The following is a 226679-nucleotide window of genomic DNA, read 5'->3' as shown; positions in this document are numbered from 1 at the left end:
GCCGGCATCCTGGTCGAGCCGATCCAGGGTGAGGGCGGCGTACGTTCGTCGACGCCCGCTTTCCTCAAGGCGTTGCGTCAGCTCTGCGACGAGAAGGGACTGCTGCTCGCCTTCGACGAGGTGCAGACCGGCATGGGCCGCACCGGCGATCTCTTCGCCCATCGGCGCACCGGCGTTACACCTGATGTGATGTCGCTCGCCAAGGCGCTCGGCGGCGGCTTCCCGATCGGCGCGGTGCTGGCCACCGCGGAGGCGGCAGCCGGCATGGGCCCCGGCTCGCACGGCTCGACCTTCGGCGGCAATCCGCTGGCGATCTCGGCTGCCAATGCCGTGCTCGACGTCATGCTCAAGCCCGGCTTCTTCGACCACGTCCAAAAGATGTCGCTGCTGCTCAAGCAGAAGCTCGCCTCCGTGATCGACCGTCACCCTGACGTCGTCAGCGAAGTGCGTGGCGAGGGCCTCTTGATCGGCATCAAGGCTGTGGTGCCCTCGGGCGATCTCGTTGCGGCCTTGCGCAATGAAAAACTGCTGACGGTCGGCGCCGGCGACAATGTCGTGCGCTTCCTGCCGCCCTTGATCGTCACCGAAGCCGAGATCGAGGACAGCGTCACGCGGTTAGAGCGCGCCTGCGCTGCGATCTCGTCCAGCCAGACCAAGCGGGCGGCAAGCTGATGAGCAGGTCGCCGAAGCACTTCCTGGATATCAACGAGCTGCCGTTGTCGGAGCTCAAGAGCATGCTCGACGCCTCCTCCGCCATGAAGGCGAAGCAGAAGGCGCATCAGCCGGTGAAGCCGCTCGAAGGCAAGACGCTGGCGATGATCTTCGAGCGTCCCTCGACGCGCACCCGCGTCTCGTTCGACGTCGCCATGCGTCAGCTTGGCGGCGAGCCCATCATGCTCACCGGCGCCGAGATGCAGCTCGGCCGCGGCGAGACCATCGCCGACACCGCGCGCGTGCTGTCGCGCTATGTCGACGCCATCATGATCCGCATCCTCAACCATGATGCGCTGCTGGAGCTTGCCGCGAATGCGACCGTGCCCGTCATCAACGGCCTGACGCGGCGCTCGCATCCCTGCCAGGTGATGGCGGACCTCCTCACCTATCAGGAGCATCGCGGCCCGATCGAGGGCCGGACGGTGGCCTGGACCGGCGATGACAACAACGTGCTGGCGTCCTGGGCCCACGCCGCCGAGCGCTTCAAATTTCAGCTCAATGTCGCAACGCCCCCGGAACTCGCGCCGAAGAAGGCGATGCGCGACTGGATCAAGGCAACAGGCGCTCCGATCGTGCTCGGCACCGATCCCGAAGCCGCCGTGAAGGGCGCCGATTGCGTCGTCACGGATACCTGGGTGTCGATGGGCGACAAGGAGGGTGAGCGCCGCCACAACGTGCTCAAGCCCTACCAGGTCAATTCGAAGCTGATGTCGCTGGCGAAGCCCGACGCGCTGTTCATGCACTGCCTGCCGGCCCATCGCGGCGAGGAGGTCACCGACGAGGTGATCGACGGCCCGCAATCGGTCGTGTTCGACGAGGCCGAAAACCGCCTGCACGCGCAGAAGGGCATTTTGGCCTGGTGCTTCGACGCGGTGAAGTAGCGGCGCAGTCGCGTAAAATTGGATCCTCGTCCTGGCGAAAGCCAGGACCCATTACCACCGGCCGTGGTTTGGCGAAGGTTGGCAATTGTCATCTCGCGCCCCAACTCCCGCTTGGGGTAATGGGTCCTGGCTTTCGCCAGGACGACACTGAGTTTGTACTCGCTTGCATGCCATCCCATCGCCGGAACACACCCCCTTCCATTCCCCGCTCTCCGACCCCAGATAAAGCGCCATGGTTTTTCAATCCCCTGACATGAAAACCGGGCCTGAAGGCCCGGTTCGCGCGCCATCCGCCGTTCCGGTCGACGACGCCGTGCTGCCCTACGAGGTCGACGCGCTCGATGTGCGCGGTCGCCTGGTGCGGCTTGGCCCTGCGCTCGACGACATCCTGACCAAGCACGATTATCCCGCGCCCGTCGGCAAGCTGCTCGGCGAGGCCATCGTGCTGGCGACGCTGCTCGGCTCGGCGCTGAAATTCGAGGGCCGCTTCATCCTGCAGGCCCAGACCGATGGTCCGGTGTCGTTCCTGGTCGTCGACTACAAGGCACCGGATCATCTGCGCGCCTATGCGCGCTACGACGCCTCGCGCCTCGGTGCGGCGAAGGATTCCGGCACGCTGCTCGGCCGCGGCCATCTCGCCATGACCATCGACCAGGGCCCCGACATGAGCCGCTACCAGGGCCTGGTCGCACTCGACGGCGGCAGCCTGGAAGACGCCGCCCACGAATATTTCCTCCGCTCCGAGCAGATTCCGACCAAGGTGCGGCTTGCGGTCGGCGAGGAGTGGCGCAGTAGCGACGGCGGCAAGCATCGCTGGCGCGCCGGCGGCATGCTGATGCAGTTTTTGCCGAAGGCGCCGGAGCGCGCGCGGCAGGCGGATCTGCATCCCGGCGATGCACCCGACGGCGCCGAGGTGCACAGCGTCGCGGAAGACGACGCCTGGGTCGAGGCGCGCTCGCTGATCGAAACCGTCGAGGACGTCGAACTGATCGATCCCGAACTCTCCGGCGAGCGGCTGCTCTATCGCCTCTTTCACGAGCGCGGCGTGCGCGTGTTCAATCCGCTGTCCCTGAAGGCGCAATGCTCCTGCTCGCGCGACGCAGTCGCGTCCATGCTGAAGAGCTTCTCGCACGACGACCGCGCCGCGATGGTCAAGGACGACAAGGTCGTCGTCACCTGCGAGTTCTGCAGCTCGGTGTATCAGTTCACGCCGCACGAGGCGGGCGTGGAGGACGCGTAAGTCCATCCTCCGTCATTGCGGGCGCAGCGAAGCAATCCAGAAACCCTCGGCGGAAAGACCCTGGATTGCTTCGCTCCGCTCGCGATGACCATGGGGAGGCAGCTTGCCGAGCGCTCGGACATCGTGGGGTGGGCAAAGGCGCAACGCGCCGTGCCCACCACCCCCTGCGCAATTGCAATGGTGATTGGTGGGCACGCTTCGCTTTGCCCACCCTACGGCACCGCGCTAGTTCAACACCCGCTTATTGTCCGGGCTGTCCAGCGAGAACGTCGGCACGTCGATCTCGAAGCGCTCGCCGGTTTCGCTGACCATCTGGTAGCGGCCGGTCATGAAGCCGGAGGCGGTCGTGAGTGGCACGCCGGAGGTGTATTCGAACCGCTCGCCGGGGGCGAGCGTCGGCTGCTCGCCGACCACGCCCTCGCCCTTGACCTCCTGCTGGCGGCCGGTGGCGTCGGTGATGATCCAGTGCCGCGTCTTGAGCTGCACGGTCTCATCGCCGGAATTGGTGATGACGATGGTGTACGACCAGAAATAGCGGGAGCGGTCGGCCGACGACTGCTCCGGAACAAAGTTCGGCTCGACGGTCACTTCGATCTGGCGGGTCACGGCGCGGTACATGGCTGCCATCATACCGAAATCCGGCGCCGGAACCAAACCCCGGCGGCAGTTTTGGCGACATCGTGCCGCCAGAATTGGCGAGGAAGTACACCCCCATGTGATCCGGCCGCTTTGCGAGATGACGGCCGGACCGGTACACTCCTTCAACGTCGCGATTTGGGTGAGGGTTTTTAGGCCCCGATGACCATTGCTGACCAAGTGACGGGATCGACCATCGCGGGAACCGCCAAACCTGCGGAGCCGCGTGCGGCCGCCATCTCGCTGCCCGCCATCGGCGAGCGCGAGCTCCGCCTTGACCTGTTCCGCGGGCTGGCGCTGTGGCTGATCTTCATCGACCATCTGCCGACGAGCCTGCTGACCTGGTTCACGATCCGCAATTACGGCTTCAGCGACGCCACCGAGATCTTCATCTTCATCTCCGGCTACACCGCCGCCTTCGTCTATGGCCGCGCGATGCTGGAGGGCGGCGTCGTCATCGCCACCGCGCGCATCCTGCGGCGGGTCTGGCAGATCTATGTCGCGCACGTCTTCCTGTTCACGATCTTCCTCGCCGAGATCTCCTATGTGGCGACCCGTTTCGAGAACCCGCTCTACACCGAAGAGATGGGGATCATGGACTTCCTCAAGCAGCCCGACGTCACCATCGTGCAGGCGCTGCTGCTGCGTTTCCGTCCCGTCAACATGGACGTGCTGCCGCTGTATATCGTCCTGATGCTGGCGCTGCCCGTGATCCTGTGGTCGATGCGGTGGAAGCCCGACGTCACGCTGGGCCTTTCCGTCCTGCTCTACGCGGTGACCTGGGAATACGATCTCTACTTCTCCGCTTATCCGAACGGCTTCTGGGCCTTCAATCCGCTGGCCTGGCAATTGCTCTTCGTCTTCGGTGCATGGTGTGCGCTCGGAGGTGCGCGGCGCATGTCGCGTATTTTAGCGTCGCCGGTAACGATGTGGATCTCGATCGCCTATATCGTGGCGGCGTTCTACGTGACGCTGACCTGGTATCTGCCGCAGCTGTCCCATCTGATGCCGAAGCGGCTCGAGCAGTGGATGTATCCGATCGACAAGACCGATCTCGACGTTTTGCGTTTCACGCATTTCCTGGCGCTGGCCGCGCTCACCGTGCGCTTCCTGCCGCGGGACTGGCCGGGTCTGAAATCGCAGTGGCTGCGGCCGCTGATCCTGTGCGGCCAGCATTCGCTCGAGATCTTCTGCCTCGGCGTCTTCCTCGCCTTCGCCGGTCATTTCATCCTGGCCGAGGTCTCCGGCGGCGCAGCCATGCATGCGCTGATTAGTCTCTCCGGAATCCTGATCATGTGGGGCGTTGCATGGGTGATTTCGTGGTACAAACGCGTGGCTGACAAGAGCGGTGCGAAAACCAAAAACGCCGTCGGCAACGCCGATCTGGCGGGAGGGGGCTGATGAAGGCGAAGGTTCTCCTGAGCCTGATCCTGCTATGCGGTTACCTCGCCGCGCCCCAGGCGCGTGCGGACGATGCTGCGCCTGCCGCGCCGGCCGTACCCCCAGCCTGCGAATTGCCGTCCTATCTGCTCAGCAGTGAAAGCCAGCTTCCCAAGGTCGCCGAGGCCGTCAAATCGGGCAAGCCGCTGGAAATCCTGGTCATCGGCAGCCGCTCGACCACGATTCCGGCCTCCGAGGACGCCTCCTATCCGGCGCGCATGCAGGCCATCCTGAAGGACAAGCTGCCACCGTCGGAGGCCGTGCACGTCTCCGTAGAAATACAGAGCAAGAAAACGGCAGAGGAGGCGGCCACCACCTTCGTTAAGCTGATGGAAGCAAAAAGGCCTACTTTGGTCATCTGGCAGACCGGGACCGTGGATGCTATCCGAGCCATTGATCCCGACGATTTTCGCGGTGCTGTGACCGAAGGGGTTGCCGCGCTGCAAAATGCAGGGGCTGACGTCGTGTTGATGAACTTGCAGTACAGCCCGCGCACAGAGACCATGATCTCGGTGCCGCCCTATCTCGACAATATGCGGGTGGTGGCGCAGGAGCATGACATTCCGCTGTTCGACCGTTTCGCGATCATGCGGCAGTGGAATGACCAGGGTCAGTTCGACCTGTTCAGCCCGTCCCGCGGGCCGGAGCTGGCGAAACAGGTCCATGATTGCCTTGGCCGGGCGTTGGCACAATTCGTGTTTGACGCAGCCCATCTGGGGCCGGCCCAGCAGCAAAATTGAGGTCTAGCGTTAATGAGTTCTCTCCGCCCTTTTTTCCCGACGGCATCGCTGGCTGCGACCGCAGCGGCAGCGCTGCTGTTGCTGACGCCGGCGTCGCCGTCGCGCGCGCAGGCACAAGCCGCGCAGGCGACGCAAGCACCGGCGCAAACCGCTAATCCCGCTCCCGCTTCGCGTTCCCAGACCACGGTCGCCGTGACGTCCCCCGAGCAGCGCGGCATCACCTCGCGCGCCATCGACAAGGTGAAGCAGGTCGCGAAATCCGCCGGTGACATCTTCAGCCGCGTGCCTTGCCTGCCGCCGAAGGGCGGCTCGAAGACGATGGGCTCGCTGCCGCATGTCGCGGCCAAGCTCGTTGCCGGCCAGCCCGTCGTGATCGTCGCGTTCGGCTCGTCGTCGACCGCCGGCTACGGCGCGAGTTCGCCCGATTTCAACTATCCGAACCGTCTCGCCACACAGCTGCGCCGACACTATCCGACCGCCGACATTACTGTCGTCAATGCCGGCGTCGGCGGCGAGGACGCGCCCGAGATGATGAAGCGCCTTCAGACGCAGGTGATCGACGTGCATCCGGACATGGTGATCTGGCAGGTCGGCACCAACGCCGTGCTGCGCAATCTCGATCCAGGCGATACCGCCAAGCTGGTCGAGGACGGCATCTCCCGCATCCAGGCCGCCGGCGGCGCCGACATCGTGCTGGTCGATCCGCAATATTCGCCGGCCGTCAATCAGCGTGCCGAGAGCGCCGGCAAGATGATCAAGCTGCTCGGCAAGGTCGCCGAGCTCCGCAAGGTCGGCATCTTCCCGCGCTTCGAGGTGATGCGCGACTGGCACGAGAACCAGTCGATCCCGGTCGAGAGCTTCGTCATCTCCGACGGCCTGCACATGAACGATTGGGGCTATGCCTGCTTCGCCCAGCTGCTCGGCGACGACATCATCCGCTCCGTCGGCCAGATCAAGCTCGGGGTGAACGTGCCGGCGGATGTGAGGACGTATCGGCCGATGTAGCGAGGTGCCGTAGGGTGGGCAAAGGCGCAAAGCGCCGTGCCCACCATCGCTCAGTGATACGAAGGAAGAAGACGTGGGCACGCTTTCGCTTTGCCCACCCTACGAGACCGCCGTCGCCTCACGCCTTCTCCAGCGCCGCCGTCAGATCCTCGATCAGATCATCCGCATGCTCCAGCCCTGCGGAGAAGCGGATAAAGCCCTCGCTGATGCCGAGCGCGGCGCGGTCTTCCGGCTTGAGGCGCTGATGCGTCGTGGTCGCCGGATGCGTGACGAGACTCTTGGCGTCGCCGAGATTGTTCGAGATCTTCGCAAGCTTCAGCTCGTTCAGCACGCGGAACGCCGCCGCCTTGCCACCCTTCACCTCGAAGCCGACCAGCGTCGAGCCGCCGCGCATCTGTTTCTTCACCAGCGCCGCCTGCGGATGATCGGCGCGGCCCGGATAGACCAGCCGCGAAATCTTCGGGTGGCTCGCCAGCACTTCGGCGATACGCGCGGCCGTGTCGGTCTGCGCGCGCACGCGCACGCCCAGCGTCTCCAGGCCCTTGAGCAGGACCCAGGCGTTGAACGGCGAAATCGACGGGCCGGTCTGGCGCATGAAATTATGCAGGTGCTCGGCGATGAAGGCTTCCGAAGACAGGATGATGCCGCCCAGACAGCGGCCCTGGCCGTCGATGTGCTTGGTTGCGGAGTAGACGACGACGTCGGCGCCCAGCGCCAGCGGGCTCTGCCAGATCGGCGTTGCGAACACATTGTCGACGACGAGCCGCGCGCCGCCGCTGTGCGCGATCTCGGCGATGCCGGGAATGTCGAGCACATCCAACGTCGGGTTGGTCGGGCTCTCCAGGAAGAACGTCTTGGTATTGGGCCTCAAGGCCCGCTGCCACTGGTCGAGATCGGCTCCGTCGACCAGCGTGGTCTCGATGCCGTAGCGCGGGAGCAGGTCCTGAATCACGTAGAGGCACGAGCCGAACAGCGCGCGGGAGGCGACCACATGATCGCCGGCCTTGAGCGGCGCCAGGATCGCGGTCGTCACCGCCGCCATGCCGGTTGCCGCCGAGCGGGCGGCTTCGGCGCCCTCGAGCTCGATCATGCGGCGCTCGAACATCGCAATGGTAGGGTTGGAGTAGCGCGAATAGATGAAGCCGGGGTCCTCGCCCTTGAACCGCGCCTCGCACTCCTCGGCGCTGTTGTAGACATAGCCTTGCGTCAAGAACAGCGCCTCCGACGTCTCGCCATATTGCGAGCGCAGGGTGCCGGAATGGACCAGGCGGGTTTCGGGACGGTAGGTGGCAGGCGACTTCGACATAGGACCCTCCGACATGACCGTTTCGTCGAAAACGGTCACAAAAAAACCGGCCTGGACAAAACCACGGGCCGGGATCACAGAGGTCCCCGGCCTGTTTAGCGACTTATTTAACGTGGCTGCAAGCCGGCCGGCTCAAATCACCACGGGATAAGTGATGCTCATATTCCGCAATGGCCTTTCCGTCAAGGCGTCCATCGGATAGCCGTAAAAGGCTAGTATTTCCTGCATGTCCGGATGCGTTTGACCCCTGACGAGGACCCCCGGTTGAGCTTCACGATCGCCGCCGACGCCAATGGTATCCTGCCCGACCGCATGATCGCGGCGATGGCGGAGGCAGGTCTCATCCTGCCCGCATACGATTTCGTCGAAAGCCAGATCCAGCCGGCCAGCCTCGATCTGCGTCTCGGCGACATCGCCTATCGCGTCCGTGCCAGCTTCCTGCCGGGGCCCGGCGCCACGGTGGCCGAGCGCATCGACGAATTGAAGCTGCACGAGTTCAGCCTTGCCGACGGCGCGGTGCTGGAGACCAACTGCGTCTACATCGTGCCGCTGCTCGAGAGCCTGGCGCTGCCGCCCGAAATCGTCGCAGCCGCAAATCCGAAAAGCTCGACCGGTCGTCTCGACGTTTTCACCCGCGTGATCGCCGACGGAACCCGCCGCTTCGACATGATCGGCGCCGGCTATCACGGCCCGCTCTATGCCGAGATCAGCCCGAAGACGTTCCCGGTCTTGGTGCGCGAGGGCTCGCGCCTCAGCCAAGTGCGCTTCCGCACCGGCGATGCGATCCTCAACGCCGACGAGCTCGATGCGCTGCACGCCACTGAGCGCCTCGTCGACATCGACGATGCCGATCTCTCGGGCGGCGTCGCCGTCTCCGTCGATCTCTCGGGCGAGAAAGCCAATGGCTTCGTCGGTTATCGCGCCAAGCGCCATACCGGTGTCGTCGACGTCGATCGCCGCGCCGGCTACGCCGTGGAGGATTTCTGGGAGCCGATCTCGGCCCGTCCCGATGGCAGCCTGATCCTGGATCCCGGCGAGTTCTACATCCTCGCCTCGAAGGAGGCGGTGCAGGTACCGCCTGATTACGCCGCGGAAATGGTGCCGTTCGATCCCTTGGTCGGCGAATTCCGCGTGCACTATGCCGGCTTCTTCGATCCCGGCTTCGGCTATGCCGGTGCGGGCGGGCTAGGATCGCGCGCCGTGCTCGAGGTGCGCTCGCGCGAAGTGCCGTTCATCCTCGAGCACGGCCAGATCGTCGGCCGCCTCGTCTACGAGAAGATGCTGGCACGCCCCGACGCGATGTACGGCCAGCGCATCGGGTCCAACTACCAGGCGCAGGGCCTCAAACTATCGAAGCATTTTCGGGTGTAGCCGCCATCACCGGGAATCTGCGTGAAGGCTGACGCAGCGCAGGTTGGGCGGGAGGTGAATCGTCGAACGGCCGTCTGAAGTCTCGTCTGGCGCCTCATCGCCCCAGCGCCAGCAACGTACGCGCCGCGACATCGGCGCTCAATCCCCAGACGATTGCGCTCAGATAGTCCGTCACTGGATTGGCGCCGAATGTTTGCGAGCCGTTGAGATAGATCGCCTCGAAGCCGATGAACGCGACGAGCAGGATGGCGGCGAACTTCAGGAACACCTGAAGCTTTGGCGCAACCTTCGCACGGAATGCCACTAGCCGTTGCTGAAGCCGGGATCCCGGCGACAGTTGCTGCGCCTGAGCGTTCGGGCGCGGGGCTGCGACGTCGTCGCCGGCCTGGTCCTGGTCGTTCGCCGGTAATGTCTCAGCGGCGAGCAAGGCTGTCTCGATGGACGACACCGTCGGACGTATGTCCTCGATGTCGCTCAACCCCAAGATGCTTCCCCTCAGCGCAGAGATGCGGGCCAGGATTCCATTATTTCGGAGAGTTTCGGCGCGCTCGCTGAGCCGGACCAGTCGCTCTGTCAATGCGATGCGCGCGTCTGCAGCGGTCGCGAGCGTAAGAATTGCGTCGAACTGGCCGCTCAGAAATTTCGTTCTCAAGTCGTTGAGGGTCGGTCCAAGCCATTCCCTGAACTCCGCCCGGACCGTTTGCACGCGTGCTTCGATCTCGAAGATCCTGTTCTGAGCCGAGACGATCTTGCTGCCGCGTTCATTGGACCACTTGGCAAGATGGCCGAGCAGAACGCCGATCAGGACCAGGAACAGGACAGTCCAGGGATTGCTGCGGACGGAAATGTCCACCGGGAGCAGCAGCCGGCGCTGCCCCCCGTTCAGGGCGATCTCGCCTGTGCCGGTATATTTGCCCGGTGCGGAAGCTGAAGTATCGACGAAAAGCACCGCACCTTGCCTGGTGGATCGAAGCTCGGCCGTCCCGGTCAGCGGTCCCTGGCCTCCTTCCGCCATCAACTGCACGCTGCCACTCGTCCCCGTCACCTCCACGCCTTCAGGCAGTCCCGGGATGGTTATCGGAAAGCTCCCCTTCGCCGGACGTTGGGCAAGCAATGCAGACCAGGGGAGGACCGTCGACGCCGAAGTCATCGCCTTGCTCAACGTGGCTGGCTGCATCGCGATCGGCTGCGCCGCGGGATATTGGACGGTAAGTTTCAGCTTGATCGTTTCGGTCGGCTGGCCGTTGACGCGGACCGCGATATCTCCGGAAAAGATGCCGTATCGGGACGGGAGCGCGTTGATCGCGATTTCAAAGGCTGAGATGCCCGTCACTTCGGTCTTCGGCGGAGCCAGCGGAGTGATGCGGACTTGCCCGCCATCGATCAAAGCCGCTGGAAGGCCTGCCGGGGCCGAGCGTGTCAGATCCGTGGTTACAAACTGGATGGTCGGCGTGCCTGTCGTTTGAAACCGGATGGTCCGTGTTTCGCTCTGCTTGCCGGACTCGCCGACGATCTCGATCGGTGATGCTCCCAGAAATTGGGCAGTGCCATCCGAAGCTGTCGCGACATATTGTGCGTCGCCCCAAGCGCACGCCAGAGCAACCAATGCTGTCGGCAGAACCCGCCCATGAGCCCCCTCATCAATGGCGACACCACGGCATAGTATGTAGTAGAATGAGCCGTGGCGCACAACCAAAGAGAGCGCCGTGTGAGAATCCATATTTCCTTCAAACGAGGTAATACTGCGATGGCACCTCCTTTCAAGCAGCTGCAACCGGCCGAATTCGTGCACGTTGTCCAGCAGTTCGGCTGGCAGCCTGCGAAAACTCTTATCCACATGCATCATACTTGGCGGCCGAACCACAGCCAGTATCACGGGGTCGACTCGATTCAGGCGATGTACGACTATCACGTCAACACCAACCACTGGTCCGACATTGCCCAGCACGTGTCGCTTGCGCCCGACGGGACAATCTGGACGGGCCGCCCCTGGAACATGTCGCCCGCCAGTGCAGCCGGCTACAACAGCTCGCGCGTTTTCATGTTCGAGACGATCGGCGATTTCGACCAAGGCAAGGATCCGTTGACGGGTGCCCAACTCGACACAGTCGTCCTCGTTATCGCGACGCTGATGAAGAAGTTCGATCTGAGTGCATCGGCGTTGAAATTCCACAACGAGATGTCCACCAAGAGCTGTCCGGGAAGCGCGGTATCCAAGCAGGACATTCTCGACAAGGTCGGCGAATTCATAAATGCTGGCGGGAGCAATGACGCGGCGGCGTCGGTGCTGTCGGAAACGCGTCGGGCGGAAATCTTCGAGGCGATCGGGGCCGGTGCCGAGCAGGCGGATGCAATGCCGGAGGATGCCGGAGAATTGCCTGAGCACGATCCGGCCTACGAGGCGGCGATCTTGAACTCGCTGCCGCGGTAGAACGATCGCTTGCGACATCGGGACGCATCGTCGCGTGCGATGCGCTCCCCTGGAGCATTGATGTACTGTGGAAATCACCGGAACCCTGCGCGTGACTGATCGTGGCGAAGTCGGCGCTTTGCGCGGCATCGTCCGGCTTGAAGATGTGACGCTTGCTGATGCGCGTTCCCGGGTGATCGCGACGGGACCGATCGTGTTGCAACACGGAGAGGACGAAGGTCGCTTCAGCATATCGGTCCCCGACGACATCGAGCGGCGGGCGCAGTACATCTTGAGCGCGCGCTTGGAGGGAGAGCACTTGCAAACCGGACGGGCATGCGTGTTCGGAACCGTCGTTGCCTATCCGTGGCGGCCGCATGATCCTCCGCAAGACCATCTGATTGTTGCACGGCTCTGGACGCGTCAATCTAATTGAGAAGAAGTGGCGGGCTGCATGCCCAGGTTGCGCTTCATCCGAAATCGGTCTAATGTCGGGCGCGCTGAAATTTGAAGGGCGCAGAGCATAATTTGAAAAAAGAGGTTGTCCCGTGGCTGATAATGCGGAGTTTGTTTCGGGCACTCAGGTGAAGACCGCCTTCGTGAAAATTCACGGTGCCGGTGTCCGTCCAGTGCTTTATGTCGAGATCGAAGGGCGGGCGCGCGCTGAGGGCTGCATCGATCTCGGTCCGACACAGGAGGTCGAGGCCACCTCCAGCCAAATTCGCGAGAACGCCGCGGCGACAGTGGCCGGCTTCCAGACGTTCGGCGTCGGCATCAAGGAGCTGCGCTTTCGTTGGCCGGATAAGACCGTGCCCTACACGATCGCCCCCAACTTGCCGAACCAGAATCGGGTGACGGAAGCCATTGCGCATTGGCACGAGAAGACCAAGATCAAGTTCGTCCAGCGAACCAACCAGGACGATTTCGTGACATTTCGGCCGGGCAGCGGGTGCTCCTCCTCAGTCGGCAGACAGCAAGGGCAGCAGTTTGTCACGCTCGGGCCGGACTGCACGACGGGCAATTGCATCCATGAGATTGGCCACACCGTCGGATTGTGGCACGAGCAGAGCCGGCGGGACCGCGATCTGTTCGTCCGGGTTCATCTGGAGAACGTGATACCCGGCATGGAGCACAATTTCACCCAGCATCTGAACGACGGCATCGACCTCGGGGCGTACGACTACGCCTCGATCATGCACTACCCGAAGACCGCATTTTCCAGGGATGGAAGCGCGACCATCGAGCCCGTCTTTGGTCAACCCGACATAGGTCAGAGGCTCGGCTTGAGTGCCGGAGATATCAAGGCGGTCGAGGAATTGTATCCCTAGCGCAAGGCGGCCGCGACAATGTCGCGGCCGGCGACGCAGTCAGCAGCTAAAGTATGATCCGGAAAAGTGCGAAGCGGTTTTCCGGAAAGATCATGCGCAGACAACAACCCAAAGTGCGATGATGATTCATCCAAATCTCATCGCGCTCTAGTTCTGCTCGGACGGAAGGCGGAGCAGCGTGAACACCTGATTGGCGTCGACCTTCAATGCGACGTTCGTCACCGACTCGTACATCTGGCGTGCCTCGGCATCCTTTTCGCTGAAGGAGTAGAGGCCTTGCTGCAGATGCTGCACGCCGGCGATAAAGAACGGAATTCCCTTTCCGTAGGCCTTCTTCAGGCTGGTGAGCGCCTCATCGAGTTCTGACTTTGAACGGGCCGTTTTCAGCAGGTACGCGGCCTGAATGACGTTTCCGTCCGGCAGCCAGGCAAATTGCGACAACAGCCCAAGCCACTGCGTCCACTGCTCGCGATTGCTATCGGCCAGGCCGGCGATGGCAACGTAGCCTGCTGCGCAGGCTGCGAGCGGATTTCGCTTGTCTGCGAGCAGAGAATTGATCAAGCCGGTTTGACTGGCCTCGGCCAGTACGGTGGATGCGCTGCCGATCTTGTTGCTGTTGAGATACATCAGCAGGCCGCCGAGGCTCGGATCCTGGACCATGACGGTCGTCCGGCCGGCTGCTGACGCGCCTGCCTCGCGCAGGACTTCGATTGTCACGGGGGTCTTGTCCGGATCCGGTTCGAACGCCCATGGAATCGGAAGCAGGATGACGTCGACGCCATCGCCGCGCCGCATCGCGGCCAGGCAACGGAGCGGCAGCATCCCGCGGAGTGTCCCGACGATGCTCTTTTGATAATCAGACTGAGTAACCTGCCAGAGGCTTAGCGCGCGATCATCCCTGCGCACGAATGAGCAACCCGGATAGGGCGATGCAGACCTCCGCCATTCGGTCCATGCCGCATGGGAGCCTAGCGTGCTCCACAACGCGGTCCCATCGGACGGGTTCGCCTGCAGGAGCTCGAAATCCGCGGTCGTGGGCTCTGCTGTGGCATCAGCTTCGGCCGGGTCGTCTCCGGCCGTCGGCGCTGCGGACGTTCCTTCAAGCAGCGCCTTGACCCGCACGTGGAGTTGCCGGAGATGGCCGGCGGCCCATCCGATGACCGTTGGACTGATGTCGATCCTGACATCCTTGGACTTGGCCGCCTTTGAAATTTTCCCCGCAATATCTTTCAGGAATTCTTCGTATTCCTTTTCAGACGGTACGTTCCCCGCGAGCCGCTGCCAACTCAACCACTCGTGGGGCGAAGCCGCGGGCTCGAACACGACGGGGACTTCCGCCGTGTTGTCTGAGACCTCCTGGGTCTTCGACATCACCTCGCCGGAGGGAAGTCGCGCCTCGATCCGGTAAGTCCCGGGCGGAACGTTCACCCGCCGAAAACCCGTTGCGCCAGCCGGAATGACCACTTCCTGCTCGAACGGTGCCTCTGGAAACTTCCCCTGAAAATCCTTTATCTGAAGCACGTCGGCGACGACGCCCAGTTCGAGGTCCGTGCCAAGGTGCTTCTTGTCGAGCCTGATGTCTAAGCGTCCCATGTCGAGACCTTCAGTAGCACGTTGGAGAACGTGGGCCACACGACTTCGGTGACTTCTGCGAGCTTGTTACCCGCGATCTGACTTGCGCGGAACACGTATTCGCCGGGTGACAACATCGTGAGGCGATCGCTGATCGTCCGTGGCGGCGGCGCACCGCGAATGGCGGAAATCATGGTGTTGGCGCGACGCGCCTCGTCGTCCAGCCCGACATAGACCGGTATTTCAGGGTCATTCGCCAGTTTGCGAAGGCGGATCCTGGCGGTTCTGTTCGCGTCGGCGTTCTGCTGGAGACTTCCTGCTCCGACGAGTGCCTGGTTCTGGAGATCGGTCAGCGCTTCAACCATCCGATGAGTCGTAACGTACCAGTCCTGTCCTTCCTTTTTCGCGCTTGCGCCCCTCAGGGCAAGGATGAAGGCGCTGGCGCACAGGCTCGGCTCGTCGGGCCGGCCGAGCGCCTTGCGGTCGATTTCGGTGGAGAACACTGGACATTGCTGCATCGGCTCGTTGATGCCAAGCCGGATATCCCGATCGACGGCGAAGATGCGTTGACCGCCCTGTTGATTCCACTCGGCGATCTCGGGGGTTGAACGGCACGCGTCGAACAGCAGGAACTGGGTGCTCGGAATGCGGCATTCGAGCCCCAGCACGAAATTCGTATAGTTCAATGCGCCGCTCATGGGGTCGTTCTTGTCCTGCCCATAATCTCGCATCAAATAGAGATTCTGCGTTCCACCACTGAGCCCGTGACCGCAGAAATAAAGGATGACCCGGCTTTTCGGATCAACGTCGGCCCGCTCGATCCATGCCGCGATCGCATCGCCGACGTCCTTGATTGTCCCGTTCGGTACAATCCGTAGTCCGAGGTTGCCCTTGTCGAAGGATGCCGGTTGAGGCTCCGACAGGACGAGGGAAACGCTTGCCAGCGGCAGTTCGCTGCAGTCGAAATGTTGGATAAACCAGGTGGCAATTGCCCTGGCCGAAACAGGCGGCGAACTGAGCTGTTCCAGGTCGAGGTGGTGCTTGGTGAGCGGACCGCTGCCGCCCTTCAAATAATCATAAGTGCCGATGCCGATTGCGATGACGTGGGTCCCCGGTCGTCCGCCCAAGTCAACCTGATGCACCAGCGCCGTATCAGCGGGCATGCGCGATCATCTCTAATTTCAAAGGTCATGGCCGGTCGGCGGACCGCCGCCAAGATAATAGTGAGCTTAAAGTACCCGCGCCAGTTGAGTTCTTATGCCTGCGAATGTCAATCCTACGATGCGGTCAGACGCCCCACCCATCGAGATCTGGCCATCGTCGCCCGGGGTGGCAGGTCCGATATCGGCTCGCCACCCCGCGTTTGAGTCACCGACCGGCACTCAGGTTGCGTAGACGTTCCATTCGAGCTGAGCGTCAAGGGCGGGCGTGTAGATCCCGTCACTGCGATTGCCCAGTGATCGCTGCTTCGCGTGCAGGGCTTCGGCCGTCGCTGGACCCAAATCGCCGTCGTTGGATTGCCCAAGCTGCGCCTGCAGCGCAGCCACTCGCGGGCTCGTCGATCCGAATCGAAGCCTCCGCATTGCGCGTATCTCGGGATCGGCGAGAGGAAGATTGCGCCGGCGCGCGTCGGACGCTTGCAGGGCTTCCTGTCCGGTCAGCAGCACGTACATAAAGGGCTTTCCGGGATCGCCGTCGCCATCGGTCAACCCCGCCGAGCGGCGGAATCTCGCCCAAGGTCCAGAATGGGCTCCGGATGAGGTCGCGCTGCCAACGACCACCTGACACCCGAACGATGAAAACCAGCTCGTCTCGCTGGAGAACGACGGATGGATGTTGTCGCCCGGAGCCGTCTTGTGCACCTTATCGGTGCTCTCGTAAATCAGGTCATCTTCGGACCGGCGAACGATCACGATGCGCTTCTCGGATATGGATTTGCGCAACAGGAAGCAGCCAGGTCGGCCGTTATGCTCCCCGCAAATGTACCGATAAAAGCCTGTTGCGAGCAGGTTGCCTGACTCCTGCGTCTGGAACCAGGATACGACCGCCTCTGCGTTCGGAACAGTGGAGGCCGGATACACCGCAATCTTGCCAAGTTGCCGATCCCAAACGCCCATCACGCATCGGATTTCGTGATGGTTGGGCCTGAGGTTCTTCAGAATGACCTCATCGCGCCAGCTGCCATCGCTGCTCGATCCGCCTTGCACGATCCCCGCACCGCGCAAGCCGAACAGAACGGGCGTGCCGCCGGAATCCTGCACCGGAAAATCGTTGAGGGTGCAAAGCAATTCCAGATCCGCGGCCGTAAACGAGAACTGCATGCCGACCGGCAGGCCGGCGCCGAGATGCGCGTAGTCGCATGAACTGGCATCCGAAGCCCAGGAGACGCCGGATTCGTGATCGGCCCTGCGCGCCGCGGCGTCCGCGGTTTCCCCATTCCGTCGAAGAGCAATCGCGTCCTCCGTGCGATCGACCCAAAAATCCTCATCGCTTGGCTCAGCCGCGACCACGTAAGTCGCGTCGGCCATCGTGTCGAAGACGTTGCGATATTCCTCGAACAGGTCGAGGACCTTCGCCACATAGTTTGGATTTGCGGACGGGGGCGCCCAGATCGGCCCGATGAAATTGATGAAAGCTTCGGGAGTGGCGGTGTGCTGCCGCCACCCATGATAGCTCGGATGACGATCCAATCGAAGCCAGTAGCCGGCGACAAAGTTCTGAAGCGATGCGAATGCGCAATAAAACTCGCCGCCATCATGCGCATTGTACCATACTTTACTTGCGACATCGCTCATGAACGGCCGCCACTTCATTCCCGCGAAATTGAGATGGTTCTTCGCGAGTAGGGAGGCGCCATGACCCGACTCGAGGGCCCATTGGGCGAAGGTGATCGCTTTCAGATGCGGATGCTCGATACTCATTGCCGCATAGGCCGCGCGCAGCGAGTCCCAAAGGCCGGTGTCCGCGGGCGCGTCCGCCGTAACGGCGTCGGCCGACGGCACGGGCAGGCCGACGAAGGTTGCAAAGGCGTTCACGACCGCCTCGGCGAGACCCTCCTTGCGGGCAATCCCCAGGGAGGCATCTTCCATATTCGAGCCGAAGAACGGCTCGATCAGGGCCGACGGTTGCACTTCATTGGTCAGGCTGAGCACGCCGCGCCCTTCGACGTTGGCGTCTTTCAGTCCGCGATCGAGCGTGCCGGTACGGCCATAAAGGGCGACCATTCGGTCCTGTAGCGCTCGCGCCCACGGCCGCGAACCTTGCCGTCCGAACAGCGTCTCGCTTCCGCGCGCCGTGGGCCCCGCGGAGTTGAAATGAAGCTCGACCGAGGCCTGTGGTTTCCACTCCGCGGCAAGACGATACGCCTCGCGAATGCCGACGCCGCCATTCTCCCGGCGACGAAATGTCTTGACGCGAATCTGGCGCGTGTTCGCAATGGCCTCAATTCGTGCGGCGAGATCCTGGTTCCAGAAGTATTCGGCGCGACCCTGCTCAGCCGTGCTCGGAAAAGGAGGCGACAGCCCGATTGCGCCCTTGTCCGTACCTTCCGAGCTGTGGCCGATGATGATCGCAAGTCCCTGCGGCGCGGCGTCCGCCGCCGGCGCATCGTCCTGTGCCGGCGCCGGCGCATCGGGGGCGCTCGACAGGCCCTGCAGATCCGACATGAGCTCGTCCAGATACCGCCTGCGTTGCGATATCTCGACAGCGAGCATCTCTGCATCTGGTGCGACGTCGCTCGCCGCCGTTTCCTTCGCAATCAGTTCCTGCCGTAGCCGGGCGATCAAATCTCGCAGTTCATAAATATCGGCTTCGCGTGACATGGCTAATGCTCCAAATTAAACCGCCCCCTGCAACTTCGTAGACGGTAATGCTATCACAAATTGTGTGACAGGAAATAGATGCATTCGCGGCTGCGTCGAAAGGCGCGCCTGATCTGACGTCAGTTCGGGAATGGGACGCTATCGCCGTCGAGGACGTCGTCGGCCGGACAGGGCGTGCGGCTGAGGCGGTCTTTCCTCTCTCAATTGCGTTCTTTTCCCTGCAATGACACACTCGATCGCAGCAACGATCGGGAGTGAACATGACCACCGCGCCGGACACCGCGCACGAAGCCCAATGGAAGCGCTGGCGCGCGGTCGCCGATCTCTGTCACGCTTACTTCACGGGACTCATCCTCACCGTCGTCACGCGCCGCGGCACGGCGGATGCGGCGGAGTTCGTCTTCCGCGTCTTCCGCCGTCAGCAGCAGGAACGCTTCCTGCCGGGCCTGCAGAAGCTCGGGCTCAGCCATCTGCCGCCGGCGGTGGCTGCCGCGCAATATCACTATCTCTCCAACTGGATCGGCGGCGTCCACGTCGAATACATGTATGAGAGCGACCGCAAAGCCTGGATCCGCTATCCGCCGCCGCGCTGGATCTGGAAGGGCACCGCGATCTGCGGCGTGCCGGGCGACGTCAGCCGCGCGATGCTGCGTGGTTGGCACGCCAACAACGGCGCGGCGCTGGGCGATCTCCGCCTCGGCTTCGTCTGCACCAAGCAGAGCGTCGACGGCCAGGACGGGCTCGAAGGTTACTACCATCAATACGACCATCCGCTCGAGCTCGATCAGCGCCTCGTCTTTGCGCGGCATCTGGAGGCGCCGTTGTTCGACGCCAAGACCGCACCGGCATTGCCGGTCGAGAGCTGGCCGAAACCGCGGCTTGAAAAGGCCTATCGCAACTACGCGATGGAATATGTCCGCACCGCCGCGCCCGTGCTGGTGCAGCTGTTCGGCCCGGAGGACGCCGGCTATCTGCTGCACCTCACCGGCAAGCTGATCGGCATGCAATATTTCGACGAGGTCGCCGCGGCGCTGTCGATGACCCGCGGCGGCGCGGGCGAGTTCGCATCGTTCCTGAACGCACTGTTCGCTGCGCAGGATGATGCGGCCGAGATGGCGCAATCCGAAGGCACGTGCGAAATCCGCCAGCAGAGCTGGAAGCTGATGGACGACGTCGCCGACTATCACCGCGCCTGCGCAAAGGTCCTGGAGGGATTGTTCGAAGGGCTCGCTGCGGGATGCGGGCGACACATCGGCGTGCACTTGCTTCCGACGGCCGGCGGCCGTCCGCCGCTGGTGTGGACAGTCACGTAAGCGACGGTGTCGCAGCGCATTTCGCCTCTCCCCGCTTGCGGGAGAGGTCGACGCGCGTAGCGCGGCGGGTGAGGGGGAGTCTCCACGAGACTTGCTGTCACCGTCTCTGCGGATAGACCCCTCACCCCAACCCTCTCAGCGCGAGCGAAGCTCGTCGCGGCCCCGTAAGAACGGGGAGAGGGAGAAAAACGAATTCCACCTCTTGAAATGCGCTGCCGCAGGGCACGCCTGCACCTGGCGCAGGAGGAATCGGCAATTGCCGTGCTAACAAGCCTCTCGCCGCGCGCCTCACGCGCACAAATGCATTGGCACACCAAGTGATTGCCGCGCCGCAAATGGCGCCTGCGTCCGGGGGAGGACATGTCCGACATCGCCGAAATTCCGGTCGATGAACAAGAGCGTCCGCTGCCGCCGCCTCCGCGCCCGGTGCGTAGCGCGCTGCTGGACGGGCCGATCCTGCGCACGCTGCTGGGGCTTGCCTGGCCGAACGTGATCGCGCTGTCGGCCGGCACCTGTACGGTGATCGCGGAGACCTCCTATATCGGCCGGCTCGGCGTCGAGGCGCTGGCCGCAATGGCGCTGGTGTTTCCGACAGTGATCCTGACCATGACCATGTCGGGCGGCGCCATGGGCGGCGCGGTGGCGTCCGCCATCGCGCGTGCGCTCGGCGCCGGCGACCGCGAGCGGGCCGGCACGCTCGCGGTGCATGCGATGCTGATCGGAATCAGCTTCGGCCTCGTCTTCATGCTGGGCATGCTGATCTTCGGGCCCAGGGTGCTCGAAATGCTCGGCGGCCGCGGCGATGTGCTGACGCATGCGATCGCCTACACGCAGGTGTTTTTCGGCGGCGCCGTGCTGCCCTGGCTGCTCAACACCATGGCGGGCATCTTGCGCGGCACCGGCAACATGAAGCTGCCGTCGTTCCTCATCCTCAACTCCGCGGCCTGGCAGATCCTGCTCGGCGGCACGCTCGGCCTCGGGCTCGGCCCGGTGCCGCAGTTCGGCATGCGCGGCGTCGCGGCCGGCGCGCTGATCGCCTACACCATGAACATCGGCATCATGGGCTGGTACCTGTTCTCCGGCCGCGCGCGGATCGCATTGAGGCTGCGCGGCCTGCGCATCCAATGGGCGATGTTCTTCGACATCCTCAAGGTCGGTGCCATCGCCTGCTTCTCCCCGCTGCAATCGGTGCTGACGATCTCGATCTTCACCCACATGCTGGCGAAGTTCGGCACAGCGATCCTCGCCGGCTATGGCGTCGGCGCGCGGCTGGAATTTTTGTTGACCTCGATCGCGTTCTCGTTCGGCATTGCCTGCGTGCCGATGGTCGGGATGGCGATCGGCGCGGGCCGCATCGCGCGAGCCCGGCGCATCGCCTGGATTGCCAGTGCCGCCGCCTTCGTGGCCGTCGGCGCGCCGGCATGCCTCGTTGCGATCTTCCCCGATCTCTGGGTCAACATCTTCACCGACAGTGCGGCCGTGCGCGCGGCAAGCCATCAATATCTCTCGACGGTCGGGCCGTTCTACGCGTTCTTCGGTCTTGCAACGACGATGTATTTCTCCTCGCAAGGCGCGGCGAAGGTGATCGGCCCGGTGCTGGCGCAGACCGCTCGCCTGATCTACATCTCGGCGGTCGGCTGGTGGCTGCTGACGCACGAGGCCACCGCGCAGAGCTTCTTCTGGCTGGCCGCGAGCTCGATGGTCGTGCTCGGCCTGCTGTCCTGCTCCAGCGTGGTGCTGACCCGCTGGGGCCCGCGCGAGGGCAAGCCCGCGATCAGGCCGGCTCTGTCCGGCGCGGCGGATTAGATGCGCTTGCCGGATTTTTGTGTCTGAATGTTTCCATCGGTTTCCTGGCAATGAAGGGTAACCGAAGCTGCGCCTTGCCGAAGGCTCCGCGCCAGCTCCTGGCGAGAACTTCGCCGCGAGTTCATCAGCACGGAAAGCCACCATGACCTCGATTTCGGCGCTCTCCTCCCACCATCACCACACATCGCCGTTGCAGCGTCTGCAGGATGAATTGCAGGCGGAAGTCAGTTCCGGCGCGATCAGCTCCTCCGATCAGACGGCGCTGTCCTCCGCACTTAGCGACATCGATTCCGCCTTGCAATCGAGCAGCGCGAGCGATCAGTCCAGCGGCAGCCGACTGTCGCCCGACGGGTTCGCATCGAAGATCGACGACCTCATCCAGCAGGAAGTGTCGAACGGCAAGCTGACCGACGAGCAGGCGACCGAGCTGCAAGGTGTGTTCAAGGCGGCGTTCTCGCATGGTCCGGGTGGACCGGGCGGAGCAGGTGGACCGCCGCCGTCCGACGGCGCTTCGGCCGGTGGCACGGATGGTTCGTCGAGCGGCAGTTCGGCGACGGAGCTGCTGCAGCAATTCCTTCAATCGCTCAAGGATTCGTTCGCCGATCCCACCTACAGCGCGATGGGATCAGACGACGCGACGAACGCGGGCGACCCTTCGCTCTCAGGCGTCCTGCTCAACGACCGGATCTGAACCCGGCGACCGCCCCATCCGCCGGCCCGGCGCAACCATCCTTCGTGCCCCGCGAAAGGGTGGTTGCGTCGCTTCTAGATGCGCCGACCCGCGTCAGCGATGCTTGTGACGCCGATGGCCGCCGCCGCCGACATTGGCGAGCCGCATCAATTGCGGGATCATCGCCATCATGTCGCCGCCACCTGAACCGCCGAGCATGCCCATGATATCGCCGCCGCCCATGCCAGTCGGCATGGTGACGCCTCCGCCCATCGGCGCGTAGCCGCCGTAGTTCGGAGCGCCAAAGCCGCCGCCGAGATTGCCGCCGCCCATCATGCCGCCGAGCCCGCCGCCGTTCTCCATCATGCGGCTCATCATCGGGCCCATGGTCTGCATCAGCATGGCGAAGCGGCGCTTGCCCATCTTCGCCTTCATCATCTCCAGCATCGGCGCCATCTGGGTCATCATGTCCTCGCCGCCGGCACCTCCGCCGCCGAGGAACTGCGCCTTTGCTGGCACGCTCGACATCGAAAACAGCAGCAGCACGGCGGCTGCCTGACAGATCACCTTGTCCGCACCTCTCATGGCAGGCTCCTCGCGTGCGTGGCGCCGCCGGGAGAGCGGTGCCAACCGGACGCACGCGGGCATGGTTACGGATGGCGAGGGCGCGGCTCTGTGAAAAACGTCACGCAGAAGCAGGCGGGAATGCCCTGTGGATCGCGGCGACAGCCTCCTTCGTCTGGCCCTGGACGTAGGCCGAAAGCTCGTTCGGCAGCATGTCGATGATCCAGACCAGCCGGCACCGTGCATCGCCCTCGGCGATCACCTGCACAGAGGCACTGTAATGCTTCAGCCGCTCGTTGTTGATCGCATAGACGAGACGCTGCCGCGCATCGTCGCAATCGACCAGCACCTCGCGCGCGACGGAGCCGTTGGCGAAGGTGACGATGCGCGCATCGCCGTCGAGCGTGCACGCCGTGACGAAGCCCGGCGCCAGCCGCCGCGGCAGCGCGCCGAAATCGCGCACGGCGTCCCAGACGTCGCGAGCGGGGACGGGGAGGAGAATGTCGTTGTGGATGGAGGCCATGAAGATTCCCATTTTGCTGGAGTCATTCCGGGGCGCGCGAAGCGCGAACCCGGAATCTCGAGATTCCGGGTCTGGTGCTACGCACCATCCCGGAATGACGGCGTACGTGGAGCGTTTGGTCGCGTCTCACACGCAGTTCGTAGGGTGGGCAAAGGCGCGCTCTTCGCGCCGTGCCCACCATTCATCGACATTGTCGCGAGCAATTGGTGGGCACGCTTTCGCTTTGCCCACCCTACGAGTGCTCATGCGAGGCGTCCTCTACGTACAAACCGCCTCGACATTGTTGCCATCAGGGTCGATCAAAAACGCCGCGTAATAAGTCGGGCTGTAATCCCTGCGCGGCCCGGCGCCGCCATTGTCGCGGCCGCCGCTCTTCAGCCCTTCACTGTGGAACGCCTTGACCGCGTCATGGTTGCCGGCGCGAAACGCGATATGCGCGCCGTCGGCCTTCCGGCCCTTGTTCAGATGCAGCCACAGCCCCGGCTCGCCCTTCGGCCCGAACCCGGCATAGCCGTCTCCGCTGGAGCACAGGACATAGCCGAGCGGCGCCAGCACCGCGGTGTAGAAGCGCGTGGCGGCGTCGAGATCGGCAACGCGCAGTCCGATGTGGTCGTACATGATCGTCTCCATTGCAAAGCGCGCCGCAACTGGCGCGCGCCGGAGACGACCCTAGTCAGTTGAGGGCAACCCGCTCTTGGAGAATCTTGCGCATCCCCTTCGAGGCCTGCCGGAACTTCGTCGGCGACACGCCGGCGGCGCGGTGAAAAGTGCGGACGAAATTGGAGAGGTCGCCGAAGCCGACGTCATAGGCGATGTCGGTGACGGCGATGTCGTCGTCGGCGAGCTTGCGCGCGGCATGCCGCAGCCGCGAGCGGACCAGATATTGATGCGGGGTGACGCCGAGCACGGCCGAGAACAGCCGCAGGAAATGGAACGGGCTGAGGCCGGCCTGCTTTGCTGCCTGTTCGAGGTCGAGCTCGGCATGCGAATTGTCGTCGATCCACAGCGCGGCTTCGACGGCGCGGCGGCGGTCTCGCGCGGTCGGTGTGGCCGGCTTGCGCGCCTTGCCCGAAACCACATCGATGAAACGGCCCGCAAGAATTTGGCCGATCTCGTCGAGCCCCAAGTCGCTGTTGCCATCTGCTGCCGTCTGGGCCAGCTCGCCCAGCACCATCAGCTCGGGCAGCGGCGGCGTTGCGCCGACCTGCCAGATCTCGCGCCGTCCCCCGAGGGCATCGACCAGGTTCTCGCTGAAGAAGAAGCCCAGGCAGACGTCGCCGCTGACATGCTCATGCGTGCAGGTGTATTCCTCGCCGGGGGCGCCGATCAGCATCGAGCCCGCCACCAGCTCGAAAAAGCCGGCACGGCAATGGCAGCCAAAACTGCCGGAGCGGACATAGGCGATGGAATGCCCGGTGCGGCACTCGGCAAATGGCGTGTCGTCCGGTCCCGCATCGCAGCGAAACTCGGAGACGGTGATCGATCGTGTCGTCAGCAGCGTGGTCGCATCCATGCGACCTTATCTAGGTAGACGGCCTCGGCGGAGCAACCGGCAGCAGCACCTCGAACAGCGTCTTGCTGGCGACCGGCTGGGCGCCCTCCAGCGACAACAGCCGCCGCTTGGAGATCACCCCGCCGTACGGCGAGATCCGGCCGGTGTAATTGCCGGCCTCCAGCACGCGGTGGCACGGCACGATCAGCATATAGGGATTTTTCGCAATCGCCTGCGCCACCGAATGCGCGGCGCCGGAGGCGCCGAGCGCCTTGGCGATCTCGTGATAGGTGCGCGTCTCCCCGCGCGGGATCGTGCAGGTGTATTCATAGACCCGCCGGTTGAAGCCGGGAACGCCGCCGGCATCCAGGCTGACGTCGGAAAAATCAGGCTCGCTGCCCTGCAGCAGGCCCACGATGCCCTCGATCGCAAGCTCGGTATTGAGCGGAGGCTGCTGCTCGCGCGCCTCGGGATGAGCCTGGAAAATCCGGCGGCGGGTGTCGATCTCCCGCGCCTCCGGCAATTGCAAGGCGACCACGCCGGTGCTGCTCCAGATGATGCCGCAGCGGCCTATCGCCGTGTCGAATATCGTGTAGCCACGCCCCACCATGCACACGCCCCACTCAGTGCACGCTTTTCCCCCGACAGGCCGATCATAACACCGCCACAATCGGGCGCACCCAAAATCTTGCCAGGACGTTAACAACTGTCCGGGCAGACGCGCCAAACCGCTTGGCGGGAGGCGCCGTCTCGGCTAATCAGGATGGGCGCGAACAGCGCGGGCGTAGTTCAATGGTAGAACGGCAGCTTCCCAAGCTGCATACGAGGGTTCGATTCCCTTCGCCCGCTCCAAACCCTCCACCGCGGCCCGATCGGCCATTTGGTGTTGTGGCCTGAAGTCTCCCCGCTGTTTTGAGCTGGTGCGCAACGAGCGGCACGTCGAGCTGACGTCCTGCCGCGCTTAATCCATTGCGCTTAGCACGAACTGCAGTCTGTCGGCGGGCCGACGCGGAGTTCATGTTTCGTGGTTCGGGCACCGCCCGCAAATCCGCACGCAACATCAACGGGGTCGGCTCAAGGGCCGGATCGAGATCGAACGAGTTGCACCGCATGTAGAGCGCAAGACCCAGAGGGGAGATGGTCCATGCCTGATGCACGAATCCATATCGTCACAGCCATGATTGCCACATTCGCAATCAGCTCGGCATATCCCATGACCTCGATGCAACAGCAGCAGGGCTCTGTGAGCGCGGCGCGCACCATGGTCCCGAAGAAGCAAGCCACGGCCCGCCCGGACAAGCCGGCGGCGCATCGGCTCGTGATCCAGGTCAACCAGAACGATCCCGCCGTGATGAATCTGGCGCTCAACAACGCAACCAACGTGCTCGAATACTACCGCAAGAAGGGCGAGGAAGCCGATGTCGAGATCGTGGCGTTCGGTCCCGGGCTGCACATGCTGCGCAAGGACACGACACCGGTCGCCGATCGTATTCACGCCATGAACGAGCTCGCCTTCCCGAGCAGGATCCGCTTCGCGGCATGCGGCGTCACCCGGGAAGGGATGGAAAAGAAGGAGGGCAAGCCGCTGGAGCTGCTGTCGGAGGCGTCCATGGTGCCCTCCGGCGTCGTCCACATGATGGAGCTGCAGGAGAAGGGCTGGAGCTACGTCCGGCCGTAGACAGGCGAAGCATGGGAGGCGCGCTGATGCGCAAGCTGCTGTTCATACTGGTCTTGTCGCTGCTCGAGCTGCCTGCTTCCGCGCAAAATGCCAACAGGGCCGGTGCTGACAAGCGGTCCGCTGAGCGATCCGCACCCGCACCGGCGCGCGGGAGCTACGCTGCGCGCCCCGTTCAACCGCGAAGCGCGGAGGCGGAGGTGAGGGATCGCATCAACGCGGGCTCGGTCGGTCTCGCCGCCGGATTGCTGGAAGGCGCGCCGCTCCGCTTCGCCACCGAGATTTCGCGCGTCGTCAACGAGGGCGGAAAGGTGAACGTGCTTCCGATCGTGACGCGCGGACCGACCGAGAACGTCAACGATCTGCTCTATCTCAAGGGGGTCGACGTCGCGATCATCAACAGCGATTCGCTTGATGAGTACCGCGCTCAGGTGCCCGAGATCGGAAACCGTATCGTCCACGTGATGAACCTGTTTCCGTCGGAGCTGCACGTCTTCGCGCGTCCGGAGGTCAATTCGCTCGCCGACCTCGCGGGCAAGAAGGTGAACTTCAACACGCAGGGCACAGCCGCTGCCTATTCGGGGCCGCTCATTTTCAGCCGCCTCGGCATCGAGGTTGAGAAGACCTTCGTGCCCCACCCGCTTGCACTCGAGCAGATGCGCAAGGGCGAGATGGCGGCCGTGGTTTTCGTCACCTCCAAGCCGGTAGACGCATTCGTGAAGCGCAAATGGGACGAGGGCTTCAAGTTTCTGCCGGTGCCGTTTGGTCCGGGATTGATCGACTATTACGTACCCGCTTCACTGACGTCGGCCGACTATCCGGCACTCGTGCCGGCGGGCCAAACGGTCGAAACGATCGCGGTGCCGACGGTCCTGGTCGCCTACAACTGGACCCCGGGTTCGCCGCGCCACGACCGTGTGACCGCCTTCGTGAACGAGCTGTTCGGCAAGCTCGACGAGCTGCGCGTGTCCGGCTTCGATCCGAAATGGAAGGATGCCGATCCCTCTGCCAGCGTTCCCGGATTGCAGCGCCTGAAGGCGGCTGAGAGTTGGCGGGATCCCCAGATGGCCAATCGGACGGCGCGCCCATGAGGCGGCTCGCCGCTCTCCTGTTCGCCATGATCGAGATCGCGGAAGCCCACGGTCAATCCGCGTCCAGCACCTTGAAGGGCCTCGACGAATGTTTCGCGCAGACACGCAGCGCTGAAGCCGCCTGCGATCAGGCCGGCAGCGACACTGCGGCTCGTCTTGGCTGCAGGTTGAAGGCGCACAGTGCGGAGAAACAATGCCTCGATCATCTGTTCGCCAACAAGGACGAGGCCCGGCAGTCCGGCGATGTGCCTGCGAAGCCACGCGCCCGCATGCCGCCCGCGCCGACCGCATCCGAGCCGCCGCCAGTGGCGGCACCCTCCGATCGCGACGATCCGACCGCAGCACTTCCGGCCGCAAGAGGATGGCTGGTCAGCGAGACGACGTCTCCGCGCGACTTCTCGCCGCTTTTCGTGGCCAAGCTCTATGCGCTTCCCCCAATTACCGTCGACGCGCCGCAGACGCTGATCCTGCGTTGCCGGAACCAGCGGACCGAGATGTCCCTTGGCGCCAACGGCGTCTGGCGCGCCTCGCGCGGCGGTGACGTCGAGGTCGTGATGTCCTCCGATTTGCCGGCGGCAAGACCGTCGCGCTGGCGGTTGGCAGTCGATGGCCGCACCGCCTCCATGGCGGACGACCCGGTCGATCTGGTGCGCGCGCTCGTCGGCGGGCGGATGTCGATCGCCGTGACCGACGGTGCGGGGCGCACCATCAGTGCGACCTTCGACCTCGCCGGCATCGACATTGTCCGCGCCAGACTCGCGAATGCCTGCCGCTGGCCGAATGCGACGGTCGAATCGCGGGGGCGGTGACGGCATCCGGCTTACTCGAACGTCTTCCCGGGCGAATCGATGCCTTTCAACGATTCGATCGACGGCCTTGACGTCAAGTCCGGAGCAGCCTTCAGAGCGACCGCAGCGGCTAAACTCTGCTCAATTGTTGGTCGGAGACGAAGCAAGACTCATGGATGCTGATTGCTTGAGCATGCGCGTTGTCGTTCGGGCCATACCGGAATCCATGCACCATCATTCGCAGCTTTGCAGCGATGACGCATCGCGCGGCATCAAGCGTTCGTCATCCAGGGGCACTAGACTTGCTTTGATCAGCAGTCTGGTCGGCAGCGACTTATTGGCGCCGCGTTTTTGTTTCTGATCATCGAACAAAACATTCGGGCCCGGCCTGTTGCCGGGCAAACGGAGGCATTGATGACAAACTCGGCACCTGTCTTCACCGCTGACAGTGGCAGCGACGGTTCCGTCACGCGCGTGTCGACCAGCGCAACCGGGGCGCAGGCGGATGGCGCGACTTTCTCGCCCGTGTTCTCGTCCGACGGCACGAAAGTGGCGTTCTATTCCTCTGCCGACAATCTGGTGCCTGGCGATACCAACGGCCAAGCCGACATCTTCGTGAAGGATCTGACCACTGGTACGATCACGCTCGTGTCGACCAGTGCCGGCGGGGTGCAGGGGGATAGCTTCAGCTACCAGCCGGTCTTTTCGCCTGATGGGACCAAGGTGGCGTTCGCTTCTGCTTCCGACAATCTGGTGCCGGGCGATACCAATCAAGCTTGGGATATCTTCGTGAAGGACCTGACCACCGGTGCCATCACGCGCGTGTCGACCAGTGCCAGCGGGGCGCAGGCGGACGGCTTCCAGACCACCAACCCGATATTCTCGCCTGACGGCACCAAGGTCGCGTTCTATTCCGACGCCGACAATCTGGTGCCGGGCGACACAGACAACGCGCGCGACATCTTCGTGAAGGACTTGACCACTGGCGCGATAACGCTCGTGGGCGCCAGCCCCTACAATGGTCCACTCAGTGGCGGCGAGCAGAATGGCTATACCTTCGCCCCCTCGTTCTCGCCCGATGGCAGCAAAATCGTGTTCGGGTCCACGAGAGGGGTTGGCGCTATCAACGACGTCTATATCAAGGACCTTGCCACCGGGGTCACCACACTGGTGTCGGACAGCGCCAGCGGCGTTCGTGGAAATGGCGGCAGCTACGACCCGGTGTTCTCGCCCGATGGCACCAAGGTCGCGTTCTATACCTTCGCCGACAATCTTGTGCCGGGTAGTGCCAATGTCGGAATCGGCAACATCGTCATTAAAGATCTGACCACCGGCGTAGTCACGTTGGTGTCGGCGAATGCCGGAGGAGCACCGCAGAGCGACGGCTTGGCCCAGCAACCGGTGTTCTCGCCTGATGGCACCAAGATCGCGTTCTATTCCAATGCCGCCAATCTGGTGTCGGGTGTCAATGCCTTTGAGGTCTATGTGAAGGACCTGTCCACCGGCGCCATCACGGTTGTCTCGACCAACGCGAGCGGGACGCAGGCGAACGGCTACAGCCAGACTCCCGTGTTCTCGCCAGATGGCACCAAATTGGTATTCGTGTCGTCAGCCAGCAATCTGGTGCCGGGCGATACCAACGGCAGTGAAGATATCTTTGTGAAAGATATTGGTCTGCCGTCCGTCACCGAAGCGCATCTGACGGACAATGGCGGCGCCAAGGTTTCGACATCGGAGGCAGTGTTCTTTGCCGACGCCGACGCGACCGACACTCACACGGTATCGGTGACGTCGCAAAGCGGCAATCTCGGCACACTCACGGCCGTCGTCGACGACGCCGATGGCAAGGTGACGTGGAGCTATGATGTTACTCACGCCGGCATCGCTCCGCTCGCGGCCGGACAGACCCATACCGACACCTTCACCGTGACCCTCGACGACGGCCACGGCGGTTCCGCGACACAGGCCATCACCGTGACGCTGACGGGAGTCGATGATGCGCCCGTGATCAGCTCGGGCACGACGGCAAGCTTCGCGGAGAATGGCACTGGCGTCGCCTACCACATCGCGGCGGCCGATGTGGACAGCCCTGCGCTGACCTATTCGTTGTCCGGCACTGACGCGGCTCTGTTCAACGTGTCGGCGACGGGCGATGTGACGTTCAAGTCCGCGCCCGACTTCGAGGCGCCGAAAGACGCGAACCGCGACAACGTCTATGACCTCACCGTCGCGGTCAGCGACGGGACAGAGATCGCGACCAAGAACGTCGCGATCACGGTCACTGACGTGAATGACACCAGCGGCGGCGGTAGCGTTCTGACTGTCACCGGCTCGACCGGCTTCACGTCGATCGACCGGGCCACGATCAATATCAGCGTGACCGGCAATTTGCACGAGACCGGCAGCGCCGGTGTGATCAGCAACAGCACGATCAACAATCTCGGCTCGCTGAGCGAAGCCCAGGCGATGCTCGCGTTCGTGAACGATACGATCACCGGCGGTTCCCTCGGTGCGATCGTCGCCAATGGCGGCACCATCACCTTCGACAATGTCCATCTGGACGGGACGTCGCTGGATGCGACATCAGGCGGACTCATCGAATCCGTTGCAGGCAGCGGCAACAGCTTCAACAACGTGACGCTCAAGGCTGGCGCTGTGTTTGACGTCAGTGCCGCAAGCGGTTTGTTTGTCAGCGGCACGCTGAACAACGGCGGCAGGATCGAGCTCTTCAATGCCGCGAAAGCCGTCCTGACCGGCGACGCCACGGTCATCGGCAATGGCGAGATCAAGCTCGATCCGGGCTCCCTAATCCTGAACAGCGGTGCGCATCACACGCTTGATCTTGCCGGCGGGACGATCGACGGCGCCGGCACCATCGGAAACGGAGATCACAGCCTCACTTTGGATATCGGCGTCTCCGGCACGCTCGAGGCGCACGGGTCCCAGCCGCTCAGCGTGAACACCGGCAATTCCGTCACCAGCAGCGGCCTGATCGAAGCCGTGCACGCCTCGCTCGATTTCGACGACGCGGTTTTCAACACCTTTGGAACGATCACCGCCGATCAGGGCGGCACGATCGACTTCGGGAATGGCCTGGTCAATGGCGGCATCGTCAATGTGCACGCCGGCAGCGAGGTGGATGTCTCGGGCAATTTCGTCAACAACGCCACTGTCCTGGATAGCGGCTTGCTCAAGGTCGACAATTTGAGCGGGGCTGGAGCCGTCAACGTCAACAACGGGACATTGGTGGTCACCGGTAATCTGAGCAGCAATGTCGTTCTGACGGGGACGGATACATTTGTGTTCGGGCCCAATGCCAAGCAAACGTCCGGTGTCATCTCGAACTATACGCCGGGCACGACGCTGGTGCTGGATGGCTTCGACACCAAAGTGAACGCGGCCTTCGACACTCAGACCAATATTTTGACCCTGACCGATGCGGATCATCATGCGATGACACTTCACCTCGCGCCCGGGTCCTTGATCCCGCAGGTCCACGGCGCGGCGCCGGATTTTCTGGTCTAGCGAATTTCCCCAAAGGACACCTTGCCGAGCGCACCATTTCCAGGCGGGCTGCGGCAAGACGCCGGGGAGTTTGCCGCCCAAACATTCTAATATATTAGCTCCTGGCTCCCGGCACGCGCGGCTCGCCCGGCTTAAGCTTCTCTCGCCCTGATGGGTGCGGTCCTCGTGTCGGGCAATGTTTGGATGAAGACCATGGACCAGCAGAAACTCGACCGTGCGATCGGTCGTCGCTTGAAGACGTTGAGGACGCAGGCGGGCATGACGTTGAACGAACTCGCAGGCCGCTCCGGTGTCAGCCGGGCCATGATCGGGCGGGTGGAGCGGGCGCAGAGCAGCGCGACGGCGGCGCTGCTCAACAAGCTCTGTGCGGCGCTCGACGTCACGCTCAGCGATGTCGTCGCGCTCGCGGAGAAGCCGCCGGAGCGCCTGGTGCGGCTGGCGGACCAACCGCACTGGCGCGATCCCGACAGCGGCTATCGCCGGCGTCACGCCTCGCCGCCGGATGCGGCGAGCGGCATCGAGATCATCGTCGTCGACCTGCCGGCCGGCGCGCGCGTCTCCTACAGCCCCTGGGGCCGCAACGCCTTCACCCAGCAGCTCCTGATGCTGGAGGGCGCGGTCTGCGTGCATATCGATGCCAAGACCGTGCGCCTGCACGACGGCGACTGTCTCGACTTCGACGTGATGCGCGCGGTGACCTTCGAGAACGAGACCAGGCAGGACGCGCGCTACGTCATCATCACGCGGCGCGGCACCTCTTACGGGAAAATGTGATGCCGCTGATCGTGCGGGACGCCACGCTGGAAGATGCCACCGACATCTTGGCCATCTACAATTACGCCGCGGTCAACACCACGGCGGTCTGGACCGACGGCCCGGCCGACCTCGCCTCGCGGCGCGCGTGGATGAGCGCGCGGCAACAGGCCGGCTATCCCGTGCTGGTCGCGATGAAGGGCAGGGACGTCGTCGGCTTCGCCTCGTTCGGCGATTTCCGCCCCTTTCCAGGCTATCGCCACACCGTCGAGAACTCGGTCTATGTCGGCGAGCGGCATCACCGGCTCGGCGTCGGCCGCTGCCTGATGGCGACGCTGATCGAGCGCGCTACCGCGCTCGACAAGCACGCCATGATCGCCGGCATCGAGGCCGCCAACGCCGCCTCGATCGCCTTGCATGCCTCGCTCGGCTTCGCCGAGGTCGGCCGCATGCCGGAGGTCGGCTGCAAGTTCGGCCGCTGGCTCGACCTCGTCTTCATGCAGAAGCAGCTCGCAAGCGGAGTGCGGCCGTGACGATCGAGATCCGCACCGGCGACACCTTCGATCCCCGCGTCATCGCGCTGCTCGATCATCACGTCACGGCGGCTCGGGCGCAGACAGCGCCCGGCAGCGCGCATGCGCTCGATCTCGCAGGCCTTCGCGCCAGCGACGTCGCGTTCTGGACCGGCTGGGACGGCGACACGCTGGTCGCCACCGGCGCGCTGAAGGCGCTCTCGGCCGGCCACGGCGAGGTGAAGTCGATGCACACGCTGCAGACCGCGCGGCGGCGCGGCTATGGCGGCCAGATGCTCCGTCATATCATCACCGAGGCCCGTGCGCGCGGCCTGCAGCGGCTCTGCCTCGAGACCGGCTCATGGGATTATTTCAAGCCGGCGCATGCGCTCTACCAGGCGCACGGTTTTGTGCTCTGCGACCCGTTCGAGGGTTATGCCGAAGACCCCAACAGCCTGTTCCTGACGCTGGATCTGATCGGCGGGTAGTTCCGGTCCGGCGCAACCGGGGGCCGTAAAATGCCGTCAGCCCCTCTTGCCCCTCAAAATGAGTTGCGTACCTCAAAACACCTCTGCTAGCCTTCAGCCATGGCCGAGACGCTCACCACCGCCGCGCTCACGCTGAAGGACATCGCCCGCGAGGCGGGCGTCAGCCTCGCGACGGTCGACCGCGTGCTGCACAACCGGCCGGGCGTGCGGGCGGACACGGTCCGGCGCGTCCGGGAAGCGATCGAGCGCAATTCCTTTCAGCCGCATGTGGCGGCCGCGGAACTCGCCCGCGGCCGCGCCCGCCGCTTTGCTTTCGTGATGCCGTCGGGGCCGAACCCGTTCATGCAGCAGATCGAGGCCTATCTCGGCGAGATGTCAGGCTGGCTCTCGGCCCGCCGCCTCGGCGTCGAGATGATTGCAACCGACGTGTTCGACGCCTCCGTGCTGGCCGCCTCGCTGGAGGCGCTGTCCGGCGATTACGACGGCGTCGCCGTGGTGGCGCTGGATCATCCCACCGTCCGTGCCGCCATCAACGACCTCGTCGACACCGGCACCAAGATCGTGACGCTGGTCTCGGACGTGCCGTCCTCGCGCCGCCACCATTATGTCGGCATCGACAACATCGCCGCGGGCCGCACCGCCGGGGCGCTGGTCGGGCGGCTGGTCGGCGGGCGCTCGGGCAAGGTCGCGATCGTCGCGGGATCGCAGGGCCTGCGCGACCACGCCGAGCGCATCTTCGGCTTCAACCAGGTGATGGCGAGTGAATTCCCTGGTCTCAGCGTGCTGCCGGTGCTGGAAGGGCGCGACGAGGACGCGCGCTCGGAGCAGCTCCTGGCACGGCTGCTGGGCAGGCATGCTGACATTGTCGGCCTTTACAACGTCGGCGCCGGCACGCAGGGCGTCGCCAAAGCGTTGAGCGAGGCCGGCCGCGACAAGGTCGTGTTTGTCGGGCACGACGTTACCGCGCTGACGCGCCGGCTGCTGCTCCAGGGCGTAATGGATGCCGCGATCTCGCAGAATCCGGGACATGAGGCGCGAGCCGCCGTGCGCGTGCTGCTCGCGCTCGCCCGCGGCGAGCCGATCCTGCGCGAGCAGGAGAAGATCAGGATCGACATCGTGATGCGGGACAATCTGCCTTAGCGGCAGGTGGATTTGGAAACGACCCGTTGCGGGGAAGGCGACACCAAGCTCGCACACCGCGACAGACAAAAGGGAGGGTGACGTGTATCTCGGACTGGACATCGGCACGTCCGGTGTGAAGGCGGTTCTCGTGAACGAAGCCGGCGCGGTGGTCGCGACGGCGGCGCGCGAGCTCGCGCTGTCGCATCCGGCGCCGCTGTGGTCCGAGCAGGATCCCGACGCCTGGGTCGAGGGCGCGATCGGCGCGGTCGATGATCTCGCCAGCCACCATCCGCGCGAGATCGCGCGGGTCGCCGGCATCGGCCTGTCAGGCCAGATGCATGGTGCGACGCTGCTCGGCGCAGACGGACGGCCGCTGCGTCCCGCGATCCTCTGGAACGACGGCCGTTCGCAGGCCGAATGCGTCATGCTGGAACGGCGCTGTCCGTCGTTGCACGCCATCGCCGGCAATCTGGCGATGCCCGGCTTCACCGCGCCAAAGCTGCTCTGGGTCGCGCGGCATGAGCCCGAAATATTCAAGCGCGTCGCCAAGGTGCTGCTGCCGAAGGCCTATGTCCGCTACCGCCTGAGCGGCGAGTTGGTCGAGGACATGTCGGACGCCGCCGGCACGCTGTGGCTCGATGTCGGCCAGCGGCGCTGGTCGGCCCTGCTGCTGCATGCGACCGGCCTCGATCTCCACCACATGCCGCGCCTCGTCGAAGGTAGCGCGGTGAGCGCCGTGCTTGCGCCGGAATACGCGCAGCGCTGGGGGATGGCGAAAGACGTCGTGGTCGCCGGCGGTGCCGGCGACAATGCGGCGAGCGCGATCGGGCTCGGCGCCATCGCACCGGGCGATGCGTTCCTGTCGCTCGGCACCTCCGGCGTGGTGTTCCGTGTCACCGATCGGTTCGCTCCGGCGCCGGCTTCAGCGGTGCATGCCTTCTGCCACGCGCTGCCCGGCCTCTGGCACCAGATGGGCGTAATGCTGTCGGCGGCGGCTTCGCTGGCCTGGCTGTCCGACGTGATGGAGACGCCGGCAGCCGCGCTGCTCGCGCCGCTCGGCGAGCGCGTCGACGGGCCGAGCCCCATCAAATTCCTGCCTTATCTCGATGGCGAACGCACGCCGCACAACGATGCCGCCGCCAGCGGTGCCTTCGTCGGCCTGCGCGGCGCGACCGGGCGTTCCCAGATCGTCCAGGCCGTGCTCGAAGGCGTCGCCTTCGCCGCGCGTGACAATCTGGCGGCCTTGAGCGCTGCGAGCGGGCCGATCAACGAAGTCGATCTCGTCGGCGGCGGCTCGCGCTCGCCGCTATGGGCGCAGATCTGCGCCGACGTGCTCGGCATTCCCGTCCACCGCGTCGAGGAGGGCGAGGTCGGGGCCGCGCTCGGCGCCGCACGGCTCGGCCGACTCGCCGCCACCGGCGAAGATCCGGCCAAAATCTGCACCCGTCCGCGCCGGCTCGCGAGCTTCGCGCCCCGCGCATCCCTGACCGCCGCCTATGACGAGGCCTATCGTCGCTGGCGCGCGCTTTATCCCGCATTGAAGGAGACTCTTTAAGTGAACGCGCCAGCCAAATTCTTCGATGCAACGACGCCCGTCGCCTTTGCCGGCAAGGATGCGGCGAACACGCATGCCTTCCGCTGGTACGACAAGGACCGCCTCGTCCACGGCCGCCGGCTCGAGGATCACTTACGCTTTGCGGTCTGCTACTGGCATTCGCTGTGCTGGCCGGGCAGCGATCCCTTCGGCGGCGAGACCTTCTTGCGGCCCTGGCATCGCGGCACCGACGCGATGGCGATGGCCCGGGCCAAGGCCGATGTCGCCTTCGAGCTGTTCCGCCTGCTGGACGTGCCCTTCTTCACCTTCCACGACGTCGACGCGGCGCCGGAAGGCCATTCACTCAGAGAATCCGTCGCCAACCTCAACGCCATCGCCGATCTGTTCGAACAGAAGATGGCCTCCGCAAAGGTCCGCCTGCTCTGGGGCACCGCCAATTTGTTCACGCATCGCCGCTACATGGCGGGCGCCGCGACCAACCCGGACCCCGATATCTTCACTTATGCCGCCGGCCAGGTCCGCGCGGCGCTCGAGGTGACGCACCGCCTCGGCGGCCAGAACTATGTGCTGTGGGGCGGGCGCGAGGGTTATGAGACGCTGCTCAACACCGATCTCAAGCGCGAGCTCGACCAGCTCGGCCGCTTCGTCTCCCTCGTGGTCGAGCACAAGCACAAGATCGGTTTCAAGGGCCCGATCCTGATCGAGCCCAAGCCCAAGGAGCCGACCAAGCATCAATATGATTTCGATGTCGCCACCTGCTACGGCTTCCTCGAACGCTACGACCTGCTCAAGGACGTCAAGCTCAACATCGAGCAGAACCACGCCATCCTCGCCGGACACTCCTTCCATCACGAGGTCGCGCTGGCCGAGGCGCTCGGCGTGTTCGGCTCGCTCGACATCAATCGCGGCGACGATCTGCTCGGCTGGGACACCGACCAGTTCGCGATGAACGTCCCCGAATTGACGCTGGTGTTCCACGAGATCCTGAACCGCGGCGGCTTCACCTCGGGCGGGCTCAATTTCGACGCCAAGATCCGCCGCCAGTCGATCGACCCCGATGATCTCATCCATGCCCATGTCGGCTCGATGGATGCCTGCGCGCGCGCCTTCCTCGCCGCCGCCGACATGCTCGATGCCGGCGCGCTCACCACGCCGATCGCCACGCGCTACGACGGATGGGCCGGCCCCGAAGGCCGCGCCATTCTCGGCGGCCAGCGCTCGCTCGCCGATCTCGCCGACCGTGCGATGAGTCCCGGCTTCGATCCGCAGCCGCGCTCGGGCCGGCAGGAATATCTGGAATCCCTCGTCAACCGCTACGTCTGAGGAACGCCGCTGATGGCAAGCGCTGAAGCAACACCGGTCCTCGAGCTCACCGGCATCGGCAAGGAGTTCGGCGCGATCCGCGCGCTGCATGACGTCGACATGCAGGTCTTTCCGGGAGAGGTGGTCGGCCTGATGGGCGACAATGGCGCCGGCAAGTCGACGCTGGTCAAGATCATCGCCGGCAATTTCCGCCCCACCCACGGCGAGATGCGCTTTGCCGGCAGCGCGGTCCATTTCAACCGGCCCGTCGATGCCCGCGCCGTCGGCATCGAGGTGGTCTACCAGGATCTCGCGCTATCGGACAATCTGACCGCGGCCGCCAACGTCTTTCTCGGCCGCGAGCTGAAGCGCAAATTCGGACCCATCGCCTTGCTCGATCACAAGGCGATGGCGGCACGCGCGCTGGAATTGTTCGGCGAGCTGCGCTCGGAGACGCGGCCCGACGATCTCGTCAAGCAGATGTCCGGCGGCCAGCGCCAGGCCGTTGCGATCGCGCGGACGCGCCTGTCCAATGCGCGGTTGGTGATGATGGACGAGCCGACCGCCGCCATCTCGGTGCGACAGGTCGAGCAGGTGCTCGGCCTGATCCACCGGCTGAAGGAGCAGGGCGTTGCCGTGATGCTGATCTCGCACCGCATGCCCGACGTGTTTGCGGTGTGCGACCGCGTCATCGTCATGCGCCGCGGCGAGAAGCGCGCCGACAAGCCGATCCACGAGACCTCGCCGGAGGAAGTCACCGCTCTCATCACCGGCGCGAAGGAGGCGGCGTGATGGCCATGCCCATGGAATCCCCGATCAGCTTCACCAATGTCGGCAAGATCAGGTGGTGGCAGCGCGGCATCTTCGCCTCCCAGACCGGCTACGTCCTGCTCGCGCTGGCAGTGCTGCTGGTGATCATGCATTTCGCCAGCCCGTACTTCTTCACCCAAGGCAACATCCAGAACGTGGCGAAGAACTTCTCGTTCATCGCCATCGCCACGCTCGGCGTCACCTTCGTGATCATCATCGGCGGCATCGACCTGTCGGTCGGCTCGATGATGTGTTTTTCGGCCATGATCACCTCGATGGTGATGACCGAGCTGTCGACGCCGGGCGGGCTCGGCGCCTCGCTGTTCGTGCATACGGCGGCCGACGGCAAGACCGTGCTCGCCAACGTGCCGGGGCTGATCCTGCTGGTGTCGATCCTCGCCGGGCTCGGCGTCGCGCTGATCGCGGGCCTCGTCAACGGCTTCTGCATCGCCGTGCTCGGCCTGTCGCCCTTCGTCACCACGCTCGGCATGCTCTCGATCGTGCGCGGGCTCGGCTATGTCGTCTCCAATGGCCGCGGCAGTTTCCCGGGCGGGCCGGATGCCGATTATTTCTACGCGCTCACCTCCGGCGACGTGCTCGGGGTGCCCGCGCCGTTCATCTATCTCGTGATCCTCGCGCTGACGATGGCCGTGGTGCTGCACCACACCTCGTTCGGCCGCCACGTCTTCGCGCTCGGCGGCAACGAGAAGGCGGCGGAGCTGACCGGCATCCCGGTGGTGCGGGTGAAGATCGAGGTCTATGTGATCTGCGCGCTCGCCGCGGGCCTCCAGGGCATCATCATCTCCGGCTGGCTCGGATCGGCGCCGGCCAACATGGCGACCTCCTACGAGCTCAACGTGATCGCCGCGGCCGTGATCGGCGGCGCCAACCTTGCCGGCGGCATCGGCGGCCCGCTCGGCGCCATCGTCGGCTGCGTGCTGCTCGAGGTGATCCGCAACGGTCTCGTGCTGGCGCAGGTCTCCTCCTACTGGCAGCAGACGCTGGTGGGCGTGATCATCATCCTGGCCGTGCTGGTCGATCGCATCCGCTCGCGGATGACCTGACGTGACGTCGCTTCGGGAAGGCAACGAAAATGCCGCCTGTCCGCTTCCCGGACGCTTTTGAGGGGATGGGCACCAAACAAGGGTGGAGGAGACAATGAGGAAACTGCTTCTGGCCGGTATCGCCGTTGCGATGATGGCAACGCCGGCGTTCGCCGCGAACTACCGCTTCGTGATCGTGCCCAAGGCGATGAACAATCCGTTCTTCGACTTTGCGCGCGACGGCTGCCTGAAGCGCGCCAAGGAGCTCGGCAATATCGAGTGCATCTACAAGGGGCCGGTCGAGCACGAGCCGGCGACGCAGGCGCAGATCATCCAGGACTTCGTCACCCAGAAGGTCGACGGCCTCGCCATCTCGGTCGCCGACGTCGCGGCCATGACCAAGTCGATCGAGGCGGCGACCGCGGCCGGCATTCCCGTCATCACCTTCGATGCGGATGCACCGGGCTCGAAGCGCATCGCCTATATCGGCACCAACAACAAGGAGTTCGGCGTCGCGCTCGGCAAGCAATTGCTGAAGATGCGGCCCGACGGCGGCAAATACGCGATGGTCTCGGGCGGTCCCGGCGCCAAGAACCTCGCTGAGCGCGTCGATGGCGTGCGCGAGGCGCTGAAGGGTTCGAAATGGACCGAGGTCGCGGGCTCCCCGACTTTCTGCAACGACGATCCCGCGCTCGCGGTCCAGCAGATGACGGACATGCGCACCGCAACGCCGGATCTCGCCGCCATCGTTCCCATCGGCGGCTGGCCGATGTTCGCCCCCGAAGGCTTCAAAGCCTTCGCCTCCAGGAACAAGAAGGACATCGATTCCGGCAAGTTCACGCTGGTCGTCGCCGACACGCTGAAGATGCAGCTCGAGCTGCTGCGTGACGGCTATGCCAATGCGCTGGTCGGCCAGCGTCCGTTCGAGATGGGCGAGAAGGCGATGGACACGCTGCTCGCCATCAAGAAGGGCGAGAAGGTGCCGGAGATCGTCTACACCGGCCTCGATCTCGTCACCAAGGACAACGTCGCGCAGATGCTGAAGTAGGAGCGCCGCCAGCCCCGCGCTCCTGCGTGCCTCTCCCGCTTGCGCTTGCCGCAAGCGGGAGAGATGATGTTTGGACTGCTGGAATGAAGACTGTAAGGCAATGGGAATGAAACGCTCGCGGCTCGGCTCTCTCGACGTCACCTCAATCGGTCTCGGTTCCGCCCCGCTGGGCGGATTGTTCAGCCCTGTCAGCGATGCCGATGCGGAGGCGACGGTCGCGCGCGCCTGGTCCGCCGGGGTCCGCTTTTTCGATACCGCGCCGCTCTACGGCTTTGGCCTCGCGGAACGCCGGCTCGGCGCGTTCCTGCGTCAACAACTGCGCGAGTCCTATACCATATCGACCAAGGTCGGCCGCCTGCTGCGCGCCCCCGATGGCGGCGCCGCCGAGGACGAACACTACAAGGGCACGCCGCGCGAGCGGCCGGTGTTCGATTTCAGCTATGACGGCGTGATGCGCTCGGTCGAGGAGAGCCTTGCCCGCCTCGGGCTCGACCGCGTCGACGTCCTGCTGGTGCACGATCCCGACGATCACTATGACGAAGCCGTCACCGGTGCCTTCCGCGCGCTCCAGCGACTGCGCAGTGACGGCACCGTCAAGGCGATCGGCGCCGGCATGAACCAGTCGGAGATGCCGGTCCGCTTCGCCGAAGCCGTGCCCGTCGACTGCTTCCTGCTCGCCGGGCGTTACACGCTGCTCGACCAGGGCGCGCTGGATGCGCTGTTTCCGGTCTGTCAGGCCGGGAATATCGGCATCCTGCTCGGCGGCATCTACAACAGCGGCATCCTGGCCAATCCGCACGCGGGCGCGAAGTTCAATTATCAGGACGCCGACGCGGAGCTCGTCGCGCGCGCGCTCGCGCTCGACGAGCTGTGCCGCAAGCACGGCACCGAGCTGAAGGCGGCCGCGCTGCAGTTCTGCATGGCCCATCCGGCGGTGACTGTTGCTGTGATGGGCGCGCGCAATGCCGGCGAGGTCGCCGACAATATCGCGATGTCGGAGACGGCGGTGCCGGCGGCATTCTGGCAGGAGCTGCGCGCGCGAAACCTCGTCGACGCGCGGGCGCCGCTGCCGGGTGGGGCATAAGGCATGATCATCGACGCTCATCAGCATTTCTGGGACCCCGCACGCGCCGACTATCCTTGGATGGACGCGCCCGAGCTGTCACCGATCCGCCGCGCCTTCGGCCCCGCCGATCTCGCGCCGCTGTTGAAGGCGAGCGGCATCGACGCCAGCATCGTCGTGCAGTGCCGCTCCGCGCGGGAGGAGACCGGGGAGTTCTTGCGGATTGCGCACGAAAACCCTTTTGTCGTCGGCGTCGTCGGATGGGCCGATCTGACCGATGGCGACCTCGGCGACACGCTCGACCGGTTGCGCGCGTTGCCCGGCGGCGACAAGCTGGTCGGTATCCGCCACCAGGTCCACGATGAGCTTGATGCGGATTGGCTGCTGCGCGAAGACGTCCAGCGCGGCCTCACCGCAGTGTTCGCCCGCGATCTCGCCTACGATTTCCTCGTCCGCACCCGCGAGCTTCCGGCCGCGATCGCAACCGCACAGGCCTTCCCGCAGGCGCGCTTCGTGCTGGATCATGCCGCAAAACCGCCGATCGCCGATGGCGGAAGCGACGAATGGACGGACCGCATCGCAGCGCTGGCTGCCTGCGGCAACGTCTGGTGCAAGATCTCCGGCCTCGCGACGGAGGCGAAGTGGGATGATTGGGATGCCGAGCAACTGCTCCCGTTCGTTGCGCACGCCGCAAAATGTTTCGGCGAGGACCGTTTGATCTACGGCTCGGACTGGCCGGTGTGCCTGCTCGCGGGCAGCTACGGAGAAATCAAAGGTGCACTGGAAGCGTGCCTGGCGAAGCTGGGGACGAATGTGCGTGAGAAGGCGTTTGGGGTGAACGCGAAGGCTGCGTATCGGCTGCGGATTGTAAGTTAGACCGAATCCGCGGGCTCCCACCTTCCCCTGGAGGGGAGGGTCGATCGCGCGCAGCGCGAGCGGGGCGGGGTGATCCCTCCACGGGGGCACCGCCTCGATGGAGAGACTGTCACCCCACCCCGTCTCACATGTCGCTGCGCTCCATGTGAGCCGACCCTCCCCCTCCAGGGGAGGGTAAGAGACCTCACGCCCCCGCAGGCACCTGATCCAGAAACCCCGTCACGCTCCTGATCCGCCCGTCCTTCAACACGGCGAAATCCGTCCCCTTGATCGGGCTGTCGACGCCGTCAGGACCGAGCCCCCACGAAAAGCGCACATGGTCGCCATAGCCGTTGGGCTCGCCGATCAGCTTGAACTTGAAATCGGGAAAACGCTGCTGCACGCCCGCGATCAGCGCGTCGATGCCCTCCCGGCCGTCGCCCTTCATCAACGGATCGACATAGCTCGCGTCCGCCGTCCAGGTCTCGCTCAGCAGCTCGCGCCGGCGGCTCGTCTGCGCTCGTTCCAGAGATCGATATAGCAGTGGGCGATGGCGGTGTGGTCGGTCATGTTGCTCTCCTTCGATGACGCCGTGTCCGGCTGTCCCTCACTATCGAAGGTTTGCGCGCGCTGATCGATTACCTCGGAGGTCATCGGCACGTGCAAAAAAATGAAGCGCGATGATGGCCTCATCGCGCTTCATTCGGATGTGTATTGCTTCGCGAAGGTTACTTCGCCGCCGTCACCATGATCTCGACGGTGTATTGCGGGGCCGCCAGCTTGGCTTCGACGGTGGCGCGGGCCGGGGTGTTGCCGGAGGAGACCCAGGAGTCCCACACCGCGTTCATCTCGCCAAAAGTCTTCATGTCGGTGATGTAGATCGTGGCCGAGAGCAGCTTCGACTTGTCGGTGCCGGCCTTGGCGAGATGGCCGTCGATCGTCTTCAGGATGTCCTGGGTCTGCTTGGTCACGCTTTCGCCGGCGGCGTTGCTGGCGACGACACCGGCGAGATAGACGGTGTTGCCGTGCACGACGACCTGGCTCATGCGCGGGCCGGTTTCAAAACGCTGAATGCTCATTTGGGATCTCCTGGTGGAATGGCGGCCCTGTCTAGCCCAGCGGCCTGCGCCGTGCCACCCCGGGCACGCATGCGTTGCCAGGCACGCATGCGTTACCTCCGATGCATGCGTCACGGAAACCGGCTGAAAAATGACCAGATCGTCTCGGCGCCGTCGATGTCGCCGTTCTGCGGGCCGAGCAGGCTGGCCGCAACCCTCGGGAAGCGGGCATCGGGCGAGAACCCGGGCATGCGATGACCGCCATGGTTGACGCGATAGAGCACGACGTCGTGCCCGGTCGGGCAGCGCGAGGTGATCTGCGTGACCGTGGACTGGTCCGCGGAATTCTTGTCAGGCAGATCGACGGTGGCCGCATCATCTGACTCGCAGCCATTGAGCTTGCGCCAGAATTCCAGCGTTTCCTCGGTCGACCAGAATCCGTCTGCGGCAAAATAGCTCGATCCGCGTCCGCCGGCATAGGGGACCAGCGGGTCGGCCGTGCCGTTCATGAGCAATATCGGCAACGGCCGCGACGGATGACAGGTGACGGCGGCCTCGTCGGTGAGGTTCATGACCACGCTGGCGCCGGCCGCGAACAGATCGGCGCGCGCACAGAGAAGCGTCATCGCCATGGCGCCGCCATTGGAGATGCCGGCGACATAGACGCGCTTCGGGTCGGCCGTGCCGTTCGCGACCAGCTTCTCGACAAGCTTGGCGATGAAGGCGATGTCGTCGGTGCCGTCGGGCGGGCCGCGGAGCGCGGGTCCCGCCTTGGTCCGCGCATCGGCCCAGGCATGGTTGAGGCCGTCAGGAAATGCCACGGCGAAACCTTCACGTTTCGCGACCTGCGGCCACGCCGTCCGCGCGATCATGTCGGCGCCGCGCTGGGTCTTGCCGTGTAGCACGACCACCAGCGGCACAAGCCGCTTGGCTGGCAGTTGCAAGGTGTAGGAGCGCTTCACACCGTTGACGTCGATGACGTCGGCGGATGCGACCGGGGCAGCGGTCAATGCCGCAACAAACATCCCGATCTGCATCCACCGCCGCATGATCTATCCCACCGCTTTCGCCGCCGCGCGGCCGGCATTGCGGCCCGAGAACAGGCAGCCGCCGAGGAAGGTTCCCTCCAGCGAGCGATAGCCGTGCACGCCGCCGCCGCCGAAGCCTGCGGCTTCGCCGACCGCATAGAGGCCCGGGATGACCCGGCCCTCCGCGCCGAACACGCGGGAGTCGAGATCGGTCTCGAAGCCGCCCAGCGTCTTGCGGGTGAGAATGTTGAGCTTGACCGCGATCAGCGGCCCTTGCGCGGGATCGAGGATGCGATGAGGTGAGGCGGTGCGGATCAGCCTGTCGCCGATATAGCGCCGCGCATTGTGGATGTTCATGACCTGCGCGTCCTTGACGTAAGGATTGGCGATCTCGCGGTCGCGCGCCTCGATCTGCATTTTGATGTGCTCGAGCTTGAGCAGGTCGTTGCCGGCAAGCTTGTTCATCTCCGCCACAAGGTCCTCGATCCTGTCGCGCACGATGAAGTCGACACCATGGCTTTTGAAGGCCTCGACCGGCGCCGGCGCGCCCTTGTTGGTGGCGCGGCGCAAGGTCATGCGCCAGCTCTTGCCGGTGAGATCGGGGTTCTGCTCCGAGCCCGACAGCGCGAATTCTTTTTTGATGATGCTCTGGGTCAGGATGAACCAGGAATAATCATAGCCGGTGGACATGATGTATTTCAGCTGGCCGAGCGTGTCGGAGCCGGGGAACAGCGGCGCCGGCAATCGCGTGCCCGTGGCGTCGAACCACATCGACGAAGGGCCGGGCAGGATGCGGATGCCGTGGCGCGGCCAGATCGGTGACCAGTTCTGGATGCCCTCGACATAGTGCCACATGCGGTCGCGGTTGATCAGGCGCGCGCCGGTCTTTTCGGTGATGCCGATCATGCGGCCGTCGACATGCTCGGGCACGCCGGAGATCATGAACTTCGGCGGCTCACCGAGCCGCTTTGGCCAGTTCGCGCGCACCAGATCATGATTGCCGCCGATGCCGCCGGACGCCACGATCACGGCCTGCGCCTTCAGCGCGAACTCGCCGACGACGTTGCGCGAGGAACTCTTGCCGCGCTCCACATTATCAGGCGCGAGCATGGCGCCGCTGACGCCATCCACGGTGCCGTTGGTGATGGTGAGCGCATCGACGCGATGACGGAACTTGAAGGTGAGGCGGCCGCTCTTCATCGCCTCGCGCGCGCGACGCTCGAACGGCTCGACGATGCCGGGCCCGGTGCCCCAGGTGACGTGGAAGCGCGGCACCGAATTGCCGTGGCCCATCGCGTCATACCCGCCGCGCTCGGCCCAGCCGACCACGGGGAAGATGCGATGGCCCATCGCGCGCAGCCAGTCGCGCTTCTCGCCCGCCGCGAAGGCAACATAGGCCTCGGCCCATTTGCGCGGCCAGAAGTCCTCATCGCGGTCGAAGCCGGCGGTGCCGAGCCAGTCCTGCATCGCGAGTTCGAACGAGTCCTTGATGCCGAGCCGGCGCTGCTCCGGCGAATCGACCAGGAACAATCCGCCGAACGACCAGAATGCCTGGCCACCGATCGACTGCTCGCCTTCCTGGTCCACCACGATCACGCGCTTGCCCGCATCCGCGATCTCGGTCGCGGCGACGAGGCCCGACAGTCCCGCGCCGACGACGATGACGTCTGTTTCCTCAGCCATGCGCTTCCCCCTCCATGAGTTCCCCTGTAGTTGCCCGGATTGAAGCCAGCGGTCGTAACTGAGATCAAGGGCGTGGCGCGTAAGACCTCGTTAACTTGTTCCACTTTGGGATAGAGACCGGCCGGGTGCAGCGCGGACGCAACACTGGATTTGAATTTGTTTTGATCAAGCCGGCCTGCCTAGACAAAACCTTGGTTACGACGGACGCTAGCACTGCATCACCACCTGACACGCAGATTCGAATTCGACCGGGGCGGGGGACAATGAAGTTTCTGACGGGGTTGCTTGCGGCGGTACTCTTGATCGCGGGCATGGGGGCTTCTCACGCGGTGGTTCGGATCGCGGATGACCGCGGCGGCCGGATTGGAACCTACGTCGACAGATACCAGGACCTCAGGCAATCGGGCGAGACCGTCATCATCGACGGCCTCTGCGCCTCGGCCTGCACCATCGTCCTGGGCGCCATCCCGCACGACCGCATCTGCGTGACCTCGAGCGCGACGCTCGGCTTCCATGCCGCCTGGGATTTCGGCGCCAATGGCCGCGCCGTCACCAATCCCGAAGCGACCCAGATGCTCTATTCGATGTATCCGTCGCAGGTGAAACGCTGGATCGCGCAGCGCGGCGGCCTGACCCCGCATATGCTGTTCCTGAGGGGCAAGCAGCTGCAGGCCATGTACAAGCCCTGCTACATGGACGCGCAGGCTTCGGCGATCAGGCCGGCACGCCGGACCCTCCAGCAACCGGAGCAGGTCGAGTCGGCCCGGGGCCAGCTGCTTCACTGACACCACAGGCATGACGGGATCATTGAGACCGTCAGCGGCGCCTTGTCTGCTGCCAGCGCCTTGCCCGCAGGCGGGCTAAAGCCTATCTGAAAGCCTGGGAACCGGGGCCTTCGCCCCCAAATTTGTCATGGCTCAACCGCTGCACCCGGGACATCCGTTACAGGACAATTCGTCCACTGCCGGCCGGACGCCGTCCGTGCTGCTGTTGGCGGGCGCTGGTGTCGGCGGGCTGGTCGTGATCGGCGCGCTGGCGCTGTGGTTCCACTACGGCAGTCAGGTGTTCTTCGAAATGATCAGGACCGGCTTCGCCGCCTGCTTCTGACCCCGACAGGAAGTTTTCCGCCCATGAGTTCCGCCGCCCGCCCGCTGGTGATCGCGACCGCCTTTGCAGCAAGCCTCGTCCTCGGGCTCCTGATCATGTTCTGGGCCATGGGCGGGGTCAGCAAGGTGGCGCAGCCCGCCGCGATCGGCGGCCCGTTCCAGCTCACCGACCAGAACGGCAAGGCCGTCACCGACAAGAGCCTGAAGGGCAAGCCGACCCTGATCTTCTTCGGCTACACCCATTGTCCCGACGTCTGCCCGACCTCGCTGTTCGAGATGTCCGAGGTGCTGCGGGCGATGGGCAAGGACGCCGACAAGGTCAATGCCATTTTCATCTCGGTCGACCCGGAGCGCGACACGCCGGCGACGATGAAGGACTATCTGTCGAGCTTCGATCCGCATCTGGCGGGCCTGTCCGGCGACCCCGCCGAGACCGCCAAGGTCATCACCTCCTACCGGGTCTATGCCAAGAAGGTCCCGACCAAGGACGGCGACTACACCATGGACCACACCGCGCTGATCTACCTGATGGACCGCGACGGCAGGTTCGTCTCGCCGTTCAACCTGAAGCGCACGCCGGAAGAGGCCGCGGCGGACCTGAAGCGGTATCTCTGAGCTTCACCCTGGCCGCAATCGGCACTCGCGTTCCCGGGTGGATGGTCTATAAGGCCCTCTGATCCCAACGAAATTCATTACTTTCGGCCGATGGCTCCATCGCAACAGGCGAAATCGTTCAAATCTGTCCGTGGCTTGCTGGCTGTCGGCCTCTGCCTGCTCGCCGGCCTCTCCGGCGCGAACGCCCAGGCCCCGGCCAAGCAGCCTCCTGCGGCCCCCCAGGCGACGCCGCAAACCGCGCCCCAGGCGGCCCCGCAGGCCGTGCCCGGGTTCTGGGACCCGCGCCGGCGCCCGGAGCGGCCGGACCTGTCGCGTCTGACCGTGATCCGCTTCCTGACCGAGACCGACTATCCGCCGTTCAACTACACCGGCGCCGACGGCAATCCGGCCGGCTTCAACGTCGATCTCGCCCGCGCGCTTTGCGACGAGATCAAGGTCACCTGCACGGTGCAGATGCGGCGGTTCGAGACGCTGGTCGACGCGCTCACCTCCAACCGCGGCGATGCCATCATCGCCTCGATGGCGGTGAGCCCGCAGCTGCGCGCCCGCGTCGACTTCACCGATCCCTATTACCGCGTGCCGGCGCGCTTCGTCTCGCGCAAGGATGCGGTGATGCCGGAGATCCGCCCCGAATATCTCGAAGGCAAGAAGGTCGGCGTCATCGCGGGCTCCGCGCATGAGGCCTATCTGAAGGCGATGTTCACCGACGCCGAGCTGCACCCCTATCCCAACGACGACGCGATGCGCGCCGCGCTTCGCAAGGGCGAGGTCGACTTCATCTTCGGCGATGCCATCTCGCTCGCGTTCTGGATCAACGGCACGGATTCCGGCGATTGCTGCGCCTTCTCCGGCGGTCCCTTCGTCGAGAGCCGCTTCTTCGGCGAAGGCATCGGCATCGCCGTCCGCAAGGGCAACGACGTGCTGCGCCAGGCCCTGAACTGGGCCCTGTTCCGCGTCTGGGAAAAAGGCCGCTACACCGATCTGTGGCTGCGCTATTTCTCGGTGAGCCCGTTTTAGTTTCTTCGCTGATCTCTCCGCCGTCATTGCGAGGAGCCCTTGCGACGAAGCAATCCAGACTGTTTCCGCGGAAAGATTCTGGATTGCTTCGCTTCGCTCGCAATGACGGTGCGAGAGGCAACACCGCCCACAAAATTGCATTCTGCCCGGAAATCGCTATTTTCCGCGGCCCGGAGGCCCCTTGATGTCCGTTATCGATCCCAGCATGAGCCCGAGCGACCTGCGTGCGCTCGCCGAACAATCCAACGCCTGGCCGTTCGAGCAGGCGAAGGCCATTGTCGCGCGGCTGAAGAAAAGCCCGAAGGACGAGGTGCTGTTCGAGACCGGTTACGGCCCGTCGGGCCTACCGCATATCGGCACGTTCGGCGAGGTCGCGCGCACCTCGATGGTGCGCCACGCCTTCCGCGTGCTGACCGAGGACAAGATCAAGACGCGCCTGCTCGCGTTCTCCGACGACATGGACGGGTTTCGCAAAGTGCCCGACAACGTCCCCAACAAGGAGATGCTGGCCGCGCATCTCGGCAAGCCGCTGACGCGGGTGCCGGATCCGTTCTCCAACGAATACCCCTCGTTCGGCCACCACAACAATGCGCGGCTGCGCGCCTTCCTCGATCATTTCGGCTTCGACTACGAGTTCGCGAGCTCGACCGACTACTACACGTCCGGCCGCTTCGATGCGACGCTGCTGAAGATGCTCGCTGCCTACGACAAGGTCATGGCGATCATCCTGCCGACGCTCGGCCCCGATCGCCGCGCGACCTATTCGCCGTTCCTCCCCATCAGCAAGACCAGCGGTGTCGTGCTGCAGGTGCCGATGATCCGCCGCGACGTCGCGGCCGGCACGGTGACCTATGTCGATCCTGATACCAACCAGGAAGTCGAGACACCGGTGACCGGCGGAAATGTAAAATGCCAGTGGAAGGCCGACTGGGCGATGCGCTGGGTCGCGCTCGGCGTCGATTATGAGATGGCCGGCAAGGACCTGATCGATTCCGTGAAGCTGTCCGGCGCCATCGCGAAGGCGCTCGGCGCCACGCCGCCCGAAGGCTTCAACTACGAGCTCTTCCTCGACGAGCAGGGCCAGAAGATCTCGAAGTCGAAGGGCAACGGCCTCACCATCGACGAATGGCTGCGCTATGCCTCGCCGGAATCGCTGTCGCTGTTCATGTACCGCGAGCCGAAGGCGGCCAAGCGGCTGTATTTCGACGTCATCCCGCGCAACGTCGACGACTATCAGCAATTCATCGACGGTTTTGCCAAACAGGACGGCAAGCAGCAGCTCGGCAATCCGGTCTGGCACATCCACAACGGCAAGCCACCGCAGGGCGACATGCCCGTCACCTTCCAGCTGCTCTTGACGCTGGTGTCGTCGTCGAACGCGGAGAACGCCGAGACGCTGTGGGGTTTCATCGGCCGCTATCGTCCCGGCGTGAGCCCGCAGACGCACCCCAAGCTCGATGCGATGGTCGGTTACGCCATCAACTATTATCGCGACTTCGTCGCGCCGACGAAGCAGTTCCGCGTGCCGACGGACACGGAGCGCGCGGCGCTTCAGGACCTGCGCGATGCGCTCTCGCAGCTTCCGCAGGAGGCGTCCGCGGAAGACATCCAGAACGTCGTCTACGAGATCGGCCGCCGCGAGCCGTTCCTCGACCAGGTCAAGAAGGGCAAGGACGGCCGTCCCGGTGTCACGCTCGACTGGTTCAACATGCTCTACCAGGTCCTGCTCGGCCAGGAGAAGGGCCCGCGCTTCGGCTCCTTCGTCGCGGTGTACGGCGTGCAGAACGCGGTGAACATGATCGACGGCGCGCTGGCGCGATCAGCGTAATGCTGTAGCCCAACGGAAGACCCGTAGCCCGGATGGAGCGAAGCGAAATCCGGGGTCATCGCGGATAGCGCCAGCGGTCCCGGATTGCGCTTCGCTCCATCCGGGCTACAAGCTGAGGGCGTCGGATCTCGATTGTAAGCGACCCCATCTCCCCGTCGTCGTCCTGGCGAAAGCCAAGACCCATAACCACCGTCGGATGTGGTTACGGGGACTCGGAGTTGCCAACTCGCACGACGACTTCCCCTGGGGTAATGGGTCCTGGCTTTCGCCAGGACGACATCGATGAATACTTGCGCCCCTGTTAGATCGACCGCAGCACGTAACGCCTGTTATCCTTCTGCACCGGCCGCGCGTTCATCGGGTAGAGCTTTGCGAACGCGGCGACATCGGCGGCCGATACCTGGATCGGGGTGGTCAGCAGCAGCCATTCCACCACTTCCGAGCAGGGCGGCGTCGTCAGCGAGCCGGGATAGCGGTAATAGCCGAGCTTCGTTGGCAGCATGGCGAGCGGATCGATGCTCGCATCCGCCTTCACCGCGGGGCCTTCCGCCGCCGGCATGGTCTTGATGATCTTGCCGAAGGCCGGGTTCGGCTTGCCTTCGGCCATCAGCACGCCGACCACGGCGAGCCCGCCGGCATCGTTGCGGTGGACGAAATGCGCCTCCATCGGAAAATTCTTGCCGCCGAACATGTGCTCGCTCGGCCGGTGGAAGTGCACCTGGAGCAGCTTGTATTTGACGTCGCCGAGAAGAAGCGTGCTGCCTTCGGCGAAGTTGAGCTGGATCGTGTGCCCGTTGTTGACGATGGTATCGGCAGTCCTGCCCCAGTTCAGCTTCAGCGCGGGCAATTGCGACTTCACCGTCGTCTCGATGTCGATCGGCGATTGTTGCAGGCCGACCGTGCAGGCCTTGTTGGCTGCATCGAGGTCGCCCCATTTGCCCGGACCGCCGGCGCCTTCATAGCTCCAATGCACGCCTTCGGCGGCGAAGGCCGGCTTGCACACCGGACAAAGCGCAAGACCCGCGAGTGCTTTCAATGCGTGACGGCGATTCATCGTAGTCCCCCTCAGATCAATTCGATCGGCAATTTCGCGCGCAACCTAGGTGAGAGGGCCGGTGAGTCGCAATGGCAATCGCGCGTTGAATCTATTGGCTCGCCCACACGATCCTTGCGACCCAGGCGACCTCGCCTGTCGCCATCGTGCGCTCGGCCTGCGAGGCATCGAGCGGCTGCAATTCCAGCGACTTTGTCGTGCGGCGCTTCAGGGTTGCGATCGTCACTTCGCCCGCTCGGGTCTTCACCACGACACGATCGCCCTTGCGGATCGCTGTGCCCGGTGAGACCAGGATGACGTCACCGTCGCGATAGGTGGGCGCAAGCGCATCGCCGGCGATCTCCAGCGCAAACGTCTGGCCGTCCTCGACGGTGGGCAGCGCGACTTCGGTCCAGCCCTTGCCCGATGGAAGGCCGGACTCGTCGAAGGCGCCGCTCGCACCGGCCAGCGCGAGGCCGAGCAGCGGCACCGAACGGCCGTCGCCTGCCTCGTCGTCGATCAGCCTTGCAAAGGTGTCGATGGAGTCGCCGGTCGCCGCCAGCGCTTTCGCGATCGATTCGGTCGAGGGCCAGCGCTCGCGGCCATCAGGGGTGACGCGCTTGGACCTGTTGAAGGTGGTGGGGTCGAGCCCGGCACGCTTGGCAAGGCCGGACGGCGACAGGCCGGCGCGCGCCGCAAGCCGATCCAGCGCGATCCAGATCTGGTCGTGAGTCAGCATCCTCTGCGCTTTGGCCTGTCTGACCATGGAAGGTCCAGCCCGTCGCAACTCAGGAAAACTGTCCTCAAATCAACCGGTTTTCCGTTTTTCGCGCAAGGGGTGACGCGAAAGCGGTGGTCGGGCCGAGGGAATACAAGTGCGTGGCAAGGAAAACGCGTCAAAACAGGAATCTGACGGCCCGTCCCGATTTCATCGGGACGGAACAGGCGCTAAGTCTTGAGTTCGGAAGGAGCGGCCTTTACGGTCGCGCCCGGGGTTTCAGGGACCCCAATAGACGAAAAAACCCAAGAGACTCAAAGAGCTGTCTCAAAGGGCAAACAGGGCTGCGTAAGCGGTGGTCAAGATCTACAAAATCTGTCCGGCCTCGGCCTGGCGCGAGGCGGAACGGCACGGCGTGTACCAGGGCAGCGCGGACGATTCGCGCGACGGCTTCATTCATTTCTCGACGGCCGCCCAGGTTCCCGAAACCCTGCGCAAGCACTTCGCCGGGCAGCGGGCGCTGTTCCTGGTCGAGGTCGACGGCGATGCGCTGGGCAGCGAACTGCGCTGGGAGCGCTCGCGCAATGAGGAGCTGTTTCCGCACCTCTATGGCGAGCTCGATCTCGGCGCTGTCATCTCGGTGCTGAACCTCAACATGCGCTCCGACGGCAGCCACGATGTTCCGGAGCTTGCGCCGTGATCCGCGCTTTCGACGCCTTCTCGCTGCCGGTGCTGCGCTGGCTCGATCCGGAGGATGCGCATCGCCTGGCGATCCAGGGCCTGCGCTTCCTGCCGCCGGTCAAGCCGCGCGCTGACGATCCCAAGCTTGCGGTCCGCGCCTTCGGGCTCAATTTTCCCAATCCGATCGGCATGGCCGCCGGCTTCGACAAGAGCGCCGAGGTGCCGGATGCGCTGCTGCGGCTCGGTTTCGGCTTCGTCGAGATCGGCTCGGTGACGCCGAAGCCGCAAGCCGGCAATCCGCGGCCGCGGCTGTTCCGGCTCGAGCGCGACGAAGCCGTCATCAACCGCATGGGCTTCAACAATGACGGCGCCGAAGTCGCGCTGCGCCGGCTCGCCGCACGCGCGCAGCATGGCGGCATCGTCGGCGTCAATGTCGGCGCCAACAAGGATTCGCCGGACCGCGTCGACGACTACGTCAAGCTGATCGAGACCTTTGCGCCGGTCGCGAGCTATTTCACCGTCAACGTCTCCTCGCCGAACACGCCGGGCCTGCGCAACTTGCAGGAAGGCGCGCTGCTCGACGATCTCCTCGCGCGCGTGATCGATGCGCGCGAGCGTGTCAGGCAGAAGGCCGGCGATACGCCGGTGCTGCTCAAGATCGCGCCTGATCTCAGCCTCGCCCAGCTCGACGATGTCGTGCAGGTCGCGCGCTCGCGCAAGGTCGACGGCATGATCGTGTCGAACACGACGATCGCGCGGCCGAGCACGCTGCGCGAGGAGACGCGCGCCAAGGAGCAGGGCGGCCTGTCCGGCCGGCCGCTGTTCCGCCTCTCGACGCGGATGGTCGCGGAGACCTATGTGCGCGTCGAGGGCGCGTTCCCCCTGGTCGGCGTCGGCGGCGTCGATTCCGGCGGTGCGGCGCTGACAAAAATCCGCGCAGGCGCCAGCCTGATCCAGCTCTATTCGTCGCTGGTCTACAAGGGCATCGGCCTCGTCGAGGAGATCAAGCGCGACCTCACCTCGACGCTGCTGCGGACAGGGCGTGATTCGCTGTCCGAAATCGTGGGCTCCGATGCCGCGACGCTGACCGCCGAAGACTGGCCGGGGATGTGAGGCGGTCTCTCGTAGCCCGGATGGAGCGCAGCGCAATCCGGGATTCTATCCGAGAGTGCCAAGACCCCGGATTACGCTGCGCTCCATCCGGGCTACGACGCTTCTATGGCTTTGAAAACGTCACCCGATACAACACCGGATACCTCGCGCCCTGCAAGCCGCCGCGCGCGATGTAGAACGCGATCAGCGCGCACCACAGTCCGGCATTGCCGAACGACTGCAGCGCCAGCCAGATGCCGAAGAAGATCGCGAGCGATAGCAGCATCAGATTGCGCATCTCGCGCGCCCAGGTCGCGCCGACATAGATGCCGTCGAAGCCGAACGCGAACACGCCGGGGATAGGCGCAAGCACGATGAACGGCAGGAAATCGCGCGCGGCGCGGCGGACATCCTCGCTCGCCGTCATGAAGTTGATGATATCAGGTCCGAACAGCGCGAACAGCACGGCGACGACCAGCGCGAAGCCGAGCCCCCATAGCAGCACCAGCCGGGTCGAGTCCGCAAATCCCCTCGCGTCACGCGCGCCAAAGGTGCGGCCGCAGAGCTGCTGCGCCGCATTGGCGAGGCCGTCGAGGAAGAAGGCGCTGACCAGCAGGAAATTGTTGAGCACGGAGTTCGCCGCAAGCGTGACGTCGCCGGCCCGCGCGCCCTTGGCGGTGAAGAACAGGAACACGGCGATCAGCGCCGCGGTGCGGATCAGGATGTCGGTGTTGACCGCCAGGAGCCGCATCAGTTTTGCGCGATCGAACAGCATTGTGCTGGGCACCTTGAAGCCGCCGGCGGCATGGCGATGGCACACGATCGCGCCGAGCACGAAGCCTGTTGTCTCCGACAGCACGGCGGCGATCGCCGCGCCCGCGATGCCGGTGTCGTAGACCAGCACCAGCAGGATCGTCGCCGCCATGTTGATGAGGTTGATGACGACCTGCAGCAACAGCGCCGGATTGGCGCGGGCCTGTCCCACCAGCCAGCCGAGAATGACGTAATTGGCGAAGGCGAAGGGCGACGACCAGATCCGGATCATGAAATAGGTCTTGGCGGCCCGCGTCACGCCTTCGCTGCCGCCCATCAGGTCGAACAGCACGGCGGAGAGCGGCAATTGCAGCGCGATCAGCGCTGCGCCGATCAGGCCGGCGACGATGAATCCGCGCACCAGGATTACGGTCTGCTCGCGCGTCTCGCCCGCGCCGAGCGCCTGCGCGGTGAAGGCGAGCGTGCTCATGCGCAGGAAACCGAACAGCCAGAACAGGCAGTCGAAGATCACGGAGGCCATCGCGACGCCGCCGAGCAGCGCCGCATCGTCGAGCCGGCCGATCGCGGTGGTCGAGACCACGCCGATCAGCGGCGTCGTGAGGTTCGCCACCATCGCCGGACCTGCGATGGCGAACACCTGGCGGGAGCCGATCTTGAGGGGAACAGGCGCGTGCATGTCAGAACACGAGCACCATGCCGTCTTCGGCGGCGAGATGCGCGATGTCGTCCAGACGCGACAGCATGTCGTCGCTCATATGGGTGAGGACGAGGCGTTTTGCGCCGATTGCAGGTAAATGCTGTTCCAAGGTCTTCAGGCTGAGATGGTTCTTGACCACCTTCTCGTACATATAGGCTTCGGCGATGAAAAGGTCTGCGCCATGCGCCAGCGGAATGAGCGTCTCCGTCCATTCGGTGTCGGCGCTGTAGGCGAGCGTGCGGCCCTCGGTCTCGACGCGATAGGCGAGGAAGGGACCGCCGGAGTCGCCGTGCACGACCGGGTAGGGCGTCACGGTCACGACGCCAAAACTCCGGCTCTGCCCGGGCGCGAGCTCGACGACGTTGAGCTCGAAGCGTTGTTTTGTCCGCGAGGAATGCTCGAACAGCGATTCCATCACCTCACGCAGCCGCGTCTCGATGCCTTGCGGGCCCGCGATCGTCAGCGGCCGCGTCCGCCGCGAGAATTGCGCGTCGAGCAGGAAGAACGGCAGGCCGGCAAAATGGTCGCCGTGGAAATGCGTAATCAGGATCAGGTCGATGTCGTTTCGCTCGATCTCGAGCCGCTTCAGCGCCGGCAGCGCCGACGCACCGCAATCGATCAGGAAGTTCGCTTCGCGCCCCGAGACATGGAAGCAGGTGTTGAGCCTGCCGCCGGAGCCGAAGGCGTCACCGCAGCCGACGAAACGCAGTTGCATCGGCTGCGCACTCCCCGAATCATATCCTTACCGGCCGCGCGGCGCGCCGAACACGCGCGAGAGCAGCCAGATCGGGATCACGATGACCGCGCCGAGCAGGAAGTAGCGCCACAGCCAGTTGATGGTATCGAAGCCGAGATCCCACAGACGCTGGAACAACAGGCGAATGCTGTAGATGATATTCCAGGGATCGAAGCCGATCGCGGCGAGCACGACGCCGACCAGGATCGACAGCAGGACCAGGCGAAACGCGACCGCCAGCGGCGAGCCGCCGAGAAAGCGGTTCAGGCCGTCGCTGCGGCCGGCCGGCAAATCTCTGACGTCTTGGACCATCGCAAACTCCTCGGGCGGATTCGACCCCATTATAGGGCACGGCGGGGGACATGGGGAACCCGTGGCGGGGCGTCAATCGGGTTACCGGAGTTTAATTCGGGCAAGCACGTGCCGCGGACTGGCTGCAACTCTCCCGCTCATGTCCGCCGAAGCCTTGGCGAAGGCGGATGCGGGAGAGGTCGCGCCCCGGGCGATGCGAAGCATCGTCCCGCGCGCGGGTGAGGGCTCTCGCCTCTGGGGGAGTGTCCCAATGTGGAGACACCCTCTCCCCAGCCCTCTCCCGCAAGCGGGAGAGGGGGCGCCTGTTTACACCTCAATCTCCGCCGGCTCCGCTTTCAACATCCTCTCCAGCGTCTCCAGCCGGTCGGCCTCCCGCGGCGGCTTGTCCCAGCGCAGGCGGCTGATGCGGGGAAAGCGCATGGCGATGCCGGATTTGTGCCGCGGCGAGCGCTGCAGGCCTTCGAAGGCGACCTCCAGCACCAGCCCCTTGTCGCCCTCGTGCACGACGTGGCGCACGGGACCGAATTTTTCGGTGGTGTTGCGGCGGACGAAGCGGTCGATCTGCAAGAGCTCCTCGTCGGTGAAGCCGAAATAGGCTTTTCCCACCGGCACCAGCTCGTCGCCATCAGCGCCTTTGGTCCAGACGCCAAAGGTGTAGTCGGAATAATAGGACGAGCGCTTGCCATGGCCGCGCTGCGCATACATCAGCACGGCATCGATGATGTGCGGATCGCGCTTCCACTTCCACCACTGCCCCTTCGGCCGCCCCGGCAGATAAGGTGCATCGCGCCGCTTCAGCATCACGCCTTCGACAGCGTCAGCATCCTCTCCGGCGCCTGCGCTCGCGGGATCGGCGCGCGCCGCGGTCAGCGCCTCCCAGCTCGCGAAGGGAACGGTGGGCGACAGATCGATGCGGGGATCGCTAAGCTTCCTGACGAATGTCTCCAGCCGCTCGCGCCGCTCCGCGAACGGCAGCTCGCGCAGATCATTCTCGTCGTCGCCGAGCAGATCGTAGGCGCGCAGGTGAATCGGAAACTCCTTGATCAGCTTGGGCGAGACGACCTTGCGGTTGAGTCGTTGCTGCAGGACGTTGAAACTCTGCACGCGGCCTTCGCGCAGGATCAGCAGCTCGCCGTCGATCGCGCCGGGCAGGCGCAGCGAGGGCACGAGATCCGGAAAGCTGCCGGTGATGTCCTCGCCGGTGCGCGAATAGAGTCGCGCCGCGATCTGCCCGCGCTCGTCGCGGCCGGCGACCGCCTGCACGCGGATGCCGTCCCATTTCCATTCGGCGATGTAGTCGGCGGGATCGAGCGCGGCGAAATCCGCATCCTCGATTGCATGCGCGAGCATCACGGGCCGGAACGGCGCGGGATCGCGATTGACAGGCTTTTCGCCGCGGCCTTCCAGCCAGGCGAACAGGTCGAGATAAGGTGGGCTGAGTCCCGGCCAGATCAGCTCGATCTCGTGCGGATCCTTGTCGCCGAGCGTAGCGGCCGCAGTCTTGGCGAGGCGCGCGGAGATGCCGATCCGCAGCGCACCGGTGACGAGCTTCAGGAGGGCCCAGCGGCCGGTCTCGTCGAGCTCGTCGAGCCAGCGTTCGAGCTGCTTCGGCAACTCGGTCTTGCCGAGGGTGCGGAGAGTTGTGACGACTTCGGTGAGGGTAGGGGGAGGTGGGTTGTTGTGGCGAGGTGGATGAAGGGACTCATTGCCATCTCGCCCGGAGTACCCCCCTCCCTGCCCCTCCCCCGCAGGGGGGGAGGGAACGGTGAGAGTGGTGCGTCCATCACGTGCTGGCTCACCATCAGTCGTTGAGCCCGTCTGTCGCCGCGCACGCAACCGCGCTCCCTCCCCCCTTGCGGGGGAGGGCGGGGGAGAGGGGTGGCCCAGGAAAGACTGGTCGTCGTTGACGGCTCTCTTCGGCCACATCAGCGCGACCGTCTCCGAGAGGTCGCCGACATAGTCGTAGCTCAACCCGAACAGCACCTCATCCGTGCGCGACGCAATCAAATCCCGGATCAGCGCGGGCTTTGCGTGCTTGAAGCTGAGCGCGCCGGTCAGCGCCGCCAGTGCATAGCCGCGGTCGGGATCGCCGACCTCGCGGAAATAGCCGGTGATCAGCCGCAGCTTGTTGTTGCGGCCGGGCTCGTAGGCGAGGCGGTCGAGCAGTTCGGCGAAGCGGTTCATGCCTCAGTCTCGCCGGCGTCAGGCGTCTCGCTCTCCTCCTCGTCGCCATAGCCGACGAGATCGAGCGGCTGCGCCTTCAGGCCCTTGCTCCGGCACCAATGCACCAGCGCATCCTCCTGGCCGTGGGTGACCCAGATCTCGCCGGCGCCGGTCGCCTTGATGGTCGCCGTGAGACCATCCCAGTCGGCGTGGTCGGAGATCACCAAAGGCAATTCGACGCCGCCCTGCCGCGCCCGGGCGCGCACGCGCATCCAGCCCGAGGCGAAGGCGGTGACCGGGTCGGGAAAGCGCCGAGCCCAGATATCCGACGTGGCCGACGGTGGTGCCAGCGTGATGGTGCCGGCCAGCGCCGCCTTCTTCATGCCGGCCGCCGGCCTGAGCTCGCCGAGTTCGATCCCGCGGCTCTGGTAGTAGGATGTGATCTTCTCCATCGCGCCATGCAGATAGATCGGCGCGTCATAGCCGGCCCGCCGCAGCAGCGCGATGACGCGCTGCGCCTTGCCGAGCGAATAGGCGCCGACGAGGTGCGCGCGTTCCGGAAACAGCGCGACGGAGGCGAGCAGCTTCTTGACCTCGTCGGCCGCATCGCCATGCCGGAACACCGGCAGGCCGAATGTCGCCTCGGTGATGAAGACGTCGCATGGCACCAGCTCGAACGGCGTGCAGGTCGGGTCGGCCGCATCCTTGTAGTCGCCGGAGGCGACGATGCAGGTGTCCTTGCACGTCACCGCGATCTGCGCCGAGCCCAGCACATGGCCGGCCGGATGGAATTTCACGCGGACGTCGCCGAGCCGGATCTCCTCGCCATAGCGGATGACTTGCGTCGAGCCGGCAAAATTCTCGCCATAGCGCAGTCGCATCATATCGAGCGTTTCCTGCGTCGCCAGCACCGCGCCATGGCCGGCACGGGCATGGTCGGAATGGCCGTGGGTGATCACGGCCCGCTCCACCGGGCGGACAGGGTCGATATGGAAGCCGCCGGGCTTGCAGCACAGGCCGGCAGCAGCTGGCAGCAGGATGTCTTGCGGGCGCATGGACGTCATATAGGCAGCGGTGTCCCGATATTCACCCGTCATGCGCGGGCTTGACCCGCGCATCCATCGCCCTAAACAGTTCCTTTTTTGATGGATTGCCGGGTCAGGCCCGGCAATGACGAGTGTTGGTTCCTCAATGCCGCTCCGCCTGTTCCTGACCTCCGGCGATCTCATGGCCGACCGCCGTTTCGAGTTCGCCCGCGACCTCCAGCTCAAGGGCGATCTGCCCGCCGCCGCCGATCTGCTGGAGCAGGCGATCGAGCTTGCGCCAAACTTCACCTCGGCCTGGTTCACGCTCGGCGAAATCCGCCAGCAGCTCGGCGAGCGCGACAAGGCGATCGCCGCCTTTCGCAAGGCGCGCGACTCCGATCCTGGGGATCAGCACGGCGCCGGCCTGCATCTGATGCGGCTCGGCGATGCGCAGGTTGCGGAGATGCCCAAGGCCTATGTGCAGGCGCTGTTCGATCAATATGCGCCGCGCTTCGAGCATGCGCTGATCAACGATCTCGGCTATCGCGCCCCTGCGCTGATCTTCAAGGCGGTGCTGGCCGCGCGCGTCGCCGGCAAGAAGCCGGCCTTCTTCAAGCGCACCATCGATCTCGGTTGCGGCACCGGGCTTGCAGCCGCCGCCTTCGCCAAGCAGGTTGATCATTTCATCGGCATTGATCTGTCGCCCGGCATGATCAAGGAAGCGCGCGCCACCGGCCTTTACGCCGAGCTCGAAGTTGCCGACATGATCGAGGGCCTGCGCGGTAAGAGCGATGCGAGCGCGAACCTCGTCGTTGCCGCGGACGCGTTCGTCTATCTCTCCGATCTCGCGCCGGTGCTGACCGAAGCCAGGCGCGTGCTCGTATCCGGCGGCGTGCTCGCCTTCACGCTGGAGACGCATGCGGGCGATGGCATCGTGCTCGGCGAAGGCCTGCGCTATGCCCACTCGGCGGAATATGTGCGCGGTGCCATCGCGAGAGCCGGGCTGAAGCTGCTGACGCTCGAGCCGGCCTCGCCGCGCAACGAGAACAACGAGCCGGTGCGCGGCCTCGTCGTCGTCGCCGAGAAAACTTGAGTCTAGGCGCTAATTCACTGCAATCTGGGTGTCATTGCGTCGCAAAGCAACAAACTTCCTACTTGCGAGCTGCGCAGCCCTGCCAGCACAATGCGCGCATCAGGGAGAAAACAACAATGACCAAGAATCCATCGCGGCGCGACTTCAGCGCCGCCGCGCTCGCCACCATCGCCGCATCGACGTTGCCCGCGCCTTACGTCTGGGCCGCGGAGAAGAAATACGATGCGGGCGCCAGCGACACCGAGATCAAGATCGGGCAGACCGTGCCGCATTCCGGCCCTGGTTCGCTCTATGGCGTGCTCGGGCGCGTCGGCGAAGCCTATTTCCAGATGCTGAACGAGAAGGGCGGCATCAACGGACGCAAGGTCAAGTTCCTCACCATGGACGATGCCTACAGCGCGCCGAAATGCGTCGAGGCGACGCGGCGCCTGGTCGAGCAGGAGGAAGTTCTCGCGCTGTACGGCTCGCTCGGCACCGCGCCGCAGACCGCCGTGCACAAATACCTGAACTCGAAGGGCGTGCCGCAGCTGCTGCTCAACACCGGCGCGTCGAAGTGGAACAACCCGAAAGAGTTCAAATGGACCATGGCGGGCCTGCCGCTCTATCCGACCGAGGCACGCATCCTGGCGCGGCACGTCGTCAGCGTGAAGCCGAATGCCAAGATCGGCATCCTCTACCAGAACGACGATTTCGGCCGCGACTTCCTCGGGCCGTTCAAGAAGGTGCTGGCGGACGCCGGCGGCACGGCGCAGGTGATCATGGAGCAGACCTACGATCTGACCGAGCCGACCGTCGATTCCCAGCTCATCAATCTCTCCAAGTCGGGCGCGGACGTCTTCTACAACATCTCGACCGGCAAGGCCTCGTCGCAGTCGATCCGGAAGGTCGCCGAGCTCGGCTGGAAGCCGCTGCAACTTCTGTCCGCAGGCTCCACGGGTCGCTCGATCCTCAATGCCGCGGGCCTGGAAAACGCCACCGGCATCGTCGCCATCCGCTACAACAAGGAGGTCGGCCTGCCCAAATGGGAGAAGGACCCCGACGTGATGGCGTTCGAGGAGCTGCGCAAGAAGTACACGCCGGCCATCGACCCCGACAACACCATCGCCTTCGCCGGTTACGGCCAGGCCGTGACCATGGGCGAGATCCTGCGCCGCTGCGGCGACGACCTCACCCGCGCAAATGTGCTGAAGCAGGCCTCCACGCTCGCCGGCTTCCACTCGCCCTACTTCCTCGACGGCGTCACCTACAGCTACACGCCCGAAGACTACACGCCGATGAAGACGCTCTTCATCTCCACCTTCACCGGCAAGGACTGGGACATCTCCGACAAGCCGATGTCGGAGTGATTTTCTTCCCTTCTCCCCTTGTGGGAGAAGGTGGCGCGAAGCGCCGGATGAGGGGTTGTTTCCACATGTGAGACTGTTAGCGAGGATAGATACCCCTCACCCGTCTCGCCGCTTCGCGGCGATCCACCCTCTCCCACCACAAGGGGAGAGGGAGACACCTTGCTCGTCGTGGCTCCCACCCCCTCGACGAACCCACCCCCACGGCTTACCTCTTATGCCGTGCCGCCCCGCATCCTCAAAATCCCGGCCGAGCCGGCCACGCTGCTGCCCGACCGCTTCAACGCGTGGTTCGCGGCGCGCGGCTGGGCGCCGCGTGAGCATCAATTGGCGCTGCTGGAGAAGGCGCGCGAGGACGCTAGCGCCCTGCTGATCGCGCCGACCGGCGCCGGCAAGACGCTGGCCGGGTTTCTGCCGACGCTGGTCGAGTTGTCGACACAGCCGGCCGAACGCAACGCCGGCGCCAAGCAAAATCTCGTCTCCACCGGCCGCAGCCTGCAGCGCGCCGGCGGCCTGCACACCCTCTACATCTCGCCGCTGAAGGCGCTCGCCGTCGACATCGCGCGCAACCTCGAGCGCCCCGTTGCCGAGATGGGCCTGCCGATCAAGATCGAGACCCGCACCGGCGACACGCCGGTGTCGCGGCGCCAGCGCCAGCGGCGCTATCCGCCCGACGTCCTGCTGACGACGCCGGAGCAGCTCGCGCTGCTGCTGTCCTCCGACGATGCCCCGTTCCTGTTCTCCTCCTTGAAGCGCATCGTGCTCGACGAGCTGCACGCACTGGTCACGTCGAAACGCGGCGATCTGCTCTCGCTGGGGCTCGCTCGCTTGTGGCGCCTCGCGCCGCAGATGCGCGCGATCGGCCTGTCGGCGACGGTGGCCGAGCCGGAGCAACTCGCGCGCGTCCTGGTGCCGCAGCCCGAAGGCAGGCAAGCCGCCGCCGACATCGTCGTCGCCGGCGGCGCCGCGCCGCCAGAGGTCGAAATGCTGGACACGCGCGAGCGGTTGCCCTGGGCCGGCCACAGCGCGCGCCATGCGCTCCCCGAGATCTACGAGTTGATCAAGGCGAACAGGACCACGCTGGTCTTCGTCAACACCCGCAGCCAGGCCGAGATGCTGTTCCAGAATCTCTGGAGCATGAACGATGACGGCCTTGCGATTGCGCTGCATCACGGCTCGCTCGACGTCGCGCAGCGCCGCAAGGTCGAGGACGCGATGTCGGCGGGGCGCCTGCGCGGGGTGGTCTGCACCTCCTCGCTCGACCTCGGCGTCGACTGGGGCGACGTCGATCTCGTGGTCAATATCGGCGCGCCCAAGGGCTCCTCGCGCCTGATGCAGCGCATCGGCCGCGCCAATCACCGCCTCGACGAGGCCTCGCGCGCGGTGCTGGTGCCGGCCAACCGCTTCGAGGTGCTGGAATGCCGCGTCGCCATCGACGCCATCGCCGAGAATGCGCAGGACACACCGCCTTTGCGCACCGGCGCGCTCGACGTGCTCGCCCAGCACGTGCTCGGCTGCGCCTGCGGCGAGCCGTTCTTCAGCGATGAGCTCTACAAGGAGGTGCGCACCGCCGCGCCCTACGCAAACCTCTCGCGGCAGGATTTCGACGACGTCGTCGATTTCGTCGCCTCCGGCGGCTATGCGCTCAAGACCTACGAGCGTTTCGCCCGCATCAAGCAGGACAAGGAGGGGCGCTGGCGCGTCGCCAATCCAAAAGTGCGGCAGAGCTACCGGATGAATGTCGGCACCATTGTCGAGGACGACATGCTCAAGGTTCGCCTGGTGCGCTCGCGCGGCGGCGGTGCGGGAAAAGCAGGCGGATCGACCGGCGTGATCGCGCGCGGCGGCCGGCTGCTCGGCGAGATCGAGGAGGCCTTCATCGAGGGCCTCAGCCCAGGCGACACCTTCGTGTTCAGCGGCGAGGTGGTGCGCTACGAGACCCTGGTCGAGGACCAGGTCTATGTCTCCCGCGCGCATGACAAGGATCCGAAAGTACCGTCCTACATGGGCGGCAAGTTTCCGCTCTCGACCTATCTCGCCGAGCGCGTGCGCCGCCTGCTCGACGACGGCCGCGCCTGGGGCGGCTTGCCGGAGCAGGTGCGCGACTGGTTGTCGCTGCAGAAGGACGTCTCGCGCGTGCCCGCGGTGCGCGAGCTTCTCGTCGAGAGCTTTCCGCGCGCCAACAAGCATTATCTGGTCTGCTATCCCTTCGAGGGTCGTCTCGCGCACCAGACGCTCGGCATGCTGCTGACGCGACGCCTGGAGCGGATGCGCGCCCGGCCGCTCGGCTTCGTCGCCAACGAATATGCGGTGGCGATCTGGGGACTCGGTGATCTCTCCTTCATGATCCGCGAGGGCCGGATCGATCTCAACGCGCTGTTCGACCCTGACATGCTCGGCGACGATCTCGAAGCCTGGCTCGCCGAATCCGCGCTGATGAAGCGCACCTTCCGCAACTGCGCGATCATCTCCGGCCTGATCGCGCGCCGCCATACCGGCGAGGAGAAGAGCCGCCGCCAGGTGCTGTTCTCGACCGACCTCGTCTATGACGTGCTGCGCAAGCACCAGGCCGATCACGTCCTGCTGCGCGCGGCGCGCGCCGATGCCGCCACCGGCCTGCTCGATCTGCGCCGCCTGGGGGATATGCTCGCCCGCATCCAGGGTCGCATCACCCACCGGGAACTCGACCACGTCTCCCCGCTCGCCGTGCCCGTGATGCTGGAAATCGGCCGCGAGTCAGTTTATGGCGAAGCTGCAGACGAGCTTTTGGCGGAAGCCGCCGACGAGCTCGTCAAAGAGGCGATGGGATAGCAGCAGGTTTCGACGTGACGGCAGGCGCGCTGGTTTCAGGAGACGACGAGGACATGCGCGTTTCCAGAGTCACCATCAGCGATGTGACCTTCGCTGCCGATCTCTCGGGCGCGCTGTACTGGGAAGAGCAACGCCTGCTCGTCGTCTCGGATCTGCATCTGGAGAAAGGCTCGAGCTTCGCGACCCGCGGCGTGCTGTTGCCGCCCTACGATACCATCGCGACGCTTGGCCGGCTCGCTGCTGTCATCTCCCGCCATGATCCCCGCGTGATCATCGCGCTCGGCGACAGCTTTCACGATCGTACCGCGCATGAGCGCCTGTCGGCTGCGGACCGCGACACTGTGGCCGCGCTCCAGAGCGGCCGTGACTGGATCTGGATCTCGGGCAATCACGATCCCATGCTGCCGCGCGATCTCGGCGGCATCATTGCCGACGAGGTCGCGATCGGCCCGATCACCTTCCGCCACGAGCCGACCGGCGCGCAGGGCGAGATTGCCGGCCATCTGCATCCGAAGGCCCGCATCTCCGCGCGCGGCCGCTCGATGGAGCGCCGCTGCTTCGCCAGCGACGGCATGCGCGCCGTGATGCCCGCCTTCGGCGCCTATGCCGGCGGCCTCAGCATCCGCGATGAAGCGTTCGCAAGGATCTTTCCAAAGAACGGCTTTGTCGCCCACCTGCTCGGCGACCGCCGCGTCCACGCGATCGCCGCGTCGCGGTGTTATTGATTAGCGATAGCACGGCGATCTGACGCGTTACTCTCTCCATGCGCACAACTGCGCTCCCTCCCCCCCTTGCGGGGGAGGGCGGGGGAGAGGGGTAGCCGGGAAAAAGGTCTGCCTGAAGGTCGTCGTACGCTAATCGAGAGAGTTCCCGTGTAGTACCCCTCTCCCTAGCCCTCCCCCGCAAGGGGGGAGGGAACGTACCTTCCTTGTGGCAGCAGTCGCGCTTCGTAGGGCGGGCAAAGCGTAGCGTGCCCACGATCTGCTCATTCAGTTGGAGATCGTGGGCACGGCGCGGCGCGCCTTTGCCCACCATACGAATACCTTCCGTTTGGCAACGGCATGCGATCGCAACGGCTCACGCCGCCTTTGCCTGCACATTCTCGCAGAATTCCGCCAGCCGGTCCGCCAGCCGCAGCGTCGCGGGGTTCGCACTCGGCGAGGCCATCAGCGCCACTTCCGTCTTGTTGATCGGCACAAAGCCGTCCTTCGCCGTCAGCACGCGGTGGTCGGACTGGATCGACATCTCCGACAGGATGCTCAGCCCCATGCCGGCGGCGACCGCGGCCTGGATGCCGGCGAGACTCGATGACGAATAGGCCATGTGCCAGGCGCGGCCCGCGGTCTCCAGCGCGTGGATCGCGCCGGCGCGGTAGAGGCAGCCGGTCGGAAAGCCGATCAGCGGCACCGATGGCGCGTCGACGTCGATCGGGTGGCTCTTGCTGGTGACCCAGTGCACCCGCTCGGGCCACACCGCGATCGCGCCCTTCTCGCCGGCCGCGCGCTTGTAGAGCGCGAGATCGAGCTCGCCGCGCTCGAGATCGCGGGCGAGGTTCTTGCTCTGGTCGGCGCGGACGTCGAGGCGCAGGCCGGGATGCGAGCGCGAGAACGTCCCCAGCAGTTTCGCCAGCCGATAGGCCGCGAAATCCTCGGGGATACCGAGCCGGATCGCGCCTTCGCCGTCCGGCTGGCGCAGCATGTCGCGCGCTTCCTCCGCAAGCGACAGCAGCCGCCGCGCATAGGACAATAGCCGCTCGCCGGCTTCAGTGGGGCGCACGTCCTTGCCGTCGCGGTGCAGCAGCACCTGGCCGACGTCTTCCTCCAGCCGCTTGATCTGCTGGCTCACGGTCGATTGCGTGCGGTGGACGCGCTCGCCGGCACGGGTGAAGCCGCCGGCCTCGACCACCGAGACGAAGCTGCGCAGAAGCTCGAGATCGAGCATGGCCGCCTCCATTTGAAAATCCACTGGATGGAAGTTAATCATTTAATTTCCAAATGACAAGCGGCGTCCCTAGATCAAGGATTCAGGAGAATGCCCTCATGTCCCTCGCCACCTCGCTTCCCGCCCCCCGCAGCCGCTTCAACACGCTGCCGCTCGCCATCGGCCTGTTCTGCCTGCTCTGGAGCTATGCCTTCGTCGCCGGCAAGATCGGCGTCACCCATTGCCCGCCGCTGATCCTGCTTGCCGCGCGCTTCTCGCTCGCCGGCATTTTGATCCTGGGTGCAACGCTCGTCCGCGGGGAGTCCTGGTCGCTATCCTGGCGCGACGTCGCGATCTTCGCGGTGCTCGGCATCGCCAACAACGCGCTCTATCTCGGGCTCGGCTACACCGGGCTGCAATCGGTCTCCGCCGGTCTTGGCGGCCTGATCGTCTCGGCCAATCCGGTATTCACCGCCGCGTTAGCGGCCCTGCTGCTCGGCGAAGGCATGACCTGGCGCAAGGCGGCTGGCCTTCTGCTCGGCGTCATCGGCGTGACGGCGATCGTCTGGCATCGCCTGTCGGTCGGCACCGACTCCGCTCACGGCATCGTCTTCACGCTGGCTTCGCTGGCCTCGATCGTCGCCGGCACGATTTTGTTCAAGCTGCTCGCGCCGAAGGGAAGTCTGTGGATCGGCAACGGCGTGCAGAACCTCGCCGCCGGCATCGTGCTGACGCCGGTCGCGCTGACCTTCGCCGACATCCACGCGATCGACTTCACACCGAGCCTGATCGGCGCCTTCGCGTTTCTCGTGCTCGGCGGCTCGATCCTCGCCTACTGGCTCTGGTTTCATCTCTTGAAAGTGTGCGGCGCCACCGCCGCCAGCGCCTATCACTTCCTGATGCCGCCACTCGGCATGCTGTTCGCGTATCTCGTGCTGGGCGAGCACGTCGAGGCGCGCGACCTGCTCGGGATCATTCCGGTCGCGCTCGGCATTTATCTCGTGACGCGCCCTGCAAAGGCCGCTGCGTAAGAGGAGTTCCCATGCCCATTTCCATCACGTTGATCGGCGGCCCCACCGCACTGATCGAGATCGACGGATTTCGCCTGCTCACCGATCCCACCTTCGATGCGCCCGGCGCCTACCAGCTGCCGCATGTGAAGCTGGAGAAGACGATCGGTCCCGCGATGAAGGCCGATGCGATCGGTCCAATCGATGCCGTGCTGCTCAGCCACGACCAGCATTCGGACAATCTCGACAATTCCGGCCGCGACTATCTGCTGAAAGCGCCGCGCGCATTGACGACGGAAGCCGGCGCAAAGCGTCTCGGCGGCCATGTCGAGGGCCTCGCGCCCTGGGCGACCGCGCATCTGAAGGACGACGATGGTCATTCGCTGACGATCACCGCGACGCCGGCGCGCCATGGCCCCGCCGGTATCGAGCCGCTGTCGGGCGACGTCATCGGCTTCGTGGTGCAGTCGAGCCGCAAAGATACGCGTCCGATCTATATCAGCGGGGACACCACCTGGTTCGACGGCGTTGCTGAAGTGGCGCGCCGCTTCAAATGCGGCGTGGTGCTGCCGTTCGCGGGCGCTGCGCAAACCCGCGGACCGTTCCACCTCACCATGGACACCAATGACACCATCGAAACCGCGCGCGCATTCCCCGATGCGATGATCGTGCCGGTGCACACCGAAGGCTGGGCGCATTTCCGCCAGAACGGCGAGGATCTGCGCAAAACGTTCGATGCGCTCGGCTTCGGGACAAGGTTGCGATTGCTGGAGCCGGGCGTGCCGACGGTGATCGGGGCGCCGTGATCGCGCTACATCGTCATTGCGAGCGCAGCGAAGCAATCCAGTCCGTCACCGCGGAGAGACTCTGGATTGCTTCGCTGCGCTCGCAATAACGGAGTACGCGGCTAGTCTTTTCTAAACACAATCGACGCCATCCAGCCCGTCATCAGCGCCATCGCCACCGTGGCGAGGCCGTAGACGAACCCGTTCTGCCTTGCCGTCGTCGCGACGAACTGCTCGAAGCCGACCTTGACGATCTCGAAGGCGGTCTCGGTCTTGGTAACAAGCGCGCCGTTCGCGAACAGCTTGATCTCGACCTCATAGGTGCCGATCGGCACCTCCGCCGGCAGCGGAATGCCGGTGCGGAACAGTGTCGGCGTCAGGAACGTCACGGCGCTCGGGTCTTCGCGATAGAGCCCGCGCTGGGTGCGCAGGCGGATGAAGGCCGAGCGGAACGCGTCGTTCGGCACCACGTCGGCAAAGTCGCCGCTGACCCGCTGGGTCAGCCGCACGTTGTTGAGGCCGATCTGCTGCCGCCGCGCGATCTCGGGCGAGGTGATGGCGTCGAAGGGGCGGTTGGCGAACAGCGCCAGATAGGTCGGCACCTGCAGGAACTGCCGGTAGTCGATGTTGATCCAGATCCCGAAGGTGCGTTCCTTCCGCCGCGTCACCATGTCGGCGCGCGGACCCATCACGGTGACCACGAGATCGTAGGCGGTGCGTTCGGCAGGCGTCGTGGCGTCCTTCTCCACCGAGCCGAACAGCACCAGCTCCTCGCCGGAATAGTTCGGCGTCACCGTGACGCGATGATTGGAGACCGACACGATCAGCCGCTCGGCGCGCGCGGCGGAGCCGAGCAGCAGGACGAGAAGCAAGGCGAGGAGCATGCGCATCAGCTGCCCACCCCCAGCTCACGGATGGTGAAGAGATCCGCAGGTTCGATCACCAGCTCGATCGCGAAGCGGACGCCAACCGAGAGGATCAAGAGACCCAGCAGCAGCCGCAGCTGCTCGCCGCGGATCTTCTGGCCGGCCCGGGCCCCGAACTGCGCCCCGGTGACGCCGCCGACCATCAGGATCAGCGCCAGCACCGCGTCGACCAGGTGATTGGTCGCCGCGTGCAGCATGGTCGCGACCAGCATGGTGACGAGGGTGAGGACCATCGAGGTCCCGATCACCGTCGAGGTCGGCACCCTGAGCAGATAGATCATGATCGGCACCAGGATGAAGCCGCCGCCGATGCCCATGATGGCGCCGATGAAGCCGATCACGGTGCCGACGATGAGCACAGGGATGACCGAGAGATAGATCTTCGAGCGCTTGAACCGCATCTTCAGCGGCAGGCCGTGGATCCAGTTGTGCGTGCGCCGCGGCGGCACCGCGCCGCGCCGGGTCCGCATCAGGGCGCGCAGGCCCTCGGAGAACATCAGGCTGCCGACCGTGGTGAGCAGCACGACGTAGGACAGCGCGATCATCAGGTCGAGCTGGCCGAGCGCGCGAAGCTGCGTGAAGGTCCACACGCCGAGCGCCGTGCCGGTCACACCGCCGCATAACAAGACACTCGCCAGCGCCGGATCGATCGCGCGCCGTCGCCAATAAGAGAGGGCGCCGGAAAAGGACGAGGCCGCGATGTGGCTCGCCACGGAAGCGACCGCGACGGCCGGCGTGATGCCGATGAAGATCAAAAGCGGCGTCATCAGGAAGCCGCCGCCGATCCCGAACATGCCGGAGACGAAGCCGACCGCCGCGCCCATTGCCAGCACCAGGAAGACGTTGACCGGAAGATCGGCGATCGGGAGATAGAGCTGCATCGAGCCTGGTCCGGCGGACGATCGAAGACTGCGGAATGCTTGTGCAGGACGAGCGATTGCCGCGTTCCTCACATAGCCGAAAACGCCGCGCCGCGGGACAACGAATTGAACACGGCACGGCGTTTTTCGCAACAGACCTGTGCGCTGAGCCGAATTCAAGGCACTGCGTCTGCGGCTTCTTTTGCCTGGAAATAGCCCAGCAGCGAACGGCGTGCCTCCATGCACACCCGCACTGGCGATTGCCGCCATCGAAAGGGGCCCGAAGCGTTGATGCAGATCAACAGCCGAGCATCGTCAGCCCGGGACGATAACCGAGGTAGAGGGACGTGAACGCAGCCTGATCCGCATCGTCCTGACGAAAAGGCCGGGTGACAAGATGAACGAGAATGTCGTCGCTCTTCTCAACCCCATCAAGACGATCAGGGCGCACAAGATCCTGAGTGTCGTGTTTTTGGCTCTCGCGCTGACGTTGATAGCGGTCGTCAACTCATTTCGGTTTTCACCAGATCCGAGCGGAGATGCAAGCTTCATCAACCGCGCCCAGCAGAAGTCGGTACCGGGAATCAAGGTGAGTGCGAGCGCACTCGGAGCGGATGAGAGCGAGAGGAGCTTTGGTGAAAATCTGGCCGGCTACAACATTCAACCCGTCTGGCTGTCGATCGAGAACGAGACCAATGAGGCATTGGCGCTTCTCCCGGTCACCATGGATCCCGATTATTATTCTGCCTATGAGGTCGCCTACAGATTCCACGGCGCTCTGTCATGGTTCGCCAACCGCGCCCGTGACGAATTCTTTCTCAAGCGCCAGATGCCGACCGAGCTTGCGCCGCACAGCAAGACGACAGGCTTCGTCTACGGGGTTCTGGATGCCGGCATCAAATATGCACACATCATGATCGTCGGGAAGAGCCGCGTGGAGAGCTTCGACCTTGCGCTGTCGGTTCCAGGGCCGCCGTTTGTCGGCACCAATATTCGGGCCGAGAAAGTCTATCCCGGCACGAAGATCGAGGAACTCGATCTTTCGTCATTGCGGGAGAGATTTGCAAACTTCGCCTGCTGTACTAAAGGGCCCGAGGGGAAACGTGACGGTGATCCGCTCAATCTCGTCATCATCGAAAGCAAGCAAGACCCCATCGTCCCTCTCATTGCCCGCGGCTGGCACCTTGCCAGACAGCTCGATTTTGCAAGCGCGATCGAGACCGCGCGCGCTTTCTTGCTTCGAGATCCGTATCAGACGTCGCCCGTGAGCCCGCTTTACGTGTTCGGCCGCAGGGAAGACGTCGTCGTTCAGAAAGCCCGGTCCACCATCAATGAGCGCATTCACGCCCGATTTTGGCTGACGCCGTACACCTTCGATAATCGAAGGGTGTGGGTCGGCCATGTGAGCCGGGATATTGGTGTCCGCCTGACCGATCAGACATGGAACTTGACCACGCACAAGATTGCGCCCGACGTCGATTTCGATCGGGCCTATTTTCTTCAGGATCTCATCATGTCCGGATTCAGCGAGCGATTCGGTTACGTCAATGGCGTCGGAGCCGCACCACCATCCGCGCCGCGTGCAAATCTGACAGGCGACCCCTATTACACCGATGGATTGCGCGCGGTCATATTCCTGTCGAATCAAATTACGCCGCTCGGCAACATCGACAGGCTTGCCTGGGAAACGCCGCCGTAGTGCGAAGGACCCTGTTCGCGGAGCGCTATCGCATCGCGCTTCAATGCGCCGCGGAGGCCGAGCGCTTGGCGGCGACCGGCTTCGGCGCCGGCTTCGCATTCGCCTGCGGCGCGCTGTCCCAGCCGCCGTTCGGAGCCGCGACGTTGACGGCATCGTCGGGCTGCGGCTCGGCGCTGAAAGTCTGGATCGCGAGCTTGGCGGCGGCGAGCGATTGCGGGTCGAGGCGCTTGGCGACGTCGTCGCGCTTGCCGGCGGCATCCGCATCGCCCTGCGCGGCCGCGAGGCTGAACCATTTGTAGGACTCGGCGAGGTTCTGCTCGACGCCGATGCCGCGGGCATAGAGGATGCCGAGGTTGAACTGGCTGTCGGCGACGCCGCGATCGGCTGCCTTGCGGAACCACTGCGCCGCGCTCTTGTAATTGGCGCCGCGTCCGCCGCCATCGGCATCGAGCACCGCGAGATTGTGCATCGCCTTGGCGTTGCCGCGCTCGGCGGCTTGCGTGTAGTAGCGGCGGGCGATGTCGGCGTCCTTCTTTACGCCGAGACCCTTTTCGTAGAGCGTGCCGAGGCGGAAGGTGGCGGGCACCAGGCCGGCCTGCGCCGCGCGATCGTACCACTTCGCCGCTTCGTCGTAATTCGTGGCGACGCCCTTGCCTTCCGCGAAGCGCAAGCCGATCTCGTAGGCCGCACTGGCATCGCCCTTCATCGCGGCGGTGCGCAGGGCCGGACCGCCGATGCCGTCAGGCAGCTTCTCGCTCGGCGGCACCTGGATGAGGCCGAGCCGTGCACGGCTGGTGCCCGACAGCGCGCCGGTGATGTCGCTGCTCGCAGCAGGCGGCACTGCTGCGGCAGGCGCCTGCGGGATTTCAACCGAGGCCGCGCCGCCGGAATTCGCGGGCTGCGTCGGCGCGGCATTGTTCTGCGATTGCCGGCCGATTGGCGTCGGCGAGGTCATCGATGGCGTGATCTGCTCGGGCGCGGCCGGCTTGGTCTCGACCGGCGGTGGCGCGGCCTGCGGTGTCGGTTGGCTCGGAATATCCTGCATCGCCTGCGGCGCGGGCGGCGCGCTGCCGCCTTCGAGCAGGTTCATCGCCATCTTGAAGGTGCCGAGCACGATCACGACGACGCTCGCGCCGACCAGCAGCGAGCGGATTTTTGAGGTGATGGTCGAGCCGCCTTCCTGGCCCTTCTCCTTGGCGCGGGCGATCGCGGCCTTGGCGCCACGGGCCGGCTTCTCGGGAGGCTGCGCGGCGGCAGCTTGCGCCGCGCGGCGCGCGGCCGCGATGAAGCTCGACGACGACACCGGCTCCTTCGGTGCGGCGGGGATTTCGCTGATCGCGCTTTCAGAGGCGGCGATGCGCTCCGAGGGCGTGGCGACGCGGCCGCCCGGCCGTGTGCCCGGCTCGAGCGGATGGTCCGGCGGCAATTCGGGCGCGATCGCAGCGCGCGCGGGCGCCGTATGCGGCTCCAGGATCTCGCTGATCGCGCGCGGCGGAACAGGCGGCGCCGGCGGCACCGGCGGCGGTGCAGCGGGCGCAGCGGCATGGAATTCACGCGGCGCAGCGACGAAGGTGGAGTGCGGCGGCTGCTGTTGCATGGCGGCCGGGTTCGGCAGCTCAGGCTTCGGATCGTATTTCGGCTGGTGCGGTGCTTGCGGCCGCGGCTCGCGCGCCACCGGCGCGGGCTCCATCGGCGCGGCCATCGGCATCGGCTGCGGCGCAGGGGCCGGCGGCGCGGTGCGCACCGCGCGCAGATCGCCCTCGATCATGGAGAGCCGATCGACGACGTGGCCGAGCGCGCTGTGCACGGCGTCGAGCGAGTCTTGGGTGCTGCGGTTGGTCTCGGCCTGGCTGAAGCGGATGTCGGAGAGCTCGCGCTTGACGAGATCGACGACGCCGGAATCGACAGGCGGCGCGGCGTTGCGGCTCTCGGCGAGCGCCGAATAGGTCGCCTGCTGGCGCTCCAGGTGGCGGAGGATGTCGTGCAGGCCGTCCTCGACGCGGCTCAAATTGCCGTTGCGCGGATCGGCGGCGGCCTCGATCCGCTCCAAGAGATACGAGACCCGCTGTTCGAGATGCGCGAAGGTCGAGGCGGAATCGTTGCCGACCTGCATGCGGTCGAAACGGTCCGACAGCGCGCGGATCGCGGCTTCCAGATGCTCGGTGCTCTCGGATGGCTGCGGCCGCTCGCGGGTTTCGAGTGCGGCGGTGAGCGCGGCGATCCGCTGCTCCAGCACCGCAAAGCTGTCGCTGTGGCCGGAGGCGCGGGTGATCTGGTCGACCTTGGACGACAGCAGCTGTACGTCCTCGGACAGCCGTGCCAGCGCCTCGTTGGAGGCGACGTTGGAGACGATGCCGCGCAGCGCGGCGATCGCGCCTTCGAGCTGGCGCACCGTCGAGGGATCGTCATTGGCGCGCAGGATCAGGTCGAGCTTGGCGCCGAGATTGCGGATCGCCTCGTCATAGCCGGTGAGCTGCTCGGCCGGCGTCAGCGTGCGCAGCACCTGCTTGATGTCGGACAGCGCGCGCTCGATGCCTGACAGCACCTGGCCGTCGGTGCCGTTGGAGCGGGTCTCGTCGATGCGCCGATGCAGCGAGCGGATCTCGTTCTCGATCGATTCGATCGCGCGCCGCGGCATCGCCTCGGTGATGGCGGTGCGAATTTCCGCAAGCTCGCTGCGAAAGGCATTGATCGCCTGTTCGGTATTGTCAGGCCGCTGCAGCGCTTCGATCTGGCTGGTGATCTTGAGCAGATGCCGCTCCAGCGCCGAGAAATCCGGCCCCGGCTGCGATGGCGGCGGGGCATAGGCAGACGCGTGCGGCGCCATTGGTGCCATGGTCGGCGCGTAATGCGCTGTGGGCGCAATCGACGGTGCGGCGCGCGGCGGCATCTGCCTGGGCGCAAAACCATCGAGCTCGCTCTGGCGCGCGGTGATCTCGGCGACCGCGACGTCGAACGATGCGGGGCTCAGGGGTGGTGAGCTGCGATAGACTTGGGCTGCCGCGCGCTCCACCGCGTCGGCCTGGCGCTGGCGCGTTTCAACGGGCGATGGGGCAGGGGCTGGCCGCGGCGCCTGTTGTTGCTGCGGACGGGAGATTTGCGACAGGCGCGCATCGAGCCGCGAGATCGCGTCGTTGAGCTGGCGCGCGACGCCCTGCTCGCGCGAGACGTCTCTTTCACGGGAAGAGTCTTGGCGCGGCGCGGGCTTTGAAATCCGTTCGATCTGCTGGGTGATCGCGTCGAGCCGCTGGTGGATGTCGGCGACTTCGCGGCTCTCCTGACTCGGCATGTGTTGCGGACGTTGATCCTGACGCTGATCGTAAGGTCCGCGAAAGTTCGGCGGCGCAGTCTCGCCGAGCGTGGAGTTGAGCCAATCGTTGAGCGACATGCCCGCGCGACGCGCAGCAGCTTCGGCCCGCTCCCTTACGGATGGATCGATGCCGTCAACACTCCACGATACGCGCGAATTCATGACTCTGTCCGGTTCCGACTCCGGCGCCCCACCCGGCGCCTCCAGCCTCCCCACGCGTGCCGGTTGCAAAGACAATCGAATTTGGCGCGGGTCGTCTGCCTCGAAAACCGACTTTTTCCTGTTACGGTAAATAACGGGTTAAGGAATGCGGCGCGGGTGTCTTAAAGTTGGGCGGCGGGAACCGGTGGGTTGATTGTGGCGCTCGTCCAGTCGCCAAATAGCCGGTGTCATGCCCCGCGAAGGCGGGCATCTGTTCCTGCTGCCGTAACACACTTCGCTGTCATCGCCCGCGAAGGCGGGCGATCCAGTACGCCGCGGCGGCTCGATTCTAGCCGCGCCGCCTCGGAGTACTGGATGCCCCGCCTTCGCGGGGCATGACACCGCGGGTGTGGCGGCAGACTTCCGTCGCGGAGGCCCTCGACAGGCCTCAACCCTTCTCCCGCTTGCCGTCCTCGATCGGCACCACCGCGGCCTTGCCGCTCATCGTCGACAGCGCCGCGAGCGCCTCTTCGCAAAAATCGGCCACCATCTGCTCGTGGCGGGCGCCGAGCTGAAGCAGGAGGAGGTTGCCGAGATCGAGCCGGCCTTCCGCCGTGCCGTCCGGGAAACGCTTCTTCAGGATGCGCTCGTAATTGGCGTGGCGGTCGCGGTGGTGCTCCAGGCGGGCCATCAGATCGGTGCGCATCGGCTCGGTGTCGATGCTGTCGAGCGCATGCAGCCTCACCAGCAGGTCGTCCTTGATCGAGGGGGGCGTGCTTGGCCGCGCGGCCCAGTGCCGCAGCGCTGTTCGGCCCTCGGGAGTGAGCGTATAGATGAGTTTATTGGGTTTGCCTGACTGCACGACCTCACGGCCCTGGATGTAGCCGCGGTCGCGCAGCTTGGAGAGCTCGCGGTAGATCTGCTGGTGGTCGGCCTTCCAGAAGAAGCCGATCGAGGAATCGAACGTCTTGGCGAGCTCGTAGCCCGTCATCGGACGTTCCGTCAGGCATGCGAGGATTGCGTCGCCCAGTGCCATGACTGACCTCCTTCTTCGACCGTGACCAACTCGCTTGACTTTATGCGCATCGGCGCATATGCGTCAATGTGCATATGAGGCGGCTTGAGGATGGGGCCAAAGACCCCACCCGAAAACCCAGCAAAATCAAGCTGGGCGCTACTGTGCATGGGGTTGTTTTCGCGTTTTTTTGCCAAGGCTGCTGAAAAGCCCTTTAGGGAGGGACCCGAGAATGACCGGCCTCGATTCCTGGTACGCCTACATGAAGTCCCATGACCGCGCCGCGCTCTGGGACCTCCTGCATCCTGACGCCGTGTTCGAAAGCCCCGTCGTGCATTCGCCGCAGCGCGGCCGCGACATCACCTTCAAATATCTCTCCAGCGCCGAGAAGGTGCTCGGCGGCCCCGGCTTCACCTATGTCGGCGAGTGGAAGAGCGCCGATGGCGCCGTGCTCGAATTCAAGAATGTCATCGACGGCATCGAGATCAACGGCGTCGACATCATCACCTTCGATACCGAGGGACGCATCACGCATTTCAAGGTGATGGTGCGCCCGCTCAAGGCGATCAACATGCTGCACCGCCTAATGGCGGAGCAGCTTGCCGCCACCCAATCATAAGCCCAACATCATCCCTTCAGAGCCCATGCCGGGAGACCAACATGCCGATCTATAAAGCCCCCGTCGAAGACGTGAACTTCCTGCTCAACGACGTCTTCCAGATCGACCGCTACGACAACCTCGCCGGCTTCTCCGATGCGTCGAGCGACGTGCGCGAGGCGATCCTGGGCGAGGCCGCCAAGCTCTCCGAAGAGGTGCTGCAGCCGCTGAACCGCGTGGGCGATCTCGAAGGCTGCAAGCGCGCCGATGACGGCAGCGTCACCACGCCGAAGGGTTTCAAGGACGCGTTCAAGCAGGTCGCCGAAGGCGGTTGGCTCGGCCTGTCGGCTCCGACCGAGTTCGGCGGTCAGGGCCTGCCGGTAACGCTCTCCCAGGCGGTCAACGAATTCCAGATCTCCGCCAACATGGCGTTCTCGATGTATGGCGGCCTCACCATGGGTGCGACCGCGGCGCTGCTCGTTCACGGCACGCCGGAGCAGAAGCAGACCTACGTGCCGAAGATGATCGCGGGCGAGTGGACCGGCACCATGAACCTGACCGAGCCGCATTGCGGCACCGATCTCGGCATGCTCCGCACCAAGGCGGTGCGGCAGGCCGACGGCAGCTTCAAGATCACGGGCACCAAGATCTTCATTTCGGCCGGCGAGCACGATCTCGCCGACAACATCATCCACCTCGTGCTCGCCCGCATCGAGGGCGCGCCCGCCGGCATCAAGGGCGTGTCGCTGTTCGTGGTGCCGAAATTCCTGGTGAATGCCGATGGTTCGGTCGGGCAGCGCAATGGCGTCGTCTGCGGCTCGATCGAGCACAAGATGGGCATCCACGGCAACTCCACCTGTGTGATGAACTACGACAACGCCACCGGCTGGCTGATCGGCGAAGAGAACAAGGGCATGCAGGGCATGTTCGTGATGATGAACGAGGCCCGCCTCGGCGTCGCCGTTCAGGGCCTCGCGCAGTCTGAAGTGGCCTATCAGAACGCGGTCGCCTACGCCCGCGAGCGTATCCAGGGCCGCGCGCTCACCGGTGCCAAGGCGCCGGACAAGCAGGCCGACCCGATCATCGTGCATCCTGACGTGCGCCGCACGCTGCTCTCGATCCGCGCCTTCAACGAGGCCGCGCGCGCCTTCGTGATGTGGACCGCGCTGAAGAGCGACGTCGCCCACCGCTCCGAAGATCCGAAGGACCGCCAGGCCGCCGACGACCACATGGGCCTGATGACGCCGGTGCTGAAGGGTTTCCTCACCGAGTACGGTTTTGCCAACGCGGTGCAGGCGCAGCAGATGTATGGCGGCCACGGCTACATCGCCGAGCAGGGCATGGAGCAGTTCGTGCGCGATGCGCGTATCGCCATGATCTATGAAGGCGCCAACGGCATCCAGGCGCTCGACCTCGTCGGCCGCAAGCTGCCTCGCGACGGCGGCCGCGCCATCATGGCCTTCTTCGGCGAGGTCATGGCCTTCGCCAAGGAGAACGGCGGCGACGAGGCGATGAAGCCGTTCATCACCCCGCTCTCGGCCTCGCTCGGCCATCTCCAGCAGGCCACGACCTGGCTGATGCAGAATGCGATGATGAAGCCGGACAATGCGGGCGCCGCCGCGACCGACTACATGCATCTCTTCGGCTTCGTCGCGCTCGGCTACATGTGGGCCAAGATGGCGAAGGTGACGAATGCCAAGATTGCCGAGAGCGGCGCGACGCCCTATCTCTCGACCAAGCTCGTCACCGGCCGCTTCTTCATGGAGCGGATGCTGCCGGAAACCGCGGCCAATCTCGCGCGCATCCAGTCCGGCTGCGCCACCATCATGGAATTGCCGGCGGAAGCGTTCTGAGGAGTTTCGATGTCGGCAGCAGACGCGATCGTTGCGGAGTTTCGCGCCTTCGGCGCCGGGCTCCGCCGCGACAAGTTCTGCGCGCGCTCTGCCCTCGACATCGTCGACCGCTGCGAGGCCAATGGTGTCGGGATTCTCGGTATCGAAGGGTTTTACCTGACGGACACGACCACCACCCCCCAGCTCGATCACATCCTCGATCTGAGCACGGGGATGAAGGCTTACGACACTGCGCGGCAATTCCTCCGCCATGGCGAAGGGCTGCCGCTGTTCTACGAATTCACATTCCAGGAATGATCCCGATCGCGTCGCGGTCGTAACCAATAACTGCAATCAGGAGGCTCCCATGGCAGATGCCTATATCTACGACCACGTCCGAACTCCCCGCGGCCGCGGCAAGGCGGACGGCGCGCTGCACGAAGTGACCGCGCTGGCGCTCGCTACGGTGCCGCTGAAGGCGCTAAAGGACCGCAACAATTTGCCGGAAGATTCGGTCGACGACGTCGTGCTCGGCGTGGTCGATCCCGTCGGCGAAGCCGGCTCCGATATCGCGCGCTTCGCCGCGCTCAAGGCTGGCCTCGGCGAGGCCGTGCCCGGCGTGCAGATCAGCCGCTTCTGCGCATCCGGTCTCGACGCCGTGAACTTTGCCGCAGCCCAGGTGATGAGCGGCCAGCATGAGCTGGTGATCGGCGGCGGCGCCGAATCCATGAGCCGCGTCGGCATCGGCGCTTCCGGCGGCGCCTGGCCGATGGACCCTTCGATGGCGGTGCCGGCCTATTTCATGCCGCAGGGCGTTTCGGCCGATCTGATCGCCACGAAGTACGGCTTCTCGCGCGACGACGTCGATGCCTACGCGGTGCAGAGCCAGCAGCGCGCGGCTAAGGCCTGGGACGAGGGCCGCTTCAACAAGTCGGTGGTGCCGGTGAAGGACATCAACGGCCTCACCATCCTCGCCAAGGACGAGCACATGCGTCCCTCGACGACGATGCAGTCGCTGGCACAGCTCCAGCCGTCGTTCACGATGATGGCGCAGATGGGCGGCTTCGACGGCGTCGCGGTGCAGTCGCATCCCGAGATCGAGCGCGTCAACTACGTGCATCACGCCGGCAACTCCTCCGGCATTGTCGACGGCGCCGGTGCCGTGCTGCTCGGCAGCAAGGAGGCGGGTGCCAAGTACGGCATGAAGCCGCGTGCAAAAATCCGTGCGTTCGCCAACATCGGCTCTGAGCCGGCGATGATGCTGACCGGCCCGGTCGACGTCACCGAAAAGCTTTTCGCGCGTTCCGGCATGAAGAAGTCGGACATCGATCTGTTCGAGCTCAACGAGGCGTTTGCCTCCGTCGTGCTGCGCTACATCCAGGCCTTCGACATCGACAATGCCAAGATCAACGTCAATGGCGGCGCCATCGCGCTCGGCCATCCGCTCGGCGCAACCGGCGCGATGATTTTGGGCACCGTGCTCGACGAGCTCGAACGCACCAACAAGTCCACGGCCCTGGTCACGCTGTGCATCGGCGGCGGCATGGGCACCGCGACCATCATCGAGCGGGTGTAAGAACGTAGGGTGGGCAAAGCGAAGCGTGCCCACCACTGCTGTCTTCGCGAATGATGGTGGGCACGGCGCAAGAGCGCCTTTGCCCACCCTACGAGATCACAGTCAACCGCCGCGCCGAAGACTGGCTGCGGCACCGAGGAGCAACCACCATGTCGTACAAGAACTTCAAGGTTGAGACCGATTCCGACGGCATCGCGCTCGTCACCTGGGACATCCCGGGCCGTTCGATGAACGTGCTCGACGAGACTTCGACCAATGAGCTCGACGCGATCGTCAAGGCAACCACGGCCGATGCCGCGGTGAAGGGCGTCGTCATCACCTCCGCCAAGGAAGCATTCTGCGCTGGCGCCGACCTCTCCATGCTCGAAGGCATGAACCAGGCCTACGCAAAAGTCTTCAAGGAGCAAGGCGAGACCGCCGCGAACCAGATGCTGTTCGACCAGAGCCGCCGCTTCTCGCAGGTGCTGCGCTCGATCGAGACGTCAGGCAAGCCGTGGGCGGCCGCGATCAACGGCCTCGCGCTCGGCGGCGGCTTCGAGATCACGCTGTGCTGCCACTATCGCGTGGCGGCCGAGAATCCCAAGACCCGCCTCGGCCTGCCCGAGGTCAAGGTCGGCCTGTTCCCCGGCGCCGGCGGTACGCAGCGCGTGCCGCGCCTGGTGCCGCCGCAGGACGCCATGACGATCCTGCTCAAGGGCGATCCTGTCACGGTCGAGAAGGCGAAGGCGCTGAACCTGATCCACGCCGTCGTGCCCGCCGCCGACCTCGTCAAGGCCGCGAAGGACTGGATCAAGGGCGGCGGCAAGGCGGTCGCGCCCTGGGACGAGAAGGGCTTCAAGCTCCCGGGCGGTCCGGTGTTCTCCAAGGCCGGCATGATGATGTTCCCGGCCGGCAATGCGATCTATCGCCGCGAGACCTACGACAATTATCCGGCCGCGCGCGCGATCATGAGCTGCGTCTATGAGGGCCTGCAGCTGCCGATCGACGCCGCGCTGCGGGTGGAATCGCGCTACTTCACCTCGGTGCTGCGCTCCAAGGAAGCGGCCGCGATGATCCGCAGCCTGTTCCTGTCGATGCAGGAGCTCAACAAGGGCGCGCGCCGTCCGAAGGACGTAGCCCCAACCAAGGTGAAGAAGATCGCCGTGATCGGCGCCGGCTTCATGGGCGCGAGCGTCGGCTACGTCTCGGCCCGCGCCGGCCTCGACGTCGTCCTGATCGACCGCGACCAGGAAAGCGCCGACAAGGGCAAGGCGCATGCGCAGAAGGTGATCGAGGACCAGATCAAGAAGGGCCGCGCCAAGCCTGCGGATGCCGAAGCGCTGCTCGCGCGGATCACGCCGACCGCCGACTACGCGGCGCTGAAGGACGTCGATCTCGTCATCGAGGCCGTGTTCGAGGATCGCAAGGTCAAGGCGGAGACCTTTGCCAAGGCGCAGGAATATCTCAAGCCCGACGTGATCTTCGCGTCCAACACCTCGACGCTGCCGATCAGTTCGTTGGCCGAAGGCTTCAAGGACCAGGGCAAGTTCGTCGGCATCCACTTCTTCTCGCCGGTCGAGAAGATGATGCTGGTCGAGATCATCCTCGGCAAGAACACTGGCGACGTCGCGCTCGCGACCGCGCTCGACTACGTCCGGCAGATCGGCAAGACTCCGATCGTGGTCAACGACTCCAGGGGCTTCTTCGCCAATCGCTGCGTCGGCCGCTACGTTGCCGAAGGCAACGAGATGTTCCTCGAAGGCGTCCCGCCGGCGATGATCGAGAACTGCGCCAAGATGGCCGGCATGCCGGTCGGCCCGCTATCGCTGTCGGATGAAGTCGCGCTCGACCTTGGCCTCAAGATCATGAAGGCCACCGAAGCCGATCTCGGCCCCAACGCCATCAATCCCGATCAGAAGAAGCTGATGGTGGAGATGGTCGAAAAGCAGGGCCGTCTCGGCCGCAAGAACAGCAAGGGCTTCTACGACTATCCCGAGAAGGGCAAGGGCCAGAAGAGCCTGTGGCCGGGCCTCTCGGCCTTGCAGCCGAAGCAGCTCGACCCTGACACGCTCGATATCGAGGAGCTGAAGCAGCGCTTCCTGGTGGTGCAGGCGGTGGAAGCCGCGCGCACGGTGGAGGACAACGTCATCACCGATCCGCGCGAGGCCGATGTCGGCTCGATCCTCGGCTTCGGCTTCGCGCCGTTCACCGGCGGCACGCTGTCCTATATCGATTTCATGGGCACGAAGAAGTTCGTCGAGCTCTGCCACAAGCTGGAAGCGAAGTACGGCTCGCGCTTCACCCCGCCGAAGCTGCTCGAGGAGATGGCCGCGAAGGGGGAAACCTTCTACGGGCGCTTCGCGCCGAAGAAGGCGGCAGCTGCCTGATCGTTGGACTTCGTAACCCGGATTGAGCGCAGCGAAATCCGGGACAGAGCTTCCGACACGTAAGACCCGGATTGCGCTTCGCTCCATCCGGGCTACACGACAACAACGAAGGCCGGATCATCGATCCGGCCTTTTTCTTTTGCGCATCCTCACGGTTGAATCCAATTTGTTCCAGGTTGTGGAACCGCTCACAGAATCGGGGTAGGAACCGTGCCAGAGTCCCCGCTGCTGCAGCGTCGCGCAATTGTCATAGGCGCGTCAAAGCGGCGCCGTTCTTTTGCTCGGCCCTGGCACTAGTCTTGCTGCGGGTCAGGGTCACGAATCGCGTTGGGGCACTTGCCGATCTCCTCGGCAAGCCGAAGACGAAAAGAAAGTTGTCCTTGATGAACTCACTGGTACTGCGGAAGACCGCGCTCGGTCGCGATCTTGCCGCGAAATATGCTGTTGCGTCCGCAACCCACCTTCTCTCATCGCAGCAGAAGCCGGCGCGCCTGCGTCGCAAGGGCCCGGCGCTCTGGGTCGCGTTGGCGCTACTTGTGCTGGCGGCGGATTTTTGGCTGGCCTATCTCGCCTGGCTGGCCGTCGACCTCGTCATGGGGTGAGACCGCGCGAGCGTGCAGCAGATACGATGTCGCGAAATAGGCAAGCTGGGAGACGGCAAGACAGATGGCGATGACGGTCACGCCCCCCACCATCCCGAAATCGTACAGGCGAAGAACGATCGCCGAGACAATCGCGATCAGCGGCGAGATTATGACCAGCGCCCAGATCCGGAAAACGCGACCTGTCGCTATTCCCACCAACGCACTTGCAACGATCAGGACGATGGCAATCGTCAACTTCAACTCCGGTGACGGTGCAAATTATCTTCAATAAATTGCCAAGCTCGCCCGCTTTGCAGGTGCTGACAAGACAGCACCACTTACATTTGGCGAACAGTAGTTCATAAGTCTAATCAAGGTACGATAATCCGGCGCCAAGGGTCCGCGCCGTGCTGCAGCAGATCGTTGATCCGGCGCTTTTACTTGCCGTCCCCGAACGGCGAGAACGCGCGGCCCGAGACCGAATCGTCGGCGAGGCTGGCTTTCCAGGTGCCTTCATCGCCCCTGCCAATGCTGACCACGAAACGCCAGCCATTCTGGTTGGTGAAGGCGATGCCCGTTCCGCCCTTCACTTTGGCGTAGCTGCACGGATATTCGGTTGGCCGGTCCGGAAAGACGATCTTTCCTTCCTTGCTCTCGAATACGGCCGAGGTGATCTGCGGATGGACCATGAAGATGCAGCTGCGCTCCGGCGTGACCGGCGTCGACAAGCCGAGCATCGCGAGCGGTGCGCCGGCGGCGGTCATGAGGACGATCATGTTCATGGGACAACAGTCTCGCGGAGATGATCCTTCGACGCCGCTGCAGATCGAATGGTTCACAATGAAGGCCGGATCCTCGATCCGGCCTTTCGCTTGTTGCGTCTTGCGGGCGCCTATTTCGCCTGCGCGAGCCCTTCCTTCTTCAGCGCCTCCTGCACCTGCGGGCGCGCGGCGACGCGGGCCTTGTAGGCGGCAAGGTTCGGCATCGCGGTGAAGTCGAACTTCATCCGGTCGGCCCAGGTCAGCATCGTGAAGAGATAGCCGTCGGCCACCGTGAACTGCTTGCCCATCAGGTAGTCGCGGTCGGCGAGCTGGCTGTCGATGTATTTCAGCTTGCCCATGACACGATCCCTGAAAAAGGCCTTGGCCTCGTCGTTCAAGGCGGGGGCGAACATCGGGCCAAAGCTCTTGTGCACCTCGGAGGTGAGGAAGTTCAGCCATTCGAGCAGCTTGTAGCGCTCGGCGCTGCCATGGGCCGGCGCCAGCGCCTTGGCGGAGGCCTGATCGGCGATCATCTGGACAATCACCGGGCCTTCGGTCACGATCTCACCGCTGTCGAGGCCCAGCGCAGGGACCTGGCCCTTGGGGTTCAGCTTCAGATAATCCTCACCATTTTCGAGCTTCTTGGCCCGGATATCGACCTTGACCAGCTCGTAGGGCAGGCCGGCTTCCAGGAGCGCGATGTGGGGGGACAGGGAGCAGGCCCCGGGCGAGTAATAGAGCTTCATGGAATTTCCTCCTCTTGACGCTTGGCTGCGGCGAAGGAACGCCTACATGCATCTGCATGCAATAGTCAAGATTGATGCAGGTGCATCGAATGAGGTAAGAGACGGGCGACGATCTTGAGCGGGACCATGAAACGCAAACCATCGACCGAGGCAACCTCCGCCTGGATCCGCCTGATGCGGGTGCAGAGCCGCGTGCTCGACTGCGTCGAGCAGGACCTGAAGAAGGCGGGATTCCCGCCGCTGGCCTGGTATGACGCGCTGCTCGAGCTGTCGCGCGCGCCGAGCGGAGAGCTGCGGCCGGTGGAACTCGAACGGCAGATGCTGATCCCACAGTACTCCACCTCGCGCCTGATCGACCGCCTGGTCGACGAGGGGCTCGCCTCCCGGCGCGAATGCAAGATCGACAAGCGCGGCCAGTTCGTGGAGATTACCGAAGCGGGCCGCGAACTGCAGAAGCGGATGTGGGGCGCCTATTCGGCCGCGATCGAGAAATATGTCGGCTCGAAACTGTCCGATGCCGACGCCGTCAAGCTCAGCGGTCTGCTCGACCGGCTGGGCTGCTCGTGCGGCGAGATGAAGTTGCCGCCCGTCGCCAACGTCAACGAAACCACGCCGTCGCGATGATCGCGCGGCAAACCAGCACGTCCGCGCACCCGGTGGTTCGCGGACCATCCCATTCACCCCGCGCGCATTCGGTCGAAGCGCCTTTGATTAGAGTTTGATATGGCGCGAGACCAGATCGATATGACGCCGCTGCAGTCGCGTGACGAACTCGTCGCGTGGTTCGAGGCCGGCTGCAAGGACCCGTCCGAATTCCGCCTGGGCACCGAGCACGAGAAGACGCCGTTCACGCTCGAGGGTCACCGGCCGGTGCCTTATGAAGGCGCGCGCGGCATCGGCGCGCTGCTCGAAGGCATGAAGCTCCTGCTCGGCTGGGAGCCGATCATGGAGAGGGGCAACATCATCGGCCTCTACGACGTCACCGGTGGCGGCGCGATCTCGCTCGAGCCGGGCGGACAGTTCGAGCTCTCCGGCGCGCCGGTCGAGAACGTGCACCAGACCCAGAGCGAGCTGATGGCGCATCTGGCGCAGGTGCGGGAGATCGCAACGCCGCTCGGCATCGGTTTCCTTGGTCTCGGCATGACGCCGTCCTGGTCGCGCTCCGACATCCCGGTGATGCCCAAGGGCCGCTACAAGATCATGACCAACTACATGCCGAAGGTCGGCCAGTACGGCCTCGACATGATGTACCGGACCTGCACGGTGCAGACCAATCTCGACTTCTCCTCCGAAGCCGACATGGTCAAGAAGCTGCGCGTGTCGCTCGCGCTCCAGCCGGTCGCAACCGCGCTGTTCGCCAACTCGCCGTTCACTGAAGGCAAGCCGAACGGCTTCCTCTCCTTCCGCTCCGAGATCTGGCGCGACACCGACAATGCGCGCGCGGGCATGATGCCGTGGGCGTTCGAGGACGGCATGGGCTTCGAGCGCTATGTCGACTACGCGCTCGACGTGCCCATGTATTTCGTCAAGCGCGGCGAGGAGTACATCGACGTCTCGGGCTCCTCGTTCCGCGCCTTCTTCGACGGCCGCAACAACAACCTTCCGGGCGAGCGTCCGACGCTGTCGGACTGGGCCAACCATCTCTCGACGATCTTCCCGGAGGTGCGGCTGAAGCGCTATCTCGAGATGCGCGGCTCCGATGGTGGACCGTGGGGCCGGCTGCCGGCACTGCCGGCATTCTGGGTCGGGCTGCTCTATGACGATGTGTCGCTCGACGCCGCCTGGGACATGGTGAAGCACTGGTCCGCGCATGAACGCCAGGCCCTGCGCGACGACGTGCCGCGCTTCGGCTTCAAGTCGCGGATCAAGGACCGCTATCTGTTCGAGATCGCCAAGGATTGCCTCGTTCTGGCACATGCCGGCCTGCGTCGGCGCGGCCGGATCGACCAGCTCGGACGCGACGAGACCCGGCATCTCGAGCCGCTCGACCGCATCATCGATTCCGGCCGGACGCCGGCTGAGGAGATGCTCGAGAAGTTCAATGGTCCCTGGAAGGGCTCGGTGGAACCGGCCTACGCGGAATACGCGTTCTAATTCGATACGCGACGACCAGGATTTAGGCCGTTCATCGCCCATACAGGTTTGCGGCGATCAAATGATCGGCTGAAAAAACCTGAGCGTCGTCAATAACTCGAAAGCTGTTCCGATGGGGAAGGGCCGCCTGCGCGGGGCCGTCATGGCAAGCGTCGTGGTGTGCGTCACGCTGCTTTCGCTCGTGTTCGCGGGCGTGCCGGCGCGCGCCCAGACGGCGTTCGACCGGCCCGGCGGCGACTATTTCAGCACGCCGGTCACGTCGGGTGATCCCGAGGATTGCGCGCTGCTGTGCGAGCGCGACCGCCGTTGCCGCTCCTGGAGCTTCAGCTATCCCGATATCGACGGCGCCGCGGCGGTGTGCTGGCTCAAGAACACCGTGCCGGCGCGCGTGCCCGGCAGCTGCTGCATCTCCGGCGTCCGCGGCGCCGGCGTGATCGAGCCGCGCGTCGAAGGCGTGGAGACGTCGATCGATCGGCCCGGTGGCGATTTGCGCAATTTCGAGCTCAAGGATGGCGAAAGCGTAGAGGCCTGCAAAGCCGCCTGCACCGCCGACAACAAATGCCGTGCCTTTACCTACGCCCGCCCCGGCTACACCGGGCGCGAGGCGCGCTGCTTCCTGAAAAAGGAGATCAAGCCGCCGCGCCGGAAGGCGGGGTTCACCTCGGGCGTGGTGCGGTAGAATGCAGCTCTCACCGCCGTCATTGCGAGCGAAGCGAAGCAATCCAGACTGTTCCCGCGGCGGGATTCTGGATTGCTTCGCTTCGCTCGCAATGACGAGGAGGATGAGGCGGGCATCTCACTCCGCCGCGATCACCGTGAGCTCCGGCCACAGCGCCTTCCATCGCCCGGCCTTCACCGCGTAATTCGCCGCCGAAAAATTCGGTCCCGGATTCGGCCGCGCGATCAGCCCTGCGACATCGCCAAAACCGTGCGGCGCATAGACCTCGTAGCCATCGCCGGCGCGCCTGACGCCGATTTGCGTGTTCTGCGTGAGAAAGCGGTCGATGCCCTCGATCGAGCTTCTCAGGGGTGGATAGGGCAGGCCGTGCTTTTTGGGATACCACAGATGCACGCGCGCCTGATTGCGGATCTCGATCTTGAAGCCGAGATGCGCCAGCCGCTCATGCAGCTTGCGGATCACCGCGTCCTCCGCCTCCCATGATGTATCAGGATCGAAATAGAACGCGTCGTAGTCGGCGATGCCGTGATCGATGGTGCGGCCGGTGAGCACGTTCCATACGGTCTGCACCAGGCATCCCGAGACCAGCCATGCATCCGGCAGATCGAGCCGCGCGAGCTCGTCGACGATCGTGACGTTGATCGGATTGCGCAGGGCGAGGGCGAGAAATTCGTCGCGGGTCATCGGAAACCGTAGGGCGCGCTTTTGCCCACCCTACGATCCCTCAATGCACCGCGGTGAAGAACCGCGCGAGCCGGAAGCCGGACAGCCAAGTCCACACCGGCTGGCTGCGCATGCCGAGATCCCAGGAGCCGACCACGGCATCCGCACGCCCGATCAGATTGTCGATCGGCAGGAGGCCGACGCCACCGGAGCGCAGGGGCACGCGGCTGTCGGCGGAGTTGTCGCGGTTGTCGCCGAGCACGAAGAGATGGCCGGGCGGCACCGTCACCTCCTGCGTGTTGTCGAGCGGGCCGTTGTCGCGCATCTTGAAAATCAGGTGAGAGACGCCGTTCGGCAGGGTCTCGACATAGCGGTAGGCCGGCTCGCTGCCGCCATTGTCGTCCTCGGCAGAGCCGACGCCGTCGGGCTTCAGCTCGGCGGGGCGGTCGTTGATGAAGAGCTGGCCCTGCCGCATCTGGATGCGGTCGCCGGGGAGTCCCACGACACGCTTGACCCAGGCCTGGGAGCGATCGCCGGGCCAGCGGAACACCACGACGTCGCCCTGCTTCGGCGTCTCCGCGAAGACGCGGCCGCTCTCGGGCAGGTTGATCTGGATCGGCAGCGACGAGGTGCCGTAGCCATAGGGGAATTTCGAGGCGAGCAGCGCGTCGCCGATCAGCAGCGTCGGCTCCATCGAGCCCGACGGCACGTAGAACGGCTCGGCGAGCGCGCCCTTGGCGATGAACACGGCGGCCACGATGCCGGCAAGCTGAACGATCTGCCCACCCCAGCCGCTGCTCTTGCGCTTGGCGGGGACGGTTACCTTCTCGACACTCATGCGCCTGTTCCACCCACGGTGATGCGTTCCATCAGAAGCGACGGCTGGCCGACGCCGACAGGCACGCCCTGGCCGTTCTTGCCGCAGGTGCCGATGCCGGTGTCGAGCGCGAGGTCGTTGCCGATCATGCGGATGCGATGCAAATCGGTCGGTCCGTTGCCGATCAGCATCGCGCCCTTCAGCGGCGCGCCGATCTTGCCGTTCTCGATCTTGTAGGCCTCGGTGCACTGGAACACGTACTTGCCCGAGGTGATGTCGACCTGGCCGCCGCCGAAATTCGCGGCGAACACGCCGTTCTTCACGGAGGCGAGGATCTCGGCCGGATCGCGGTCGCCCGCGAGCATGTAGGTGTTGGTCATGCGCGGCATCGGCACATGGGCGTAGCCCTGGCGGCGGCCGTTGCCGGTCGGCTTCATGTTCATCAGGCGCGCGTTCTGGCGGTCCTGCATGTAGCCGACCAGGACGCCGTCCTCGATCAGCACGGTCCGGTTGGTCGGCGTGCCCTCGTCGTCGATCGACAGCGAGCCGCGGCGCGAGGCAATGGTGCCGTCGTCGACCACGGTGACGCCCTTGGCCGCGACCTGCTGGCCCATCAGGCCGGCGAAGGCGGAGGTCTTCTTGCGGTTGAAGTCGCCTTCGAGGCCATGGCCGACCGCTTCATGCAGCATCACGCCGGGCCAGCCGGCGCCCAGCACGACGTCCATCTCGCCGGCGGGAGCCGGAATCGATTCCAGATTGACGAGGGCTTCGCGCAGCGCGCCGTCGGCGGCATCACGCCAGTTCTTGCTCTCGATGAATTCGGCATAGCCGGCGCGGCCGCCATAGCCCTTGCTGCCGCTCTCCTGGCGGTCGCCCTGGCCGGCGACGACGGAGATGTTGACGCGCACCAGCGGGCGGATGTCGCGATAGCTCTCGCCGTCGGGCCGCAAGATCTCGACGACCTGCCAGGTCGCCCCGAGACTGACGCTGACCTGCCGCACCCGCGGATCCTTGTCGCGCAGGTATGCGTCGATCTCGGCGAGCAGTTTAACCTTGGTCTCGAAGCCGGGCGCATCGAGCGGGTTGTCGTCACTATAAAGCCGCACGTTGGTATGCGCCGGCGGGGCCGCGAAGCTGCCGGAATAGCCGCCGCGCACGGCGGCGACCGCGTCGGCGGCGCGAATCAGCGCCGGCAGCGACACGTCGGAGGAATGCGCGTAACCGACCGCGTCGTCCTTGACGGCGCGAAGGCCAAAACCCTGCGAGGTGTCGTAGGTCGCCTGCTTCAGCCGCCCATTGTCGAACATCAGCGCTTCGGTCTGGCTGTATTCCAAGAACAGCTCGCCGTCGTCGGCGCCGGCGAGCCCGCGCGCGACCTCGTTGCGAACCTGGTCGCGGTCGAGATTGGCGCGGTCGAGCAGGGAGGTTGTGGCAGGGTTGGTCATGCGTCCGTCCATTATCGGGGGATGTGAGGCAAGATAATGGTTTCCCGCCGGTTCGGCGAGGGGGCGGGCCGTCACATTACGGAAACGATAGGTACGGCTCGGCTTAAGGCGGCTTTCAGGCTTTTCCGGTTATCACGGGCGAACCTGGAGTCGGAGCCGCCGACAGAGCATGTGGAATTCCCTGAATGTGTTCTGGGATCAGTATCACGGCCTGATCATCGGCTTCGCCGCGCTGGCCTTGGTTCTGACCTTCAATCAGTTCGTCTATCGACGCCGCTGGACATCCTATCCCACGCGGAAGGCCTATGTCGCAGCTCACCCGGGCTGCGACACGGTGGGCGGCATCCTCTGTGCGACATGTCGGCGAAAGGGGCTGGTCGCGCCGGTGGCCGGCAGAGGCCGCATCTATCGCTGCGGCTGGTGCGATACGGAGCTTTATCGCGTCGACGAGGCGTGAGCGCGTTTACGGCAGCTTGTCATAGCCCTCGCCGAGCCCGTTCAGGCTGAGCGGGAAGCCGATGCCTTCTTCCGGCGTCTCGAAGATGATGAAGGTGGCGGTCTTGGCGTTGCGGAGCTGGCCGAGCAGCTTGTCGTCCATGACGACCTCGGCGACGCAGCCATTGGGCAGGCAGCGGACGAAGCCGGCGCGGCCGACGTCCTGGTTGTCGAGCTTCAGCCCGAGGCCGGAGGGCAGGAGGACGCCGAGCGGGGCGACCACGCGCATCAGGCGGCTCTTCTGGTCGGCGGTCTTGAGCACGATCACGGTCAGGCCGGCATTGGAGCGGTCTTCGGCCACCACGCTCTGGATCAGGGCGCATTGCTCGGTCTGGGCGCCCGGCGGGGTGTCGCAGCGGATCTGCCAGTCGCCATGGACGGAGCGCACCGCGCCCTGCGCATGGGCGAGGCCCGGAAGTGCCAGGACAACGACCGCCGCAGCCAGCAGGGCTGCCAGAGCCGTGAGGCCGTTAGCCTGCCTCTTGGCCAGCCTTGCCATGCATCTCGAAAGCCCCATCGGGGTCGGTCCCTCTGCTCGCTTGGGTCGCTTGCGCGGGTGGACTGATACGGAAATGACGGCGTCTTGAAGGCAATTCCCAAGCAAATTCCGCGCCGCCGAGGCCGCCGCCGCCGGCACGAATCAGGTTCCTGTGCGGCCGTTCGCAAGTGCCTACAGCGGGCAATTCCGCTGTCAAGCCGCGGCATCCCGGGAAACGGTATTTTTGTCTGATCTTACTAGGAAATATCTTGCGGGTGATCGCTGCCAGACGGGGCTCAAGACTGCATTGCGATAGATCAAGAATTATGGTTTGAGAGGCTTGATTTCGGCGTTCTAGCGATCTGGCCCCAATTCCTCTTAGAGGTATTCTTGAGCGGCGGTTTGTCAGACGGGCGGATCGAATAAGCGTTTCCCGGAAATAGGGGAATGCACTTGGGGTGATTTCGTAAGGGGAGCGCGAACGGCATGAGGATGTCGATGGGCCGGGTAGGCCGGCATTTGCTGGGATTGGCCGTTGCTGGCCTGACGCTGGCGACGGGCGGCGCGGCATTCGCCGAGCTTGGGCAGCCGGCGCCGTGGGAGTGGACGCTCCAGCAGTCCGGCTCGCCGGTGATGGACAACATCGTCTGGTTCCACAACTTCCTGTTCGTGCTGATCACGCTGATCACGCTGTTCGTCCTGGCGCTGCTGATCATCGTGGTCATCAAGTTCAACGCGAAGGCCAATCCGGTGCCGTCGCGGACCACCCACAACACGCTGATCGAGGTGGTGTGGACCCTGGTTCCGGTGCTGATCCTGGTCGGCATCGCGGTGCCGTCGTTCCGCCTGCTGTTCCTGGAGCTCGACATCCCGAAGGCGGACCTGACCATCAAGGCGACCGGCAAGCAGTGGTACTGGTCGTATGCCTATCCTGACAACGGCAAGTTCGAGTTCGACTCGCTGATGGCCCAGGACAAGCAGCCCCGCCTGCTCGGCGTCGACAACGAGATGGTGGTGCCGGTCAACAAGGTGATTCGCGTCCAGGTGACCGGTGCAGACGTCATTCACGCCTTCGCGCTGCCGGCGTTCGGCGTCAAGATCGACGCCATCCCGGGCCGGCTGAACGAGACCTGGTTCAAGGCCGCCAAGACCGGCATGTTCTACGGCCAATGCTCGGAGCTCTGCGGCAAGGATCACGCCTTCATGCCGATCGCGATCCGCGTGGTCAGCGACCAGGAGTTCGCCTCCTGGGTCGAGACGGCGAAGAAGAAGTTCGCAAGCGGCGGCACCAGCACCTACGCCTCCGCGGCCGGCCCGACGCAGTAAGCGCCGGGTCAGGGCTCGAGGGGACCGAAAGCGAGATAAAAGGGTGGGACCTCCAGAGGTCCGATTGGGACGCAAGGCAGGATTTGAAAATGGCAACCAGCGCAGCGGCACACGGCGATCACGCGCAAGACCACGGACATGACCACGAGCACGCCCATCCGACCGGATGGCGGCGCTACGTCTATTCGACCAACCACAAGGACATCGGCACGATGTACCTGATCTTCGCGGTCATCGCCGGCATCATCGGTGCCGCGATGTCGATCGCGATCCGGGCCGAGCTGATGTATCCGGGCGTGCAGATCTTCCACGAGACGCACACCTACAACGTCTTCGTGACCTCCCACGGCCTGATCATGATCTTCTTCATGGTCATGCCCGCGATGATCGGCGGCTTCGGCAACTGGTTCGTGCCGCTGATGATCGGTGCGCCCGACATGGCGTTCCCGCGCATGAACAACATCTCGTTCTGGCTGCTGCCGGCCTCCTTCGCGCTGCTCTTGATGTCGACCTTCGTCGAGGGCGAGCCGGGTGCCAACGGCGTCGGCGCCGGCTGGACCATGTACGTTCCGCTGTCGAGCTCCGGCCATCCGGGCCCGGCCGTCGACTTCGCGATCCTGTCGCTGCATCTGGCGGGCGCCTCGTCGATCCTCGGCGCCATCAACTTCATCACCACGATCTTCAACATGCGCGCGCCGGGCATGACCCTGCACAAGATGCCGCTGTTCGTGTGGTCGATCCTGGTGACGGTGTTCCTGCTGCTGCTGTCGCTGCCGGTGCTCGCCGGTGCGATCACCATGCTGCTTACCGACCGCAATTTCGGCACGACGTTCTTCGCGCCCGACGGCGGCGGCGACCCCGTGCTGTTCCAGCACCTGTTCTGGTTCTTCGGCCACCCCGAGGTGTACATCCTGATCCTGCCCGCCTTCGGCATGATCAGCCAGATCGTCTCGACCTTCTCGCGCAAGCCCGTGTTCGGCTATCTCGGCATGGCCTACGCCATGGTCGCGATCGGCGGCATCGGCTTCGTGGTGTGGGCGCACCACATGTACACGGTCGGCATGTCCTCCGCGACGCAGGCCTATTTCGTCGCCGCCACGATGGTCATCGCGGTTCCGACCGGTGTGAAGATCTTCTCGTGGATCGCCACGATGTGGGGCGGCTCGATCGAATTCCGCGCTCCCATGATCTGGGCGGTGGGCTTCATCTTCCTGTTCACGGTCGGCGGCGTCACCGGCGTCGTGCTGGCGAACGCGGGCGTCGACCGCGTGCTGCAGGAGACCTATTACGTCGTCGCGCACTTCCACTACGTGCTGTCGCTCGGCGCGGTGTTCGGGATCTTTGCCGGCTGGTACTACTGGTTCCCGAAGATGTCGGGCTACATGTACAACGAGACGCTGGCGAAGGCGCACTTCTGGGTCACCTTCATCGGCGTGAACCTGGTGTTCTTCCCGCAGCACTTCCTCGGCCTGTCGGGCATGCCGCGCCGCTACGTCGACTATCCCGACGCCTTCGCCGGCTGGAACCTGGTCTCGTCGGTCGGCTCCTACATCTCCGGCTTCGGCGTGCTGATCTTCCTTTACTGCGTGTTCGACGCCTTCATGAAGAAGGTGCCGGCGGGCGACAATCCCTGGGGTGCGGGCGCGACCACGCTGGAGTGGACGCTGCCTTCGCCGCCGCCCTTCCACCAGTTCGAAGTGCTGCCCCGCGTGCAGTAATCCATCTCCCGCGGCGCCCGTGACGGGCGCCGCGGCTCTATAACGAAGCGAGTTGAATTAAGTGTCCGTCCTCGACCACAACGCCGTCGACATCAATCCCCGCATCTCCGAAGCGGAGGTTGCCGACTACATCGCGCTGCTCAAGCCGCGGGTGATGTCGCTGGTGATCTTCACCGCGCTGGTCGGGATGGCGATGGCGCCCGGGCATTTCCATCCCGTGCTGGCGATCACCTCGCTGCTGTGTATCGCCGTCGGCGCCGGCGCCTCCGGTGCGCTCAACATGGCGCTCGAAGGCGACATCGACGCCAAGATGTCGCGTACGGCGAACCGGCCGATCCCGCGCGGCCGCATCACCCGTCCCGAGGCGATGGCCTTCGGCATCACGCTCGCCTTCTTCTCGGTGATGACGCTCGGCATCCTCGTCAACTGGATCGCGGGCGCGCTGCTCGCCTTCACCATCTTCTTCTACGTCGTGATCTACACGATGTGGCTGAAGCGCTGGACGGCGCAGAACATCGTGATCGGCGGTGCCGCCGGTGCGCTGCCGCCGGTGGTGGCCTGGGCCGCGGTCACGGGCACGGTCGACGTCGAGCCGCTGCTGCTGTTCGCCATCATCTTCTTCTGGACCCCGCCGCATTTCTGGGCGCTGGCGCTGTTCCGCTCCGACGATTATGCGCGCGCCGGCATTCCGATGCTGCCCAACGTCGCCGGCCCCGACGCGACGCGTCTGCAGATCCTGCTCTACACCATCGTGCTGATCGCGGTGGCCGCCGCGCCCTGGGCACTCGGCTATTTCGACGCCGTCTACGGCGTTGTCTCGCTGATTCTCGGCGCCGGCATGCTGGTGCTCGCGATCAACGTCTATCTGCGCCGCGAGCGCAGCCAGTCGCTGCGCGCCACCCGAAAACTGTTCGCTTTCTCGATCCTGTATCTGTTCGCGCTGTTTGCGACCTTGCTGGCCGAGGTCGTGTATCGGGCGCTTGCTCCGATGGTTGGGGGCGCATGAGGCAGGAATGGCTGACAAACCCGAGCCAGATGGAATCGTCCTCACCGAGGCGCAGAAGAAGAGCCGTCGTCAGCGCTCCGTTGCCATTGCTCTGGCGCTCGGCGTGCTCGTGGTGCTGTTCTTCGCCGTCACCATGGTCAAGGGACCGGCAGTGCTAGTCCGGCCGATGTAGGAAACATGGATCACGAGCCGACCATATCGCGGGACGTCAGCGCCAAGCCGGCCAAGAGCCGTGCCAAGGGCCGCGGGCTGGGCCGCGATGTGGTGGTTGCGTCCATCTGTGGCGGCGTGGTCGCGCTGATGGTCGGCGCCTCCTACGCGGCGGTGCCGTTCTACAACTGGTTCTGCCGCGCCACCGGCTTCAACGGCACGACGCAGGTCGCGACCTCCGCACCGGCCACCGGGCCGATCGCACGGAAGATCGCGGTGCGCTTCGATTCCAACGTCGCGCCCGGCCTGCCCTGGAAGTTCGAGCCTGAGCAGAACGAGATCGAGGTCAATATCGGCCAGGTCGTGACCGTCTTCTACACCGTGACCAACCAGGCCGCGCGCACCACCGCAGGGCAAGCCGCCTACAACGTCGCGCCGCTGACGGTCGGCTCCTACTTCCAGAAGATCAACTGCTTCTGCTTCACCGAGCAGACCATGGCGCCGGGCGAGAAGCGCGAGATGCCGGTCGTGTTCTACGTCGATCCCTCGATCGCCGACGATCACGAGAACGACGGGCTTGGCACGATCACGCTGTCCTACACGTTCTATCCGGTGAAGGATCCGGTGGTGAAGCCGCTGGCATCGGGCGAAGCCGACAAACGCAAGGGAAATCTCTGACCGCCGGGCCCATCGCTCGGCAGGTTGGAAACAAGGGGATAAGTGCCTGATAGGCACGGGATTGAGGAGAGAGACGGAAATGGCTACGGCGCAAGGCAAGCATCACGACTATCACCTCGTCGATCCCTCTCCGTGGCCGGCGGTCGGCTCGCTCTCGGCCTTCATCATGGCGGTGGGCGCGATCGCCTGGATGCATCACATGTTCGCGGCCGCCCCGATCGTGTTCGGCGTCGGCACCGTCGGCGTGCTCTACACCATGGCGAGCTGGTGGGGCGACGTGATCAAGGAAGCCCAGTACAAGGGCGACCACACCCGCGTCGTGCAGCTGCATCACCGCTACGGCATGATCCTGTTCATCGCCTCCGAGGTGATGTTCTTCGTGGCCTGGTTCTGGGCCTATTTCAACGCGGCGCTGTTTCCGGCCGATGCCGTCCACGCCACCCGCGATGCGGTGTTCGGCTGCGGCCTCGGCACCCAGGCCGGCGCCTGCGCGGTGCCCGGCACCTGGCCTCCGAAGGGCATCGAGACCTTCGATCCCTGGCACCTGCCGCTCCTCAACACGCTGATCCTGCTGACGTCGGGTACCACCGTGACCTGGGCCCACCATGCGCTGCTCGAGAACGATCGCCAGGGCCTGAAGTACGGCCTGATCCTCACCGTCGTGCTCGGCGCGCTCTTCACCTGCGTGCAGGCCTTTGAGTACAGCCACGCGGCGTTCTCCTTCGCCGGCAACGTCTATGGCGCGACCTTCTTCATGGCGACCGGCTTCCACGGCTTCCACGTGCTGGTCGGCACCATCTTCCTGATCGTGTGCCTTGCGCGCGCTTATGCCGGCCACTTCACGCCGAAGCAGCATCTCGGCTTCGAGTTCGCCGCCTGGTACTGGCACTTCGTCGACGTGGTCTGGCTGTTCCTGTTCCTCTGCATCTATGTGTGGGGACACGGTGCCGAGACCATGGCTCACGGCGCGCACTGAGCTGTGACGGATTGATTGGAAAGGGCGGCCGCAGGGCCGCCCTTTCGCTTGCCGGCCAGCGCAAAGATTCCGCGGAAAATGTGATAAAGTACGCCATCATGAACGATACCGCCGGTCCATCCGAGCCTGAAACCACCGTCCTGCAAAGCGCGATGCGCGGGCTTGCCTGCAAATGTCCGCGCTGCGGCCAGGGCAAGCTCTATGCGGGCTTCCTCAACCTCGCCCCCGCTTGCGAGCGCTGCGGCCTCGACTATGCTTTCATCGATTCCGGCGACGGTCCGGCGATCTTCATCATCATGCTGGCCGGTGCCATCGTGGTCGGCTGCGCGCTCGTCGTCGAGGTCAAGTACCAGCCGCCGTTCTGGCTGCATGCGGTGCTCTGGCTGCCCCTGATCCTCGCCACCACGCTGCTGCCGCTGCGCTCCATGAAGTCGCTGCTGATCGCCCTGCAATTCCACCACAAGGCGGCGCCGGGCCGGCTGATCGACCGCGCGAAATGAGAGAGACTGCGCGCAAGCCTCGCGTGGCCGGCTTCGCGCTGTTCACGCTGGTCCTGACCGCGGCCTTCGTCGCGCTCGGCATCTGGCAATTGCAGCGGCGGACCGCCAAGCACGAGCTGATCGCGGCGCTCACCGAGCGTCTGGCGGCGGCCCCCATTGCGCTGCCGCCGGCTGCACAATGGGCGGCGCTGAATCCCGCCCGCGATGAATTCCGCCGTGTCGGCTTCACCGCGACCTATGCCCCGCTGCCCGACGCGATGGTCTATTCGTCCGGCTCGGCCGTCCGCAAGGACGCTTCAGGTCCCGGCACCTGGGCCTTCCTGCCGGCGCGGCTTGCGACCGGCGAGATGGTCGTGATCGATGCGGGCTTCGTCGAGAACACGATGCAGGACCGCAGCGTCGAGGACCGTGCGGTGAAGAAGCTCGTCACTGGGCAACCGATCGCGCTCACCGGCTATCTCCGCTTCCCCGAGGCCCCAGGCTGGATGACGCCGGCGGCGAACCACGACAAGCGGCTCTGGTTCGTGCGCGATCATCTCGCGATCGCAAGCGCGCTTCATTGGGGTGCGGTGGCGCCGTTCTACGTGGACCTTGAACAGCCGGCGCCCGAGAACGGAATTCCGCGCCCGGGCCCGCTCGACGTGCATCTGAAGGACGATCACCTGCAATACGCCGTCACCTGGTTCACGCTCGCAGGCGCGGTGCTGATCGCCTTCGGCGTCTGGATGCGAGCCCGGCGCGAAGGTTAACGGCGGCCGTAGGTTCCCGGAGGGAACCCGGAATCGTCCGGGGTTTATTATTCCGCACATATTCACGACTGTGATCCCAAGCCGCGTTCGAGTTTGTCCGCGGCAGACAAGGAATGCAGCGTGAGCGATTTCGATCAGATGGGAATTGTCGTCGACTGGGTGGACGCCTGCAGGAGCGGCGACCTCGCGATGTTGCTCGACCTCTATGCGGACGATGCCCAGGTCGAGTGCACGTGCAACGGCACGCAGCATTATCATCGCGGCCGGCGCGAGCTCGAAAGCTACTGGGGATCGCGGCTCAGCGCCTACCTGGCGGCGGGTTTCGGTCTGGAGGAGATCGAGCCGGCACCGGATGGCGTCGATCTCGAATATTCCGTCGCGGGCGCACTGCGTATTCACGCCTCGTTTCGCTTCAGCCCGGAAGGCAAGATCTACAGCACGCAGTGTACGCCCTCGCGACAGAACGCGCACGACGGCTGCGCGTGCTAGCGCCTCACGCGGGCGCGTCTCGCACCCTCTCCACGGGCAAGTGGCAGCGCACATAGGTTCGGTCGCCCGCGCGCAGCAATGACAGCGATCCGCTGAGCGCACGCACGCGCTCATGCATGCCGGTCAGGCCGCGGCCGAACAAATTGCCCTCGGGAAATCCGCCGCCGTCGTCGGAGACCTCGATGACGAGCGCGTCGCCCACGATAGCCGCCTGCACATCGGCATTGCTCGCTCCGGCATGGCGCAGCACGTTGGTCAGCGCCTCCTGGATCACGCGATAGACGGTCTGGGCCAGCGGTCCGTCGATCGCGTTGAGGCCGGGATCAATCGCGGCCGTCAGGTCGATATGCGGTGCCTGCTTGCGAAAGTTCCGAAGCAGCGTATGCACGCTCGTCTCCAGCCCCAATTCCTCGATGTAGAGCGGGCGCAGCCGGTCGAGGATGCGGCGGTTGGTCTGCTGCAGCGCCTCGACCGATTGCAGCACCTCCTCCGCCGAATTGCCGAGATTTCCTGCCGCTGGGGAGGCCTCGATCAGCGAGATCGTGCCGGCGCGGATGCTGAACAGCAGCGGGCCGAGCTCGTCGTGCAGCTCGCGGGCGAGATCGCGCCGCTCGTCGTCCTGGAGTGACACCAGACGGTGCAACAGGTCGCGATTGTCCTGGCTCAATTGTGCGAGGGTTGCGGACAGGGCGTTCGCCGCCTCGCAGCTGCGCCGGATCTCCGGCGGGCCTCCGACCGGGATCGGCGTCGCGTAGTCGCCGCGCCGTATTCGCGCCAATCCTTCGCCGAGATATTGCAACGGGCCCACCACAGATCCCGCGAACAGATAGGCGATGGTGCCGGTGAGCAGCATCAGCGCAACGACAAGGCTGGTCAGCGCGAGGAAGCCGATCCACTTCTCGAACAGGTCGGCCGACAGGTCCGGCACGAACACGATGTCGCCGACATGCCTGCCGTCAATGACCACCGGCGATGCAGCGTCGAGGTCCGGCATGGTCAAGAGGTTGAGAAACCACTGCGGAACAGCCTGGAGGTTGCGCAGGCCGTCCTTCACGGAGGGAATGGGACCCGCCTCCACTGCGCGGAATTGGATATCGGAGGCGGTGTCCAGGGATTGGACAAAGGCCTGAAGCGTCTTCTGCGGATCGTCCGAGGCGCGCAGGGTGTTGTTGAGCGCGGTGGCGATGGTTTTGGTCGAACGTCGAGCCGGCTCGTTCTCGTCGGCCAGTTGACCGGTTGCAAATACCTGCAGCAATATGCCGCCCAGGACCAGCGCCGCGAGAAAACCTGCGCCGAGCGGAAGAAACAGTTGCGTCCTGAAGGAAAGTCGTTGCCACATTAGGTCAATTCTAACGCGCATCGGCGTGATTTGCTCTTTCCATTTGTTCCCGCCGGTCTATGAGTCGCAAAACAAGAGAGCGCGCGATGCAAGATATTGCCAAGCCGGCGACCCGGATCCTCATTGTCGACGACCACCCCGTGGTGCTGTCCGGCTGCCGCACCCTGTTTGCCTCCGACCATTCGATCCGGATCGAAGAGGCCAGCGACGCCAAATCCGGTCACCGTGCCTATGTCAGCAAGCGGCCCGACGTCACGGTGATCGACATCAGCCTGCCCGATGTCTCCGGATTCGAGCTCATGCGACGCATACGCAAAGACGATCCCGAGGCCAAGATCATCATGTTCAGCATGAACGACGATCCGGCCTTCGTGGTACGGGCGGTCGAGCTTGGGGCCCAGGGCTATGTCTCCAAGGGCGACGATCCCCGGATCCTGCTGAAAGCAGTGCGAAAGGTGGTGGCGGGCGACAATTTCATCTCGCCGCAACTCGCGGAGGCCGTGACCTTCTCCGGTGCCGCGATCAAGGCCAATCCGGCCTCGCAGATGACGCCGCGGGAGCTGGAGATTCTCCGCCTGCTCGGTCGCGGCGACAAGATCGTCGAGGTCGCCGAGGCGCTCGGCATCTCCTACAAGACCGTCGCCAACACCACCTCGCTGCTCAAGCAGAAGCTTGGCGCCAAGAACCATTCCGACCTGATCCGGATCGCCGTGGAAATCGGGATGGGCTGACCCTGCCGCCAGCGACCGAACCGGCTGCTCCAGGATGCGCCGGTTCGGCCGACGGACCGGCGCCTTCGCCGGCCGGGCAATGCATGGCCGGCAGCGGACGCCATCCGCCGACACAATGGGCCGAAGCGGCGTTCGTTCCGGCCTTGATCGGAATTTCAGGAAAACCCGGCAAAAGACCTTTCTTGATCTGCTCGCATCTGGGGCAGCGGCATTCGCGTGTACCGGGAGAAATAGGAACATTTGCCGACATGCGCGGTTTTGCCCTTGACGATTTCGTGACAGGCGACGAAAGCTTGCGCCAACAGTTTTAGCGGGCAGGCGCCCCGGACGAGCCAAACCGGTCTGCACATATCAACGACAGACCTTCCAAGAGAGGGCTGCGGCATCGCCGCAGCCCTTTTCGTTTGAATGGCCCGGGCGGGAAGCGGTTTCCCGATGCCGCAAAACACTTTATGGTGGCCCGAAGCCTCTGGCTGTTGACAAGTATTTTCGTAAAATCAAAGGCTTACGGATCTGGCTCAGGCTCGGCCGGCCTTTGGAGGGCAGTTTGACTCGTTATATCTCGACCCGGGGCGAGGCCCCTGAACTCGGCTTCTGCGACGTGATGCTGACCGGGCTTGCCCGTGATGGCGGCCTGTATGTACCGGCAACGTGGCCCCAGCTCCCGGCCGAGACCATCGCCGGCTTCTTCGGCCGCCCCTATTGGGAGGTCGCGGTCGACGTGATCCGTCCCTTCGCCGGCGGCGAGATCTCCGATGCCGAGCTCGGCCGCATGGCGAACGAGGCCTATGCCACCTTCCGCCATCCCGCCGTGGTGCCGCTGCGCCAGATGTCGCCGCACCAGTTCGTGCTGGAGCTGTTCCACGGCCCGACGCTGGCCTTCAAGGACGTGGCGATGCAGCTGATCTCGCGGCTGATGGACCATGTGCTCGAAAAGCGCGGCCAGCGCACCACCATCGTGGTCGCCACCTCCGGCGACACCGGCGGCGCCGCGGTCGAAGCCTTCGCAGGGCTCGAGAACGTCGACCTCATCGTGCTGTTCCCGCACAAGCGCATCTCCGAGGTGCAGCAGCGGATGATGACGACGACGGGCGCGGCCAACGTCCATGCGCTCGCCATCGAAGGCACCTTCGACGATTGCCAGGCGCTCGTGAAGGGCATGTTCAACAACCATCGCTTCCGCGATGCGACCTCGCTCTCCGGCGTCAACTCCATCAACTGGGCCCGCATCGTCGCCCAGGTGGTCTACTACTTCACCTCGGCCGTCGCCGTCGGTGCGCCGGCGCGCGCGGTGGATTTCGTGGTGCCGACCGGCAATTTCGGCGACATCTTCGCCGGCTACGTCGCCAAGCGCATGGGCCTGCCGGTGCGCACCCTGCGCATCGCCGCCAACGTCAACGACATCCTGGCGCGCACGCTGAAGACCGGCATCTACGAGGTGCGCGAGGTGCACGCTACGGCGTCGCCGTCGATGGACATCCAGATCTCCTCGAATTTCGAGCGGCTGCTGTTCGAGGCCGGCCGGCGCGATGCCGCCGGCGTGCGCCGTCTGATGGATTCGCTGAAGCAGTCCGGGCGCTTCGTGCTGCCTGACGCAACGCTGGCCGCGATCCGCGAGGAGTTCGACGCCGGACGCGCCGACGAGACAGAGACCGCGGCTGCGATCCGCGCCGCCTGGCGCGAGGCGGGCGAATTGGTCGACCCCCATACCGCGGTGGCGCTCGCCGTCGCCGACCGCGACACCACCGACACCACGGTGCCGAGCATCGTGCTCTCCACCGCCCATCCGGCCAAATTCCCCGATGCGGTCGAAGCGGCCTGCGGCCAGCGGCCGCAACTGCCGGCCTGGCTCGACGGTCTCATGACCAAATCCGAACACATGAAGGTGATGAAGAACGATCAGTCCGAGGTTGAGCGGTTCGTGCTGTCGGTCAGCCGCGCCGCAAAGCAGGGAGTTGCCGGATGAGCGTCGAGATTTCCAAGCTTGCGTCCGGCCTCACTGTCGTCACCGACAAGATGCCTCATCTCGAGACCGCCGCGCTCGGCGTCTGGGCCGGCGTCGGCGGACGCGACGAGAAGCCGAACGAGCACGGCATCTCGCATCTCTTGGAGCACATGGCGTTCAAGGGCACGACGAAGCGCTCCTCGCGCGAGATCGTCGAGGAGATCGAGGCGGTCGGCGGCGACCTCAATGCCGGCACCTCGACCGAGACCACGTCCTATTATGCGCGGGTGCTGAAGGCCGACGTGCCGCTCGCGCTCGACGTGCTCGCCGACATCCTGGCCAATCCCGCCTTCGAGCCGGACGAGCTGGAGCGCGAGAAGAACGTCATCGTGCAGGAGATCGGCGCCGCGCAGGACACGCCCGACGACGTCGTGTTCGAGCATCTCAACGAGCTCTGCTATCCCGACCAGCCGATGGGCCGTTCGCTGCTCGGCACCGCCAAGACGTTGCGCAGCTTCAACCGCGACATGCTGCGCGGCTATCTCTCGACGCATTATCGCGGCCCCGACATGGTGGTGGCGGCCGCCGGCGCGGTCGATCACGCCCAGGTGGTCGCGGAGGTCGAGCAGCGTTTTGCGAGCTTCGAGGGGACGCCGGGCCCGAAGCCGCAACCCGCCCAGTTCGGCAAGGGCGGCGCCAAGGTGGTGCATCGCGAGCTCGAGCAGGCGCATCTGACGCTGGCGCTGGAAGGCGTGCCGCAGAACGACCTGTCGCTATTTTCGCTTCAAGTTTTCACCAACGTCCTCGGCGGCGGGATGTCGTCGCGGCTGTTCCAGGAGGTGCGCGAGAAGCGTGGCCTCTGCTACTCGATCTACTCGTTCCACGCGCCCTATACCGACACTGGCTTCTTCGGCCTCTACACGGGTACCGATCCGGCCGACGCACCGGAGATGATGGAGGTCGTGGTCGACATCATGAACGAGTCCGTGGAGACGCTGACCGAGGCCGAGATCGCGCGCGCCAAGGCGCAGATGAAGGCAGGGCTGCTGATGGCGCTGGAGAGCTGCTCGTCCCGCGCCGAGCAGCTCGCCCGCCACGTGCTCGCTTATGGGCGGCCGCAGACGGTGGAGGAACTGGTGGCCCGGATCGACGCCGTCAGCGTCGAATCGACCCGGGACGCGGCGCGTGCGCTGCTTTCGCGCAGCCGCCCTGCAGTTGTCGCATTGGGCAGCGGCAGGGGTCTGGACACGGCGGTGTCTTTTGCGGAAGGATTGACCCGGGCACGTGCCAAGGCGCGGCTGCACTAGGAGCCGCGCGAGGGAGCACCCGCCCCGGGAAGCATCACCATGGCCCTCTTTCGCCTGCCATCCAGTGGACCCGCCGCCCTCGCTCCGCGCGGCAACGGTCTGTTGCTGCGCGCGCCGCAGATGTCGGATTTCCTGCAATGGGCTCACCTGCGCGAGACCAGCCGCGACTATCTCACGCCCTGGGAGCCGATCTGGCCGTCGGACGATCTGACCCGCTCCGGCTTTCGCCGCCGCCTGCGCCGCTATTCCGAGGACATCGCCGCGGACCGCTCCTACCCCTTCCTGATCTTCCGTGAGCTCGACGGCGCCATGGTCGGCGGCATCACGCTCGCCAATGTCCGGCGCGGCATCGTGCAGGCCGGAACCATCGGCTACTGGATCGGCCAGCCCCATGCCCATCGCGGCTACATGACGGCCGCACTGCGGGTGCTGCTGCCGACGCTGTTCGGCGAGCTCAATCTGCACCGGGTCGAGGCCGCCTGCATCCCCACCAATGCGCCGTCGATCCGGGTGCTGGAGAAATGCGGCTTCTCCCGCGAGGGCCTCGCACGCCGCTATCTCTGCATCAACGGGGTCTGGCAGGACCACCTGCTGTTCGGCCTGCTGCATGAGGATTTCCGCGGCTGAGCCGCCCGAGTCGTGCGGCGCAAATCCCCTTTTTGCTGCCTTGGGTTCGCCGATTTTGGCGATATAACCCGCATGGCCGGCCGATCGGCCGGAACATTGTCATGGAGTATGGGCGTCGATGGTGAAGGAGCTTCGGTCTTCGCGGACTACGTTGCGGCGGGGGACGGCGGTCGCGCTGGCGTTGTCGGTTGCGCTCGCCTCAGTCTCGCCGGTGGCGGCCCAGTCGCTGAGCGACCGCTTCAAGAGCCTGTTCGGCGGCAAGTCCGACGAGCAGCCCGCCCAGCCCAAGCCGGCGCCCGCGCCCGGCCAGCCCGCGGCCGACGACGACGTCGACTGCCCGCAGGTCACGGTGCGCGCCGGAGCCTCCACCTACGCGGTCGGCGCCGGCGGCAAGCCAGCCACCGGCAATGAGGTGCGCTTCCAGGCCACGATCACCAAGATGGCGCGTGAATGCATCCGCAGCGGCGGCGACATCACGGCCCGGATCGGCATCCAGGGCCGCGTCATCGCCGGTCCTGCCGGTGCTCCTGCCACGGTCGAGGTTCCCCTGCGCGTCGCCGTGGTGCAGGGCGGCGTCGGCGAGAAGGTGATCGCCTCGAAGGCCTACCGGACCACGGTCGAGATGTCGGAGGGCGGCAGCGTGCCCTTCACCATGGTGATCGAGGATCTGGTCTATCCGGTGCCGTCGGCTGCGACCGCCGATTCCTACATCTTCTATGTCGGCTTCGACCCGCAGTCGCTCTCGCCCGAGCCGAAGGCGCGCAAGAAGAAGTAGGCGGCGAATTCGGCTCTGGAAGGCGCGTGCGGCTTACGCGAAATACCGCGTCAGGATCCCGCGATACACCTTCGTCAGCTTTTCCAGATCCGTGACCGGCACGCGCTCGTCGACCTGGTGCATGGTCTGGCCGACCAGGCCGAATTCGATCACCGGGCAATAGCTCGAGATGAAGCGCGCGTCCGACGTGCCGCCCGAGGTCGACAGCTCGGGCTTGCGTCCCGTCACCTCCTCGATCGCGGACACCGCGAGGTCGGTGAACGGGCCGGGCTTGGTCACGAACACATTCGAGTTCGACGGCTCCCAGATGATGCGGGCCTTGATGCGGTTGCCGCAGGCTTTTGCGAGCCGCGCCTCGACCAGCTCGCGCAGGCTCGCCTGGGTGTGGTTGTCGTTGTAGCGGATGTTGAACTTTGCGCGGGCCTCGCCGGGGATGACGTTGGAGGCCTTGTTGCCGACGTCCACTGAAGTGAATTCGAGATTGGAGGCCTGGAACTGGGCGCTGCCGTGGTCGAGCGGCTCGTCGGAGATCGCCACGATCAGCCGCGAGATGTCGGGCACCGGATTGGCCGCGCGGTGCGGATAGGCGACATGGCCCTGCACGCCATCGACATACAGCGTGCCGGATTGCGAGCCGCGGCGGCCGACCTTGATGGTGTCGCCGAGCGTCTCGACATTGGAGGGCTCGCCCAGCACGCAATGGTCGAATTTCTCGCCGCGCTCGGCAGCCCACTTCAACAGCTTGATGGTGCCGTTGATGGAGACGTCTTCCTCGTCGCCAGTGATCAGGAACGAGATCGAGCCCGCACCGTCTGCGCGCGGCTTGCCGCCATTCGCAGCAAGATGCTCCAGCACCGCGGCGACGGAGCAGGCGATGCCGCCCTTCATGTCGACTGCGCCGCGGCCATGCAGCACGCCGTCCTTCACCTCGCCGGAGAACGCGCCGACGCTCCAGGCGCTCTCATCGCCCGGCGGCACCACGTCGGTGTGGCCGGCAAAGGTGATGTGCGGGCCCTCTGTGCCGATCCGCGCATAGAGATTGTCGACGTCGGCGGTGCCTTCCTCGCTGAAGGTCACGCGGTGACAGGTGAAGCCGGCGGCGCCCAGGGCTTTTTCAAGCACCCCCAGCGCACCGGCGTCGGCCGGGGTTACCGAGGGGCAGCGGATGAGATCGCGGGCAATCGAGAGAGCATCGGTCATGCGCCCCGCTTAACATGCATGCCGCCGGGTGGGCTAGCGCTGGGCGGCACGATTTCGAGCTCGCGGCTCTGGTCCCAGTTTTTCGCAGGGGGCGTGGCGGAGCTGTTCTCGATCTCGGCGAGCGGATCGAGCCCGAACCGGTTGTCGCCCAACGTGCCGCGCAAAACGAACATTTCGACGATGCCCCACAGCCGCAGACCGTCCGCGGGGAGGCCGTATAGATGCTCCCAATCGGGGGCGGGCAACAGGTCCGAGAACTGTTGGTAGATACTGGGGACGATGAAGAAAGCAACGATCCACCAGCCGCTCCTGTTGCGATCGTGCAGCCGCTTGATCGCGGTGGCCAAGAATATCCAGGAGAACAGCGCGAGGCCAGCCGCTTTCAGAATCAGATCGGTTCGATCAAGGGACGCCAGCAAATGGTAGGCGCGGGGATCCACCAATTTGAAGAGGCCGTTGAAGCCGAAGTCGAAATCGAGATTGATCGAGAAGATCAGTTTGCCCTTGGTGCTGAGCCGGTGGATCATCTGGCCGACCACGCCGAGCACTGCCGCCAGCATCGTCACGATCAGCAACGCCTGCCACAGCAGCGCGCGGTTGATGCGGGCGTCGAAGCGGAAGAGGTAGGAGGTCCAGTCCATGCGAAAGGCTCCGGGCGGAAGGCGCCGCCCGGAAATTGGTCGCGATGGAGGGAGGGTAGGTTCGATGGGGTGCTAAACCCCGTCATCCTGAGGTGCGAGTGGCGCGATGCAAAGCATCGCGCCGGGAGCCTCGAAGGATGAGCGGCCGAGATGTTGCGGCAGCAGGGCCGTTGCCCTGCGAGGGCCGCCGAAGAGGCGGCCACCTCAGGGTGACGGTGAGAGAATGGCGCGTCGCGCCCCGATCAATCCCGCAGCAGCTCGTTGATGCTGGTCTTCGACCGCGTGCGCTCGTCGACGCGCTTGACGATGACGGCGCAAGCCGTGCTCGGGCCGATCTGGCCGTTCTTCATCGGCTTGCCGGGCAGCGCGCCGGGCACCACCACCGAATACTCGGGCACTTCGCCCATGAAGACCTCGCCGGTCTCGCGGTCGACGATCTTGGTCGATGCGCCCAGGAACACGCCCATCGCCAGCACCGCGCCCTTGCGCACGATCACGCCTTCGGCGACTTCCGAGCGCGCGCCGATGAAGCAGTCGTCTTCGATGATCACGGGCTCGGCCTGCAGCGGCTCGAGCACGCCGCCGATGCCGGCGCCGCCGGAGATGTGCACGCGCTTGCCGATCTGCGCGCAGGAGCCGACCGTGGCCCAGGTGTCGACCATGGTGCTCTCATCGACATAGGCGCCGAGATTGACGAAGGACGGCATCAGCACGACGTTCTTGGCGATGAAGGCCGAGCGGCGGACGACCGCACCCGGCACCGCGCGAAAGCCGGCATCGCGAAAGCGGTTCGGGCCCCAGCCCTCGAACTTCGAGGGCACCTTGTCCCACCAGCTCGCCTTGCCGGGACCGCCGCCAATGACGTCCATGTCGTTGAGGCGGAAGGACAGCAGCACAGCCTTCTTCAGCCACTGATTGACCTTCCACTTGCCGTCAGCGCCGCGCTCGGCAACGCGCGCCTCGCCCTTGTCCAGGGTCTCCAGTGCCTGGTCCACGGCCTCGCGCACCTCGCCCTTGGTCGATGTCGAGATGCCGTCACGCGCGTCGAAAGCGCTGTTGATGGTGGATTCCAGGGCGGACAGGGACATCGGGATTTCCTCTTCAGGTCAGGAATTTTGATGGGATTAGGCGCTTTTTCGGGATTTGGAGGGGCGGAGTCAAGGCATACTCCGCCGTCGTCCTGGACAAGCACGGTCCCGTAGCCCGGATGGAGCGAAGCGCAATCCGGGACGGTTTATCCGCGGCGCGCGACCCCGGATTTCGCTTCGCTCCATCCGGGCTACGGCCTACCGAGACAGCCTGCCCAAAAATCCCGCCAGATCGTCGGTGACGTGATCCACATGGGCCGCGTCGCGGCCCTCCAGCTCCCAGTCCTCGCGCACCACCTCTTTCGTGCCATCAGGCACCACCAGCACGGTGGTCATGCCGAGCGCGTGCGGGACGGTGAGGTTGCGGGCGAGGTCCTCGAACATGGCGGCGCGGGTCGGATCGACCGCATGGTCCACGAGGAATTTCCGGTAGGTCTGCTCCGCCGGCTTCGGCTCGAACTCGGCGGCGATGATGTCGAAGACGCCGTCGAAATGGCCGGCGAAGCCGAGCCGCGCCAGCACCGCATCGACATGGTCGACCGAGCCGTTGGTCAGGATCAGTTTTCGCCCCGGCAGCTTTGCGATAGCGGCACCGAGCGCCGGGTTCGGTTCCAGCGGTGAATGGTCGATCTTGTGGACGTAAGCGAGGTAGTCGTCGGCGCGGACGCCATGCAGGGTCATCATGCCGCGCATGGTGGTGCCGAAGCGGCGGTAATAGTCCTTCTGGATATTGCGCGCTTCTGCAGGGCTGACGTTCAGCCAGTTGCACACGAACTCCCCGATCCGCGCATCGACCTGCTGCCACAGATTGACGTGATGCGGATACAGCGTGTTGTCGAGGTCGAACACCCAGGTGTCGACGTGGGCGAAGGCGCGGGGGGAATTCATCAAGACTCTCTATCCGTTGAGTGAGACGGCGGCTCCGCCCTCAATCGTCGTCCTGGCGACAGCCAGGACCCATGCTCCGTGACCCATCAGTGGGGCACTCTGGTCATCGTTCTTCGCCAAACCCGCTCCTGGGTAATGGGTCCTGGCTTTCGCCAGGACGACAGCGGAGGGTGTGACGGCGTATTCGGATCAAAAATCACGGCACCGCAAACCGCAGCGTCCTGCCGCCACTCGACATGTCCACCGCGCCGAAGCCCGCCGCCGCAAATCCGCGCGCGGCGCAATCGGTCTGCTCATTGGTCTCGAATTTGGTCTCGCGCGTGCAGAGCTGCTTGTCGCCGCCCCAGTTCAGCGGCTTGTCCTTCTTGATCGCGCGGTTGTCGACATCGACCGCCTCGGCGAAGCTGAAGATCTGCTTCGGCTGGCCGCTCACGTCGGGGTGCAGGCACTTGCCGGGATCGATGCGGTACCAGCCGCGGCTGGTCACGGACTTGCCGTCATCGGTGGCGATCGCCGCCATCACCTTGTGCGGTGTGTCGTTGCACCAGGTCAGGCCGCTTGCCGACGGCGTCTGCGTCGCATCGACCATGGTCTTGAAGAAATTTTGCGAAGACACCGTGTCGGAGGACAACCCGCGGCTCTTCAGGAACGCAGCCAGCGCGGCCTGCGTCTTCGGCCCGTCGACGCCGTCGATGGCGCCGACGTCGTAGCCGATGATCACCAGCAGCCGCTGGATGCCGGCGAGCCGTGCCTGCTCGTCGTCATATTCGGAATCCTCCGCGAGATAGGTGACCAGATTGCCGTCGTCGCCCTGCGTCGGCGTCACCTGCGTGAAGGGGACCTGCGTCTGGCCGCCGCGGCATTGCCGCGCGGCGGCGATGACGAAATTGTCCTGCGCCACGCACAGCATGTCGTTGCCGTTCTGCGGGATCGGGGAGGCGCCATAGATGCCGAGCGCGCGGGCGTTGAGCAGGATGCGGTCTGCCGTCAGCGTGCCCTGCACCACCACGCGGCAGGTGGCGGGATCGATCCTGAACCAGCCGCGCGTCGCGGTCGCCGCCTTGTCGTCGATGCCGATCGCGGCCTCGACGACATAGGACATGCGATTGCAGATCTTGAGGTCGGCGAAGGCCGGCGCGGAGGAGAAGAAGAACGAGACGACGGCCGCCGGCAGCGTCATCAGGAAGCGCGTCAGGACTGAGCGGCGACGCCGCCGCTCTTGCCCGACCATGACGACGTCTCTTGTCTTCTCGTCGCTCACTTATGTATCAGCGTCCCCGTGCCCTGGTTGGTGAAGAGCTCGAGCAGCACCGCGTGCTGCATCTTGCCGTCGATGATGACGACGCCCTCGACGCCCTGTTCGAGCGCGTAGATGCAGGTCTCGACCTTCGGAATCATGCCGCCGGAGATGGTGCCGTCGGCGATCAGCTTGCGCGCGTCCTTCACCGAGAGCTGCGGGATCAGCTTCTTCGACTTGTCGAGCACGCCGGGCACGTCGGTGAGCAGCAGCAGGCGCTTTGCCTTCAGCGCGCCGGCGACCGCACCGGCAAAGGTGTCGGCGTTGATGTTGAGCGTCTGGCCTTCCTTGGAGGTCGCCAGCGGCGCCAGCACCGGGATCAGCTCGTAGCCGATCAACTGGTTGAGCAAGGTGAGGTCGACCTTCTCGGGGTCGCCGACGAAGCCGAGATCGACCGCCTTCTCGATATGCGAGTCCGGATCGACGATGGTGCGCGTCGTCTTCGTCGCCTTCACCATGTTGCCGTCCTTGCCGGACAAGCCCACGGCCTTGCCGCCGGCCTCGTTGATGTAGCCGACGATCTGCTTGTTGACCGAGCCGGCCAGCACCATCTCGACGATCTCGATGGTCGCGGCGTCGGTGATGCGCAGGCCGGCGGCGAATTCCGAGACGATGCCGAGGCGCTTGAGCATGGTCGCGATCTGCGGCCCGCCGCCATGCACCACCACCGGGTTGATCGCGGTCTGCTCCAACAGCACGATGTCGCGGGCGAAGTTCTTCGCGGTCTCCTCGTCGCCCATGGCATGGCCGCCATATTTGATGACGATGGTTTCTTCGTCATACTGCTGCATGTGCGGGAGCGCTTCGGACAGGATGCGGGCCTGGTCGAGCGGGGAGATGTCGGTCATGTCAAGGTCTCGCTGGCGGGACTGTCGGTGCGCGTTCTATCCGATTGGCGGGGGCAGCGCAAAGTCTGCTCTTACCCTCCCCTGGAGGGGGAGGGTCGATCGCGCGCAGCGCGAGCGGGGTGGGGTAACGGTCTCTCCGCGATGAGCAGTGCCCGAGTGGAGAGATCACCCCACCCCGGCTCACATTTCGCTGCGCTCAATATGAGCCGACCCTCCCCCTCCAGGGGAGGGTAAGAGAGAGCGCTACTTCCGCGCCACCACCGCTGCGAGCGTCACCGCCAGCCAGCTCGCAATCATCACCGTTCCGCCGGTCGGTGCCGCCATGGGAAACAGCGAATGCCCGGCATATTGCCGCAAGGTCAGGTCGCCCGCGAACAGCGCGGCACCGATCACGAAGCCGCATGCTGCAGCGAGCCCAATTCCGCCGTGCAGAAGCCCGCGCGTGAGCAACCCAATCACCGCAAGTATGGCAGTTGCATGAAACAGCAGCATGGCGCTGGCGGCGGCGAGCCGGCTGGCGTCAGCGCCGTGGGCGGAGGCGGCGGCGAGCGCTACGCCGGCGGCGCCCATCAAGCCGGCAAGCCCGATCAGGGGGCGGTGCGCCATGATCACGAGGTCCGCTCTTCCAGCAGCTTCGCCATCGCGGCGCGCAAGCTCTCCATGCCGGTCGAGCTGCGCGAGGAGGTCGCCAGCACGTTCGGGAACGCGGCCGGATGTTTGGCCAGCGCCGTCTCGGTCTCGGCGATGCGCGATTGCAGCTCTGACGCCTTCACCTGGTCGGCCTTGGTCAGCACGATCTGGTAGCTGACGGCGGAGCGGTCGAGCGTTTTCAGAATCTCCAGATCGACGTCCTTGAGGCCATGCCGCGCGTCGATCAGCACGTAGACGCGCGCGAGCGAGGCGCGTCCCAGCAGGAATTTGTGGATCAGCTCGGTCCAGGACGCCACCTGGCTCTTCGGCGCCTTGGCATAGCCATAGCCGGGCATGTCGACGAGGCGCAGGTCCTTCTTCCCAGGGACCTCGAAGAAGATCAGCTCCTGGGTGCGGCCGGGCGTATGCGAGGTGCGCGCCAGCGCGTTGCGCCCGGTGAGCGCGTTGATCAGGCTGGACTTGCCGACATTGGAGCGGCCGGCAAAGGCGATCTCGAGCCCGTCCATCGGCGGCAGTGTCTGGATCGAGGGCGAGGCCCAGATGAACTGCCAGTCGCGTGCGAACAGCTTGCGCCCGGCCTCGATCAGCTTCGCATCTTTGTCGTCGGTCATGCGAAGCTCGCTGTTTCCCCGCGTCATTGCGAGCGAAGCGAAGCAATCCAGAAATGCATCCGCGGAGGAATTCTGGATTGCTTCGTCGCTTCGCTCCTCGCAATGACGATTACGTCGCCTTCTTCGCGAACGTCGCCTTGAGATTGTCGAACAGCTCCACCTTCACGCCGTTGCGGCGCATGATGTAGCTCTGCTGGATCACCGAGAGCAGGTTGTTCCAGGCCCAGTAGATCACGAGGCCCGCCGGGAAGCCCGCCAGCATGAAGGTGAAGATCAGCGGCATCCAGTTGAAGATGATCTGCTGCGTCGGATCCGGCGGCGTCGGGTTCAGCTTCATCTGGAACCACATCGTGATGCCCATGATGATCGGCCAGATGCCGAGCGCGAGGTAATGGCCGAATACCGGAATCGTGGTCGGATCGAACGGGATCAGCCCGAACAGATTGAAGAGGTTGGTCGGATCCGGCGCCGAGAGATCCTTGATCCAGCCGTAGAACGGCGCGTGCCGCATCTCGATGGTGACGAACAGCACCTTGTAGAGCGAGAAGAACACCGGGATCTGGATCACCACGGGAAGACAGCCGGCGACCGGGTTGATCTTCTCCTTGCGGTAGATCTCCATCATCTCCTGCTGCTGCTTCACCTTGTCGTCGGGATAGCGCTCCTTGAGCGCCTGCAGCTGCGGCTGGATCGACTTCATCTTCGCCATCGAGGCGTAGGATTTGTTCGCCAGCGGGAAGAACAACAGCTTCACGATCACGGTCACGAGCAGGATCGAGACGCCGAAATTGCCGAAGAAGCGGTAGAAGAAGTCGAGGCCGAGGAACATCGGCTTGGTGATGAAGTAGAACCAGCCCCAGTCGATCAGCAAGTCGAAATGGTTGAGGCCGAGCTCCTTGTTGTAGCCGCCGAGGCCGGCGAACGGGAACACGCCGACCACGCCGGCTTCCTTGGCGCCGGCGAACAGCCGCGCGTTCGCCGTCGCGGTGCCGCCGATCGCGACGGTGACGGGGTCGAGCAGATAGTCGGTCTGGTAGGTGTGGAGGTTGCCGGACGGGTTCGACGAGAAGCGCGCCTGCAACTGCGCATTGGTATCGGGCAGCAGCGCCGAGGCCCAGTACTTGTCGGTGATGCCGAGCCAGCCATTGGTGACCTTGAAGTCCACCTTCTTGGCTTCGTCGATCTTCTTGTAGGCGTATTCCTGCAGGCCCTGGTCGCCGAGATAACCGATCAGGCCTTCATGCAGGATGTAGTAGCCCGAGACTTGCGGCGCGCCGTGGCGCGAGATCAGCGCGAACGGATAGAGCGTGACCGGCGCGTTGCCGACATTGCTCACCTCGTCCTTGATGGTGAAGAGATAGTGGTCGTCGACCGCAATGGTGCGGCGGAAGGTGAGGCCGTCGCCATTGTCCCATTTCAGCACCACGGGCGTCGTCGGCGTCAGGCTGCCGCTGCCGTCCTGCTGCCAGACGGTCTGGGCATCCGGCATCTTCGCCGTCACGCCCGTCGCCGCTACCCAGCCGAACTCGGCGTAATAGGGCTCCGCCGTGCCCGAGGGCGAATAGAGGATGATCGGCGGCGATTTCGGGTCGACCGTTTCGCGGAATTGCACCAGCGCGATGTCGTCGATGCGGCCGCCCTTGAGCGAGATGCTGCCGGCGATCCGCGGGGTGTCGATCTTGACGCGCGGGCCGGCCGCGATCGCGGTCTCGCGGGCAACGACCGGCTGGGCCTGCTGGCTCGCGCCCGGCGTCGACGGCTGCGCGGCGCCGCCCGCCTGCGGCGTCGAGCCCGGCGTCGCGGACGCAGTCGGCTGCGGCGTGGTCTTCTGGAGCTCGGCCTGCGCCTGCTGCTGGGCGCGCTGCTTCTCCATCTGCGGCACGTTGTAGAAATATTGCCAGGCGATCAGGACGAGGCCCGACAGAATGACGGCGAGGATGGTATTGCGATTGTCGGTCATCTCTAATGTCTCGTCATCAATCCGGTTTGCGGCTGGCAGGGGCAGCGCCCGGCTTTTCGCCGCGCCCCTTAGCAGATCCCTTGGGCGCAGATCCCTTGGCCGTATGCCGCGCGGGCTTCGAGAAAGCTATGCGCAGATCGTCGAGCATGGTGGCGAAGTCGCGCGAGAGCGCGTCCCTTCGGCCGACCAAGACATAGTCATGATGGGGCTGCATCGACACCGGATCGAGCCGCTTCACCAATTCGCGAAGCCGGCGCCGGATGCGATTGCGCTCGGGGGCGTTGCCGTTCTTTTTGGTGACGGTGAAACCGACCCGGATCGGGCCAAGATCGTCGCGGCGGCGGCTTTGCAGGACAAACGCGGGACTATTCGCCCGCGCGCCATTGGCAACGGCGAGGAAATCCGCCCGCTGCCTCAGCCGATCCATGATGAAATCCCAAAAAGGGGGTCCGGCTCAGGCGCTCAGACGCTTGCGGCCGCGGGCGCGGCGGGCGGCGAGAACCTTGCGGCCGCCGGCAGTGGCGAGGCGGGCACGGAAGCCGTGACGGCGCTTGCGCACCAGTTTGCTGGGTTGATAAGTCCGCTTCACGGGTTTTTCTCCGCTGACCGGGCAATTTGCCTGTAGAATTGATGGTAAAGTCCGGAAGATGCGGCCCAAAACGGGCCCTTTTCGGCCCCAAGAGAGCCGCTCCCGGCGTCACACCGGGTCATCGCGGACAATTCGCGCGGCTTATAAGGGAGCGTCTTGTCTTCGTCAACGCCGCACAAGCGCACGATTCCGGTGAATATCACTGTTTGTGCGGGGTTTTTAACCCGTGAGGTAGCGACTCGCCCTATCAGCACCTACATCCCACCTCGGCATATTAGCGATCCGTAATTTGACCGGGCCGGGGGCGGGCCGCATCCTTCATCCGCCAGATCGTTCACCGGGCAAATCAGCGAGGGCGAATTTCGTGGCAGAGACAGACCTCCGGCCGATCCAGGATACGGATCAGCAGGACCCGCCCGCGGCGCGGCCGCGTGGGCCTGCGGGGCTTGGGCTGTCGGGCAAGCTGCTGCTGCTGACCGTCCCCCTGGTGATGATCGCCGCGATCCTGCTCTACGTGCCTGCCATCGCCAACTTCTGGGTCAACCGGCTCAACGACCGTGTCGCGGCCGCCAACACGGCGGCGCTGGTGCTCGACGCTGCGCCCCTCGGCATGGTCCCCGATTCGCTCTCGCGCGAAATCCTGAAGAGCATCAATGCCCGCGCCGTCGCCATCAAGATGGGCCAGCAGCGCCGGCTGCTCGCCAGCGACAATCTGCCTGCTACGATCGGGCACGACGTCGACCTGCGCGACATGACCGTGTGGGAGGCGATCACCGGCTCCTTCCAGATGATGCTGGAGACCGGCAACCAGGCCATTCGCGTCGTCGGCCCCGGCGTCGGCAACGCCCAGTTCGTCGAGATCGTGACCGACGAATTGCCGCTGCGGCAGGCGATGTACCGATTCTCCCGCAATGTCGTCGTGGTCGCGCTGATCATCGGGGTCCTGACCGCGGGCCTCGTCTATCTCGCCCTCCATTATCTCTTCGTGCGGCCGATGCGGCGGCTGACCGCGAGCCTGGTCGGCTTCCACGAGAACCCGGAAAGCTCGGCGGGAATCATCGTGCCGAGCCAGCGCAGCGACGAGATCGGCGTCGCCGAGCGCGAATTGTCGGACATGCAGCGCGACCTGATGTCGATGCTGAATCAGAAGAGCCGGCTCGCCGCGCTCGGCCTCGCAGTGTCCAAGATCAACCACGATTTGCGCAACCTGCTGGCCTCGGCCCAGCTCCTGTCGGATCAGCTCGCCAGCGTGCCCGACCCGCGCGTGCAGCGCTTTGCGCCAAAGCTCGTGCGCTCGCTCGAGCGCGCCATCGCCTTCTGCCAGTCGACACTGTCCTATGGCCGTGCCCAGGAGGCCGCGCCCGATCGCCGCATGATCCTGATCGAGCCTGTGGTGCTGGAGGTGCGTGAGACCGCCGGCCTTGCCAGCGACGCTTCGATCGCCTGGGTTGCCGCGATCGAGCGCGGGCTCGCGGTCGATGCCGATCCCGACCAGCTGTTCCGTGTGCTGCTCAACCTCGTCCGCAACGCCGCCCAGGCGCTGGAAAGCCACGCGACCGGCGATGGCGGGGCGCAGCAGATCCGGATCACCGGAAAGCGCGAGGGCGCCGTCGCCATCCTGGAGGTCTCCGACACCGGTCCCGGCGTGCCCCAGAAGACCAGGGAGCACCTGTTCGAGGCCTTCCAGACCTCCGGCCGCCCCGGCGGCAGCGGGCTGGGCCTTGCCATCGCCGCCGAGCTCGTCCGCGCCCATGGCGGCGACATCCATCTCGTCGAAGGCACCATCGGCGCCACCTTCCGGATCGTCATCCCCGACCGCCCCGTGGAACTCCTCTCCATCCGCAACGAGCGGCAGAGGGCGTAGGTCGGCCAGAGGCCGAGCCAACCGTCATTCCGGGGCGGCGCAAAGCGCCGAACCCGGAATCCAGAGGTTTTAGGCACGAGATTCCGGTTCTCGCTTCGCGAGCCCCGGAATGACCGGAGGCAAACCGTCATCTCCCTGCAAAATCTCCTCATCCCGGAGCTTGCCAATCGGGACAAGAGCGGTTAGTCAGAGCGCTCTTTCGCACCCCCTCCGGCTCCGCCGGGGGCTGCGTGCGGGCCATGCCCGCACTATCAGCGAAAAACGCGCCCGTAGCTCAGCTGGATAGAGCATCAGACTACGAATCTGAGGGTCGGACGTTCGAATCGTTCCGGGCGCGCCACTTCCTTTCTTAAGATCGATAAGTTGCATCTGTCCCCATCCCCTCGATCTATTTTGCGAGGCGATCGTGCAAGCACGATGCAAGCTGGCGGTCGAATTTCGAGCCTTCGGAGGTCATTCCCCAGATTTGTTCACCGTGAGGTCTTCTCTTCGTGACCCGAAACTGAATTGAGTGAATGTGTCCCGCCGTCCCTGGAGCCCCCCCAATCACGCAGGCGTCATTGGTCTGATTTTTTCGGCGCGCGCTTTTTAGGTCTCGGGCCGCCGGCATCGTCCCCACGGCAAGGCCAAGCATCTCTGAGCGCCTCGAGAGCAAGGGTAATCCCCGGTTCACTTAGTCGATCGGGATTGTTGTCGATGTATTGAAGAAGGACCTTGGCGCTTTCCAGGGCACTGCCTTGCGCGGGGGGGCATGCACGCACCCCGGCAGGCAGATTTGGTGAAAAGAGCATCGCCGTTTCGATCATTCCCTCACATGCGCCGGCGATCCGGGCTTCGTCCTGGTCACGAAACGATTTCTGGACAAGTAGCCTGCAGGATCTCTGCACGTCGGTTCCTTTGTCGACGACCGTGCCGCTGACCCTTCCAACGAGCATGAGGGCGAGGCCGGCAAGAATGATGTAGATCCGCATTAACGTCCCCCTTGCGCGAAACTTTGATGGACTACGGACAGGTTCTGGCGAGCGTCCGTCAACCTGCAGCCTGCGCGAGTCGCATTGATCGCTTGACATCGAGGCACGGCAACAACCACCTGTCGGGGACCTCGTTTTCCACGACCAGCGCCAGAGATTCTAGGATCGCGGCGTTGCGGTCATTGTCCAAGCGAAACGTTTCGTCTTGGCTGCGCCAAACGACTCGTCGGCACGCATCGCGATCGCCGTGATCGCGGCACGTGCGCATCGTGGATCTTTCGCGACGAATCCCCCGACTGATCGACGGTTGTTTGGCCGCCTTGGACGGTAACACCGCGCTGCACATTCTCGGGATGACGACGCTCGCCAAATTCGTGCAAATCGCTGATCAAGGAAGCTGGATGAGCTCAATACTGAGGGCCCTAGCCTCGCGCGGGTTCGAGCTGCACCGTTTTCCGTCCCCCGTTCAGCTCTCTGAGTCGGTTTACGTATTCCTCAGGCTTCAGCAAATGAAACGGAGCGTTGAGGCCCATGAAAGTCGCTATGCGTCCGATGAAAGCAGTGCAGTTCGTCGTTGCCGCATTCCATAGCGGCGAAGTTTCCTGCTGGCGCTTTATATAAGCGAACACCCTCTTGGCATCGGCCTCATTCAAGTAGACGCGATAGCTGGCCGTCAGATATTGCTCGTCAAGATCACCATAGCTCGCGCCCGTCTCAGAGGGGACAAATATGATGTGTCCCAAGATGTACGGCACTTCGTCGCCGGCCGGAGCTAGGCCAGCGACCTCGACCTGCTTTTCGCTCGTCTTTCCGTACCAGATGAATGCATGACCGTACGTTGCTGCCGTGCGGGCACGAAAATCAACGTAGTAGGGACCTGTCGTGGCAGCTCTTCGAGCTGGCTTCACAACTGCTGGCTTCACGTCTGACGTGGCCGGCGCGGCACCCGTGACAGCAGCCATGCTCCCCGCATGCCTCGTCGCCGAATTGAGCAGAGGGTCCCGCTGCTGCTGATCAGGACGCGCCGTCAGTGGTTGTGCGCTACTGATCCCGGCCCCCAAGCCCACGAAGGCCGCCAGTATGGCGGCCTTCGCAAAGAGCTCCAGACCCGGATATTTCCGAATCAGTCCCACCATCTTCGAATCCTCTTGGATCAAAGATCCGATGCAAAGGTATGTACCTACCCCAGGCGAATCCCCATCGGCGTTCGCCTGGACAGTCAGATCAACCTTTGGTCACCACCGGGGACGCCACCGGGTATTTGCCCACCGGGCTCTTACCGACAGGGTATTTGCCGACCGGGTATTTGCCAACCGGCGCCGGGGCAGCAGCAACCGGCTGAGGCCGCGGCAGGTCCGCAGCAACTGCGGTCCCAACGAACGCCAAAGAAGCGATACCGAGGATTGCGAATTTCAACATCTTGTCCCCACATGATTGGAGTAGCTTGGAATTCACCTGACACGCATAGAAATAACCAGAGGCGAGTCAGAACGGCAATGACCAGACCGAGGCTTCAGCATCCCCGATAGTCCTTTTTTGTCGTATGTTGCGGAAATGGCACGCAAAAATTGAGGTATCCGGTTCCATGTCGGTTCCGTGGTCTCACAAGAGTGTCGGGGCCCCTTCAGAGTATCCACGGGAAGACCCGATCGGTCCGCGCCATGTACTCGCGATAGCTGTCGCCAAACGTCTGCAGCATCATTCGCTCTTCTCTCGCGACGCGGCCAAAGAACAAAATCCCGAAGCCGGCGAGGCCCGCGAAACCGGCAATCCAATTAGGCAGCAGCAATGCCTGGGCGATAGCCCACAGCCAAAATGCGGAATACATCGGGTGTCGAACTTTCCGGTAAATCCCTTCGGTCACGAGTTCATGGTTCTCGCGCACGTCGAGACTTATCGACCAGTTCCGGCCGAGTGCACGGTGAGTCAGGTGAAACACGCTCAAAGCCGCAATCGCAACGAGAGACCCCAGCCAAGCCAGCGAGGGATAGAAGCTGTGATCTGCGAAATGAGGTATTCCCGTCGCGACGTAGACGAGCGGAACAAGTCCAAGGCCCGAAAGAGATATGAGCAGGAGCGCGGTTTCCAGGGGGCCGCGAGCGCTCTGCACAATCCTCGCACGGCGGGAGCGCCGCGCGTACTTATAGCGTATGAGGTACCAGCCGATCGCCAATGCCACGAAAATGATTTTCGAAATGGTGGGCGTCATTTGAATTAGGCTGCCGCGCCCGGACGACTTGGCAGTTCGCCTTCCGACAGGGGCGCGCTCGCAATTAGTCCTCCGTCGTCAGCAATCATCGGCACGGCGCCATCCGGGGCAAGCGTCTGCAATTTGGCCGAAATAGGTCCGCATGTGAGCATGAAGTAATCGTACGATGCTCGCTTATCATTTCCACTGACGAACTGGCCGTGCAAGCGGAAGAAATTGAGCCTGATGCGTCGATAAATATGGTCGTCGAGCATGCGGCTGAATCTCACGACCCTGACGGTCGCTTCGTTTTCCGTCGACAAGCCCATTTCGGCCATCGGCCGGCTTTTGTAAAAGTTCAGCGGGTCGACGAGGGCCTGATAGTCGCCCCAGAAGATCGCGCGCGACTTGGCGACGCGTTCCATCGTCGCGCGAAAGCGCGTGGCCTTCGGGTGCAGGCCGACCTTGAGTATGGATGATCCAACGCTCAAGAACGTGACGGGAATTTGGTTCCGACCGGGGTCAGGGTCCTGCTTCAAGGCGCGGTCAAGTAGATCAACCGCAAGTACGGCGCCAAGACTGTGCCCAATGACCAAAATTTCGTCTGCGGCGGAATTGCTGGCCGCAGCCACGAGCTCGGTGGCCACCCTCTCTAGCCTTTGCTCGATTTCCGAATTGCCGAATCGAATATACTCACGAGAAAAAATCCAATCGTCGAACAGGTCGCCCAGGTGCAGCCAGCGCCACGGACCCGCCAAGACGGCTGCGACTCCGAAGAGGCCGCCAGCAGCAGCAACGGGAATTGATCCGGTGATTTTGAACGCAAGCAAGCCAATCAAGATGGCGGCCGCCATGAGCAGTCCGAACATGACGAATGGATAGAGAAAAAAAAGTGCGTAACGCCAATTGATCTGCAGGTAACGCCAAAGAGTTCCGGCCAAAACGAAATCCAGAAGCGTAAGAATGCCGACGGAGATGCGTGAGCCATTGCTTCGATCCCCGAAGGTCTCAATTACGTCGTGCCATCGGACCAGGCGGTAATCGGTTTCGACCAGCCAATCGGGGCCGGTTGTCGTTACATTCCATCGAATCTCATCGGCGGTATCATGCAAACCGTCAACGGTCGCTTTCACTGACCATGTACGCTGGAACCTGGCAATTTCGCGCACAAAGCGTCGCTGCGCGTCAACATGCGACGTGATTGGATCATAGCCGCCGATATGGAACACTAATCGCTTCGCTACAGGTTTTCCGGACATGGTCCTTACCCGCGACAATCCGCGGATTCATCGTGTTGCTGCCCGCGCGTCAATCGACCTGTAATCAGACGACAGAACGTTTGACGCCAAGGGTTGTCAAGACAGAATCGACCAGTTATTGGGGAATATGTGTCGATTTATGGCCATGCACGTAATCCGAGCCGCTCGAACAATAGTGTCGATCGGTGCTGCCATGATTGTCGGATTGTCCGGCACGGCACCCTCTCAAGCGCAGGATGAGATATCCTCTGCCGAGAAATGTCTTTCAGCAAATTTCAACGCCTCGCTGGGGGCGCAATTGCCCCGCACGGCGTCGCGTTTGAAATCTGGTGAGCCGCTAAAGATTGTGGCGATTGGATCATCGTCGACGGTGGGACTCTGGGTGCTTAGGTCCGCGGCCACATATCCGGAGGTGATGCGCCGAGAACTGTCGAGACTTAGATCGAACGCCGCGATCGAGGTCATCAACAGCGGTCGAGTCGGCGACACGATCCCGAACAACGTCGCGCGTTTCGAACGTGACGTATTCGCGCACGCGCCTGATCTTGTTATCTGGCAATTGGGCACCAATGACGTCGCTTGGGGGGGGCGGCCAGACGAAGGCCTCAAGAGGAGCGTTCTTGAAGGGGTCAGGGCACTTAAGGCGGGGTCTGCCGATGTTGTGCTGATGGATCTGCAGTATGCGCCGCAGGTGCTCGCTTCCGCCAGCTATTCAACGATGGAGGCCATCATCGCGGATGTCGCGAAGCAGGAACGGGTCGGGTTGTTCTCTCGTTTTGCGTTGATGCGAAATTCGATCAGCGCCGGAGTCGCGCAAAGCGCGCTTGTAACATGGGACGGGTTACACAACACCGCCGATGGTTATGATTGCATTGGACGAGCCCTTGCCCGAGCCGTCTCAGCGAGTGCGCGTTGAGAGATCCCGGCGCAGACGAATCCAAGGCGGGCTTCACATGAGTTTGGGCACCGGCCCGGGACGGCGGCGCCGAGCAGGCAGATGCCCGCGAACGCGAACAAAGACGGATTTTCCTCGACAATCGCCGTAGCTCTCGCAGCGGTGACAGCATTTCGCACCAGCGCTGTCAGGAGGTGCGCTCATGTCCTATTATGCCAGCCAACTTATTGACCTGTTACTGGTGCTCTTCGCCGCGTGGATGGTGCCGGCCACCATTTTTATCATCTACGCCTATTTCGCGGGTCTTAAGAATCCGGTCAGCGAATCGGTATTTGGACGTGTGATCATCATTTCCTTGTTCGTCATAACCACGTCGATTTGGCTCCCGGCCATTTTGGCCGCCATAGTCCTGTCGCTGATCGGTCATTTGTGGTCCCGCTTCACGTTAAAACCACGCAAATAGCTGGATATTGCTGGAGGCAAAAGGTGGAGTCGAATTGGAGGGCGCGTCAGCAGAAATAGAAAAGGGACGTAAAGCTGCCCGCATTTCTCCTGGTTATGACGATGGCTGCAACCAATATTATCGCAGTCGCCGGGCTGCAGAGCGGCGACCGCAATTTCCAATCGTTCCGGGCGCGCCATTTCCGCTTCGCTTGCGATGCCGCCAGTCAATTGTGGCCTTTGCTGCGCTTCCCTTGGCTTACGGGATCCCTGCCGCGACGTTGGGCCGGTTCTGCTTGAGCCAGGCGACGGCCTCGGGTCCATCGACGACGCACGCGAAGGTTTCCCAGGTTGGATCCTCCAGGGATTCCAATTGCAGTCGCTTCGCCGCATACTCGACGAGGTCGTGCAAGCCTTCGTATCCTCGTCGGCGCTCGAGGGACTCCGCAATCGCCGTGCTGGTCCATCCTCGCTGGGCCAAATCGATGATGCTCGGAGCATCAGCCTCGCTGAACCACGGCGTGGCATCGAACTCGATGCAGCGGACATTGTCGGCGGTATGGCAAGTGGCGTGGATCATTGGATTCCTCCGTCCTCATTGCACGTCTCGCATCGCTGCTCGCACGCCCTCAGGCTTTGACCAGGTCCCCCAGCAGGTTCGCCGCCACCATCAGCTTGGCGAGCGTCAGGCCGCCGGCGGCAATCTCCTCGACGGTACGGCGGATGCGCGTCGCCTCGGGATGAGCTGCAAGCCAGGTCTCCGCCGCCTGCTGACCGGATTGGCCGATGGTCAGCATATCTGCGGCCAGGCGTCTTTCGGCAGCCGCGATCAGGTCGACGGCGCGGTCGATGGCGAGGCGCTCGAAATGATCGCTTGCCGGCACGTTGCGCGCAGCGGCGGTGATGCGGTCGAGACGGAAATTGGCCTCGGCGGCAAAGAACGTCGCGGCGGCATCGCCGATGCTGCGGCTGGTGCGCTCGGCGACCGTCACGATATCGGGCGCCGAGACCAGGGCGTCGAGGTCGGCCAGGTCGCCGGCGAGGCCGGTCGGGACGCCGGCATCGATCAGGTCCTGCCGGCGCTTGCTGCGCGCGGCCTGCAGGTCCGGTGGCAGGGCGTTGTCGAGCGAGGCTGCGACCTCGCGGACGGCAGGACCAAACCGGGCGATCACTGCACTGAGACCGTCCTTGAAATCGACATTGCGCACGTACCAGACCATGCGGGAGAGCAGGAGATCCTGAATCGCCGCGTAGAGGCCGAGCTGCAACTGTCCGTCGATGAGGGTGTCGAGCGCGTCGATCCCGTCATTGAGCCGCCTGAGCTCGTAGATCGCGTCCACCGCCACCTGGGCCATGACGATGGTCGAGATATCGGCGTCGGTCTCGTCGGTCAGGCGCACGATGCAGGCCGGGCCCCCGCGGTTGATCACGGCATTGACGAGACTGGTCGCGATGATCTCGCGTCGGAGGCGATGGAGCTCGACCGCGGCCGGGAATTTGTCGGGAACCTCGCGCGGAAAATACAGGGACAGTCTGCGGGCGAGATAGGGATCATCAGGCACGCCGGTTTCGAGCAGGTCGCTGTAGAGTGTCAGCTTGGCATAGGCGAGCAACACGGCAAGCTCGGGCCGTGTCAGGGCTTGGCCGCGTCGTGTGCGGTCGGCGATCGCGGCGTCGTCAGGCAGGAATTCGACGGCGCGGCTGAGCAGGCTGCGTTGCTCGAGCGACTGCATCAGGCGGGTGAGGAAGCCGGTCTCGGCCATGCCCTTGCGTTCGGCGAGCGAGAGCGCCAGCGTCTGCAGATAGTTGTTGCGCAGGACCAGCGTGCCGACTTCGCCGGTCATCGCGGCAAGCAGGGTGTTGCGGTCAGCCGGGCTGAGGCGTCCCTCGCGCTCGGGGCGCGCCAATGCGATCTTGATGTTGACCTCGAGGTCGGACGTATTCACGCCGGCCGAATTGTCGATCGCGTCGGTGTTGAGCTTGACGCCCTTCTGCGCAGCTTCGATGCGCCCGCGCTGGGTGACGCCGAGATTGGCACCTTCGCCGATCACCCTGGCGCGAACGTCGGTCCCGGTGATGCGGATCGGATCGTTGGCGCGGTCGCCGGCCTGATCGTCGCTTTCCGAGGAGGAGCGGATATAGGTGCCGATGCCGCCGAACCACAACAGGTCCGCGCGCGCTTTCAGGATCGCCGTCATCACCTCGAAGGGCGTGGCCTGCTCCTTGTCGAGATCGAGCAGGGTGCGCACTTCCGGCGCGAGCGGGATCGCCTTGAGCGCGCGCGAGAACACGCCGCCGCCCTGCGAGATCAGCGATTTGTCGTAGTCCTGCCAGCTCGATCGCGGCAGGTCGAACAGGCGTTTGCGCTCGGCGAAGCTGATCGCCGGGTCGGGGGAGGGATCGATGAAAATGTCGCGGTGATCGAACGCCGCAACGAGCTTCGTCGCCGGCGAGAGCAGCATGCCGTTGCCGAAGACGTCGCCGGACATGTCGCCGACGCCGACCACGGTGAAAGGCGTGGTCTGAATGTCGGTGCCGAGCTCGCGGAAGTGGCGCTTGACCGCCTCCCAGGCGCCGCGCGCCGTGATTCCCATCTTCTTGTGGTCGTAGCCCTGGCTGCCGCCGGAGGCGAAGGCATCGCCGAGCCAATGGTTCTTCTCGGCCGAGATCGCGTTGGCGACGTCGGAGAAGGTGGCGGTGCCCTTGTCGGCGGCGACGACCAGATAGGGATCGTCGCCGTCATGCCGCACGGTCAAGTCGGGCGGCACCACAATGTCGCCGTCGAGATTGTCGGTGAGTTCGAGCAGCGAGCGCACGAAGATGCGATAGGCTTCGGTACCCTCCGCGAGCCACGCCTCGCGATCGGAGGGCGGCGGCAGGCGCTTGGGCACGAAGCCGCCCTTGGCGCCGACCGGCACGATCACGGCGTTCTTGACTTGCTGCGCTTTCACGAGGCCGAGGATCTCGGTGCGGAAATCCTGCGGCCGATCGGACCAGCGCAAGCCACCGCGCGCAACCTTTCCGAAGCGCAGGTGAATGCCTTCGACACGCGGTGAATAGACGAAAATCTCGTAGAGCGGTCGGGGAGGGGGCAGATCCTCGATCTTGCGCGCGTCGAACTTGAAGGAGATCACCGGTCGCGGATGTCCGTCCGGGCCGATCTGCCACCAATTGGTGCGGATGGTCGACTGCACCAGATTGGTGAAACGGCGCAGGATGCGGTCTTCATCGAGCGAGGCGACGGATTTGAGCTGCTCCTCGATCTCGGCAAGGAGAGTTATTTCGCGCGCCGAACGCTCGCGATCGGTCAGGACGAGGCGCGGATCGCGGCGGGCCTGGAACAGCGCGACGAGGTTGGCCGTGATCGCGGCGTTCTTGCGCAAGGTCTCCCACATATAGTCCTGGGTGAACGGTGCGCGGATCTGGTGCAGATAGCGCGACAGCGCCCGGATGGTCGAGATTTCCCGCCAGCCCAGGGCCGTGCGCAGGATCAAGGCATTGTACCCGTCGGATTCGGCGCGATCGGTGACCACCGCCATGATCGAGGCCTCCAGGCGATGGCTGAAGTCCCGGCTGATCTCGATCGGCTGGCCGTCGCTGGTCTCGATCGTCATGTCGTGCAGCCAGACCGGCTCGGGCCTGTTGCCGGGCACGATCTGATAGGTGCGTTCGTTGACCACGCGCAGGCCGTGATTTTCGATCACCGGCACGCGGTAGGACAGCGACAGCGGCGCGGCATCCGAAAACACCCTGAGGCCGAAGCGCCTGGGATCATCCTCCTCGAAGCGGTGAACCGAAATCGTCACCGGGCGGGCCGGCGTGAGCTTCTCGACAGTGGCGATATCGGCGACCGCCTGTTCTGCCGTGGAAGCCTCGGTATAGCCGCCGCTGAAGGCCTGGGCGTAGCGATTTGCGAGCATGCGCGCCCGCATGCCGTCGGTCGACGCCGCCAGGGCGGCCTTCAGCTTGTCGGCCCAGGTCGCGGCAATGGCGCTGATCCCGGCTTCCAGCGTGGCGCGCTCGACGGCGGGAGTCTTACCTTCATAGCGTCCGATGATGTAGTGGACGCGCGCCAATGCTCCTTCGGGGAAGGACACGTAGGAGGCCGACAGTGCCCCCTTGTAGCTCTGCGACAGGAAGGCGCCGACGCGCATGCGCACGTCGGTGTCGTATTTGTCGCGCGGAATGAAAACGAGGATGGAAACGAAGCGATCGAACTTGTCGACCCGCGCCAGCGCCCGGACGCGGGGGCGCTCATAGAGGATCAGGATCTCCATGACGAAATCGAAGAGGGTATCGACGTCGATCTGGAATAGTTCGTCGCGCGGATATTCCTCGAGAATATGCTGGAGAGCCTTGCCGGAATGGCTGTTCGGGTCGAAGCCGGCGCGCTGGAGCACGCGCGATACCTTGTGGCGAACATAGGGGATCTGTCGTGCCGAGCGCGTATAGGCACCCGAGGTGAACAGGCCGACGACTCGCAATTCACCCTCGAGCCGGCCGTCGGGCGTATAGAGCTTGATGCCGACATAATCCATCCGGATGCGGCGATGAACGCGGCTGCTCACATTGGCCTTGATGACGATGAGCAGGGTCGGCTCGCGCATGAACTCGCGAATCTCCGGCGTCATCACCACCATTTCGCTGCCGCGGCGCAGGACCTTCACATCGGGATCGCGGAGGATACCGAGGCCCTCGGCGGTCGTGATGTCGTCCGACGCATCGCGGCCGGGCGAGAAGCGATATTCGCGCACGCCGAGAAAGGTGAAATTGTCCGCGCACAGCCATTGCAGGAACTGGTTGGCCTCGGCGACCTCGTCGATCGGCAGCGGCGGCGGATTGGACGAGAACGTCTTGACCGCGTCCTCGACGCGGTCGCGCATGGCGCGCCAGTCCGCGACGCAGGCGCGCACGTCGCTCAACGTCCTGGTGAGGCCGTCGATCAGCCTCTCGCGGTCCGCGTCGGCGTCCAGGCGGGTGATGTGGAGGTGAATCAGGCTCTCTCGCGCGCCCTTTGCCCCTTCCGGCAGTGCCTCGCCGTAGAAACGCAGGAGCTTGCCCTGGTCATCGCGCTCCACCGCAATGATGGGGTGAGCGACGAGAGTGACTTCGATGCCCTGCTCGGTGAGCTCCGCCATGGTGGAATCGAACAGGAAGGGCATGTTGTCGTTGAGGATCTCGAGCACGGAGATCTCGCGCCCGTCCGGCATCAGCGGATTGACGACGCGGATATCGGCACGCCCCGCCGTGCGCCGCTGCACATGCTCCCAGGCTTGCTCCGCCAGGAAGGCAAGCGAGGAGGCATCGTGACTGGCGAGATCCTCGACATTGGTGAAGGCGAACAGAAGCTCGGCAAAGCTGCCGGGGGCCTTGCCCGGCTGCACGCTTCCTGCTGCTTCGCGGATCAGAGTTGCCCGGGCCTTGTCGTCACGCCAAGCCATAGCGTCCTCCATCTCCCAGCCGACGAGCCGCAATGACGGTCGGGCATTGCTCTTGGAGTGCGCCTCTTCGAGCGCATCTTCTTGACCGCGTTTCAATCGCCTCGGTGAAATCTTCGGTCCTGCGGCTTCGACCATACTAGCATTCCGCAGCCGTCATGGCGCGCAGAGTTATGAGGCGCGCGTAGGGCCGAAGTCGGCGGCGAACACCGCTGCGCCGTGAGCACTTGCAAAATCACAAGGGGTTTCAATTGTGTAGGAGCTCGTGGCAGGACGTCATAGGCGCCCTTGCGCAAAGAGGCTGCATCCAAATTCATTTTCTGCAAGTTTGGGCTGTGATGTAAGTTGATGCAACTATCATCGTGCTCCTCGCCAGAAAGCCAAATCCGATCGTCGCATCTGGTCCGGAGTCCGCAACATGATCTGATCATGCCGCTGCCGGCCCGTGTGTTGGTGCGCCATTCATCATCAGGCGATCAAGCGCTCTTCGGCCGAAACGCGACGACGGATCCGGCCGGCTCTTCCTCGCCCATCGCCGCCTCGATGGCCTTGGCAAGTGCGGCCTGGTCGAACGGCTTTGCCAGGCGCGGCAGGCTGGATCGCGTATCGCTCGGGAGGTCCGCGTATCCTGTGCTGAGGAGGATGACGGTCTCCGGGCGCTCTGCAGCGATGGCGCCGGCAAGCTGCAGGCCGGTCATGCCGGGCATGGCATAGTCGGTCACGACCAGGTCGATGGTGCGCGTGCGGCGGAGCAAAGCCAGTGCCTCGTCGCCGGAACGCGCCTCGACCACGATGTGCCCGAGATCCTCCAGCATCGCTGCCGTGTTCTCGAGCACCAGGAGGTCGTCGTCGACGACGAGCACGGAAAGCTGCCGGCTGGGCCGCGCTACGGCTGCCGGAGCCGCCGTGCGCAGGTCCGGCACCGCGGTCTCCTCGGCGGCGATCGGCAGCCAGATGTCGGCCGTCGTGCCCTCTCCGGGGCGGCTCTTCAAGACGAGCCTGCCGCCGGACTGCTCGGCAAGTCCGTGGACCATCGACAGGCCGAGCCCGGTGCCTTTGCCGACGCCCTTGGTCGTGAAGAACGGCTCCTGGGCGTGCTTGAGTATCTCGTCGCTCATGCCGCAGCCCGTGTCGCTCACCGAGAGCGCGACATAGCCGCCGCACGAAAGGCCGCCTTCGCCCTGCTCCTCGCGCGCGGCGATGGTGATCTGGCCGCCGTCCGGCATCGCATCGCGCGCGTTGACCGCCAGGTTGAGGATCGCCAGTTCGAGCTGGTTCGCGTCGACCTTCACCTTCGGCAGGTGCATCGGGAACCGCGTCTCGACAGCAATTCCGGCCTCGAATTTCAGCAATGACGCCATGCCGCGCACCAACTCGCGGACGTCGACGACCGCCGGCCTGAGATCCTGCTTGCGCGCGAAAGCGAGCATGCGCTGGGTCAGGGAGGCGCCGCGCACCGCGCCTTGCATCGCGTTCTCCACCAGGCGCAGGATCTTCGGATCGTCCGTCGGCAGGCGCTTCTTCAGAAGCTCGAGGCTGCCGAGAACGGCCGCGAGCAGGTTGTTGAAGTCGTGGGCCACGCCGCCGGTGAGCTGGCCGATGGTCTCCATCTTCTGCGACATCATGAGGGCTTCGCGCGCGCGATCCAGCGCTTCCTGCGCCCGTCTCCGTTCGCTGACGTCGCGCACGATCTTCGCAAAGCCGGCGATCGCGCCGCTTTCGTTCCGGACCGCGACGATCGTTGCCTCCGCCCAGAAGCGGCTGCTGTCCTTGCGCACCCGCCAGCCTTCGATGGCGGACTTCCCCTCCCGCTCGGCTTCAACGAGCGCGCGCGCGGGCGCCCCGGCCACGCAATCTTCCTCGGTGTGAAAAATGGTGTAGCTCGTCCCGACGATGTCGTCGCCATAGCCCATCAGCCGGCGCGCGCCGAGATTCCAGTTGCCCACGCGCCCGTCCGGATCGAGCATGAAGATCGCGTGGTCCGCGATACCTTCGACGAGCAGCCGGAAGCGTTCCTCGCTGCGCCTCAGTGCGGCGGCCTCGCGTTGGGCGCGCTCCGCCGATGCCCTGTCATAGACGGCAGCCGCGATGCCGATGCTCAGGATCACGATGGTGATGCCGGCGAGCAGGAACGCGAGCGGCGCCTGACCGACGCCGAGATGTCCTGCCGGTCGTGCCATGGCGCTCGTCGGCAGGAACATGGCGCCTTCCATCGCGGCGTAGTGCATGCCGGAGATCGCAAGGCCCATCACCAGGCCGGCGAACAGCCGCTGGACCGCGTTGGTGTTGCGAAAGGCGAGCCAGAGCGCCACGATCGAGGCGCTGATCGCGATCAGGATCGAGAGCACGACCCATCGGGGATCGTATTGGAGGAGGGCCGCCATCCGCATCGCGGCCATGCCGGTATAGTGCATGCCGGAGATGCCAAGTCCCATCGCGAAGCCGGATGCGAGCAGCGCCTGCGGGCGCCGTCCGACAACGGCAAAGGCGGCCGCGGCGATGACGATCGGAATGACAAGTGAGAGCAGCGTCAGGAATGGATCGTACGAGATCTCGATTCCAGGCAGGCTGAAGGCCAGCATGCCGACGAAATGCATCGACCAGATGCCGCCGCCCATGGCGATCGCCGCGGCGACCAGCCAGGATCGGCGGGCCCTTCCCGAAGCAGCTCGCATTCGGGTCGCCAGGTCCAGCGCCGTATAGGAGGCAAGGGCCGCGATCAGAATCGACAACGCGACCAGAACGGGATCGTGAGAAGCCGCATGATGATGCATTTCGGCCAACGCTAGCCGAAGTTGCGTTCGGGCTTACGCATGAGGTCCTCCCCCAATACCGAAATCGTCCGCGGCACCAAGATGGGCGCCGCAGGCGTCCACGACGTTCGAATCGGCTGCCATGGTGCACGCAATCCTGCGGTGCCGCCACTCTCACGGTGTCATCGTCCCGGCCCGCGGGAACCATCCGTTATGCCGGCAGCAGACCGGCCGCGCGGTAGCTGTCGATCAAGGCGTCGTAGAGCGAGAGCTCCGAGAGCTCCGCGCAAGGAGCTGGGCGCCGGCGATGGCGGCGAAGATCGCGCGTGCGCCGCTCGCTCTTGTCGGAACCGCCCGGCCAGCGCATCTTCTTGACCGCGTTTCAATCGCCTTGGCGGAATCTACGGTCTTGCGGCTTCGGCGATATTAGCATTCCGCAGCCGTCATGGCGCGGGGAGTTGTGAGGCGCGCTTTGGGGGGCGCAAGATCGGTGCCGACGACCATCGTGCCGTTGGGTGCCCTGCAAAATGATGAGGAATTTCAAGTGTGTATGAGTTCGTGATTTTGTTCTGAATGGCGCGCCATTGTCAGTCTCATGGCCGCGTCCGGCCCGCGTGTCGGTGAATATGGAGATGACCCATGAAACTCGCGCATGACGGCATCCAGCTGTCCTTCGACATCGCCGGGGCGGGACCGCTTCAATTCCTGTTCGTCCATGGCCTGGGCGGGGATCGCACGCATTTTGCGCCGCAGATGGAATATTTCGCCCGTCAAGGTCGGGCGTTGAATGCCGAGCTGCGGGGGCATGGCGAGAGCGACAAGCCGCAACAGACGTATTCGATCGAAGGCTTCGCCGACGATCTCGTCTTTCTGTGCAACCGACAGCAGATCACAAAGCCGGTCATCGTGGGTCAAAGCATGGGCGGCAACATGGCGCTCGAAATCGCCGCCCGCTATCCGGAGTTTCCTGCAGGCCTGGTGCTGCTCGATTCAGGGGTGCTCTTCCCTGCCTCGGCAGGGACGGTGTTTACAGGGTATCTGGAGGGCTTGAAGGGTGCGGATTTTGCGGACGAGGTGCGGAAAATCGTGGCGGACTCCTGTCTGCCGACCGACAGATGCCGCGCCCATGTCGAACAGACCTTTCTGGCGACGCCACAGCACGTGCTGGTGTCCACGTTTACAAGTCTGTTCCCCTGGGATGTGCATCGGGCGCGTGAGTGCGCGCAGGCGTGCCGGGTCCCGGTGCTCTACATCGAAGCGGCCCATCGGCTCGCGGATCTGGATCGTTTTGCGGCGCTGTGCCCGCAACTGGTCACGGCCAAAGCCGTCGGCTCCGGGCATTTCCTGTCGCTCGAGGTGCCGGAGCAGATCAACCCGATGATCGACCGGTTTATCTCGCTCTACGTGCGAAGACCCGGGTAAGCTTCGTCGCGGCGGGATAGCCGTGCGCGGACCCGCAAGATTCATCATAGTGCCACGGCGAAAGAGTAGTGCCATCATCGACCGTGGCGCGCCATTTGCGGTAGTAAGTACTCCCATGCCTCCTATCGATCGCCTGCTCTCCTGCCTCGTCCTGTTCCTTGCATTCGCAGCCGTCCCGGTGCTTCCCGCAGCCGCGGCCGAAACCTGCCCGTTCATCAGCGCCAAGGAGCTCGCCGGCGCGATGCCGGCGCTCAAATGGTCGCTGATTTCAAATCAGGACGGTCGCGGCTGCATCTACCAGGCCGGGCGCGGCGACACGATGATGTTGAGCGTGTTCCGCAATGCCGACAAGGACCGGGCCAGGGAATTGTACGCTACCTTCGTCAAGACGCTCAGTGAGCGCATGCCGCTTAACGCAGTCGCGGGGATCGGCGACGAAGGCCAGGGCGGAACGACCGCCGCCGGCGCAGAGCGCCAGGAGGCCTCGGTCGTCGCCTTGTCCGGCGATTACATTCTGCAGGTCACCGTCTATCCGATCGGCCGGCGTGCCGACGATGCGCTGCTCCGACCGCTCACCGAAGCCGCGCGCGTCGCCATCGCCAGCGTGAGCAAGAGCAGCGAGCGGTTCGGCAATTGCGAGTGGCTCACGGCCGCCGATGCCGACGGCTTTCTCGACAACAGCACACTGACTGTCCAGCGCACCGGCGCGGGCAGCTGCATGATGTTCGATCGCGAGGCCAACACCATGACCGTCGGGGTAATCGACATCTCGCGCAACACCGTCATCGGCATGATGAAACGCGCGGGCCCGTGCCAGCACGTGGCGATCCCCGAACTCGGCAGCGAAGCGTTCGGCGAGCATTCCTGCACCAAGGGCAACGGCAACGCCGTCACCATCTATGTCTGGAAGAACGGCAGGCAGGCCTCGATCCTGTTCGCGCCGGTCAAGCCGCATCCGGAATCCGGCTCGGTCGAGCGCCTGAAGGCGGTCGCCGTGCGCGTCTATGGAAAATTGTAAGGCGCTGTGCGACATGGCGGGCGTCCGCGCCCGTAGCTCAGCTGGTCGCTACCGCACGCGAGTCAGTTCCACGCCATCGACCACCATCTTCCATGTCCCCGCCTCCTGGTGAGGCGGCGTCGATACCGCGAACGTCGTGGACAGGAATGGAATTCCGACGACGAAATTATCGCCCTCGAACCGCCGCAGCGGCGCATTGATCGTTGTCGTGACCTCGCCGACCGCGGTGCCGTCGGTGACGCGCTTGTAGCGCACGGTCCCGTCCTTGGTCAGCTCGACGTCCATCGCTGGTGCGTGCCATTCGCCGACGTAAGCGGCCTTGTCCTCCGGCACCGGCTGTCCGCACGCGGACAGCAGCGGCAGGGCCGCAACGAGAACCACCAGGGAAGGTCGCTTTCTCATATGTCGCTCGACAGCAGCAGGCACCACGGAGACACGCCCCTCTTCGTCGGCCATCGCGTCATTCGGGTTCACGGCCCGCCAGCACCTCCTTGCATTTGGCCGCGAAGGCGTTGAGGTACGAGCCGATTTCGCTTGCCAGCGCATCGGACCGGTCGACATTTTGCAGGCTCATGTTGAGTGCGTAGACCGGAAGGCCCTCCAGCACGATGGGCGTTGCGACGGCGAGAACGGCGGGCTGCCACGACACCGCGCAATAGCCGTCGCGCACGACGGAGGCGATCGATCGCCTGACGTCGGCCAGCAGGGCCTTCGTGGCCGCTGCGCTCCGCCGTTTGAACAGTCTCAGCAACCGCTCGCGCTCGGTCTCTGCAATGCCGGCTAGGTATGCGCGACCGAGCGAGGTCAGCTCCATCGGGACCTGCTGCCCGGCGACCACGTTGCGCAGCGCCGCGCGCGGGCTGTAGCGGATCGACTCCAGATAGACCATCATGGTTCGATCCGCGGTCGCGAGCCCGACGTTCAGCCGGCGCTTGGCCGATTCCGCCCGCATCATCGGGCCGATTGCGTTGAGCACGGGTGATCCCGTCCGCATGGCGTGGCCGATGCTGATGACGGATGCGGCAAGGCGGTAAGCCCGCTCGGCGCGGACTTCGTCGAGCATCCCGGAATTGACCAGCGTCCGTGTCAGCCGGCTGACCGTCGATCGCGGCAAGCCTGTTCGCTCCGCAATCTCGCCATTGCCCAGCGTGTCGACGCCGGGCCGGAACGCCCGGAGGATTTCGATGCCTCTTTCGAGCGAGCGGTTGCCATCGACCCCGCCCGCATATCTGCGCGCCTGCGCCAAACCAGCCTCCTTACGCATTTCCACTAAGTGGAATTAAGGGGATGTTCGGGCGGGTGCAAGCCGCTATAGGCGCCGGAAAGAAGAATGCCTGGCTACGCACGGGCTCGACGAGGAAACGGCAGCGCCTGAAATCGGCATTCGGGAGCCTGCGCGGATTCTTGCGATATCCGCGATGCGTGGCGGTGACCGATCCGACTCCAACCACGGAGCCTGCCATGCCCTATCAGCTCATCGAATTTTCCGTCGAGGCCGGTGTCGCGACCATCGCCTTCAACCGCCCGGAACGGCGTAACGCCATGAGCGACGAGATGCGCTCCGAATTCGCCGGCGCGCTCGAAACCGTGTCGCGCGACAAGGCGATCAAGGCCCTGGTGCTGACGGGGCGCGGCAACGCCTTCTGCGCCGGCGGCGACATCAGCGGCATGAAGCGCCGGCTCGAGGCGCCGCAGGGAGAAGTCGCATTCAACGGCTGGAGCCGGCAGCAGGGCGTGCATCACGTGCAGTCGCTGCTGCTGGGCTTGCCGAAACCGACCATTGCCGCCGTCAACGGCGCCGCGGCCGGCCTCGGTGCCGACACTGCGCTCGCCTGCGACTTCGTCATGGGCACGGAACGATCGAAATTCACCTGGTCCTATATCAAGCGCGGCTTGATACCCGACGGCGGCGGCCTGTATTTCCTGCCGCGCCGGGTCGGGCTTCCCAGGGCAAAGGAGCTGATCTTCACCGGGCGCGTCGTCGAGGCTGATGAAGCGCTCGCGCTCGGCATCGTCGATCGCAAGGTGGCGGCGGCCGAGCTGCTGCCGGCCGCGCAGGCCTGGGCGGCCGAGCTGGCTCAGGGGTCTCCCACCGCGCTGGCGCTGAGCAAGAAGATCCTGAACGAGACGTTCGAGCATTCCGCGCACGACATCTTCAATCTCGGCAGCCAGGCGCAGGCCATCTGCTACACCAGCGCGGAGCATCGCGACGCGGTGACCGCGTTCCTCGCGCAATCCTCATTGAAGGATTGAGCGATGAATGCGATCGAACGCCTGATCCGGCCGCGCAGCATCGCAATCATCGGCGCGTCCGCCGACCCGAGCAAGACGTCGGGGCGGCCGGTGTCCTATCTTAGGAAGCACGGTTTTGCGGGTGCGATCTATCCCGTCAATCCGAAGGTCGGGGAAATCGGCGGTCTTGCCTGCTATCCCGACGTCGCTTCGCTGCCTGATGTGCCCGACGTCGGCCTTGTCCTGCTCGGCGCCGAACGCGCCCATGTCGCGGTGCGCGAATTGTCCGAGCGCGGCGCGGCCGCGGCGATCGTTCTCGCCAGCGGCTTCACCGAAACCGGAGTGGAAGGCGCCGCGCGTCAGCAGCAGCTCATGCAAGCCGCCGGATCCATGCGCCTGCTCGGGCCGAACACGATTGGCCTCGTCAATCTCACCGACAATATCGTGCTGTCGGCCTCTGGCGCGCTGGCGATGGATCATTTCCCTGCAGGCCCGATCGGGCTGGTCTCGCAAAGCGGAGGCATTCTCGGCGCCGTGCTGTCGCGCGCTGCGGCGCGCGGGGTCGGGCTGTCCAAGCTGGTGTCGACCAGCAACGAAGCCGATCTCGAGCTCGCCGATTTCATCGACTTTCTTGCCGACGACGGCGCCACCAGCGTCATCGCGCTCTACATCGAGGCGATCCGCAATCCATCCCGCTTCCGCGAGGCGGCGCTCAGGGCGCGACGCGCCGGCAAACCCATCGTCGCCTTCAAGATCGGGCGATCGGAGGCGGGTGCAAAGGCCGCGGTCTCGCATACGGGGGCGCTTGCGGGCTCAGACCTCATGTATGACGCCTTGTTCAGGCAGCTCGGCGTGATCCGCGCAAAAACGTTCGAGGACCTGCTCGACATTCCCGCAGCCCTTTCGGCGGGACGGAAGCTCTCCGGCAGGCGCGTGGCGATCCTCACCTCGACCGGCGGCGCTGGCACGATCGTGTCCGACAGTCTGGGCATCGCAGGCTTTGCAACGCCCGCCCCCGACGCGGAGACGGCCGCGCAATTGCGCAGCCTCCAGTCGGGATCGCACGCCATGCTCGACCGCAATCCGATCGACGTGACGTTGGCCGGCCTGCAGCCGGATCTGCTTCGCGCCGCCATCCGCATCCTGCTCGCAAGCCCCTCCTACGATGCGCTGGCCGTCATTGCCGGCTCGTCAGCCGTGGGGTCGCCGGCGCTGCTGGCCGACGCCATCCACGACTGCCTCCCGCTCAGCGACAAGCCCGTCATTGCCTATGTAAGTCCCTACGCGCCCGACGTGGTCTCCGTCCTCACCCGGCGAGGCGTCCCGGCCTACACGTCCGCCGAGAGCTGCGCCAATGCGCTCGATGGGCTCTTGCAGGCCGCAATGCCGGAACAGGTCCAGACACCCGGCTCGACCAAGACAGGAGTCGATATCAGCGAATTCCCGGCGGGATCGCTGGACGAGGCGCAGGCCAAGGCGCTGTTCGCCCGCTTTGGTATTCCCATCGCTGCAGAGAAGTCGGTCGCAACGCCCCAAGAAGCGGAGCAGGCGGCGCGCGACCTCAGTGGCCGGGTCGTGCTCAAGATTCTCTCGCGCGAGATCGCGCACAAGAGCGACGTCGGCGGCGTCGCGGTCAATCTGACAGCCGACACGATTGGCGGCCGCCTGACGGCGATGGCCGACGAGGTCGCGCTCAGGACCGGGAAACGGCCCGACCAATTCCTGGTTCAGGAGATGATTTCAGGCGGCGTCGAGATCATTCTCGGCATGCATCGCGATCCCCTGGGCGTAGCTATCCTGCTCGGAATGGGCGGCGTCGCCGCCGAGCTGTTCAAGGACACGACGATGCGTCTGCTTCCTCCGGAAGGCGGTCTCAGCCTCGTCGAGGCGCGCGCAATGGCGCGCGATCTCGTCACCTGGCCGTTGCTGGACGGTTTTCGGGGCCGGCCGAAATGCGATGTCGAGGCGCTCGCAGAAGCGATCGTCGCTTTCTCGCGCATGGTTGCGCAGCTCGGCGACCGCCTCGTCGAGGCCGAGATCAATCCGGTCTTCGTGCTGCCGGCGGGCCAGGGCGTGAAGGCAGCCGACGGATTGGTCGTTCTCAATGTCTGAACAAGATCGGATGGAGCTCCAGATGGCCATTGGCGAAATCATCAATCACGACGGCGCGCGCGGGAAGGGTTTTGCCGTGCGGCGCTGGCTGAACCTCGCCTTCCTCGCCTTGCCGGTCGTCGCGGGGCTTGGCGTGGCGCCGGCGCGGGCCGAGTATCCCGAAAAGTTCATCAAGATCGTGGTGCCGTTCGCGGCCGGTGGCGGGACCGACATCATCGCGCGAACGACAGCGCAGGAAATCCAGACGGACCTCGGCAAGTCCGTCATCATCGAGAACAAGCCGGGCGCCGGGACCATCATCGGAACCCAGACGGTGGCGACCAGCGAGCCCGATGGCTATTCGCTGCTGATGGCGACCTTCGCGCACGCGGTCAATCCGAGCCTGTACAACAAGCTGCCGTTCGATCCGCACAAGGATTTTGCGGCGGTGTCGCTGATCGCGCGATCCTTCAATATCGTCGTCGTCAACCCGGCCTCCAAAATCAACTCGATCGCCGATCTGATCACCGAGGCCAGGGCCAATCCGGGCAAGCTGAATTTCGGGACGTTCGGCACCGGCACCTCGGCCCATCTCGCCGGCGAGCTGTTCAACGCCATGGCGAAGGTCAAGATGACGGCGGTGCCCTACAAGGGCGCGGCGCCGGCGATCAGCGATCTCCTGGGCGGGCAGATCGACGTGATGTTCACAACCGTCGCCAGCGCAGCCTCGCTGGTGGCTGCGGGTCAGCTCCGGGCGCTCGCCGTCACATCCGCCGAACGTTCGGCCGCATTCCCGCAATTGCCTGCTGTCGCCGAGGCCGGGGTGCCCGGCTACGCCGCCGAGTCCTGGTACGGATTGTACGCGCCGGCCAAGACGCCCGCTCCGGTGATCACGCGCCTCAACCAGGCGGTCGCCAAGGCCGTTCAGTCCGGTGCATTCAAGCAGCTCGAGGCCAACGAAGGCCTCATCATGGTCGGCAGCGCGCCGGAAGAGCTCGACCGCTATGTCCGGCAGGAGGAGGACCGCTGGCGCAAGCTGGTCAAGGACGCGAACATCGAGGTGCAATAGCAGGCAGGCGCGCCGCCCATTCCCGGTCATTGATCTGAAACAACGATGACCTTCGGCGAAAGTGCTACGGTTGAGTCGCGATTCACGACGCAGGGGCCTGCCCAAGGGCCCAGAGACAGCGCGTGATGGAATCCGAGGGCTCAATGGGACGACTGCTGAATATCGTGACGCCACTGCATACTGCGACCAAGCGCGACTACATGGGCCGCATGAACGACGACAAGATCGGCTGCTCGCTGAAGGCGCGGGAATACGAGGCCGATTACTGGGACGGCGACCGCCGCTTCGGCTATGGCGGCTACCGCTTCATCGAAGGGCGCTGGGCTCCGGTCGCCAAGGCGCTGATCGAGACCTACGGCCTGAAGGACGGCTCGAGCGTGCTCGACGTCGGCTGCGGCAAGGGCTTTCTGCTGTACGAGATGCAGAAGATCCTGCCGGGGTTGAAGGTCACCGGCTTCGACATCTCGAAGCATGGTCTTGCGCATGCGCACGAGCAGGTGAGGCCGTATCTGTTCAACTATCGTGCCCAGGACGTCTATCCCTATGGCGACGACAGTTTCGATCTCGTCATCTCGCTCGGCACCCTGCACAATCTCAGGCTCTACGAGCTCGATGCGGCGCTCAAGGAGATCGAGCGGGTCGGCAAGAACAAATACGTCATGGTCGAGGGCTATCGGAACGTCGCCGAGCTGCACAACCTCGAATGCTGGGCGCTGACGGCGGAGTCCATCCTGCACACCTCGGAATGGATCTGGCTGTACGAAAAGCTCGGCTACACCGGCGACTACGAATTCATCTATTTCGAGTGAGCGGGCGCGCCTCATGGATATCAAGACTGCAAAGGCTGCGATTCTGGTCGAATCGGGCAAGCCGCTGATCGTCGACGAGTTCACCCTGCCTGATACGCTCGAGCACGGCCAGGTGCTTGCGCATGTGCACACCTCGAGCATCTGCGGCGCACAGATCAACGAGATCGACGCCGTCAAGGGCGTCGACAAGTTCCTGCCGCATCTGTTGGGACACGAAGCGCTCGCGACCATCGTCGAGACCGGGCCCGGCGTCGTGTCCTGCAAAGAGGGCGACACCGTCGTCATGCATTGGCGGCCGGGCAAGGGCATCCAGTCCAACACGCCGGTCTATTCCTGGCGCGGCAAGCGCCTCAATGCGGGCTGGGTCACCACCTTCAACGAATATGCCGTGGTGTCGGAGAATCGCGTCACGCCCGTGCCGGCCTCGATCGACCGCACCAGCGCGCCGCTGCTCGGCTGCGCGGTGACGACCGCGCTCGGCGTCGTCAACAATGATGCGCAAATTGCCATCGGCGAAGCCGTGGTCGTGTTCGGCGTCGGCGGTGTCGGCCTGAACATCGTGCAGTTCGCCGCGATGGTCGGCGCCTATCCGGTCGTCGCGATCGACCGCCTCGACAACAAGCTGGAGATGGCGCGGCAGTTCGGCGCGACCCACACCATCAACTCCGATGCGGTGGAGGACGTCGCCGCCGCGGTTCGCGCCATCACGGGGGCTGACGGACCCGACAAGGTCGTCGAGACCACCGGCGTCAGGCATTTGATCGAGCTCGCCTACGAGGTCACCGCCAGGAAAGGGCGCTGCATCCTCGTCGGCGTCCCCCGCGAGAAGGTCGAGATCTACACGCTGCCCCTGCACTTCGAGAAGGTGCTGAAGGGCTCGGAAGGCGGGCAATGCCAGCCGGCGCGCGATATCCCGCGTCTCGTCCGCCTCGACGAGGCCGGCAAGGTCAGTTACCGCGGCATCGTCACCCACGAGTTCGCGCTCGACGACGTCAATGACGCGCTGGATCTGATGCGCAGCGGCGAGTCGGGGCGAATCCTGTTGAACATCGCTTAAGCACTGCGGCCGCTACTTTGCATCGGCAATCATCCCATGCGCAGGCTCCCGCCTGCGCATGGGATTCAGCGCAGCCCCTGTTGGTCGATCAGAATGCGGTGGATCTCGATCCGCTCCGGCAGCTCGATCAGGAATTCCGGGTCGCGTGCGAGATGGTGGACCTTGGCCGGCTCCCCCTTGGTGAACGCCGTCATCGCCGCGACGTCCGCCCAGTACGAGACGGTCGTGAACCATGTTTCCTGGTCGCGGTCCTCGCGCAACTGCTGCACGCCCAGGGCTGTCTCCAGCAGCGGAGGAATCCCTTCGGCCTGCAGATAAGCCTGGTAGGCGTCGGCAATATCGCGGCGGGTTCGGCCGCGCCAGATGCGTGCAATAGTCGGCTTGGTCGGCATGTCAGCTCCATTCGGGGTGCTGGAACGCGGGAGGGCAATCGGAGTGGCCGGCGCCGCAGAGTAGTGGACGCAGCGAGTCCACGCGCGAGGCGCGCCTCTTGCAGTCAACGGCCCGCGCCAATTCCATTTTCACGACCACACTCAATGCCTCACTGCGAAAACGGTTCGGTTACGCCCGGTGCAGTGTTTCGTCGCAGCCTCGAAGGTGTCGACGCGAGATGGGTCATCGCGCGCCGGCTCGGAAGGAACTTCCGATTTTTCCCGGCGTTGAACCGGCGGCTCGCAGAAGGAGCGGGTCCGCACGATGAAGAACCTTTCCAACGTCGCATTTCCTCCCGAGGTGATCGAATTGATGACCGCCGCACTGGAAGCTGCGGTTGCGACCCTGCCGGAGCCCGTGCATTCCGCGCATGTCACTGCACTCGCCGAGTCGATCCTGCGCACGGCGGGCTCGGGTGAACGCGACCCCGCCACCCTGCAGAGGATCGCCCTGATGGAGTTGCAATTGGCGCCGCGCCATTGATGAGGCCGACATGAAGATCGCAGCTGCCGTGATCGTTGCACTCTGTGCGGCATCGTCCGTCGCCCGGGCAGAGAGCTGGACCACCTACCGGATCGCGGAATCCGGCACGGCGGTCGACATTCCAGTTTCGATTTTCAGCGAGCCGGCCGGGAAGCCTGACGGATACGGCGAGCGGTTTCGCGCGTCGGACGGCCGCGCCGATCTGACGGTGCAGGCCGTTCCCGACCAGGGCCTCTCGCCGGCCGAGTTCCTGGCCAGGAAGAATCCACCGCCCGGCATCATCTATAAACGGATCACGCCCGGGTTCTTCGTGGTCTCCAGCGTCAAGCGCGACGCGATCTGGTATGACCGCTGCAACTTCTCACGGGGCTACGTTCACTGCGTGCTGATCCACTATCCCGCCGCGGAGAAGCGGCAATGGGACCGCATCGTGACGCGCATCAGCCACAGCCTGAGCGGCGGCTGAACCGGGCGCGGGCGTTACCACGGCGTTTACCAATCATCGCAAGCAAATCGTAGCGGTGTCCTGGTATAGGGCGAGCGACCGGATGGAAATCATGCCGCTGCTCTACGTCCCGACCATCTACGTGCTGATGCTGTCAGTCATGGTGCTGCTCGGCGGGCTGACGTTTTTCGCGTGGCTGCAAAATCGCGCGGTCCGCGCGCTTGCCTGGTGGGGCGGCGCCGTCCTGGTGATGGCGGCCGCGCTTGGCCTGCTCTGCCTGCGCGGGGTGATCCCGGACGTCTATTCGGTCGATCTCGCCTATGTGGTTCTGTTCACCGCCTGTGCGCTGATGCTGGAGGGGGCGCGCTGCTTCGAAGGCAGGCGGGCGAGCCCCGTCGTCCTGCTGGCAGGCGCAGTGACGTGGATCGCGGCCTGCCAGGTCCCGGCGCTGTACGAGTCCGCCACGGCCCGCATGATCATCGTCTCGGCCGCCATGGGCCTCTATTCGCTCGGCTGCGCCTACGTGCTGTGGACCGGTCGCGCCGAGCCGCTGCTGTCGCGCTGGCCGCTGATCGTGCTCACCGCGCTCGGCGGCGGCCTGTTTCTCGTGCGCATTCCGCTCGCCGTGATGCACCCGCTCGCAGCAGCGCCGGTCACCAGCTTCGATGCGCTGCAGTCATTCTGGTTCGCGATCGTGAGCACGTTCACCCTGCTCTTCGTCATCGCCATCAACTATCTGTTTCTCGCGCTCACCAAGGAGCGCAGTGAGCTCATGCACAAGCGCGCCTCGATGACCGACGCGCTGACCGGCCTCGCCAACCGCCGCGCCTTCCTGGACTTCGCCGCGCAGCGTCTGAAGGCGCCCGCGAACGAAACGGTCGCGTTCCTCCTGTTCGATCTCGACCTGTTCAAATCGATCAACGACAGCCATGGCCATGCGATGGGCGACCGCGTGCTGCGGTTGTTCGCGCAGACGCTGTCCGCCAATCTGCCGAAGGGCAGCTTCGCCGGCCGGCTTGGCGGCGAGGAGTTCGCCGCGATCGTCAGCGGGCCGGACCGGCAGGCGGTGATTGCGGCGGCCGAGCACGTCCGCGAGAGTTTTGCGACGGCGGCGCGGGTCGTGGACGGCATCCCGATCGCAGCCACGGTCAGCGTCGGCCTGGCCCATGCGGACAGCGAGCCCGCCGGCATCGAAGCGCTCTGCGAGCGCGCCGACAAGGCGCTCTACACGGCCAAGGCGCTCGGCCGCAACCGCGTCGCGACCGCCGTGGACGAACACGTTCCGCTCGTGCCCGATGCTCCGGCCAGCCATCTGGTCGCGGCTTCCGAACACGCCCGGCGCGCAACGAAGCGGGCGGCAGCCTGACCGCCTCAGAGACCAACTCAGCCGCCAATCGCGCCTTTATTCGCGCCGGCATCGCGCGACCACGGATGTCACTCAATAGCGCGGCCGGGGCAGTTGCTCAGCTTTCGGCCGCGCTCACCTGCCGACTCTGACCCACTCTTGCGCCTTCTTCCGCCATTCCCCGTCGAAGCGGGTGGGGAGATCTCTGGCTGCGTCCGGTGAGAGAAGTTGGTCGATGGCGGATGTCCGGACCTCGTCGATCTCGGGAATGTCGGTGTATCCGAGGTTGGCGAGCCGCTTGCCGAAAGGCGGATGCGTCGAATCCGGATCGTCCTCACGATCCAGACCAGCGACGGCGGCAACGATCATCGGCTCGTGCGCTCTGATGTCCTCGAGCTGCTTGATGATCCGCTCGAGGGGTGGGCGGGGCGCGTTGATTGCGCCCAGAATCTCTTTCTCCAGAGGCGTGAACACGAGATCGGCAAGACGTGTTCTGCAGGCATTCGTCATGACCAGGGCACGCGCCATCTCGGCCCGCCCGACTTGCTCGGCTGCACCGCGATCGGCGCCAAGCTCGTTCTCCCGCCTCAACGCGCGATATTCCTTGTCGAGCCATTCGAGCATGGAATGGAGGAGGGCCAGGGCTATGCGCCCGGTTATCGTTCGATCTGGATCGGCGTAGAAAAGCATGTTCTCCGAAGCGGAGATGAAGTCCTGGAGGTTCGCGCCTCCCGAAGTGTGTCGAAGCTGCGCATGTGCGACCTCATGGGCGATGATGGCACGAATCGCACGCTCGTCGAGAATGATCAGAAGTGGCAGGCCGATGGTCATCGTAACGTGTGGCCTGAACAGTCCGGCGTATCGGTTCACTTCCTCGATCGAGGCATTGAAATCGGTGTCGATCAGCAGGGTGCGCCGTGATCGCACAAAGCCGGGATCGAGCTCTTTCCACATTGCCCAAAGGCCCGGGGCGATCTCCTCGTTCGCCTCGAAACTCTGATGCTTTCGCGAAGGCAGGAGCAGGAGGCCGATCATGAGCGCTGCCGCTACCGTGAATATGGAGAACACGAGCGGTACCGTGGCCAGTGCCGTGATCGTGTACCGATCCATGATCATCAGCCAGATGGCGAGGATCGCACAGGCCAGTGCCACCACCGGGAGAACTGCGTAGCGACCGAGCCGCAGGATGATGTTCAGTACGGGGCGTCTCATCCGTATCTTGAGGACGAATCGAGGCGGATCATGCCTTGTCACAAGCGCTGTTGATCTGCCTCATCATTGTCAAGGTGGTGGCTGAAGTCAACGTCACCCTCAGGTCGTGCAGCGACAGCCTATCTCACCGCCACCCCAGCGCCGGCGCGACATGCTTCAAGATCGCCTCGATCGCATGCGCGCAGTAGTCCACGCCCAATTGGTTCGGGATCGTCAGCAGCAGCGTATCCGCCTCGGCAATGGCCTCGTCCTGTCGCAGCTGCTCGATCAGCACATCCGGCTCGGCCGCATAACTCCGTCCGAAGATCGCGCGCGTGCGCGGGTCGATGAAGCCGATCTGGTCCTCGCCTCCGCGCTCCCCGCCGAAATAAGCGCGGTCCCGATCGTCCATCAGCGCAAAAATGCTGCGGCTGACGGACACGCGGGGCTCGCGGCTGTGGCCGGCCTCCTTCCAGGCGGCGCGATAGGCGCGGATTTGCGCGGCCTGCTGCACGTGAAAGGCTTCGCCGGTCTCGTCGCTCTTCAGCGTCGAGCTCTGCAGGTTCATGCCGAGCTTCGCCGCCCACACCGCGGTCGCGTTCGAGCCGGCGCCCCACCAGATCCGTTCGCGCAGGCCCGGCGCATGCGGCTCGATGCGCAACAGTCCCGGCGGATTGGGAAACATCGGCTGCGGATTGGGCTCGGCAAAGCCTTCGCCGCGCAAGAGGTCGAGAAAGACCTCGGCATGGCGCCGGCCCATGTCGGCATCGCTCGCGCCCTCGGCCGGCCGGTAGCCGAAATAGCGCCAGCCGTCGATCACCTGCTCGGGCGAGCCGCGGCTGATGCCGAGCTGCAGCCTGCCGCCGGCGATGAGGTCGGCGCTGCCGGCGTCCTCCACCATGTAGAGCGGGTTCTCGTAGCGCATGTCGATCACGGCCGTGCCGATCTCGATCCTGCTCGTCCTCGCACCGACGGCCGCGAGCAGCGGAAAGGGCGAGGCCAGCTGCCGCGCGAAATGATGGACGCGGAAATAGGCGCCGTCAGCACCGAGCTGTTCGGCCGCAACCGCAAGCTCGATCGATTGCAGCAGCGTGTCGCTGGCAGAGCGGGTCTGCGATTGCGACGAGGGCGTCCAGTGCCCGAAGGAGAGGAATCCGATCTTTTTCATGAAGACAAGCTAAGCATGATCGCAAATGTTTGCGATAGGTCGTCTGGAGGAAAGTTGGGCAACGTGGAAAGGCGTACACTCGCAAGTGCTGCTCTTTGGGGAAGCAGACCTAAGCAGACGACGCCGCCATTTCGCATTCTGCCCACAAAGCGGGCGTGACAATATTGTAACCGCGCCCGGCGGTCACAATAGCTCGACTGTAACTCCTATCGGCAGCGGCATTCTGCGTCAGTGTCAGCACGCCCTGAAGGTGGGGCGGCACCCACGCCGCCATGAATAGCGGCTGTCACAACGGTTGCACCTCCATAGAAAGCCGTTGTTACAAATAGTCCTGGTGACGCAGTAGTTCTTGTATGCCGCAGGCGATTGCGCCGAGGCAGAGACAATGCTGAGCGCAAGTGCTCCGACACTCATCGTCGCCGCGAGGGCGACGAGAGCAAATGATTTCGCCAAAGTCGTCATGGTCCGCAACTCCCTGAAGCCCGTACCGTCGTCGCCCCGGCCCACGTCCGCGCCCTGGCGAACAACCCAAGGTTATACACCATGACACATTCCCTGGTTGCGCGACAATGGCTTCAAGGTGCCGGGACGACGGTCCTTGCGCCATTGCGTCAACGTGCTGCAGGACCATGGCCGGTCGCCGAAGTCTCGAACTGCGACTATCGCGACACCACGCCGCTGGTGTTTTTCTCAAGCCGGTATCATCGAGGGGCAGGGGTGCCGGTGGACCGGTGAGGGGCGCGAGTAAAAGCGGCGAACATTTCGGTATTCTGTCAGCTCCGGGAGGAGTTCGCGGGTGCGGGCTTTGCGTGGAGCGGCGTATCGTCGGGGCCAGTGGCGTGCTTGGGATCGTCGGCGGCGCGCCATTGCCTCGGCGTCATTCCGGTCCAGCGCTTGAAGGCGTGGGTGAACGCGCTGACTTCTCCGTAGCCGAGCAGCCAGGCGGTCTGCGAAATGGGCAGCTCATCGTTCTTCAGATAGCTCTTGGCAAGGTCGATCTTCATCTCGTCAAGGATGCCACTGAAGGTCAGTCCCTCCAGAGCGAGGCGCCGCACCAGCGTGCGATGGCTCATCCCCAGGCGGCGGGCGATCTCTTCGACCCGTGCCTCACGATGCGGGAGCAATGGGGCGATTGCATTCTCGACGCTCGATCTGAGCGGGACTCCGCCGGATTTCCGGTGTGCGAGCGCCTGCTCGCAATACGTCACCAGCAAATCGTTCAGATAGTGGTCAGCACTTTCGATCGGCATCGGCCCCACGGATACCGGGAAAGCGATCTCGTCGACATCGGAACCGAACTCGATTTCGCACCCCAGGAACGACCTGACCTCTGCGGGCGTCGTTCGACGGCGATGTACCATTTTGAGTCGGCTCGGGATCAGGCGGCGATTGGTCAGGGTGCGGTTCATGCGAATGATTGAGGTCAGCCAGAATTCGATCTGGTGCTGGTCCGAGCGCCGTTCCACACCGACATATTTCAACGTGATCGTCATCTCCTTCGCGGCGAATCGCAGCGAAATCCCCTCGTTGGCGAGACGGCAATAGCGCTCGGCCTTTGCCAAGGCTTCGGCGATCGTCCCGGAAGATGCTGCCACGTAATAGAGCAGGCCAATTTCACGAAGGTCGAAGTCTCGTGCCAGGTGGAAGCCGAGGTTGTCGTCCTGCAACGCCTCGGCCCCAAGTTCCAGAAACCTGATCTGGCTCTCGGCGCTCAGGCGCGCCTTGCGATCCTCGATCTGCTTGACGGTCAATCCGGCCCTGGACAGCAGACTGTCCGCCTCGATGCCGGCGTCCTGCAGGCGTGCCCATACCAGGCGGGCGATTCCGCCGGTCGCACTGGGCATTGTTTCAAAATGGGGCGAATGGGCAGCCGGCACACCGAACCCTTTCGTCGTTGCCGCTGCGGGCCTCGCTCTTTGGGCTCGCCGATCGCGATGGCGGCATGAAAAATCAACTTATTGGCTCACGATAACAAGAAACCGGGGGGCGTGTGACTTAAATCGCTCGTCTGCCCCCAGACTGGTCTTGCGTTCTCGGGGCAGCCCTTTCCCCGAAAGCTACGATGGCCTTGATGTCCAGCAGTGACGGCGCCGCGCCGCCCATAAACGTGAAGATTTTACGAGGTTACGGGACGTTGCTCGGAATTCCTCATATCGCCCATGGCTCCCGGACGGTTGCGCTCGAGCGGGTCGGGGATTGCGAGATCAGCATGTTCGAAGCCCTTGCGGCGGGCTTGCCCGACAGCCCGTTGTTCTGGATAGAGCTGTTCGACCTCAGCGTTCATTCCTCGCTCGACAGTCGCGGCTGCCACAACATGCGCGATGCAGTCGCCGCGTTCGAGGACTTTGCTTCGCAAGCGAGCCGTTTGGCGGAAACGCCGCTTTGTGCAGACAGCGAAACGGTTGGCTGACAATCGCCGCGCAGACCGCCAGCTCCCGGCAAAGCCGTGCAGCTGATTTGCCTCAGGCGTACGCCACCCAGCCGCGGAACGTGAAGCCGGCGTAGAATAGGGTTGGGTCGGTAAAACCGGCGTCGCGCAAAATCGCTTCGTCTCGTGCGGGCGACAGAATGCTCAATTGCCCGTCGACCGCTTGACGTGCGGCCGCCGCCTTGTCGGGTTCGAGTCCGGATGCCGCCAGGAACGCGGAATAGCGCGAGAGCCAGCGCGGCCGCTCATCATCGCCGTCGGGAATGCTGAAATGAGCCGCCACGAATGCCGCACCAGGCTTGAGGCGGCGGTGGATTTCCGAGGCGATGCGACGCCGTTCCTCGACATCGACGAAGTGCAAAGTCAGCAGGCACGTCGCCCCGTCGAACGGTCCCTCCGGCGCATCGTCGATATAGCCTTGATGCAGATGTGCGCGCGAGGCAAGCGGGCCCAGCGTCTGCTTCGCGAGATCGAGCATTGCACCGGACGGGTCCACGCCGTCGAAGCTCCAGCGCGGCTGTGCCTGTGCAAAGGCCTTCAACTCCAGGCCGCCGCCGGCGCCGAGGACGAGGATTCGCGCATCGTCGCGCGCGCGCTCCCCCAGGAGGATCGCCGCCATCGACAGCATGGAATTGTAGCCGGGAACGAACCGCGGCGGTCCTTCGGTGTATTTCGCCACCATTTGCGGATCGGCGAACGCGCTTTGAATGTCGGTCACGAGGTTGTCCTGCTGATTGGCGCCGATCACGCGTGATGCGCGCTCATGCTCTGATGCCTTCGGGACCCGAGGCGCTTGCGGAGATCGTTGGCCAGCCTCGCCAGCGTCACCTCGCCGAGGCGCGCCAGCAGCAACGCCTCTGCATCCTGAAAAGCCTGGTCGAGGGCGGCATTGACGGCCTGCTCGACGAGACAGTCCGGCGCCTCCGTCCGGTTGCCGATGGCCAGAAGCGAGGGACTGCCGAGCGCGGTGTAGACGTCGCGCAGCGTCACCTTCGAGAGGTCGCAAGCAAGCGTCCAGCCGCCGCCATGTCCTTTCTCGGAGCGGACGTAACCGAGCTCGCGCAGGCCCGCCATGATGCGACGGATCACGACGGGGTTGGTGTCCATCGCCTTCGCCAGCGTCTCGGACGTGAAGGGGCCAGGCTGCTGCGCCATGTGCAGCAGCACGTGGAGCACGCCGGATAATCGACTGTCGCGTTTCATGTAACTCCGTATGTTACATGATGGCGCCGAGGTCAAGCGGTTTGCGCGCGCTGATCGTGGAAGAAGGATTGGCTTCAGGCGCGGGTCGAGCGCGGCGTTGCTGTGCAAGGGATCGATTGCGACGTCCAATCGCCGATCTGCGGCGCCGGGTCTTGGTTCGGCGCATCTTGACGTGGAGTGAGGTCCTGGTGTCGATCGGAGAGGCAGTTCTTCGGTCAAGTCAGAACATTTTTTCGGGACATTCGCCGGTGATTTCGGCAAAGATTGCCGCTTGCGAAGGCCTCGGGATCATCGACCAGCTGTGGACCATAACCCTGACCACGAGCGGCAAGTCGCGGACGAACGTCGCAGCCTGTTGGGGCTCGCGGCGATGGCCCTCATCGTAGGAGCGGCGACTGGATGTGTCGGGGCGATCTTCCGGCTTTTACTCGTGCGTGCGGATGGTCTGCGCGATGCGATGATCGCCTGGGCCCATGGCCACGCGATCTGGGGATTCCTCACCGTCGTCGGCGCATGCGCCGTCGCAACCCTGGTTGCCGTGTGGATGGTGCGACAATTCTCGCCACACGCTTCGGGCAGCGGCATTCCGCATGTCGAAGCTGTCCTGCGTGAAGAGATCCCACCGGCTCCGTTTGGTCTGGTGCCGGTGAAATTCTTCGGCGGAATACTGGCGATCGGCTCCGGACTGGCGCTGGGCCGTGAGGGGCCGACCGTCCAGATGGGCGCCGGTATCGCGGTTTTCGCGGCGCGCGTCTGCCGGCTCCGTTGGGCGGATGCCCGGGTGCTGCTCGCGGCTGGCGCCGGCGCCGGCCTTGCAACGGCCTTCAATGCGCCGATTGCCGGGCTCGTGTTTGTGCTGGAGGAACTGGTGCAGAGGTTCGAGCACCGTGTTGCCGTCGCTGCCCTTGCCGCGCTGGCAACGGCGATCCCGGTCGCACGGCTGCTGCTCGGTGACGCGCCCGACTTCCAGGTCGCACCGCTGAGCTATCCCAGGGCTGAAACCGCCCCGCTGTTCCTGGCTCTGGGAGGCGTCGCGGGTCTGCTGGCCGTCGCCTACAATCGCACCCTGCTCGCGACCATCGCAATTCGCGACCGATTTGGACGGCTGCCGATCGAGCTCCGCGCCGGATTGATTGGCGCAAGTGTCGGCACATTGGCCTGGTTCTCGCCCGAACTGGTCGGTGGCGGAGATCAGATCACGCAGCGCGCATTGATCGGCCATGAGAATGTGGGGATCCTGGGGTTCGCGTTTCTGATCCGATTCGGGCTCGGCGCTCTCTCATACGCGGCCTGCACGCCCGGCGGGCTATTCGCACCCTTGCTCGTGCTGGGAGCCCAGTCCGGGCTGCTGTTCGGAGAGGCTTGCCGCCTTGCGTTCCCGGCGCTCCCGATCCAGCCGGAAGCATTTGCATTGGTGGGCATGGCCGCTCTCTTCACCGGCGTCGTGCGCGCGCCGGTGACCGGCATCGTTCTCGTCGCCGAAATGACCGGCAATGTGACGATGCTGCTGCCGATGCTGGGCGCCTGCTTCATGGCGATGCTGCTGCCCATGCTGCTGGGCAATGCACCGATCTACGATTCCCTGCGTGAGCATACGCTGCGCCTGGAGCGGCAGATCAGACAGCGATGAGATCGGTGTCATCCCCAACGGCGCCCGGTGCGCGCAACGTTTCGGGCGTCCGGCTTCTTCAATCGGAAATTCTGTTCGTGAGCCGCGTTTCGCGTCCGCATCGCAACAAATTCCACCTGGCGCCTCGATGTCAGCCGTGAGGGGTGAACCGGACGCCACTTTCGGAGCGAACGGGCCCGATTGACCCACAGCGGGCCCGATTACGAAGGGTAAAGCTGTCTAAATGCGATCTCGGAGATCGCGACCGCGTTGGTAACGCCGGTAGCTTCAATCTCAATGACTTTGCGAGCGACTATTTCGCAAATCGGATCGTTGCGATCCACCAGGTTAAGCTTGCGTAGCGTCCGGTTGAAGGCGAGTTCAAGAACGTGCCGCTGCTCTGGCGTCAAATTGATATTCGCAGAAATGAGCGGGTTGATTGGCAAGGCGCTGCTCCCTCTCCTAAAGATGGGGAAGCGCAACTGGCGACCTCATCACCGATAAATGACTCTCCTGGTTGACGGCTCAATCATTGAAACTTCGAGAGACATATGGAGTTTAACCGGCGAGGAGCACACCGTCGTATCAGGTGATACGGGTCTCGAACATAATCTGGAGTGCTATGGACCCCCATGAGACACTAATACGGAACTTGAAAGAGCATTCCCGGCTCCGGAGTGACGATATTGCGGAGATCTGCAATTTCTCGTTGGTGACCAAAGAGCTGTCGCCCGATCAGGACTTTATTCGTCAGGGAGACCAGCCGAAGCACGCGGTTCTGGTCGTGTCGGGAATGGTCGGCCGATATCACCTGCTGAAAGGAGGGCGTCGACAATACTTGTCCTTTCACATGTCGGGCGATCTGCCAGATGCACAGGGACTGTTCATCGAAAGAATGGACCATGCGCTTTGCTCAATCGGTCCTGCGCGCGTGGCCTTCATACCGCACAAACAAATATTGGGTGCCTTCGAACGACGCCCCTCGCTGGGTATCGCCATCTGGAGAGAAACTCTGCTGGACGCCGCGATCTTCCGGGAAGCAATCACGAACAACAGCGCGAGATCAAGGCCGACCCGAATGGCGCACTTGTTCTGCGAAGTATTCTATCGGGCACGCCTCTCCCAGCTCAACAAGGGGAACAGGTGCTCGATGCCATTGACGTTGCCCCAGCTTGGGGAGACGCTCGCCATGGCAATCGCGTCGGTCAACCGCGCGCTTCACCAGTTGCGTTCGTCTGGTAGCATGGATTTCCGCGAGGGCGAGTTGATTGTTCTGAACTGGCGCGAGCTCCAACGGCTTGGTGAATTCAATCCAGATTACTTGCATATGAAGAAGCCGCTAACAGGTTGAACCAGTTGCGGGCCAGCCCTCAGCGGAAGTCGCTACTTCGCACACGCGTAGTCCGGCGTCGCTGCTGTTGATCTAAGTCAATTATCACCCATCCTTCGGCCTCACACTACTACGGTCGTCCTCTCCCTCCTGATCCTTCAGAACGCCTCCTGAAGGCTCGGCGACCAAAGTGAGAGATTGCTCATGATAACGATCCCGGAACTGACGTCCCAGGCGCTCGGTGCGTTCCTGATCTCGGAGACAAGAGGTCGCTTCGGCTCGTCCCACGCCAGCTTGCCGGAATTGCTCCCCTATGCAGCAAAGCTGGCCCTGGAATGTATTGGTAACAGCGATGCACTCTACCACAATGTCGAGCACACCTTGTTGGTCACGCTGGTGGGGCACGACATCCTGATCGGGCGCTCCCTTCTTAGGCCAACGACGGCCAGCGACTATGCTCACTTCATCCTGGCGTGCCTGCTTCACGACATTGGCTACGTTCGGGGAATAGTTCACGGAGACCAGGATGGTGCCTATGTGGTTGATGGTACCGGCCGAACGGTCGAGTTGCCGATCGGCTCCTCCGATGCAGCGCTTGCGCCCTATCATGTCGACCGCTCAAAATTATTCGCCGTGGAGCGTCTTGACCCAGTTGACGAAATTGACGCTGCTCGCGTTGCCCAAGCCATCGAATACACTCGTTTTCCTTATGCAGACGCATCAGCGAACGAACTCAAGGATGATCTTGACGAAGAGGAAGGTTTGTTGCTTCGCGCCGCCGACCTGATCGGTCAGCTCGGCGATCCGAACTACATGAAGAAATCAAATGCGCTGTTCTACGAGTTCGAGGAGATAGGACTCAACAAATCGCTCGGATACACCACGCCCGCGGACGTGGTGTACAAATATCCTCAGTTCTACTGGACCAAGGTCGCACCGCACGTCCAAATTGCCATCCGCTATTTGAATGTAACCTCGAGCGGAAGACAATGGATCAGCAGTCTCTATGGCAATGTCCTTCGCGCCGAACGAGAGGTCGGACTTTCTGGTCCGGAGCTGTAGGCGTTCCAATACTGTGATTTCGGATTGATCCCGATCAATCCTCCGACGCTCGGAACTGAGGATAGCTGACATGGCCGGTGGCTCCAGTCGCGTCCCGGTGTCTGACGCGTCTGCTCGTGCCCGAATGCGAGGTTCGGGCGACGTCCTCAGTTGTCGGCTCATCGGGTAGACCGGAAGCAACCGGCCGACCTTGCAAACGGCGCTCATGACCCTGAACGGACCTCGACGCTCGATTAGACAGGCCCCGCCGCGCCACTAACCTCAAGCCCAACGGTGTCGTCAACCGGACGGAACCATCGGCACCGCAGAGCAATTTAACCCCCAGTGGCCCCTCTTGATTTGAGAATGCAAAGATGAGGAGGACAACATGCCGAACGGGTATTGGATCGGGCGCATCGATGTGATCAAACCCGAATACACCAAAGCTTACGGCCCCGCCCTCGCGGCGGTGCTCCGCAAGTACGACGCGAAGTTCCGGGTGCGCGGCGGCACCTTCGAGGCGGTGGAGGGCAAGGCGCGCGACCGCAACATCGTGATCGAGTTCAAGGACTACGAAACCGCGCTCGCCTGCTACCACTCACCTGAATACACCAAGGCGAGGGCACTGCGCGCGGACGCCGTGGACATCGATATCATCGTGATCGAAGGCTACGACGGCCCGCAGCCCACGGATTGAGCCCCGCTTTGGCGGCGCGCACCACGCAGCTGAATTTTGCCTCGATAAAGGAGCCGCAAAGGCGCTTCCGCCAAGAGCCGTCAGGGCCGAGCGTAATGACGATGGTGAAGCAGGCCGTTGCGAAGACGAGAACGTCAGAGATCTCGATCGGACAAGTAGGCCATCGCGCGCGTCGAGCAAGACACTCTCATCTGTCACATGCGTCAACTTGCCTGTCTTTCCCGACCGGATTCGCCGCATTCTCGTGGAATGCCCGCCCCCGTCGTCGATGATCGAGGTTGGCGCGCGCCAAGCCGTGCAAAATGGCATATACTCGCAAGCCGGTAGTATTACAGCCTAACGAAAGAATGCCCCTCGGAACAAATGCAACGCGACGTCCTACGTCAGGAGGACGTCGCGATGCAATTGTGCATCACAACCAGAGGGGAAGTTGTTATGAAGCGACGTTCATTGCTCTTGGCATTGTGTTCTTCCGCTTTCATCTCTGCACCGGCACTGGCCGATGAGGTCAAGCAGGAGGCCGAAAAAATAGCCGCCGCCTACACCGACTGCGTCGCAAAGAAAGATGCGGCCTGTGTCGCTGCGCTCTATACAAAGGACGGGGTCCAGATCAACCCGGGCGGTGTGTTTTCCGATCTCAAGACCGTATACGAAAACAACTTCAAGGACGGCACCGATCATATTGAGATCAGAGTCGGCAACATGTCGGTCATCAACAACGATCTGGTCGTTGCCAACGGCGAGACCGACATCTTCGGTAAGGACCCTAAGAGCGGCGACGCCACCAAGGTCACAGTGTTCTGGGGCGCCATCGACATACGTGAAGGCGGCGCTTTAAAAATCCGCCAGTTGACCGTCGGCATGAAGCCGCCTCCAGCTCAGGAAGCCAGCGCCGAGAAGAAGTAGGACGTCATCATGTCGTAAGTCACCACGCGCCCATCCTCTTTGAGGGTGGGCGTTTGATCTTGCTGCACGCCGGTCCGAAAGCGAAATACGGGTGCCTCGAAACGCACACCGCTCGCGCGATGTCTGCAAGTGGCCCGATGCTGACTTTGGTGCGAGCGACCGTGGCATCCGGTCTGCGGGGTACATCGGACCAGCCCCAATGCAGGGGCGAGGTCGCCGTTTGACCCGTTGCCGACGTGCCGAGAACCAGAATACAATGGATCATGCCAACTGGCAGCCGCTTACCATCGTAATTCGCATACCGGACGTGGCTCTCTCACGTTCCGATCTGAACGCCTCGTTGGGGCTACAAGTCGACCGGTATGAGGCGTCGTCTGGGCGGGCGTATGCTCAGATCGATATTGCAGATCACGGAGATCAATGGGCCGCTGCTCTCGACCGTATCCAATCAATTCGCGCCTTCATTCCGGGTTGGACTCCGGAGGTGCGATTGGAACGCCGAGCTTGGATGTAGCTATGGCCTTTCCCCATTCGCCGTTGTCTAAGTCTTTGACCATTCCGCCCAACTGGCCGCGGCTGCGGGTCAAGCGCTGACCGGTTATTGCTGCAATTCATATGAAATTGCGCAAGCTTGCTGAGTGTGGCGCGCGGCTCGCCAAAACGCTCCCGAGAAATGCGCTCAACTGTTGGACCGGTTGAGGGCGCGATCGACGCATTGAATGAGGGTCTTTCCGTCGAAAGGCTTCTTGAGAAAGCAGATGGCCCCACCCGCGAGCGCCCGCTCCTGGATTCGAAGATCCGGAAAAGCGGTAATAAAGATGACAGGCGTTCGACGATGTGTGGACGCCAGTCGGCTCTGCAACTCGAGACCGTCGATGCCCGGCATCTGAACATCAGAAATGACGCAGGACGTTTCGCCAAGTTCCGGCGACTGCAGAAACTCTTCAGCGGACGCAAAACCCCGGGCAGCGAATCCGAACGCCCTAATGAGGTTTGCCGTCGAGACGCGAATGGATTCATCGTCGTCGACAATCGCAATGAGAGATTTTTTTGCCATTGCTGGGCGGTTTTAGAACACTGGTGGTGTTTGCACAAGACTGGGGACTCGACGAGGCCAGAGCTGCCGCAAAGCAAAGCACTGGCTTATCAGGATTGATCGGCGCCTCGCACCCGTCCAACACTCTCGCACCGCGGACCAGCGGTTGTGGATCAATCGGCTTTGCACGTTCGGGGCACGCGGTTGCAGAAATTCATTCTTCGCAAACGGCCTTGCGGCCTAACTTTCGGCCACTGCACAACCAATCACACAGGAGGCTCGCAAGCCGGATGAGTGTTGGTACGAGCCTACCATCAGCAAAGCCTCCGTGCCGATCCGCGCGCGAGATTGAATACCAGCCAAAATCGTAGTAGCGTCCGTGCCTTCCTGCATCAGCGTCATCCTGGCGGCCGCAAAGTGGACGCGGATGGCTGCTTCGATATGAGGTCGTACAGCCGGTTGGCCCGAGCACCCCAATGTCGCAACCGGAATTTGAAACGCACTACGCCGCACTGAAGCGCGAGATTGATGCTCTTGAGGCAGACCTCGCGAAGCCAAAAGCACGTAAACATTTTGCAGACGTGAGGCAGCGGATCGAAACGCTCTACGAGACGTTGCGAGAGAACCATTTGCTCCTGCACACGGTCCTCGAAAACAGCGCCGCGAGTATTTACGCCAAACGCAAAGATGGTCGCTACACCTTCCTCAACCGAGGCATGGAGATGCTGTGCAACGTGACTCGGGAGCAGTGCCTCGGCAGAACAGACTTTGACGTGTTTCCCATAGAAATCGCTCAGCAGTATCGAAGCAATGACGTCGCCGCCATGATGACGGGCAAGCTGTCGGAATCCGAGGAAATGTCGAAGACACCTGCAGGTGACCGGTTGCTCCTGTCCAAGAAGGTGCCGCTGATTTCCGACGCCGGCGAAGTCCAGGGAATTTGCGGCATCTCGACCGACATAACGGACCTGCGACGGACCGAACGCGCTCTGCGCGAGGCGGTTGAGACGCTGCAGCGCGAACGAGACAACAAACTGCTGAATGTCGAGGCGGCCACAGCGTCCATCGCCCACGAAGTACGCCAACCCCTGACGGCCATTGCGACAAACGGCGATGCGGCAATGAGCTTTCTTGAAATGACGCCACCCGATCTGAACGAATTGCGGGCGATTCTGACTCGGATCATCACCGACTGCCATCACGCGAGCGAGGTCTTCGACAGCATCAGTGCCCTGTTTAAGAAGGTCGATCACAGCCGAGGACCGGTCGATGTCAACGAGATTGCACGTGGCGTACTACAATCGCTTTACGGACAGTTGAGGGATCACGGCGTCGCGACCGAAACCGAACTTGCATCCGATCTGCCGCTGGTCGACGGACATCAGGGTCAGTTGCGACAGGTGGTCTTCAACCTGGTCCACAATGCGATCGATGCCATGGCCACCACAACGGATAAATCACGCCTGCTGCGGGTGAGCACACAGCCTCGGGATCACAACACAATCGTGGTCGCAGTTGAGGATTCAGGACCTGGGATTGATCCTGGACGTTTGAACAACATATTTGATGCATTCGTCACGACCAAAGCGAATGGAATGGGATTGGGCCTCGCGATCTGCCGCATGATCGTTCATCGTCACGGCGGTCAACTCTCGGCATCGTCAGACGGCAAGACCGGCGCGCGCGTCCAATTTGTTCTGCCGGTCGGTTTGGTGGATACTGCACTCGCGCGTAACGTTAGCCATTGACTGTTTCGGTTTTCTGGCGAACGAGGAGGCCGGATGAGTTCGCCAGCCGCAATAGCGCTCGATCGTGTAACCAAGGTCTACGACAAGCCTGTCGTGTCCGACGTTTCGTTGGAGGTGCCCGAGGGAAGCTTCGTCACGGTGCTGGGGCCTTCTGGCTCTGGCAAGAGCACAATATTGCAAATGATCGGAGGCTTCCTGCAGCCGACCGCAGGCCGTATTCTCTTCGCCGGTACGGACATGACGGCGCTTCCGCCCAACAAGCGGCCATGCAACACGATCTTTCAGGACCTCGGCCTGTTTCCGCACATGACTGTTGCCGAGAACGTCGCCTATGGTCTCAAGGTGCGTGGCGTCGACCCGGCCACGCGGCGCAAGTGCACGACGGAGATGCTCGCTATCGTTGCCCTTGGAGGCTACGAGAGGCGCCGCATACACCAGCTTTCCGGAGGCCAACGCCAACGCGTGGCGCTGGCCCGAGCGCTGGTGCTCGACCCTGCTGTTCTTCTGCTCGACGAGCCATTGACGGGGCTCGATGAGCGATTGCGCCAGCAACTGCGCGGCGAGATCAGTCGTCTGCACCGACGGCTCGGCGCGACCATCCTTGCCGTCACTCACAATCAGGATGAGGCTCTGTCTCTAAGCGATCGAATTATCGTTTTGCGAGCGGGCCGCATCGAACAGATCGGTACGCCGCGCGAAGTCTTCGAACGACCGGCCAATGCCTTCGTCGCGCGGTTCGTTGGGTTCGACGCAATATTGAAGCCGGAGCGCGTCGATTCCGGCATTGCCGACTGGCATGCGCGCGTCGCCGGACGAGATATCCGCTGTGAACCGCCCGTCAGCCGTGACCCGGCGAACGATTATGTGCTGGTCCTCCGACCCGAGCGGATCAGGATCGCACACCCAAAAGAACGAAGTGATCTCGGGCCGCTCACGGTCATTTCCACCGTCTACAAAGGCCGAGACGTCGAGGTTGAGAGCCGCTTGGTTGACGGTCAAGCGCTCAAGTTTCTCATCTCCGCAGATCCGGGTGTCGCGGTACCCGCATCAGGTAGCAGCATCGAGATTGTGTGGGAACCCATGAAGCCGCTGTTGCTACCGGACGCGCTGGTCGAGCCCTGATATCCGCCCAGCGCCGCCTCTGCGAAGGCGCCTGAACTATGATATGCATCAAGACGGGAGGCTCCCGAGGAGCTTGGACAATGGCGCACAGCATCGGGAATGGCTCTCCACCGGGCTTATTCTCCCAGTTAACACGCCGCCAGCTTGTTCAGAACGGTCTTCTTGGCCCTGGCGCGCTGGCAGTCGGAAGTTTGGGCCTACCGCGCGCCGCCCGAGCGTTGGATGAGATCAATTTTTGGGCAACCGGCACGCTCGATATCGGCGACGACGGCTGGAGAACCTTTGCATACGACAGCGGTGTCAAAGTCGAATTCACCGATAACGGCAATGACCCGGGGCCGGTCGTTGCCAAGCTGGCGGCTGGCAACGCAAACGACATTTATGATGTCGCAGGGCTGCAGGGAGGCAGCGAAAAGGAACTCGCGAGACGCGGCCTGATTGCGCCCTGGGACATTTCGCAAATCCAGAATTATGCGAGCGTGTGGCAGTGGGCGAAGGACATTCCCTACCTGACCCACGATGGAAAGGTCTACGGAATTCCGACCGTCATCAATGCCGATTCCATCATCGCTATAAGAGACAAGGCTGGCAGCGTCGACAGCTACGGCGTCATCTTTGATCCGAAGCTGAAGGGCAAGACCGCCATGGAAGACGCCTGGATCAACAGCGTCATCTTTACCGCCATTTATCTGAAGAACTCTGAGAATGCAAAGATTGCCGAGCCCGGCAACCTGACCGCTGACGAGCTCGGGCTGGTCATGGAATTCCTGATCAAGCACAAGCGGGACCGCCAGTTCCGCACGTTCTGGAACGGTTGGGAACAGGGTCTCCAGCTCCTGGCCAACCAGGAGGTCTGGGTGATGACCGGCTGGGAACCCATTGTTTATGCCGCGCGGATGCGGGGTGTCGATTGCTATTATGCCGTGCCGAGGGAAGGCTACGAGGGATGGGCTAACAATACCATTCTGCTGAAGAGCGCGGTGGTCCGCGGGCGTACAAAGGCGGCCCATCAGTTGGTCAATGCCCTTTTCTCGGGATTCTACGGCTGCAAGCTCGGCCTGCTGCGCGGCTACGTCGTACCCACCGACAACAACGTCGCCTACGCGACGGCTCATGCGAATGCTTTCGATCCGGCGGGCGTCCGGAAACTGGCCGACCATGTGAAGCAAAAGTTTGCCGGCAAGATCTATTGGCAAAACACCCGGCCGGACAATTTCCAGCTCTACGAAACATGGTGGCAGAGATTGAGGAACGCGTAGTGCCTCACGAACCGGGGCTCGGCGAAAGCGTGGGCGCCCGCTGGCGGCCGGCGGGCTTCCTTCTCGCGCTCCCGTCGCTCGCGGTCTTTGTTGGGGTGGGCTTCATTCCACTGGCACTGATCGCGACGTGGAGTTTCTGGAGCTTCGATCCTGACACATACTGGATCAAGCCCGCCTGGTCGTTCGCGTCGTATGCGGCCCTTCTCGATAACGGACGAGCAACCGTCTTTCTGCGCACGGCGGGCCTCGCCGCACTGACCGCTACGGCTTCCACGCTGCTCGCAGTTCCGGCCGCGGCGGTCGTCGGTCTTTTGAGCGGACCACGCCGGGCTGCGCTCCTCCTCGCACTGTTCACCATTCCATTCTTCACGAGCGGCCTCGTGCGCGCCTTTGCATGGCGCCTCGTGCTTGGTCGGCAGGGCGTCATCAACAACGCGCTAATGAGCCTAGGAATTGTGGAGACTCCGGTCGAATGGTTTTTGTTCTCCGATTTTGCGGTCCTGCTGGGGATGGTCGCCGCCTATCTGCCATTCGCGATAATTCCCATTGTGCTGGCATTCGCGCGGATCGAACATTCAGTGATTCGTGCAAGCCAGGACCTTGGTGCAGGCTTCTGGACCTTGCTCGCAACCATCGTCTTACCGCTCGTCCTGCCAGGAATCGTGGCGGGCTTTTTGTTCGTATTCGTCGTCGCCGTTGGCACGTCGATGGAGGTCCAGCTTCTTGGAGGGGCTGGTGCTTCTTCCATTTCCATCATGATCAACGATGTACTGAGAGTGGTGAATTTCCCCCTCGCTTTCGCCATCGCGACGGTTGTCATCACTCTGCTCACCGTCCTCATCATCATCGCAAATCGCGCGCTCAGGCTGTCGCGCCTGTTCGAAAGCCTCGGCATATGAGCTTCGATGCAATCGTCAGGGGACGCACCAGCGGCGGCCGACTTTTGTTCACCACTATCACGGCGCTGAGCCTAGCAATCATGTATGCGCCGGTACTCTATCTGTTGCTTGCATCGCTGAACCCGGATGCGCAGCTTGGACTCGTTCCGCCGAGCCGCTATAGCCTCAAATGGTATTTTGCGCTTCTCGACGATGGCCGCCTCGCCGGGGCTCTCAGGGAAAGCGCGCTGGTCGGGCTCGCAACAGCCGCACTGGCGACGCCGATCGGCCTGTCTGCTGCGCTCGCCTACCGGGCGATGACGCGCCTGCGCGGCGTATTCCTCCTCGTCATTCTCTCCGCCATGTTCGTCCCGGGTACGATTGAGGGCCTCGGTCTGTCGGCAACTCTGAGAGTTGTCGGTCTCGCCCCATCTTGGGTCACCATAGCAATCGGACATCTTCTGTGGACGCTGCCGTTCGCCGCTGTGGTCTCGCTCATCGGCCTCTCGGCGGTCAGGCCCAGCACCATCGCGGCGGCCCGCGACCTCGGCGCCGGGCCGATACGGGCCTTCGTCGACATAACTCTGCCGCTTATGCGCACCAATCTCATCTCAAGCTTCGTCTTTGCATTTCTGCTTTCACTGAACGAGCAGGCGCGCGCCTACTACCTGGCCGGTCGCCAGAACACGCTTCCGCTTTATATGTTCGGCGCGATGAATTCGGGTGCCTCGCCGACAATCTACGCATTTTCAGGCGCGATCATCGTCTTCTCGGTCGCAGTCGTCGCCCTGGTCTTTGCCGGCCTAGTGGGGCAGCAGAGCCGAAGGCCGCGACAAGCGCCAGGCGAAACCAGCTATTGAGGCTGCAATCGGCAGCTGTCATTCTGCCCATTAAACGGCCAACTCGCTAAGATAGTCGCCGATCTTTGCGGCTGCGGGTGAGGTAGGGATGGACGTTCAATTGTTACAGACGGAGTAACGAGGTCGCCTATTGGCCCTGAGCTGACTTCCAGAGGCGAACCGGCCATGTCCGGTTTCGAAGTTAGAACGGCCATGGCCTGCTTCAGGGGCTGATCGATTGATGAGTGCACGCCTTGGCGCATCCGGGGTCACTGGGAACGACCGCAGGGTGATGATTGCCGGGAAGCATCCCCTCCAACGCGTCGAACGGGCGCGGAGCAGCCTGCGCGGGGGACGCGGTGCGAAGCTCGAGAATATGGATGCCGACGGAGACCGGGCTCGCTCTATCCCACATGCCCGATCATGCCATCATGCGCCTGTTTTGCCCGACGGCGCAACGATTGTTTGCCCGACGGTCAAACGTCTTCGCAGGACGTCCAAGCCATTGATCCCGCTAGGGCCGGCTACTGTGCATGGGGTTGTTTTCGAACATTTTTGTTTGGGAGGCACGACAGCATCGGGCCTCACCCGCTACTTCATCACCCGCAGGCCCTTGGTCGTGAACCGCTGCGTCTTGCCGCCGGGGCGAACGGGACGCTTCGTGCCGGCGGCCTTGCCGGTGCCGGGCGGCTGGTGCGCGGGGACGAGCTGGTGGGGCTGCGAGCCGATCAGGTCGCGGCGGCCCATCTCGATCAAGGCCTCGCGCAGCACCGGCCAGTTGTCGGGATCGTGGTAGCGCAGGAACGCCTTGTGCAGCCGGCGCTGGCGCAGGCCCTTGATCGCGTCGACCTTGTCGCTGCCGCCGTGGCGCACGCCGCGCAGCGGGTTGACGCCGGTGTGGTACATCGCGGTCGCGGTCGCCATCGGCGAGGGCAGGAAGGTCTGCACCTGATCGGCGCGATAGCGGTTCTTCTTGAGCCACAGCGCGAGGTTCATCATGTCCTCGTCGGTCGTGCCCGGATGCGCCGCGATGAAATAGGGGATCAGGTAATATTTCTTGCCGGCCCGCTCGGCCGCTTCATCGAACATCCGCTTGAACTTGTTGTAGGCGCCGATGCCGGGCTTCATCATCTTGTCGAGCGGACCGCGCTCGGTATGCTCCGGCGCGATCTTGAGGTAGCCGCCGACGTGATGGGTGACGAGCTCCTTGATGTACTCCGGGCTCTCGACCGCGAGGTCGTAGCGCACGCCGGAGGCGACCATCACCTTCTTGATGCCCTTGGTCTCGCGCACCTTGCGATAGAGCCGGATCAAATCGTCATGCGAGGTGTTGAGGTTCGGGCAGATCTCCGGGAAGACGCAGGACGGACGGCGGCATGCGGCCTCGACCTTCGGATCCTTGCACGCCATCCGGTACATGTTGGCGGTGGGGCCGCCGATGTCGGAGATCACGCCGGTGAAGCCCGGCGTCTTGTCGCGGATGCGTTCGATCTCGCGCAGGATCGAGCCTTCCGACCGGTTCTGGATGATGCGGCCCTCGTGCTCGGTGATCGAGCAGAAGGTGCAGCCGCCGAAGCAGCCGCGCATGATCGTCACCGAGAATTTGATCATGTCCCAGGCGGGGATCTTCGCATCGCCATAGGACGGATGCGGCGCGCGCGCGTAGGGGAGGTCGTAGACCGCGTCCATCTCGTCGCTGGTCAGCGGGATCGGCGGCGGGTTGAGCCAGAGATCGCGATCGCCGTGGCGCTGCACCAGCGGCCGCGCATTGCCGGGATTGCTCTCCCGGTGCAGCACGCGTGACGCCCTCGCATAGGCCTCGCGGTCCTGCTCGACCTGCTCCAGTGCCGGCAGCCGGATCACGGTCGCGCCCTTCTGGCGCGTTGCGCCCTCGTCGGCGGAATCGAGATCGTCGGCGTGCAGTTCAACGTAGTCTTCGGGCACGCGCCGGAACAGCGCGACGCCCCTGATGTCGTCGAGCTCGCGCGGCGCCTCGCCGGCCGCGAGTCGCTGCGCCACCTCGACGACGGCGCGCTCGGCATTGCCGTAGAGCAAGAGGTCCGCCTTGGCATCGGCCAGCACCGAGCGGCGCACCTTGTCGGACCAGTAATCGTAATGCGCGATCCGGCGCAGCGAGGCCTCGATGCCGCCGAGCACGATCGGGGTGTCCTTGAATGCCTCGCGGCAGCGTTGGGCGTAGACGATGGTGCAGCGGTCCGGCCGCTTGCCGCCTTCGCCGCCGGCCGTATAGGCATCGTCGCTGCGGATGCGACGATCCGCGGTGTAGCGGTTCACCATGGAGTCCATGTTGCCGCCGGTGACGCCGAAGAACACTTTTGGCTTACCGAGCGCCTTGAACGGCTCGGCCGAATGCCAGTCCGGCTGCGCGATGATGCCGACCCGAAAGCCCTGCGCCTCGAGCAGGCGGCCGATGATGGCCATGCCGAAGCTGGGATGATCGACATAGGCATCCCCGGTCACCAGCACGATGTCGCAGGCATCCCAGCCGAGCGCGTCCATCTCGGCACGGCTCATCGGGAGGAACGGCGCAGGCTTGCGCGGCCGGGCCTGGGCCATCAGGGGCTTTTCGGCGGTGATGATCTGGATGTCCATGGCGGATACGCATAGGACTCCGGGCCCGCGAATACAACCGGCCGCTATGCCGCGTTCGCTGATTAAGGTTCCCGGTGACGCATAATTCAGCAGCACGAGCCGTGCCGGCGGCCCGGCTCGGCTCTGTGACGCCGTCCACATACCGGCCGGCCGTGCCGCGTCATCCTGCTCCCGGTTTCAAGGGAGGAGGCCTATGTTTCTGATCGACGCGTTGCTGGTCCTGGCGATGTTGTTCTTCCTGCTTCTGCCGGTCACCGATCGCAGGACGGTGCACATGAGGCTCTGCATGTTCTTCGCATTGCTGGCTGTGTTCGCAGTTTCGATCGCCCATACCCCCATCGTGCCGGTGCAACTTGCAGGCATCGTCCTGACACATTGAGTGTCGCAATCGTCACATCTGCCAGCATTGTGGTTCACTCGCAGGAACCAACCGCCCTTGCGAACATTCTGACCCTGGCGCCTGCGCGAGCCCCCGCTCGCGCGCGCCTCGACAATTCCGGCACAGCACCGCTGGCCGGATTTCTGCCCCGATGCTCGCTTCGGGGCGAGGGGGGCTTGTGAGCACGGTCATAGAGAACTTGCTGGCGCGAAAGCAGAAGCTCGTGGAGGAACTCGAGAAGGCGCAGGTCGTTCAGGATCGCGACAGGATCGAGCACCAGCTCGAGCAGATCAACACCGCGCTGGATTTCCTGGACAGGCCAGGATCGAGGGACGGGCAGTAGGCGCGCTCATTCCGCCTTCAGCGCTTCCACCTTCAACGCCTCCACCTTCAAGGCCTTGGCATAGACCACGCCCGAATTGGTGATGTGCGTCGTCATCAGCTGTTCGAAAGCAGCGAACTCGCCGCGCGCGAACAGGTCCAGCAGCTTGCGGTGCTCGTCGAAGGACGTGCGAGTGCGCACGTCGATCGGCGAGGTCAAATTGGTGCGGAGCGCGGCGACGCGGCCGGAGACGAGCTGATAGGATTCGATGAGGTAATTGTTGCCGCAATGGGCGAACAGCGCCTCGTGGAACGCGGCGTCGGCGCGGCCATAGGCGATGTTGTCCCTGACCGCGACGGCAGGCTCCATCGCCGCGATCGCATCGCTCATCGCGGCGATCGCACTGTTGCGATCATGGCGAAAGGCCAGCTCGGCCGCCTTGGGCTCCAGCGCGATGCGGAAAGTGCAGAGCGCGGTGACGTCGTCCGCGCTCGGCGTGAACACGAAGCTGCCGACCTGCGGGCGGATCACCACGAGCCCCTGCGCTTGCAGCTGGCCCATGGCCTCGCGCACCGGCGTGCGACTGACGCCGAAGGAATTTGCCACCATCTCTTCCGAGATCGCTGCACCCAGCGCGAACTCGCCGTCGATGATGGCCTGGCGCAGCCGCTGCATCACGCGCTGCGACAGCGATTTCGGCGTATCGAGCTTGAGCGTTCGCATGCGCGCTCCCGCTTAGATCACCTTGCCGGGATTGAGCAGATGATCGGGATCGAGCGCGGCCTTCAGCGTCCGCATCAGCGCGATCTCGGCCTCGCTGCGGGCATGCCCCAGCCACTTCTTCTTCAGGGTGCCGATGCCGTGCTCGGCGGAGACGCTGCCGCCCATCTCGCGGACGAGACCATAGATGATCGCGTCCATCTCCTCCTTCGGCTGCTGCTCGACCGTGAGGCCGGTGACCCAGGAGACCAGATGCAGATTGCCGTCGCCGATATGGCCGTAATAGACGCTCTCGCAGCCCTTGATGCCCTCAGCCAACGCGGCCTTGCAACGCGTGACGAACTCGTCCATTCGCGCCACCGCAAGGCCGATGTCGTAGGAGATGTGCGGGCCCAGCACCTGGCCGAACTCGGCGCAGATGTCGCGCACGCGCCAGAAGCTCTGAGTCTGCGCCAGCGACTGCGCCACGGCGGCATCGGCCAACAGCCCGCGCTCCATCAGGTCCTCGAGCCAGCTCTGGAAGCGCGGCGCATCGATGCTTTCGTCGGTGCCCTGCGCTTCCACCAGCACATAGAGACCGTGGCCTGCGGCGACCGGCGGCTTGACGCCGGCGCGATTCGTGATGACGTCCCAATAGTCCGGCCACATCACCTCGAAGGCCGACAGCAGCGGGCCGAGCCCCGAACGTGCGGCATCGAGCAGCGCGATCACCGCCGCATAGTCCTTCAGCGCGCAGAGCGCCGCCATGGTGGAGCGCGGCTTCGGAAACAGCTTCAGCACCACGCGGGTGATGATGCCGAGCGTGCCTTCCGAACCGATGAAGAGATGCTTCAGATCGTAGCCGGCATTGTTCTTCATCAGCTTGTTGAGATTGGTGATGATGGTGCCGTCTGGCAGCACCACTTCGAGGCCGAGCACCAGCTCGCGCGTCATGCCGTAGCGGATCACGCGGTTGCCGCCGGCATTGGTGGAGAGATTGCCGCCAATGGCGCAGGAGCCGCGCGAGCCGAGGTCGAGCGGAAAGAAGAAGCCGGCCTCGTCGGCGGCCTTCTGGATCGTCTCCAGCGGCGTGCCCGCCTTCACCGTCATCGTCATCGACGCACGATCGACCTCCTCGATGCCGGTCATGCGCTCCAGCGAGATCGCGACCCAGCCGGCTTCGGGCGATGCGCCGCGGCACAGCCCGGTCAATCCGCCCTGTGGCACGAACGGCAGGCGCGCCTGCCGGCAGGCCAGAATCGCATCGGCAACGCCCTGCGCATCGGTCGGACGGATCACCGCACGCGGCGTCTGCGGCAGGCTCGCGCTCCAGTCGTTGCAATTGCGTGCCGGCACGTCCGCGCCAACAAGCACGGCCGCCGCGCCGAGCCGTTCGCGCAGCGCGCCGAGCAGTTGGTCGGGTCGTTCGACGGGGGTCACCATGTTCATGCGAGACCTCCTTAAGAATTCGGCTGCGCCTCATGCGCGCCGCGACGATGGAAAGGGTTTGCGCGCATCTTGTATGTAAGGTACAAGATGAAAAGTAAAGCAAAAACATAGTCTCGTCCGGCTGAGAAGATCGTTAGCGATCAGTGGCTTAACCGGCAACCGCAGCAAAGGGTGGTGTGATGACGGAGGCGATTCGCGGGTTCTGGGTGGCGTCGGCGACGCCGCTGGCGACGGACGGCAGCGTGGACTCCGCAAAGCTTTCCGCCCACGCCAAGCAGCTCTTCAGCAAGGGCGTCGACGGCGTCGTGCTGTTCGGCACGACCGGCGAGGGCACCTCGTTCAATGCCGCCGAGCGCGTCGCGACCATCGAAGCCGTGCTCAAGGCCGGCATTGCGCCGGAGCGCATCGGCATCGGCGGCGGCTTTCCCGCCATCAGCGACAGCATCGCACTGACACGCGCCGTGCTCGGCCTCGGCCTGCGCCACGTCCTAATGCTGCCGCCCTACTTCGACCGCAGCGTCACCGCTGAAGGCATCGAGGACGCCTTCACTGCGATCATCGACGGCGTCGGCGACGATCGCCTGCGCGCCTATCTCTATCACATCCCGCAGATCTCGGGCGTTGCGATCCCGACCAGTGTGGCTGCTAGCCTGCGCAAACGTTACGGCAGGGTGGTCGCGGGCCTCAAGGACTCCAGCGGCGACTTCAAGCAGTTCCAGGCGTTCCGCGCCGCCGCGCCGGAGCTCGCCATCACCGTCGGCAACGAAGCCGATATCACCCGCGCGATCGCCGCCGGCGGCGCCGGCACCATCTGCGGCATGGCTAACATTGCGCCGGAGCTGGTCAAGGCGATGGTTGGCGGCAAGGACGTCGAAGCGCGCATGCAGGCCGCAATCGACATCGTGGTGAAAACGCCGTCCTTCCTCACGACGCTGAAGGCGATCCTTGCGGCGCAGACCGGCGATGCAAGCTGGCTACGCGTGCGTCCGCCGCTCCGCGCCCTGTCCGACGGCACCGCGCTCAAGCGGAAGCTGGACGAGTTGATCGCTCCCGCCATCGCGTGAGATCGCGCAACGTTGCGACATGCTCGCTGCGTATTCTCGCGCAGCGTCTCGCAATTGCCACGAGATCAATCGGAGATTGACGTTCGGCGCTCCTCTGCGCTTAGAACGATTCAACACTAGAGCGATTCAAGCTCCGCTACGGTTCTCCTCGATCCCGGCGACTGTTACACGCGCACACTTCAACGTTCTTGACTTGAAGTGGAATGAAAGTGCGTGCCTTCGTGGATGGCCAGCGCGACAGCGGCCATCGAACCCGTGCCGGCAAGAGCCGTGCAGGTCTTCTCATCGGAGCAGCGGTGCTGCTTGTCGAAACTCCCGCCATCACGAAGATCGCGCAGGCGCAATCGGCTCTGCCGCCGGTGACGGTGGAAGCCCCGGCACCGCGGCCGAAACCGGCACGTGCATCGGAGGGGGCTCCGCGCCGCACGCAAGCCGCCGCGCGCCAGCGCAGTCGCAATGCCACGGCCGCGCCCGCGGTGCCGACGCTCTCGGAGCGCGCTGCCGCGGAGGCTGCCGCGCAACTGGCCGCAAAGCTTGGCTACCGCGCGATGCCGAGCGCGACGACGTTGCGCAGCGGCGCCTCGCCGCTCGATACGTCGCAGTCCGTCAACATCGTGCCGGCGCAGGTGTTAAAAGATCAGCTCCCGCGCAACATCGACGATGCGCTCATCAACATCTCCGGCATCACCCAGACCAATACGCTCGCCGGCACCCAGGACGCCGTCATTCGCCGCGGCTTTGGCGACAACCGCGACGGCTCGATCATGCGCAACGGCATGCCGCTGGTGCAGGGCCGCAGCCTCAATGCCGCGGTCGAGAGCGTCGAGGTGCTGAAAGGGCCGGCCTCGCTGCTCTACGGCATCATGGACCCCGGCGGCATCGTCAACACCATCAGCAAGCGTCCCGAGCTCTATCGGCACGGCTCGGTCACGCTGCTCGGCTCCGCCTACGCCAACAACCGCAACGGCGCCGACGGCACGCTCGACATCACCGGTCCGATCGGCGATGGCGGTCTTGCCTATCGCTTCATCGGCTACGGCGTCAGCGAAGACTATTGGCGCAATTTCGGCCGCCACAGGGAAATGCTGGTGAACCCGTCGCTGGCCTGGTACGGCGAGACCACGACGGTTCAGCTGACCTATGAGCATCGCGAATTCATCTATCCGTTCGACCGCGGCACGGCCTTCGTCAACGGCGCTCCACTGGCGATTCCGAAGACGCGCCGGCTCGACGAGCCCTTCAACAACATGTGGGGCACCTCCGACCTGATACAGGGCTCGGTCGAGCAGAAGCTCGACGACAATTGGAAGGTCACGGCAGCCTACAGCTACAACACCGAGACCTACAGCGCCAATCAGCTTCGCATCACCAACGTCAACGCCAAAACCGGCGTCGAGACCCGCAGCAACGACGGCACCCGGAACTCGTTGAGCAACGTCAGTTACGGCACCTCCTATCTGCAGGGTGACGTCTGGGTGGGCGGCTTCCGCAACGAGATTCTGTTCGGCGGCGAGGCGCTGTATCGCACCATCGATCGCCACGACCTGATCCGCCAGGCGACCCCGAGCTTCAATTTCTACAACCCGGTCTACGGCTTGATCACACCCGGCACGACCGTTTCGGGGGTCGACAGCGAGCAGACCGACAAGCTCGGCACCCGCAGCTTTTTCGCCCAAGACACATTCCACGTGACTAACTGGCTGTCCGTGGTCGGCGGGGTGCGTTGGATGGAATACGAGCAGCTCGCCGGAAAGGGCCGGCCGAACTTCATCACGAACACGAATCTGGCGGGCGACAAGGTGCTGCCGCTCGGCGGCATCATCTTCAAGCTGAACGACCAGCTCTCGTATTACGTCAGCTACACGCAGTCGCTGAAGCCGACCTCGACCATCGCGCTCTTCACCGGTGCTCCCATCGGCTTCGTCGTCGACTCTACCATTGCGCCCGAAGAGGGCACCCAATGGGAGACCGGTGTCAAATTCGACGTCAACAAGCGGCTGTCCGGCACTTTGGCGATCTACGACATCGAGAAGAAGAACGTGCTGGTCTCCGATCCTTTTACTAGCGGTACGGTCTTGGTACGAACGTCCGCGAAGGCACGGTCGCGCGGCGTCGAGTTGGACGTGACCGGCAGGCTGACCGATCAATGGAGCATGATCGGAAGTTATGGCTATACCGACGCGCGCCTGATCAACGATCCTGTCGTCGGCAATGCCAAGCTCCTGAACGCCGCGATGAACACGGCCTCGCTCTATCTCGTCTACGATTTCGGCGAGCGGTTGCCCGGACGTCTGCGGCTCGGCGGCGGTGCACGCTATGTCGGTGACCGGCCGGGTGACTCCGCCAACCAGTTCTTCCTGCCGGCCTATACCGTCGCGGACATCTTTGCGACCTACGACACGAAGATCGACAACCTGCCGGTGACCTATCAGTTCAACGTCAAGAACCTGTTCGACAAGCTCTACTATACGTCCAGCACCGGGAACGCTTTGAACGTCGCCATCGGCGATGCCCGGCGCTTCTCGCTGTCGGCGACGGTGAAGTTCTAGCCATGGCAGCGCGGCTGGGCCACACCATCAAGGCTGCCCTGCTCCAGGTCCATTCCATTGCGGGCCTGGCGCTCGCGCTGGTGCTTGCCGTGATCGCGCTGACCGGCGCGGTCATGAGCTTTGAGGACGAGATCGTCGACCATCTCAACGACGGCATCATGCATGTCGCACCGCGCCAGGCGCCTGCGTTGATGCCGGACGAACTGGTTGCCCGGCTGAAGGCAGGACAGGATCTCGGCAAGGTCTCGGCGGTGACGCTGTCCAGCGATCCGGCCGCGACGGTGCGTGTTCGCTTCGCGCGCGACGAGCAGGGCACGCGGCCGACGTCGCTCTATGTTGACCCCTATGACGCGCGCGTGTTGGGGGCACCGCGTGGCGAAGAATTCTTTGCGACCGTGCGCAGGCTGCATCGCTGGCTGCTGATCCCCGGCGACGCCAAGGGATGGGGGCGGCAGATCACGGGCTTTGTCGCGCTCGGTCTGATCGTCATGCTGGTGTCAGGCCTCCTGCTGCGCTGGCCGCGCCGCGCACGCAGCGTGAAGATGTGGCTCAAGCCCAATCTCGGCCTCAGCGGGCGCGGGCTGCATCGCTCGCTGCATGCGGTCATCGGCACCTGGGTTCTTCCGGTCTATCTGGTGATGACGCTCACGGGCCTGTGGTACGCGTTCGACTGGTACAAGGACGGCGTCGTCTGGCTGCTGTCGCGCCCTGAGGTCAGTGCTGCGAAGATGCAGCCTAAGATGCCCGCAAAGGCTTCGCGCGCGGCCGGCCATCCCGAGCAAGCCCAGCCGATCGGATTCGATCAGGCATGGACGACGTTCCAACGCGAGGAGGGCGGCCGCTTCTCCAGGGCCTTGCTGACGCTGCCGGCCGGCCCTGGGACGGTGATACGGATCCGGTCGTGGGCGAAGGACATGACGCTCGAGGCCGCGCGCGACGAGTTTCGTATCGACGCCGTAACCGGTCAGTTGGTTTCCGCGGAGCGCTATGTCGACAAGACGTTCGGCGAGAAGACAATCGCGGCCATCTACGACATCCATCGCGGCGCGATCCTGGGGTGGCCGGGCAAGCTCGTGTTCATGATTGCCGCGGGCTTGATGCCGCTGTTCCTGGTCACCGGCATTTTGCTTTACCTGTCGCGCCGCAAGCTGCGGCGGCCCGCGCAACCGCCGATCGGGCAACTCGTTCCCGGCGAGTGAGCCGTCGCGAAGGCTAGCCAACACGCTTGCAATCGTTCAAAAGCCCATGGCTCGTCCTCCTCAGGGTTCACGCCATGAAGCTTCTCACCGTCACCCCCGCCGATATCCGCAGTGCGCTGCTCCTGCGCGAGGAGATCGCGCTGCTCGATCTCAGATATGAGGCCGCCTTTGCCACCGGCCATCCGCTGTTCGCCGCCAACATGGCCGCGGACCGGATCGCGATCGAGGCCGAGGTGCGGCTGCCGCGCAAGGACGTGGCGATCGTGCTCTATGATGGCGGCGAAGGACTGGTCGCGACCGGCGGCGAACGCCTTGCCGCGCTCGGCTACACCAATATCAGTGCGCTCGAGGGCGGGCTGAAGGCCTGGCGCGATGCGGGCTATCAAATGTTCGAGGACGTCAATTCCTATTCGAAAGCGTTCGGCGAGCTGGTCGAGGCGCGCCGCCATACGCCCTCGTTCAGCGCCGACGAAGTGGCAAAGCTCATTGCGGAGAAGGCCAACATCGCCATCCTCGACGTCCGCGGTTTCGACGAATATGCGACCATGAACATTCCGGGCTCGGTCAGCGTGCCCGGCGCGGAGCTGGTGCTGCGGGCAGGCCAGGCCGCGCCCGATCCTGACACCACCATCATCGTCAATTGCGCCGGCCGCACCCGCTCGATCATCGGCACGCAGTCGCTGATCAATGCCGGCGTGCCGAACAACGTGCGCGCGCTGCGCAACGGCACGATCGGCTGGACGCTGGCGCGGCACGCGCTCAATCACGGTGCCGACAGGCGCGGCGCGATCGGATCGTTCGAGGGCGGCCCGGCCAATGCCCGTGACGTCGCCTATCGCGCCGGTGTCCGCCACGTCGGCGCGCGCGAGATGACGGCGCTTGTCGCGCAGATTGATCGCACGCTCTACCGTTTCGACGTCCGCGACGCCGAGGAATATGCGGCCGGCCATCTCCCGGGCTTTCGTCACTATCCGGGTGGCCAACTGGTGCAGGAGACCGACATGGCGGCGCCGGTGCGCGGCGCGCGCATTGTCCTGACCGACGACAAGGGCGTGCGCGCCGACATGACGGCGTCCTGGCTCGCACAGATGGGCTGGGAGGTCTATGTGCGCGAGGGCGGCTATGACGGCGCGCTGGAAGTCGCCCCGCCGCTGGTGCTGCCGAAGCCCGATCCGGCCCACCGCTACCGCCGCCCCTATGAGGGCACCGACGTCGCGCAAGCCGCGATGCAGGCCTATCTCGACTGGGAATACGGCCTCGTCGAGCAACTCCGGCTCGACGGGACGCACGGGTTTTATGTGATTTGATTCTGAGTACCGTCACCGTGAGGTGGCCGCTTCTTAGCGGCCCTCGAAGGGCGGTGGCCCGGCTGCATCGGGGCCGTTCATCCTTCGAGGCTCCCGGCGCGATGCTGGGCATCGCGCCACTCGCACCTCAGGATGACTGTGCGGCTATTGTGCGTGCGGGAATGACGGAGCTGGTGGGATGCCAAGCACACCCGTCGCCCCCGCCATCTTCTCCCCGTATCCGACCCCTATTGTGCTGTGCACCGTCTGCGGTCTATGAGCTGCGGCAAAGCCGCCATTTCAGGAGATACTATGCCAGCCCCAGGCCAAAGCCCTGAGCGGAGCGCGAAGGCGCTGCTGCTCGAAGGCGTCAATGACAGCGCTGTGGACCTGTTCAGGAGCGCGGGTTTCACCAATGTCGAGCGGCTCACCAAGGCGCTGGACGGCGAGGATCTGCGCCGGGCGCTCAAGGGCGTCTCGCTGCTCGGCATCCGCTCGCGCACCCAGATCACCGACGACGTGCTCGCCGCTGCCGATGAGCTGCTTGCGGTCGGTTGTTTCAGCGTCGGCACCAACCAGGTCGATCTGCTGGCGGCGCGCAAGCGCGGTATTCCCGTATTCAACGCGCCGTTCTCCAACACGCGCAGCGTTGCCGAGCTCGTGATCGGCGAGATCGTGATGCTGCTGCGGCAGATCTTTCCGCGCTCGGTCTCGGCTCATGAGGGCGGCTGGGACAAGTCGGCGGCCGGCAGCCGCGAGGTGCGCGGCCGCACCCTCGGCATCGTCGGCTACGGCAATATCGGCTCGCAGCTCTCGACGCTCGCCGAAGCCATGGGCATGCGCGTGATCTTCTACGACCGCACCGACAAGCTCCGCCACGGCAACACCGAGCCGGTCGAGAAGCTCGAAGAGCTGCTGGCGCAGAGCGACGTCGTCAGCCTGCACGTGCCGGAAACGCCGGAGACATCAGGCATGATCGGCGAAAAGGAGCTGCGGGCGATGAAGCCTGGCTCGTTCCTGATCAACAACAGCCGCGGCACCGTGGTCGATCTCGATGCGCTGGCGCGCGCCTTGGGCGACGGCCACATCGCCGGCGCCGCCATCGACGTGTTTCCGGTCGAGCCGTCCTCGAATTCCGAGCGATTCAAGAGCCCGGTGCAGGGCCTCAACAACGTCATCCTCACGCCGCATGTCGGAGGCTCGACCGAGGAGGCACAGGAGCGCATCGGCGGCGAGGTCGCACGCAAGCTGGTCGACTATTTCATCACGGGCTCGACCATGGGCGCGGTGAATTTCCCGGAAGTGCAGCTGCATCTGCGTCCCTCCGGCGCGCGCTTCAGCCACGTCCATCGCAACGTGCCGGGCATGCTGCGGCGGCTGAACGAGGTCTTCCTGCAGCGCGACATCAACATCGCCGCGCAATATCTGGAGACCGCTGGCGATCTCGGCTACGTCGTGCTCGATGCCGATCTCGGCGGCCAGGATTCGGGCGAGCTGCTGCAGCAGATCCGCGCCCTCGACGGCACGGTCGGCGCAAGGCTGGTATTCGAGCACTAAAGCGTTTTCGAGCGAAGTGGATACCGGTTCGCGTCAAGAAAACGCGTCAATGCCAGAAGCTAGAGCTATTTCCGCTCCGATCGCATCGGAACGGAATGGCTCTAGAGCTCCACGTTCCGGTTGCATCTTGTGGCGACTGCTCTCACACTGCGGTCGAATTCGACGTGGTCGAAAATCGCGTCGCATTTGAGCTTCAGTTGCGTGAGTGTCCGCCATGGAACGCGACGCCGTACTGATTGATCTCGCGCTGCAGGGCGGCGGTTCGCACGGCGCCTTCTCCTGGGGCGTGCTCGACCGCCTCCTGGAAGAGAAATGGCTGGAGATCGCCGCAATCTCCGGAACCTCCGCAGGCGCGATGAATGCGGCGGTGCTGGCGGACGGCTGGACGGCCGGCGGCGCGGAGGGCGCGCGTGAGGCGCTCGACCAATACTGGCGCCGTGTCTCGAAGGCCGCGGCCCTCAGCCCGCTGCAACGCTCGCCGCTCGACCGCTTGATGGGGCGCTGGACCCTCGATACGTCGCCCTTCTACATCCTCACCGACCTGATGTCGCGTGTGCTGTCGCCCTACGATCTCAATCCGACCGGCTACAATCCGCTGCGCGCGGTGCTGGCCGAGAGCATCGATTTCGAACGCCTCGTGCGCTCGCCGATCCAGCTGTTCATCACCGCGACGCGGGTGCGCACCGGGCGCGGCCGGATCTTCCGCAACGCGGAGATCACGGCGGATGTGCTGCTGGCATCGGCCTGCCTGCCGACCATGTTCCGCGCCATCGAGATCGACGGCGAGCCCTATTGGGACGGCGGTTTTGCCGGCAACCCGACGATCACGCCGCTGGTTCGCGAAAGCGACGCGCACGATACCATTCTCGTCCAGATCAATCCGACCGAGCGGCTGGAGGAACCGCGGACGGCTGCGGAGATCCTCAACCGGCTCAACGAAATCTCGTTCAACTCGCCGCTGATGAAGGAGCTGCGCATGATCGCGCTGCTGCGCCAGGCGGCGGATCCCGGCAGCGGCGAGGGCGCGCGCTGGGCGAAGATGCGGACGCACCGGATCAAGAGCGACATGCTGGCGAAGTTCGGCGCCTCGTCAAAGCTCAACGCGGAATGGGAATTCGTCTCGATGCTGCGCGCCGAAGGGCGTATGGCCGCAGACGCTTTTCTCGGCGAGCATGGTGCCGACATCGGGCGGCGATCGACCGCCGATCTCGACGTCCTCCTGACGGAGTGCTGAGGCATGGGTCTCCTCGGCCTCCTCGTCGGGCTCGGCCTGCTCGTCCTGTTTGCCTTCCGCGGCTGGAGCGTGCTTCTGCTCGCGCCGTTCGCGGCCCTCGTTGCCGCGCTGTTCGGCGGTGAGCCGCTGCTCGCGAACCTGACCCAGGTGTTCATGGTGAACGCAGCGGGATTCCTGGCGCAGTTCTTCCCGATCTTTCTGCTTGGCGCCGTGTTCGGCAAGCTGATGGACGACAGCGGCGCGGTGACCTCGGTCGCAGGCTTCATGGCGGAGCGTCTCGGCGAGCGGCGCGTGATCCTGGCGGTCGTGCTCGCCGGCGCACTGGTCACCTATGGCGGCGTCAGCCTGTTCGTCGCGTTCTTTGTCATCGTTCCCATGGCCCGTTCGCTGTTTCGCGCGGCTTCGATCCCGCGCCGCCTGATCCCGGCCGCGATCGTGCTGGGAACGTCGACCTTCACGATGTCGGCCCTGCCGGGCACGCCGTCGATCCAGAATGCGATCCCGATGCCGTTCTTCGGCACGACGCCGTTTGCCGCGCCGGGCTTCGGCATCATCGCCTCGCTCATCATGCTCGGCACGGGATTGTGGTGGCTGCACCGTGCTGAAGCTGCGGCGCGCCGTGCCGGGGAGGGTTATGGCGACGATGCCGACGGTGCGATCGAGCAGGCCGCCGCCGACGAGCTCGTGCGCGAACGCGCGACGACCGCCCGCGAGTTCGATCCGGCGGAGCTGCAGCACGGTCATCGCAGCGACCGGCCTTCGCCCGTGCTGAACGCCATCGCGCCGCTGGTCGTCGTCGTCACCGTGAATCTGGTGATGTCGCTCGTGGTGCTGCCGCGGCTCGATGTCAGCTATCTCGCCGAGCAACGCTTTGGCGACACGACGCTCGCAGCCGTCGCGGGCGTGTGGTCGGTCGCGGTCGCGCTGGCGGCAGCCATCGTCGCGACCATCGCGCTGAACTGGGCGCGCTTGCCGGCGCTGCGCCGGACCATGGATGCCGGGGCCAATGCATCTGTCCTGCCGGCGTTCAGCGTCGCCAGCCTCGTCGGATTCGGCGCCGTCGTCGCCGCGCTGCCGGCGTTCACGATCGTGCGCGACTGGGTGCTCGCGATCCAGGGCGGACCGCTAGTCTCGCTCGCCGTCGCGACCAATACCCTGGCCGCGCTGACCGGGTCGGCGTCAGGCGGTCTGACCATCGCCCTCGAGGCTCTCGGTCCGACCTATGTCGAACTTGCCGGGCGGACCGGCATCGACCTTGCGCTGATGCATCGCGTGGCGGTGATCGGCGCGGGTACGCTGGACATCCTGCCGCACAATGGCGCGGTGGTCAGCCTGCTCGCGATCTGCGGCCTCACCCATCGCGACAGCTATTTCGACATCGTCATGGTCGGCATCGTGACGTCGCTCCTGGCGCTGGTGGCGGTGATCGCCCTGGGCAGCGCACTGGGCTCGTTCTGACGGAAAGCCGGCCTCAGTGATTGACGAACGGGCGAAGGTTGCATTGAATGCGGCCAACTTTCGAACGCAACAGAACAAGCCGGGTGGAAACGATGACGCGATACAGAGCGAAGCTGTGTGCATGGCTCGTGGGCACGGCGGCCGCAATGAGCGCGAGCAGCGCATCGGCGGTGACGCTGGCGGAGGATGCCGAAACGGTCTGCAAGGGGCTGGTCGGCGGCACCGATGCCGTGAAGATCGATGCCACGACGTTTCAGTCGCCATCGCAACTCGCTGTTGCCGAGCGCGGCCCGACGCCGTCGGGGCGCATCACCCCCGCCAATCCGGGCTTCTGCAAGGTGCTCGGCCATATCGACCCCGTCGATCCCAAGGCGCCGCCGATCAAATTCCAGGTCAACCTGCCCGTCGAGTGGAACGGCCGCTCGGTACAATATGGCGGCGGCGGCTTCAACGGCGTGCTGATCACCGGCCTTGCGCTGCCGCCGGCCTATCCCTTCGACAAGCCGTCGCCGCTCGCGCGCGGTTTTGTGACCTACGGCACCGACTCAGGTCACGAGACAAAGCCGGGCGAGCTGCCGCAGGTGTTCGCGTTGAATGAAGAAGCCTTCGAGAATTTCGCCCACCGCGCCTACAAGAAGGTGCGCGACGCGGCCGTGACGCTGATGGAGCGCGCCTACGGCAAGAAGCCCGAGAAGATGTATTTCATGGGCTCGTCCGAAGGCGGCCGCGAAGGCCTGACCATGGCGCAGCGTTACCCCGACGATTTCGACGGCATCTTCGCCCGCGTGCCCGTCATCAACTGGGTCGGCCTGCAGCATGCCGGCATGCGGTCGGGACTTGCAACCATGGGCGAGGGCTGGATCAACCCGGCGCAGGTCAAGCTCGTCGGCGAGGCCGTGCGTGCGGCGTGTGACAAGGCTGACGGCTCCGACGACGCGCTGGTGCAGGATCCCGTCACCTGCAAGGCAGTGTTCAAAGTCGAGACGCTGCGCTGCGGGGCCGGCAAGAGTGGCGATCAGTGCCTGACCGATCCCCAGATCAAGGCGATCAACACGCTGCATGCGACCTACAAATTTCCGTTCGTGCTCGCCAACGGCCTCGACGACTATCCGGGCTGGGGCGTGTCGGGCGAGGACACGCCGGCGGCCGGTCCGACCGGCGGCTGGGTGTCGTGGTGGCTCGGCACCGCGCCGCCGGCGCAGCCGCCCGCGCCCAACAACGGCATCGCCTGGATCTATGGCGCCGGCGGCATTCAATATGTGTTCGCGCGCGATCCCAAGCTCGACGTCACCACCTACAAACCCGAGGACCACAAGGCGCGGCTGCTCGAGGTCTCCAACCTGATGGATTCGACGAATCCCGATCTCAGCCGCTTTCGCGAGCGCAAGGGCAAGCTGATCATCCTCGAGCACATGGCTGACTATGCGCAAAGCCCCTATGCCGGCATCCGCTATTTCGAGAGCGTCGAGCGCTTGATGGGGACGGCGACGGCGGCGCAGTTCGCGCGGCTCTACACCGCGCCCGGTGTCGATCATGTCGGCTCCGGGGCGCCCGCCAATGTCGACATGCTCAGCGTGCTGGTCGACTGGGTCGAGAAAGACCAGGCGCCCGGCGACCTCGAGGTCACCGAGCAGAAGGTCGAAGCGCCCGCGTTCCCTGTCGTCCGCGCGCTGCCACTGTGCCGCTGGCCGGCCTGGCCGCACTACAAGGCGGGGTCGGTGACGGAGGCGTCGAGCTATTTCTGCGCGCAGTAGCCCTTCACCTCTCCTCGCTTGCGGCGAGAGGGAGAAACGCACCGCTCATCCTGCCGCCATCGCCTGCGCACCGCCGAGCAGTCGCGCATTAAGCCGGCCGCCAGCGAACAGCATGTCATCGAGGGCTTCGTCGATATCCGCGGAAATGACGGAGTTGCCGCCATCGCGTGCGAGACTTGCTTGTGCCAGCCGCCGCATCAATTCCTTGATGAATGCACAACTTGTGCCCTCGCTGCGTCGGGCGGCTTCGGCGACAACAGCGTCGTCGAGTGGCAGTCCCCGGCCATAGAGCCGGACCAGTTTGTTGCGGCCGGTCTCGTCGGGAAGCGGCACTTCGATGGCCTGATCTATGCGACCGGGGCGGCCCGCTAGGGCGCCTTCGAGTTGCTGAGGCCGATTTGTTGTCAGCACGAACAGGATGTCCGCGTCCTGCTTCAAGCCATCCATCTCGTTAAGTAATCGGTTGAGCAGCGGTTCTTCGCAGCCGCTCATGTTCTCGCGCTGCCGCGCGATGAGATCGACGTCTTCGATCACAACCATGGCCGGTTGCAGGAGGCGAGCGAGATTCATATAGGCGCCGAGCAGGCCGATTTGCTCCGCTGTGATGATCAGCGTCGTATGACCGGGCAGATGGGCCGCGAGATAGCGGATGGTGTGAGTCTTGCCCGTGCCGGGTGGGCCGTAGAGTAAGATACCCTTCCGGGTCGACTGTCCGAGGCGGCGCAGCACATCTCGCGTGCCCACGAAGTTCAGGACGTTGCGATCAAGTAGCCGTAACGTCTGTTCAGGCAGGATCACTTCGTCACGACTGACGGAAGGAAGCCGGTGCACCGTGATCCCGCGCGAGCGCCCACGGTAGTCGGAATCGGCATCGAGAGAGAGAATCTTGCCGCGGTAGGTGCGCGCGGCCTGAACGGCGTCCTCCAGCGCGCTGAAGCACTGCTGGACAAGCGCTGAGCCTGCGGCCCCGGCCGGCGCCATGATTTCGATCCGCACGCCGATCTCGCGGCTGTATTCACGATGAATGGCCAGAAGCACCGCGTAGCGGAGACCGGCGGTTGCGCAAAGCCAAAGACCATTGTCGAGGCACTTGGCTGGTGTCGGTTCGCCGATATCGACGTCGTTGTACTGAAGCGGTGCGATCGTCGCCGCGAAGCGGTCGTTCTGCATCAATCTCGACATGGATAGCGTCTCGTAGCGGCGGTCCTCGGCGATACCGAATAGCCGGACCGGAGACGCAAATAATCGGTCGATGGCGGCCTGGACGTCTGCCCGCATGTGGCCAGGAAATTGGCGTACCGTGGTCACCAGCTGACTTCGCGGCACATCGGCGAAGTGCCAATTCAAGACACCGAACGTGTAATTGAACTCCTCCGAGGGGAGGTCCTGCGATGCGCTTGCTGCTGCGAGTACGCAATCGGCGCACAGCCACACTGTGCGGTCCACCAATTGTGCTTCCGACTGCGCGGTCGGTCGGCCGCAAAGCTCGCAGCAGGACTTCGCCGTTTCGCTTGTGATCAGGAGTGGGTGGCCGGCGGCAGCGACACGACGCCGTGCAGATTCCAGCAGGGCGCCTGCGACCGGTGGTGGGTAGGGACCGCAGGCTGCCGCGCCATGCCTCCCCATGTCGGCAATCACGGAGGCGGCTTCACTTTCCGACTTGCCGAAGACGCGACGCAACAGGTCAACGATGAATTCACGCGGAGTATCTTCGTCGCCATGCAGCACGAGCTGAGCCGGCAGGTCCGCGACCTGGGTATCGCCCATGAAGTGTCCCTTCGAGCAACCTATAATTGATCGGAACAAATAGGGAACAAAAAAGGACGCGGCCGTCAAGCGTGACGGCCGCGTCGATTTGGTCGTTCGTTCTCGAAGCTCTAATGCGCGCCGCCTCCACCCGCCGCCTTCACCCGTCGCGTCAGCAGCACCGCGATTGCGGCGAGGACCAGCACCACGCCGATCACGGCAAAGGTGTCGGAATAGCCCATCACCAGCGCCTGGCGCTTCACGGTCTTGCCGAGCGCGATGATGGCCTGCTCGCGCGCGGCGTTGGGGTCGGGGACGCCGTGCGCGATGAAGTAATTGGTCATCTGCGCGATGCGATCACGGACTTCCTCGCGGCCGAGCGTGATCGAATGGCCGATGATGTTGGAGTGGAACTGCTCGCGCTTGGTGACGATGGTGGCGAGCACCGCGGTGCCGATGGCGCCGCCGAGGTTGCGCATCATGTTGGAGATGCCGGAGGCAGCGGCCGCATCCTGCGGCGCGACGCTGCCGAGGCTGAGCGCCGAGAGCGGCGCGAGCGTCAGCGCCTGGCCGACCGCGCGTACGATGTTGGGCACCAGGAACTGGTCGCCGGAATAGTCGAGCGACATCTGGATGTTCATGAAGGAGCTCGCGGCGAACAGCAGCAGGCCGACGGTCGCGACATAGCGGCCGTCGAAGCGCTGCATCAGCTTCGGAACCAGCGGAATCAGCAGGAGCTGCGGCAGGCCGGTCCAGGCCAGCACGTTGCCGATCTGCTCGGCATTGTAGCCCTGCACCTGGCCGAGATAGGCGGGCAGCAGATAGACCGAGCCGAACAGCGCGAAGCCGAGGAACACGGCGGCAATCGTGCCGATGCCGAAATTCCACTGCGTCAACAGGCGCAGGCGCAGCAGCGGCTTCTCCACCATCAGCTCGTTGGCGATGAACAGCGACAGGCTGATCGCGGCGATGATGGCGAGCCGCACGATGAACGGCGAGCCGAACCAGTCGTCCTTGTTGCCTTCTTCCAGCACGGCTTGCAGCGAAGCGAGGCCGATCGCCATGGTCGCGATGCCGAACCAGTCGCCTTCACGCAGCAGACCGAGATTTATCGGCTGGCGCTCCAGGGTGAAGAAGAGGATGGTCACCATGATGGCGGTGGGCAACACGTTGACATAGAAGATGGTCTGCCAGCCGTAGTTCTCGGTGAGATAGCCGCCGATGGTCGGGCCGATCGCCGGGGCAAAGGTCACCGCGAGCGAGAACATGGCAAGGCCGATCGGCTGCTGGCCCTTCGGCAACTTGGTGAAGACCAGCGTGAACGCCATCGGGATCAGCACGCCGCCGAAGAAGCCCTGAAGACCGCGCATCGCGATCATCGAGGGCAGATCGTGGGTGAAGGCACAGGCGACCGAGAACGCTGCGAACAGGCTCGCGAAGCTCAGGATGATGTTGCGGAACGAGAACACCCGCGACAGATAGTCGGTCAACGGAATGACGATGATCTCGCCGATCAGATAGGACGTCGAGATCCAGGATCCGTTGTCGGCGCCGGTGCCGATGCCGCCCTCGATGTTGAGCAGCGAGGCGTTGGTGATCTGGATGTTCAGGATCGCCATGAAGGCGCCGATCATCGCCGCGAACACGGCGATCCAGATCGTGGCGCTGGCCCGATTGGGGTCGGCAGCGACGCGCTCAGGCGTCGCGGCCGGAATTGCTTGTGCTGGCGTCGATATTGAGAGGCTGTTTGACATGGCACGACCCTCCGGAAACAGGTTTTGCTTTGGGCGTCGCTGCCGCCTGGGCGGTCGGCGCTGAGCGCGTTGCGATCGTCGGGATCACGGACATGCCGGGCCGCAGCGCGATCGCGGGCGCGGTCTCGGTGTCCAGCGCGATCTTCACGGGAATGCGCTGCACGATCTTGGTGAAATTGCCGGTGGCGTTGTCGGGCGGCAGCAGCGCGAATTCCTGGCCGCTGGCCGGCGCGATGGAATCGACGTGGCCGTGCACGAGCTGGCCCGGGAACGTGTCGACCTCGATCTCGACGCTCTGTCCGGCGCGGACATGGGTGAGCTGGGTCTCCTTGAAATTGGCGACCACATAGGCGCCCGTGGCCGGCACGATCGACATCAGCTGCGTGCCCGCCTGCACATACTGGCCGACGCGCAAGGTGCGGTTGCCGACGACGCCGTCGATCGGTGAGACAATCGTGGTGTAACCGAGATTGAGCTCCGCCTGTTGCTGGACCGCGACTGCGCGCGCGGCGGCGGCCTTGGCCTGCACGATCTCGGCCTTGAGGAGATCGACCTGCTTCTGTGCGGAGACGAGGTTGGCGTTGTCGCGCGCGATCGCGGCGTCCGCACCGGCATCGCGCGCCTGCGCCTGCTGCGCATTCTGCACGCTGCCATAGCCGGTCCTGGCAAGATCCGTGTAGCGCTTGTTCTCCTGCTGGGCGAAGGTCTTCGCGGCGGTGTCGACATCGATGGTCGCCTTCGCGGCCGCGATCACCGCTTCCTGAACCTCGAGCTGGGCCTCCTTGCTGACGACCGTGGCGTTCGCCGCCTGCACGTCAGCCTTGGCCTGATCGAGCGCGACGCGGAAGTCGCGGTCGTCGATCCGGGCCAGCACCTGGCCGGCCTTCACATGCTCGTTATCGCCGACCAGAACGCGGTCGAGATAGCCGCTGACCTTCGGCGCGATGGTGGTGTTGTCGGCCTTCACATAGGCGTCATCGGTGGAGACGAGGTATTGGCCGACGGTCCAGTAATCGTAGCCGTACCAGCCCGCGCCGGCGAGGGCGGCAGCGGCCACGCCTGCCAGCAACAGCTTGCGAAGGTTCAGCTTTCGGCGCGGGGCGGGGACCGGCGCTGGGGGCAGAATGCCTTCGGGCGGGCTGGTCGGCACCACGATGGTTTCACTCTTGGACGGGTTGGTGTGCACGGTCATGGCCGGCTCCCTGAATTAGGAAACTTGACGATTTCCAAAATAGGACTAGCTTGGGGAGAGTCAATGGAATGACAGGCATCATCTAAAAACATGGCTCAGGCAAAACCGTCATCAGAAGGCCGCCCGCGCGGGCGGCCGCCGGTACGCAGCGACGACGAGACGAAGCGGATCGTCATCGAGGCGGCACGGCACGCCTTCGCCGTCGATGGCTACGCAGCAACCAGCACCGAAGAGCTGGCGCGCGGCGCCGGCATCTCCACCAAGACTCTCTATCGGCTGTTTCCGGGCAAGGCCGCGCTGTTCGAGGCGATGTGCGCGGACCGGCTCGACCGGTTGCTGTCCGACGTCAATCTTCAGGCCAACAACCAGGCCGATATCGAAACCAGCCTGGCTGCCGTGCTTGTCGCCTGTGCCGATCTCGCGCTCGATCCAGAGGTCGTGGCGCTGCAGCGTATGGTGCTGCAACAGTCAGCCACGTTTCCCGACCTTGCCGCGAATTTCTACAGGGACGGCATCTCCCGTACCGCGGCGGCGCTTGCGGGCTGGCTTCGCGATCAGGTCAAGAAGAAGCGGATCGTGCTCGATAACGTCGATGAAGCCGCCGGGATGATGATCGGCATGATGGTCTCAGCGCCGCAGCGCGCGGCGATCTACGCCAGCCTTGCATTGCCCTCGCGCAAGGAGATCGAGAGGCGGGCGCAGACATGCGCCGCAATTCTGCTCGACGGCTGTCGCGGGCCGTCGGGCAGTTAGCTCCGGCAGGTTTTGACAATCGGCCGCAGCTCGACTATATGTTTCGCATGCGAAATAAATCGCCAGAGGCGAGGCATCACCGGCTGATCTACCTGCTCAACGTCGCACAGCGGCGTTTGCAGCGCTGGATGGCGGCGCAACCTCAGAATGAGGTCACGCCGGCGCAGGCCGGGCTGCTGTTCATTCTCGGCAAGCAGGATGGTATCCTCATGGGCGAGGCCAGCGCGGCGCTCGACATGGGACCGGCCGGCATTTCCGGGCTGGTCGATCGCAGCGCTGCGGCGAGGCTGGTCGAGCGCCGGGCCGATCGCGAGGACGGACGCGCCTTTCGCGTGTGGCTGACGCCGAAGGGGCGCACCGCGTTGGCGCAGGCGAAGACCGACGCGGCCAGGATCAACGCGGCGCTGACGGACGGATTTACAGCCGCGGAGATCGACATCGTCGCGCGCTGGCTGACGAGCGTCCAGGACAAGTTTCCAAGAGACCCCGAAGATTAAGGAGAGAGCAATGACCGAGCACGTCCGCCTCGAGAACAACAACGGAATTCTTACCCTCACCCTGGCGCGGCCCGACAAGAAGAACGCGCTGACCGATGCGATGTACGGCAAGCTCGCCGACACCATCGAATCCGCCGAATTCGATCCGTCTGCCCGCGTGATCCTGATCCGCGGCGAGGGCGACATGTTCACCGCCGGCAACGATGTCGGCGAGTTCGCGGCCGTCGCATCCGGCAAGTCGGAAGGTAGCCGCAACGTCGTCCGCTTCATCCAGTCGCTGGCGCGCTGCACCCGGCCGCTGGTCGCGGCCGTGCAGGGCCGCGCCGTCGGCGTCGGCACCACGATGCTGCTGCATTGCGACCTCGTCGTGCTCGCCGATAACGCGCAATTGTCGACGCCCTTCGTCAGCCTCGCCCTGGTGCCCGAAGCCGCATCCAGCCTCTTGATGCCGGCGCGCATCGGCTATGCCCGCGCTTATGAGATGTTCGCGCTCGGCGAGACCGTGCCGGCCAAGGCCGCGCTGGAATGGGGTCTCGCCAACCGCGTCGTCCCGCTCGACAGGCTCGACGCCGAGGCGCTTGCACTCGCACAGCGGCTCGCCCGCCAGCCGGCCGGCGCGCTCACCGCCACCAAGAAGCTGATGCGCAACGGCGAGGCGCTGGTCGCGCAGATGCAGGCGGAAGGCGAGCAGTTCGCGCAGCGCCTGCGCACGGCCGAGGCACGTGAAGCTTTCACGGCGTTCGCCGAGCGCCGCCCGCCGGATTTCACGAAGGTTGCGTAATGGAACCTGGCCGCGTGGAAGCGCGGCAGGCCGGAAAGCCGGTGTTTGACTACAACCTTAACGAAACATTGGCATGTCGCGATGCAAGGTGGCCGCTATTGACGAATAGGCCCCCTGCTCATGGCAATTCTTAAGAAATCGGTAAGCACGCTGCTTCTGGTGCTGATGGCGCTCCTGGCGGCCGGTGCGCTGACCAGCACCGCGATCCAGATGGTCGGCGCCTTCGGTCGCTATAGCGAGAGCCTGGAAACGGCCCGCCTCGCCGCCGCGGACAAGGCGATCTTCCATGGCGTCCTCGCGCTCCGCAACAACCGCGGCGACGCCCAGAGTGCCATCCTTGGCGAGGACGATCCCAAGGCAAAGCTCGCCGAAGCCGAGAAAGCCGAGCAGGCCGGCTATGACGGCATCATCGCCGCGCTCGCGACCGTCGATTTCGCGCGCCGCGATGAGCTCGCCGGCACGCTGAAGCAGCGCTGGAACGACGCCGCGCCGCAGTTCCAGCTGTTCTACGACGAAGCCAGGCGTCCGCGCGCCGAGCGCAAGATCGAGCGGACCAATTCCTGGTACGATGCCGTCACCAAGGTCATCGACACCGCGAACCTCGCCTCCACCGCGGTGTCGAACCGCGCCTGGATGAACGATCCCTACATCGCCCGCATGATCCAGGTCCGCCGCTTCGCCTGGCAGGTGCGCGACCGCTATGGCATCCATTGCTCGTCGCTTCGCTCGAACGTCAACAGCAGCAAGCCGCTCGACGACGCCCAGAAGCGGTCGGTGGCGCAGTGGGATGGCACCATCACGTCCGGCTGGGCAGGCATGGCGGAGCTACTGGCTGCGCCCGATGTGACGGCTGAGCTGGTGACGGCTGCGTCGGACGCGAAGGCCAAGACCGACGGCGTCCTCAAGCAGATCAACGACCTCACCAGGAATTTCGACGGCAGCGGCAAGCCCGCGATGTCCGCCTCGGAATGGAATGTGCTGTGCCAATCCCCGTTCGCGCCCATCGTCGCCATCGCGAACAAGGCCCTCGACCAGTCGATCGCGCGCGCGGAGAGGATCCAGGCCAAGGCCCTCACCAATCTCGTGGTGCAATCGCTCGCGTTCCTGCTGGCGCTCGCCGTGACCCTGGCCGGCGTCTATGTGGTGCGCAGCCGCCTGATGCGGCCGGTGCGCGCCATTCTTGACGCCATCGCGCGGATCGGCGCGCGCGATTATGCGACACCCGTTCCGCAGTCCAAATATCCCGACGAGTTCGGCACCATGGCCGCAGCGCTCGAAAGCCTGCGCGAAAGCGCGGCGACCGCCGAGCGTCTCGGCCAGGAACGCGAATCGCAGCAGGCGCTGCAGCTTGCCCGCTCCGGCACGGTGGATGCGGCGTGCCGCAGCTTCGACGACACCGTGCAGGCCGTCATTCACAGCGTTGCGGCCTCGGCCAAGGAGCTTGATACGACGGCAACGGGCGTGCGCTCGCTGGTTGCGGAATCGAGCAGCCAGACCGCGGCGGTGTCCTCGGCGGCCGAGCAGGCCACCAACAATCTCGAGACCATCGCGGCCGCGACCGAGGAGCTATCCGCCTCCGTCGGCGAGATTTCCGCGCAGGTGCAGTCGAGCGCCCGCGAGGCCCGCGAGGCCGTGTCGCAGGCCGAGCAGACCAACGCCACGGTCGAGATCCTCGACCAGACCGCGAGCCGCATCAGCGAAGTCGTGAAGATGATCCACGCCATCGCCGGCCAGACCAACCTGCTGGCCCTGAACGCCACCATCGAGGCCGCGCGCGCGGGCGAGGCCGGCCGCGGCTTCGCCGTGGTCGCCGGCGAGGTCAAGAGCCTCGCCGCACAGACCGCGACGGCGACCGAAGAGATCTCCCGCCAGGTCGAGGAGATCCAGGGCGCGACGGGCCAAGCCGTGACCGCGATCCGCGCCATCGGCGGCGCCATCAGCGGCATCGACGAGAAAATGACGGCGATTGCCGCCGCCGTCGAGCAGCAGCGCGCGGCCACCACCGAGATCTCGCGCAACTTCCAGCAGGCCGCCCAAGGCACCCGCGAGGTCACCGACACCATCGGCAGCGTCGCGAGGCTCAACCAGGAGACCGGCAACGCCGGCACGGTGCTGTCGGAATCCGTGAAGAATATGTCGGCCGATGCCGATCGTCTCCGCGTCGCGGTCGAGGGTTTCCTCGGCGCGGTGAAGACCGCGTAACTTCGCTCATCCCCCATCCTGACGTCGCGCGGCCATTGCCGCCGGTCCGCGCGGCGGGTACATGTGTGCCGCCGCGCCCCGTATGCGGCGACAGACGTAAGACACCTCAGGGATGGAGAGTTCGATGCCGGTCACCCCACACAAGGCCCAGCGCCCCTACCGCGGCGTGTTCCCGGTCGCGCCCACCATCTTCGACGAGCGCGGCGAGCTCGACCTCGAGGGCCAGCGCCGCTGCATCGATTTCATGATCGACGCCGGCTCGCACGGTCTCTGCATTCTCGCCAACTTCTCCGAGCAGTTCGTGCTCACCGATGCCGAGCGCGAAACCGTGATGCATACGGTGCTGGAACAGGTCGCGGGCCGGGTTCCCGTCATCGTCACCACCACCCATTTCAGCTCCGCCGTCTGCGCCGCGCGCAGCAAGCAGGCCGAAGCCGCCGGTGCTGCCATGGTGATGGTGATGCCGCCCTATCATGGCGCGACCTTCCGCGTCCCCGAGAAGGGCATCGTCGAATTCTTCAAGGTGCTTTCGGGCGCGATCAACATTCCCATCATGATCCAGGACGCGCCGGTCGCCGGCACGCCGCTGTCGGTCGAGCTGCTGGCGCGGTTGGCGCGTGAATTCTCGAACATCCGCTATTTCAAGATCGAGGTTCCGGGCGCTGCTGCAAAGCTTCGCAGCCTGATCGAAGCGGGAGGCAAGGACATCGAGGGGCCCTGGGACGGCGAGGAGGCGATCACGCTGCTCGCCGATCTCGACGCCGGCGCCACCGGCGCCATGACCGGCGGCGGCTATCCCGACGGCATCCGCCAGATCATCGATCCCTATTTCGCCGGCGACCGCGAAAAGGCGAAGGCCGCCTATGAACGCTGGCTGCCGCTGATCAATTACGAGAACCGCCAATGCGGCCTGATCGCCTGCAAGGCGATGATGCAGGCCGGCGGCGTGATCAAGTCGGAGGCCGTGCGGCATCCCTTGCAGCCGCTGCATCCGGCGACCCGGGCCGGGCTCTTGGAGCTCGCCAAGGAGCGCGATGCATTGGCGCTGCGGTGGGGGAAATAGGTCTCTCCGCCGTCATTGCGAGGAGCGAAGCGACGAAGCAATCCGGACTGTTTCCGCGGAGAAATCCTGGATTGCTTCGCTTCGCTCGCGATGACGGGGGCCGCCCATTTCGCCTGAAGGCGTCGAATTAGCGCGGCCCGGGCCGTTTCCCGCAGCTCGGCGATGGCATATTGTACGCTTGCCGACCAGGCCCACGGAGCATCTCAAGACATCGCGCAACAGTTCTTCATTATGCCGCTATCCCGAGCCAGGTTGGAGCGAACCGACAGAACAGGGAGGCAGTGCCATGACGATGAGGCCGGATCCGACCTTTCACGCATCGCCCAAGCTTGCGATGGAAGCACCTGCGGAGAACTTTGCCTACACCTTGCTGCTCAGTCCGGATTTCTCGAAGCCGGACGCTCTCGCGGTCATCGACGTCAAGCCGGGATCGCCGACCTATAGCCAGATCGTCCACACCGTGACGATGCCCAACAAGGGCGACGAGTTTCATCACTTCGGCTGGAATGCCTGCTCCTCCGCCTTGTCGCCTCTCGTTGGCCACGCCTTCATCGAGCGGCGCTATCTCATCATCCCCGGGCTGCGCTCGTCGCGGATCTACATCATCGATACCAAGCCCGATCCGACCAAGGCCAAGATCCACAAGATCATCGAACCGGAGGAGGTCTTCAAGAAGACCGGTTACTCGCGGCCGCACACCATCCATTGCGGGCCGGACGGCATCTATGTGAGCACGCTGGGCGGCGGCGGCAAGGACGGCACCAATGGACCTCCAGGCGTCTTCATCATGGATTGCGAGACGTTCGATGTCCTTGGACGATGGGAGATCGACCGCGGCCCGCAGACACTGCATTATGACTTCTGGTGGAATCTGCCGCGCGATTACATGGTGACCAGCGAATGGGCGTTGCCGCCGCAGTTCGAGAACGGGATCGTCCCAGAGGATCTGCTAGCGAATAAATATGGCCATCGTCTCCACTTCTGGGACCTTCGCGCCCGTCGCAACGTCCAGACCATCGATCTCGGCGCCAATCATCAGATGGCACTGGAGGTGCGGCCGGCGCACGATCCGGTTCGCGAGTACGGCTTCGTCGGCGTCGTGGTCGACACCACCAACCTCGAAGCATCGATCTGGACCTGGTGGCGCGAGGGTGGAAAATTCCATGCCGAAAAGACGGCGACGATCCCTCCCGAGCCCGCGCCCAAGGAGAAGCTCCCGCCACTGCTGCAGGGATTTGGCGCCGTGCCACCGCTTGTGACGGACATCGACCTGTCGATGGACGACCGGTTTCTCTATGTCTCGTGCTGGGGCACGGGTGAAATGCGCCAGTACGACGTCAGCGATCCCAGAAAGCCGAAGCTTGCGGGCTCGGTCCACATCGGAGGCATCGCGCGCCGCACGCCCCATCCCAACGGCAAGGCCTTTGCGGCGGGACCGCAGATGGTCGAGATCAGCCGCGACGGCCGGCGCGTGTACTGGACCAATTCACTCTATTCCACCTGGGACGACCAGTTCTATCCCGATGGGGTTCCGGGCGTGGAGGTCATGGCCAATGTCGGTCGCAACGGCGGCCTCGAGCTCGACAAGGACTATTTCGTGAGCTTCCCCGACGGATATCGTGCGCACCAGATCAGGCTCGAGGGCGGCGATTGTTCGACGGACTCCTTTTGCTACCCGTCGGTCTAGATTGGACGCATGCGAGCCCGGCGCTCGCCTGGCTGTGGCTCGCGCTTGTTGCGAGCGGTCTCTACCACGGGATCAATCCGGGCATGGGATGGCCGCTCGCCGTTTCCGCCGGACTCCTGGAAAAGAGCCCGCGCGCGCTCTTCCGTGCATTGTGGGCCCTGGCGGCCGGGCATCTCCTGGCCACACTTCTCGTGCTGCTGCCATTCGCGTTCCTCCTCGTGCTGGCCGAATGGCAGCGTCCGATCCAGATCGGTGCGAGCCTGCTCGTCATCGGCTTCGGCGTCTATCGGCTGATCGACCGGCGCCATCCACGGTCGCTGGCACGAATTCCGCCAACGCAATTGGCGCTCTGGTCATTTGCCGTCGCCATTGCTCACGGCGCCGCCCTGATGCTCGTGCCGATCTATCTCGGGCTCTGCCAGGCCTTCGAGCTCGATGCCGGGCATGAGGCGGCAGGCGCGCTGATGAAGGCAAGCCTTTTGAAGTCAAGTTTCGGGATGGCGGTGCTGGTGTCCCTGGTTCACGTGACCGCCATGGTCGGCACCGGCGGGTGTCTGGCGTGGCTGGTCTACCGCTATCTGGGATTGAGGTTCGTTTCGCGAAGCTGGTTCAATCTGGATGCCATCTGGGCAACCAGCCTCATTCTGGTCGGCGCGGTGGCGCTCGCCTTCAATCTTGCGAGCTGGCGCTAAGCTCTACCGCGCCAATGCCCACTCGCCGATGATGCGGAAGCGCGCCTTGGCATCATCCTGCCTGAACAGCGCGAGGCGATCGATTGCCAGCGCATCGAGATCGAGCGTCGCAAACCTCGCGCGCAGCATCTCCAGGATCGGCCCGCGCCGCTCCGCATCCAGCCGCCCCGTCAGCGTCATGTGGAAGCGGAATTCTTCCATCACGTAAGGATAGCCCCAGCGATCGAGATAATCGCGCTGCCGTTCGCTGAGCTTCTCAGGTCTACGCCGCGCGCGATCTTCCGCGGTCAGCACGGTGCGAAAGGAATCGAATTCCCGAACGCAATCGGCGGCGAGTTGCTCGATCGCACCGACGGGCTCGGCCGGAATGACCGCAATGAAGCCGCTGATAGAATCGACGATGGGGCGGATCGTCGGGATCGTCCGTGCCTTGCCCGCGAACGCCGCGCAGGCCGTGACCAACTCCGCTTCGGTCCTGCCGGGCGCGAGCGCCATCGGCGCTTTCAGCGTGCCGTGAAAGCCGTATTTGCGGGGATCGGCGGTGATGTCGCGCCAGTCGGGCGCGACATGCCGTGCGTCGTGGGGAAACGGCAATTCGTCGCCGGTGTAGGCATCATAACCGAGCAGCTCGGCGCCGAAGCGGGAGAGGGCGCTGTTGCTGCCTGCGGCAAAATAGATCGCGTAACGGGGGGAATCGGTCATCGTCCGAGCATAACCGGTTTAGGCCGCAACGACAGCTTCGCGCGGCGTTGCCACCGCTGCGAGCAGCCGTGTCGCATCGGTAAGATGCACGAGCTTGCCGCCGGCGATCACCGCGATCAGCCGAGGCCGCAGCGGCATGCTGTCGTCGACCAGCAGAATGTCCGCGCGGTGTCCTTCCGCGAGCACGCCGCGATCGGTGAGGCCGGTCGCGCGGGCAGGACCGGCGGAGACCAGATTCCAGGCTTCGGTCAGCGGCAGGACGCCGTCGGCGGCGAGGCGGAATGCGGCGAGCAGCTGTGCGGGATAGTAGTAATCCGACGCCAGCACCGAGCAGAGCCCTTTTGCGATCATGTCGGACGCCTTGGTCCAGCCGGTGTGGCTGCCGCCGCGCACGACGTTGGGCGCGCCGTAGACAATGGCATCGCCGTGGCTTGCCGCTGCCCGCGCGGTCTCCTCGTTGATCGGAAACTCCGCGATGTCAGCGCCCAGCTCGCGAAACTCCTGGCGCATCGCCGGTGTCGCATCGTCGTGCGAGAGCATCCGCACCGCGGCGGTGCGGGCGGCCGAAGCCAGCCGTGACACAGAGGCCGGCACGTCAGCGGCGCGCGCCACCACGCGATCGACCAGCTTGTCAAAATCCTCGCTCGACAGCCCGGTGCGCTCCACCATGCGGTTGCGCTTGCGCGGCTTGGCCATGTCGGCCACGGTGCCGTCCATGTGGTCGTTGAAGGCGAACAGGTCGACGCGGCCCTCGCTGAGCCATTGCGCGATCTCGTCCTCCGCGTCGAGATTGTAGGTCTCGTGCCGCAGATGGAAGCGGGTGTCGGCGGCGAATTGCGGGCGCTGCCGCTCGATCGCCTCCATCAGGCCGCGCGCGTTGCCGACGCTGCGCAGGCCCGGCTCCCACGAGCAGGTCGTGGCGTGAAACACCGTGGTGATGCCGTTGCTGATCGCCTGGCGGTCGCTGTCGGCGAGCGCGACGTCGATCGGGAAGTCGACGCCGGCGCGCGGCATCATCTGCCGCTCGAAGGCATCGCCGTGCAGGTCGACGATGCCGGGTAGCACCAGCAGGTTGCGCGCATCGATCGCGAGCCGCGCGCGGCCGCGAGAGGCGTCGACCTCGGCAATATCGATACCAGAGACACTCAGGGAAGTTTCGACGATCTCGGCGCCGATCAGGGCCCGGCCGCCTTCAAGGAAAATGTCTGTCACGCGATTGCGCTTTTCTTGCTGCTGCGAGGGGAGCTTGTCCGTGCTTCATACGTGGCGAGGAAATCTTCAATCCCGAGCTTGCGGAAATGAGGCAGGGCTTCACGCAATTTGTCGTGATCCCAGTCCCACCAGGCGAGCCTTGCGAGCCGATCGGCGATCTCTTCCGAGAACCGCCGCCGCACGATCCGCGCCGGATTGCCGGCGACGATGGTGTAGGCCGGCACGTCCTTGGTGACGATGGCGCCGGCTGCGATCACCGCGCCGGTGCCGATGTTGCGGCCCGGCAGCACGATCGCGCCATGGCCGATCCAGACATCGTGGCCGATATGAACATGATGCTGGCGCCGCCAATCGAAGAACTCGGCATCGTCGCTCTCGCCTTCGAAATAGGCGCTGGAACGATAGGTGAAATGCGCCTGCGTCGCGCGGTGCATCGGATGATTGCCCGGGTTGATGCGCGTCATCGCTGCGATCGAGCAGAACTTTCCGATGGTCGTGTAGGTGATATGCGCGTCGTTCACGACATAGGAGTAATCACCCATCGTGACCTCGTGCAGGATGGTGCGCGCGCCGACCTCGGTGTAGGCGCCGAGCCTGGTCTCATGCAGCTTCGCGGACGCGTCGATGGTCGGTTGGACTGAGAGCACCTTGCCGGCCATGTTGCGTCCGAACGTTCGAGGGCGGGCGTTCCTCTTCGAGTGGCTTGATGACAACATCATGACGCAGCGATGACAGGGGATGAGGTGTGTAGGATCGCCGCAGCGCAACGTGCGTGTCACACAAGTGTCAAGCGTCGGCGTTAGCGGTTGGCTCCAGCTACTCTGGAGCTCCTGTATGCTGGTGGTTGAAGGTCTGACGTGCCGCTTTGGCGCAAAAGCCGCGGTGGACGACGCTTCGTTTCAAATCTCCCCCGGCGGATTCGTCGGTGTGATCGGACGTTCCGGCGCCGGCAAGTCGACGCTGCTCCGGACCATCAACCGCCTGGTGACGCCGACGCAGGGGCGCATCCTGTTCGACGGCACCGATGTCACCGCATTGCGCGGGAAGGAATTGCGGCAGTGGCGCGCCCGCTCGGCGATGATCTTCCAGCAGTTCAACCTGGTCGGCCGGCTCGACGTCCTCACCAACGTCCTGATGGGGCGCCTTGCGACGATGCCGGCCTGGCGCTCGCTGACGCAGACCTGGCCCGAGCAGGACAAGGCGCTGGCGATGTCGGCGCTCGAGCAGTTCGACATCGCCTCGCTCGCCGCCCAGCGCGCCGACCAGCTCTCCGGCGGCCAGCAGCAGCGCGTGGCGATCGCCCGCGCGCTGGTGCAACAGCCCGACATCATCCTCGCCGACGAGCCGATCGCCTCGCTCGACCCGCGCAACACCAAGATCGTGATGGATGCGCTGCTGCGCATCAACAAGCACTTCGGCATCACCGTGCTCTGCAACCTGCATTCGCTCGATCTGGCGCGCAGCTATTGCGACCGACTGATCGGCATGGCGGCGGGCCGCGTGGTGTTCGACGGCGCACCGGCCGCGCTGACCGACCACGTCGCGCGCGAGCTCTACGATCTCGAAGCCGCCGACGTCATGGGCGGCGCGCCTGCGCCGGTGCCCGAGGGCGTTCCGGCGCTCGGAACGGCGGCCGCCGCCTGAGCCGCGCCTGTTTGGTTTTCAGTTTTGCGTCAACCGACCCCAACCGATGAAGAGGGTATCATGATCACTCGTAGATTAATCCTTGCCGGCGCCGCCGCGCTCGCGTTCACGACCTCTGCCTCCGCGGACGACTGGAAAGCCAAATATCCCGAGCTGACCTTCGCGGTCGTCCCGGCCGAGAACGCCTCCGGCGTCACCGAGCGCTGGGCGCCGTTCATGAGCTATCTCTCCAAGGAATTGGGCGTGAAGGTCACGCTGCGCATCGCCAACGACTATGCTGCCGTCATCGAAGGCCAGCGCGCCGGCAACATTCACATCGCCAGCTACGGCTCGGCTTCGTTCGCCCGCGCCCGCCTGACCGGCGTCAAGACCGACGCCTTCGCCAACGATATCAACGCCGACGGCTCGACCGGCTATTATTCGGTGTTCTTCGTCAAGGCGAGCAGCGCCTACAAGAAGATCGACGACCTCAAGGGCAAGAACCTCGGCCTCGTCGATCCGAACTCGACGTCGGGCAACAACGTGCCGCGCTTCGAGCTCGACAAGATGGGCATCCCGGATGCCGACACCTATTTCAGCAAAGTCGTCTTCACCGGCAGCCACGAGAACGCGATGCTGGCGCTGGCGCAGGGCACGGTCGACGTCGCGGCCAACCAGTGGACCACCGACGACGATTCGACGCTGGCTCAGATGCTGACCAAGGGCATGCTGAAGAACGCCGACGGCTCGGCGATGAAGAAGGACGACTTCCGCATCATCCACAAGTCGGCACCGATCATCAACGGTCCCTACGCCTACAATGCCGACCTGCCGGATGATGCCAAGGCGGCCATCGCGAAGGCCTTCTTCGACGCGCCGGCGAAGGACAAGGCGGCGTTCGATCGCCTCCAGGACGGCCAGAAGAAGGGTTTTCATCACGCCACCACCAAGGACTGGGATGGCACGATCGATCTGATCAAGTTCGTCGACGCGCTGCGCAAGAAGAAGGCGTCCTGAGTTTTCGGGACGACGCCACTGGAGCCGGGTCGATGGACCCGGCTCTTTCTCTTTCTTGAACCACCACTCGCCTTGACCCAATGACCGTCGCGGTTTCCATCCTCCCCGAGCAGCAGCTTGCCGCGCTGAATGCCGCCTATCGCCAGGCGGTCGCGCGCAGGCGCCTCCGTCTCCTGGTGGGCGCCGCGATCTTTGCCGCAGCGCTGGTTCTCGCCGCGATCGGCGCAGAAGTGAATCTGCGCACGCTGTTCACCTATTTCGGCAACTTCGTCAGCTATTTCGACCGCATCCTCACGCTCGACAGCGGCCAGCGGGTCTGGACCGATGTCGGCGAGTGGCTGTGGGGCTGGCGCAAATGGCTGAAGATGCTGGGTGAGACGCTGCTCATCAGCTATGTCGGCACGCTGATCGGCGCGACCTTCGCCTTCGCCCTCAACTTCTTCGCGGCTGAAAACACCTCGCCGTCACCCTGGCTGCGCTTCACGGTGCGGCGCCTGCTCGAATTCGCCCGCACCGTCCCGGGCATCGTGTTCGCTCTGGTCTTCGTGATTGCCTTCGGCCTCGGGCCAATGGCGGGCGTGCTGGCGATTGCAATCCACTCCACCGGCGCACTGGGAAAATTGTTCTCGGAGATCGTCGAGAATGCCGACATGAAGCCGGTCGAGGGCATCCGCTCGACTGGAGCGAGCTGGCTCTCCTGCATGCGATTTGCCATCGTGCCGCAGGTGACTGCGGGCTATGCCAGCTACGCCCTGCTGCGCTTCGAGATCAATGTCCGCGAGGCCTCCGTGATGGGCTTCGTCGGCGCCGGCGGCATTGGCCAGGAGCTCGTCGTCGCCATCCGCAAGTTCTACTACTCCGACGTCAGTGCCATCCTGCTCACCATCATCGTCACCGTCTTCATCATCGACATCACCACCGGCTGGCTGCGCGGCCGCCTGTTCGGCAAGGAGGCGCGGACGTGACGCCGCAGGAGGTCGATACGCGCCAGATGCGCGCGCGCTACCCCGATGTGTTCGACCGGCCAGCCGCGGCGCGGCTCGCGATGCCGGCGATGATCGTCGCGGCGTTCGCAATCCTGATTTATGGTCTCGTCGATCTCGATTTCTCGCCGTCGCGCTTCTTCGCCGGCCTCAGCCAGCTCGGCTGGATCAGCCTGATGATGATCCCGCCGGATCCCGGCTCCTCGCTGCCGATCTACCTGAAGGCGCTGGGGGAGACGCTCTCGATCGCGCTGCTCGGCACCACGCTGGCGGCGGTGTTTGCACTGCCGGTGAGCCTGCTGGCGGCGCGCAACATCGTGCCGTCCAACATCCTGCGCTTCCCGATCCGCCGCTTTCTCGATTCGATCCGCGGCGTCGACACGCTGATCTGGGCGCTGGTCTGGATCAACGTCGTTGGGCTCGGCCCGTTCGCCGGCGTGCTCGCCATCGCCGTGTCGGATTTCGGAGCGTTCGGAAAACTGTTCTCGGAGGCGATCGAGGGCGCCGACCAGAAGCAGGTTGAAGGCATCCGCGCTTCCGGCGGCAGCCCGTTGCACGAGATCCGCTTCGGCCTGCTGCCGCAGGTCCTGCCCGTCATCGCCGGCCAGGTGCTCTATTTCATCGAATCCAACACGCGCTCGGCCACCATCATCGGCATCGTCGGCGCCGGCGGCATCGGCCTCCAGCTCGCCGAGCAGATCCGCGTGCTGGAATGGCAGAAGGTGTCGTTCCTGATCCTGATGATCCTGGTCGCCGTCGCCGCGATCGATTTCATCTCGGGCAAGCTGCGGTTTGCGATTATCGGGCGAAGGGCGGTCGCCTGATCAAAGGTGCCGTAGGGTGGGCAAAGCGAAGCGTGCCCACCACCTTTAACAATCGAGAAAGATCGTGGGCACGGCGCGAAGTGCGCCTTTGCCCACCCTACGATGCCGCGCTCTGCTTGCTTTCTTCCCTTCCCCCTTGTGGGAGAAGGTGGCGCGAAGCGCCGGATGAGGGGTATGTCTCCCCAGATTCAGATCAGCGTTTGCGGAAACATACCCCTCACCCGTCTCGCCGCTATCGCGGCGAGCCACCCTCTCCCACAAGGGGGAGAGGGGAAGAAATGCGCGTATCGCGAAACGCTCACCCGTTCTCCACCAGGAACTCCACGCGTTCCGCGGCGAAGCGCGAATGCTTCGTCACCAGCGGCTTGCCGGCGAGATCGTGGTCGGTGGCGTCGACCACCAGGATCGGCCGCCCCAGCGGCAGGTCGAGACGTGCGGCGTCGGTGGCATCGACGATGCCGGCGGTGATCCGGGTCGCGCCGCGGCGATAGTCGCTGATCCCGTAATGCTCGAGCATCTTCGTCATCGATCGTGTCGCCGCGAACACCTCGCCTGCGCCCGGAAACAATTCGGCTGACAGCCACGTCGTGGAGACGCAGATCGGCGTGCGGTCGGCGAGCCGGATCGCCTCGATCCGCACCAGGGGCGCGCCGGTCTTCAACCCCAGCTCCCGCGCCAGCTCACGCGTCGCGACATCATTGGTCGCCTCGATCAGCCGGCCATGCGGCTCGCGGCCATCGGCGCCGACGATCTCGGAGAAGCGCGTGCGCGAGCGCAAGGGATAAGCGAGCTTCTGCGCCTCGACATAGGTTCCGCTGCCGCGCTCGGCCCGCACCAGACCGCGCTCGGCAAGGGCTGCCAGCGCGCGGCGCACGGTGTGGCGGTTCACGCGATAGGTTTCGGCGATTTCCATCTCGCCCGGCAGCTTGTCGCCGGCCGCAAAGCGGCCGTCGGCGATGCCGCGCTCGATGCCGTCGGCGACGAGGCGCCACAGCGCGACGCCCGAAGAGGCTGTGTCCTGCATGCTCATGTTGTCGGTCAAGCTAGCCCAGAAATCACACCTTTGTCACGAAACAGTCATGGCGCTCTCGTATGAAGTTGTCTATTATCATAGACAACTTCAATTCGGCAAGTTCTGTCAAAAGCTCGGTGGATCAGGTGACCCAGCACAATACCCAGCAAGCCCAGCGCAAGGCCGCCATGGCCGTGCTGGCGCACGCGGAGGCGGGCGAGATCGCCGCTCGCCTCCGCGATCTCACTCTGCCGGCTCATCAGGATCTGCGTGCGCCGGAGAACGGTCTCGTGATGCTGCGTGGCCGGGTCGGCGGCGACGGTGCGCCGTTCAACCTCGGCGAGGCCACGGTGTCGCGCGCGGCGGTGCGGCTTGCGAGCGGCGAAGTCGGTTTCGGCTACACGCTCGGGCGCAACAGTGAAAAGGCGCGGCTGATTGCGCTGTGCGATGCGCTGGTGCAGTCCCGCGATTTCGGCGGGCTGGTGGAGCGCGACGTTATCGCGCCGTTGCGCGAGCAGCTTATGGTCAGGCGGACGCGAGCGGCGGAAGAGACCGCCGCGACGAAGGTTGATTTCTACACCATGGTGCGCGGTGAGGGGTGAGATCATGACCACGATTGCGGAACTGCCGCCGGGTTTCGCCGACAAGGTACTGTCGGCGCAATCGACCTTTCGCTCGGTCATGGACGCGATGGCGCGGCCGGGCTCGGTCCAGCGCATCGTGCCGATGGCGGGCGCGCCCGGCGTGATGATGCGGGGCACCGCGGCGATCGCGCTGACGCTGTTCGACCACGACACGCCGCTCTGGCTCGACGCGCGGATGGCGGAAAGCTCCGACGTGACCAAGTGGCTGAAGTTCCACACCGGCGCGCCGGTCGTGCAGGATTCATCGGTCGCTTCATTTGCGCTCATCAGCGACGGCGGTGCGCTGCCCTCGCTCGAGCGCTTCGCGATCGGCACGAGCGAGTATCCGGACCGCTCGACCACGGCGATCATCCAGGTCGACAGCCTGAACTCCGGGCGCAGCTTCGAGCTGCGCGGCCCCGGCATCGACGGGGTGGCGGCGCTGCAGGCGTCGATCAAGCCTTTCGACCTGTTCGAGCGCCTGCGTATGAACGAAGCGCTGTTTCCGCGTGGCATCGACGTGGTGCTGGTCGCCGATGACGCCGTGGTCGCGATCCCGCGCACCACACGCGTCGTGAGCAAGGGAAGCTAGAAGCATGTATGTCGCAGTCAAAGGCGGCGAACGCGCCATCGAGAACGCCCATCGCCTGCTCGCACATAAGCGGCGCGGCGATCAGGGCGTTGCGGAAGTCACGCTCGACCAGATCTCGGAGCAGCTTGAGCTTGCCGTCGACCGCGTCATGAGCGAGGGCTCGCTCTATGACCGCGAGCTTGCGGCGCTCGCGATCAAGCAGGCGCGCGGCGATTTGATCGAGGCGATCTTCCTGGTCCGCGCCTTCCGTGCCACGCTGCCGCGATTCGGCACCAGCGAGCCGGTCGACACCGGCGCCATGCGGGTGCAGCGCCGGGTGTCGGCGACCTTCAAGGACATTCCCGGCGGCCAGATCTTAGGTCCGACCTTCGACTACACGCACCGCCTGCTCGATCCCTCGCTGGCCGAAGGTTTTGTGCCGGAGGTGCCGGCGGCGGCTGAAGCCTCCACCGCGCCGACACCGCGCGTCACCGATATTCTCGGCCGCGACGGGCTGATCGAATCCTCGCCGGAGGCAGAGGAGGGCGCCGCCGTCGGCGATCTCACCCGCGAGCCGCTGAATTTTCCGGCCGACCGCGACCTGCGCCTGCAAAACCTTGCGCGCGGTGACGAAGGCTTTCTGCTCGCGATGGGCTATTCCACCCAGCGCGGCTACGGCCGCAACCATCCCTTTGTCGGCGAGATCCGCTTCGGCGAGGTCGAGGTCGAATTCGCGGCCGAGGACGTCGGCTTCGCCGTGCCGCTCGGCGCGATCGAGCTCACCGAGTGCCAGATGGTCAACCAGTTCAAGGGTTCTGCGACGGAAGCGCCGTGCTTCACCCGCGGCTATGGCCTCGCCTTCGGCCAGAGCGAGCGCAAGACCATGTCGATGGCGCTGGTCGATCGCGCGCTGCGCGCCCGTGAGCTCGGCGAAGAGGCGCTTGCCCCGGCGCAAGACGAGGAATTCGTGATGTCGCATTCCGATAACGTCCAGGCGACCGGCTTCGTCGAGCATCTGAAGCTGCCTCACTATGTCGACTTCCAGTCCGAACTCGGCCTGCTGCGCAAGCTGCGTCAGGAGTTTGCCGATGCCAACGCGCCCGACGCCATGAAGGAGGCCGCGGAATGAACGCGCCCGCCTACAACTTCGCCTATCTCGACGAGCAGACCAAGCGGATGATCCGCCGCGCGATCCTGAAAGCGATCGCGATCCCCGGCTATCAGGTGCCGTTTGCCAGCCGCGAAATGCCGATGCCCTATGGATGGGGCACCGGCGGCGTGCAGGTCACGGCCGCGATCCTCGGTCCGCAGGACGTGCTGAAGGTGATCGATCAGGGTTCGGACGACACCACCAACGCGATCTCGATCCGCAAATTCTTCGCCAAGACCGCGGGCGTTGCGACGACGACGGCAACGGACGAGGCAACGGTGATCCAGACCCGTCACCGCATCCCGGAGACGGCGCTGCACGCGAACCAGGTGCTGGTCTACCAGGTGCCGATCCCGGAGCCGTTGCGCTTCCTCGAGCCGCGCGAGACCGAGACGCGGCGCATGCACGCGCTCGCCGAATACGGCCTGATGCATGTGAAGCTCTACGAGGACATCGCCCGCTTCGGCCACATCGCCACCGCCTACGCCTATCCGGTCAAGGTCAACGCGCGCTACGTGATGGACCCGTCGCCGACGCCGAAATTCGACAATCCCAAGATGGACAATTCTCCGGCGCTGCAATTGTTCGGCGCCGGCCGCGAGAAGCGCATCTATGCGATCCCGCCTTACACGCAGGTGGTGTCGCTCGATTTCGAGGATCACCCGTTCGAGCCCTACCGCTTCAATGCGCCCTGCGCGCTGTGCGGCGCGGAGAATTCCTACCTCGACGAGATCGTCACCGACGACAAGGGCGGGCGCATGTTCGTCTGCTCCGACACCGATTATTGCGAGGGACGTCAGGCCGCCGGCCATCACGGCAGCCTCAGCGCCGCGCCCTACAAGGAGAAGGCGGGCTCACATGGTTGATCTCGATACGTCCGACAACGACCAGCCGCTGCTGGTCGCCGAATCCTTGAGCAAGTCGTTCGGCCGCATCGCCGCCTGCCGCGACGTGTCGTTCTCGCTCTATCCCGGCGAGGTGCTTGCGATCGTCGGCGAATCCGGCTCGGGCAAGTCGACGTTGCTGCAAATGCTGTCGGGCCAGCTTGCGCCGAGCGCAGGCCATGTCTCGTATCGCATGCGCGACGGCGTCACCCGCGACCTCGCGACGCTGGGCGAGGCCGAGCGACGCTTCCTGTTCCGCACCGATTGGGGCTTTGTGCATCAGGATCCCGCGCAGGGCCTGCGCATGGCGGTCTCTGCCGGCGCCAATGTCGGCGAGCGGCTGATGGCGGTCGGCTGGAATCATTACGGCCGCATCCGCGACACCGCCTCCGACTGGCTCACCCGCGTCGAGATCGATACCGCGCGCATCGACGATGCGCCGCGCACCTATTCCGGCGGCATGCGCCAGCGCCTCCAGATCGCACGTAACCTCGTCACCCAGCCGCGGCTGGTGTTCATGGACGAGCCGACCGGCGGCCTTGACGTATCGGTACAGGCCCGTCTGCTCGACCTCTTGCGCAGCCTCGTCGCCGAGCTGAACCTCGCCGTCGTCATCGTCACCCACGATCTCGCGGTGGCGCGCCTCTTGTCGCACCGCGTGATGGTGATGAAAGGCGGCCGCGTCATCGAGACCGGTCTCACCGATCAGGTGCTCGACGATCCGCGCGAGCCGTATACGCAACTCCTCGTCTCCTCGATTCTGCCGCCATGAGCATTCCAATGACCGCCATGATCGACATCACTGACGCCGGCAAGACCTTTACGATGCACCTGCAGGGCGGCATCGAGCTGCCGGTGGTGCGCGGCGTGACCTTCCACGTCGATCCCGGCGAATGTGTCGTGCTGTCGGGTCCATCCGGCGCCGGCAAATCGTCGATCCTGAAGATGATCTTCGGTAATTACCGCTGTGATAGCGGCCGCATCGGCATCCGCCATCGCGGTGCGGTGATCGATCTCGCCACCGCCGAGCCGCGGCAGGTCCTCAATATCCGCCGCGCCACCATCGGCTATGTCAGCCAGTTCCTGCGCGCGGTGCCGCGCGTTGCGACCATCGACGTCGTCGCCGAGCCGCTGATCGTCAACGGCATGAGCCGGGCCGATGCGCAAGCTCGCGCCGGCGAGCTGCTGCACCGCCTCAACATTCCCGAAAGACTCTGGCAGCTTCCGCCCGCCACCTTCTCCGGCGGCGAGCAGCAGCGCGTGAACATCGCGCGCGGCTTCATCTCGGATCTGCCGATCCTGCTGCTGGACGAGCCGACCGCTTCGCTCGACGCCGCCAATCGCACTGTGGTGGTCGAGCTGGTTGCCGAGAAGAAACGCCAGGGCGTTGCCATGGTGGCCATTGTCCATGACGACGAAATCCGTCATCTGATTGCCGACCGTATCGTCGACGTCACCAGCTTTGCCGCCGCCGCCTGAAGGACATGGAAATGAAGCCAAAGGACACAGTGATCGCCAACGCCAGGATCGTGCTGGGCGACCGGGTGATCGAGCGGGGCTGGCTCGCGCTCGCTGACGGACGCATCGCCGAGATCGGCGATGGGACTGCACCCGCGGGCGCCGAGGATGCCGGCGGCGACCTCATCATGCCCGGCCTGATCGAGCTCCACACCGACCATCTCGAAGCGCATTACGTGCCGCGGCCAAAAGTGTTCTGGAATCCGGTCGCCGCCGTGATCTCCTATGACGGCCAGCTCGCCACATCGGGCATCACCACCGTGTTCGACTCGCTCCGGGTCTGGCGCGAGGACGGTGCCGAGGAAGTCGATGGCCGCGCCGGCGTGCTCGCTGCCGCCATCACCACCGCGCGCGAGGCCAGCCTGCTGCGCGCCGACCACTTCCTGCACCTGCGCTGCGAAATCCCGATGCCGAGCGTGGTCGAGGAAGCCAAGGAGCTGATCGACCGGCCCGACGTCAAGCTGATGTCGCTGATGGACCACACGCCGGGCCAGCGCCAGTTCCGCGACGAGGTCAAGCTGCGCGACTATTATCGCGGCAAGGGCGGCGGCAAGACCGATGCCGAGCTCGACGAGCTGTTCGCAAAGCGCTTCGAATATCAGAGGCTCTATGCCGCGGCCAACATGCGCGAGATCGTGGCGCTGGCCCATGAGTACAGGATCCCTCTGGCCAGCCACGACGACACCACCGAGGAGAACGTCGCGGACGCCGTGCGCGATCGCGTTTCGGTGGCGGAATTCCCGACCACGCTGGAGGCCGCGCGCGGCCTGCATCAGGCCGGCATCGACATCCTGATGGGCGCGCCCAACGTCGTGCGCGGCGGCTCGCACTCCGGCAACATCGCTGCGGTCGATCTCGCGCGCGAAGGCCTGCTCGACATCCTGTCGTCGGATTACATCCCGTCGAGCCTGCTGATGGCCGCGCTGCAATTGCCGGAGCATGTGCCGGCGATCAGCCTTCCGGCGGCGGTTCGCACCGTGACCAAGGCGCCCGCCGAGGCGGTCGGCCTCACCGATCGCGGCGAGGTGGCGACCGGCAAGCGCGCCGATTTGATCCGCGTGCATGTCGCAGGCCACGTTCCCGTGGTCCGCAGCGTCTGGCGCGAAGGATACCGCGTCGCATGAGCGAGATCGCGACCGCGACGCAGGATGAAGCGGGTGCGACCGGCCCCGGCCGGCTCGTGCTCGTGGTCGGCCCCAGCGGCGCCGGCAAGGATACTTTGCTGCGGCTGGCGCAAGCGGCCTGCAGCGACGATCCCGACATCGTCTTCCCGCGCCGTATCGTGACGCGTGCGTCATCGGCCGACGAAGACAATATCGCGGTGAGTCAGGACGACTTCCGCCGCGCGCGCGAGCATGGCGACTTCGCCGTGTACTGGGAGGCGCACGGGCATTCTTATGCGCTGCCGCTCGAGATCAACGACGACATCCGCGCGGGCCGCGCGGTCGTCGCGAACGTCTCGCGCACCGTGATCGCCGCGCTGCGTCAGGCCTATGCCAATGTCGTGGTGGTCGCGATCACGGCGCCGCCGGACGTGCTGGCGCAGCGCCTCGCCGCGCGCGCCCGGCACAGCGACGGCAACATCGCGGAGCGGCTGTCGCGCAGCGTCGATGATGCGTCGGCGCAGGCCGACGTCACCATCCTCAACGCCGGCAGCGCGGAGTATCACAGCCGCCAGCTCGTGCGCGTGATCAGGAACGAAGGCTGGCACGAATAGCTGGCGCAACAAGGAGAGCGTGGAAGATGACAGTGATCGAGACGGTCGAACAGCTTGAGGCCATCTACGGCGTCACCAATGACGCCTCGACCGTGAAAGTCGCCGACCACGTCACGCCGCTCTACCGCATCTTCATCGAGAAGGCGCCGTTCGCCGCGCTCGCCACCATCGGGCCCGAGGGTATCGACTGCTCGCCGCGCGGCGATCTACCCGGCTTCGTCCGCATTCACGATCCCAGGACGCTGATGCTGCCGGACCGCCGTGGCAACAACCGGGTCGATTCCCTGCGCAACATCGTGCGCGACCCCCGGGTGTCGCTGATGTTCCTGATCCCCGGCTCCGGCAACGCGGTGCGCGCCAACGGACGCGCGCATCTGTCGATCGATCCGGGCTTGCTCGACTCGTTCAAGGTCGAGGGCAAGGCGCCGCGCAGCGTCATGGTGATGAACGTCGAGGAAATCTACTTCCAGTGCGCCCGCGCCATCGTCCGCTCCGATCTCTGGAATCCCGACAAGCGCGTCGATCCGAAGACGCTGCCGACGCCCGGCCAGATCCTCGCCGAGATGAGCCAGAACAAGGTCGGCGGCGCGGAGTACGATCGCATCTGGCCGGAACGTGCTGCCGCGACGATGTGGTAGCTCTGTTTTCCCCTCTCCCCTTGCGGGAGAGGGTGGCTCGCCGCGATAGCGGCGAGACGGGTGAGGGGTCTCCATCCTTACGAAAAGCGTTGCGTGCGGAGAGAACCCCTCATCCGGCGCTTCGCGCCACCTTCTCCCGCAAGGGGAGAAGGAAGAGGAGCCTGCCGCTCCGCTTCAGTTAAACGCCATGCCGCCGCTCAGCGCGACCGTCTGCCCGGTCATGTAGGCATTGTCGACCAGCAGCATCACCGCTTTCGCCACCTCCTCCGGCGTGCCGAAGCGGCCGAGCGGGATGCGGCTGACGAGCTGAGGCTGGCCGCTCATCATGTCGGTCTCGATCAGCGACGGCGCCACCGCGTTGACGGTGATGCCCTCCATCACCAGCCGCGCCGCATAGCCGCGCGTGAGACCCTCCATGCCGGCCTTGGATGCATTGTAGTGCGGCCCGATCGAGCCGGCACCGCGCGCCGCGCCCGAGGAGCTGTTGACGATGCGACCCCATGTCCTTGCGCGCATCGACGGCAGCACCGCCTGCGTGCACAGGAACGCCGATTTTAAATTGACCAGGATGGTGCGGTCGAAATCGTCCTCGGTGAGATCGTCGACGCCGCGCGCGATCGCGATGCCGGCATTGTTGACGAGGATGTCGATCGGCCCGAGCCCGGCCGTGACGCGCTCGACCATATCGGCCACGGCCTCGGCTTGCGAGACGTCGGCGGCGACGACGATGGCGCGGCCGCCCTGCTTGCCGATCTCGCCTGCGAGCTGTTCGGCCTGGCCGATTCCCTCGCGGCAGTTGATGGCCACCGCTGCACCTGCTTCGGCCAGCGCACGACAGACGGCGGCGCCAATTCCGCGCGAGCCGCCGGTCACGAGCGCTGTGCGCCCCTTCAGAGTATCCGCCATGCCTGGAACCTCCCAAATCATCGGTCGTTCGGTTGCTCGAAGCGTATCATGCTTGCCGCTCGCGCGCGTTGAACTCATCGCGAGATGAATCCGTCTGTCAGCGCTTGCGGCGGGAGAAGCGCCTGAGCGCGCCGGTCCCAAATATGGATAGCCATTTCATTGACCAATCGCGCCAACCGCTCGATATTCGGAGCGTAGAGACTGCTCCTCGAGCTTGAAACCGCGATATGAGAACCGACCACCAGCGCAATCAGAACGACATGCAGGCATGCATGACGCTGCGCTGTTTCTCGGCGGCCACGGGCGCCTGTTGTTGCTGCTGACCGTCTCCTAGCAGCACCTCACACCGCAAATCCCAAGACTTGAACTTCCAAGACAGGAACGCCGAATTTCCGGCGAACGAGCAGCCATGTCCCAGACCCAGTCGAACGCCTACATCATCGAGATCCACGACTGCGCCGCCGGCATCATCACGAGAGATGAGCGCGGCTTCCGCTTCTTTTCCTCCGAGCGCCTGTTCGACAGTCTCGATGGCCGCCAGTTCCGCTCGGCCCGCGAGGCCGAGCGCGCCGCCCGTGCCGTGTTCTCCGAGCGTAGCCGTCGCGCGAGCTCGCAATTCCTCGCCAACTGATCTCACCGAAAGGACCGAGTCATGATTACCCGACGACACATCCTTGCAACGACGCTCCTGCTCGCGACCGCCCTTGCGGCCCCCGCGCGCGCCGAGGACAAGCCGGCGGAAATCCGCATCGGCACGCAGAAGGGCGGTTTCTTCCCGGCGGTACGTCAGCGCCAGACGTTGGAAAACGCGTTCAAGCCGCTGGGCATCGAGATCAAGTGGGTCGATTTCCAGTTCGGTCCGCCGCTGCTGGAAGCCATCAATGTCGGCAGCGTCGATTTCGGCTATGTCGGCGACTCCCCACCGATCTTCGCGCAGGCCGGCGGCGCCAAGATCCGCTACGTTGCCGCGGTGAAATCGGACGGCAACACCCAGGCGATCATCGTGCCGAAGGACTCGGCCATCAAGACGATCGCCGAGCTCAAGGGCAAGCGCGTTGCCTTCGGCAAGGGATCGAGCGCGCATAATCTCCTGGTCGCGGCGCTCGAAAAAGCCGGCCTCTCCTGGTCCGACATCACGCCGGCACCGCTTGCGCCGGCCGATGCGACGGCCGCCTTCGTCAAGGGCTCGGTCGATGCCTGGTCGATCTGGGATCCGTATCTCGCGCTCGCCGAATTGAAGGAGAGCGCGCGCGTCATCGCTTTCGACAAGGACGTGCACAAGCCGAATGCGTTCTACGTCGCCAACACGGATTTCGTGGAGAAGTATCCGGCGCTGGTCGCGAAGCTCAACACGACCTTTGCATCGGAGGGCGTCTGGGCCAACGAACACCACGAGGACGTCGCCAAAGCGCAAGCAGAGGCGACCGGCGTTGACATCGAGGCCGTCAGGCGGTTCGTGGATCGCTCCAACTTCCGCGTCGTGCCGCTGGATGCCGGAATTGCCGCAAGCCAGCAGGCCGTCGCCGACCGTTTCGCAAAGCTCGGCCTGATCCCGAAGCCGGTCAACGTCTCCGACATCGTCTGGAAATGGACGCCGGGCTCGTGAGCCGGCGCGACTGATCAGCCTTTGCGGCGCGCCCTGGTGCGTGCCGCCTTCTTTGCGGCGGCGGAGCGGACCTTCGATCCCTTGGTGTGGCTCGCTTTCCGCGCGGCGGCTGAGCGGGACGCGGCGGTTCGGCGGCTTGCAGCCCGCTTGGCCTGTTTCGACAGCGCGCCGCGCGATGCCGTGGAGCGCGGCTCCTTCTTCAGGACGTTCTCGACGGCGCGAGACACGTTCGGCCGACGCTTCGGCGTGCGTTTGCCCTGGCCGACCTCATAGGCATATTTGGCGCTGCGGCGCGTCGACTTCTTGGTGCGTCCCTTGCGCGGCGGCGGCAGATCGACGCCGGCGCGACGCGCCTCGGAGAGGCCGATGGCGATGGCCTGCTTGGTCGAGCGCGCGCCGTGCTTGCCTTTCCGGATCCTGTCGATCTCGTCCTTGACGAATTCGCCGGCCTGCGTGCTGGCCGACTTGCCGGCGCGCTTGTCCTGCCTGGCTTTGCGAATGATTTCCTGTCTTGGCATGGTCGAGTTCCCCTTCTTGATTCAGAGGGATGTCTGACCGCAACGCGCAAGGCAGGAGATCGATCCGCTTAGTTCCTCAGCGCCGCCAGCAGCTCATCCGGCCGCTCGGCCATGATCATGTGGCCGGCGCCGGGCACCACGACGGTCTTCGCATGCGGGATCGCGGCTGCAAGCGCCTTGCCCGCCTTGGCCGGCGTCATCATGTCCCGCTCGCCGAGAATGAGCGTCGTCGGCACCTTCACGCTCGCCGCAGCGGCAAGCGCATTCGCGTAGGCATTGCAGGCCGACAAATCCCTGAACAGCACACCCGGCTCGCAAGCCTTCAGCACGGCTTGCGCGCCGCCGTGCATCCACAGACCCGGCGCGAGGCTGCCGCCGAGTTCCGCGTTGAAGCCGAGGCCCCAGATCGCGACCATGTCGTTGGCATCCTGCGAGTTGGCTTCGGCCGCCTTCAAGAGATCCGGGCCGACCGTCATGGTCGCGGCGGTGCCGATCAGGCTCAGCGCCGAGACCTTGTCGGGATGCCGCGCCGCCGTCTCCAGCGAGATCAGCGATCCCATGGAGTGACCGATCAGATGCGCCTTCGCGGCGCCGGCGGCATTGAGCAGCGCCGCCGTCCAGTCGGCCATCTCTGAGATGCTGTCGAGCGAAGGTCCGGCGGAGCGGCCGTGTCCGGGCAGGTCGGGCGCCAGCACGCTAAAACCATGATGGGCGAACCAGCGCGTATGCAGCGCCCAGGTCGAATGATCGAAGCCGGCGCCATGGATGAAGACGACCGCGGGCAGCGACTTGTCGAAGTCGCGGCCCCCGGTTGCGACAAACACATCAGTGCCGTTGACGGAAAGCTTCATGATGTCAGGCCTTTTGGGAGATGCGCAGCGCTTGGTTGAGGTCGTCGATGATGTCGGAGGCGGTCTCGATGCCGACCGAGAGCCGCACCAGCTCTTCGCCGATGCCGGCGGCCTTGAGCTGCTCGGCATCCATCTGCTGATGCGTGGTCGAGGCGGGGTGGATCACCAGCGTCTTGGCGTCGCCGACATTGGCGAGGTGGCTGATCATGCGCAGAGATTCGATGAACTTGCGTCCCGCGGGCCGGCCACCCTTGATGCCGAAGGAGACGATCGAGCCGGCGCCACGCGGCAGCAGCGTCTTGGCGAGCTGATAGTCCGTGTGGTCCTCGAGCGAGGGATGCAGCACCCAGTCCACGGCCTTGTTGGATTTCAGCGCCTCCAGCACGGAGTGCGTGTTCTGCATGTGGCGGTCCATGCGCACGCCCAGCGTCTCCACGCCCTGGAGCAGCTGGAATGCGTTGGTCGGCGACAGGCAGGCACCGAAATCGCGCAGGCCCTCGGTGCGCGCGCGCATGATGAAGGCTGCCGTGCCGAACTGCTCGTCGAAGACGATGCCGTGATAGCCGCCATAGGGCTCCGTCAGCACGCCGAACTTGCCGGAGCCACGCCAGTCGAACCGGCCGCCGTCGACGATGGCGCCGCCGATCGCGATGCCGTGGCCGCCGATCCATTTGGTCGCCGAATGCATGACGATGTCGGCACCGAGCTCGATCGGGCGGCTGAGATAGGGCGTGGCAAAGGTGTTGTCGATCAGCAGCGGAATCTTTGCCTCATGCGCGATCGCGGCGACCTTGGGAATGTCCAGCACTTCCAGCCCGGGATTGCCGATGGTCTCGCCGATCACCAGCTTCGTGTTCGGCTTGATCGCGGCGCGAAACGCGCCGAGGTCGCGCGGCTTGACGAACGTCGTCGTGATGCCGAAGCGCGGCAGCGTGTGCGCCAAAAGGTTGATGGTGCCGCCATAGAGCGAGCTCGACGCCACGATGTGGTCGCCGGCGCTCAGCAGTGTAGCGATGGCCAGGTGCATCGCCGCCTGGCCGCTCGCGGTGCAGATCGCGCCGACGCCGCCTTCCAGCGCCGCGAGCCGCTCCTCCAGCACGCCCGTGGTCGGATTGGAGATGCGCGTATAGATGTGGCCGGCGCGCTCCAGGTTGAACAGCGCGGCGGCGTGGTCGGAATCCTGGAACACGTAGGACGTGGTCTGGTAGATCGGCACCGCCCGGGCACCGGTCGTGGGATCCGGATGCTGGCCCGCATGCAGGCTCAGGGTTTCGAAGGCAGGCGGCTTTGGCGCGGGCATGCGTGGCCTCGTTGATCGGTCGGTAAGGGTGGCCGTTGTGCCATAAAAAGGCGCGCGAAGTCAGCCATTGACAGCGCTGGGTTTGAAGCGAGCTCCAGCCGCGACGGCGGTGCACTCCCTCGCCCCGCTTGCGGGGAGAGGGTTGGGGTGAGGGGGAGTCTCCACGGGGACGGTGACTCGCGGAGACTGCCCCGCACCCGGAATTCAAGCTTCGCTCGAATTCCGGCCTCTCCCCGCAGGCGGGGAGAGGCGAAGCTAACCCCCGATCGCCTGCTCGATGATCCGCGCCTCCCGCAACAAAATCTCCGCGACCTCCTGCTCGCGCCGCGGCCCGAGCCTTGTGCGAACGGCGGAGACGGTCATCGCCGCGGCGGGCTGCCCGTCCGGGGTCTTGATCCAGGTCGAGATCGATTTCGTGCCCTGCACCAGGCCGATCTCCCTCATGCCGTATCCCAGCCGTCGCGCAGCGGTGACTTCGCCGAGCACCGTCGCGACATCGGTCCGATAGGCCTCGAACCGCTTCTCATTGGCCGCGACGATTTTTCGCGCCTCCGGCGTCGGCATCGCGGCCAGGATGGCGACGCCTGCGCTGGAGACGCCGAGCGGCCGGCGCGCGCCGACCTCGATCGACAGCACCTGGATCGGATAGACGCCGATCCTGCGGTCGACGCACAGCGTGTCGTTGCCGGTGCGCACGGTCAGGAACAGCGTGTCGCCGATCGCGGCGGATGCACGTTGCAGCGAGGGATTGGCGGCGATCAGCAGCCGCGACGGCCGGGGACGCGCCAGCGCGAGCTCCGGCACCTGGTTGCCGATCGCGTAGCGGCCGGTGCGCGCATGCCGCTCGACGATGCCTTCCTCGATCAGCACATGGACGATGCGATGCACGGTCGGGCGGGTGAGGCCGGTGGTCCGCACCACCTCGGCCAATGGCACACCGTCCTCGCGGCCTGCGGCAAGAATACGCAGCACCGCGAGCGCGCGCCGGATCGCTTGCGCGCCCTGCCGCGGTTCCATGGCGTTGCGGGTCAATCTGGTTCTGTCCATAATATGGACGAGAACGCCACAATTCACTCGACAGGTAAAGTGCGCATCTGGAGATTGCGCCGCGATCGGGATGCCGTGCGCGACGTCATCGGCACCGGATACTGGAATTGGAAGCGCTGCTGGGAGGTTAACATGAGATTAATCTGGATTGCCATCGCTGCTGCAGCCGCGATGCTGGCAGGTCCCGCGTCGGGCGAGCAATGGCCGACGCGCAACGTCAAGCTCATCGTGCCTTATCCCGCCGGCGGCAATGTCGACAGCGCGGCGCGCATCATCGCCGACAAGCTCCAGGAAAAGCTCGGCCAGCCCTTCATCATCGAGAACAAGGCCGGCGCCGGCGGCATGATCGCGGGCGAGGCCTTCGCGAAATCCGCGCCCGACGGCTACACGCTGTTCGTCGGCGCCAACGGCCCGGTGCTGTTTGCAACCGAAATCAACAAGCGCGAGGCCTATAACTGGAAGAAGGACTTCCTGCCGATCTCGACCATCTCGATGACGCCGCTGGTGCTCGAGGTGCATCCGTCGGTGCAGGCCAGCAACTTCAAGGAATTCATCGACCTCGCCAAGCGTGAGCCCGGCAAGCTGACCATGGCCTCGCCCGGCCCCGGCACCACCAACCATCTGCTCAGCGAGCTGATGCAGTCGAACCTCGAGCTGCAATGGGTGACCGCGCACTATCGCGGCAATGCGCCGGCGGTCAACGATCTGCTCGGCGGCCAGGTGCAGTTCGCATTCGACCAGCTCACGGTCAGTCTCCAGCACATCAAGGCCGGCCTGTTCCGCGCGCTCGCCGTCACCAGCCCGCATCGCCTGAAGTCGCTGCCTGACGTCCCGACCTTCGCCGAGCTCGGCTACAAGGACTTTGACGGCCAGACCTTTACCGGCCTGTTCGCGCCGGCAGGCACGCCGGCGCCTGTCGTGGACAAGCTGCACGAGACGCTGATCGCGATCCTGAAAGACCCCGGCGTCGTCGACAAGTTCGAAAAACTCGGCGGCGAAGCAACAGTGATGACGCCCGCGGAGTTCAGGGCTTATCTCGAGCGCGAGGACGCCAAGTGGATCCCGGTCGTGCGCAAGGCCAACATCAGGGCTGAATGATCGATGCGGATCGACCCCACCGAGCTCGGCGCCGAGCGCATCTACCGCCTGATGACCGGCATCGTGGTGCCGCGTCCGATCGCCTGGGTCACGAGCCTGTCAAGCAAGGGCGTGCTCAACCTCGCGCCGTTCAGCGCCTTCACCTTCGTCTCGCAGAAGCCGCCGATGCTCGCCATCAGCGTCGGCCGCAAGGGCGCCGACTACAAGGACACCGCGCACAACATCCTCGACACCGAGGAATATGTGATCCACATCGCCGATACACCCCTGATGAACGCGGTGCACGACAGCTCGGTCGAGCATCCGCCTGAGATCAGCGAGGTCGAGCATCTCGGGCTGGAGACGCTGCCTTGCGAGCGCATCAAGGTGCCGCGGCTTGGCGCTGCACCCGTCGCGATGGAGTGCCGCTTCCGGCAGTGCCTCGAATTCGGCGATGCCAAGAGCCGGCTCATCGTCGGCGAGGTCGTGATGTTCCATTTGCGCGACGGCCTCGTGAACGACGGCAAGGTCGAGACCAGAGCGCTCGACCCGATCGCGCGCATCGGCGGCCCGCGCTACGCCCGCCTCGGCGAGATCGTGACGCTGAACACCGTCTTCCAGACCCCCAAATCGAAAGACTGAGTGCGCGGGCCCGTCGCGGGCCAGGCTGCCTCAAGATCATCGGAGGAAATGACAATGCGACTCCTGAGCTATCTCCTGGACGGCGAGCCGCGCTATGGCGCGGCTGTCGAAGGCGGTGTGGTCGATCTGACCAAGCGCATCGGCCGCGACTATTCCGACGTGAAGGCACTGATCGCGGCCAACGCGCTGGCCGATGCGAAGGAAGCTGTCGCCGGGCAAAAGCCGGACTACGCGCTGGACAAGCTCGTCCTGCTGCCGCCGGTGCTGGCGCCGGAAAAGCTCTGGTGCATCGGCGTCAACTACGCCGAGCGCAATGCCGAGTACAAAGACAATTCGGACCTGCCAAAATATCCCAGCCTGTTCGTGCGCAGCATGTCCTCGATGACCGGCTCCGGTCAGCCGCTGGAGAAGCCGAAGGTTTCGGAGCAGCTCGACTATGAAGGCGAGCTCGTCATCGTGATCGGACAAGGCGGCCGCCACATCCCGCGCGAGAAGGCGTGGGCGCACATCTTCGGCATGACGCTGTGCAACGAGGGTACGATCCGCGACTGGCTGCGCCACGGCAAGTTCAACGTCACGCAAGGCAAGAATTTCGATCGCTCCGGCAGCATCGGTCCGTGGATCGTCACGGCGGACGAGCTCGATCCGCGGGGGCCGCATGACATCATCACGCGCGTCAACGGCGAGGTGCGGCAGCAGGACACCACCGAGCGGCTGATGTTCCCGTTCGATTTCATCATCTCCTATCTCTCGACCTTCGCGACGCTGAAGCCCGGCGACATGATCGTCACGGGTACGCCGACAGGCGCCGGCGCGCGCTTCGATCCGCCGCGCTGGCTGAAAGTCGGCGACGTCGTCGAGGTCGAGTCGAGCCGCATCGGCGTGCTGCGCAACACCGTTGCTGCGGAGCAATAAGATATGCTGGACGCCGCCACGATCGAACGCCTTGCCGCACGTCTCGATGAAGCCGAGCGCACCAAGACGCTGATCCCGATGTTCTCGAAAGAGTATTCGGACTTCAGCATCGAGGATGCCTACGCGGTCCAGCGCACCTGGACAAAACTTCAGCTCGGCCGCGGCCGCGTCATCAGGGGCCACAAGATCGGCCTGACCTCGAAGGCGATGCAGAACGCGGTCGGCATCAACGAGCCAGACTACGGCGTGCTGTTCGCCGACATGTTCTATGCCGATGCGACGCCGATCCCGTTCGACCGCTTCCACGCGCCGCGCATCGAGGTCGAGCTCGCCTTCGTGCTGAAGGCGCCGCTGCGCGGGCCCGATTGCACCATCTTCGACGTGCTCAACGCCACCGACTACGTCACGCCCGCGCTGGAGATTCTGGAGACGCGCATGCATCGCGTCGACCCTGAGACGGGCAAGACGCGCAAGGTGATGGACACGATCTCGGACAACGCGGCCAACGCCGCGCTGGTGCTCGGCGGCCGGCCGATCCGCCCGATGGATGCGGATTTGCGCTGGATCGGCGCGCTCCTGTTCCGCAACGGCGAGGTCGAGGAGACCGGCCTTGCCGCCGGCGTGCTCAATCACCCCGCCAACGGCATCGCCTGGCTCGCCAACCGCCTCGCGCCGCATGACGAATATCTCGCCGCCGGCGAGGTGGTGCTGGCGGGTTCGTTCACGCGTCCGGTCGACATCCGCCGCGGTGACACGTTCCACGCCGACTACGGCGCCTTCGGCTCGGTGTCGTGCCAGTTCGTCTGAAGCAACAACAAGCAGGGAGCGCATCATGACGGGTCAATCGCGGCGCAAGAGCATCCACATCGGCGGCTTCAAGCACGTCAACCCGATTCCAAACGCCTGCCGCATCGGCAATCTCGTGATGTCCGGCGTCATCCTCGGCCGCGATCCCGCGACCAATGCGATGCCCGAAAGTCTCGACGCCCAATGCGCCAACATGTTCGCGCATATGAAGGCGACGGTGGAGGCCGCCGGCGGCACCACCGACGACATCATCAAGATGACGGTGTGGCTGAAGGACCGCTCGCAGCGCGGCCCGGTCAATGTCGAGTGGCTGAAGATGTTTCCGGACGAGCATTCGCGCCCGGCGCGCCACGCGCTGCCGATGGACAACATGGATGGCGGCGCGCTGGTGCAGTGCGACTTCACCGCCGTGATCGACTGAGGAGTTTTGCGCATGCCGACCTATCTGCCGTTCGATCCCAACCCGCGCCGCCCGGTGAAGGCGCCGCCGCCAAAGACCATCGACAGCCAGTTTCACGTGCTGGGGCCGATCGACAAATATCCGGAGCGCCCCGGCGCGGCGTATCGGATGCCGACCGCAACCTGGGAAGCAGCGCTGCGCATGCACAAGACGCTCGGCATCGAGCGCGGCATCATCGTGCAGACCACGACCTACGGCGCCGACCATGCCGTCGTGCTCGACGGCCTCGCCGCGATGGGCCCGAACTATCGCGGCTGCGCCAATGCGCTGGTGTTCGCCGAGGCGAGCGACGCGTATCTTTCCAAGCTGCACGATGCCGGCGTGCGCGGCGCGCGCTTCAGCTTCCGCCAGGAGCTCGGCGCCGTGCTCTCGGATGCCGACTTCGCCCGCGCCATCGCGCGCATCCGCGAGCTCGGCTGGTACGTCAAGATCCAGCCGGAGAAGGACGGCATCATGTCGAGCGTCGCCAAGTACGAGAATCTCGACGTCCCCGTGCTGATCGACCACATGGCGCGCCCCGACCCCGAGGCCGGCAGGAACGATCCGAACCTGCGCAAGATGCTGGAGCTGCTGGCCAAGGGCAATTTCTGGGTCATGCTGTCGCTCGGCGAGAAGACCTCGAAGGCCGGCCCGCCCTATGACGACGTCATCCCGATCGCGCGCGCCTATATCGAGGCCGCCCCCGACCGCTGCGTCTGGGCCAGCGACTGGCCGCACCCGGTCTCCGTCAAGCAGCCGCCGAACGACGCCGATCTGCTCGAGCTGATGTACCGCTACGCGCCCGATCAGGCCGAGCTGGAAAAGATCCTGGTGCAAAATCCTGCAAAGCTGTTCGGCTTTCCGGACTAGTTGGGGCGTTCACGATCGGGGCGGATGTTGATGGTCTCGGCACGACGAAGGCTGCACCGCCAGTTTTGGACCTGTGCGGCGCTTGCCCTCATCGGAGGCATTGTCTCCGCCGGGACCGCGGCCGCCGGCAGCGACACCATCTCGCCCGTGATCGCATGTGATCGGCTCCAGTCGGAAGCTGGTCCGGCGATGCGCATCAGCGAAGCTCAGCCGCGTCCTGCGGCCGGTGGACTGCCCGCGCATTGCGAAGTGATCGCCTATCTGGACGAGCGCACCGGCGTCGACGGCCAGAAATTCGCCATCGGCCTGCATCTCAGATTGCCGGAAGCGTGGAACGGCCGCTTCGTGTTCCAGGGGCAGGGCGGCACTGACGGCGTCCTCGGCAACGGAGATGCGCTGCCCGGCGGCGGGCAGCCGAGCGCGCTCAACCAGGGATACGCGACGGTCACGACCGATGCCGGGCACAGCAATGCGCCGGGCCCGCTCGGCGGCGCCAGTTTCGGCCTCGACCCGCAGGCGCGGATCGATTTCGGCTATCGCGCCGACGACGTCGTGACGCGGCGGGCCAGGCAATTCATCCAGGCCTATTACGGCCGCTCGCCGACATATTCCTATTTCCTGGGCTGCTCCAACGGCGGGCGGCACGGAATGGCGCTCACGCAGCGCTTCCCCGAGCACTTCGATGGGGTCGCCGCCGGTGCCCCGGCTTTTCGAATGCCGGAGAAGGGACTTGCAGGAGCCGCCTCGACGCAAGGCTTCGCGGCGATTTCGCCGAAAGCTCCGGATGGCCGCCCCATTCTGGCGGAGGCGCTGTCGAGGGCGGATATGGAATTGCTCTCCAGGGCGGTCGTTCAGTCCTGCGATGAAGCCGACGGACTTGCCGACGGCATCATCGACAATGTACCCGCCTGTCGCTTTTCGCCGCGCACGCTGCAATGTCCCGCCGCGAAGACCGCGAGCTGTCTCTCCGCCGCCCAGGTCGCGGCGCTCGAAAACTATTTCGAGGGGCCGACCACGGCACAGGGCCGCCGGATCTACGCGCCGTATCCATACGACTCCGGAATTGCCACGGACGGATGGCGGCGCTGGATTCTCGGCACCGCGCCCGACAGCCGCGTCAACGCCTTCAACGTGTCCTTTGGCGCGACCCTGGCATATCTCTACATGACCCCACCCCATTCGCCGCTGGCGAGTGAAGCGGAGGCCGTTTACGACTTCTACCGCACCGTGGATGTCACGGCCGCCCATGCCAGGATTTTCGGCACGAGCGCGGCGATGCCGGAATCCTCCGTGCAGACGATCTCCGCAAATTCAGTCGATCTCTCCGCGTTCCGTCAGCGGCGCGGCAAGCTGCTGCTCTATCACGGCGTCAGCGATCCCACGTTCTCGGCGCTGGATACGCTGGACTGGTACAAGCGGCTCACCAATGCTGCGGGCGGAGAGAAGGAGACGGCCGAATTCGCCCGCCTCTTCCTCGTGCCCGGCATGAACCATTGCTCGGGAGGCCCTGCCACCGATAGCTTCGACGTGCTGACACCGCTGGTGGCCTGGGTCGAGCAGGGCCGCGCGCCGGACAGCATCGAGGCGCGCGCCGGTGCGACGACGCCCTGGCCGGGACGCAGCCGGCCGCTGTGCCCCTATCCTCGCCAGACCCGCTATCTCGGCAGTGGCAGCATCGAGACGGCCGAGAGCTTCATCTGCACCACCCCGTAGCGCGATCAGGGCGAGATGATCCGGTCGCGCATGGCGATCATCACGGCTTGCGTGCGGGTTGTCGCGCCGAGCTTCTTGCAGCAGTTCTTGACGTGCGCCTTCACGGTGCGCGCCGAGATCGTCAAGGCGTCGGCAATCTCCTCGGTGGATCGCCCGATCGCAGCCAGTGTCAGCACCTCGCACTCACGCAGAGACAGCGCGAGTGTTCGTGCCTCGGGCTGGCCGCGCAGTGCCAGCGCCCGGTCGAAGGCATAAAGCGCCATGAGATGGAGGGCCGGCAAATCACGCTCCGGCAGATCGATCTCGCGGCCGCCGAAGAACACCTGACCGATGCGGTTGGCGGGTGAAGCGATCGGGACCATCACGCCGTCGAGCAGGCCGAAGTCGCGGGCGCGGCGGACCAGTTCGACCGCGCGCGGCTCCCGGGTCGGATCGAACGGCGCTTCCCTGAACCATCGGAACGGGCGCAGCGTCGTCTTGCAGTAGCGCAGCGCCGGATCGTCCCAGACGAACTGCTCGGTGGAATACATGTCCAGAAAGCCGGGCGGCAGCCGATGGGCGAGAACGGCCTCGCGCGGGGCCTCGGTCGAGAGCGGCGCGACATAGGCGCAACAGAACTGGTCGGGGCCGTACTCGCCGAGCATGCGCCCCATGGCGTCCAGGACACTCGCGGTGTCGGAAAGCGCCTGCACCGTCTCGATGAACTCGAACGCGCGGCTGCGGATCACATCCATCGCCGATCCTCCGATCTAGCCTTGAGGGATCGGCGCTACGCTACCTTTCCATATCCCGAGTTTAGGGCACCATCGCGGGGCCTGCAATCTCACGCATGTTCCAGCCGGAGCCTGGTTCAGCGATTGGGCGACGCCGCCAGCCGGTCGCGCACCTCGGCTGCGATCTCGAACGAGCGCAGCCGCGCGGCGTGGTCGTAGATCTGCCCCGTCGTCATCAATTCGTCCGCGCCGGTCTCAAGGATCAGTGCCTTCAGTTTCTCTTCGACGACGCCGGGCGAGCCGACCGCGGAGCAGGACAGCGACTGGCCGACGCCCGCCTTCTCCGCCGGCGACCACAGCGCGTCCATGTCGTCCACCGGTGGCGGCAGCGGACCGGGCGTGCCGCGGCGTAAGTTGATGAACTGCTGCTGCAGCGAGGAGAACATGCGCTGCGCTTCCGCATCGCTGTCCGCGGCAAACACGTTGACGCCGACCATCGCATAGGGCTTGTCGAGCTGCGCCGAGGGCTCGAAGCGCGCGCGATATTCGCGCAGCGCCGGCATCATCATCTGCGGCGCGAAATGCGAGGCGAACGCGAAGGGCAGGCCGAGCATGGCCGCAAGCTGCGCGCCAAAGGTGCTCGAGCCCAGGATCCAGAGCGGCACCTTGGTCCCCATGCCGGGCACGGCGCGGATCGCCTGGTTCGGCTGCACGTCGCCGAGCAGCGCCTGCAATTCCAGCACGTCATGCGGAAAATTCTCGGACGTGGTGGCAAGGTCGCGCCGCAGCGCCCGCGCCGTGAACTGGTCGGTGCCCGGCGCCCGCCCGAGCCCAAGATCGATCCGCCCGGGATACAGCGACTCCAGCGTGCCGAACTGCTCGGCGATGACCAGCGGCGAATGGTTCGGCAGCATGATCCCGCCGGATCCGACGCGGATCGTCTTGGTCCCGCCCGCGACGTGCCCGATCACCACCGACGTCGCTGCACTCGCGATGCCCGTCATGTTGTGATGCTCGGCCAACCAGAACCGCTTGAAGCCCCATTTCTCCGCATGCTGGGCAAGATCGAGCGAGTTGCGAAACGCCTGCGACGCATCGCCGCCCTGACGGATGGGCGCGAGATCGAGCACGGAGAAGGGGATCATGCGAGGATACCGGTGAGGGGCGCAACGCGCCGGGCCTCCATATGTAATACCGTCGGGCCCGAATGTTAGCGTTGCGGTGTCGGTTCAACACGGGCGCAATTGTGCCATTCGGAATTGTCGCGGGTGACCGGCGAACCGCCCAGACAACGTTTTTGACCCAGCGGACTTTCAGCGTGGGCTTGACTTACGTCAACATTCGACACCTGGCTTTCCAACATTGGTTGCTTCGATGTCCTTCTGGAGAGGTATCATGGCCGATCCGACCAAGCTCTCGGTTGAGAAAGCGCTCGAAAAGATACGTCAGCGCGACGAGCCGAAATCAGAGAATTCACGCCTCGATGAAAAAACCGACGCTCTCAATGAAGAGATCAAACGCATGAGAGCACAAAGGCTCCGCCTTGAACGACAACAGGGCAAGCGTGGCTGAATAGCGTGTAGGATGGGTAGAACACTTGCGAAACCCATCATGTTTCGTCATCGAGGCAAGGCCTCGATGGGTTTCGCTTCCGCCTTCGCCCTTTGAGCTACGGCGGACAAGTCGCTCTACCCGTCCTACGAAGCTGTCTGAGTGGTCCGCACCTCCGTTCACAACACTGTTATTGCGACCTGTTGCGCCCTTTGTCCCAACTGGGCGTTTTGCGCCTGTTGTTGTACCCTCAGCAAAGCCATTGCCTGGGCGCCAGGAGGAACTGACATGACCGTGGTCGTCTTCAACCGCCGCACCCTTCTCGCCGCCGGCGGCTCCGTCCTCGCAACCGGGGTTTTCGCAAGCGGGTTTCCCGGGCTGCTGTTGCCGGCCCGCGCGGACGGCCTCGCACCGACCGAGTCGATGTCGGGCGGAGCGAACAACTATCGCAAGGGCGCGGCGATCGTGGACCGCATCGGCAAGGGCGGCTTCTGGATGAGCGGCACCGTCCGGCGCGCCGGCGACGGCGCGCCGATGGCCGGACAGCGCATCCAGATCTGGGCGCATACGATTGAAGGTCAGGAGCACGAGCCGCAGAGTCACGGCGCCACGCTCACCGACAAGGACGGCAAGTTCCGGCTCGAGATGCCGCAGATCATTCCGATCTTCGGCCAGCCGCATGGCCACCTCGCCTATGACAGCGGTGAGTTCAAGACCGTCTTCCTGCGCCCGGTGATGCGGAGCGCGAAGGAGACCAGCCTCGAGGCGCACTTCGTCCTGCAGCCGGCCTGACCGGGCCAGCGAATGACGCGGTGGAAATTGGCCCGGGTGATCCTGATCTGGGCCGCTCTTGCCTTGGCCATCGGCGTGCCGATCGCGCTTGCTGCGGCAAGCGAGCAGCTCGCATGGCGCGGTCCGGTCTACATCCTCGCCGGATTTGCCGGCATCATTGCGCTAGGCCTCGTGCTCGTTCAGCCCCTGCTGATCGGCGGCTATTTGCCGCCGCTGTCGGCCTATCGCGGACGGCGCGCCCATCACTGGATCGGCGGCGCGCTGGCCCTTGCGATCGTGATCCATGTCGCCGGCCTCTGGATCACCAGCCCGCCCGACATGATCGACGCCCTGACCTACACATCGCCGACGCCGTTCTCTCCCTTTGGCGTGACCGCCATGTGGGCGATCTTCATCGTCGCGCTGCTGGCTCTGCTGCGCCGGCGCTTGGGATTGCGGCCGCGAACCTGGCGCTTCGTTCACATGCCGCTGGCGATCGTCATCGTCGCAGGCAGCGTGGTCCATTGCCTGCTGATCGAGGGCACGATGGAGACGATCTCGAAGGCGGCGCTGTGCGCGCTCGTCCTCGCGGCAACCGTGAAAGTCATGATTGACCTGCAGGTGTGGCGAAAGCGGCGGGCGTTGCGCGGAGATGCGCGCGCACACGCGATCACGGGGCGCCGGCCCGGATAGTTCGTAGCCCGGATGGAGCGAAGCGCAATCCGGGACGACTGCGTTCGCGACCGATGGTCCCGGATTACGCTCACGCTCCATCCGGGCTACGCGACTTTCAAGCAATGCCGGGCGCTGTCAGCGCCAATCTGCTCTGCTTGCCGCAAGTAGCGACGGGGCGTATCCTTGCGCGATGACTGTCACGGCCCCCGATCTGAAAGCGTTCCTGCTGGCGACGCCGTTCTTCGGCGGTCTTCCGGATCCGAGCCTCGACCTCCTGATCTCGATGCTGGTCGAGTGCCGCTTCGATGCCGGAACAATCGTCGTGGCCGAAGGCGAGCCGGGGCAGTCAATGTTCATCGTCAAGTCCGGACGGCTGGCAGTGAGCAAACGCACGAATTCAGGGAGCGTCGTCCCGATTTCCCGTCTGGCGCCTGGTGATTTCTTCGGCGAGATGACGCTGATCGAAATGCAAAATCGCTCGGCCACGGTGGTCACGGAGAGCCCGACCGTGCTGTACGAGCTGACGGCCCGAAAGCTCTACGCCTGCTACAAGGCCGATATCCACGCCTATGTGATCGTCCTGCAGAACATCAATCGCGAGCTGTGCCGACGGCTGCGCCGCTCCGACGATCGCTTCGCCGGGCAGCGGGCGAATGATGGCAATTGATCACGCGTAGGATGGGTAGAGCACTTGCGAAACCCATCACGTTTCGTCACGAGCGACATGCTGATGGGTTTCGCTTCGCTCTACCCATCCTACGGGCTCCGCTCCGCCCGTCCTGCGAGCTGGACGTCACGACTTATCGTGCGCGTACTTCTCCAGGAGCAGCCGATTATATTCGTCTCTTACGGCTCTCTTCGAGACATGCCCTTTTCGGTCCTTGGCAATCCTCAGAAGATCAGGATCAGTCGGGGCCCGTGACTTCCGCCTGAATCTCGCAAAGAGTGGGGTCGTAGGCGCCGACGTCCTTCCAAACAGCCCGTCAAACCATCCCATTGTGTCCTCCCGGACAGAACGCGAGGTATGAGACTATCACTATGGAGGGCAAACGGACAGTGCGACTGCATCTTCTCGAAAAGCTCGCCAGCGCATGGTCCGCTATGGGGCAGGCCTTGAGCAGCTCGAGTGTCGGTAAGGGGTAGGCCGCGGTTCAGGCGCGTCGATGAGCCGCAACTCGTGGCTTCGCTGCAAGTCCCCTGAAGGCGCCGGCAATCCCGCCGCGTATGCTCAGGTCGTGGCCGGAGAGATCCGGACGCAGGGAAGCCTGGCTCGGCTACAGCAACGCCATCGAGTGCAGCGAGTTTCTATGAAAGCCGAAGGCAACCAAGCCCGACAGAAGCAGCACAGTCCCAGTCACGATCAGGCAAAACGCAAACACTATCGGAGCCTCTGGTTCGTCATGAATGAGAAGACGATAATAGATAAAATTTTACCGACAATCGAAAGGAAGAATTAACCTTACCTGCGCGGCCCAACAGCCACGAGGACAATCAGGTCTTGGGACGTGTCGGCCTGTGTTCTCAATGCACGCCAATCTGACCCGTCGGGCAAAACACCCACCTCCCGCCAAAACCCCGTCAACCCCCTCCCGCAAAGATATTCCGCTTTACCGAAATTCGGATTTGCGGCACTATCCCGCCATCCCGGTCCCCGGAGAGGGGCGATCGTACGTCGTAACGAACGTGGATCGGGGTGCGGTGGACGCGGCAGCGCCGGGCACGTGAAGGCGGGACCAGGGCGAGATGAACCTCGTGAGGTCCTTGCTCCGTGCGGACGGACGGCGCGGTGTCCGGCGAAGCTACTAAAGCGAAGCCGGGCCGACGCGTACGGCAAAACCATGTGGTCCTGACCGTCGTTGCTACGGTCAAGCCTTGCGGAGATGTTTTGAGGCTCAACCGGGCCTGGAGGCATCGCCAATTCGCGAGGTGACGGAGGCCAGAAGGAACTCGGCTCCGGGGAGAGCAGGCATACGCCGTCAAACCATCGCGCAGGGAAGGCCGTGTGTTGGGCTTCACCTGTATGCCGCTGTGCAAGTTTTTTGCGTATGCTTTCGCACAGTGGACCGTGGGTGCCAGCCGGCACCCGGCCTTCCCTGCGCCCTCTTCACAGAGGAGGGCGAAAGAGAAGAGCAAAACTCGGGCGTCAGATGCCGCGAGAACGCCGATTCATGTCTGATTGAACGAAGAGAATGGTGCTGCCAGACAGGATTGAACTGTCGACCTCTCCATTACCAATGGAGTGCTCTACCACTGAGCTACGGCAGCATGTGCTGGGATCAGAATCGGCCGCCACAGGGGCCTACCAAGCGGGCCGATATCTGCCACAAGCCCCCCTCCTGTGCAAGCTTGCTAGCCCCGTCAAAACGAGAAAATCGGGCCGATATCGGGGCCGAAATGCCCGTTTTCGCTTGAAACGGCCGACTTTCCGCCGATTAGAGGGCGATATCCCGCCCAACTGGCCAGTTGGCCCGGGGGGCGGATTCGATCCATTTCGAGTTTCGCACGATCGGATCGCGCTCGCCTCTTGAGCTGCCATGTTCGTTGGGCATGTTATGGCCGATCGCTGCGATGGACTTTTGATGACTGACCGGAACGACAAGAGCACGAGCCAGAGTTCGAAACAGGGCCGGGGATCCCGGGACGACCGGCTGAAATCGGCGCTGCGCGAGAACCTGAAGCGGCGGAAGCTGCAGGCGCGCGAGCGCGCGGCAAGCGCTGACCCCTCGCAGAACGACGAAGGTTCCCTAAATGAGGGGACCGCCGGCAAGACCGGCGCTTGAAGACCGGCAGCTAGATTTTTGAAATGAGCGGGAATGACGATGGCGCAGGACGAGGTGCAACGAACCGACCGGGAGGCGCTGATGGCGCAGTTCACGCGTCCCGAGCAGACCTTTCCGACGCTGATGCAAGTCGAGATCGAGCGCCTGCGCCATTTCGGCGAGCTCCGGCACTATAAGGACGGCGAATTCCTGTTCGAGACCGGCAAGCCCGGGCCCGGCATGTTCGTGGTGCTGGCCGGCCACGTCGCCATCTCCCAGCGCGA

General features: G+C 64.5%; 214 protein-coding genes, 3 tRNA genes, 2 pseudogenes and 1 riboswitch (2 of these 220 running past the window's edge). Of the genes and pseudogenes, 137 read left to right on the top strand and 82 right to left on the bottom strand.

Annotated elements, in window-relative coordinates:
• The 3 genes from QA649_RS41585 to QA649_RS41575 form a co-directional block, all read left to right on the top strand.
• Positions 1-672, top strand: the 3' portion of a protein-coding gene (locus QA649_RS41585) for an aspartate aminotransferase family protein (protein WP_283022212.1). Its footprint begins 537 nt before the window's first position; the window shows 672 of its 1209 coding nt (coding positions 538-1209); its start codon lies beyond the left edge, outside the window; the stop codon is at positions 670-672.
• Complete coding sequence (argF, locus tag QA649_RS41580) at positions 672-1595, top strand: ornithine carbamoyltransferase (RefSeq protein ID WP_283022211.1); 924 nt, start codon at positions 672-674, stop codon at positions 1593-1595. Before QA649_RS41585 ends, argF begins: the two co-directional genes overlap by 1 nt.
• 232 nt (positions 1596-1827) lie before the next feature.
• Positions 1828-2835: an Hsp33 family molecular chaperone gene (locus QA649_RS41575; RefSeq protein ID WP_283022210.1), complete on the top strand. Its 1008-nt coding sequence runs from the start codon at positions 1828-1830 to the stop codon at positions 2833-2835.
• A 225-nt stretch (positions 2836-3060) separates the two neighbouring features.
• Here QA649_RS41575 and apaG read toward each other — a convergent pair whose 3' ends face one another.
• A complete protein-coding gene (gene apaG / locus QA649_RS41570; RefSeq protein ID WP_026312282.1) occupies positions 3061-3453 on the bottom strand; it encodes a Co2+/Mg2+ efflux protein ApaG in 393 nt (130 codons plus the stop codon).
• A 180-nt stretch (positions 3454-3633) separates the two neighbouring features.
• Between apaG and QA649_RS41565 the strand changes: the two genes are divergently transcribed.
• Genes QA649_RS41565 through QA649_RS41555 form a run of 3 tightly spaced genes read left to right on the top strand, consistent with a single transcriptional unit; the run spans position 3634 to position 6656 of the window.
• Positions 3634-4872: an OpgC domain-containing protein gene (locus QA649_RS41565; protein ID WP_283022209.1), complete on the top strand. Its 1239-nt coding sequence runs from the start codon at positions 3634-3636 to the stop codon at positions 4870-4872.
• Positions 4872-5651, top strand: a complete 780-nt coding sequence (locus tag QA649_RS41560) for an SGNH/GDSL hydrolase family protein (protein WP_283022208.1) — start codon at positions 4872-4874, stop codon at positions 5649-5651. Before QA649_RS41565 ends, QA649_RS41560 begins: the two co-directional genes overlap by 1 nt.
• 12 nt (positions 5652-5663) lie before the next feature.
• Positions 5664-6656, top strand: coding sequence for an SGNH/GDSL hydrolase family protein (locus QA649_RS41555; protein ID WP_283022207.1), 993 nt, complete (start codon positions 5664-5666; stop codon positions 6654-6656).
• Between the two features lie 118 nt (positions 6657-6774).
• Here the strand turns inward: QA649_RS41555 and QA649_RS41550 are convergent, their stop codons facing one another.
• Positions 6775-7962 carry an O-succinylhomoserine sulfhydrylase gene (locus QA649_RS41550; RefSeq protein ID WP_283022206.1) on the bottom strand — a complete coding sequence of 396 codons (1188 nt, stop codon included), beginning with the start codon at positions 7960-7962 and terminating at the stop codon, positions 6775-6777.
• Positions 7963-8036: 74 nt separating this feature from the next.
• Positions 8037-8116: riboswitch (SAM riboswitch) on the bottom strand.
• Between the two features lie 110 nt (positions 8117-8226).
• Here QA649_RS41550 and QA649_RS41545 point away from each other — a divergent pair.
• A complete protein-coding gene (locus tag QA649_RS41545; protein ID WP_018644898.1) occupies positions 8227-9333 on the top strand; it encodes a 2'-deoxycytidine 5'-triphosphate deaminase in 1107 nt (368 codons plus the stop codon).
• A gap of 94 nt (positions 9334-9427) precedes the next feature.
• Here the strand turns inward: QA649_RS41545 and QA649_RS41540 are convergent, their stop codons facing one another.
• Positions 9428-11053: a hypothetical protein gene (locus tag QA649_RS41540; protein WP_283022205.1), complete on the bottom strand. Its 1626-nt coding sequence runs from the start codon at positions 11051-11053 to the stop codon at positions 9428-9430.
• A gap of 27 nt (positions 11054-11080) precedes the next feature.
• On the opposite strand from QA649_RS41540, the gene QA649_RS41535 reads away from it, so the two are divergent.
• The 3 genes from QA649_RS41535 (at position 11081) to QA649_RS41525 (ending at position 13071) form a co-directional block, all read left to right on the top strand.
• Positions 11081-11764, top strand: coding sequence for a peptidoglycan recognition family protein (locus QA649_RS41535; RefSeq protein WP_283022204.1), 684 nt, complete (start codon positions 11081-11083; stop codon positions 11762-11764).
• A gap of 67 nt (positions 11765-11831) precedes the next feature.
• The gene (locus QA649_RS41530) at positions 11832-12179 is read left to right on the top strand and encodes a YbaY family lipoprotein (RefSeq protein ID WP_283022203.1); all 348 of its coding nucleotides are present in this window, start codon (positions 11832-11834) and stop codon (positions 12177-12179) included.
• Between the two features lie 112 nt (positions 12180-12291).
• Complete coding sequence (locus QA649_RS41525; RefSeq protein WP_283022202.1) at positions 12292-13071, top strand: M12 family metallopeptidase; 780 nt, start codon at positions 12292-12294, stop codon at positions 13069-13071.
• A 147-nt stretch (positions 13072-13218) separates the two neighbouring features.
• On the opposite strand, the gene QA649_RS41520 is transcribed toward QA649_RS41525, so the two are convergent.
• From QA649_RS41520 to QA649_RS41510, 3 genes are all read right to left on the bottom strand, one after another.
• A complete protein-coding gene (locus QA649_RS41520; protein ID WP_283022201.1) occupies positions 13219-14664 on the bottom strand; it encodes a hypothetical protein in 1446 nt (481 codons plus the stop codon).
• A complete protein-coding gene (locus QA649_RS41515; RefSeq protein ID WP_283022200.1) occupies positions 14652-15806 on the bottom strand; it encodes a hypothetical protein in 1155 nt (384 codons plus the stop codon). Before QA649_RS41515 ends, QA649_RS41520 begins: the two co-directional genes overlap by 13 nt.
• Before the next feature lie 219 nt (positions 15807-16025).
• Entirely contained in the window at positions 16026-18464 is a 2439-nt protein-coding gene (locus tag QA649_RS41510; RefSeq protein WP_283022199.1) for an N-acetylmuramoyl-L-alanine amidase, read from the bottom strand.
• 260 nt (positions 18465-18724) lie between these two features.
• On the opposite strand from QA649_RS41510, the gene QA649_RS41505 reads away from it, so the two are divergent.
• From QA649_RS41505 to QA649_RS41495, 3 genes are all read left to right on the top strand, one after another.
• Entirely contained in the window at positions 18725-19777 is a 1053-nt protein-coding gene (locus QA649_RS41505) for a hypothetical protein (RefSeq protein ID WP_283022198.1), read from the top strand.
• A gap of 360 nt (positions 19778-20137) precedes the next feature.
• Complete coding sequence (locus tag QA649_RS41500; protein ID WP_283022197.1) at positions 20138-21583, top strand: MATE family efflux transporter; 1446 nt, start codon at positions 20138-20140, stop codon at positions 21581-21583.
• Between the two features lie 142 nt (positions 21584-21725).
• Complete coding sequence (locus QA649_RS41495; RefSeq protein ID WP_283022196.1) at positions 21726-22274, top strand: hypothetical protein; 549 nt, start codon at positions 21726-21728, stop codon at positions 22272-22274.
• Positions 22275-22367: 93 nt separating this feature from the next.
• On the opposite strand, the gene QA649_RS41490 is transcribed toward QA649_RS41495, so the two are convergent.
• The 5 genes from QA649_RS41490 to QA649_RS41470 all read right to left on the bottom strand — a co-directional run bounded on the left by QA649_RS41490 (position 22368) and on the right by QA649_RS41470 (position 25442).
• Complete coding sequence (locus tag QA649_RS41490; RefSeq protein WP_283022195.1) at positions 22368-22838, bottom strand: hypothetical protein; 471 nt, start codon at positions 22836-22838, stop codon at positions 22368-22370.
• 100 nt (positions 22839-22938) lie between these two features.
• Entirely contained in the window at positions 22939-23340 is a 402-nt protein-coding gene (locus tag QA649_RS41485; protein ID WP_283022194.1) for an SRPBCC family protein, read from the bottom strand.
• Between the two features lie 258 nt (positions 23341-23598).
• Positions 23599-23958, bottom strand: coding sequence for a VOC family protein (locus tag QA649_RS41480; protein WP_283022193.1), 360 nt, complete (start codon positions 23956-23958; stop codon positions 23599-23601).
• Positions 23959-24013: 55 nt separating this feature from the next.
• A complete protein-coding gene (locus QA649_RS41475) occupies positions 24014-24853 on the bottom strand; it encodes an AraC family transcriptional regulator (protein ID WP_283022192.1) in 840 nt (279 codons plus the stop codon).
• Between the two features lie 10 nt (positions 24854-24863).
• Positions 24864-25442: a methylated-DNA--[protein]-cysteine S-methyltransferase gene (locus QA649_RS41470; RefSeq protein WP_283022191.1), complete on the bottom strand. Its 579-nt coding sequence runs from the start codon at positions 25440-25442 to the stop codon at positions 24864-24866.
• 168 nt (positions 25443-25610) lie between these two features.
• Between QA649_RS41470 and QA649_RS41465 the strand changes: the two genes are divergently transcribed.
• The 16 genes from QA649_RS41465 to QA649_RS41390 all read left to right on the top strand — a co-directional run bounded on the left by QA649_RS41465 (position 25611) and on the right by QA649_RS41390 (position 42483).
• Positions 25611-25684 (top strand) — tRNA-Gly (locus QA649_RS41465).
• Between the two features lie 409 nt (positions 25685-26093).
• Complete coding sequence (locus tag QA649_RS41460; RefSeq protein ID WP_283026218.1) at positions 26094-26510, top strand: DsrE family protein; 417 nt, start codon at positions 26094-26096, stop codon at positions 26508-26510.
• A 23-nt stretch (positions 26511-26533) separates the two neighbouring features.
• Entirely contained in the window at positions 26534-27598 is a 1065-nt protein-coding gene (locus tag QA649_RS41455; RefSeq protein ID WP_283026217.1) for a TAXI family TRAP transporter solute-binding subunit, read from the top strand.
• Positions 27595-28407, top strand: coding sequence for a type VI secretion system-associated protein TagO (locus tag QA649_RS41450; RefSeq protein WP_283022190.1), 813 nt, complete (start codon positions 27595-27597; stop codon positions 28405-28407). Before QA649_RS41455 ends, QA649_RS41450 begins: the two co-directional genes overlap by 4 nt.
• A gap of 330 nt (positions 28408-28737) precedes the next feature.
• Positions 28738-31911 (top strand): VCBS domain-containing protein, encoded by a 3174-nt coding sequence (locus tag QA649_RS41445; RefSeq protein ID WP_283022189.1) that lies wholly within the window; start codon positions 28738-28740, stop codon positions 31909-31911.
• A 192-nt stretch (positions 31912-32103) separates the two neighbouring features.
• Entirely contained in the window at positions 32104-32685 is a 582-nt protein-coding gene (locus tag QA649_RS41440; protein WP_283022188.1) for an XRE family transcriptional regulator, read from the top strand.
• Positions 32685-33197 carry a GNAT family N-acetyltransferase gene (locus QA649_RS41435; RefSeq protein WP_283022187.1) on the top strand — a complete coding sequence of 171 codons (513 nt, stop codon included), beginning with the start codon at positions 32685-32687 and terminating at the stop codon, positions 33195-33197. The genes QA649_RS41440 and QA649_RS41435 overlap by 1 nt, the downstream gene beginning before the upstream one ends.
• Before the next feature lie 2 nt (positions 33198-33199).
• Positions 33200-33664: a GNAT family N-acetyltransferase gene (locus QA649_RS41430; RefSeq protein WP_283026216.1), complete on the top strand. Its 465-nt coding sequence runs from the start codon at positions 33200-33202 to the stop codon at positions 33662-33664.
• Positions 33665-33763: 99 nt separating this feature from the next.
• Positions 33764-34804, top strand: a complete 1041-nt coding sequence (locus tag QA649_RS41425) for a LacI family DNA-binding transcriptional regulator (RefSeq protein ID WP_283022186.1) — start codon at positions 33764-33766, stop codon at positions 34802-34804.
• An 82-nt stretch (positions 34805-34886) separates the two neighbouring features.
• Positions 34887-36341, top strand: a complete 1455-nt coding sequence (xylB, locus tag QA649_RS41420) for a xylulokinase (protein ID WP_283022185.1) — start codon at positions 34887-34889, stop codon at positions 36339-36341.
• A complete protein-coding gene (gene xylA / locus QA649_RS41415) occupies positions 36342-37664 on the top strand; it encodes a xylose isomerase (protein WP_283022184.1) in 1323 nt (440 codons plus the stop codon).
• 12 nt (positions 37665-37676) lie between these two features.
• Positions 37677-38435: an ATP-binding cassette domain-containing protein gene (locus QA649_RS41410; protein WP_283022183.1), complete on the top strand. Its 759-nt coding sequence runs from the start codon at positions 37677-37679 to the stop codon at positions 38433-38435.
• Complete coding sequence (locus QA649_RS41405; protein ID WP_283022182.1) at positions 38435-39517, top strand: ABC transporter permease; 1083 nt, start codon at positions 38435-38437, stop codon at positions 39515-39517. Before QA649_RS41410 ends, QA649_RS41405 begins: the two co-directional genes overlap by 1 nt.
• Before the next feature lie 94 nt (positions 39518-39611).
• The gene (locus QA649_RS41400; protein WP_063203761.1) at positions 39612-40544 is read left to right on the top strand and encodes a sugar-binding protein; all 933 of its coding nucleotides are present in this window, start codon (positions 39612-39614) and stop codon (positions 40542-40544) included.
• 106 nt (positions 40545-40650) lie between these two features.
• A complete protein-coding gene (locus QA649_RS41395; protein ID WP_283022181.1) occupies positions 40651-41628 on the top strand; it encodes an aldo/keto reductase in 978 nt (325 codons plus the stop codon).
• A 3-nt stretch (positions 41629-41631) separates the two neighbouring features.
• Entirely contained in the window at positions 41632-42483 is an 852-nt protein-coding gene (locus QA649_RS41390) for an amidohydrolase family protein (RefSeq protein ID WP_283022180.1), read from the top strand.
• Between the two features lie 184 nt (positions 42484-42667).
• On the opposite strand, the pseudogene QA649_RS41385 reads toward QA649_RS41390, so the two are convergent.
• From QA649_RS41385 to QA649_RS41370, 4 genes and pseudogenes are all read right to left on the bottom strand, one after another.
• Positions 42668-43032 (bottom strand): annotated as a pseudogene (locus QA649_RS41385) (nuclear transport factor 2 family protein).
• Positions 43033-43190: 158 nt separating this feature from the next.
• On the bottom strand, positions 43191-43541 hold the full coding sequence (locus QA649_RS41380) for a RidA family protein (protein ID WP_283022179.1): 351 nt from the start codon (positions 43539-43541) through the stop codon (positions 43191-43193).
• Between the two features lie 110 nt (positions 43542-43651).
• On the bottom strand, positions 43652-44569 hold the full coding sequence (locus QA649_RS41375; protein ID WP_283022178.1) for a PHB depolymerase family esterase: 918 nt from the start codon (positions 44567-44569) through the stop codon (positions 43652-43654).
• A gap of 3 nt (positions 44570-44572) precedes the next feature.
• Positions 44573-46231 (bottom strand): FAD-binding dehydrogenase, encoded by a 1659-nt coding sequence (locus tag QA649_RS41370; RefSeq protein ID WP_283022177.1) that lies wholly within the window; start codon positions 46229-46231, stop codon positions 44573-44575.
• A gap of 263 nt (positions 46232-46494) precedes the next feature.
• On the opposite strand from QA649_RS41370, the gene QA649_RS41365 reads away from it, so the two are divergent.
• From QA649_RS41365 to QA649_RS41345, 5 genes are all read left to right on the top strand, one after another.
• On the top strand, positions 46495-47016 hold the full coding sequence (locus tag QA649_RS41365) for a hypothetical protein (protein ID WP_283022176.1): 522 nt from the start codon (positions 46495-46497) through the stop codon (positions 47014-47016).
• A gap of 127 nt (positions 47017-47143) precedes the next feature.
• On the top strand, positions 47144-47338 hold the full coding sequence (locus tag QA649_RS41360) for a hypothetical protein (RefSeq protein ID WP_018644935.1): 195 nt from the start codon (positions 47144-47146) through the stop codon (positions 47336-47338).
• Positions 47339-47361: 23 nt separating this feature from the next.
• Complete coding sequence (locus QA649_RS41355; protein WP_283022175.1) at positions 47362-47952, top strand: SCO family protein; 591 nt, start codon at positions 47362-47364, stop codon at positions 47950-47952.
• A gap of 90 nt (positions 47953-48042) precedes the next feature.
• Positions 48043-48969: a transporter substrate-binding domain-containing protein gene (locus QA649_RS41350; RefSeq protein WP_283022174.1), complete on the top strand. Its 927-nt coding sequence runs from the start codon at positions 48043-48045 to the stop codon at positions 48967-48969.
• A 184-nt stretch (positions 48970-49153) separates the two neighbouring features.
• On the top strand, positions 49154-50797 hold the full coding sequence (locus QA649_RS41345) for a lysine--tRNA ligase (protein WP_283022173.1): 1644 nt from the start codon (positions 49154-49156) through the stop codon (positions 50795-50797).
• A 301-nt stretch (positions 50798-51098) separates the two neighbouring features.
• On the opposite strand, the gene QA649_RS41340 is transcribed toward QA649_RS41345, so the two are convergent.
• Complete coding sequence (locus tag QA649_RS41340; protein ID WP_283022172.1) at positions 51099-51851, bottom strand: carbonic anhydrase family protein; 753 nt, start codon at positions 51849-51851, stop codon at positions 51099-51101.
• Positions 51852-51942: 91 nt separating this feature from the next.
• Positions 51943-52596: a helix-turn-helix transcriptional regulator gene (locus QA649_RS41335; protein ID WP_283022171.1), complete on the bottom strand. Its 654-nt coding sequence runs from the start codon at positions 52594-52596 to the stop codon at positions 51943-51945.
• Positions 52597-52903: 307 nt separating this feature from the next.
• Here QA649_RS41335 and QA649_RS41330 point away from each other — a divergent pair, with 307 nt between their 5' ends.
• Together QA649_RS41330 and QA649_RS41325 are read left to right on the top strand one after the other, a co-directional pair.
• Entirely contained in the window at positions 52904-53248 is a 345-nt protein-coding gene (locus tag QA649_RS41330; RefSeq protein ID WP_018644940.1) for a DUF952 domain-containing protein, read from the top strand.
• Positions 53245-54342, top strand: coding sequence for a quinone-dependent dihydroorotate dehydrogenase (locus QA649_RS41325; protein ID WP_283022170.1), 1098 nt, complete (start codon positions 53245-53247; stop codon positions 54340-54342). Before QA649_RS41330 ends, QA649_RS41325 begins: the two co-directional genes overlap by 4 nt.
• Positions 54343-54445: 103 nt before the next feature.
• Here QA649_RS41325 and QA649_RS41320 read toward each other — a convergent pair whose 3' ends face one another.
• From QA649_RS41320 to QA649_RS41300, 5 genes are all read right to left on the bottom strand, one after another.
• Positions 54446-55771 carry an MATE family efflux transporter gene (locus QA649_RS41320; RefSeq protein WP_283022169.1) on the bottom strand — a complete coding sequence of 442 codons (1326 nt, stop codon included), beginning with the start codon at positions 55769-55771 and terminating at the stop codon, positions 54446-54448.
• A 1-nt stretch (position 55772) separates the two neighbouring features.
• Positions 55773-56507 carry an MBL fold metallo-hydrolase gene (locus QA649_RS41315; protein ID WP_283022168.1) on the bottom strand — a complete coding sequence of 245 codons (735 nt, stop codon included), beginning with the start codon at positions 56505-56507 and terminating at the stop codon, positions 55773-55775.
• Positions 56508-56534: 27 nt separating this feature from the next.
• Positions 56535-56840, bottom strand: a complete 306-nt coding sequence (locus QA649_RS41310; protein ID WP_018644944.1) for a DUF6460 domain-containing protein — start codon at positions 56838-56840, stop codon at positions 56535-56537.
• A 306-nt stretch (positions 56841-57146) separates the two neighbouring features.
• Positions 57147-59024 carry an ATP-dependent DNA ligase gene (locus tag QA649_RS41305; protein WP_283022167.1) on the bottom strand — a complete coding sequence of 626 codons (1878 nt, stop codon included), beginning with the start codon at positions 59022-59024 and terminating at the stop codon, positions 57147-57149.
• Entirely contained in the window at positions 59021-60058 is a 1038-nt protein-coding gene (locus QA649_RS41300) for a ligase-associated DNA damage response exonuclease (protein WP_283026215.1), read from the bottom strand. The genes QA649_RS41305 and QA649_RS41300 overlap by 4 nt, the downstream gene beginning before the upstream one ends.
• Before the next feature lie 136 nt (positions 60059-60194).
• On the opposite strand from QA649_RS41300, the gene QA649_RS41295 reads away from it, so the two are divergent.
• The 4 genes from QA649_RS41295 to pdeM all read left to right on the top strand — a co-directional run bounded on the left by QA649_RS41295 (position 60195) and on the right by pdeM (position 66000).
• Entirely contained in the window at positions 60195-61121 is a 927-nt protein-coding gene (locus QA649_RS41295; protein ID WP_283022166.1) for a methyltransferase domain-containing protein, read from the top strand.
• 116 nt (positions 61122-61237) lie between these two features.
• Positions 61238-62467 carry an ABC transporter substrate-binding protein gene (locus tag QA649_RS41290; RefSeq protein WP_283022165.1) on the top strand — a complete coding sequence of 410 codons (1230 nt, stop codon included), beginning with the start codon at positions 61238-61240 and terminating at the stop codon, positions 62465-62467.
• A gap of 219 nt (positions 62468-62686) precedes the next feature.
• A complete protein-coding gene (locus QA649_RS41285; protein WP_283022164.1) occupies positions 62687-65275 on the top strand; it encodes a ligase-associated DNA damage response DEXH box helicase in 2589 nt (862 codons plus the stop codon).
• Between the two features lie 53 nt (positions 65276-65328).
• Positions 65329-66000: a ligase-associated DNA damage response endonuclease PdeM gene (pdeM, locus tag QA649_RS41280; protein WP_283022163.1), complete on the top strand. Its 672-nt coding sequence runs from the start codon at positions 65329-65331 to the stop codon at positions 65998-66000.
• 352 nt (positions 66001-66352) lie between these two features.
• Here the strand turns inward: pdeM and QA649_RS41275 are convergent, their stop codons facing one another.
• Positions 66353-67216, bottom strand: coding sequence for a LysR family transcriptional regulator (locus QA649_RS41275; protein WP_283022162.1), 864 nt, complete (start codon positions 67214-67216; stop codon positions 66353-66355).
• Positions 67217-67314: 98 nt separating this feature from the next.
• Between QA649_RS41275 and QA649_RS41270 the strand changes: the two genes are divergently transcribed.
• Together QA649_RS41270 and QA649_RS41265 are read left to right on the top strand one after the other, a co-directional pair.
• Positions 67315-68226 (top strand): DMT family transporter, encoded by a 912-nt coding sequence (locus tag QA649_RS41270; RefSeq protein WP_283022161.1) that lies wholly within the window; start codon positions 67315-67317, stop codon positions 68224-68226.
• Positions 68227-68237: 11 nt separating this feature from the next.
• Entirely contained in the window at positions 68238-69011 is a 774-nt protein-coding gene (locus QA649_RS41265; RefSeq protein ID WP_283022160.1) for an MBL fold metallo-hydrolase, read from the top strand.
• A gap of 101 nt (positions 69012-69112) precedes the next feature.
• Here QA649_RS41265 and QA649_RS41260 read toward each other — a convergent pair whose 3' ends face one another.
• Both QA649_RS41260 and QA649_RS41255 read right to left on the bottom strand, forming a co-directional pair.
• The gene (locus QA649_RS41260; RefSeq protein WP_283022159.1) at positions 69113-69880 is read right to left on the bottom strand and encodes a TIGR02186 family protein; all 768 of its coding nucleotides are present in this window, start codon (positions 69878-69880) and stop codon (positions 69113-69115) included.
• Positions 69880-70797, bottom strand: coding sequence for a sulfite exporter TauE/SafE family protein (locus QA649_RS41255; protein WP_283022158.1), 918 nt, complete (start codon positions 70795-70797; stop codon positions 69880-69882). The genes QA649_RS41260 and QA649_RS41255 overlap by 1 nt, the downstream gene beginning before the upstream one ends.
• Positions 70798-71173: 376 nt before the next feature.
• Between QA649_RS41255 and QA649_RS41250 the strand changes: the two genes are divergently transcribed.
• Positions 71174-72475, top strand: a complete 1302-nt coding sequence (locus tag QA649_RS41250; protein ID WP_283022157.1) for an LssY C-terminal domain-containing protein — start codon at positions 71174-71176, stop codon at positions 72473-72475.
• 40 nt (positions 72476-72515) lie between these two features.
• Here the strand turns inward: QA649_RS41250 and QA649_RS41245 are convergent, their stop codons facing one another.
• Together QA649_RS41245 and QA649_RS41240 are read right to left on the bottom strand one after the other, a co-directional pair.
• Positions 72516-75947, bottom strand: a complete 3432-nt coding sequence (locus QA649_RS41245; protein ID WP_283022156.1) for a hypothetical protein — start codon at positions 75945-75947, stop codon at positions 72516-72518.
• Positions 75948-76374: 427 nt separating this feature from the next.
• Entirely contained in the window at positions 76375-76962 is a 588-nt protein-coding gene (locus tag QA649_RS41240; protein ID WP_283022155.1) for a PadR family transcriptional regulator, read from the bottom strand.
• Positions 76963-77173: 211 nt separating this feature from the next.
• Between QA649_RS41240 and QA649_RS41235 the strand changes: the two genes are divergently transcribed.
• From QA649_RS41235 to QA649_RS41215, 5 genes are all read left to right on the top strand, one after another.
• The gene (locus tag QA649_RS41235; protein WP_260386838.1) at positions 77174-77560 is read left to right on the top strand and encodes a nuclear transport factor 2 family protein; all 387 of its coding nucleotides are present in this window, start codon (positions 77174-77176) and stop codon (positions 77558-77560) included.
• A gap of 41 nt (positions 77561-77601) precedes the next feature.
• Positions 77602-79392 carry an acyl-CoA dehydrogenase C-terminal domain-containing protein gene (locus QA649_RS41230; RefSeq protein ID WP_283022154.1) on the top strand — a complete coding sequence of 597 codons (1791 nt, stop codon included), beginning with the start codon at positions 77602-77604 and terminating at the stop codon, positions 79390-79392.
• Positions 79393-79401: 9 nt separating this feature from the next.
• Positions 79402-79689, top strand: coding sequence for a hypothetical protein (locus QA649_RS41225; protein WP_283022153.1), 288 nt, complete (start codon positions 79402-79404; stop codon positions 79687-79689).
• A 49-nt stretch (positions 79690-79738) separates the two neighbouring features.
• Positions 79739-80947, top strand: a complete 1209-nt coding sequence (locus QA649_RS41220) for an acetyl-CoA C-acetyltransferase (RefSeq protein WP_130363582.1) — start codon at positions 79739-79741, stop codon at positions 80945-80947.
• Positions 80948-81096: 149 nt separating this feature from the next.
• On the top strand, positions 81097-83313 hold the full coding sequence (locus QA649_RS41215) for an FAD-dependent oxidoreductase (RefSeq protein ID WP_283022152.1): 2217 nt from the start codon (positions 81097-81099) through the stop codon (positions 83311-83313).
• A 530-nt stretch (positions 83314-83843) separates the two neighbouring features.
• Here QA649_RS41215 and QA649_RS41210 read toward each other — a convergent pair.
• From QA649_RS41210 to gstA, 3 genes are all read right to left on the bottom strand, one after another.
• Entirely contained in the window at positions 83844-84152 is a 309-nt protein-coding gene (locus tag QA649_RS41210; RefSeq protein WP_283022151.1) for a hypothetical protein, read from the bottom strand.
• Between the two features lie 182 nt (positions 84153-84334).
• Positions 84335-84679: a hypothetical protein gene (locus QA649_RS41205; protein ID WP_283022150.1), complete on the bottom strand. Its 345-nt coding sequence runs from the start codon at positions 84677-84679 to the stop codon at positions 84335-84337.
• 110 nt (positions 84680-84789) lie between these two features.
• Positions 84790-85404: a glutathione transferase GstA gene (gene gstA, locus QA649_RS41200; protein WP_283022149.1), complete on the bottom strand. Its 615-nt coding sequence runs from the start codon at positions 85402-85404 to the stop codon at positions 84790-84792.
• 126 nt (positions 85405-85530) lie between these two features.
• Between gstA and QA649_RS41195 the strand changes: the two genes are divergently transcribed.
• The 3 genes from QA649_RS41195 to QA649_RS41185 all read left to right on the top strand — a co-directional run bounded on the left by QA649_RS41195 (position 85531) and on the right by QA649_RS41185 (position 88177).
• The gene (locus QA649_RS41195) at positions 85531-86028 is read left to right on the top strand and encodes a MarR family winged helix-turn-helix transcriptional regulator (RefSeq protein WP_260386830.1); all 498 of its coding nucleotides are present in this window, start codon (positions 85531-85533) and stop codon (positions 86026-86028) included.
• A 99-nt stretch (positions 86029-86127) separates the two neighbouring features.
• Positions 86128-87498, top strand: coding sequence for a glutamate--cysteine ligase (locus tag QA649_RS41190; RefSeq protein WP_283022148.1), 1371 nt, complete (start codon positions 86128-86130; stop codon positions 87496-87498).
• Between the two features lie 112 nt (positions 87499-87610).
• Positions 87611-88177, top strand: coding sequence for a PAN domain-containing protein (locus QA649_RS41185; protein WP_283022147.1), 567 nt, complete (start codon positions 87611-87613; stop codon positions 88175-88177).
• A gap of 117 nt (positions 88178-88294) precedes the next feature.
• On the opposite strand, the gene QA649_RS41180 is transcribed toward QA649_RS41185, so the two are convergent.
• From QA649_RS41180 to tldD, 3 genes are read right to left on the bottom strand one after another with little or no spacing between them, the layout of a single operon-like run.
• On the bottom strand, positions 88295-88861 hold the full coding sequence (locus QA649_RS41180; protein WP_283022146.1) for a nucleotidyltransferase family protein: 567 nt from the start codon (positions 88859-88861) through the stop codon (positions 88295-88297).
• Positions 88862-88901: 40 nt separating this feature from the next.
• Positions 88902-89678, bottom strand: a complete 777-nt coding sequence (lepB, locus tag QA649_RS41175) for a signal peptidase I (RefSeq protein WP_260386826.1) — start codon at positions 89676-89678, stop codon at positions 88902-88904.
• On the bottom strand, positions 89675-91102 hold the full coding sequence (gene tldD, locus QA649_RS41170) for a metalloprotease TldD (RefSeq protein ID WP_145831882.1): 1428 nt from the start codon (positions 91100-91102) through the stop codon (positions 89675-89677). Before tldD ends, lepB begins: the two co-directional genes overlap by 4 nt.
• Positions 91103-91271: 169 nt before the next feature.
• Here tldD and QA649_RS41165 point away from each other — a divergent pair, with 169 nt between their 5' ends.
• Positions 91272-91559, top strand: coding sequence for a hypothetical protein (locus QA649_RS41165; protein WP_283022145.1), 288 nt, complete (start codon positions 91272-91274; stop codon positions 91557-91559).
• A 6-nt stretch (positions 91560-91565) separates the two neighbouring features.
• Here QA649_RS41165 and QA649_RS41160 read toward each other — a convergent pair whose 3' ends face one another.
• Positions 91566-92114: an invasion associated locus B family protein gene (locus tag QA649_RS41160; RefSeq protein ID WP_283022144.1), complete on the bottom strand. Its 549-nt coding sequence runs from the start codon at positions 92112-92114 to the stop codon at positions 91566-91568.
• A 447-nt stretch (positions 92115-92561) separates the two neighbouring features.
• On the opposite strand from QA649_RS41160, the gene coxB reads away from it, so the two are divergent.
• The 9 genes from coxB to QA649_RS41115 all read left to right on the top strand — a co-directional run bounded on the left by coxB (position 92562) and on the right by QA649_RS41115 (position 99667).
• The gene (gene coxB / locus QA649_RS41155; RefSeq protein WP_283022143.1) at positions 92562-93401 is read left to right on the top strand and encodes a cytochrome c oxidase subunit II; all 840 of its coding nucleotides are present in this window, start codon (positions 92562-92564) and stop codon (positions 93399-93401) included.
• An 89-nt stretch (positions 93402-93490) separates the two neighbouring features.
• The gene (gene ctaD, locus QA649_RS41150) at positions 93491-95119 is read left to right on the top strand and encodes a cytochrome c oxidase subunit I (RefSeq protein ID WP_283022142.1); all 1629 of its coding nucleotides are present in this window, start codon (positions 93491-93493) and stop codon (positions 95117-95119) included.
• Between the two features lie 61 nt (positions 95120-95180).
• On the top strand, positions 95181-96125 hold the full coding sequence (locus tag QA649_RS41145) for a heme o synthase (protein ID WP_283022141.1): 945 nt from the start codon (positions 95181-95183) through the stop codon (positions 96123-96125).
• A 7-nt stretch (positions 96126-96132) separates the two neighbouring features.
• Positions 96133-96297, top strand: a complete 165-nt coding sequence (locus QA649_RS41140; RefSeq protein ID WP_283022140.1) for a CoxF protein — start codon at positions 96133-96135, stop codon at positions 96295-96297.
• Positions 96298-96302: 5 nt separating this feature from the next.
• Positions 96303-96953 (top strand): cytochrome c oxidase assembly protein, encoded by a 651-nt coding sequence (locus QA649_RS41135; protein ID WP_283022139.1) that lies wholly within the window; start codon positions 96303-96305, stop codon positions 96951-96953.
• Positions 96954-97032: 79 nt separating this feature from the next.
• The gene (locus QA649_RS41130) at positions 97033-97929 is read left to right on the top strand and encodes a cytochrome c oxidase subunit 3 (protein WP_283022138.1); all 897 of its coding nucleotides are present in this window, start codon (positions 97033-97035) and stop codon (positions 97927-97929) included.
• 98 nt (positions 97930-98027) lie between these two features.
• Positions 98028-98429 (top strand): DUF983 domain-containing protein, encoded by a 402-nt coding sequence (locus tag QA649_RS41125; protein WP_212340945.1) that lies wholly within the window; start codon positions 98028-98030, stop codon positions 98427-98429.
• Complete coding sequence (locus tag QA649_RS41120) at positions 98426-99178, top strand: SURF1 family protein (protein WP_283022137.1); 753 nt, start codon at positions 98426-98428, stop codon at positions 99176-99178. Before QA649_RS41125 ends, QA649_RS41120 begins: the two co-directional genes overlap by 4 nt.
• A gap of 120 nt (positions 99179-99298) precedes the next feature.
• Positions 99299-99667, top strand: coding sequence for a nuclear transport factor 2 family protein (locus QA649_RS41115; RefSeq protein ID WP_283022136.1), 369 nt, complete (start codon positions 99299-99301; stop codon positions 99665-99667).
• A gap of 4 nt (positions 99668-99671) precedes the next feature.
• Here QA649_RS41115 and QA649_RS41110 read toward each other — a convergent pair whose 3' ends face one another.
• The gene (locus tag QA649_RS41110; RefSeq protein WP_283022135.1) at positions 99672-101006 is read right to left on the bottom strand and encodes an ATP-binding protein; all 1335 of its coding nucleotides are present in this window, start codon (positions 101004-101006) and stop codon (positions 99672-99674) included.
• A gap of 86 nt (positions 101007-101092) precedes the next feature.
• Between QA649_RS41110 and QA649_RS41105 the strand changes: the two genes are divergently transcribed.
• The 6 genes from QA649_RS41105 to QA649_RS41080 all read left to right on the top strand — a co-directional run bounded on the left by QA649_RS41105 (position 101093) and on the right by QA649_RS41080 (position 106391).
• Entirely contained in the window at positions 101093-101737 is a 645-nt protein-coding gene (locus QA649_RS41105) for a response regulator transcription factor (RefSeq protein ID WP_283022134.1), read from the top strand.
• 83 nt (positions 101738-101820) lie between these two features.
• A complete protein-coding gene (locus QA649_RS41100) occupies positions 101821-102048 on the top strand; it encodes a hypothetical protein (RefSeq protein ID WP_283022133.1) in 228 nt (75 codons plus the stop codon).
• A gap of 236 nt (positions 102049-102284) precedes the next feature.
• Complete coding sequence (gene thrC, locus QA649_RS41095; RefSeq protein WP_283022132.1) at positions 102285-103703, top strand: threonine synthase; 1419 nt, start codon at positions 102285-102287, stop codon at positions 103701-103703.
• Entirely contained in the window at positions 103700-104989 is a 1290-nt protein-coding gene (locus tag QA649_RS41090; protein WP_283022131.1) for a pitrilysin family protein, read from the top strand. The genes thrC and QA649_RS41090 overlap by 4 nt, the downstream gene beginning before the upstream one ends.
• A 39-nt stretch (positions 104990-105028) precedes the next feature.
• Complete coding sequence (locus tag QA649_RS41085; protein WP_100177964.1) at positions 105029-105616, top strand: GNAT family protein; 588 nt, start codon at positions 105029-105031, stop codon at positions 105614-105616.
• A gap of 118 nt (positions 105617-105734) precedes the next feature.
• On the top strand, positions 105735-106391 hold the full coding sequence (locus QA649_RS41080) for a hypothetical protein (RefSeq protein ID WP_283022130.1): 657 nt from the start codon (positions 105735-105737) through the stop codon (positions 106389-106391).
• Positions 106392-106424: 33 nt separating this feature from the next.
• Here QA649_RS41080 and dapE read toward each other — a convergent pair whose 3' ends face one another.
• The 11 genes from dapE to rpmH all read right to left on the bottom strand — a co-directional run bounded on the left by dapE (position 106425) and on the right by rpmH (position 116164).
• Positions 106425-107591 (bottom strand): succinyl-diaminopimelate desuccinylase, encoded by a 1167-nt coding sequence (dapE, locus tag QA649_RS41075; RefSeq protein ID WP_283022129.1) that lies wholly within the window; start codon positions 107589-107591, stop codon positions 106425-106427.
• Positions 107588-108232 (bottom strand): DUF805 domain-containing protein, encoded by a 645-nt coding sequence (locus QA649_RS41070; RefSeq protein WP_283022128.1) that lies wholly within the window; start codon positions 108230-108232, stop codon positions 107588-107590. The genes dapE and QA649_RS41070 overlap by 4 nt, the downstream gene beginning before the upstream one ends.
• A gap of 242 nt (positions 108233-108474) precedes the next feature.
• Positions 108475-109320 carry a 2,3,4,5-tetrahydropyridine-2,6-dicarboxylate N-succinyltransferase gene (gene dapD / locus QA649_RS41065; protein ID WP_018646792.1) on the bottom strand — a complete coding sequence of 282 codons (846 nt, stop codon included), beginning with the start codon at positions 109318-109320 and terminating at the stop codon, positions 108475-108477.
• Positions 109321-109518: 198 nt separating this feature from the next.
• Positions 109519-110208, bottom strand: coding sequence for a pyrimidine 5'-nucleotidase (locus QA649_RS41060; RefSeq protein WP_283022127.1), 690 nt, complete (start codon positions 110206-110208; stop codon positions 109519-109521).
• A gap of 196 nt (positions 110209-110404) precedes the next feature.
• Complete coding sequence (locus QA649_RS41055; RefSeq protein WP_349254091.1) at positions 110405-111388, bottom strand: DUF1036 domain-containing protein; 984 nt, start codon at positions 111386-111388, stop codon at positions 110405-110407.
• 77 nt (positions 111389-111465) lie between these two features.
• The gene (gene argB, locus QA649_RS41050; protein ID WP_130363552.1) at positions 111466-112353 is read right to left on the bottom strand and encodes an acetylglutamate kinase; all 888 of its coding nucleotides are present in this window, start codon (positions 112351-112353) and stop codon (positions 111466-111468) included.
• 243 nt (positions 112354-112596) lie between these two features.
• On the bottom strand, positions 112597-112959 hold the full coding sequence (locus QA649_RS41045) for a DUF423 domain-containing protein (RefSeq protein ID WP_283022126.1): 363 nt from the start codon (positions 112957-112959) through the stop codon (positions 112597-112599).
• Between the two features lie 2 nt (positions 112960-112961).
• On the bottom strand, positions 112962-113615 hold the full coding sequence (gene yihA, locus QA649_RS41040; protein WP_283022125.1) for a ribosome biogenesis GTP-binding protein YihA/YsxC: 654 nt from the start codon (positions 113613-113615) through the stop codon (positions 112962-112964).
• 109 nt (positions 113616-113724) lie between these two features.
• Complete coding sequence (gene yidC / locus QA649_RS41035; protein ID WP_283022124.1) at positions 113725-115575, bottom strand: membrane protein insertase YidC; 1851 nt, start codon at positions 115573-115575, stop codon at positions 113725-113727.
• A gap of 16 nt (positions 115576-115591) precedes the next feature.
• Positions 115592-116002: a ribonuclease P protein component gene (gene rnpA, locus QA649_RS41030; protein WP_283022123.1), complete on the bottom strand. Its 411-nt coding sequence runs from the start codon at positions 116000-116002 to the stop codon at positions 115592-115594.
• A 27-nt stretch (positions 116003-116029) separates the two neighbouring features.
• A complete protein-coding gene (rpmH, locus tag QA649_RS41025; RefSeq protein WP_008542748.1) occupies positions 116030-116164 on the bottom strand; it encodes a 50S ribosomal protein L34 in 135 nt (44 codons plus the stop codon).
• A 364-nt stretch (positions 116165-116528) separates the two neighbouring features.
• Between rpmH and QA649_RS41020 the strand changes: the two genes are divergently transcribed.
• Both QA649_RS41020 and QA649_RS41015 read left to right on the top strand, forming a co-directional pair.
• Positions 116529-118028, top strand: coding sequence for a HAMP domain-containing sensor histidine kinase (locus QA649_RS41020; RefSeq protein ID WP_283022122.1), 1500 nt, complete (start codon positions 116529-116531; stop codon positions 118026-118028).
• A 263-nt stretch (positions 118029-118291) separates the two neighbouring features.
• Positions 118292-118368 (top strand) — tRNA-Arg (locus QA649_RS41015).
• Between the two features lie 217 nt (positions 118369-118585).
• Here the strand turns inward: QA649_RS41015 and QA649_RS41010 are convergent.
• The 4 genes from QA649_RS41010 to QA649_RS40990 all read right to left on the bottom strand — a co-directional run bounded on the left by QA649_RS41010 (position 118586) and on the right by QA649_RS40990 (position 122446).
• Complete coding sequence (locus QA649_RS41010; RefSeq protein ID WP_283022121.1) at positions 118586-118999, bottom strand: Rap1a/Tai family immunity protein; 414 nt, start codon at positions 118997-118999, stop codon at positions 118586-118588.
• Positions 119000-119421: 422 nt separating this feature from the next.
• Positions 119422-120132 (bottom strand): hypothetical protein, encoded by a 711-nt coding sequence (locus tag QA649_RS41005; protein WP_283026213.1) that lies wholly within the window; start codon positions 120130-120132, stop codon positions 119422-119424.
• Positions 120133-120623: 491 nt separating this feature from the next.
• Positions 120624-121208: a protein-S-isoprenylcysteine O-methyltransferase gene (locus QA649_RS40995; protein ID WP_283022119.1), complete on the bottom strand. Its 585-nt coding sequence runs from the start codon at positions 121206-121208 to the stop codon at positions 120624-120626.
• Between the two features lie 5 nt (positions 121209-121213).
• A complete protein-coding gene (locus tag QA649_RS40990; protein WP_283022118.1) occupies positions 121214-122446 on the bottom strand; it encodes a hypothetical protein in 1233 nt (410 codons plus the stop codon).
• Between the two features lie 193 nt (positions 122447-122639).
• Between QA649_RS40990 and QA649_RS40985 the strand changes: the two genes are divergently transcribed.
• Both QA649_RS40985 and QA649_RS40980 read left to right on the top strand, forming a co-directional pair.
• Positions 122640-123362, top strand: coding sequence for an SGNH/GDSL hydrolase family protein (locus QA649_RS40985; protein ID WP_283022117.1), 723 nt, complete (start codon positions 122640-122642; stop codon positions 123360-123362).
• A gap of 181 nt (positions 123363-123543) precedes the next feature.
• Complete coding sequence (locus QA649_RS40980; RefSeq protein ID WP_283022116.1) at positions 123544-123804, top strand: hypothetical protein; 261 nt, start codon at positions 123544-123546, stop codon at positions 123802-123804.
• Positions 123805-124041: 237 nt separating this feature from the next.
• Here QA649_RS40980 and QA649_RS40975 read toward each other — a convergent pair whose 3' ends face one another.
• The 4 genes and pseudogenes from QA649_RS40975 to QA649_RS43035 form a co-directional block, all read right to left on the bottom strand.
• Entirely contained in the window at positions 124042-124362 is a 321-nt protein-coding gene (locus QA649_RS40975; RefSeq protein ID WP_283022115.1) for a hypothetical protein, read from the bottom strand.
• Between the two features lie 49 nt (positions 124363-124411).
• Entirely contained in the window at positions 124412-129235 is a 4824-nt protein-coding gene (locus tag QA649_RS40970) for an NAD-glutamate dehydrogenase (RefSeq protein ID WP_283026212.1), read from the bottom strand.
• Between the two features lie 461 nt (positions 129236-129696).
• Positions 129697-131994, bottom strand: a complete 2298-nt coding sequence (locus QA649_RS40965) for an MHYT domain-containing protein (RefSeq protein ID WP_283022114.1) — start codon at positions 131992-131994, stop codon at positions 129697-129699.
• A 190-nt stretch (positions 131995-132184) separates the two neighbouring features.
• Positions 132185-132303, bottom strand: a pseudogene (locus tag QA649_RS43035) (TetR/AcrR family transcriptional regulator); the annotation flags it as partial.
• A 309-nt stretch (positions 132304-132612) separates the two neighbouring features.
• On the opposite strand from QA649_RS43035, the gene QA649_RS40960 reads away from it, so the two are divergent.
• Positions 132613-133395 (top strand): alpha/beta hydrolase, encoded by a 783-nt coding sequence (locus QA649_RS40960; protein ID WP_283022113.1) that lies wholly within the window; start codon positions 132613-132615, stop codon positions 133393-133395.
• Between the two features lie 115 nt (positions 133396-133510).
• Positions 133511-134413 (top strand): hypothetical protein, encoded by a 903-nt coding sequence (locus tag QA649_RS40955; RefSeq protein WP_283022112.1) that lies wholly within the window; start codon positions 133511-133513, stop codon positions 134411-134413.
• A gap of 48 nt (positions 134414-134461) precedes the next feature.
• On the opposite strand, the gene QA649_RS40950 is transcribed toward QA649_RS40955, so the two are convergent.
• Positions 134462-134815: a hypothetical protein gene (locus tag QA649_RS40950; RefSeq protein ID WP_283022111.1), complete on the bottom strand. Its 354-nt coding sequence runs from the start codon at positions 134813-134815 to the stop codon at positions 134462-134464.
• 58 nt (positions 134816-134873) lie between these two features.
• Complete coding sequence (locus QA649_RS40945) at positions 134874-135659, bottom strand: helix-turn-helix domain-containing protein (protein ID WP_283022110.1); 786 nt, start codon at positions 135657-135659, stop codon at positions 134874-134876.
• Positions 135660-135874: 215 nt separating this feature from the next.
• On the opposite strand from QA649_RS40945, the gene QA649_RS40940 reads away from it, so the two are divergent.
• The 5 genes from QA649_RS40940 to QA649_RS40920 all read left to right on the top strand — a co-directional run bounded on the left by QA649_RS40940 (position 135875) and on the right by QA649_RS40920 (position 141671).
• Positions 135875-136666, top strand: coding sequence for an enoyl-CoA hydratase/isomerase family protein (locus tag QA649_RS40940; protein ID WP_283022109.1), 792 nt, complete (start codon positions 135875-135877; stop codon positions 136664-136666).
• A 3-nt stretch (positions 136667-136669) separates the two neighbouring features.
• Positions 136670-138757 carry an acetate--CoA ligase family protein gene (locus QA649_RS40935; protein WP_283022108.1) on the top strand — a complete coding sequence of 696 codons (2088 nt, stop codon included), beginning with the start codon at positions 136670-136672 and terminating at the stop codon, positions 138755-138757.
• A gap of 22 nt (positions 138758-138779) precedes the next feature.
• Complete coding sequence (locus tag QA649_RS40930) at positions 138780-139805, top strand: tripartite tricarboxylate transporter substrate binding protein (RefSeq protein ID WP_283022107.1); 1026 nt, start codon at positions 138780-138782, stop codon at positions 139803-139805.
• A gap of 143 nt (positions 139806-139948) precedes the next feature.
• Positions 139949-140614, top strand: a complete 666-nt coding sequence (locus tag QA649_RS40925; RefSeq protein WP_026312578.1) for a class I SAM-dependent methyltransferase — start codon at positions 139949-139951, stop codon at positions 140612-140614.
• Positions 140615-140627: 13 nt separating this feature from the next.
• On the top strand, positions 140628-141671 hold the full coding sequence (locus QA649_RS40920) for a zinc-binding dehydrogenase (protein ID WP_283022106.1): 1044 nt from the start codon (positions 140628-140630) through the stop codon (positions 141669-141671).
• A 65-nt stretch (positions 141672-141736) separates the two neighbouring features.
• Here QA649_RS40920 and QA649_RS40915 read toward each other — a convergent pair whose 3' ends face one another.
• Positions 141737-142063 (bottom strand): hypothetical protein, encoded by a 327-nt coding sequence (locus QA649_RS40915; RefSeq protein ID WP_283022105.1) that lies wholly within the window; start codon positions 142061-142063, stop codon positions 141737-141739.
• A 304-nt stretch (positions 142064-142367) separates the two neighbouring features.
• Between QA649_RS40915 and QA649_RS40910 the strand changes: the two genes are divergently transcribed.
• The 3 genes from QA649_RS40910 (at position 142368) to QA649_RS40900 (ending at position 144397) form a co-directional block, all read left to right on the top strand.
• Positions 142368-142586 carry a hypothetical protein gene (locus tag QA649_RS40910; RefSeq protein WP_283022104.1) on the top strand — a complete coding sequence of 73 codons (219 nt, stop codon included), beginning with the start codon at positions 142368-142370 and terminating at the stop codon, positions 142584-142586.
• 10 nt (positions 142587-142596) lie between these two features.
• Entirely contained in the window at positions 142597-143052 is a 456-nt protein-coding gene (locus tag QA649_RS40905; RefSeq protein ID WP_283022103.1) for a hypothetical protein, read from the top strand.
• A gap of 82 nt (positions 143053-143134) precedes the next feature.
• Positions 143135-144397 carry a GGDEF domain-containing protein gene (locus tag QA649_RS40900; RefSeq protein ID WP_283022102.1) on the top strand — a complete coding sequence of 421 codons (1263 nt, stop codon included), beginning with the start codon at positions 143135-143137 and terminating at the stop codon, positions 144395-144397.
• A gap of 114 nt (positions 144398-144511) precedes the next feature.
• Here QA649_RS40900 and QA649_RS40895 read toward each other — a convergent pair whose 3' ends face one another.
• The 3 genes from QA649_RS40895 to QA649_RS40885 all read right to left on the bottom strand — a co-directional run bounded on the left by QA649_RS40895 (position 144512) and on the right by QA649_RS40885 (position 148579).
• The gene (locus QA649_RS40895) at positions 144512-145588 is read right to left on the bottom strand and encodes a M48 family metallopeptidase (RefSeq protein ID WP_283022101.1); all 1077 of its coding nucleotides are present in this window, start codon (positions 145586-145588) and stop codon (positions 144512-144514) included.
• 124 nt (positions 145589-145712) lie between these two features.
• Entirely contained in the window at positions 145713-146735 is a 1023-nt protein-coding gene (locus QA649_RS40890; protein ID WP_283022100.1) for an LLM class flavin-dependent oxidoreductase, read from the bottom strand.
• 773 nt (positions 146736-147508) lie between these two features.
• Positions 147509-148579: an AraC family transcriptional regulator gene (locus QA649_RS40885; RefSeq protein WP_283022099.1), complete on the bottom strand. Its 1071-nt coding sequence runs from the start codon at positions 148577-148579 to the stop codon at positions 147509-147511.
• 227 nt (positions 148580-148806) lie between these two features.
• Here QA649_RS40885 and QA649_RS40880 point away from each other — a divergent pair, with 227 nt between their 5' ends.
• On the top strand, positions 148807-149145 hold the full coding sequence (locus QA649_RS40880) for a hypothetical protein (protein ID WP_283022098.1): 339 nt from the start codon (positions 148807-148809) through the stop codon (positions 149143-149145).
• Between the two features lie 52 nt (positions 149146-149197).
• Here QA649_RS40880 and QA649_RS40875 read toward each other — a convergent pair whose 3' ends face one another.
• Both QA649_RS40875 and QA649_RS40870 read right to left on the bottom strand, forming a co-directional pair.
• Positions 149198-149911, bottom strand: a complete 714-nt coding sequence (locus tag QA649_RS40875; RefSeq protein WP_283022097.1) for a class I SAM-dependent methyltransferase — start codon at positions 149909-149911, stop codon at positions 149198-149200.
• Entirely contained in the window at positions 149908-150366 is a 459-nt protein-coding gene (locus QA649_RS40870; RefSeq protein WP_283022096.1) for an Rrf2 family transcriptional regulator, read from the bottom strand. The genes QA649_RS40875 and QA649_RS40870 overlap by 4 nt, the downstream gene beginning before the upstream one ends.
• 355 nt (positions 150367-150721) lie before the next feature.
• Here QA649_RS40870 and clcA point away from each other — a divergent pair, with 355 nt between their 5' ends.
• Positions 150722-151996 (top strand): H(+)/Cl(-) exchange transporter ClcA, encoded by a 1275-nt coding sequence (gene clcA / locus QA649_RS40865; RefSeq protein ID WP_283022095.1) that lies wholly within the window; start codon positions 150722-150724, stop codon positions 151994-151996.
• Positions 151997-152196: 200 nt separating this feature from the next.
• Here the strand turns inward: clcA and QA649_RS40860 are convergent, their stop codons facing one another.
• A complete protein-coding gene (locus QA649_RS40860) occupies positions 152197-152421 on the bottom strand; it encodes a hypothetical protein (RefSeq protein WP_035667676.1) in 225 nt (74 codons plus the stop codon).
• A 176-nt stretch (positions 152422-152597) separates the two neighbouring features.
• Between QA649_RS40860 and QA649_RS40855 the strand changes: the two genes are divergently transcribed.
• The 4 genes from QA649_RS40855 (at position 152598) to QA649_RS40840 (ending at position 155949) form a co-directional block, all read left to right on the top strand.
• Positions 152598-153326: a Crp/Fnr family transcriptional regulator gene (locus tag QA649_RS40855; protein WP_283022094.1), complete on the top strand. Its 729-nt coding sequence runs from the start codon at positions 152598-152600 to the stop codon at positions 153324-153326.
• 183 nt (positions 153327-153509) lie between these two features.
• Positions 153510-154367, top strand: a complete 858-nt coding sequence (locus QA649_RS40850) for an HD domain-containing protein (protein ID WP_283022093.1) — start codon at positions 153510-153512, stop codon at positions 154365-154367.
• Between the two features lie 367 nt (positions 154368-154734).
• The gene (locus tag QA649_RS40845) at positions 154735-155043 is read left to right on the top strand and encodes a DUF1330 domain-containing protein (RefSeq protein ID WP_283022092.1); all 309 of its coding nucleotides are present in this window, start codon (positions 154735-154737) and stop codon (positions 155041-155043) included.
• A 435-nt stretch (positions 155044-155478) separates the two neighbouring features.
• Positions 155479-155949, top strand: a complete 471-nt coding sequence (locus QA649_RS40840) for a nuclear transport factor 2 family protein (RefSeq protein ID WP_283022091.1) — start codon at positions 155479-155481, stop codon at positions 155947-155949.
• Between the two features lie 679 nt (positions 155950-156628).
• Here QA649_RS40840 and QA649_RS40835 read toward each other — a convergent pair.
• Entirely contained in the window at positions 156629-157006 is a 378-nt protein-coding gene (locus QA649_RS40835) for a response regulator (RefSeq protein ID WP_283022090.1), read from the bottom strand.
• Between the two features lie 455 nt (positions 157007-157461).
• Between QA649_RS40835 and QA649_RS40830 the strand changes: the two genes are divergently transcribed.
• From QA649_RS40830 to QA649_RS40810, 5 genes are all read left to right on the top strand, one after another.
• Positions 157462-158733: an ATP-binding protein gene (locus QA649_RS40830; RefSeq protein ID WP_283022089.1), complete on the top strand. Its 1272-nt coding sequence runs from the start codon at positions 157462-157464 to the stop codon at positions 158731-158733.
• Between the two features lie 33 nt (positions 158734-158766).
• Positions 158767-159855, top strand: coding sequence for an ABC transporter ATP-binding protein (locus QA649_RS40825; protein ID WP_283022088.1), 1089 nt, complete (start codon positions 158767-158769; stop codon positions 159853-159855).
• A gap of 80 nt (positions 159856-159935) precedes the next feature.
• A complete protein-coding gene (locus QA649_RS40820; RefSeq protein WP_283022087.1) occupies positions 159936-161114 on the top strand; it encodes an extracellular solute-binding protein in 1179 nt (392 codons plus the stop codon).
• Positions 161114-162013, top strand: a complete 900-nt coding sequence (locus QA649_RS40815; protein WP_283022086.1) for an ABC transporter permease — start codon at positions 161114-161116, stop codon at positions 162011-162013. The genes QA649_RS40820 and QA649_RS40815 overlap by 1 nt, the downstream gene beginning before the upstream one ends.
• Positions 162010-162852: an ABC transporter permease gene (locus QA649_RS40810; RefSeq protein WP_283022085.1), complete on the top strand. Its 843-nt coding sequence runs from the start codon at positions 162010-162012 to the stop codon at positions 162850-162852. Before QA649_RS40815 ends, QA649_RS40810 begins: the two co-directional genes overlap by 4 nt.
• A gap of 570 nt (positions 162853-163422) precedes the next feature.
• Here QA649_RS40810 and QA649_RS40805 read toward each other — a convergent pair.
• Entirely contained in the window at positions 163423-165444 is a 2022-nt protein-coding gene (locus QA649_RS40805; protein ID WP_283022084.1) for a YgiQ family radical SAM protein, read from the bottom strand.
• Between the two features lie 193 nt (positions 165445-165637).
• Between QA649_RS40805 and QA649_RS40800 the strand changes: the two genes are divergently transcribed.
• On the top strand, positions 165638-165823 hold the full coding sequence (locus QA649_RS40800) for a hypothetical protein (RefSeq protein WP_283022083.1): 186 nt from the start codon (positions 165638-165640) through the stop codon (positions 165821-165823).
• A 178-nt stretch (positions 165824-166001) separates the two neighbouring features.
• The gene (locus tag QA649_RS40795; protein ID WP_167526360.1) at positions 166002-166166 is read left to right on the top strand and encodes a hypothetical protein; all 165 of its coding nucleotides are present in this window, start codon (positions 166002-166004) and stop codon (positions 166164-166166) included.
• Positions 166167-166172: 6 nt separating this feature from the next.
• Here the strand turns inward: QA649_RS40795 and QA649_RS40790 are convergent, their stop codons facing one another.
• Both QA649_RS40790 and QA649_RS40785 read right to left on the bottom strand, forming a co-directional pair.
• On the bottom strand, positions 166173-166868 hold the full coding sequence (locus QA649_RS40790) for a GntR family transcriptional regulator (protein WP_283022082.1): 696 nt from the start codon (positions 166866-166868) through the stop codon (positions 166173-166175).
• Between the two features lie 12 nt (positions 166869-166880).
• Complete coding sequence (locus QA649_RS40785; RefSeq protein ID WP_283022081.1) at positions 166881-168293, bottom strand: FAD-binding oxidoreductase; 1413 nt, start codon at positions 168291-168293, stop codon at positions 166881-166883.
• A gap of 179 nt (positions 168294-168472) precedes the next feature.
• Here QA649_RS40785 and QA649_RS40780 point away from each other — a divergent pair, with 179 nt between their 5' ends.
• The 8 genes from QA649_RS40780 to QA649_RS40745 all read left to right on the top strand — a co-directional run bounded on the left by QA649_RS40780 (position 168473) and on the right by QA649_RS40745 (position 180394).
• Positions 168473-169357: a dihydrodipicolinate synthase family protein gene (locus tag QA649_RS40780; RefSeq protein ID WP_283022080.1), complete on the top strand. Its 885-nt coding sequence runs from the start codon at positions 168473-168475 to the stop codon at positions 169355-169357.
• A gap of 203 nt (positions 169358-169560) precedes the next feature.
• The gene (locus QA649_RS40775; RefSeq protein WP_283022079.1) at positions 169561-171906 is read left to right on the top strand and encodes a TonB-dependent siderophore receptor; all 2346 of its coding nucleotides are present in this window, start codon (positions 169561-169563) and stop codon (positions 171904-171906) included.
• Positions 171907-171908: 2 nt separating this feature from the next.
• Positions 171909-173105 (top strand): PepSY-associated TM helix domain-containing protein, encoded by a 1197-nt coding sequence (locus tag QA649_RS40770; protein WP_283022078.1) that lies wholly within the window; start codon positions 171909-171911, stop codon positions 173103-173105.
• Positions 173106-173179: 74 nt separating this feature from the next.
• On the top strand, positions 173180-174412 hold the full coding sequence (locus tag QA649_RS40765) for a rhodanese-like domain-containing protein (RefSeq protein WP_283022077.1): 1233 nt from the start codon (positions 173180-173182) through the stop codon (positions 174410-174412).
• Positions 174413-174703: 291 nt separating this feature from the next.
• On the top strand, positions 174704-175948 hold the full coding sequence (gene serA / locus QA649_RS40760; protein ID WP_283022076.1) for a phosphoglycerate dehydrogenase: 1245 nt from the start codon (positions 174704-174706) through the stop codon (positions 175946-175948).
• A gap of 214 nt (positions 175949-176162) precedes the next feature.
• Positions 176163-177182: a patatin-like phospholipase family protein gene (locus QA649_RS40755; RefSeq protein WP_283022075.1), complete on the top strand. Its 1020-nt coding sequence runs from the start codon at positions 176163-176165 to the stop codon at positions 177180-177182.
• Between the two features lie 3 nt (positions 177183-177185).
• Positions 177186-178640 carry an SLC13 family permease gene (locus QA649_RS40750; RefSeq protein WP_283022074.1) on the top strand — a complete coding sequence of 485 codons (1455 nt, stop codon included), beginning with the start codon at positions 177186-177188 and terminating at the stop codon, positions 178638-178640.
• A 92-nt stretch (positions 178641-178732) separates the two neighbouring features.
• The gene (locus tag QA649_RS40745) at positions 178733-180394 is read left to right on the top strand and encodes a tannase/feruloyl esterase family alpha/beta hydrolase (RefSeq protein ID WP_283022073.1); all 1662 of its coding nucleotides are present in this window, start codon (positions 178733-178735) and stop codon (positions 180392-180394) included.
• A 45-nt stretch (positions 180395-180439) separates the two neighbouring features.
• On the opposite strand, the gene QA649_RS40740 is transcribed toward QA649_RS40745, so the two are convergent.
• From QA649_RS40740 to QA649_RS40730, 3 genes are all read right to left on the bottom strand, one after another.
• Positions 180440-182161, bottom strand: coding sequence for an ATP-dependent Clp protease adaptor ClpS (locus QA649_RS40740; protein ID WP_283022072.1), 1722 nt, complete (start codon positions 182159-182161; stop codon positions 180440-180442).
• A 110-nt stretch (positions 182162-182271) separates the two neighbouring features.
• Complete coding sequence (locus QA649_RS40735) at positions 182272-183894, bottom strand: DHA2 family efflux MFS transporter permease subunit (RefSeq protein WP_283022071.1); 1623 nt, start codon at positions 183892-183894, stop codon at positions 182272-182274.
• Positions 183836-185086 (bottom strand): HlyD family secretion protein, encoded by a 1251-nt coding sequence (locus QA649_RS40730; protein ID WP_283022070.1) that lies wholly within the window; start codon positions 185084-185086, stop codon positions 183836-183838. Before QA649_RS40730 ends, QA649_RS40735 begins: the two co-directional genes overlap by 59 nt.
• Before the next feature lie 90 nt (positions 185087-185176).
• On the opposite strand from QA649_RS40730, the gene QA649_RS40725 reads away from it, so the two are divergent.
• The 7 genes from QA649_RS40725 to QA649_RS40695 all read left to right on the top strand — a co-directional run bounded on the left by QA649_RS40725 (position 185177) and on the right by QA649_RS40695 (position 192761).
• Entirely contained in the window at positions 185177-185839 is a 663-nt protein-coding gene (locus QA649_RS40725) for a TetR/AcrR family transcriptional regulator (protein WP_283022069.1), read from the top strand.
• Positions 185840-185886: 47 nt separating this feature from the next.
• Complete coding sequence (locus tag QA649_RS40720; RefSeq protein ID WP_283022068.1) at positions 185887-186336, top strand: MarR family winged helix-turn-helix transcriptional regulator; 450 nt, start codon at positions 185887-185889, stop codon at positions 186334-186336.
• Between the two features lie 10 nt (positions 186337-186346).
• Positions 186347-187117: an enoyl-CoA hydratase gene (locus tag QA649_RS40715; protein ID WP_283022067.1), complete on the top strand. Its 771-nt coding sequence runs from the start codon at positions 186347-186349 to the stop codon at positions 187115-187117.
• A 120-nt stretch (positions 187118-187237) separates the two neighbouring features.
• On the top strand, positions 187238-189319 hold the full coding sequence (locus QA649_RS40710) for a methyl-accepting chemotaxis protein (protein ID WP_283022066.1): 2082 nt from the start codon (positions 187238-187240) through the stop codon (positions 189317-189319).
• Positions 189320-189443: 124 nt separating this feature from the next.
• Entirely contained in the window at positions 189444-190382 is a 939-nt protein-coding gene (locus QA649_RS40705) for a dihydrodipicolinate synthase family protein (RefSeq protein WP_283022065.1), read from the top strand.
• Between the two features lie 286 nt (positions 190383-190668).
• On the top strand, positions 190669-192069 hold the full coding sequence (locus QA649_RS40700; protein WP_283022064.1) for a selenium-binding protein SBP56-related protein: 1401 nt from the start codon (positions 190669-190671) through the stop codon (positions 192067-192069).
• Between the two features lie 83 nt (positions 192070-192152).
• Positions 192153-192761, top strand: a complete 609-nt coding sequence (locus tag QA649_RS40695) for a hypothetical protein (RefSeq protein WP_283026211.1) — start codon at positions 192153-192155, stop codon at positions 192759-192761.
• 3 nt (positions 192762-192764) lie between these two features.
• On the opposite strand, the gene QA649_RS40690 is transcribed toward QA649_RS40695, so the two are convergent.
• The 3 genes from QA649_RS40690 to QA649_RS40680 are packed head-to-tail and all read right to left on the bottom strand — an operon-like array spanning position 192765 to position 195334.
• Positions 192765-193463: a DUF1045 domain-containing protein gene (locus QA649_RS40690; protein WP_283022063.1), complete on the bottom strand. Its 699-nt coding sequence runs from the start codon at positions 193461-193463 to the stop codon at positions 192765-192767.
• A gap of 18 nt (positions 193464-193481) precedes the next feature.
• A complete protein-coding gene (locus QA649_RS40685; RefSeq protein WP_283022062.1) occupies positions 193482-194675 on the bottom strand; it encodes an alpha-D-ribose 1-methylphosphonate 5-triphosphate diphosphatase in 1194 nt (397 codons plus the stop codon).
• Entirely contained in the window at positions 194672-195334 is a 663-nt protein-coding gene (locus QA649_RS40680; RefSeq protein ID WP_283022061.1) for a chloramphenicol acetyltransferase, read from the bottom strand. The genes QA649_RS40685 and QA649_RS40680 overlap by 4 nt, the downstream gene beginning before the upstream one ends.
• 175 nt (positions 195335-195509) lie before the next feature.
• Here QA649_RS40680 and phnC point away from each other — a divergent pair, with 175 nt between their 5' ends.
• The 4 genes from phnC (at position 195510) to phnE (QA649_RS40660) (ending at position 199122) form a co-directional block, all read left to right on the top strand.
• Positions 195510-196319 (top strand): phosphonate ABC transporter ATP-binding protein, encoded by an 810-nt coding sequence (gene phnC, locus QA649_RS40675; RefSeq protein ID WP_283022060.1) that lies wholly within the window; start codon positions 195510-195512, stop codon positions 196317-196319.
• 60 nt (positions 196320-196379) lie between these two features.
• The gene (phnD, locus tag QA649_RS40670) at positions 196380-197315 is read left to right on the top strand and encodes a phosphonate ABC transporter substrate-binding protein (RefSeq protein WP_283022059.1); all 936 of its coding nucleotides are present in this window, start codon (positions 196380-196382) and stop codon (positions 197313-197315) included.
• Between the two features lie 80 nt (positions 197316-197395).
• Positions 197396-198280 (top strand): phosphonate ABC transporter, permease protein PhnE, encoded by an 885-nt coding sequence (gene phnE / locus QA649_RS40665; RefSeq protein ID WP_018646365.1) that lies wholly within the window; start codon positions 197396-197398, stop codon positions 198278-198280.
• Positions 198281-198306: 26 nt separating this feature from the next.
• Positions 198307-199122, top strand: a complete 816-nt coding sequence (gene phnE / locus QA649_RS40660; protein ID WP_283026210.1) for a phosphonate ABC transporter, permease protein PhnE — start codon at positions 198307-198309, stop codon at positions 199120-199122.
• A gap of 298 nt (positions 199123-199420) precedes the next feature.
• Here the strand turns inward: phnE (QA649_RS40660) and phnF are convergent, their stop codons facing one another.
• On the bottom strand, positions 199421-200152 hold the full coding sequence (gene phnF / locus QA649_RS40655) for a phosphonate metabolism transcriptional regulator PhnF (protein WP_283022058.1): 732 nt from the start codon (positions 200150-200152) through the stop codon (positions 199421-199423).
• Between the two features lie 119 nt (positions 200153-200271).
• Between phnF and phnG the strand changes: the two genes are divergently transcribed.
• Genes phnG through QA649_RS40610 form a run of 9 tightly spaced genes read left to right on the top strand, consistent with a single transcriptional unit; the run spans position 200272 to position 207235 of the window.
• Entirely contained in the window at positions 200272-200736 is a 465-nt protein-coding gene (gene phnG / locus QA649_RS40650; RefSeq protein WP_283022057.1) for a phosphonate C-P lyase system protein PhnG, read from the top strand.
• Positions 200737-200740: 4 nt separating this feature from the next.
• Positions 200741-201349 (top strand): phosphonate C-P lyase system protein PhnH, encoded by a 609-nt coding sequence (gene phnH / locus QA649_RS40645; protein ID WP_283022056.1) that lies wholly within the window; start codon positions 200741-200743, stop codon positions 201347-201349.
• A 4-nt stretch (positions 201350-201353) separates the two neighbouring features.
• Entirely contained in the window at positions 201354-202457 is a 1104-nt protein-coding gene (locus QA649_RS40640; RefSeq protein ID WP_283022055.1) for a carbon-phosphorus lyase complex subunit PhnI, read from the top strand.
• On the top strand, positions 202454-203344 hold the full coding sequence (locus QA649_RS40635) for an alpha-D-ribose 1-methylphosphonate 5-phosphate C-P-lyase PhnJ (protein ID WP_283022054.1): 891 nt from the start codon (positions 202454-202456) through the stop codon (positions 203342-203344). The genes QA649_RS40640 and QA649_RS40635 overlap by 4 nt, the downstream gene beginning before the upstream one ends.
• Positions 203337-204134: a phosphonate C-P lyase system protein PhnK gene (gene phnK, locus QA649_RS40630; protein ID WP_283022053.1), complete on the top strand. Its 798-nt coding sequence runs from the start codon at positions 203337-203339 to the stop codon at positions 204132-204134. The genes QA649_RS40635 and phnK overlap by 8 nt, the downstream gene beginning before the upstream one ends.
• 8 nt (positions 204135-204142) lie before the next feature.
• On the top strand, positions 204143-204841 hold the full coding sequence (gene phnL, locus QA649_RS40625; protein ID WP_283022052.1) for a phosphonate C-P lyase system protein PhnL: 699 nt from the start codon (positions 204143-204145) through the stop codon (positions 204839-204841).
• Positions 204842-204846: 5 nt separating this feature from the next.
• Positions 204847-206004 carry an alpha-D-ribose 1-methylphosphonate 5-triphosphate diphosphatase gene (locus QA649_RS40620; protein ID WP_283022051.1) on the top strand — a complete coding sequence of 386 codons (1158 nt, stop codon included), beginning with the start codon at positions 204847-204849 and terminating at the stop codon, positions 206002-206004.
• A complete protein-coding gene (gene phnN / locus QA649_RS40615) occupies positions 206001-206597 on the top strand; it encodes a phosphonate metabolism protein/1,5-bisphosphokinase (PRPP-forming) PhnN (protein ID WP_283022050.1) in 597 nt (198 codons plus the stop codon). Before QA649_RS40620 ends, phnN begins: the two co-directional genes overlap by 4 nt.
• Before the next feature lie 26 nt (positions 206598-206623).
• On the top strand, positions 206624-207235 hold the full coding sequence (locus QA649_RS40610; protein ID WP_283022049.1) for a pyridoxamine 5'-phosphate oxidase family protein: 612 nt from the start codon (positions 206624-206626) through the stop codon (positions 207233-207235).
• Between the two features lie 174 nt (positions 207236-207409).
• Here QA649_RS40610 and QA649_RS40605 read toward each other — a convergent pair whose 3' ends face one another.
• Positions 207410-208141 carry an SDR family NAD(P)-dependent oxidoreductase gene (locus QA649_RS40605; protein ID WP_283022048.1) on the bottom strand — a complete coding sequence of 244 codons (732 nt, stop codon included), beginning with the start codon at positions 208139-208141 and terminating at the stop codon, positions 207410-207412.
• A gap of 409 nt (positions 208142-208550) precedes the next feature.
• Here QA649_RS40605 and QA649_RS40600 point away from each other — a divergent pair, with 409 nt between their 5' ends.
• Together QA649_RS40600 and QA649_RS40595 are read left to right on the top strand one after the other, a co-directional pair.
• Positions 208551-208772 (top strand): hypothetical protein, encoded by a 222-nt coding sequence (locus QA649_RS40600; RefSeq protein ID WP_283022047.1) that lies wholly within the window; start codon positions 208551-208553, stop codon positions 208770-208772.
• A 21-nt stretch (positions 208773-208793) separates the two neighbouring features.
• The gene (locus tag QA649_RS40595; RefSeq protein WP_283022046.1) at positions 208794-209747 is read left to right on the top strand and encodes an aliphatic sulfonate ABC transporter substrate-binding protein; all 954 of its coding nucleotides are present in this window, start codon (positions 208794-208796) and stop codon (positions 209745-209747) included.
• A 14-nt stretch (positions 209748-209761) separates the two neighbouring features.
• Here the strand turns inward: QA649_RS40595 and QA649_RS40590 are convergent, their stop codons facing one another.
• The 4 genes from QA649_RS40590 to QA649_RS40575 form a co-directional block, all read right to left on the bottom strand.
• Complete coding sequence (locus QA649_RS40590) at positions 209762-210265, bottom strand: DUF6496 domain-containing protein (protein ID WP_283022045.1); 504 nt, start codon at positions 210263-210265, stop codon at positions 209762-209764.
• Between the two features lie 68 nt (positions 210266-210333).
• Positions 210334-211116: an alpha/beta hydrolase gene (locus QA649_RS40585; protein ID WP_283022044.1), complete on the bottom strand. Its 783-nt coding sequence runs from the start codon at positions 211114-211116 to the stop codon at positions 210334-210336.
• A gap of 4 nt (positions 211117-211120) precedes the next feature.
• Positions 211121-212416 carry an O-acetylhomoserine aminocarboxypropyltransferase gene (locus tag QA649_RS40580; protein ID WP_283022043.1) on the bottom strand — a complete coding sequence of 432 codons (1296 nt, stop codon included), beginning with the start codon at positions 212414-212416 and terminating at the stop codon, positions 211121-211123.
• A gap of 255 nt (positions 212417-212671) precedes the next feature.
• Positions 212672-213463 (bottom strand): IclR family transcriptional regulator, encoded by a 792-nt coding sequence (locus tag QA649_RS40575; RefSeq protein ID WP_283022042.1) that lies wholly within the window; start codon positions 213461-213463, stop codon positions 212672-212674.
• A 132-nt stretch (positions 213464-213595) separates the two neighbouring features.
• Here QA649_RS40575 and QA649_RS40570 point away from each other — a divergent pair, with 132 nt between their 5' ends.
• The 7 genes from QA649_RS40570 to QA649_RS40540 are packed head-to-tail and all read left to right on the top strand — an operon-like array spanning position 213596 to position 219926.
• Complete coding sequence (locus QA649_RS40570; RefSeq protein WP_283022041.1) at positions 213596-214561, top strand: tripartite tricarboxylate transporter substrate binding protein; 966 nt, start codon at positions 213596-213598, stop codon at positions 214559-214561.
• A 3-nt stretch (positions 214562-214564) separates the two neighbouring features.
• The gene (locus tag QA649_RS40565) at positions 214565-215182 is read left to right on the top strand and encodes a flavin reductase family protein (protein WP_283022040.1); all 618 of its coding nucleotides are present in this window, start codon (positions 214565-214567) and stop codon (positions 215180-215182) included.
• Between the two features lie 54 nt (positions 215183-215236).
• Complete coding sequence (locus tag QA649_RS40560; protein WP_283022039.1) at positions 215237-216097, top strand: fumarylacetoacetate hydrolase family protein; 861 nt, start codon at positions 215237-215239, stop codon at positions 216095-216097.
• A 3-nt stretch (positions 216098-216100) separates the two neighbouring features.
• Entirely contained in the window at positions 216101-216904 is an 804-nt protein-coding gene (hpaH, locus tag QA649_RS40555; protein WP_283022038.1) for a 2-oxo-hept-4-ene-1,7-dioate hydratase, read from the top strand.
• A gap of 25 nt (positions 216905-216929) precedes the next feature.
• Complete coding sequence (locus QA649_RS40550; RefSeq protein WP_212341246.1) at positions 216930-217325, top strand: RidA family protein; 396 nt, start codon at positions 216930-216932, stop codon at positions 217323-217325.
• 12 nt (positions 217326-217337) lie between these two features.
• On the top strand, positions 217338-218213 hold the full coding sequence (locus tag QA649_RS40545; protein WP_283022037.1) for an amidohydrolase family protein: 876 nt from the start codon (positions 217338-217340) through the stop codon (positions 218211-218213).
• A 24-nt stretch (positions 218214-218237) separates the two neighbouring features.
• Entirely contained in the window at positions 218238-219926 is a 1689-nt protein-coding gene (locus QA649_RS40540) for a tannase/feruloyl esterase family alpha/beta hydrolase (RefSeq protein WP_283022036.1), read from the top strand.
• A gap of 5 nt (positions 219927-219931) precedes the next feature.
• Here QA649_RS40540 and QA649_RS40535 read toward each other — a convergent pair whose 3' ends face one another.
• Both QA649_RS40535 and QA649_RS40530 read right to left on the bottom strand, forming a co-directional pair.
• Positions 219932-220660 (bottom strand): LuxR family transcriptional regulator, encoded by a 729-nt coding sequence (locus tag QA649_RS40535; RefSeq protein ID WP_283022035.1) that lies wholly within the window; start codon positions 220658-220660, stop codon positions 219932-219934.
• 116 nt (positions 220661-220776) lie between these two features.
• Positions 220777-221784 carry an LLM class flavin-dependent oxidoreductase gene (locus QA649_RS40530; RefSeq protein WP_283022034.1) on the bottom strand — a complete coding sequence of 336 codons (1008 nt, stop codon included), beginning with the start codon at positions 221782-221784 and terminating at the stop codon, positions 220777-220779.
• Positions 221785-222034: 250 nt separating this feature from the next.
• On the opposite strand from QA649_RS40530, the gene QA649_RS40525 reads away from it, so the two are divergent.
• From QA649_RS40525 to QA649_RS40510, 4 genes are all read left to right on the top strand, one after another.
• The gene (locus QA649_RS40525) at positions 222035-222211 is read left to right on the top strand and encodes a hypothetical protein (protein WP_192859540.1); all 177 of its coding nucleotides are present in this window, start codon (positions 222035-222037) and stop codon (positions 222209-222211) included.
• Positions 222212-222478: 267 nt separating this feature from the next.
• The gene (locus tag QA649_RS40520) at positions 222479-222982 is read left to right on the top strand and encodes a Twin-arginine translocation pathway signal (protein ID WP_283022033.1); all 504 of its coding nucleotides are present in this window, start codon (positions 222479-222481) and stop codon (positions 222980-222982) included.
• A gap of 12 nt (positions 222983-222994) precedes the next feature.
• The gene (locus tag QA649_RS40515; protein WP_283022032.1) at positions 222995-223654 is read left to right on the top strand and encodes a ferric reductase-like transmembrane domain-containing protein; all 660 of its coding nucleotides are present in this window, start codon (positions 222995-222997) and stop codon (positions 223652-223654) included.
• A gap of 172 nt (positions 223655-223826) precedes the next feature.
• Complete coding sequence (locus QA649_RS40510) at positions 223827-224303, top strand: cyclic nucleotide-binding domain-containing protein (RefSeq protein WP_283022031.1); 477 nt, start codon at positions 223827-223829, stop codon at positions 224301-224303.
• Positions 224304-225826: 1523 nt separating this feature from the next.
• Here QA649_RS40510 and QA649_RS40505 read toward each other — a convergent pair.
• Positions 225827-225901 (bottom strand) — tRNA-Thr (locus QA649_RS40505).
• A 314-nt stretch (positions 225902-226215) separates the two neighbouring features.
• Between QA649_RS40505 and QA649_RS40500 the strand changes: the two genes are divergently transcribed.
• On the top strand, positions 226216-226416 hold the full coding sequence (locus tag QA649_RS40500) for a hypothetical protein (protein WP_283022030.1): 201 nt from the start codon (positions 226216-226218) through the stop codon (positions 226414-226416).
• Positions 226417-226455: 39 nt separating this feature from the next.
• Positions 226456-226679: the 5' end (the start) of an FAD-dependent oxidoreductase gene (locus QA649_RS40495; RefSeq protein WP_283026209.1), read on the top strand. It continues 1483 nt past the right edge of the window; only the first 224 of its 1707 coding nucleotides appear in the window; the start codon lies at positions 226456-226458; the stop codon falls past the right edge of the window.

It is taken from the genome of Bradyrhizobium sp. CB1717, assembly GCF_029714325.1.
In the GTDB taxonomy this organism is placed as follows: Bacteria; Pseudomonadota; Alphaproteobacteria; order Rhizobiales; family Xanthobacteraceae; genus Bradyrhizobium.
Note: the sequence above shows the minus strand (reverse complement) of the source record. Positions and strands in the feature narration are given on the sequence as shown.

Bases quoted from the DNA above. Each gene is read 5' to 3' on its own strand.
- QA649_RS40705 (WP_283022065.1), top strand. From the start codon at position 189,444: ATGCCGGTCACCCCACACAAGGCCCAGCGCCCCTACCGCGGCGTGTTC.
- QA649_RS41360 (WP_018644935.1), top strand. From the start codon at position 47,144: ATGGCTCAACCGCTGCACCCGGGACATCCGTTACAGGACAATTCGTCC.
- QA649_RS41260 (WP_283022159.1), bottom strand. From the start codon at position 69,880: ATGCGCATGCTCCTCGCCTTGCTTCTCGTCCTGCTGCTCGGCTCCGCC.
- QA649_RS40840 (WP_283022091.1), top strand. From the start codon at position 155,479: ATGAAGCGACGTTCATTGCTCTTGGCATTGTGTTCTTCCGCTTTCATC.
- QA649_RS40690 (WP_283022063.1), bottom strand. From the start codon at position 193,463: ATGACCGATTCCCCCCGTTACGCGATCTATTTTGCCGCAGGCAGCAAC.
- coxB (WP_283022143.1), top strand. From the start codon at position 92,562: ATGAGGATGTCGATGGGCCGGGTAGGCCGGCATTTGCTGGGATTGGCC.
- QA649_RS41125 (WP_212340945.1), top strand. From the start codon at position 98,028: ATGAACGATACCGCCGGTCCATCCGAGCCTGAAACCACCGTCCTGCAA.
- QA649_RS40595 (WP_283022046.1), top strand. From the start codon at position 208,794: ATGATTACCCGACGACACATCCTTGCAACGACGCTCCTGCTCGCGACC.
- QA649_RS40915 (WP_283022105.1), bottom strand. From the start codon at position 142,063: ATGCCGACCAAGCCGACTATTGCACGCATCTGGCGCGGCCGAACCCGC.
- QA649_RS40800 (WP_283022083.1), top strand. From the start codon at position 165,638: ATGTTTCTGATCGACGCGTTGCTGGTCCTGGCGATGTTGTTCTTCCTG.
- QA649_RS41220 (WP_130363582.1), top strand. From the start codon at position 79,739: ATGGCAGATGCCTATATCTACGACCACGTCCGAACTCCCCGCGGCCGC.
- QA649_RS41180 (WP_283022146.1), bottom strand. From the start codon at position 88,861: ATGACCCGCGACGAATTTCTCGCCCTCGCCCTGCGCAATCCGATCAAC.
- phnC (WP_283022060.1), top strand. From the start codon at position 195,510: ATGCTGGTGGTTGAAGGTCTGACGTGCCGCTTTGGCGCAAAAGCCGCG.
- QA649_RS41165 (WP_283022145.1), top strand. From the start codon at position 91,272: ATGTGGAATTCCCTGAATGTGTTCTGGGATCAGTATCACGGCCTGATC.
- QA649_RS41390 (WP_283022180.1), top strand. From the start codon at position 41,632: ATGATCATCGACGCTCATCAGCATTTCTGGGACCCCGCACGCGCCGAC.
- QA649_RS41405 (WP_283022182.1), top strand. From the start codon at position 38,435: ATGGCCATGCCCATGGAATCCCCGATCAGCTTCACCAATGTCGGCAAG.
- QA649_RS40510 (WP_283022031.1), top strand. From the start codon at position 223,827: ATGACTGTCACGGCCCCCGATCTGAAAGCGTTCCTGCTGGCGACGCCG.
- QA649_RS40640 (WP_283022055.1), top strand. From the start codon at position 201,354: ATGTATGTCGCAGTCAAAGGCGGCGAACGCGCCATCGAGAACGCCCAT.
- QA649_RS40845 (WP_283022092.1), top strand. From the start codon at position 154,735: ATGCCGAACGGGTATTGGATCGGGCGCATCGATGTGATCAAACCCGAA.
- QA649_RS41425 (WP_283022186.1), top strand. From the start codon at position 33,764: ATGGCCGAGACGCTCACCACCGCCGCGCTCACGCTGAAGGACATCGCC.
- QA649_RS41215 (WP_283022152.1), top strand. From the start codon at position 81,097: ATGTCGTACAAGAACTTCAAGGTTGAGACCGATTCCGACGGCATCGCG.
- QA649_RS40590 (WP_283022045.1), bottom strand. From the start codon at position 210,265: ATGCCAAGACAGGAAATCATTCGCAAAGCCAGGCAGGACAAGCGCGCC.
- QA649_RS41440 (WP_283022188.1), top strand. From the start codon at position 32,104: ATGGACCAGCAGAAACTCGACCGTGCGATCGGTCGTCGCTTGAAGACG.
- hpaH (WP_283022038.1), top strand. From the start codon at position 216,101: ATGCTGGACGCCGCCACGATCGAACGCCTTGCCGCACGTCTCGATGAA.
- QA649_RS41255 (WP_283022158.1), bottom strand. From the start codon at position 70,797: ATGCAGCTCTATCTCCCGATCGCCGATCTTCCGGTCAACGTCTTCCTG.
- QA649_RS40540 (WP_283022036.1), top strand. From the start codon at position 218,238: ATGTTGATGGTCTCGGCACGACGAAGGCTGCACCGCCAGTTTTGGACC.
- phnL (WP_283022052.1), top strand. From the start codon at position 204,143: ATGACCGCCATGATCGACATCACTGACGCCGGCAAGACCTTTACGATG.
- QA649_RS40975 (WP_283022115.1), bottom strand. From the start codon at position 124,362: ATGATCCACGCCACTTGCCATACCGCCGACAATGTCCGCTGCATCGAG.
- QA649_RS40620 (WP_283022051.1), top strand. From the start codon at position 204,847: ATGGAAATGAAGCCAAAGGACACAGTGATCGCCAACGCCAGGATCGTG.
- QA649_RS41555 (WP_283022207.1), top strand. From the start codon at position 5,664: ATGAGTTCTCTCCGCCCTTTTTTCCCGACGGCATCGCTGGCTGCGACC.
- QA649_RS41450 (WP_283022190.1), top strand. From the start codon at position 27,595: ATGAGGCGGCTCGCCGCTCTCCTGTTCGCCATGATCGAGATCGCGGAA.
- QA649_RS40905 (WP_283022103.1), top strand. From the start codon at position 142,597: ATGAAGATCGCAGCTGCCGTGATCGTTGCACTCTGTGCGGCATCGTCC.
- QA649_RS40570 (WP_283022041.1), top strand. From the start codon at position 213,596: ATGAGATTAATCTGGATTGCCATCGCTGCTGCAGCCGCGATGCTGGCA.
- QA649_RS41355 (WP_283022175.1), top strand. From the start codon at position 47,362: ATGAGTTCCGCCGCCCGCCCGCTGGTGATCGCGACCGCCTTTGCAGCA.
- QA649_RS41515 (WP_283022200.1), bottom strand. From the start codon at position 15,806: ATGCCCGCTGATACGGCGCTGGTGCATCAGGTTGACTTGGGCGGACGA.
- QA649_RS41535 (WP_283022204.1), top strand. From the start codon at position 11,081: ATGGCACCTCCTTTCAAGCAGCTGCAACCGGCCGAATTCGTGCACGTT.
- QA649_RS41305 (WP_283022167.1), bottom strand. From the start codon at position 59,024: ATGAACCGCTTCGCCGAACTGCTCGACCGCCTCGCCTACGAGCCCGGC.
- QA649_RS40880 (WP_283022098.1), top strand. From the start codon at position 148,807: ATGTCCAGCAGTGACGGCGCCGCGCCGCCCATAAACGTGAAGATTTTA.
- QA649_RS40950 (WP_283022111.1), bottom strand. From the start codon at position 134,815: ATGAGAAAGCGACCTTCCCTGGTGGTTCTCGTTGCGGCCCTGCCGCTG.
- QA649_RS41565 (WP_283022209.1), top strand. From the start codon at position 3,634: ATGACCATTGCTGACCAAGTGACGGGATCGACCATCGCGGGAACCGCC.
- QA649_RS41105 (WP_283022134.1), top strand. From the start codon at position 101,093: ATGCAAGATATTGCCAAGCCGGCGACCCGGATCCTCATTGTCGACGAC.
- QA649_RS41495 (WP_283022196.1), top strand. From the start codon at position 21,726: ATGACCTCGATTTCGGCGCTCTCCTCCCACCATCACCACACATCGCCG.
- QA649_RS40820 (WP_283022087.1), top strand. From the start codon at position 159,936: ATGGCGCACAGCATCGGGAATGGCTCTCCACCGGGCTTATTCTCCCAG.
- QA649_RS40835 (WP_283022090.1), bottom strand. From the start codon at position 157,006: ATGGCAAAAAAATCTCTCATTGCGATTGTCGACGACGATGAATCCATT.
- QA649_RS40765 (WP_283022077.1), top strand. From the start codon at position 173,180: ATGAAGCTTCTCACCGTCACCCCCGCCGATATCCGCAGTGCGCTGCTC.
- QA649_RS40895 (WP_283022101.1), bottom strand. From the start codon at position 145,588: ATGAGACGCCCCGTACTGAACATCATCCTGCGGCTCGGTCGCTACGCA.
- QA649_RS41070 (WP_283022128.1), bottom strand. From the start codon at position 108,232: ATGGACTGGACCTCCTACCTCTTCCGCTTCGACGCCCGCATCAACCGC.
- QA649_RS41060 (WP_283022127.1), bottom strand. From the start codon at position 110,208: ATGAATTCCCCCCGCGCCTTCGCCCACGTCGACACCTGGGTGTTCGAC.
- dapE (WP_283022129.1), bottom strand. From the start codon at position 107,591: ATGACCGATGCTCTCTCGATTGCCCGCGATCTCATCCGCTGCCCCTCG.
- QA649_RS41190 (WP_283022148.1), top strand. From the start codon at position 86,128: ATGGCGCGAGACCAGATCGATATGACGCCGCTGCAGTCGCGTGACGAA.
- argB (WP_130363552.1), bottom strand. From the start codon at position 112,353: ATGACCGACATCTCCCCGCTCGACCAGGCCCGCATCCTGTCCGAAGCG.
- QA649_RS41370 (WP_283022177.1), bottom strand. From the start codon at position 46,231: ATGGCTGAGGAAACAGACGTCATCGTCGTCGGCGCGGGACTGTCGGGC.
- QA649_RS40605 (WP_283022048.1), bottom strand. From the start codon at position 208,141: ATGGCGGATACTCTGAAGGGGCGCACAGCGCTCGTGACCGGCGGCTCG.
- ctaD (WP_283022142.1), top strand. From the start codon at position 93,491: ATGGCAACCAGCGCAGCGGCACACGGCGATCACGCGCAAGACCACGGA.
- QA649_RS40925 (WP_026312578.1), top strand. From the start codon at position 139,949: ATGGGACGACTGCTGAATATCGTGACGCCACTGCATACTGCGACCAAG.
- QA649_RS40755 (WP_283022075.1), top strand. From the start codon at position 176,163: ATGGAACGCGACGCCGTACTGATTGATCTCGCGCTGCAGGGCGGCGGT.
- QA649_RS41510 (WP_283022199.1), bottom strand. From the start codon at position 18,464: ATGTCACGCGAAGCCGATATTTATGAACTGCGAGATTTGATCGCCCGG.
- QA649_RS41550 (WP_283022206.1), bottom strand. From the start codon at position 7,962: ATGTCGAAGTCGCCTGCCACCTACCGTCCCGAAACCCGCCTGGTCCAT.
- QA649_RS40935 (WP_283022108.1), top strand. From the start codon at position 136,670: ATGAATGCGATCGAACGCCTGATCCGGCCGCGCAGCATCGCAATCATC.
- QA649_RS40550 (WP_212341246.1), top strand. From the start codon at position 216,930: ATGACGGGTCAATCGCGGCGCAAGAGCATCCACATCGGCGGCTTCAAG.
- phnH (WP_283022056.1), top strand. From the start codon at position 200,741: ATGACCACGATTGCGGAACTGCCGCCGGGTTTCGCCGACAAGGTACTG.
- QA649_RS41500 (WP_283022197.1), top strand. From the start codon at position 20,138: ATGTCCGACATCGCCGAAATTCCGGTCGATGAACAAGAGCGTCCGCTG.
- QA649_RS41245 (WP_283022156.1), bottom strand. From the start codon at position 75,947: ATGAATTCGCGCGTATCGTGGAGTGTTGACGGCATCGATCCATCCGTA.
- phnE (WP_018646365.1), top strand. From the start codon at position 197,396: ATGACCGTCGCGGTTTCCATCCTCCCCGAGCAGCAGCTTGCCGCGCTG.
- QA649_RS40530 (WP_283022034.1), bottom strand. From the start codon at position 221,784: ATGATCCCCTTCTCCGTGCTCGATCTCGCGCCCATCCGTCAGGGCGGC.
- dapD (WP_018646792.1), bottom strand. From the start codon at position 109,320: ATGTCCCTGTCCGCCCTGGAATCCACCATCAACAGCGCTTTCGACGCG.
- phnD (WP_283022059.1), top strand. From the start codon at position 196,380: ATGATCACTCGTAGATTAATCCTTGCCGGCGCCGCCGCGCTCGCGTTC.
- QA649_RS40775 (WP_283022079.1), top strand. From the start codon at position 169,561: ATGAAAGTGCGTGCCTTCGTGGATGGCCAGCGCGACAGCGGCCATCGA.
- QA649_RS40545 (WP_283022037.1), top strand. From the start codon at position 217,338: ATGCCGACCTATCTGCCGTTCGATCCCAACCCGCGCCGCCCGGTGAAG.
- QA649_RS40805 (WP_283022084.1), bottom strand. From the start codon at position 165,444: ATGGACATCCAGATCATCACCGCCGAAAAGCCCCTGATGGCCCAGGCC.
- QA649_RS41470 (WP_283022191.1), bottom strand. From the start codon at position 25,442: ATGGTGGGGCGTGGCTACACGATATTCGACACGGCGATAGGCCGCTGC.
- QA649_RS40725 (WP_283022069.1), top strand. From the start codon at position 185,177: ATGGCTCAGGCAAAACCGTCATCAGAAGGCCGCCCGCGCGGGCGGCCG.
- QA649_RS41320 (WP_283022169.1), bottom strand. From the start codon at position 55,771: ATGCACGCGCCTGTTCCCCTCAAGATCGGCTCCCGCCAGGTGTTCGCC.
- QA649_RS41290 (WP_283022165.1), top strand. From the start codon at position 61,238: ATGACCAAGAATCCATCGCGGCGCGACTTCAGCGCCGCCGCGCTCGCC.
- QA649_RS41540 (WP_283022205.1), bottom strand. From the start codon at position 11,053: ATGGATTCTCACACGGCGCTCTCTTTGGTTGTGCGCCACGGCTCATTC.
- QA649_RS40740 (WP_283022072.1), bottom strand. From the start codon at position 182,161: ATGGGCGATACCCAGGTCGCGGACCTGCCGGCTCAGCTCGTGCTGCAT.
- QA649_RS41265 (WP_283022160.1), top strand. From the start codon at position 68,238: ATGCCCATTTCCATCACGTTGATCGGCGGCCCCACCGCACTGATCGAG.
- yidC (WP_283022124.1), bottom strand. From the start codon at position 115,575: ATGACCGACAATCGCAATACCATCCTCGCCGTCATTCTGTCGGGCCTC.
- QA649_RS41505 (WP_283022198.1), top strand. From the start codon at position 18,725: ATGACCACCGCGCCGGACACCGCGCACGAAGCCCAATGGAAGCGCTGG.
- QA649_RS40855 (WP_283022094.1), top strand. From the start codon at position 152,598: ATGGACCCCCATGAGACACTAATACGGAACTTGAAAGAGCATTCCCGG.
- QA649_RS40700 (WP_283022064.1), top strand. From the start codon at position 190,669: ATGACGATGAGGCCGGATCCGACCTTTCACGCATCGCCCAAGCTTGCG.
- QA649_RS40995 (WP_283022119.1), bottom strand. From the start codon at position 121,208: ATGACGCCCACCATTTCGAAAATCATTTTCGTGGCATTGGCGATCGGC.
- QA649_RS40635 (WP_283022054.1), top strand. From the start codon at position 202,454: ATGAACGCGCCCGCCTACAACTTCGCCTATCTCGACGAGCAGACCAAG.
- QA649_RS41485 (WP_283022194.1), bottom strand. From the start codon at position 23,340: ATGGCCTCCATCCACAACGACATTCTCCTCCCCGTCCCCGCTCGCGAC.
- QA649_RS40910 (WP_283022104.1), top strand. From the start codon at position 142,368: ATGAAGAACCTTTCCAACGTCGCATTTCCTCCCGAGGTGATCGAATTG.
- QA649_RS40715 (WP_283022067.1), top strand. From the start codon at position 186,347: ATGACCGAGCACGTCCGCCTCGAGAACAACAACGGAATTCTTACCCTC.
- QA649_RS40885 (WP_283022099.1), bottom strand. From the start codon at position 148,579: ATGCCCAGTGCGACCGGCGGAATCGCCCGCCTGGTATGGGCACGCCTG.
- QA649_RS40955 (WP_283022112.1), top strand. From the start codon at position 133,511: ATGCCTCCTATCGATCGCCTGCTCTCCTGCCTCGTCCTGTTCCTTGCA.
- QA649_RS40790 (WP_283022082.1), bottom strand. From the start codon at position 166,868: ATGCGAACGCTCAAGCTCGATACGCCGAAATCGCTGTCGCAGCGCGTG.
- yihA (WP_283022125.1), bottom strand. From the start codon at position 113,615: ATGACCGACGACAAAGATGCGAAGCTGATCGAGGCCGGGCGCAAGCTG.
- QA649_RS40745 (WP_283022073.1), top strand. From the start codon at position 178,733: ATGACGCGATACAGAGCGAAGCTGTGTGCATGGCTCGTGGGCACGGCG.
- QA649_RS40870 (WP_283022096.1), bottom strand. From the start codon at position 150,366: ATGAAACGCGACAGTCGATTATCCGGCGTGCTCCACGTGCTGCTGCAC.
- QA649_RS40500 (WP_283022030.1), top strand. From the start codon at position 226,216: ATGACTGACCGGAACGACAAGAGCACGAGCCAGAGTTCGAAACAGGGC.
- QA649_RS40565 (WP_283022040.1), top strand. From the start codon at position 214,565: ATGCGGATCGACCCCACCGAGCTCGGCGCCGAGCGCATCTACCGCCTG.
- QA649_RS41195 (WP_260386830.1), top strand. From the start codon at position 85,531: ATGAAACGCAAACCATCGACCGAGGCAACCTCCGCCTGGATCCGCCTG.
- QA649_RS41395 (WP_283022181.1), top strand. From the start codon at position 40,651: ATGAAACGCTCGCGGCTCGGCTCTCTCGACGTCACCTCAATCGGTCTC.
- QA649_RS40900 (WP_283022102.1), top strand. From the start codon at position 143,135: ATGGAAATCATGCCGCTGCTCTACGTCCCGACCATCTACGTGCTGATG.
- QA649_RS40730 (WP_283022070.1), bottom strand. From the start codon at position 185,086: ATGACCGTGCACACCAACCCGTCCAAGAGTGAAACCATCGTGGTGCCG.
- QA649_RS41460 (WP_283026218.1), top strand. From the start codon at position 26,094: ATGGTCCCGAAGAAGCAAGCCACGGCCCGCCCGGACAAGCCGGCGGCG.
- QA649_RS40960 (WP_283022113.1), top strand. From the start codon at position 132,613: ATGAAACTCGCGCATGACGGCATCCAGCTGTCCTTCGACATCGCCGGG.
- lepB (WP_260386826.1), bottom strand. From the start codon at position 89,678: ATGAGTGTCGAGAAGGTAACCGTCCCCGCCAAGCGCAAGAGCAGCGGC.
- QA649_RS41380 (WP_283022179.1), bottom strand. From the start codon at position 43,541: ATGAGCATTCAGCGTTTTGAAACCGGCCCGCGCATGAGCCAGGTCGTC.
- apaG (WP_026312282.1), bottom strand. From the start codon at position 3,453: ATGTACCGCGCCGTGACCCGCCAGATCGAAGTGACCGTCGAGCCGAAC.
- QA649_RS40830 (WP_283022089.1), top strand. From the start codon at position 157,462: ATGTCGCAACCGGAATTTGAAACGCACTACGCCGCACTGAAGCGCGAG.
- QA649_RS41410 (WP_283022183.1), top strand. From the start codon at position 37,677: ATGGCAAGCGCTGAAGCAACACCGGTCCTCGAGCTCACCGGCATCGGC.
- QA649_RS40890 (WP_283022100.1), bottom strand. From the start codon at position 146,735: ATGAAAAAGATCGGATTCCTCTCCTTCGGGCACTGGACGCCCTCGTCG.
- QA649_RS40750 (WP_283022074.1), top strand. From the start codon at position 177,186: ATGGGTCTCCTCGGCCTCCTCGTCGGGCTCGGCCTGCTCGTCCTGTTT.
- QA649_RS41575 (WP_283022210.1), top strand. From the start codon at position 1,828: ATGGTTTTTCAATCCCCTGACATGAAAACCGGGCCTGAAGGCCCGGTT.
- QA649_RS40810 (WP_283022085.1), top strand. From the start codon at position 162,010: ATGAGCTTCGATGCAATCGTCAGGGGACGCACCAGCGGCGGCCGACTT.
- rnpA (WP_283022123.1), bottom strand. From the start codon at position 116,002: ATGGATCGGCTGAGGCAGCGGGCGGATTTCCTCGCCGTTGCCAATGGC.
- QA649_RS41100 (WP_283022133.1), top strand. From the start codon at position 101,821: ATGGCCGGCAGCGGACGCCATCCGCCGACACAATGGGCCGAAGCGGCG.
- QA649_RS41435 (WP_283022187.1), top strand. From the start codon at position 32,685: ATGCCGCTGATCGTGCGGGACGCCACGCTGGAAGATGCCACCGACATC.
- QA649_RS41135 (WP_283022139.1), top strand. From the start codon at position 96,303: ATGGATCACGAGCCGACCATATCGCGGGACGTCAGCGCCAAGCCGGCC.
- QA649_RS41120 (WP_283022137.1), top strand. From the start codon at position 98,426: ATGAGAGAGACTGCGCGCAAGCCTCGCGTGGCCGGCTTCGCGCTGTTC.
- QA649_RS41055 (WP_349254091.1), bottom strand. From the start codon at position 111,388: ATGACGCTGCCGGCGGCCGTCGTCTCGTTCTTCTTCTCCTCCGCGCCG.
- QA649_RS41225 (WP_283022153.1), top strand. From the start codon at position 79,402: ATGTCGGCAGCAGACGCGATCGTTGCGGAGTTTCGCGCCTTCGGCGCC.
- phnF (WP_283022058.1), bottom strand. From the start codon at position 200,152: ATGAGCATGCAGGACACAGCCTCTTCGGGCGTCGCGCTGTGGCGCCTC.
- QA649_RS41205 (WP_283022150.1), bottom strand. From the start codon at position 84,679: ATGAACATGATCGTCCTCATGACCGCCGCCGGCGCACCGCTCGCGATG.
- QA649_RS40680 (WP_283022061.1), bottom strand. From the start codon at position 195,334: ATGGCCGGCAAGGTGCTCTCAGTCCAACCGACCATCGACGCGTCCGCG.
- QA649_RS41295 (WP_283022166.1), top strand. From the start codon at position 60,195: ATGCCGCTCCGCCTGTTCCTGACCTCCGGCGATCTCATGGCCGACCGC.
- QA649_RS40515 (WP_283022032.1), top strand. From the start codon at position 222,995: ATGACGCGGTGGAAATTGGCCCGGGTGATCCTGATCTGGGCCGCTCTT.
- serA (WP_283022076.1), top strand. From the start codon at position 174,704: ATGCCAGCCCCAGGCCAAAGCCCTGAGCGGAGCGCGAAGGCGCTGCTG.
- QA649_RS40575 (WP_283022042.1), bottom strand. From the start codon at position 213,463: ATGGACAGAACCAGATTGACCCGCAACGCCATGGAACCGCGGCAGGGC.
- QA649_RS41340 (WP_283022172.1), bottom strand. From the start codon at position 51,851: ATGAATCGCCGTCACGCATTGAAAGCACTCGCGGGTCTTGCGCTTTGT.
- QA649_RS40520 (WP_283022033.1), top strand. From the start codon at position 222,479: ATGACCGTGGTCGTCTTCAACCGCCGCACCCTTCTCGCCGCCGGCGGC.
- QA649_RS41250 (WP_283022157.1), top strand. From the start codon at position 71,174: ATGAACGAGAATGTCGTCGCTCTTCTCAACCCCATCAAGACGATCAGG.
- tldD (WP_145831882.1), bottom strand. From the start codon at position 91,102: ATGACCAACCCTGCCACAACCTCCCTGCTCGACCGCGCCAATCTCGAC.
- QA649_RS40525 (WP_192859540.1), top strand. From the start codon at position 222,035: ATGGCCGATCCGACCAAGCTCTCGGTTGAGAAAGCGCTCGAAAAGATA.
- QA649_RS40920 (WP_283022106.1), top strand. From the start codon at position 140,628: ATGGATATCAAGACTGCAAAGGCTGCGATTCTGGTCGAATCGGGCAAG.
- QA649_RS41310 (WP_018644944.1), bottom strand. From the start codon at position 56,840: ATGGTCCAAGACGTCAGAGATTTGCCGGCCGGCCGCAGCGACGGCCTG.
- QA649_RS40780 (WP_283022080.1), top strand. From the start codon at position 168,473: ATGACGGAGGCGATTCGCGGGTTCTGGGTGGCGTCGGCGACGCCGCTG.
- QA649_RS41560 (WP_283022208.1), top strand. From the start codon at position 4,872: ATGAAGGCGAAGGTTCTCCTGAGCCTGATCCTGCTATGCGGTTACCTC.
- QA649_RS40825 (WP_283022088.1), top strand. From the start codon at position 158,767: ATGAGTTCGCCAGCCGCAATAGCGCTCGATCGTGTAACCAAGGTCTAC.
- QA649_RS40970 (WP_283026212.1), bottom strand. From the start codon at position 129,235: ATGGAGGACGCTATGGCTTGGCGTGACGACAAGGCCCGGGCAACTCTG.
- QA649_RS41130 (WP_283022138.1), top strand. From the start codon at position 97,033: ATGGCTACGGCGCAAGGCAAGCATCACGACTATCACCTCGTCGATCCC.
- QA649_RS41160 (WP_283022144.1), bottom strand. From the start codon at position 92,114: ATGGGGCTTTCGAGATGCATGGCAAGGCTGGCCAAGAGGCAGGCTAAC.
- QA649_RS41490 (WP_283022195.1), bottom strand. From the start codon at position 22,838: ATGAGAGGTGCGGACAAGGTGATCTGTCAGGCAGCCGCCGTGCTGCTG.
- QA649_RS41300 (WP_283026215.1), bottom strand. From the start codon at position 60,058: ATGCGCCCGCAAGACATCCTGCTGCCAGCTGCTGCCGGCCTGTGCTGC.
- QA649_RS40850 (WP_283022093.1), top strand. From the start codon at position 153,510: ATGATAACGATCCCGGAACTGACGTCCCAGGCGCTCGGTGCGTTCCTG.
- QA649_RS40985 (WP_283022117.1), top strand. From the start codon at position 122,640: ATGATTGTCGGATTGTCCGGCACGGCACCCTCTCAAGCGCAGGATGAG.
- QA649_RS40710 (WP_283022066.1), top strand. From the start codon at position 187,238: ATGGCAATTCTTAAGAAATCGGTAAGCACGCTGCTTCTGGTGCTGATG.
- QA649_RS41185 (WP_283022147.1), top strand. From the start codon at position 87,611: ATGGGGAAGGGCCGCCTGCGCGGGGCCGTCATGGCAAGCGTCGTGGTG.
- QA649_RS40720 (WP_283022068.1), top strand. From the start codon at position 185,887: ATGCGAAATAAATCGCCAGAGGCGAGGCATCACCGGCTGATCTACCTG.
- QA649_RS41350 (WP_283022174.1), top strand. From the start codon at position 48,043: ATGGCTCCATCGCAACAGGCGAAATCGTTCAAATCTGTCCGTGGCTTG.
- QA649_RS41345 (WP_283022173.1), top strand. From the start codon at position 49,154: ATGTCCGTTATCGATCCCAGCATGAGCCCGAGCGACCTGCGTGCGCTC.
- QA649_RS40560 (WP_283022039.1), top strand. From the start codon at position 215,237: ATGCGACTCCTGAGCTATCTCCTGGACGGCGAGCCGCGCTATGGCGCG.
- phnN (WP_283022050.1), top strand. From the start codon at position 206,001: ATGAGCGAGATCGCGACCGCGACGCAGGATGAAGCGGGTGCGACCGGC.
- QA649_RS40980 (WP_283022116.1), top strand. From the start codon at position 123,544: ATGTCCTATTATGCCAGCCAACTTATTGACCTGTTACTGGTGCTCTTC.
- QA649_RS40735 (WP_283022071.1), bottom strand. From the start codon at position 183,894: ATGTCAAACAGCCTCTCAATATCGACGCCAGCACAAGCAATTCCGGCC.
- QA649_RS41270 (WP_283022161.1), top strand. From the start codon at position 67,315: ATGTCCCTCGCCACCTCGCTTCCCGCCCCCCGCAGCCGCTTCAACACG.
- QA649_RS41275 (WP_283022162.1), bottom strand. From the start codon at position 67,216: ATGCTCGATCTCGAGCTTCTGCGCAGCTTCGTCTCGGTGGTCGAGGCC.
- QA649_RS40990 (WP_283022118.1), bottom strand. From the start codon at position 122,446: ATGTCCGGAAAACCTGTAGCGAAGCGATTAGTGTTCCATATCGGCGGC.
- QA649_RS41400 (WP_063203761.1), top strand. From the start codon at position 39,612: ATGAGGAAACTGCTTCTGGCCGGTATCGCCGTTGCGATGATGGCAACG.
- QA649_RS41110 (WP_283022135.1), bottom strand. From the start codon at position 101,006: ATGTGGCAACGACTTTCCTTCAGGACGCAACTGTTTCTTCCGCTCGGC.
- QA649_RS40930 (WP_283022107.1), top strand. From the start codon at position 138,780: ATGGCCATTGGCGAAATCATCAATCACGACGGCGCGCGCGGGAAGGGT.
- QA649_RS41140 (WP_283022140.1), top strand. From the start codon at position 96,133: ATGGCTGACAAACCCGAGCCAGATGGAATCGTCCTCACCGAGGCGCAG.
- QA649_RS41480 (WP_283022193.1), bottom strand. From the start codon at position 23,958: ATGTACGACCACATCGGACTGCGCGTTGCCGATCTCGACGCCGCCACG.
- QA649_RS40695 (WP_283026211.1), top strand. From the start codon at position 192,153: ATGGGATGGCCGCTCGCCGTTTCCGCCGGACTCCTGGAAAAGAGCCCG.
- QA649_RS41335 (WP_283022171.1), bottom strand. From the start codon at position 52,596: ATGGTCAGACAGGCCAAAGCGCAGAGGATGCTGACTCACGACCAGATC.
- QA649_RS41230 (WP_283022154.1), top strand. From the start codon at position 77,602: ATGCCGATCTATAAAGCCCCCGTCGAAGACGTGAACTTCCTGCTCAAC.
- phnE (WP_283026210.1), top strand. From the start codon at position 198,307: ATGCGCGCGCGCTACCCCGATGTGTTCGACCGGCCAGCCGCGGCGCGG.
- QA649_RS40600 (WP_283022047.1), top strand. From the start codon at position 208,551: ATGTCCCAGACCCAGTCGAACGCCTACATCATCGAGATCCACGACTGC.
- argF (WP_283022211.1), top strand. From the start codon at position 672: ATGAGCAGGTCGCCGAAGCACTTCCTGGATATCAACGAGCTGCCGTTG.
- QA649_RS41235 (WP_260386838.1), top strand. From the start codon at position 77,174: ATGACCGGCCTCGATTCCTGGTACGCCTACATGAAGTCCCATGACCGC.
- gstA (WP_283022149.1), bottom strand. From the start codon at position 85,404: ATGAAGCTCTATTACTCGCCCGGGGCCTGCTCCCTGTCCCCCCACATC.
- QA649_RS40585 (WP_283022044.1), bottom strand. From the start codon at position 211,116: ATGAAGCTTTCCGTCAACGGCACTGATGTGTTTGTCGCAACCGGGGGC.
- QA649_RS40610 (WP_283022049.1), top strand. From the start codon at position 206,624: ATGACAGTGATCGAGACGGTCGAACAGCTTGAGGCCATCTACGGCGTC.
- QA649_RS41045 (WP_283022126.1), bottom strand. From the start codon at position 112,959: ATGGCGCACCGCCCCCTGATCGGGCTTGCCGGCTTGATGGGCGCCGCC.
- QA649_RS40785 (WP_283022081.1), bottom strand. From the start codon at position 168,293: ATGAACATGGTGACCCCCGTCGAACGACCCGACCAACTGCTCGGCGCG.
- QA649_RS41090 (WP_283022131.1), top strand. From the start codon at position 103,700: ATGAGCGTCGAGATTTCCAAGCTTGCGTCCGGCCTCACTGTCGTCACC.
- QA649_RS41520 (WP_283022201.1), bottom strand. From the start codon at position 14,664: ATGGGACGCTTAGACATCAGGCTCGACAAGAAGCACCTTGGCACGGAC.
- QA649_RS41240 (WP_283022155.1), bottom strand. From the start codon at position 76,962: ATGGCACTGGGCGACGCAATCCTCGCATGCCTGACGGAACGTCCGATG.
- phnK (WP_283022053.1), top strand. From the start codon at position 203,337: ATGGTTGATCTCGATACGTCCGACAACGACCAGCCGCTGCTGGTCGCC.
- QA649_RS41080 (WP_283022130.1), top strand. From the start codon at position 105,735: ATGGTGAAGGAGCTTCGGTCTTCGCGGACTACGTTGCGGCGGGGGACG.
- pdeM (WP_283022163.1), top strand. From the start codon at position 65,329: ATGCGCGTTTCCAGAGTCACCATCAGCGATGTGACCTTCGCTGCCGAT.
- QA649_RS41375 (WP_283022178.1), bottom strand. From the start codon at position 44,569: ATGCGGCGGTGGATGCAGATCGGGATGTTTGTTGCGGCATTGACCGCT.
- QA649_RS41475 (WP_283022192.1), bottom strand. From the start codon at position 24,853: ATGGATGCGACCACGCTGCTGACGACACGATCGATCACCGTCTCCGAG.
- QA649_RS40965 (WP_283022114.1), bottom strand. From the start codon at position 131,994: ATGCATCATCATGCGGCTTCTCACGATCCCGTTCTGGTCGCGTTGTCG.
- QA649_RS41010 (WP_283022121.1), bottom strand. From the start codon at position 118,999: ATGCGGATCTACATCATTCTTGCCGGCCTCGCCCTCATGCTCGTTGGA.
- QA649_RS41315 (WP_283022168.1), bottom strand. From the start codon at position 56,507: ATGCAACTGCGTTTCGTCGGCTGCGGTGACGCCTTCGGCTCCGGCGGC.
- QA649_RS41365 (WP_283022176.1), top strand. From the start codon at position 46,495: ATGAAGTTTCTGACGGGGTTGCTTGCGGCGGTACTCTTGATCGCGGGC.
- QA649_RS40580 (WP_283022043.1), bottom strand. From the start codon at position 212,416: ATGCCCGCGCCAAAGCCGCCTGCCTTCGAAACCCTGAGCCTGCATGCG.
- QA649_RS40535 (WP_283022035.1), bottom strand. From the start codon at position 220,660: ATGGATGTGATCCGCAGCCGCGCGTTCGAGTTCATCGAGACGGTGCAG.
- QA649_RS41085 (WP_100177964.1), top strand. From the start codon at position 105,029: ATGGCCCTCTTTCGCCTGCCATCCAGTGGACCCGCCGCCCTCGCTCCG.
- QA649_RS40770 (WP_283022078.1), top strand. From the start codon at position 171,909: ATGGCAGCGCGGCTGGGCCACACCATCAAGGCTGCCCTGCTCCAGGTC.
- QA649_RS40940 (WP_283022109.1), top strand. From the start codon at position 135,875: ATGCCCTATCAGCTCATCGAATTTTCCGTCGAGGCCGGTGTCGCGACC.